Genomic DNA, 230,686 nt, shown 5'->3' with positions numbered 1-230,686 from the left:
GGCGAGCGTCAGCGTGTGGCTATTGCCCGTGCGTTGGTCACCGAGCCTAGCCTCGTACTTATGGATGAGCCTACAGGTAATCTGGATCAGACTACCGCTGCGCGCATCCTTGATATGCTGGATGATATTTCCGAAAAAAGTCGGTGTGCGTTTGTCATTGTCACGCATGATCCTCGAATTGCTTCACATCAGGATCGTACGCTCAAGTTGACAGAAGGGAAGTTGCATCCTGCATGATGTATGAAGTTCCTGTCTGATACACTCGAATTAATCCAGCTGTTGATGCCACGGGGCTGCTTCACTTCAGTGTATTGTATTTAAGTGTATTGTATTTAAGTGTATTGTTTGTCTCGGGCTATTAGAGTGCTGGATTCAACAAATGGCACGGAAAGCAAGGCTGACCTTAGGGTTGGCCTTTTTCATTTTTCGGATTGCCCAGGTTTCGCATTTTTCAGGGAGGGTGACCAGTCTTTTGAGGACCTTTCTCAAGTATATTCCTCACGCATATTTCAGTGGTTTCCCTCCTAAATGGTTTTTATGCAGCCTTGCCATCGGTATGGTCTGTGCAGCCTGCCTTGTTTTACGTATTGAACTTCTATTCCTATCGTTTTATTGATTCAAAGCCTGAATTGCAGCTGAATTGATAGGGGGAACACACTGATTTCCCTCAAGAAATATATCGTGATGCCGAAATTATAGTGGCGTGTATTTTCTGGAAGACCACTATGATGTTGCCCTTCATAATGTGTTTAGGTGTGAAGCTCTCCCGTTATTTCCAACACGATGGGGTTAACGCTGTTCGCGCGCCTTTTCTTTTAAAGGGAAAGAACACAGAAATTCACCCACCACTGCTGAAAGCCGTCTCTTTTGGGCCGGTGTTTTTTTGCATGGCTGTTTTTACCGGTACCCTGACAGCGTGTCTTCCTCTCACACACAATGGGGTGGCGTTGATGAGTGCGCTGGCGGGTGGTGCTACGTTGGGCGCTTTCGTTTTGTTGGGCTGGAAAGGGGGCGTATTGGCTATTATTGCGCTCGCATCGTGGTGCAGCATGACGCATGCGTTGAATTATCAACTTCCTTTCGGATTGAATCGGCAAGACGTCATGATGACGGGGCGGATTGAAAGGATCAGTTTGAAAGATCGCTTCGCTTCAATCCTTTTCCGTGTTGAGCAATGCCGCCCAGTCGAGCAAACACTTCCCGACTGTGATCACTTGGTACGTGTCAAAGTGGGCTGGGCAAACCCGCCTGATCTTCACGAGGGGGAGGTGTGGGCTTTTCAGGCCCGAATACAGGCACCCCACAGCCGGCGTAATCCTTCACCTTTTCCCGCTACCGATATTTTTTTACCTAATGCTATCGGTGCTGTTGGCAAGGTGCGTTTAGCGCCCACACCTGTATTGCAGAGTAGCCCGCGTTTTACATTACATCGTTGGGTGGGTGAGCGTTTATCCGCGCGTTTGGCACCTGCGAGTGCGGAGCGTTGGGTGCGGGGATTGGTACTGGGTGAAACGACAGTGTTTACCCCGGAAGATTGGCGCATGCTGAATGATAGTGGCACAGTGCATTTGGTCGTTGTATCAGGAATGCATATCGGTTTTTTGGTGCTGGGCTGTGTTCGATTGATCTCTTTATGCTGGAGAATGGTCAGACCTTATCGTTGGCGATTGGCATGTTGGCCCTGGTGGCCTGCTTTGGGCATCGGGGCAGGGTATGTCACCCTGTCCGGCAGTGGCCCGGCTGCTGAGCGCGCGTGGATCATGATGTTGGCAGTGGGGTGGGCTTACACGCATCATTATCCCATGGGGGTTTATGCCGCTTTATGGATAGCATTGGGTACTATTGTGATGGTGGACCCTCTAACCCTTTTTCGTCCCGGATTATGGCTTTCATTTATTGCAGTCCTGACGCTGTTGGTCGGCTGGCGTTGGCGCAAAAAACGCAGTGGCCCATGGGCGCTCATCCAGACCCAACTCACACTTGGGTTGATTATGGATGGCGTTGTTTTGCTTTTCTTTGGACAGTGGATGCCGGCATCGTTGATCGCCAATTTACTGGCGATTCCCTGGGTAACGATGGTGATGCTCCCGTTGGCATTGGTGGGCACGCTATTGGAATTTATTTTTCATGGGGTTGGCTCATGGCCCATCTGGTGGGGCTTCAAGTGTGCGGTTGCCTTGTTCGAGTATTGGTTAACGCTCACCGTGTCGTGGCTTCCTGCCATACCTATCCCCGATGAACGGCGTATTGCTTTGGCGGTGGGACTGATCTTATTGGGCAGTATCTGGCTTGTTCCCGGTTTCAGACTACGTTATCGCGCAGTATTAGGCATAGCCTTGCTGCCCATGATGGCCTTTGGTGTTAAACGGGAATCGCTGTCAGACGGGGAGCTTATTCTTCGTGTTCATGATGTCGGCCAGGGTCAACTGGTTGATATCCGCACGGCAACACATCGTTTGCTCTACGATACAGGCCCACGTTTTTACTCTGGTGATACACCCATCAGTCGACTATGGCGGGCTTCGCAAACATTCGACAAGGTCATCGTTAGTCATGCTGATTTGGACCACTCGGGGGGTGTTCCCATTTTGATGGAAAGGCATCAGATCATGGAATGGATGGCTCCTTCAATTCAGAGTTTTACGCGACCATCTGCCTCTGGCAATTATCATTCGATACGTAAAAACCAGGATGCTTTCAGGAGCAGTGAATTTATGCCCACCGTTAGTATGCCAAATCTGGCCTCTTTGCCACTACCTGAACAGTGGAAAACCTGTCGAGCGGGCCAACAGTGGACATGGGATAATATTGAGTTCAGGCTACTGTGGCCGAGTACGTTTATAATGAAGAATGTCAGTGAAAATCAGCGTTCCTGTATTTTGCTGATAAGCGCTGGTCAACATCGGATTTTGATCCCCGGTGATGCTGATGCATGGGTAGAAAAGCAATTACTGCGCTTTTTCGATGAGATGCCGTCCTCTTTGTTGTTGCTGGTGAGTGGACATCATGGGAGCCGCACCTCATCTACCCACTCTTTTCTAACGCGGATACAGCCTCATCATGTGGTGCATAGTGCCGGTTTTCTTAATCAGTACGGGCACCCTGCACAATCGGTTGTTCGGCGAATAAATGATTTTACCGAGTGTCAATGGAGTACTGCGTTGGATGGTGCCATTACGCTGAAGATCAAGGGGCAGCAGGCCTTAATCTCGCCTGAACATGTTTCTGCCGGTATCAGGCAGGCATGTCTTAAGGTATCATCCAGCGGTTAACATCATGATTGATCACGTTTTTCGACGATTTTTCGACCCCGGGAGACACTGTGAAAGAAACGTCTAGTAGGGCCCTTTATCGCCGCTTGCTTACGTACGTACGACCTTATTGGAAGCCATTTATGCTGTCCTTGCTAGGCTATGTGTTGTATGCCACGGCCAGTGCATGGATTGCGCAGGCGCTCCATGAAATGATTGATGGCATTGCTCATCCGACTGTGCAATTCCGTAATATGATGCCGCTTATCTTTATCGTTATTTTCATCATTCGCGGCATTGGTACTTTTCTGGGTACCTACTTCATGGATTACGTTGGCGGCAAGGTTGTTTACCGGTTGAGAATGGATGTTTTCAGCAATTTGCTGAAAATGCCAAATACCTTTTTTGATCACAATTCTTCAGGTCACTTGATTTCACGGGTCACCTATCAGGTGGAACAGGTCACCAATGCGGTCACCAATTCATTGACGACCATTCTTCGTGAGGGCCTAACGGTCATTGGGCTTTCCATCTATTTATTCTGGACCAATTGGCGGCTGTCGCTGATCTTTATCTGTATTACCCCTTTCATAGGTATTATTGTGACCTTTGCCGGGCGGCGCCTGCGCCATTTATCCCGCAGGATCCAGCGGGCCGTCGGGGATGTCACACATGTCGCATCCGAGGTGTTGGGGGCCTCCCGTGTGGTTCGCATTCACGGTGCTGAAGCATATGAAATCAAGCGCTTCAGCAAAGTCAGTGAGAATACGCGTCGGCAAAACCTGAAACAGACAACGACGAGTGCCATTTCCAGTCCGTTGATTCAGACACTGGTCGCTATTGCCATGGCCTTTATGGTCTGGCTCGCGTTGATCCCCGGCGTGGTAGGTAATATCTCCCCCGGGGAATTCACCGGTTTCCTGTTTGCGGCTTCCATGCTGATCAAACCTGTAAAATCACTGACCGAGATCAATGGTCAGATTCAGAAAGGGCTGGCCGCCTCAGAATCGATTTTTGATATTCTCGATGCGCCTAAAGAGCTGGATTCCGGGAGCTATTCGCCTGCACGAATCAAGGGTGAAGTCTCCTATGATCATGTCAGTTTTCGCTACAATGAAGACAGCAGGCAGGATGTGCTTGATGATGTCAATCTAAGTGTCAAACCCGGTGAGATGGTGGCATTGGTAGGCCGTTCCGGCAGTGGCAAGACCACATTGGTCAGCCTGCTGCCGCGATTTTATAATGTGACGGAAGGTGCCGTTAAAATTGATGGTGTCAATGTGAACGATTACACGTTGGAGTCCCTACGCCATCAGATATCATTGGTAAGTCAACAGGTCGTGTTATTCAATGCATCCATTTTGAACAACATTGCCTATGGTGAGGAACACCCTTCACGCGAGCGGGTAATCGCTGCCGCCAAGGCCGCCTACGCGGATGAATTCATTCGTGAATTGCCTCATGGGTATGACTCTCTGGTGGGTGACAATGGTGTCATGTTGTCTGGGGGGCAGCGTCAGCGACTGGCCATTGCTCGAGCCATCTACCGAGATGCCCAGATATTGATTCTGGACGAAGCTACTTCGGCACTGGATACGGAATCCGAGCGTTACATTCAAAGCGCATTGGAAGAAGTACGCAAAAATCGAACTACGCTGGTGATAGCACACCGCTTATCAACGATTGAGAATGCCGATCGCATCGCTGTTTTTGATCATGGACGTTTGGTCGAAATGGGAACACACACCGAATTGCTGGCTAAAGAGGGGGCATACGCAGCGTTGTATCGCATCCAGTTCAGTGACGACAAGATCGAGTCATGAGCCTCGGGGACTATATTCAGCAGGCCTGGTATACCAAGGCACGCTGGTTGGTTGTCTTGAGGCCGTTGGAGAGCCTCTACCGGGCTGTGGTCAACCGTCGGCGAACTGCGTATGAAACGCGCACCGATTCTCAGCGTTCGACCGGCGTACCAGTGATTGTGGTCGGTAATATCACCGTAGGGGGAACAGGAAAGTCTCCCCTGGCTGCCTGGTTGGTTAATCATCTTAGTGAAAAAGGCTGGAAGCCGGGTATTGTATCCCGCGGTTATGGTGGAACATCCAAACACTATCCGTTAAGCGTCACCTCATCGACTCCGCCATCTGAAGCAGGTGATGAACCGGTCATGTTGGCTGCGCAAACAGGGGTACCTGTCGCAGTGGATCCTCACCGCCCGCGTGCTGTTGCGTTATTGGCCGATCAAGGTTGTGATATCGTCGTAAGTGATGATGGTCTGCAACATTATGCCATGGAGAGAGCACTTGAATTGGTGGTGATTGACGGCGCACGAGGATTGGGAAACCAGCGATGCCTACCGGAGGGCCCGTTGCGAGAACCTGTGAGTCGCCTTCAGTCCGTCGACGCAGTGATCGTGAATGGCCCAACACAGCCGCCGGTATTTACTCATCCCAACCTTTTTCATGCAGCGATTACGCCCGTACATTTCAGGTCTTTGATGAGCGATAACACATTCCCTCTGAGTCCGATCCCACTCAAGCCACCCACGCATGCGGTAGCCGGGATCGGTCATCCTCAACGTTTTTTTCAGACACTGAGTGAGCTGGGCGTTGAATTTATGCCAAAAACCTTTCCTGATCATCATGATTTCAGTGAAAGTGATCTTCACTTTGACGATAATGGCGATATTGTCATGACGGCCAAGGATGCCATTAAATGTGTCAGAATGAGTGATCCCTGCTTGTGGGCGTTGGATGTTCGTCTGCAACCGGATGCGCTCTTCATTGACTGGCTGGATGACAGGCTTGATGCAATAAAAACGCATGGGGCATTACCATTTTCCGAATCTCCCTAATCATTCGGAATGGAGGCCCCAGATATATTCATCGCGTCAGTAATCCGCGATAATGCCACAGACCTAATAACAGTGTTGGAAAAGGAGTTTCTCATGGACAAAGAATTATTGGCCATGCTGGTATGCCCACAGAGTCAGGGGCCACTTGAATATGATCGTGAACATGAAGAGCTCGTGTGCCGTTTAAGCGGCCTTGCCTATCCTGTCCGTGACGGGATTCCTGTCATGCTGGTTGAAGAAGCCCGCCAGCTGAGTGCCGATGAAAAGCTCGGTAAATCCGTACCGGCTCATGAGTCCCTTAATGGCTAATCGGGCAGGATATTCGGCAGATGGGGCCAATGAGTCTATGGATGATGACGGCTTTTGGGTCATCATCCCGACACGTTACGACTCATCACGATTACCCGGTAAACCGCTTGCCCAAATTGCCGGGAAGCCCATGGTTCAGCATGTTTGGGAACAAGCGTGTGAATCCGGTGCCCAGCGTGTCGTGGTAGCGACCGAGAGTAACACTATTGCAGATGCATGCCATGACTTTGGGGCCGAGGTGGTAATGACGGCAAGTCATCACGCCAATGGAACGTCCCGATTGGCGGAAGCAGTCAGGATACTGGATGCGCCTTCAACCAAACGTATTGTCAATGTGCAAGGCGATGAGCCATTACTTCCACCTGAACTGATTGATTTGGTCGCTGACAGCCTTGCTGCCAACCCGCGGGCTTCCATTTCTACTCTGGCGGAACCCATTACATCGACTACTGAGTTAATGCGGCCAAGCGTTGTGAAATTGGTCGTCAATCATGCCAATGAAGCGCTCTATTTTTCCCGTGCGCCGATACCCTGGCAGCGTGATGAGTGGGGCGAAACGGGGCCGCAAAAGGGGCAGTCACTGGTGGCGGGTGAGAGCAGCTCAGGGCGAATTGGAGCGCTAAGACACGTTGGTTTATATGCCTATCGTGCTTCTTTTTTGTCAGAGTACGCTAACTGGCCTGCGGTGAGTATCGAGCAGCAGGAGCAACTCGAACAACTGCGTGCCCTGTATTTTGGTCACCGTATTCAGGTCGCTATTTCCCCTCGAGAGTATCCGGCAGGAGTTGATACGCCGGAGGATCTTGAGCGCGTACGTCGAATTTTTGTATCGGGCTAGGGCTGTATATCTCGGGTTCGTATTCTTTCACACCTATGGCATTGGGTTTCCGTACCAGGCCGTGGGTGGTCGATGTGTTTGTCGGGGGTAACTTATCCCGAGTCTTACAACGGGTTGTAATCAAAGAGGTTTGAATGTCTTCTTCCCATACGATTGGTGTGCTGTTCGTTTGCATGGGCAATATTTGCCGTTCGCCCACTGCTGAAGGAGTGTTTCGCCATTTGGTCGAGCGTAAAGGGCTGGAGAATCTTTTTCATATTGATTCCAGTGGTACCATCGGCTATCACGAAGGTGAACCGCCGGATGGACGTGCCCGGCAGGAAGCCCAGCGGCGTGGAATGGATATTTCCGGACAGCGATCACGGCCACTTAGTGCACGAGACTTCCAGCAATTCGATTACATTATTGCCATGGATGAAGATAATCTGGCCGATATCGAAGCCAGAATGCCGAATGATTTCAGTGGCAAGATAGCCATGCTGATGGATTTTGGTGGTGCTCATGCCGGAGAACCTGTTCCTGATCCCTACTATGGGGGGAAACGCGGTTTCGAACATGTATTCGACCTGGTTGAAGAGGGGTGCGAAGGACTTTTGCGCTATATAGCACAGAAAGAGGGTTGGTCAGTCGCGTGAGCATCATTACAGAAAATGCCTCATTGACGGAACGAAATACGTTCAGGCTCCCTTCAATTGCACGTTATCTGGCACTTCCTTCGACCCTGCGTGAGCTTCAAACTGTTTTGGAGTGGGCGAGAATGCGTTCGCTGCAAATCCATGTGCTGGGGCAAGGCAGCAATGTGATTCTGGCTTCCTCTATTGATGGGTTTGTCATTATTCCACAAGGACAACATTGCCAATGGGAAGTCGCCGACGGCATTTTGCATGACTGGAATGATACTGCTGACGATGATTTATCGCCCATATTCAGTTCCTCTTCCGTCAAAACATCATCCTCCAACGCGGCGGTTTCGCCTGTCAGTTCTTCCATACGACTGCATGTGGGGGCGGGTGTTGATTGGCCCTCCCTGGTTGTCACCGTGGCACAACAAGGGCTCTGGGGTATTGAGAATCTGGCTCTGATACCGGGTAACGCAGGCGCGGCTCCTGTACAGAACATCGGTGCTTATGGCGTTGAACTCTCTGATGTACTGGAAGCCGTTCATTGCATAGATGTGGCTTCCGGTGAACATCAGGTGCTCTCAGCCGAGGCCTGTGAGCTGGGATATCGTTCCAGCATCTTCAAGGGGGCTTTCAGTGGTCAAAAGATTATCACGACATTGGTGATCCGCTTGTCTACAGAACCGGCACCCAAGCTTGGCTATGCTGATTTGGAAGAGCGCGTCAAGGATCCGACAGACCCCTATTCCATAGTAGAGGCTGTCAGTGAAATTCGACGATCCAAATTACCGGACCCCAAAAGGCTGGCCAATGCAGGTAGCTTCTTCAAGAATCCTGTGATCAATGAAGAAAGATTTCAGCAGATTGAAAAAGCACATCCTCACATTCCCCATTATCCGGCCCCTGATGGTGTGAAATTGGCAGCTGGCTGGTTAATCGACCAATGTGGGCTGAAAGGGTATCGATCAGGGCACTTCGGGATACATGAACGACAAGCACTCGTGGTTGTCCACTTCGGCGGCGGAACAGTAGAAGAGTTGCTCCAATTTTCCGATTTTATTGTGCAGCGCGTTGAGGCCCGTTTCGGTGTCATACTGGAGAGGGAACCCAGAACGATCGGCTAGGGTCAATGCCCTAGTTTGTTCAAAAGGGCTAATATTATGAAACTTCATTCTTCCAGATGGTTCAAGTTGTAAAGAAATACTTGAATACCGGTATTTTTAACTTTACTAGCGGTTCATAAACAAGGGCGCCCCTATAAATTTCACATCTTTGTTGAATGCTCTACGGGGTTTATCTGCGTGTCATCAAACAGGACATTTCTAAAGCGCTGTTTCGTGTAAATGACGCCAAAGGATTTTGCTGTCGGTTCCCACTTCGAATACGGCAGTTGAAAAACGTAGGCTAGCCTCAAGCCCGGGCTGTTATTGGCGTTCCTGATAAGTAACCGTTGCTCCTGTGGGGCTTTCAGTAATCAGCTGCAAGTTCTCAATCTCTATCTCCAGCCCTTTTCTGGCACCCCATTGGTTTCGGAAAAAAGAAGCCAGTGCGGTGTAATCCAGCTGGTTTCCGGAAGGTGTCACCATGGAAAATTCCGGGCTGAAACGCTCCAATAAGTTGTCGCAGACGTTGACTGATATATCTGAATGACCAAGCCAATGGCGGATCAATGCATGTGCGTCTAATACTTCCTGAAAATAGCGATTCATCATTTTTCCTGATTGAGTTCAAGAATGATTTCACTTTGTGCAGATGATAAAAAAACCCTCGGATATTATGTCCGAGGGTTTCGTTTTTCTGCCCACTTATTGCCCACACTTTTGATGTATGGGCAATGGTGCAGCAATTTACTTCTGCTCGTTATCACCAGAGGATTGACGACGACGAAGTTCCCGCGGGTCGTTATGTGCACGACTACGGCGACGGCGGGGGGTATCCAGTGTTTCAGAAGCAGCCTTGGGCTGAGCTTCCTTCACGTCATCCTTTGTCTGAACAGTATCCGTCGGAGTCTTGGTAATGGCCGCCGTCTCTTTCTTAGCTGAATCTGCCGTGGCAGATGTTGACGCTAAAGGCGCAGACGTGCGCTGATCCAGTTGTGGCTCAGCAGGCTTGTCGCCTTTTTCTGCTGATTTGGAGGCGGACGCCTTAGCCACTTCACCCGCACCCTTGGCTTCTACCTCTTTAGCTTCTCCACTTTTAGCTTCTACACCCTTGACGGATGCGGCTGTTTGCGGGCTCGCCTTGGTTGCCTGAGGTGTTGCTCCCTGCTGTTTGTCGGCAGAGTGCGTGGCGGCCGGTTGCTCGACGGTATCCTTTTTGCCAGGCACAGAGTGCGCCGACTTACTGTTGTTGACTTCATCAGATGTACGCTCTGCACTGGATGCTGCTACGGCAGGTACGTTGGTGCTTTCATCAGATGGTTGAACAGTGGCCGGTGACGTTTTTCTGTCATCGGCAAAAGGGGAGTGCTCCGGCTTCTGCTGAGATTCCCTTTTCTTTGCTGCATGCGTAGAAGGTTGCGTTTTTTCAGGCACTTCAAGTTTCTGCTCTGATTCAACCTGATCACTTTTCGCTTTTGCAGAGGAATCGACAGCGGCATCGGATGTAGGCGTATGGGCGGCTTTAACCTGCTCATTGGAAGCGTTACTTGCCTGTGTATCCTGATGCCTTTCGGCAGCTTTGGCCGATGTTTCGCCAGTGGACGGCACATAAGGTTCACCAGACTTCACTTTAACCGACGGTTTTTCATTCCGTTTGTGCGGTTGCATGTCGGCCGTGGTTTTAGCGGCTTCGTTCCCTGTTTGCTCCGGCGCATTCTGCTTTGCGGCTACTACACGCTGGGATGATTCGGCAGCTTCACGCCCAAAAGCACGATTACCGCGTGCAACCTTGTTGCTGGAAGACCTGGAAGCCGCGTCTTTTGAAGGCGCTGATGGTTGATGAACCAATGACTTATTACTCTCCACTGGGGTATGCGTTGCTTGCCCCTTTGTGGACGGCTGCCCTGCATTGGCCGTTGCTTGCTGGTTGAAAGCAGTCGCATCAGCCGACTCTGATGGGTGATCACTTTTCGGCTTGGCATCAGATGCTTCGGACGCTTCCTGACTTGCCCCTTTGCTGGCGGTGTTATCGGTAGCTGAGGCCTCGGCAGATTGCAAACGTTCCTGTTCAGCAACGGCTTGCTCATTCAGGGCACGGGTACGGCTACGTTTGCGTGGATTATTACGCGTACGTTTTTGCCCTTGCCCATGAGTGCTTTCTGAACGGCTATTGCCTGCAGTAGCTGTTTTGTCATCGCCTACTGCATTTTCCTGATCGGATCTGTTTTGCTGCGAGCGATTTGGTTCCTGTGAACGTTGATCGCGAGCCTTTTTCTCCTGAGGCTTCTCGGCACCACGGGCATCCTGAGAAGGCCTGGTGTCCGCATTTTTTTGCTGCGAATCGACGCGCTGGCGCTCCCCATTGTTTTCTACCGGCTGGCTCTTGTTACCCTGCTCCCGGTTTTGATTGTCAGCTGTCTGCTCTTGGGATTTGTCTCCACGGGATGCATCCTGGCGAGTACGGCGACTATCGTTTCGCTGATTTTGACGCTGGTTGTCACGTTTTTGTGAACGTTGGCGACGATCGTTGTTGTTGCGATCGTTGTTGTTGCGATCACCGCTGTTACGATCACTGCTGCTGCGGTCATTATTCTCCTGACTGTTGTCAGAAGACTCGTGTGCGCGCTGCTGATTATTGCTGCGACGATCCTGCCGTTTCTCTTCATTGGCGGTATTTGAAGAGGTACGGTTATCGTTGTTTTGGCGGCGTGATTTGCGCGCATCATTGTCACTGCCATTACTCTGACGTGACGAACGGCCGTCTGAACGCTTCTGAGACGTATTCTGCGACGATGTCGAGGCGTGATCCTGACTATTGTCACTACCTGATTCACCGCTATCTCCGCCGATGATGCGACCCAGACTACGCATGAAGCGAGAGATAAAACCACTTTCCTGACCCTGGAGGCGCTCCTGGGATGCCTGAGAAAGATCACTGTTCGTCAATGATGTGGGGGCAGGCGTGGTGTGATTAACAGACTTGACGGCTGCTTCACTGCGCGGCACCAGTTTTGCCACTTTGTTTTCAGGTGCAGGGGCTTCGTACTGGGTATCGTATTCGAAGCTTGACTTGCTGGTGTCATCTTCTTCCAGCTGGTCGTCACGAAGGCGTTGGACATCGTAGTGAGGCGTGTCCATTTCCGGTTCGGGAAGAAGAACAACGCGCACACCCTGACGACGTTCGATATCTGCCAATGCGCTTCGTTTTTCATTCAGTAGATAAGTCGCGACAGGAACGGGGAGAATCGCGCGGATCTGGGCGCTACGGTCTTTCATCGCCTCTTCTTCAATCAAACGAAGAATGGAGAGGGAGAGGGAGCGCACATCACGGATGGTCCCCTGACCATTACAACGGGGACACACATGACCGCTGGTTTCACCCAATGAAGGACGCAGGCGCTGGCGCGACATTTCCATCAGCCCAAAGCGCGAGATGCGACCCACCTGTACGCGAGCTCGATCCAGTTTCAGCGCATCGCGCATGCGGTTTTCGACTTCGCGCTGGTTTTTTGATGGCGACATGTCAATAAAGTCGATGACGACAAGGCCACCGGAGTCACGCAAGCGTAATTGGCGTGCAATTTCATCAGCTGCTTCGAGGTTGGTCTGAAGAGCGGTTTCTTCGATATCACCGCCGCGGGTTGCACGCGCTGAGTTGATATCAATGGAGACCAGTGCTTCCGTGATGTCGATAACGATCGCGCCACCTGACGGAAGTTTGACTTCACGCTGGTATGCCGTTTCGATTTGCGATTCAATCTGGAAGCGGGAGAAGAGGGGAACTTCATCCTGATAGAGCTTGATCTTCTGCTGATAGCTTGGCATGACCTGCTTGACGAAGGCCTGTGCTTCGGAGTAGACCTCTTCACCATCGATCAGTACTTCGCCAATATCCTGACGTAAGTAATCACGCATCGCGCGGATAATCACGTTGGATTCACGATAGATCAGGAAAGGCGCTGGCTTGCGGCTGGCCTCATCGGTAATGGCTTCCCATACCTGTACAAGATAGTCGAGGTCCCATTGCAGCTCTTCGGAAGAGCGCCCAATGCCTGCGGTACGTACAATGACGCCCATTTTTTCAGGGAGCTGAAGATCGCTCATGGCTTCTTTCAGCTGTGCGCGGTCATCCCCTTCGATCCGACGTGAAATACCACCGGCGCGGGGATTGTTGGGCATCAGTACCAGAAAACGTCCGGCAAGGCTGATAAAGGTCGTCAGTGCAGCGCCCTTGTTGCCTCGTTCTTCCTTGTCGACCTGAACGATGACTTCCTGGCCTTCTTTAAGGACTTCCTTGATGTTCGGGCGCCCAGAGGAGGAGGGCTCCCTGATAAAGTACTCGCGGGCAATTTCCTTTAACGGAAGAAAACCGTGGCGATCAGCGCCGAAATCGACAAACGCTGCTTCCAGACTGGGTTCGAGTCGAGTGATCTTGGCTCGATAGATGTTGGCTTTTTTCTGTTCACGTGCGCCAGATTCAATATCAAGATCGTAAAGGCGCTGTCCATCTACCAGTGCGACACGCAGCTCTTCGGGCTGTGTCGCGTTGATGAGCATTCTTTTCATGTTGTCTCGCTGACCAGTCGCATCGGCGACAGCGTCGGCAAACCGCTAGCTTTGTGTTGTGCTCAGCGCATGTTGGCTGGTAGCCCTAAAGTGTGTGGGAAGCGCCTGGCCACATTGGGCGTTCGCGCGTTCCTGCACGGTACAGGGTGTACTAAGTTAGTCATGTTGAGTACAGGGCGAAAAGTGAAACATGTTGCGACAGCATGTGCGTGTCGGTTTCACGTGCATCGCCAGACACCTGGCATTCGTGATTCGTGACGCCGCCTCCGATACGAGTAGTAAAATGAGTTTCGTCGTATCGAAACCGGTTATCAATATTGCACTGTGTCTACGTTATACCTGCTGCGTACCATGTGTTCATAAGGTTGCCTCTGCTGACATTTGGTCGTGCACATGCTGGTAAACGGTATCCAGCCGTGTGAGCCAAACGGCGCGATCAACGCGGTAAAACTCGATAGGGCAAAACTGCCTGATGAACATGGTCTTTTACGTAGCAGTACCGGGCGTAGCCCAAGTGCGCTTTGTATCTGTTGCCGGGCCCGCATGTGATTGATTTGGCAGGCGCTTTGGAAATATCCGGCATTGCTCGGTATTTCCACCAAGGCCTATCAAATATAGCAAATAAAAGGGCGTTTGAGCAATTGGTTAACCGAGGCTAAATTCCGTTACAATAGTGGCTTCACCGTATTAGCCCTCAACTACGGGGGCTAAAGGTAGAAATCTGACCGGAGTATGCTGTGCTCATGGAAATACTGAACTCTATGAGGGCATTTTTTCAGAGGTATGTTTGTCCTTCAAATGGTCTGAGTGGTGAGTTTTTGCTGCCATCTGCTGCGGTAATTTTACAGGAAATAATGAATGTCCAATAAGACTGAAGAGACGTCTACATCGAATAGTAACCCGCCCCCTCAAGGGCAGGGGGTACAGTGGTTGGAAGTGACCTCTGGGCAGGAAGGCCAGCGATTGGATAATTTCCTGATGAGCCGGTTGAAAGGTGCTCCAAAATCATTGGTATATCGTATTATTCGCCGGGGTGAGGTACGCGTAAACAAGTCGCGTGCCAAGGCTGATACGCGTTTGACGGAAGGTGATGTCGTTCGTGTACCACCGTTGCGGCTGGCGCCCAAAGAGGCTGTGCAAGAGGTCTCCGAGAATCTTGCGAACCTCTTGATGAGCAGTGTGATTGCCGAATCCGAGCATTGGATGGCTTTGAATAAACCGGCGGGGTTGGCCGTGCATGGGGGGACGGGTGTCAAAATCGGGTTGATTGAGGCATTACGACAGGTGCGTACGGATCTTGATTTTCTGGAGCTGGTGCATCGGCTTGATCGTGACACGTCCGGCGTTATTTTGATTGCCAAAAGCCGAGAGGGGTTGCTGAAACTGAGCGACGCCATCAAACACAAGAAAATGGACAAGCGTTATTGGGCGCTTGTTGAAGGATTCTGGCCCGAGCAGCGGGAGTGGGTGTCAGCCCCTTTGCAACGGTACGAGGGAGGCAATGGTGAGCGGCGCGTCCGTGTGGATCAGCAGGGTAAACGGTCACGGACCACCTTTCGTGTTATTGAGGCCTTCGAGCAGTGTACTTTGATCGAGGCTTCACCTATTACCGGGAGAACACACCAAATTCGTGTACATGCTGCTCATGTGGGGCATCCTCTATTGCATGATGTTAAATATGGTACGCACAAGGGGATGGTGCTTTCCAACAAGCTATCACTCGAACGGCTTTTCCTGCATGCACATTCACTGGCGTTCGATGATCCGCAGAGTGGCCGACGAATTAATCTGAAGGCGCGTCTGGACCCGGCCTTGGAGGCTGTTCTTGCCGAGGCGCGCAAAGCACGTTGAAGGGGCGGTGTATTCTCATTGTTGAAATACCGATTGTCCAAGTTTGAATTGCTGACACACTTATGCCTTGAAATCTAGCCTTGATATCGAGGCTGCAGGGTTGTCGTCCAAACACATTGTTGCGTTGAGCGTAGGGAGCTTAAATGAAGCCGTTGGTGATATTTGATTGGGATGGCACATTAATGAATTCCGTGCCCCGTATCGTGACGGCCATGCGACGTGCTGCGGTTGAATTGGGTATGCCTGTGTTTTCTCCCGAAGCTGTACGTAACATTGTAGGCCTGGGCTTGCCTGAAGCCATTCAGCAATTGGCACCTCAGTTGGATGAATCACAAGCCAATGCATTACGTGATGCTTATATTCATCATTTTGTGTCGGCTGAAGAGCAACAGCCAGCTCCGCCCTTGTTTGAAGGCGTAAAGTCTGGGCTCGATCGGCTAAGTAAGGCTGGGGTAACACTGGCCGTGGCTACCGGTAAAAGTGAAAAAGGGTTACGGCGTGCTTTTTCGCAAGTGCCTGAAGTGGCGGCATTGTTTTCAGCATATCGGACAGCCGATAAAACGGAATCAAAGCCATCACCGTTAATGCTTCAGCAACTCATGCAGGAATTGTCATTTACACCTGAACAAACGTTTATGGTAGGGGATAGTGAATATGATATTGCCATGGGGGTTGCAGCCGGAGCTGCGTCTTTAGGCGTCGATTGGGGTGTTCATCCTCCCGAGCGTTTAAAATCACAGGGTGCACAGCAGGTGGTGTCACATTTTGATGAGCTTGTTACCATGCTTTTGAATAACGCCCTCGCGCTTCGGCACTGATGTGAAAAACGGTATTGGTTCATGTTTTCCAGGGGATGAATACTGAATCCGTTCGCCCAATACGTATATGAGCCTGCTTAAGCCAAAGACATCCATTATAATGACGTCAAATCAGGATGGATGAAAAGGTCAGCGGGTTATCGGTTTTATAGGTGTGCCTGATTAAACGTGCTAGATGTTGCCTCAAACACCTTTCCTGTTTGATAGTCCCACGCTTGTTGGGTGGTTCATCGCTTGTTGGGTAGTTCATCGCTTGTTGGGTAGTTATAGTAGGCGCTTTTAAATAATAGACACTACATGCCATGGTATTGGTTTCATTGTTCTATTAATGATGTTGTTATCTAAAGATATAATTAAGGCAAGCATTTATTTGATCGGGCACGCTATCGGTATTAATCATGATATTTACTGAATACATACACGAGGACGCGTTGATAATCGATATGTGTAAGGAAGAAATACAAACACGCAAGCACAGTGGTAACAAACAAGGCCCAAGTGTGGGTTAGCCTTTTAGAGCCATTTGCAATCAATGAGTTAAGCCGTCTGGATGTGGTACATTGAATTGTTTTTATCGTCTCCTGCCTGCGGCTATAAAAATGAATTGATTGATGTGGAAAGAAGAGCTTCATGATGGAATTAAAGGCTATATTCATATCAAGGCTACATGGGGTACCGGCATAATCAAGGCCGATTGTTTGATTTATTGACCTGTATGTAGAAACATTATTTTTTGACAGTTGGCTTGAGTATCTCTATCATTGCGCGCCTATGTCCACTACACGAATTCCAAACAGCATTGAGCCCTATCGGCTTGCTGCATCTGCCGAGCATCTGGAAGGTGATATTCCTTTTGGAAGCATGCCCCGTGTTACAGAGATGCTGGGCGAGCTGGCGGGTAGTTGTCGTGTAAGTCTGAGATTCGGTACCGATCCACAGCGTCTTCGTTTTATGGAAGGCGATTTGCAGGCGAGTGTACACATGCCGTGTCAACGTTGCCTTCAACCTGTGCCGATCGAGATCAACAGTGAATTTCTGCTGGGGCTGGTATCCAGTGATGAGCAGGCAGCCCAGCTGCCACGGCAATACGAACCGGTGCTAGTGGAAAATGATCATTTGGCACTGATACCCGTCATTGAAGATGAATTGCTATTAAGCCTGCCTCAAGTGGTTTATCACGAAGAAGGTGAATGCCCTGTTTCGCGTGACCAATTGCAGAGTGGCGCTGAAGCTGAGACGGAAAGACATAACCCTTTCAGTGTGCTTGGTGCGCTGAAGACGAAAAAAAGCTGATGTTTCGGAAGTGAATTCCGAATTTTATTCGTAGGAGATTCAACATGGCTGTTCAACAGAACCGTAAAACCCGTTCCAAACGCAATATGCGTCGCGCTCATGATGCGCTGACTAACCCGACTCTGTCTCAGGACAAGGAAACCGGGACCACTCATCGTCGTCACCATGTGTCTCCCGATGGTTTTTACCGTGGTCGTCAGGTCGTTGAAGTCGACGCCTGATTGTCACCAGATGGCCTGCAATTGTCATGTTCTGTCTACTCAGATGTGATTTACGTGGGGCACTGAAAGCCTCCCGTGTTGCAGGTATCATCAGCAAGCCCTGCCTGAATGCAAGTCCGTGGATGCATCCTTTTGGAGCCTCCATCGGTCGGCTTGGCAGGGTTATGCAACAGATTTCTTGCCCCTTGTTATTTCCCATGCCGCGATTGTCTCGTATATTGCTTTGCGAATACATTTATTCGGGGCTGGTGAATATGGTTCAGTTGTTGGCTGATCTATCCTTGCGTATGCTTCCCCCTTTGTTTGCTTATGCTGATCCTTCGTTCCAGGGTCAGGGGTCTGTACGCACGTAGCCAATAATCACACTCCTTGATGATTACGTGAATGTTCAAGGTGTGTAGTGGTTATGACACATAATGTCATTTTTGACATGTGTCATGGCTGGGCAAGGTACATGGTTATCCGCAGGATGCATTGCGTTTTCACGTTATGCCTCGATGTCGCGGGTAACGCCCCATGGTCAGCTGCTTCATGCGTCACTGGCCAGGTGGTTGCCGCTGGCGGCGCCACATTGATAGAAAAACAGGTATCTTTAGATGGCTGCTAAGCTTGCATTTGTCTTTCCGGGACAAGGTTCCCAGCATGTCGGTATGTTGCGTGACCTGGCAGAACGTTACAGTGTTGTTCGCAGTACCTTTGATGAAGCCTCGGCAGCAGTGGGTTACGACTTGTGGGCCAAGGTTCAGGAAGGCAGTGCTGAAGAACTCAATGCCACTATTGTTACTCAGCCGGCACTTTTGACGGCCAGTGTTGCAATCTGGCGTGTATGGCAGGAGCTGGAAGGTGTCCGTCCTGAAGTGATGGCGGGTCATAGTCTCGGGGAATACAGTGCCCTTGTATGCGCGGGTGCGCTCAGTTTTGCGGATGGTGTGCGTCTGGTAAAACTTCGTGCTGAAGTGATGCAGAATGCCGTGCCCGAAGGTGAGGGGGCAATGGCAGCTATTCTTGGCCTGAGTGATGAGCAGGTCGAGGCGGCCTGTCATACTGCGGCGCAAGGCGCAGTGGTTTCTGCCGTCAATTATAATTCACCCGGGCAGGTGGTTATTGCCGGTGAACGTGAAGCCGTTGCACGCGCAATTGAGCTGTGTCGTGAAGCGGGCGCCAAGCGTGCATTGCCCTTGCCGGTTTCAGTGCCTTCTCATTGTGAGTTAATGCGGCCTGCCGCGAAGAAACTTGCTGAAGCGTTGGCGGATATTGAAATCAAAACGCCACGCTATCCTGTCGTTCAGAATGTTGATGCCCAGGCGCACAGTGATCCTCAAGTGTTGCGTGAGCGTTTGGTCGAACAGCTGTATCGTCCTGTTCGTTGGTCTGATTGCGTGAAGAATATTGTTGCCACAGGCGCTACTCTCTTTGTAGAGTGCGGGCCGGGCAAAGTACTGACCAACCTGGATAAACGAATTGATCGTCAGATTATTGGTTTGGCGGTAAATGATCCCGATTCCCTTGCTGCTGCACTGGAGCGGGTGAACGAAGAGAACAGCGTAAGCGAGACGACAGATGTCGAATGACAAAAAAGTAGCACTAGTCACCGGTGCTAGCCGCGGAATCGGACGTGCCATCGCGCGTCAGCTGTCTACACAGGGTTATTTTGTGATAGGCACGGCAACAAGCGAAGCCGGCGCTCAGCGTATTACCGACGACTTTGCTGAAAATGGCCTCGAAGGCAAGGGCCTTCCTCTTGAAGTGAATGATGTAGAAGCCATCAATTCGCTTCTGGATACTGTTGCCAAAGAGTATTCAGCACCCTTGGTGTTGGTCAATAATGCGGGTATCACACGTGACAATCTACTGATGCGCATGAGCGAAACTCAGTGGGATGAAGTGATTGATACCAATCTAAAATCCGTTTACCGTTTGTCGAAAGCCTGCTTGAAGGGCATGACGCGAGCACGTTTCGGTCGTATCATTAATATCAGTTCTGTTGTTGCCACACTGGGCAATTTCGGTCAGTCCAACTATGCTGCTGCGAAGGCGGGCATGGAAGGATTCAGCCGCTCGCTCGCACGTGAGGTAGCGTCACGAAATATTACTGTCAACTGTGTTGCTCCAGGGTTTATCGCGAGCGACATGACTGACGTTTTGCCTGAAGCGCAGCGTGAAGCGCTCCTGGCCCAAATTCCTCTGGCCCGTTTGGGACAGCCGGAAGAGATTGCCGCTGCAGTTGGTTTCCTTGCCAGTGATGCGGCAGCCTATATCACTGGCGAAACGCTTCACGTCAATGGCGGCATGAATATGCGCTGATGTAGTTGCGTCACTCGCACTTGAACTATAAACTACCGTCACTTTTTATTTGGCGGAAATCGTTTCACTAGGAGCACAGACAACATGAGTACTATCGAAGAGCGCGTCAAAAAAGTCGTAGCAGAGCGCCTGAACGTTAAAGAAGAAGAAATCCAGAACAGCTCTTCTTTCACTGAAGATCTGGGTGCTGACTCGCTCGATACCGTTGAGCTGGTAATGGCCCTGGAAGAGGAATTTGACACTGAAATTCCTGACGAAGAAGCTGAAAAAATCACTACTGTTCAGGAAGCTATCGATTACATCAGCAACCATCAGTAAGTTGATTGCTGCGTCTCCTAATGGATGAGTCAGGCGTAGGACTTTACCTGCTTTTACCTGAATCAGTATATGAGACGTTGTAACACTTGTATGGTCATGGTGTTTTATTGATCAGCATGTGATTTGAAAGGCGGTATTTAATGTATCTACTTCCCTCAAAGTGAAGAGAGATACTCGCTGCCTCTCAGATTAGGAAAGCCGCTCCTCCGAGAGCGGTTTTTTGTTGTCTGCTGTTTTTTAGTTGAATTATATTAGCGACGTCATATGCGTTATGCGTTCCACTTTTATTCTTTCTTACTCAAGAGTTCCTTGATTTTAAAAAAATTTCCCTTCGCCGATCGCTCAAATTACCGATATAATTCTTCAATCTATATTTCGCTGGGTAGGTGTACATTGTGGTATGATATCTTCCCATTAGTCACATCGTTTTAGCATCTTGATACAGGTGGGGCATTAATAGTGCTTTTCTGGCACTCGTGCCTCCCGCTGCTACACTGTGTTGCGTCGCCAAAAGGCTTTCGACTGATTACCTCGAAAATTGGATCCAAGCCGGTCGATGTCAGTGGACGGCAGTCCAGAACATATTCTGTGGACGCACTTTCCATTGGGCGGTGACAGTAAACGGTGTTAAGGAAATAAAGCAGGAAAGGCATCAGGCCTATTCATCGGTTTTAAGTTCACACTGGCTGTAATGATATCTGGCATTTTGTAAACCTGCGCAGGGGTTGTCATTGTGCTGTAGTGAATGGCTGTAGTGAATGTGATTGGAAATGCTACTGTTTCATTGGCTTTTTCGTTTTGTGAAGTGAGATGGAAATCCAATGTATTGCCGGACATCCTATTAACGTTTTGCGTCCGGCCTCATTAGCATCAAAAGAAAACAGTTTGGAGGAAGTTCGATGGCTCGAAGGAGAGTCGTGGTCACCGGGATGGGCATGTTGACACCGGTTGGTAACAGTGTGTCAGAGACCTGGTCGAATATCGTCGCAGGTAAAAGTGGCATCGGAATGATCGAGCACTTTGATGCGGCGGAGTTCAGTACTCGATTCTGCGGGGCAGTCAAGGGCTTCGACCCTTCGTCCGTCCTCAATCCCAAGGAAGCGCGCAAGGTTGACCTGTTCATTCAGTATGGTCTTGCTGCCGCCAAGGAAGCGATTGAGGATTCCGGTTTCGATATCAACGAAGAAACAGCACATCGTATTGGTGTTGCCATTGGTTCTGGTATTGGTGGCCTCCCCATGATCTCTGAAAACCATACGGCCCTGTTAAAGGGGGGAGCACGTCGCGTATCCCCCTTCTTCGTACCGGGGTCTATCGTGAATATGGTATCCGGTAGTCTGGCTATCAATTATGGCTTTACCGGTCCGAATATCGCGATTGCCACTGCCTGTACTACAGGTACGCACAACATCGGTTATTCTGCACGTACCATCGCTTACGGTGATGCAGATGTAATGGTGTGTGGTGGCGCGGAAATGTCCTCATGCCCGCTGGGTATTGCGGGCTTCTCTGCTGTCCGTGCGCTTTCAACCCGTAATGATGACCCACAGGCGGCCAGTCGCCCCTGGGATCGTGATCGCGATGGTTTCGTTCTCTCTGATGGTGCCGGAATTCTGGTTCTGGAAGAGTACGAACATGCCAAGGCGCGTGGGGCAACTATCTATGCTGAAGTGAAAGGCTTCGGTATGAGTGATGATGCCCACCACATCACCGCGCCTAATGGTAAGGGTGCCGAAATGGCAATGAAAAATGCCATCAATGATGCGGGCATCGATGTGGCAGACCTGCACTATATCAATGCGCATGGTACCTCCACCAAAGCAGGTGACCGCGCCGAAAGTGAAGCCGTAGAGCGAGTGATGGGCGATTCCGCCAAACAGGTATCCGTGAGCTCGACCAAGTCGATGATTGGTCATCTGCTGGGTGCTGCAGGCGCTGTTGAGGCGATCTTCTCTATCCTGGCGTTGCGTGATCAGATTGCACCGCCCACCATCAATCTCGATAATGTTGATGAAGGCTGTAATCTGGATTATGTGCCCAATGAAGCACGTGAGCGGGAGATTACATACACCTTGTCCAACTCGTTTGGCTTTGGTGGTACCAATGGTTCTCTCGTGTTTGGTCCCGTATAAGCGAGCCATTCGGTGACCTTTTTCGGCACTGACACTTCCGTTCCCATGGATGATCGCGGATTGGCCTATGGCGATGGGCTATTCGAGACTATTCTCGTTCGGGGTGGCGTGCCGACATTATGGCAGTATCATTTGAGCCGTCTTCAGCGAGGTTGCGAAGTATTGGGTTTTCCCTGTCCTTCCCTGACTTCACTTGAGGCGGCTTTTTCGTCTCTGAATAATGCTCCCCATGCATTGAATGTAGTCAAGCTCATCGTAACGCGAGGCTCAGGTGGGCGCGGCTATGCACCTCCTACCGAACCACGACCGAGGCTATTGATACATCATTTTGACTTCGTCCCGCAGGAAGCCCGTTGGGATAAGGTGAACCGGGTTCGTATCAGCCGATTGCGCCTTGGTCATCAGCCACAGCTAGCGGGAATCAAACACCTGAATCGGCTCGAAAACGTATTGGCGCGGCAGGAACTCATGCAGGCCAATGCAGCTCGCTACCCCGGCAGTGAATATGTGGAAGGTGTGTTGGCCGATTTCAATGGGGAATTGATCGAAGCCACGGCCATGAATGTGTGCTGGTATGAAAAGGGAAATTGGTTCACTCCATCACTTGCATCATGCGGCGTGGCAGGAACATTACGCGCAGCGTTGATTGAGGCGAAGGTATTGACTGAATCAAGTTTGATATTGCCGGAAATAGTGCGGGCTGAGGCTTTTTGTTTACTGAATTCAGTACAGGGCGTTTGGCCTGTACATACGATTGATGATGAGCATTGTGAACCGTTGTGGATTGCACCGCCCAACTTCCTGCATCATTCGCTTCAGAGGGACGCACATCGGCTTTTGGGGTATGAAAAGTGATGCATGCTGTTTGACTGAAAACAGCAGTCATACCCGTTAAAATACGCGTATAGTGTTACACGATTTTATGGTAATCCCTTTTTAGAGGGGCGATCACGTACCGATTATATTGTCAGGTACGATATTATCCCTTTTCTCAAGTAGGACGTTGGTAAGGTAGTTTTTGACATGTTGAAATGGTTATTTGGCCTGATTGTTATCATCGTTCTGATTGTGGGCGGTGGAACAGCATACTGGCGTCATGAACTGAACTCACCCATCGCACTGAAATCTCCTCAAATCTATGAGGTGCATGAGGGGGATGGTATCAGGGCAACCTTGCTGCGTTTAAAATCCGAAGGTGTGATCCGCCAGCAGTGGCCGCTTCAATTGCTGGAAATTGTCAATAGACGTGCATTGACAGGTTTAAAGGCAGGTGAATTCCGTCTTGAGCCCAATATGACGTTGCTCCAGATGTTGCGGAAACTCTCCAGCAATGATGTAGTGACATATACCATCACCGTGCCTGAAGGGCGTAATTTCGCCGAGATGCGAGAACTCTTCGACCAGGCTCCCAAGCTCAGGATAGAAACCGCAGGGCTGGATGATCAAGCATTGATGACCAGGATTGGTCATCCCAATGAACAACCGGAAGGACGCTTCTTTCCGGCGACCTATCGTTATACAAAAGGGACGACGGATATCCAGTTATATCGGCAAGCCTACAACCTGATGAGCCGCACTCTGAATGAAGTCTGGAACAATCGTGCCCCTGATCTTCCCTACGACAGTCCGTATCAGGCCTTGATTATGGCGTCACTGGTTGAAGAAGAAGCGGCTCGTGCATCGGAACGGGCTAAAATAGCGGGCGTTTTTGTTCGCCGTCTCGAGAAAGGCATGCGTCTTCAAACCGACCCGTCTGTTGTTTATGGGCTGCATTTGACCAGTGGTAATCAGCTGACCCGTGCTGACTTGCTGCAAAAGACACCTTACAACACATATCGGATCAGTGGGCTAACGCCTACGCCGATCGCCTTGCCGGGATATGCATCCCTGGAAGCGGCAGTTCATCCGGAAGATGGAGACGCTTTGTATTTTGTCGCCAAAGGCAATGGTTACCATCAGTTTTCAGCGACGCTCCAGGAACATGATGCAGCTGTAAAACGTTATATCCTCAATGCCCACGCGTCGGTTGATCAAGGCCTGGGGACTGAAATTGATGATTCTGTCATTGCATTGGGTAGCCATTTGTTGGCAGATGATGGCGCTGTGCAGACAGGTCAGTCGTCTACTGAAGATCAGGGTAATAACGATCAAGGTAGTAAAAATACGTCTGTTAATGCTAAAGAGTCTGATGATTCAGCCGATAATAAAGCGACAGATAAAACTTCGGCTGGGGCAGATGCTGATATGGCGAATAATGACTTGCATTCTGATAAGGGTGAATCTCAACCAATGAGTCACACCACATTGTCGGCTGCACAGATCAAGGGGGTGAATATACTCTTCCAATGTGCCAATGGCAGTGCTGAGTCATCCAACTCAGATAGTCATCCTGCAGATAAACATCAGGCAAGCCCATTCGCTCTGCAAAGCGGTGCCGTATGTCACGCAATGGCGGTGTTTGATGAAAAGCAGAATACAGAGGCCGGTGTAGGCACATCCAACGATGAAAAAACCACTGACGATTCTTCCTCCGATCTACATACAGAACCGTCAGTTTCGTCGTCAGGTGCTGAAAAAAATGCCTCTGTTGATATCAAGGCCGCTCAGCTTGTTGCGGGCGCTGATACGACTGGTAGTGCCAAAGAGGACGCAGATGCTGACTCGCAGTACGTGGACGTGAAAGCGAACAAGGATGACGACAATACTGAAGCAAAAGCGGCTAAAGCCACTGATGATGTGTCACGCGTCGCCATTTTGGCTGCTCATCACGTGCTTCAAAAAGAGGCAGGCAGGGAAACGCATTACCATCGTCACGGCCATAAGGAATAAATCATGAGCGCTGATATTCAACCGCGCGGCCGTTTGATTACACTGGAAGGTGGAGAGGGCGTCGGCAAAAGTACCAATGTCGGTTTTTTGGTGGAAGCCCTGAAGCAACGCGGTTATGAAGTAGTAAGAACTCGTGAGCCGGGCGGAAGCCAGCTGGCTGAAAAAATTCGCGAGTTGTTGCTGGCGCCTACCGAAGAGGAGTCGCTGGATGATACGGCTGAGCTTCTACTGGTTTTTGCGGCACGTGCACAGCATTTGGCAAACACTATTCTGCCCGCACTTGAGCGGGGGGCGTATGTGGTATGTGATCGCTTTATTGATGCTACCTATGCCTACCAGGGTGTAGCACGCGGCATGAGTCTTTCCGCTATCCAACAATTGGAAACGCTTGTGCTTGGTCAGCTGCGTCCAGACTTGACGATACTGCTGGATATGCCGGTTGATGAAGCCCGTCAACGTGTTATGGCAAGGGGGCAGGCACTAGACCGCTTCGAAGACGAGCCCAGTGATTTCTTCCGTGCAGTGCGTGAAGGTTATCTTGAACGTGCACGGGCGGAGCCCAATCGGTTTAAAGTGATTGATGCGTCCCGGCCTTTGCCGGCGGTCCAACAGCAAATGGCAGCGATACTGGATAAATTTCTGGTGTCGGTAGGCCCCTAATGCCAATGGTGTAAAACAGGGATGACAAGAGGGTGTGTAATTCGATCACCACTATGATCACTCTTTCGATCACTACTGAATTGGCGGGCAGACAAATAGGTATTGGCATGACTGGAGCAATTATTTGAGGATGAACACGACTCAGGCTGCCGCCCCTTTACCCTGGCAAGTGGCTGACTGGCATCGCATTGATGAACGAATCAAGACGGATCGTCTGCCGCATGCGCTTTTATTGGCAGGGCCAAGAGGGCTCGGCAAGGCACATTTCGCCGAGCTGATTGCAGCTCGGTTATTGTGTGAATCACCTCAGCTGGCGCCTTCGGGCAGTGTAGCGTGTGGTCAGTGTCACGGGTGTACCATGCGGATGGCAGGTTCCCATCCGGACTGGTTGCGTATCGCGCCTGTGGAGCAAGGCAAGCTGATTCGGATCGATGCTGTTCGCAACATCAATGCCTTTTTGGCAGAAACCGCTCAGCAGGGCGGCTATCGTGTCGTTCAAATTGATGGCGCTGAATCCATGACGATCGGGGCTGCGAATGCTCTGTTGAAGCAGCTGGAAGAGCCGGGGCAGCGTACTCTGTTTGTATTGATGTCAGACATGGCATCACGTGTCATGCCCACGATATTGAGTCGTTGTCAGAAGTTTGTCTTTACGCCGCCGCATTATGACCAGTGCCAACAGTGGCTTTCCCACTATTTTCCTTCCCCGGAGAGCGCTACTTTTTGGTGGCGTGCTTCTGGTGGTATGCCGCTGGAAGCAGTAGCGATGGGGAGTGCGGAGACACAAAAACTGCGCCAACGGGTGACAGAGCTCTTCGATGCCTTGATTCGGGGGGCTGATCCAGTATCCGAGGCGGCCCAGTTGGATCGACAGCAACTTGGTCCCATACTGGAATACGGCATTGCCTGGTTGGAGGATCTCATCCGCATGGGCCTTTCGGGTGACACCAGCAATTTACGCAATACCGATATGTTGCCGCTCTACCAGCAGGCAGTGAAGAATGGGCGTGTGCGTGACTGGTTTCGCCTGCTGGATTACGCACAGGAACAACGTCGACTGTTGCAGCAGGGCGGTAATCCCAATCCTCAGTTGGTGCTCGAATCCTGGTTGATTCGGTGGTCTGCGTTATTACGTTCCTGAATCATGTGCTCGTACTTGAGCACCTGCTTTTCCGAATTATTTTTACCAAGAGTTTTTCATGTCCGAGATGCTATCCGCCACGACCATGACACATTTTGTTGATTCTCACTGCCATCTGGATCATTTGGACATGAGCGGTGTAGAAGGAGGGCTCGCCTCGGTCATCGAATCAGCAAAGGCTCAAGGGGTTGGCAGAATCCTTGCCATGGCCACTCAGTTGGATGACCTTCCCACGCTGGTAGACATGGCGCGTAGGTACGATATTGTCGAAGTGGCTGCAGGTAATCATCCGCTCAAGGCATTGCCGTATGAGCCTGACCTGAATGAAATCCTAGAGGTGATAGAGCGTTATGATCCTGTCGCTATCGGTGAGATCGGCCTGGATTTTCTGGATGAAAAGCCCTCGGTTGCCGTGAATGTTCAGCAGCAGCGTTTTGAAAATTTTCTTAAGGCTTCGTCTGAAACGGGACTCCCTGTCAGTGTGCATACCCGAGGAGCTCGGAAGGCCACGCTCGAAGCGATCAAACGATATAGTCGTCCTGAAGTGGGTGGCGTTCTGCATTGCTTCACCGATGAGCTGGATTTTGCCCGCGAAGCCATTCGGCTTGGTTTCTACATTTCGATGTCAGGTATCGTCACCTTTAAAAATGCTAAAAATGTGCGCGAGCTGGCTCGGCAAATTCCCCTCGATCGTTTGTTGATCGAAACTGATAGCCCGTGGTTGGCTCCCGTTCCCTATCGTGGAAAAGCCAACTTTCCCGGTTATGTCGGTAAGGTGGCAGAGACCATCGCGGATGTCAGAGGCATTAGCGCTGGCGAGGTACAGTTGCAAACCACGGCCAACTTCTATCGGTTGTTTTCAAGTATTCGCTGAGCTGGTATGTCCCTCGAACTGGATGAACAGACGTTTTCCCATTTAACGCCTGAGCAACGTGCCGTTGTTGCTCACGAGGTAGGGCATGCGCGTGTTTCAGCGGTGGCGGGTGCAGGGAAAACCTCCACCATGATCGCTCGTGTTCTGGCATTACTTGCCAAAGGCTCACCGCCTGCACGCTTGCTGGTGCTTATGTTCAACCGTTCTGCACGTGACGAGTTTGCGGAGCGTCTGTCTGCAAAGGCGCGTGAAGTGACTCGCTCAACCGGATCGTCCATACGTTTTGACGAAGCTGGCCTACCACCGGTACGCACCTTTCATTCCCTCGGAATGCGCCTGTGCAATTCGTTAGTGCGGTGGGGGTATATTCCCGAGCGCCAGCTACTGAACGCGGACTGGCAAAGGGAACGCCTTGCACGCCAGGCCATTATCGATATTCGACCTGAATGGCCTGATATTGGGGAAGAAGCCCTGGATAGTGAGGCGCTAGAGGTCTTTACCTCCTTTTGCGACCGTGTCAAGGGGGAACTCACGGCACCGGATATCATGGTCGAAGAAGATGAGTTTGGACCTGATAAACGCTACTTTGTGGCGGCCTATCATCGTCACGAGCAACTTCTGAAGGATCAGGGGGTGATGACCTATTCTGATCTCTTGCATGTACCGTTGAAAACCATTGCGCGTTTTCCTGAACTGAAGCAACGACTAAGCGGTTTTCTGGATCATGTCATTATTGATGAATATCAGGATATCAATGAAGCCCAGATTAGGCTGATCAGTATATTAATCGCGCCTCTTGGGCAAGTGATGGCTGTCGGAGATGCCAATCAGTGCATCTACGAATGGCGCGGTGCGCGCGTGGACGCCATGATGAGCCGCTTCAATGCCTATTTTGGTCAACCGACGGATTATCCGCTTTCCTGTACCTTCCGGCATGGCCATGCACTTGCGCTTATGGCTAACCATGCCATTGAGGCCAACCAGCAACGGCCCGATCAGATTACGTTGGCAGCCCCTCAGGCAGCGACAACCGGCATTGGTATTGCCCAGGGTGCAGGGCAGTTGGAAACGCTTCTATTGGAATGGCAGGCCAGTGGTCGACTGTTGTCCGATACTGCGGTGTTGATCCGAAGTTGGGCATTAAGTGTGCCCGTACAACTGACATTGATGCGTGCAGGGATTCCTTTTCAGTTATCTCGGGATGACCGTTTCGTCTTTCGTTTACCGCTAGTACGCTCGCTCGCCGGTTTTCTGGAAATTGTTGAAGATCCTGGTCTGTTACATCAACCTGAACATTTGCTGATGCTGTTTACACAGCCGACGGCATTTGTGGCACGTGAACGTTTGGTGCGGTTATGCGAGTCACTTGCAGAAAACCGCCAGTGGCCTGCGCAGGATTCTTCACTTTTGGCTGGGCTTAAGCCTTATCAACGATCAACATTGAAGAAACGCTGGGCGCTGATTGAAGAATTACCGTCTCTTCGCGGTCGACCTACTGTTGTATTGCTGGAAAAAATAATTGAGCGGCTGGATGCGCAGAAGCTGCTGCGCCGTGCAGCTTCCCGCCGTGAAAAGGGGGAAGAGGATGTGCGCTTACTGGACGTTCTGCTCGAACAGGCACGGTTGGCAGCACGTGATACTCGCTCGTTTATTGCACTATTATCCAATCCGGTTGAATCGTCTGAGGACGGTGTGGTGATTTCCACTGTGCACGGTGCCAAGGGGTTGGAATGGCCATTGGTTGCAGTATGGGGCTTGAACGAAGAGGATTTTCCTCTCTACAGTCGTGAAATGCCGCTAACACCCGTTAGCCTTGAAGCGGAGCGTCGCCTCTATTACGTCGCAATAACCCGTGCCAAAGAACAATTGGTCCTCTTTAGTGATGAAGGTGAACGAAAGTCCAGTCGGTTCCTTGCCGAGAGTGAGTGGGCCTTGTGTGCACACATTGGTGCCTTGTTGGATGGTGCTGAATGCGCTGAATCTGATAACCCGATCAACATTGAGCCTCTATACGTTGCCAAACCTGAGCTGGTTGAGCGTTATTGCCGCCATTTTGGTGTCACGTTGCCGGTGTCACGTAAACAGGTGGCGCCCGATGAATGGGTCGAAGGGGATCGTATCGAGCATGCCAATTTTGGTACGGGTGAAATTGAACGAATTGAAGGTGAGGGGGAAAGGCGCATTCTTGAAGTGCGTTTTGATCGTGCAGGTAAACGTCGGTTGATGGCAAACCGCGCGCCGATCCAATTGGCTGCAGGTTAGTCGCCTGTTATCGAGTGGATAAAAGCATCCTTTGAAGGCCCAATCAGGCTTTATCCGGCCTTTTGGTACGCTTTCTATTGAACCAATGGTGTCACGTGCTGTCGAGATATTAAGCCACATGGGCTTTTACGCTTAACGTTGTGCTTTTATCGTCATGCTTCCAACCTCACGGCTTTTGTGACCTGGTATATAGGGTTTAGTATATTGGTTAGAACTTTAGTAGCCTCGCCCATGGGTTGGCATCAGCAATATGGAGAGGCGGCAGAAACAAAGCTGACCATGCTATTCTAAGGCAGGTTGGGTAGGTACTTGCGTTTGATGCACATTGCCTGGTGGCTCGCCGGCGTTATGCACTTTATGCCCGATTCGGGTCTTGTGCATGGCGGGATATGAAACCACGCTAGGGTATAAATCTCACGGAGAAGTGAGCTTACACGCCGTCAATCCAACGCGTAATGCAGTTGCAAAAGGCTTTATATACAAAAGGTTGTTACCAGAGGAAGCATTACCTGTTAGGGTATAGCAGTAATGAAAAAGGGCTTTCACTAGCGATAGCTATCGCCTTGCGAATGCTGTGGTGATGGTAAAATGCCGGGCTGGAGAGTGGTCAGGCATATCAGGAAGGCTGGCCCGCGGTGATTGCATGCGATGCGCACCCAAACAGAATATGCTCGAAGTATTGAAGAGTGGTCATGGTGATTGTTCACCTTCATACTGGGGCTTAGGTTAGTGTACGAAGGACTGATGGAGAGTCGCGTTTCAACCCGGCGATAATCCTCCAGATCTATTGGTGCATCACTCGAAATCAATGTTACGCATAGAGATTGACCATGAATGAATCGGTTCCCGTAGCGCACAATATGTCGATTATTTCGCTGGTTTCCAATGCCAGTGGAGTTGTTCAGGCTGTATTGGTACTCCTCCTGTTATTTTCGATCGTCTCGTGGGTGTTGATATTCCGCCGTGGTTTTGCTTTACGCCGGGCGAATCAGGAATTGCAGGGCTTTGAAAAACGCTTTTGGTCTGGTGTGGATCTCAACGATCTTTATCGTGAAACACCCGAGCAACCCGAAGGGGCCGCACATATCTTTCGTGCCGGTTTTCGTGAATTCAATCGTCTTTTGCCGAAGTCAAAGGATGATGGTGCCGTGCTGGGTGGCGTTGAACGTTCCATGAGTATTGCTCTTTCACGTGAAGAGGCGCGTCTGGGCCAGCAGCTGCCTATTCTGGCTTCGATCTCTTCTTCAAGCCCGTATATCGGCCTGTTCGGTACGGTATGGGGTATTATGGGTTCCTTCCAGTCGCTCTCTTTGTCACAGCAGGCAACACTGGCGACTGTGGCGCCGTGGATTGCAGAAGCACTGGTTGCCACGGCAATGGGGCTTTTTGCAGCCATTCCTGCGGTCATCGCCTATAACCGTTTGTCTTCGCTTTCCGAGCAATTAATGGGACGTTACGAGAACTTTGCTGAAGAGTTCTACTCTATTCTCTACCGTAACCTCTACACGGGTCGGGTTCGTAAAGAGAACGCCCAGGGTTAATTTGCAAGGAGCACTCCATGCGCGGATCTTTTTCTCGCCGTAGTAGACGCAAACTGAATAGTGACATCAATGTGGTGCCCTTCATCGATGTTATGCTGGTGCTTCTGGTCATTTTCATGATCACGGCACCAATGATGAATCAGGGTGTACATGTCAATTTGCCTCAGGCCAGCGCTCATCCGCTGGATGACAACCATTCACCTCTGGTAGTCTCGATTGATCGTGAGGGGCATTACTTCCTGAGCCGTGACGGGCACGATACGCCGACGCAGTTGAACAGTTTGGGTGATGATGTTCAGCAGGTTCTTTCACAGCATCCTGGGACGCCAGTGATGGTTCGTGGAGACCGCGCTGTGCCCTACGGGCAGATCATCTCGCTGATGGCCACATTACAACGTTCAGGCGTGCCGAATGTTGGGTTGGTATCTCAACCCGGTAATGCCAACTAGAGTGATGTGTTGGCGTGGGAGCCAAAAGGATCTCCTGCGCCGGGATGAGATGTGTTTTGTAGCCCTTGTCTTTTCACGGTTTCCCGTGAACAAGGCGAGGGTTTTTAATAAAGACATTAGATCGGTACTACAGATTATGTGTGACGCTGATATCTATTCCTGATGTCCTCATGCGTCGCCAGTACCCCTATCCTTCATTTCCCCGTATTTATCACAGCTGTTGTTCTCAACTATTCCTTCCACGTGCGTTCCAATAGATTCAACCAGTTTTCGCTACAAATGGCTCGTAGGGTGCTGTCATCATAACCATGCGTTTTCAAATAATGGGTAAGATTCGGTAATCCGGAAGCATCATGAATTGCCTCGGGGATATAGGCGCCATCGAAGTCAGAGCCAAGCGCGACACAGTCTGGTCCCATGCGCTCAATCAGATAATCCAGATGTCTGCGAATAACATCGAGACTCGTATTGGTACGGTACAATCCATCCGCACGTAGCATATTGACGGCGAAATTGACGCCCACCAGCCCGTTACGCTCGGCAATTGCATCGAGTTGCTTGTCCGTCAGATTTCGTGCGGCGGGGGAGAGCGAGTGTACATTGGAGTGGCTCGCAACCAAGGGCGCATCGCTATAACGTGCTACATCCCAGAAGCCTGCTTCATTAAGATGGGCGACATCCACCATGATACCCAGTCGGTTGCACTCGTGAATCAATCGTAAACCGTGAGTAGTAATACCGGGGCCGGTATCGGGTGTCTGGTTGAAGGCAAACGGCACGCCATGTGCATAGCGATTATGACGGCTCCAGACAGGCCCCAGGCTGCGCAACCCTTGTTGATGAAAGGTATGTAGCTCTGCCAGATCAATATTGATGGGCTCGGCGCCTTCCATATGCAACACGGCGGCAAATCGCCCGGCTTTCATGGCATTGCGGATGTCTGCAACAGACGTACAGATCGTCCACCCCTGAGCTTCTTCAATGCGACGGGCGATGGCAAGGAACTCTTCCGCGGCGGAAAATGCATGGCCGTGCTCAAGTGGCGCGGCCATCGGATAGGGATCAAACTGCGCCTGTCTCTTTTCGGCGGTAGAGGGAATGAATGTGGCACATAATCCACCGGTAAGACCGCCTTTGCGCGCCCGAGGAAGATCCAGTTGGCCCAGCGCTGTATTGTTGGATGAGCGCTTGCCATTCATGAAGGCATCAACCGGATCTATCCCTTTTCTTGATAACATCCAAAGACGCAAGAGCACATCGTTGTGACCATCAAACACCGGCTGCATGGGTAACACTCCTTATTTGTGCCATGATTTTACTTTGGCCCATACAGGTGAATATGACCACTGTAAATGCTGTTTTTGGCCTTATTCTTTAGGAGGTGCCTCTCGCTCAAACAAGGCCGGTGGCTCAGAGGTGAAATCCATGCCACCAGACTATCATCAAGCGAGCGTCGTCCACACCGGTGCATGGTCAGACGGTTTTTCCATTGCGCGCGCATCATAATCGATGCCTGATGCCGATACATGTTGTTTCAATGCGTTAGAAACCAGAATCAGGTCGATACGAAGCCCGCGTTTGGGCTCGCGGTTGAAGCCTTTGGAACGATAATCAAACCAACTGAACCAGTCACTGTTTTCAGGTTGGCAGAGGCGGTAACTATCGTACATGCCCCAATCGTAGACACGTTGTAGCCATTCACGCTCTACCGGCTGGAAACTGGTTTTTCCTTCACGTAACCACCGCTTGCGATTATCTTCGCCAATACCGATATCCTGGTCTTCGGGGGAAATATTGAAATCACCCATCACCGCAACCGCCTGATCAGGCGTATGTTGAGTTTCCAACGTGTGACTCAGCTGTTGGTAGAAATGTTCCTTGTTGGGGAACTTGGTCGGGTGTGAGACATTTTCACCCTGTGGAAAATAGCCGTTATAGACAGTCATCTCGCCAAAGGGAGTCGCCAGTTTTACTCCTATCATGCGGCGCTGGGCATCGTCAGCATCGCCTTCCATGCCATAGATGACCTCAAGGGGTTTCTCTTTGGTCAGTATGGCAACGCCGTAATGACCTTTCTGTCCATAGTAATGGACGTGATAGCCCAGCTCGCTCACGCTTTCCAATGGGAATTCGCTATCCTGTACCTTGGTTTCCTGCAGTCCGATAACGTCTGGTTGATGCGTTTCAATGATCGCCGCCAGCTGATGAGGACGAGCGCGGATGCCATTAATGTTGAAGGAGATCAGTTTCATGTCAGGATGGTTCCTTATCATTAGGCTTGGCGGAATCATTGCTTTCATTGGGCTCGGTTGAACTGCCTCCGCTGGCATGAAGTTCCAGTACCGGCGCATTGGCCTGACGTTCCTGCTTACGTGCCGCCTGCTGTTTGCGCTGTTTGGTTTTCTTGCGCGTATACTTTTCGGAAGAGTGGACCTGATCCGGGTTTTCATGGCGCCATTTCTTGAAATCCTTGCGTCGTCCTGTGCGGATTGTGACACGGCTCGCCATGGAGCGCGTTTTCTTTTTACGAGTCATGTTGAAATTCCTGAATCAAAAACTGAATGGGATCGAATTAAACGTTGGCTTGAACGCCGAATCAAAAGAGTGTCCGGGCATGCTACTCTGGAATTACGTCCATTCTATCAAGAGGTTGGCCCTGCTGTCGCATTCTGACGCACCTATTCTTCGCGATGTTCGTCCAATGGGCGTTGACTCTGATATAATAAGTTCATGAGTTAACACGCTGTACATGATCAGCCGGGCTAAAGTTTCTATCCCTTTTGCCGATATATGTAATGTCTCGGGTAATCGGTGCTTCAGGTCATCGGTAATGGCTAACGATAGAGCACAATTCCGCTGCTAAAGTGTATTCAGAATTGCGCGTGTCCTGACGATTCTGAATAAAGGACGGCGAACGAAAGATCGTAAAAACAGCGAACGAAAGACAGCGAACGAAAAAGCACGATATTGAATGCACACAATGTTGCCAATAGTGGTGAAACAGGGCATTCATGATGCGTCCCATTCCACAGAACAGTCGAGATATCATGAGCGAGACGGAAAACAGTCAGACCCCCTCGAAGAGTGAACATAGCGATAACACCGACAATGCCGAGAACGGTGATAAACGCCGGCCTCGGCGGCGGCGTAAACCGCGTAACCAAAACAACTCTGGGCGTCGCCGTCAGCAGTCTTCGAATCGCCAGCGTTCGAATAACCGCAGAGGGCAGGAAGAGAAAACCGCCTCTGGCGCATCGGCTGCCGAGATTGTGGCAGTACCGCCTAAGCCGGGTGTCTGGCGTTTTCAGGATTTTGATCTGCCATTGCCGTTGTTAAAGGCCATTGCGGATCAGGGGTATCAGTACTGCACGCCTATTCAGTCGGAAGCGCTGAAGCAGACACTGTTGGGTGGAGATATTGTCGGCAAGGCACAAACGGGGACTGGCAAAACAGCGGCTTTTCTGATCTCCATTTTCAGTTATTTTCTTGAAGAAGGGCGGCCTGAGGGGCAGAAGCCGGGGGCTCCACGCGCTTTGATTCTGGCACCTACACGCGAGCTGGCCTTGCAGATTGAGAAAGACGCCAAGCAGCTCGCTGAGCATCTGGAGGGTATCAATATTGCCAGTGCGGTAGGCGGTATGGATTATCAGCGCCAGCTGCGTGAGCTCAAGAAACCTCTCGATATCCTGATTGCCACTCCGGGACGCCTGCTCGATTTTCATCAGAAACGTGAAGCGGATCTATCCGAAGTCGAAGTACTGGTACTCGATGAGGCGGATCGCATGTTGTCCATGGGCTTCATTCCGGATATCAAACGCATTATACGGGCGACCCCGAAGAAGGAAGAGCGTCAGACCTTCCTGTTCTCGGCCACGTTCACACAGGATATTCTCAATCTTGCGAGTCAATGGACTTATCAGCCCGAGTACGTTGATATTGCACCGGACGTTACAACATCGGATAACGTTGATCAGCATGTTTATCTGGTGGGTGATACCGATAAACCCAGGCTATTACTGAACCTGCTCAAACAGCAAGAGGTAGAGCGCGTTATCGTCTTTGCCAACCAGCGTCATGTTGTGCGTCGTCTTGATGATGCATTGCGCAAGGAAGGGATCAACGTCGCCATGCTCTCAGGGGATGTGCCGCAAAAACAGCGTATCCGTACGTTGGAAGAATTCCGCAGTGGTGAGGTTTCTGTGCTGGTTGCTACGGATGTGGCTGGGCGTGGTATCCATATTTCGGATATTTCCCATGTAATCAACTACACCTTGCCGGAAGATCCCGAGGATTACGTGCATCGCATTGGCCGTACGGGGCGTGCGGGCGCCAAGGGAACATCGATTAGCTTCGTAGGGGAAGAAGATGCCTATTCACTTCCGGAAATAGAACGCTTTATCGATGATAAATTGCCCTGTGAGCATCCGCCTGAAGGGTTGCTCTAACCAGAAGTCGGGCACTTATTGAGCATTCCCGCTTCCCGGAGAGCCCTGCTGAAGCACTCAGGGTTTCCGGGAAGTGTCTTTTTGACTGGTGGATTTTTGGTATGTGAATGTCTGGTAAGGGGATTTCCGGTAAGAACTTATCTGGCAGAAGCATTCAGTGTATGGGCTTCCATGTGCACAATTCAGTGAACACATTTGTCGGTGCCCTGTTGGCCGGTGTCATGTAGTGGCTGAATTTTTGTCCCCAAAAGCCACGCAATGCGAAATGTTGCGATGGCAAAAATAACGACGCTATTGTGATGAATGGGCAGGATGAGTAAGGGTAACGCGATGCTGAAGCCTGAGCTAAAGGAAGAGATTCAGGGTGCCTATCGGCATCTGCTGGATTCGCTCGACCTCAAACCGCGCTATGGTCAGAAGCTTATGATCGCTGAAATAGCACGGACGCTGGGCACCGTGGAAAGTGATGATCAGGGCCTGCGAATCGGCAATGAGCACATTTGCGTGCTTGAAGCGGGTACGGGTACGGGCAAAACACTGGCTTATTTGCTGGCTGCTCTCCCGATTGCACAGGCGATGGGAAAGCGTCTGATTATTTCGACTGCAACGGTGGCATTACAGGAGCAGGTGCTTAATCAGGATCTACCTGCGCTTAAAAAGCACTCGGGTCTGTCCTTCTCTTATGCGCTGGCCAAGGGGCGTGGTCGTTATCTTTGCCTCTCCCGGTTGGAGCAAGTGCTGGATGGTACAGAAGCCAATCCAACGCTTTCACTGTTTGAACGTGAACATGCTTCCTCTAATGAGCATTTGGGTGAACTTGCCCATGAAATGGCGACGGAATACGCTTCCGGACGCTGGAAAGGTGATCGTGACAGTTGGCCCGAAGCTGTTGAGGATAAAGATTGGCGAAGCCTGACGATTGACCACCGCCAATGTACCAATCGCCGCTGCGGCCATTTTTCGGCGTGCGCTTTTTTCAAGGCGCGTAAGCAGGTTGAAGAAGCGGATATCATTGTCGTCAATCACGATCTGGTATTGGCGGACCTTTCCCTCGGAGGGGGGATGGTATTGCCAGCACCCAAAGAATGTTTTTACGTTTTTGATGAAGCCCACCACTTGCCTGACAAGGCGCTTGATCACTTCTATCATCGCCTGGCGCTGCATGGGGCGTCTCGTTGGCTGAATCTGCTCAAGCGCTCACTCACGGATTTGCACACTGCATTGGGTAAGCAATCAGTGATTGCCCGTCATCTTGCTACGATTCCCGAAGCAATGAATGATATTGACACGCGTTTGGCGGAACTGTTGACCTACTTGCAGGAATTCCAGCGTCAGTCAGCAGAGCCTTCCGACCATGATGCCTATGTGCGGCGGCATCGCTTTGAAATGGGGCGAGTACCTGAAGCCTTGCGTGAACAATCAACTCAGTTGCTTAAAGGTTTTACAGCCCTTCATAAAGCGCTGGATGGCATGCTGGAGATTTTGCGTGAAAGTCTCGACCCGGATAAAAGTAATGGATTATCACGGGAAGTGGCCGAGCAATGGTTACCGTTGATCGCTATGCTTCATGGGCGAACACAGGATGCCTATGCCCTGTGGCAAGCATTTGCATCTATCGATGAAAGCGCAGATAACCCCCCACAGGCACGCTGGATCGAATTTGTTTCCAGCGGGGAACAGCAGGGCGAAGAGGTCGTATTGTCGGCCTCACCTGTCAGTGCCGCTTCTACACTCGCACAACACTTGTGGGCACGCTGTTTTGGAGCGGTTTTAACCTCCGCAACATTGACCGCATTGGGTGGCTTTGAGCGTTATCAGGAGCAGGCCGGGTTAGCCAATCGCTATCGTTACCAACGATTGCCCAGCCCTTTTGATTATTCGCGGGCGACGCTTTCCATCCCGAAAGAAGCGGTTGATCCAGCGCAGCGTGAGCAACATGAAACGTCCATTATCGACTTTGTTTCCTCACTGGAAGATCAGGGGGCCGTATTGGTGCTTTTCTCGTCCCGTCGTCAGATGCGGGCGGTTGAGCAATCCCTGTATGACAACGAAAAGACCCGGTCCTTGGCTCAGTCGATTCTGATTCAGGACCAACTTCCGCGTCATGAGTTGCTCAAGCGCCACCGTGAGCGTGTTGATAAAGGGGAGCGCAGCATCATCTTCGGTATGGCGAGCTTTGCCGAGGGTATCGATTTGCCGGGAGATTACCTGACCCATGTTGTGATTACGCGCCTGCCATTTGCGGTTCCCGACGACCCGGTAGGGGCCACACTTTCCGAATGGATTGAAAGTCGCGGAGGTAATGCCTTCATGCGAATTACTGTTCCCGATGCTTCCGTGCGACTGGTGCAAGCATGTGGACGCTTGATTCGTAAAGAGGTGGATCAGGGGCGCATAACGATTCTGGATCGGCGCCTTTTAACCAAACGTTATGGTAAATCACTACTGGATTCATTACCTCCCTTTCGTCGTGAAATCGATGGGCAGCTTGTGCAGTAGAGGTACTGAAAAAATCAAGCACTTGATACAAAGTGAACAAGACAAGGTCTTCAATACAACTTATTCAATACCAAGTCTTTAAAACAAGGTTAAAGTGGTCAGAAAGTAACAAATAAAAAGATTCAGGCTTAGCCGTTGGGCAATGCGAAAAGAAAGGTCAGGAGTTGGACATGTCACAGGTATTCACGCTTTCACAGGGTGTACCCGCTATTTCACCGCAGCATGCTTCGCCCGCGATCATTGTGCCGGTGATGGAAGCACAAGCTGAGAGTGCGTTGGCTCAGGTTGAGGCCATTGCACGCGATGAACAGGTGGATGTGATCGAACTCCGTATCGACCGCCTGGATGATGCTCTCAAAATGGATAAAGTGGTTGGCGTCGTGCAGCGGGCTCTCTCCAAAGCGGGTTCTCTTCCCGTTATAGTGACTTTCCGCACCCTGAAGGAAGGGGGATGTACCGATATCTCTCCTGCCGATTACAGTGCGCTCAACAAAGCAATTATTGAACGTGCCGCACCTGCTTATATAGATGTGGAATTCAATCTGGGTGCTCAAGTGGTAGAAGAGGTCATTCAGCAGGCAAGGAAGTTCAACGTTGCCGTGATTGTCTCCAGTCATGACTTCAATCAAACATCCCCTGAGCCGAAGCTTGTTGAGCGTCTGGAAGCGATGCGTCTGACACAGGCCGATGTCATCAAAATGGCGGTGATGCCGAAAACGCCCAATGATGTCCTGGCCTTGATGGCGGCGACAGCAACCCTGCGCCACCGATATCCCGGGTTGCCGATGATTACCATGTCGATGGGCAGGAAAGGTGTGCTTTCCAGAGTATGTGGAGAATTCTTTGGATCGAATGCGACATTTGGCACACTGGGTAAAGCATCAGCGCCGGGGCAGGTCGCCGTGGAAAATCTTCAGAATATACTGGGAAAACTTCACCTGCTCCATCAACCCGAAGTGTAAGGTTACCCCATGATGATGGGGTAACGGCCAGGATGATGGAGCGAACGGCAATGGCGTCATAAAGGACGTTGTGGCCGATAGCTTTTACCTGCACCTGTTATCTGTGCTTGTTATTTATAGTTGTTACCTATAGCTGTTACTCAGCCGCTTTAATGCGCGAGTGCAATGTGGTGTTCAGGCGTTCAGCCGCTGAAGAAAGAATTTCTTCCGTTGTTTCCCAGCTAATACAGGCATCGGTAACAGAGACACCATATTCCAGTTGGCTCAGATCGGTGGGTATCTTTTGCGCACCGAATTTCAGATTTGATTCAAGCATCACACCGATGATGGATGTATTGCCTTCCAGAATCTGTTGGACAATATTCTCCAACACCAGGGGTTGAAGTTCTGCCTGCTTGTTGGAGTTGGCATGAGAACAATCGACCATCAAGTTCGTTTTCAATCCTGCTTCACGCAGATCCCGTTCGGCAAGGGATACGCTGACGCTGTCATAATTGGGTTTGCCATTACCGCCTCTTAGAACTGTATGTCCAAAGGCATTGCCACGTGTGGTGATGATAGATACCTCACCTCCCTGATTGATACCCAGGAAACTATGCCCGTGTGCTACAGATTTGAGGGCATTTACGGCAACATCCAGACTGCCGTCTGTCCCGTTCTTGAAGCCGACTGGGCCGGATAGTCCCGAAGCCATCTCGCGGTGAGTTTGGGATTCCGTCGTGCGTGCGCCAATAGCCGACCAGCTGATGCAATCCTGAAGATACTGGGGTGAAATTGGATCCAACGCCTCCGTGGCAAGAGGAAGTCCCATTTCGGATAGTTCTACCAGCAAGGAGCGAGCTATTCTCAACCCATCTTCGATCGCGAAGCTGTCATCCATGTACGGGTCATTGATCAAGCCTTTCCAGCCAACCGTGGTGCGTGGTTTCTCAAAGTACACACGCATCACGATAAATAGTGTGTCACCGACTTTTTCAGAGAGTGCCTTTAACCGCTTGGCATATTCACGTGCAGCATTCACATCATGAACAGAGCAGGGGCCAACCACTACCAGAAGGCGGGGGTCCTCACCCGACAAAATATTCTGAATGACCTCTCTGCTTTTGATGACAGTCTTTGATGCCGTATCACTGAGCGGCAGTTTTTCTTTTAGGGCTTCAGGTGTAATCAGTGTTTGCTGACCTACCACATTGATGTTATTGACCTGTTCTTCTGACATGACAAACCTTGTTGATAAGGGGGAAAGGGCAACGGGATATAAAGACTGCAGGGTAGCTCCTGACGTTATGAACACGAATGTTCTGATGGGAGCCGGACAGGTCACGTTAAGCCGTTGGCCAAACAATCCATTAGCGGAAAAATAATAGAGTGTATTGCGGTTATAGTAACAGATATCAGTTCATGGTAGGAAAATCGAACACCATGAGGTGGGTTGTCCGCCTTTGTTTTTGTTACCAATGTATCCGACTTCACTTGAATTAATGGTCGCCAAGTACCATTAAATAATACAGGTAGAAATGAGTGTATTCGATGAATGAACTTTTTGCTGCAGAACTTGTCTATTAATTGTCGGAGTTTTCACCCGGTTACAAACAGCTGATTGGCTGCGGTTATTTGTTACCTGTTATTCAAAAGCATGGTATTCAAAAATATGGCATTCAAAAGCATGGTATCCAAAATCAGGTCAGTTCAGCGGTGAACAGCTCACTACATAAACATCCAGTGAATATCCCATCAGGGTTGCTGTAGTCATTAATGGCAATACGTCGTATCAAAGTGGGCATGTTCACTACAATATTCAGCAGTTATAACAAAAAGCAGGTATATCGCGGGTGTTCCCGGCTTACCTGCCATCAACAGGAATGGATTAATGGGCCGGCTCCAAACGATTCGTCACGGGTAGTGTATCCACCCAGTCGTTTACGCTCTGCATACCATGTTCCCAGCCATGGTAAGGACTTTTAAACCATGGAAAGGACTTTTAAACCATGGTAAGGATGAGCGGATGCCGGTATTGATGAGTGATCAAGGGGATAGAGCATGTCAACAGAGTTGACTGACCAGCAGTTGGTTGAAAGAGCTCAGGCGGGCAATACCCGGGCCTTCGATCTATTGGTGAAGAAGTATCAGCACAAAATAATCGGCTTGATCAGTCGTTACGTTCATGATCATGCCGAAGTACAGGATGTTGCCCAGGAAGCATTTATCAAAGCGTACAAGGCACTCGATAAATTCAGAAATGAAAGTGCTTTTTACACCTGGATGTACCGTATCGCTATCAATACGGCAAAAAATCATCTGGTGGCCCGAGGGCGGCGTCCGCCGGGCAGTGACCTGGATGTTAGTGATGCAGAAGTACTGGACGTAGGCGGGCGCTTGTCTGATATCGAAACGCCGGAAGCTTCCATTGCACGTGACCAGTTGGAAAAGGTAGTGTTCGACGTCATTGATAACCTGCCTGAAGATCTGCGTACAGCCATCACCTTACGTGAAATGGACGGTTTGGCTTATGAGGATATAGCCAACGTTATGCAGTGTCCGGTGGGAACCGTTCGTTCACGTATTTTCAGGGCACGTGAGGCAATTGATGCGAAAGTTAACGAGTTGCTTAATCCCTCGTTGGAAGGGCATACCACATCAACTGTGCAATGAATTTGTCCTTTTTTTTCGGAATTAAGTAAACTTTTTGAACAAGGCACTGTCCTATTGGTTAGAACGACTACTTAAGTGCCTAGCATGAGGGTGTGGCAATGAATCAGAAAGTCAGGGAATCACTATCAGCGGTTGTGGATGGAGAGGGTGACGAGCTCGCGTTGCGGCGTGTTCTCAAGGCTCTCGATAATTCTCCCGAAGAGGCAGATACCTGGCGCCGTTATCAGGTCATTGGCAGCATTATGCGCCGCGAGCGTGATATTGATGTGACCACGGACATTTCAGCGCAGGTCATGCGGCGTATTGAAGCACAGCAACCTGCCAATGAATCCATTCCGCAGGGCGCGCGACATTCTGCGCGTGGTGAGGCCGTTACAAAGCGTGGTTTCGCTCGTTTCTCTTTCATGGGAAATGCGGCTGTAGCAGCAGCGGTAAGCCTTATGGTGATTACTGGGGTTCAGGTGTATCGTGGTGGGCATTCAACGACCCCCGGTGGTGCCTCAGTGGCTAGCCAATCATCAGGCATGGCCAGCATCGCGGATCGAGCCAACATGCCAAATTACAGTAATGTTGGAAGTAGTGGGTTGAGCACCGTAGGTCTGGCGTCCGAACCCGTTACCCAGACTTACGGTAATAATGACTCCTCGTTGATGTCCTCTTACTCATCCAACATGTCCAATACTGAAGCCAAACGTCAGGCGCGTCTGTTACAAGGCTTCCTTGATCTGCATGCTCAGGATGCAGACTTTCAGCCGCAAAGCCAGTACAGCACCATTAATGCCGGTTTCATGGGGTCTGCCTCCAAACAGGCAAGTGTTCATTAATACTGGACGGCGATGAAAAGACATTATGGCGAGTAAAAACAATAGCAGGTTGCAGGCATGGATTATGCTTGTCCTGCTATTTTTTTGTCTTGATATCAGGCCGTCGGTGGCTCAATCCTCATCGGGTCAAACTGCCACCCCCATCGCTTCGCAGTCCAATGCTGCGCGTATTTATGTGAATTGTGGTCAGCCACAGGTATTGCCCCCACATCTTCCCAATGCAACTGGCCTGATTATTCGCTCGATCAATGCGACGCGTTGCTACAATTACGATTTGCTGATTGCCAACTCCAATGTGTCAGGTTTATCCACGTATCATGTGAATCATTGGGTGGCTAAACAGGTCGAGCGCTCATATGTCCAATCCCTGGATAATACGTCCTCCCTTCGCCCCAAAATGCTTGAAAACGAGCTTCCCAGCCTTTTTCGTTTAATGACAGGTGATTCCTCGATTGAATCCCTGACTGCGCACTACCGCTTTCATTACGTCGGCCAGCAACTGATTGCCAATCATCTTGCCAATGTCATTGATATTCTGCCGAATGATTCTTTTCGCTTTGCCCAACGGTTGTGGGTAGATGAGCAAACACAGTTGCCACTCAAGCGGGTGACGATTGATCCATTTGGCCGCGTGGTCAATACGTCCCAGGTGGTTGCTATTCATTCACTTACGCCCTACAGCGGCTTGTTGACGTTGTTTCCACTACGTGAGGGTGCCAGCCCACATCATTGGGTCACCTGGTTGCCCCATGGATTTCACATGGAAGGTAATACAGTGGTGGATATTCAGGGACACGAGATGGAATCCCGTTTTTATTCCGATGGATTGTCGAGTCTCAATATTTTCATTGGTCCCTGGCTTTCCTCTGCTGCACTTCCTGAAGGAACCAATATTTTGGGTGGGGCATCTGTGGTCATTCGTCATTTCGGTCAACCCGGGGCCGGTTATCAGGCTGCAGTGACGGGGGAGGTTCCGTTACCCGTTCTGATCCGAGTCGCTGATGGACTTAATGTAGTTGAAAAGTGAATTGATTGTGTAAGCTCATGTATCTTCGCTCGATTGTGTCGCCTAAAGTTGTAGTGATATATTGATATTTATTTAATTTTTATTTAAGTTTTTTATTGTAAAAAATACGCATTCGTATAATTTTCACATCACTTTCATGGGTTATTGCAAGGGACAAAAGGGATTGGGTTTTGAACATGGGCGGTAAATCGCACGTGGTGATTGCAAGCCAATATTACAAAAATCTACCCAGCCTCATTTTTTACAAAGCATCCGTTGTTCAGTTCTTCCTTGATAAGGAAAAAATAGGAGTTGCCTAGATGTACGTTGCTAAACGACGATTGACTCTTGTGGCCCTTGCCATTGCTTCTGGAATCGCCATTCAGAATCCTGTTATGGCTCAAAATGCTCCCATAGAAACCTCTCAGGCCAATAGTGCGGCGCCCACTATGGTGCAATTGCCCAACTTTACGCAGTTGGTCAAGAAAGTATCGCCGGCCGTGGTGAATATCTCGACGGTGAGGGAAGAAAAGGGCCCTTCATTCCAGATGGGTGGCGATCCGAGTCAATTGCCAGACATTATCCGCCAGTTCTTTGGTAATCAGCTTCCCCCGGGCTTCGGTGGTTTCCCCGGGATGGGCGGTGCGGGTCCACAAACTGAAGAGCTACACTCGCTTGGTTCAGGATTCGTTATTAGCCCAGACGGCTATATATTGACCAACGCCCACGTTGTCGCTGGTGCGCAAACCATTCGCGTGCGTTTCAATGATCGGCGGAACGTAGCGGCTAAATTGATTGGCATGGATCGGAAAACGGATGTGGCGCTGATCAAGGTCAATTTGAAGAATTTGCCTACCGTGCAGATCGGTAATTCCGACAAGCTTCAGACCGGTGAATGGATGGTGGCCATAGGTTCACCTTTTGGATTCAATTCGTCCGTGACTCAGGGCATTGTGAGTGCGATCAATCGTACCTTGCCTGATGACAGTTATGTCCCCTTTATACAAACCGATGTACCGATCAATCCCGGTAACTCGGGAGGGCCATTGCTGAATCTTCAAGGTCAGGTTGTAGGGATAAACTCACAGATTTATACCCAGAGTGGAGGCTACATGGGGCTCTCTTTTGCTGTTCCCATTAATGTAGCCATGGATGTTGCGAATCAAATCAAAAAGGATGGTCACGTTACTCGTGGGTATCTGGGGGTTGCCATTCAGGGTGTTTCGCCTGACCTCGCCAGTTCGTTTGGCCTGAAAAATACCCAGGGCGCGCTGATTGCGCAACTTTCTCCTCATTCCCCCGGTGGGGAGGCAGGTCTAAAACCGGGTGATATTGTTACCGCCGTCAATGGGCATACGGTTGATACACCGGATGATCTTCCACGTCTGATTGGTGCGATGCAGCCGGGGCAAACAGCGAAGCTGGATGTCATCCGCAATGGTCAGACCACATCAATTTCCGTCAAACTGGGGGATTGGCCGAAGAGCAGCCAGGCAGAAACGACATCTTCCCACCCAAATAGTCACAAATCCCGTCTTGGCGTAACGGTATCCCCGCTCAATGATTCGCAGTTGAAGAGTGCTGGTGTTCCCAATGGTGTTGTGGTGCGTCAGGTGACGCCCAATAGCATTGGAGACAAGGCTGGCCTACAGCCCGGTGACATCATTATCGAAGTGAATCGGCAAGAGATTAGCTCTGTCGATCAACTAAGATCGGTTGTGGCGGATTTGCCCAAACATCATCCGATTGCCATGCGAGTGGCGCGTGGTAATCAGCAGATGTTTATTGCCATTCGTATGGATGGAAAAATGGATGATAGCGATTATGACGGTGAGTAACCGTTATCACTGAACGTCGTCGAGTAGGTGAACTTTCTGCGAGGCCCTTGATTGCAAGGGCCTTTTTATTAACAAAGGGAGTATGAAGTCTTTTGCCGCGCACGGAAATAAAGCCTTGGCCTCAAGTGTGTATCGCGTATTCTTCATGTACAATATCGGCATTCAAGCTGTTTGGAAGTGTCGGAAGAGGTGTCTCTTCCGTACGCAGGCCCATTTTTCGGTGAAACTGGATGACTCAAGACGTAAGCCGCTCCAATCTGGACAACATCAGGAATTTTTCGATTATTGCCCACATTGACCATGGGAAGTCGACCCTCGCAGATCGATTGATACAGATTTGTGGTGGTTTGACAGAACGTGAGCTCAAGGAACAAGTGCTCGATTCCATGGACATTGAGCGCGAGCGTGGTATTACGATCAAGGCTCAATCGGTCACATTGGATTACCATGCTCAGGATGGGCAGATTTACCAGCTCAACTTCATTGATACTCCCGGTCATGTAGACTTTTCATATGAAGTGTCACGCTCTCTTTACGCCTGTGAAGGGGCCTTGTTGGTGGTGGATGCCGCACAAGGGGTGGAAGCTCAGTCCGTAGCCAACTGCTATACCGCGATCGAGCAAGGGCTGGAAGTTCTGCCGGTCCTGAACAAGATGGATTTGCCGCAGGCTGATCCTGACGAAGTATCCCACCAGATCGAGGAAATTATCGGGCTGGATGCGACCGATGCATGCCGTGTATCCGCCAAAAGCGGTTTGGGGATGGAAGAGCTCCTTGAGCGTTTGGTGCGTGATATCCCACCGCCCAAAGGGAATCGCGATGCGCCACTTCAGGCTTTGATTATCGATTCATGGTTTGATAATTATCTTGGAGTCGTCTCCCTTATCCGTGTTTTTGATGGCGAGCTGAACAAAGGCGATAAAATCCTGATGAAATCGACCGGGCGCACCTGGGAAGCCAGCGCCGTCGGTATCTTTACACCCAAACGTAATGAAACCGGCCGCCTGCGTGCCGGTGAAGTCGGTTTTGTTGTTGCGGGTATCAAGGATATCCATGGTGCGCCCGTGGGCGATACCATCACTCATGCGAAAACGTCTGAAGTGGCACGCCTACCCGGCTTCCAGAAGATCAAGCCTCAGGTCTATGCGGGTATGTTCCCGATTAGTGCTGATGATTATGAAGATTTTCGTGATGCACTTGAAAAGCTGGCCTTGAACGATGCATCTCTGGATTATGTACCCGAAAACTCGGATGCACTTGGCTTCGGTTTCCGTGTCGGCTTTCTTGGCACGCTGCACATGGAGATCATTCAGGAACGACTGGAGCGTGAATACAATCTTGATTTGCTCACCACGGCGCCCACGGTTGTATATGAACTCGAGATGGATTCGGGGGAGATAGAATATATTTCGAATCCGTCCAAATTGCCTGACCTCTCGAGTGTACGTGAATTCCGTGAGCCCATCGCGCAGGCGACCATTCTGGTGCCGCAGGAATTTGTTGGTAATGTCATCACTGAATGCGTCAACCGTCGAGGTATTCAGAAAGACATGCAGGTACTTGGTAACCAGATGCAACTGGTGTATCAACTGCCGATGAGTGAAGTTGTGATGGACTTCTTTGATCGGCTGAAATCCATTACCAAGGGGTATGCTTCCCTTGATTACAGTTTTGACCGCTTTGAGGCATCCAAACTTGTTCGTTTGGATGTATTGATCAACGGTGATCGGGTTGATGCATTGGCCGTGATTATTCACCGTGATCACGCTCATGCACGTGGGCGTATTCTGGTCGAAAAAATGAAGGAACTGATTCCCCGCCAGATGTTCGATGTTGCCATTCAGGCAGCGATCGGAGGGCACGTGGTTGCTCGTTCCACTGTAAAAGCCCTGCGCAAGAACGTAACAGCCAAGTGCTACGGCGGTGATGTATCGCGTAAAAAGAAACTGCTGCAAAAGCAGAAAGAAGGTAAAAAACGCATGAAGCAGGTGGGTAGTGTGGAAATTCCACAGGATGCCTTCCTCGCTGTGCTCAAGACCAGCGAGTAGTCGTCTGCCCGCCCCAAGGAAATGGATTAGATCATGTTTTTATCCGTGTTTTTTGTTGCTGCCATCGTTGTGATGGGTCTTATCTGGCTGCTTGATGCCGTGTATCTAAAAGGTAGACGCGAAGCTGCCGGTACCGATACCAAGGCGCCCTGGTATGTAGACTACTCACGTTCGCTTTTTCCGGTGCTATTGTTCGTTCTGGTAGTGAGATCCTTTATTGTTGAACCGTTTCAGATCCCTTCCGGTTCAATGGAACCCACCTTGAAGGTAGGTGATTACATTGCTGTCAATAAATTCAGTTATGGTTTACGTTTGCCGATCACCCATACTCGGATTCTTTCTACCGGGGAACCTCATCGTGGGGATGTTATCGTATTTCGCTTCCCGTTAAATCCAAGCGTTGATTTCATCAAGCGTGTCGTCGGTGTTCCGGGCGACCATGTGGTTTATCAGGACAAACATCTCTATATCAATGGCAAGCTGATCAGTAAAACACTGGTTTCTGATGATGTTGCCTCTTCTCCGGGAATGCAGCTTTTCCAGGAAGATCTGGACGGTGTCAAGCATGCGGTTTACAACAATCCTGACGTAGATAGTAAAGGTTTTGATGGCACTGTTCCTGCGGGCCATTATTTTGTGATGGGTGACAATCGCGACAATTCTGCGGATAGCCGCTATTGGGGGTTTGTTCCGGAACAGAATCTTGTAGGTAAGGCTTTCTTCGTCTGGATGCATTGGCATGGCGGCCTTCCCAGCTTTACGCATGACCGTATCATTCACGGCTAGGAACCTGTGGTAAACTTCCTGCCATTAGCTAGTGTTGCAAGCAAATATTGCCATACCGGGTTTTGTGGTATTTGTGGTAATAGGCACCTGATATCAACGTCAGATATCAGCGCCTGAATGCCTGAATGCCTGAATATCGATGGCAGCGTCATTTGATATGAGAACGCTCGATTTGACGATGATAGACAAAATCGTCGATGAATAAGCCGGAATCGGGGAGCAAGCCATACTTTGACTTGAATTTTCGCGTTCCTGACAGACATTGGATGACCCCGTCATTTTTGGCGTTTACTGTCTATACTCTATGGAAACCGACCCCTTGGGAGACCGCCCGAGGGGTCGGGTACGAATAAAAAAGCGTCTATAAGCGCGGCTATATATCAATTGATGCATCTGTGTATAACGATGTTTGGGAATCATTGTATTTATTGATATATGTGCCTGCCTGACATAGTGCCCCAGTGGCTCTTGTCAGCACACATTTCGCACTGAAAAGTTGAGAATACACGTGAGCAGCTCTCTTTCGACCCTGACAAAACGCCTTGATCACTCCTTCAATGACCCGTCATTGCTGGAGCTTGCCATGACCCATCGGAGTGTGGGCGGCAAGAATAATGAGCGTTTGGAATTCCTGGGGGATTCCATCGTGAATTTTGTGATCGGGGAGGCCCTGTTTACCCGATTTCCCAAAGCACGTGAAGGGCAGCTTTCGCGCTTACGTGCTCGTTTGGTGAAGGGTGAGACTCTGGCAAAGGTCGCGCTGGAATTTGAGCTCGGTCAATTTCTGCGTCTTGGTTCGGGTGAGATGAAAAGTGGTGGTCATCGCCGTGAATCCATTCTGGCAGATGCTGTTGAGGCGATTATCGGGGCGATTTATCTGGATGCCGGTATGGCTGAGGTCCAGCGGTGTATTCTCAAATGGTTTGCACACCGTCTGGAGAACACGACGCTGGAAGACACCATGAAGGACCCTAAAACCCGCCTTCAGGAGTTCATGCAGTCTCGTCAGAATCCCTTGCCGCGTTATGAAGTGACTTCCATTGAAGGTGAAGCCCATGATCAGCACTTTACTGTATTGTGCCATGTGGATGTGCTGGAGACTCCGGAAGAAGGGCACGGCCCTAGCCGACGCAGTGCTGAACAGCAGGCTGCCGAGCGTGTCCTTACCCATTTGAACCCTAATCCCCGGAGATCATCATGAGCGATATCACCCCTGACCATACACCGACTGACGATGTCTCGCGCTGTGGATTTGTCGCGATTGTTGGGCGTCCCAATGTCGGTAAATCCACGTTGATGAACCGCATCCTTGGGCAAAAAATATCCATTACGTCCCGTCGTCCACAGACAACCCGTCATCAGGTCATGGGTGTTAATACGATCGGTAACACACAGGCCATTTATGTGGATACCCCGGGTATGCACATCATGAGCAAGGATCGTAATCGAGCCATCAACCAGTTCATGAACCAGACAGCATCACAGGCGTTACGCGATGTTGACTGTGTGGTTTTCATTATCGACCGTACCCGTTGGACTGATGAAGATGATATCGTGCTCAAAAAACTGGCGTCCGTAAAAGCACCCGTGATTTTGGCGATCAACAAGATGGACTGGCTGAAGGATAAGTCAGTCATGCTTCCATGGCTTGAAAAAGTTGCTAAAAAGCGTGCTTTTGCTGCGATCATGCCTGTCTCGGCCAAACATGGTACGGGTGTGAAAGCATTGGAAGAAGAGGTCGCCAAACATTTGCCCGAAGGCCCTCATTACTTTCCCGAAGAGCAGATTACCGATAAAAGCGAGCGTTTTCTTGCATCAGAGCTGGTACGTGAAAAAGTCATGCGTCAGCTGGGGGATGAGTTGCCTTACCAGATGACGGTTGAAATCGAACAATTTCGCGATGAAGGCCATATTCTGCGTATCAATGCCTTGATGTTGGTCGAGCGTGACGGTCAGAAAAAGATTCTCATTGGTGAAGGCGGTGAACGCATCAAGCAGATCGGAAAGGATGCGCGTATCGAGATGGAGAAGCTTTTCGACAAGAAAGTCATGCTCAAACTTTGGGTCAAGGTCAAACGGGGCTGGTCGGATGATGCCCGCGCACTTAAAAGCCTGGGTTACGACGACGAATAGTCGTGGTCTTGGCGCTGCAGGCTATGTTACGGGCGTCTTCATCCTGTCGTCTTAGCCAGGGGGGGGGCGTCACTCACGTTTCTTGCGCGTGTGTGGATCATGCAAATTACTGCCGCGAGCGTTGCCGATAGACGCTGCTGTGACATGACTGATTCCAGGGTGGCTGGCGCAAGTTGCTTCTGGGCGCTGGAAATATCACTCTGAAGTTTGGTTAATGCTGCCTTGTAGGTCTCATTCCATATTCTGAATCGACCCGGAATGCTCCATCTCCGTACTTTTTGTTACGGATATTTGTAAAAGGATGCATGGATGTCATTGCAACCTGCCTATCTCCTTCATCGCCGTCCCTATCGTGAAACCAGTGCGCTGGTCGATCTTGTTACGCTGGAGCATGGTCTCATTCGGGGCGTTGCCCGTGGTGTTGCGCGCCCCGGTAGTAAAAGCCGCAGTAATTTGCAGCCTTTTACGCCCCTGCATGTCTCCTGGCGTGGAGAGCGCGATCTCAAAACGCTGACGCTGATCGAATCGACCAAAGCGGGTGTGATGTTGGCCGGTGAGGGGCTACTATGTGGGTTTTATGCCAATGAGCTCCTTGCACGCTGCCTTCCTCGCGAGTTTCCGGTCGAATCTGTCTTTGCTCACTATGGCGCATTGTTGGAAGCACTTAAAGTGCCCGCTGAGAGGGCATCGGGGCTTCGCCGGTTGGAAATTACCCTATTGGAAGCACTGGATGCAGAGCCTGTTTTCGAAACGGAAGCAGGGCAGTCGCTTTCTTCACAGCAGACTTATCTGTATCAGGTGGCTTCACGGCGCTTTACAGAGGCCTCCGGTCATACGCAGGGTTTGGATGGACGTCAGCTTCGACGGCTTGCAATGGGCGAGTGGGAGGCCCCGACCGTGGCGCGTGAGGCACGTTGGTTATTACGGCAGGCGCTCCTACCCTATATGGGTGATCGACCGTTGAAATCACGGGCATTATTGATGTCCCTGATTGAAAAGCGCCGCCGCCAATCTCTATCATGAGTTATCATGAATCAGTTCAGGCCAACTTGTTTTAGGTCGACAAGGATCGTATCGACCTGAATTTGTCAGATGCCGGCACTTCATCATTATCACCGGAGCCCCACATGTATGATTTGAGACTTCAGTTAGGCTTCAACTTTGATACGCTCATGACGGCTATCGAAGCTGAACAGGACTCGACTACTCAGTCACCTGACCCGGAAGCTTTATCCAATTGCCTAGCGATGGCGTTGAATGCACTGGAAGGGGCGGATTATATTGCCGTATCTCTCACTCCATCGGAGTTCGTTCAGCAGGTCATCAGCCTGATTGCCACTATTGCACGCCATCGTCTTCTTGTACGTGTTCCTGCCGCAGATCGCGAATTGATTGCCAAGGCGTATGCGTTGGCGCCCGCGCAAGTATGCCTTGTGGCGTCGGGAAGCGAGCCCATGGATAGCCATTTGATATCCGGTTTATCTGACTCTTTTTCAACAGAAAACCCCGCAGAAATACTGGCCATGTTCCCCTCTTCAAAGGCTACGGATCTGATGGCGCTGCCAGAAAGAATCGAAGGGGTGTGTCTGGATACACGCTCATGGGCGAGCTGTCGTGGAGCTGAACGCGAGCAAAAATTGGCCGTCCTGGGGTCGATAATAGAGCATGCAAACGACGCCGACCGATTCGTTTATCTTACTGAATTACCGTCCCTCAAGGATGCTGAGGAAGCCGCTGCATTACCCGGTGTCTCTGCAATTGAAATAGGTGCGGCCATTTTACCTTTAGCGTTACAAAAAGGGTTGGGGGCTGTATTGCAAACACTCATGGTTACCCTTGTGAAGGCTCAGGAGGCAGGGCTGCAATTGGCACTTGAGGATCATGAACATCATCACCACGATCATGATGCAGATTGTGGCTGTCATCATTAAGGTCGAAAAATGACGATTCCCTACGTTGAAAATATAGTTGGAAATACGCCCCTGGTACGCCTGCAGCATTTGAATGCAGGCGATAACAACATCATTGTTGCCAAGTTGGAGGGCAATAATCCGGCAGGTTCAGTCAAGGATCGGGCAGCCCTTTCCCTTATCTCGGAAGCAGAAGCCCGTGGCGATATTACCCCCGGTGATCGTCTCGTCGAAGCCACCTCCGGTAATACCGGTATTGCACTGGCCATGGTAGCAACGCTGAAAGGGTATCACCTGACGGTCATTCTTCCGGCGGATGCCAGCGAAGAACGCAAGCAAGTCATGGCTGCTTACGGTGCAGATCTGATTCTGGCGGAGGGTATGGAAGCCGCACGTGATCTGGCTGACAAAATGGTGGCAGAGGGTGAAGCCAAGTCACTCAACCAGTTCGCCAATAGCGATAACCCTCTGGCGCACTACCGCTCGACGGGCCCGGAACTGTGGGAACAGACAGACGGCAAGATTACCCACTTCGTGAGCGCCATGGGAACGACGGGCACGATCATGGGGGTTTCCCGCTATTTGAAGGAGCAAAATCCGGCGATTGAAATTGTAGGGCTTCAGCCGTCCGAAGGGTCTCGCATTGCGGGTATCCGCCGTTGGCCCGAGGCTTACCGGCCCGCTATTTTTCAGCCAGAGCGCGTAGATCGCATTCTGGATATAAGTCAGTCTGAAGCGGAAGAAGGGATGCGTTTATTGGCGCGTGAAGAAGGTATTTTGGCCGGTGTTTCTTCCGGTGGTGCCTTACAGGGAGCGCTTAAGGTGGCTGAACAGGTGAGTAATTCGGTGATCGCCTTTATCGTCTGTGACCGCGGTGACCGTTACCTTTCCACTGGCCTCTTCACTGCAGATAAGAAGGTTGATTAATGGCATTGGGTAAACGGCGTCCACCACGACGCCCTGCGCAGGATCGTCAGGCGCGAGAAACAAAAGATCGACAAATCCCCTCGGATCATGCGGCCGTCGAATCCAATATAAGTTCGAATAACGATATTCTGGAGGTGCTACGCCTTTCACATGATGGGCGAGGTGTGGCTCGTCAGTCCGATGGCAAAACCGTTTTTATCGACCAAGCGCTACCCGGTGAAAAGGTAAGGATTAAAATTCATCGCCAACGTAGCCGCTATAACGAAGCCCATGTGGCTGAATGGTTGAGCACCAGCCCTGATCGTGTCGAACCGCAGTGTCAGCACTTCCACCAATGTGGTGGATGCCGTTTGCAGCATATGGATATACGAGCCCAGCGTACCTTCAAGCAACATGTGCTGGGAGAACATCTGGAACGTGAAGGGCTTTCTGCTGAACGTATCGGAATCCTGTCGGATGCGCCTTATGGATATCGGCGACGCGCACGGCTTGGCGTCAAAGTGGATAGCCAGGGCGATGTCCATTTTGGATTTCGACGCGAGGGCAGTGATCGCCTTTTTGACATTGTGGAATGCCCGATACTGGTCCCCGCTTTACACGCGTTGTTGGCCCCTATACGGACGCTTTTGCAGTCGTTGGAAATACCGAAAAATGTGGGGCATATCGAATTGATTGCGGCGGATTCGTATGCTCCCGAAAACGTTGATAATGCCCCTGATGCTGATGGTGTCACTGTTCATGATGCGTCGGTTCATGGTGAAAAAGCTGGCTGTGCTGTATTGGTGATCAGGCAAATTCGCCCCCATGCTCAGGATGAGGCCCAGTGGCAAGCTTTTGCCGATGCATGGCATATCATGTTGGTATTTGACCGTGGCAATTCTTCTACTCACGTGAAGGAGGTGTTTTATCGCGTCTCCCTTGGAGAATCAAAAACGCTTCCCATCGGTTTTAGGCCCGGCGATTTCATTCAAGTGAATGGAGAGGTCAACCAGCATCTGATTAACACGGTTCTTGACTGGTCGGGGAGTCAGGCTGATCTGAATGTATTGGATCTGTTTGCCGGCGTGGGCAACTTCACATTGCCACTGGCTGAGCGTGGATGGCATGTACATGCGATTGAAGGCAGTGAAGGGATGGTAAGACAACTTCAGGTCAATGCGCAGCGCCTGAAGCTCGATATCAGAGCGGATGCACAGGATCTTGCCAAAGCACCGTCCTTTGAGAAGGTCGAGCTGGTATTGCTTGATCCACCCAGGGGGGGCGCTCATGCTGTAGTTAAGTCATTTGGTACGGCTTCACCTTCAAGGCTGATTTATGTCTCATGCGATCCGACCACGCTGGCAAGGGATGCGGCAGTGTTAACGGATAAAGGGTATCGGCTGAAGCATATCAATATGGTGGATATGTTCCCGCAAACTGCGCATATGGAGTCCATTTCATTATTTGAACGGAATTGATGCCGACGAAGGAGGCATGCAAATGCGTTTTTACCTGAAATTGATGACAATCAACATTGGTTGAACAGTCAAGACCCTTAATGTTTTGTTATCCTATGAGGATATTGATCGATGTCATGATCGTTCGATGCCTGTGTGAACCAACGTTTTTGTGGATCGGTATTCGACGAATTGATCCATGCAGCGATTGTCCGATGACTTAATGACTTAATGACTTAATGATGTGGTGCTCTGCTGATTGATGTAGCACTGCGATGATGTAGCACTGGGATTATGTAGCACTGCGATGATTGACCGCTGCTCAGATCGAACGGAGCATTAACACCTCAGTCAAGGCATGACACTTCCAATACCGGCATCTGGCATCGGGAAGTCTGTAAAAGCAAAAGTGGATGAAAGCGACTATAACTTTATAGTTACTGATTTATAGTCATTGATTTATGGAAACCAGAGGTAGCTCTCATGGTGAAGGTACGCGAAGATCAACCCCTCGATACGGAAGGCCGTGTCGATATCCCCGCCTGGGTGCATCATTTGGGGCGAGAGGTCAAGCTGGAGAATCCGGCTGAGCTTGAGCGTGCCTGTTACTACTCCCGTGCTGCGGTCATTCGGGCGATGGAGAACTACCCTTCCTGGCACCATCTGGGCTCCAATTTCAGAGCGGGCCTGGAGATGGCCGATATCCTCTCGGAACTTCATCTTGATCAGGATACGTTGACCGCCGCGGTACTATACCGTTGCGTTCGTAAAGAGCTGATCCCATTGGAAGATGTTCGCCGTGATTTTGGCGACGATGTGGCCAATCTGATTGCCGGTGTGTTACGCATGGCCGCGATCAGCCAGTTGCAAACCCCGCAAGGGGGGCTGAGCCAGCATAATCAGCAGGAGAACCTGCGCAAGATGCTGGTGACCATGATTGATGACGTACGTGTCGCCCTGATCAAGATCGCTGAACGTACTACCATGTTGCGTCAGGTACGTGATGACTCGCGCGATAAATGGCAGCGTGTTGCACGCGAGGTTTTCGATATCTACGCGCCATTGGCCCACCGTCTGGGGATCGGACAGATCAAGTGGGAGCTGGAGGATTTGTCTTTCCGTTATCTGCATGAAGCGGAGTACAAATCGATTGCTAAGCAGCTTGCTGAAAAGCGACTGGACCGTGACCACTACATTGATGATGCCAAGAACACCATCATTGACCTGCTGAAAGCCCAAGGAATATCCCGCTATCAGGTGGATGGTCGTGCCAAGCACATCTATTCCATCTGGCGCAAAATGCAGCGCAAGCATATCGATTTTTCACAGGTATATGACGTACGTGCTGTACGTGTGCTTCTGCCTGAATTGAGCGATTGTTATACCGTGCTGGGACTCATTCACTCACGTTGGCATCCCGTGCCGAATGAGTTTGATGATTATATCGCCAATCCCAAACCGAATGGTTATCAGTCTCTTCACACAGCGGTTTTCGGGCCCAATAACAAGATTCTTGAAATTCAGATTCGTACCTTCGCCATGCATGAAGATGCGGAGTATGGCGTATGTGCTCATTGGCGCTACAAGGGGCATGATGTCAATTCGCGCAGTGTCGGGTATGAAGAGAAAATTGCCTGGTTGCGTCAGGTCATCGACTGGCAGGAAGAAGTGGGTGAGATTCAGGATATCAGTAGTGAGTTACGTACTGACATCGCTTCCGATCGCATTTATGTCTTTACGCCGGAAGGGCACGTTATCGACCTGCCCAGCGTGGCGACGCCGATCGATTTTGCCTATCGTGTGCATACCGAAATTGGCCACCGCTGCCGTGGTGCCAAGGTGGACGGTCGTATTGTGCCCTTGACCTACACGTTGAAAACCGGGCAACAGGTTGAAATCCTGACCTCTCGTCAGGGGGGGCCAAGTCGCGATTGGTTGAATCCAGGGCTGGGGTATGTGCGAACCTCCCGTGCACGGGCCAAGATTCAGGCGTGGTTCAAGCAGCAGGCACGTGGGCAGAATCTGGAAGAAGGCAAGGCATTGCTGGAACGGGAATTTCAGCGGTTGGTACTGGAAGGTCTGGACCGTGAGCGTTTGGCTCACGCGGTTAACTACAGCAACGTGGATGATATGTACGCCGCTATCGGTGCGGGTGATCTGCGCGTAGGACAGGTACTTTCACAGGCACAACATCTGTTTGGGGATGATGAGGACGACAGTGGTGAGCTCCATCGATTACTCACTCGTTCCAAACGTCCACGTAAAGAGTCACAGGATGCCATCACCGTTCAAGGGGTAGGTAACCTGAAGACACAGATGGCAAACTGTTGCCATCCAGTACCCGGCGATGCCATTGCAGGATTTATCACCCATGGCCGTGGCGTTACCGTACACCGCCAGGATTGCCCGAATCTCCTGCAATTGCGTTTGGACGAGCCCAGCCGTATTGTCGAAGTGGAGTGGGGAGAGGGGCAGTCCCAGAGTTATCTTGTTGATATGGAAGTGTTGGCATGGGACAGAACAGGCCTGTTACGCGACGTGGTGAGCGTGCTCTCCAATGAGAAAGCCAACTTGATGTCGGTTAATACTCTCACTAATCCCGAAGATCATATGGCTCGATTGAAAATGTCTCTGGAAGTATCCGGGTTGGAAGCATTGGAGAAAATTTTCAATCAGATTCAGCAACTTTCCAATGTCGTCGATGTGCGTCGATTACGCCAGGGTGGGCAAGTCGAGCCCAGTTAACCGGCAGCTGCATATACATAACGTGTTGAATGGTGTGTCGTGGGCTGCTTCTCGTGTCATTTGATGTCAGAAAGGCGGCGTTCGACGCAAATGAACGCCGTCGCCTATCCGTATAGTTCTCTACTCTTTTTCTCTTCAACAAGGCAACTGTTGTGACTGATCGCGCTCCAAATAATAACGTCTCTGTGAATACCAATTACGTCAACAGGGCGGAAGTTGCACCATCCTCCTCACAGCAGGAAAACTATGAGCTCACGGATTTGCTTGAGCTTATGCGAACGCTGCGCAGTGAAGACGAAGGGTGCCCATGGGATGTAGAACAGTCGTGGGATTCTATCGTGCCGCATACGCTCGAGGAAGCCTACGAGGTAGCCGATGCGATTCATCGCCGAGCCTTCGACGAAGTGCGTTCTGAATTGGGTGATTTGCTCTTTCAGGTGGTTTATTACGCACAATTTGCTGATGAAGAAGGGCGCTTTGATTTTTCTGATGTCATTGATGGACTGGTCGCTAAAATGGTGGCACGTCATCCTCATGTCTTCCCTGAAGGAACATTGGCATCACGGCGGCATCACCAACCCGCGTGGTCATTAACTCAATCAGACGTTAATAACGCGTGGGAAGCGAAAAAGTCGCAGGAGCGTAATGAGCGTTCTGCATCCAACACCTCTTCGCTTATGGATGATATTCCTCTTGCCTTGCCTGCTCTAACCCGAGCGGCCAAATTGAAAAAACGTGCTGCACGGCTCGGTTTTGACTGGCCAGACCCTGAAAATGCAAAGGCGAAAGTCGAAGAAGAGCTTGCTGAGGTGGATGAGGCGGTCCGTTTGAAAACCTCACAAGACGTTGAAGAAGAGTTGGGTGATCTGCTTTTCGCAACCGCCTGCTATTGTCGAAAGCTAGGGGTTGACCCCGAGCATGCGCTCAATCAGGCCAATCGGAAATTCGAGCGTCGTTTTCGTGGTGTCGAGGCGCTTTATCAGGAAGGGGATGACCTGAATATGCTCGGATACTATTGGCAGCAGGTTAAACGTCAGGAAAAAGGGTAATATTTTCTGTCCCACATTTATTTGCACGGCATACGAATGAAGGGCGTATGAGGCTAAGTTAAGTGTTTGGAAAGCGCATTTGATCGTTCACATTGAACAATTTATTTCACCTCCTCGTTTTAGTACGGATTGCTCATGCACCCGGTGTGTTGCGCCATGTTTTCGGTCCGCCATCATGCATCATTATTCTAGCGTGGAAGAAGCTAACAGTTGAATTTCTTCTCAAGTAGCTCCATCGCCGATAGATCTTTTCCCTCAATATCACCGTTAAGTTCAGCGACCAGTTTTCCTACATATTCAATCATGTAATGCGCTTGTTGCCTGGCCAATTTTTTACCCGATGCCGTTTTCATCGTATCGGGGAGTGTCAGCAATTTGGTTTGGAAATGGTCCAATACATAGTGCATGTCCTTTAAAGGGCGCTGTTGAGCTAGCGGATCTTCGGCATTGAAAAGATCATGATTCAGTTTTCCTCCTATGTAGAAAACACGTGCCAGCCCAATGGCCCCGAGAGATTCCAGCCTGTCAGCATCCTGAACAATGCATGCTTCCAGCGTTTTAGTCTCTATATTGGCACTAAAACTATGAGCCTCAATGGCGTGTTTGATCTGCCCGTACAAGGCGGAGGGGAATGAAGGGCAAAAGGCCTTGAGTAGTTCAATCGCACGATTAGCCGCTAATACAGAAGATCGTGAGCGATCCGGATGGTGCTTGGGAAGGCTGACAATATCATGGAAGTAACAGGCTGCCGTTAATACATCCGGATTGATACTTTTTGGCTGCGCATCATTTCGCTTATGCTCTGCTGCGGGCGTTGTATCGGTGTTTGTAGAGGCATTGACCCTTGCCGTTTCGTATGCTTTGCCTTCTGTATGTTCACTAAATGCCGATGTGCTTGTTTGATTCATTTCCAGTGTGGCTATTTTTCTGGCATTGGCTAAAACACGTCTGAAGTGAGCCATATCATGGGAGGCATCCTCCACTGTAATCTGTTCCCGAATGATGTTTTCGAAAGTTTCGTCCCAGGTTGAGGTTGCTGAGAAAGGCATATTATTTTTCTCTTTTACTAAAGTTTTATCGACCAAAGTGAATCTTGGCGCTATTAGTTACTGTTGCTTTACATATACCTTGCCGGTCTTCATTTGATCTCGACAATGTATTGCTGACATACGTCACGTGATTTTTTGAAACGTCATTGTTAGCAACAAAGTGCCAATAAGCGAACCCTTTATCCTACTTAGAGTCAGCACCTTCCTGAGGTTCTGAAGCATCGGGACACGTTGTAATGTCGAAAAACACCCTGCCTGTGTACGCTGAAAGTAACCAGTTGAATGAATCCTTGCGTGAAAATGTACGTATCCTTGGGGAGATGCTGGGCAATACCATGCGTCAGGAGCGTGGCGATGCGTTTCTCAGTCATGTAGAAACACTCCGGGCTTTGGCTAAAAAAGCGCATTTAGGGCGTGAAAGCAAAAGTTTCGATGCACTGATTGAGTATTTACGAGGGTTGCCTGAAGAAGAATTGCTGCCGGTGACTCGCGCCTTCAACCAGTTTCTGAACGTCACCAATATGGCCGAGCAGCATTATCGTGCCAGTCATGCACAGGTAGAGGACTATCGTCCAGAGCGCCAGCCGGATGAACTGCCGGCGCTGATCCAGCGTTTGTTGGGGCAGGGTGTCTCTCTCGACCGGTTGCATGACGTACTGTCGAATATGAATATCGACCTGGTGCTCACCGCCCATCCGACAGAAGTCGTCCGGCGTACGTTGATTCAAAAATATGATCAGATGGATCAGTGTTTGGGCGCATTGGAAAAAGTCGCCACGGATTCAGCCGATCACAATCGTTTACTGGAGCGGCTGGCGGAGCTAATGGCGCAGGTATGGCACACCGACGAGATTCGCCATGATCGTCCCTCGCCGGTAGATGAAGCCCGTTGGGGTTTTGCGGTTATCGAACACTCCCTGTGGCAAGCCTTGCCTGATTTTTATCGTGATCTGGATCGTCAATTGGTTGCGATTGGCAGCTCTCCTTTGCCATTGGACTCAGTCCCTCTGCGCTTTGCTTCATGGATGGGGGGCGATCGCGATGGCAATCCCAATGTCACTGCTCGTATTACGCGGGAGGTGTTGTATCAGGCTCGTGCTGCTGCTGCCACACTCTATCTGCGCGATCTTGAAAATCTGCGTGTTGAACTCTCCATGTGGCGTGCCAACGAAGAGTTGATGGCAGTGACCAACAATTCACCAGAACCCTATCGTCATATCATTCGTTCCTTGATTGACAGGTTGACCGTCACACGTGATGTCATGTGGGCGCGTTTGGATGGTCGTGATGAGCAAACCAGTATTTCTTTGATCGAAACGCCGAGTGATCTCTTCGCACCCTTGCAGCTCTGTTATCAATCATTGATTGACAGTGGCATGAGCAGTATCGCCAACGGCAGTTTGAAGGATATGCTGCGCCGGATTAGTTGTTTCGGCATTACGTTGACTCGCCTTGATATCCGTCAGGAGTCTGAGCGTCATACCGAAGCCATTGCTGAGCTGGTCCAACATTTGACCGGCGAAGACTATCTACAATGGGATGAACAACAGCGTCAGGATTTCCTCATCAGAGAGCTGGCGTCCAAACGTCCCTTGATTCCCCTGGATTGGCACCCTTCAGCTGACGTACAGGAAGTGCTCGATACCTTCAAGGTGATCGCAGAGGCGCCGCCTTATTCGCTGGGCAGCTATGTGATTTCCATGGCGACGGAAGTCTCGGACGTCCTTACTGTTGCCTTGCTGATGAAAGCGACCGGCACACGCCGTTTGCCCATTTCTCCCTTGTTCGAGACACTGGATGATCTGGATGGCGCCGGTCCTGTGATTGAAAAACTCCTGACGATCCCTGTTTATCGAGACCTGATCGGAGATCACCAGCAGGTCATGATCGGGTATTCGGATTCAGCCAAGGATGCTGGTCAGCTGGCCGCGGCCTGGGCGCAGTATCGGGCGCAGGAAGCCCTGGTGAATGTGTGTCGTCAGGCAGGGGTATCGCTAACGTTGTTCCATGGCCGTGGAGGCACGGTCGGTCGCGGTGGCGGTCCGGTGCATGCGGCGATTTTGTCCCAGCCCCCCGGCTCGGTGAGCGGTAGCTTGCGCGTCACAGAACAGGGCGAGATGATTCGCTTCAAATTTGGTCAGCCCCACATCGCCAAACGCAATATCGAGATTTATTTGGGAGCGGTATTGGAGGCAACGCTACTACCGCCTCCCGTACCTCGTGAGGAGTGGCGTGAGGAGATGAATCGACTGGCGGGGATAGCGCATCAAACCTACGTCAATGTCGTGCGTGAAGATCCACGTTTCGTGCCTTATTTTCGTACTATCACGCCGGAGACTGCGTTGGGGCGTTTGGCATTGGGTTCTCGGCCAGCTAAACGGCGTGCAGAAGGGGGAGTGGAATCCTTGCGGGCGATTCCGTGGATTTTCGCCTGGACACAAACCCGCCTGATGTTACCGGCCTGGCTGGGTACAGATACGGCTTTTGCCGAACGTTGGAATGATGAAGAGGGCAGGGATATCATCATCAAGATGAAGACTCAGTGGCCCTTCTTCACTACGTATCTTGATTTGCTCGAAATGCTATTGGCGAAGTCTGATCCTACTATTACCGCTTATTATGAAGAGCGATTGATCAAGGATCCGGAATTGAAAGCACTCGGTAAATCACTGCGTGAACGTTTACACGCACTGACCTCCGTATTGCTGGATATTACGGGGCAGTCGATGTTATTGGAAAATTCGCAATTGATTCGCCAGGCGATTGCTTTGCGCAATCCATATCTTGACCCCTTGCATGGCTTGCAGGCCGAACTATTGGCTCGATGGGAAAGAGGGGATGGTGAAATCGCGCCTTCACTGGAACACGCATTGATGGTCACCATGGCCGGTATCGCCGCGGGGCTTCGTAACACAGGCTAAGCGTACACAGCCAACGAATATCTGCGTGATCATGAGTGATTCGTGGGAGGGTATTTCGCTTATTATTGAAAGCCCGATGCTTGTAAAAGTATTGGGCTTTTGTTTTTGGGCATTTACGTAGAGCATGGTTGTTACGAATACGCCCCAATTTGTCATTCATGCTAGGGAAGTATGTCTCACTGATAATACATTTTATTTCATGCCATTAAAAAATGTGAGCGAGCAATTTGCATGGCTGTTAAACCATTCACCTTAATCACTGATCGGTTGCTCATTCGCCCAACTATTGAAGCGGATTTTATTAGAGCATTTGAGATTCAAAATCAAAGGGATGTTAGTTGGATGCTGCGAATGGCAAGTTATCCCCCAGACCTGAAGGCTCTACAAACGTGGTTTTGTGAACATCCAAATGAGTGGTCAGATGGCACTGCTTATCGATTTGCGATTGAACTTGATGGTTATGTGATTGGTATCGTTGATATTGATGAAATATCAAATCATTGTGGGGAATTAGGCTATTGGCTGGATCAGTCATACTGGGGAAAAGGGTATGCTACTGAAGTAGCAGATGTAGTAGTGCAATTTGCTTTCAAAAAGTTAGGGATTTCTCTTTTGATCTCGGGACATGCAATGGATAATCCCGCTTCCGGCAGAATTCTCCAAAAGATTGGTTTCAAGCCTACCAGGCGAGAATGGCAGCACTATCTATCCCGTGGCGGCAAAAGGGTCCAACATCAGTCTTACGTGCTTATGGAAACCGATTATTACCAATTGAATAGCGAAAAGAATATTGATGAAGGAAATGATGCTACGTAATGCGATCAATGTTGAATTGATTGCCATTTTATCTGCACTGGATATTCCTCATGTGATGTTAACAGCCGGTTGTTTATTCCAGACAATTTGGAATATTCAGGGAGGTAATTCAATAAACTGGGGAATTCGTGATTACGATGTGTTTTATTATGATGATGACACTTCTTGGGAATCTGAAGATCACATTATCAGGCAAGTCGACACCGCGTGTGAGCATCTTGGCGTTCATGTTGAGGTCCGTAATCAGGCTAGAGTACATTTGTGGTATTACGAAAAATTTGGTACTCACTGTAAGCCCATTTGCAGCGTCACTGAAGGAATTGATAGATTCCTAATGCCCATATGCTCTGTTGGTATCGATGTTCAATCAGGTGAATTGTATAGCACTCATGGTCTGGGCGATTTGGAAAGTGGCATTTTACGGATGAATCCACTTATCAATCAGCCTGATCTATTTTTGGCGAAAGCAGTAAATTACCGGGCACGCTGGCCTTGGTTAACGATAATTCCCGCTATTGATGAATAACGGCATTTCCAACGGTATTTAATACCCCCACGCTATCTTCTCGCCCTCTCTCGGCCTTGTGATCATTTTCCGGTGCCCGACTGCCGGCCTCGCGTAGTGCTCTTTGCTTTATTTCCCGCCATTTTTCTGCGAGAGGAATTCTGACGATACTTACCCCGACTGCTTCGTTTTCCTGCTGAAGAAGAGGTTTTTCCTTCGGGCACATCAAGCTGACGACTCACATCGAAAGCCTGCCTCATACGAGTCACGTCAGCCTTTCCGAGCAACCCGGCCAACTCACTAATCAGTTTGTCTATAAAGGGGGAACTCTGTTGGCGGCCTTCACTTATCAGGGAAAGCGCCTGCTCCCATTGTGCAGTACGTTCAGGACGTGTGACATCGTCAGGGAGTGCACTGATCAAGGCACGGCCTGCCCGGGTAGCGCGTAATGTGCCCTGTTGACGTACAATAAGCTGCCGGTTCAGCAGGGTTTCAATAATCCCTGCGCGTGTGGCTTCAGTGCCGAGACCATCCGTCTCTCTTAACGTTTTCCTGACCGAGGCATCTGTCACATAACGGGCCACGTGTGTCATGGCATTCAACAGGCTGGCATCATTGAAGGGAGCGGGGGCTTTGGTCATGCTCTCTTCGATGCCCTGATTGATAACTCGGGCAGCTTCTCCTTCGACCAATAAAGGCAGCTCTGTACCGTCATTTTTTGTCGTGAACAGCGGACGCCATCCAGCGTGATGAATAACGCGGCCCGTCGCAATAAACTGCTCCGGTGTATCGGTGTTGGATGGGGCATGAAAAACCGCCCGAATATCATCATATTCGAAAGGCGGATAAAACTGTGCCACCACGTTACGTACGATCAGGTGGTATACGTGCTTTTCATTGGCATTCAAACGTGTCCACTGTGGGGTATGTCCAGTGGGCGCCAAGCCATGGTGAGCCCCGATTTTACCATCGTCGAATGCGCTGCTACGCAAGCGTGTATCGGCATTGTTCAGCCAGCCCATTAACGTGTTATCTCCAGCGCACGAGTGTTGTAAAGTCGACGCTATACCTGAGAGATAAGTGGTAGGTAAATACCGGCAGTCGGAACGCGGGTAGGTAATAAGTTTATGCCGTTCATAGAGTGATTGGGCGGCATCCAGTACATGTTGGGCTGAAAGCTTGTAACGGCGGGCGGCATCAATCTGCAGTGTTGAAAGCGAATAGGGCAACGGCGGTGGTTGACGCTTGCGTTTACGTGTCAGGCTCTTCAACAGCGCCGGTGCGCTCGATACTTTTTGCGTGATTGACTCAGCGATGGCGGGATCGAGTAGACGACCATCTTCATCCATTTTTTGCTGTGCCATCAGCGCCTCTTTATCCATGGGCCGCCACCACGCGCGGGTGACTCCTTGCGCGGTTTCGAAGTCTGCCCAGGGAGAGAAGAACGGCACTGGAACGAAGTTTTCGCGTTCTTCATCACGCCGTGCAATCAAGCCCAGTACCGGCGTTTGAACGCGCCCAACCGAGAGCACGCCCTGATGACCTGCCTGTTGGCCGGTGAGCGTCCATGCTCGCGACAGGTTAATGCCATAAAGCCAGTCTGCACGTGAGCGACATTCAGCTGCCTGAAAGAGGGGAGCAAAATCACGGTTATCACGTAATGCTCGAAGGGCCTTGCTGACAGCTGTCTGGTTAAGGTCATTGATGAGCAGGCGTAGTACGGGACCACGCCAGTCCAGATAATCGAGCGTTTCCTGTACCAGAAGCTGTCCTTCGCGATCCGGGTCACCCGCGTGTACCACTTCACTTGCCTGTTTCAACAATTTTTTCAGGATGCCGAGCTGACGTTTACCTTGCGTTGTAGGTACAAGCTTCCATTGATGTGGAATGATGGGGAGATGCTCAAGAGACCAACGTTTATACAGAGGATCATACGCATCCGGTGGCGCTTGTTCGAGCAAGTGACCATAACACCAGCTAACGGTGGTTTTACGCCCGACCAGGCACCCTTCCCGAGACGAGAAGTCGTCATCACAGGCCTGGGCTATGGCACGGCCAAGGCTTGGTTTTTCTGCGATGATCAGGCGCATGCAAAACTTTCCTGTGTATAGGTAATAAACAACATCATGGCACTGCTTATTTCGACATCATGTGCATTATTTAGTATCAGCTTGGTAGCTATTCGGTTAATAGCTTTTTTGTTGATAGCTTTTTTGTTGATAGCTTTTTTTATATAGCTATCGGATTATCAGTGATCGATTTGATGGTTACGGCATGGCTTGTCGTCTTGACAGAATGGCTTGTCGCCTTGACAGAATGACTTGTTGTCTTCAGAAAGACGGGTCTGACAAGGACCCTCTACAAGACACTGTTCATTTTTCATGTGTGGTTAAATATACAGTATTCATTCATGAATCACGAGCACTAATCTGCTGATTTAAGGCTGACAACAGGTTCATTGGAGTGACTTTGCATACACTCATGGACAACAACGCAAGTGTTCGATACCCCCTTCATTTGAGACACTGCTTATGCAATCAGCTGGTCTCTCTGGTATCCACTTCATGGGGGCATATGGGCTTATAGTCATATCTGGATACATCGTCATATCTGGATACGTCGTCATATCTGGATACGTCGTCATATCTGGATACGTCGTCATATCTGAATACATCGTCATATCTGGATACGTCGTCATATCTGGATACGTCGTCATATCTGAATACATCGTCATATTCTGGATACGTCGTAAAGATCCGGCTGCGTTGGCAGTACATTCGTGAGTTGTAATCAGGCGCTGTCATCAAAGTGATGCGTAGCCATTATCGAGAGATATTTTGATCATTATGATGAGTAGGCTGCTTTTTTGATGAAGTGTGGTGCTTGTGTCCGTCCCCGTGTTTATGGTGACGGTTTTTATGCTCCAATACCTGTTTTGCCTGCACCAGAGCACGATACCAGGGGCGTGGAGTGCTTCCGATAGGCGGTAGGGTGTGAGAGGGCGCATTGAGTGAGCGAGCCACCGCCCTGGAAGTGTTACTGCCCAGAATTTCCAATGCCTGCCGATCAGCACCATATTGGTCACACAGGAAATCGATTGCTTCGGGCTCCAGTGTAATCTGATAATGCTTGACCAGCGCTACTGCCAATGAATGGGCTGAGCGTGACATGTCATCGACCATCTCTTTGGACATGGCGGCACCCAACGCCGCTTTTGTTGCTGCCGAAAACCCGGGCTCAACCGCACTGAAATCGGCGGCATTGCTTGAGTTGATGGCCCGCTGTACTTCAGGCCGTGAAAGATGCACATATGGGTCAAGCACAACCGCGACTTCAATGGCGAGGTTTTTGGCGCTTTCAACATCCAGAATCAGCCGCTTGTGAGGCACTTCATCCCGCATCAACGACTCTGCCGACGGGTAGGCATAAAGTTTACGGATGACGGGAGCCAGCTGCGCGCAGACATTCACCTTGGCCTGATTATCCAGTGAAATCGTGTTTTCGCTGATGCGCAATCCTCTTCGTCCGGGGCCCCAACGGAGTTGTGGTGTCTTTTCAGAGGTTTCTTTGGAGATGCGCTCCCAACGTTCCTGCGCACGAACCAGCGATGCATGCTGGCGTTCAACCAGATCGAAGGAGTCACGCATTGAACGGAACAATCGGATAGCATTGGTCAGTTTGTCATGATCCGCACGCAGCGCAGCACGGTCAGGATGACGCTCCCGACAGCGAGTTTCGATACGTTGCGCCAGGTCATTCATCGCTTCACGGGAACGAGCCAGCATATCTTCGGTTTTCAATCCTGGCGGGACACTTTCGACAAGGGTATCCGATGCTTCAGCCAGATAGACAGTCAATGCCTTGAGTCGTGATATACCGGTGGCCTGTCGGAAACGGTAACGGGCGCGGGACGCTTCCAAATGGTCGAAGGCCTGTGCCAGTCGCCAGCGTCCAATATACTGGAAGACGAGCAAAGGTATTTCTCGTCCGTTGATCAACTCGAACAGCAGGGTCAGCATTTGCTGCACGTCGTCCAGCGTCATCAGAAGATGATCTTCCTGTTCGATAGCTGCCATGATACGTTCGATAAAATCTTCGTTGCGCGGTACGCCTGCATCGAGATTGCGCACATGGCCATGAAAGCGTTCTCGCAACAATTGGGAGGCTTCCGGGGCAACTTCCTTTAGTGCATCAATTTGTGGGTCGATATGAGGGGAATACTCATCGACCAGATCATGTATACGGGTACGCAGGCCTATCCGACGATAGTTTTCTATATCGCCCAATACCTCGGCGCTTTCGTCATCGCCCATCAGCTCCTTGACGGTTAGTTTGACAGAGTCAGGGCTTAAGTCATTCTTGCGTAAAAGGGCGGTCGCTGCTTCTCGCCGTTTGGCATCACCTTCCAGTTGCGCAATACTCAGGTTACGCGTTTGCATGATCAGCTCAGGAATATCATCGATGACCTGTGAAAGGTTGCGCTCGTTGCTACGTGATTGCCCGGCATGACGATAATTGTTGAAGATATTCGCCAGAACACTCGCTAAACTGGTAATGACACCAAAGAAAAAGAAGTAAATCAGCGTGCCAATGGTGGGAAGATGCCCGTAACCGAGGTAGTAGCCGACCGTTGCTCCAATGAAGGTGACCGGACCACTAATCCAAAGCATATCGAGCAATGTAGAGCGCCATGCTACACCGGCGACCGCATTACTGATGCGTCTGATACGTTCACGGCCTTCGCGTTCAAGATGGATTTCCGAACTGGAGCGTGTCAGTTTTGAATTCAGATTATGTTTAAGAAACTTACTTTTAAGAAACAATGAGCGAGACCAATAAAAGGCTTTTAAAAGCATTGAAACAGGGACAACGTCATGGAAAAACGTCTTCTGTATCATACTTTAAAGAGAGAAGTTTATCCGTAAGTTGCAACGTTACCATCCAAGGTGTCATGCTGCCAGTACTGTCCGTTTTGTGAGGAGGCTTTGCATAAGGATTCACCCATCATGGGGCACTCTCAGAGCATACAGTATTTATCGGTCAGCAGATTTTTCAGCGTGAGCAGGAGCTCTGAATGGTAGTAACGTGGGTCGATCAATTGCTGGCATATGCGGGAGCTGCACTGACGCAGCTGCGTTTGTCGGAACAATATCCCTCTTTTATGACATGGGCACGTGATGAAGGTGCCAGTATTTTGGGGGAAGATATTGCTCTGGCTCAGGCGTTGGCTCCTTTGCTATGGAATCAAACGCCGCTAAAACGTCTTCAGTTTAAAAGTGAACCTTTGGCGCAGCCCAATCCAAATGATTTTTGCTGGTGTGATAGTGGGCGGTTATACAAACACTGTTGCCAACAGGTGATGCTCCCGGGGCCCATTCCACCTCATCTAGTCTGGATGTTGTCACTTTGTACCTGGCGAGGTGATGATTTTGTTCTGGCGTTGAAGAGTGATCAGGCGCCAGATAACGCACTGATCGAAGCCGCCATGGTGGATCTTGAAGCCGATCAAGTGGGGCGTGCACAACAGTTGTTGGAGCGCTTGTGCGCACGCTATATTGATTTGGGGAAAGCATCATTTCATGTCTCGCAGGCCCATGAGTACGATGAGGAAACTGTCTCCTTTGCGGCGGACGCGATCGAACAATTACTGGATTTGTATCGGTTACGTGGTTTTAGTCACCGTTATGCCAAGGTCGTCAAGAATCTGCTGGCGTCAAAGATCAAAACTTTTCGCTTGACTGCACTGGAACAGTTGATGTTGAGCGATCTGGAAAATGATGACCTTTATTCCGCGCGTCATCATTTCGAACTCGCCATGCGCTCCTTGCCTGATGCACCCATGCTGGCTTATCTGGAAACCATGTTGCTGATGCAGGAAGGTGAGCAGGACAAGGCGAAACAACGTGCTCGTTTCTGGCATCGCCGACTTAGTCGCCTTAAGCATACTGATCCGGATGAGCTCGACTTTATTCGGCTATTGGCAGCTGATCCCGTTAATACCCTGGCATCCGAGCTGATTGATTCCGATAATACACTGGGTGAACCTCTCTCGCATCTTGCCGGGATGCTGCAGAAAATGCCGCTGTCCATGTTGCCGCCCTTGCAGCCAGCGGAGGGTGGCAGGGCCTATGTGCCGTCACCGCGGGATAGCGATCTCTATACACCGTGGTCGACCTACACCCAATTGGCTGAAATGAATCACCATGGCTATGTGGATTTATGGTTGACCGCGAATGACTGGATGCCTGCGCTACTTCATCACCCTGAGTGGGTCCAGTCGCCGTTGGTGATGTTCGAACTGGGTATCGCATTGGTAAGCCGTTTCGGGCATCTTCCCTGGATGTCGAGTGTTTATACGCTGCCTTTGGTAAAACATCTTGAAAACTGGCTCACTCAAATTGAACGTTATAAGCAGCCATTGCGTTGGGGTGAAGGGGAGAATCGCGTTATTTATCTGCTGGGTATTGCGCTGATATCAGCACTCGAAAAAAGTGATAGGCTGCGTTCTCAGCGGCTGCTTGAGCGGCTTTATTGGCTGGATGATGATGACCCGCTCAATATCAGAATGCTGGTCATCGAGTTTTATGTCCAGCAAGGAAAGGATGCGGCTGCCTTGGCGTTATGCGAGAGGGCAACGCGTAGTGCGGAGGATGACACACCACTGCTTATCCTTTTATTTGAAGCGTTGATTTATTATCGTCGTGGAGAGGAGTCTCTGGCGATTGAACGTATCGGGCAGATCAAACGGCATAATCGTTTCATGATTAGTAGCCTCAGAAACCAGGCTTCGCATACCTCGCAGCTGATAGCATCAAGTGAAAGGTTGATGGAGCAGTTGATTCCTGATGAGCACCCAAGCTTGCGTGGCCCCGTGTCGTTACCGTTTTCCCATGAACATACCCCCGGCTCTCGTGCAGAAGCAAGCAATATCGCCCTATTGACACGGTCCAGTTGGGAGAATACCCGTGGTGCTTTGGAGTGGCTGGGGCAGTGGTAGTTCTCGTCGTATAAAAAGGCTTTCAAGCCAGCGATCAAGAAATGCCCTACTCATATCAACGGGGAAAGCAGCGTCTATCGCTTTCGTCCTATTCATTTCTTTACTGTTTGTTTTTCGCTGAGACTAGCGCTGGTACTTTCATTCTGTGACCCAGCGTATATGTACCTGATATCACTATCCAATTCACTTGAATTGAAATATAAAAAGCGATTAACCGTATAGGCGGTAAAACGTGATGGATGTAGAGCCTATCAAGGTATGCCCCATGATTCACCGTGAGTCTTGTCATGGTGTGGAACTGCTGGCGTTTGAACATCCGCTCGCAGGGAAGCAGTGGGTGAAAGGGACGATTGAGCCTGGAGAGCGTCCGTTGTCAGCGGCTTTACGGGAATTGGAAGAGGAGAGCGGTATCTCTGGGGTCGATGAAATAGTGGATTTGGGTATCCATCCTATTCGATCAGGTGCCGAAAAGGGCAGTATTCCATGGCAACTTTATCTAGCGAAAAGCTCAAGTGCACTTCCTGATTTCTGGGGCTATGCAACCGAAGATGATCATGGCCATGTATTTTCCTTCTTTTGACATCCTGCGGAAGAGGTACTCACGGCGGAGTGGCATCCCATGTTCCATGAGGTATATACGCATGTGTGGAATTGGTTAGTGCAGAAACATGGAATGAATGGATAGGGGAGATTCTCTCTTTTTTAACCACTTGTATCGTTGTTCGCATTTGTATCGTTGTTCGTAAGCAGGTCGGTGTCCAAAATTGATCGTTGTCAACCAACCAGGGAGTAACAGGGCAAAGGCGGTCTTCAACTATACGAATAAGCTATCCAAACACGCTATCCATTTCAAACACGCTATCCATTCCAAACACCCTACTCATTGCCAACAACCTGATCACCGCCGCCATTACCTGTTACCGGTTTTTTGAATGTCTTCAATATTGTGATGGAAACCACGGTCTTTCATGATCCACAGCCCAAGTAAAATAGCGGGCAGGCTTAAAAAGGCAACAACGATAAAGAATTTCGGGTAGCCAATAGTCGTCACGATACTTCCTGAAAAACCTCCGATCAGCTTTCCGGGTAACGTCATGATAGAGGAGAAGAGCGCGTACTGTGTTGCTGTGTAGGCACGTGACGTCAAACTTGACAGGAAGGCGATGAAGAGCGCGCTAGCGATTCCCCCCGCCAGATTGTCAGCCGTGATGGTGAGCGTCAGCATGGCCAGGTTGGGTGTGGCTAATGTTGCCAACAAGGCATAGAGCAGGTTTGCCAATGCGATCATGACAGCGGCTACCCAGAGGAGCGGACGCACGCCAAAACGCCCGGCCAGTGACCCGCCGATAACACCGCCCAATAGGGTCATGAAAATGCCAAAGACACCACTGACAGCACCGATTTGATCCATCGTGAAATGGAGGTCGATATAAAGGGGGTTAGCCATGGCCGCCATGGAAAGGTCACTGATACGATAAACCCCAATAAAGATCAGCAGGACCAATGCGCGCCAGCCGTAGCGTTGGAAGAAATCAGTAAACGGGCACACGACCGTTCCCAATGCCCAGACCGTTGTCTTCTTTAATGCGCTAGGCCAGTGATCGGCATGGCGCAGAAAAGCGCGAACCCGTGGTTCCTTCAGAATTTCGGCGCTACGCGGATTACGTGGAGGCTCAGGGCGAACCAACACCGTTACAATTCCCACCAGTACCAATGCCGCCATGACCAGATAGGTGACTTGCCACGAAAAGGCACCGGCAAGGGCAAGTGCCCCGGCACCTGCGACCAACAAGGCCGCGCGATAACCGATAACATAAATCGATGCCATCGCCGCCTGAAGATCCACTTCGGCAGATTCAATCCTGAACGCATCAATACAGATATCCTGTGTGGCAGCGGCAAAAGCCACGCATACAGCCACCATTGCCAGCGCGCTCAGCTGACCTTGCGGGTGCAGGTTTGCCATGGCGATAAAGCCGCACAAAATACCTGCCTGTGCCAGCAATAGCCAACTTCTACGATGTCCAAGCCAACGGGAAAGGAAGGGGAGCCTCAGACTATCCACCAAGGGTGCCCAAAACACCTTGATGGAGTACAGAAGGCCAATCCACGAGAAATACCCGATCGTCGCGACATCAACCCCTGACATCCTCAAACGCGCGAACAGTGTAGAGAACAACAGCAAAAAAGGTAGACCTGACGAAAAGCCCAAAAAAAGCATGGTGACCAGCTCAGGGCGTTTATAGAGCGTGAGCATTGTGCGCCAACTGCGTTTTCGGGTTTGAACTTCAGGCATGAGTCTCACAACCTCGTGAAAGGGTATTCATGAAGCAGAATGAAGATTCCGCTTCGTGTTCTAAATATTGTCGGTCAAACACGGATGCGGCTGAGCATGCGTGAATGCCTGGCGCGAGCATACAGGCTTTGTAACATGCTCATACGATTGCCACAAAGCCCACATGGCGTATCAGACCATTATCCTGTCGGTCATTATTTTATCGTAAGGCGTGCCTTCAGGAACTCAATGATGTCAGCCTGAGGCACCATGGTCGCTTCACTATCAGTACGCCCCTTGTATTCGAGCTCCTGTTTGTCGAGGCTGCGATCGCCGATGACGATGCGATGAGGAATACCCATCAGTTCCAGATCAGCAAATTTCGCACCCGGACGTTGATCGCGATCATCCAGCAACACTTCAATGCCTTGTGCTTCGAGGGCTTTATAAAGTGTTTCGGAGGTTTCCCTGACCCGTTCGGACTTGTGCGCATTCATGGGCACGATGGCGACCTGGAAAGGGGCCAACGCTTCTGGCCAGATAATGCCGGCGTCATCGTGATTCTGTTCAATGGCTGCCGCCACAACGCGCGTTACTCCAATCCCATAGCAGCCCATGGAGAGTATCTTCGCCTTGCCGTTTTCATCCAGCACCGTGGCATTCATTGCCTGCGAGTATTTATCACCCAGTTGGAATATATGACCGACCTCTACACCGCGGGCAATCCTGAGTTCACCTTTCCCATCAGGCGCACGATCACCTTCCACGATATTACGTAGATCCTCTACGCGGGGTAACGGCAGATCGCGCTCCCAGTTGATGCCAAAGTAATGCTTGCCGTCTTCATTGGCACCGGCGGCGAAGTCACTCATGATAGAGACATCACGGTCTACTATGATTGGAATAGTGAGTCCAATGGGGCCCAACGAACCAAACCCTGCACCAATTGCATCACGCACTTCATCATCACTGGCGAATGCGAGCGGCGCAGCGACTTCTTCCAGGTGCTCTGCCTTGATCTCGTTCAATTCATGGTCACCGCGCACGATAAGTGCCACTAGTCCACCTTCGCTACCATGAACGATCAGGGTCTTGACGGTTTTTTCGATTGGAAGACCAAAGTTCTCGACCAACGCGGCAATTGTTTTGGCATCCGGTGTGTCTACCTTTTCCAGCTCACGAGAAGGAGCAGCCAATTCAACCGGCTCAAACCATGCTTCGGCCTTTTCGATATTCGCTGCGTAGTCCGAGGCAGTGGAGTACACCACGGCATCTTCACCCGATTGCGCCAATACCTGGAATTCGTGGGAGTTTGATCCCCCAATGGAGCCCGTGTCGGCCATGACCGCGCGATAATTCAGCCCCAGTCGTGTAAATATTCGGCAGTAAGCGTCATACATCGCCTGATAAGTCGCATCCAGAGAGGCCTGATCGATATGGAATGAATAGGCATCCTTCATAATGAATTCGCGTGACCGCATTACCCCGAAGCGTGGGCGGATTTCATCGCGAAATTTGGTCTGGATCTGGAAAACATTGATCGGGAGCTGCTTGTAGGAGTTCAGCTCACGACGCATCAGATCCGTGATAACTTCCTCATGGGTTGGGCCGAGGCAGAAATCACGTTCATGACGATCCTTGATACGTAGCAGTTCTGGACCATATTGCTGCCACCGCCCTGATTCCTCCCAAAGCTCAGCAGGTTGTACAACAGGCATCAGCAATTCCTGCGAGCCTGCATTCTGCATCTCCTCACGAACAACCTGCTCCACTTTGCGCAAGGTGCGCAAGCCAATAGGGAGCCAGGTATAAAGTCCGGATGAAAGGCGACGAATCATACCCGCTCTGAGCATCAAACGATGACTCACAAGCTCTGCTTCTGCGGGGACTTCCTTGAGTGTTGATATGAAAAGCTGACTGGCGCGCATCTGCCTGCATGTTCCCTTACTGAGACTTGTCGGCATTCGACAAGCATTTGAGTGGTTAATCTTTCCGTATTGTAAGGTGAAATTTTGTGTGACAGCAAAACTCTTTTTCATCCAGAGCCACGGAGGGCACTTTTGCCAGCCTCAAGCAGGGCCGCAAAGGGGGATATAAACGACTGAACACTTTGAGGATTCATCATTGAATGTTTGAAGCGCTGTTTTAACCGCTTTCCACGACGCTTGGTACATGTCATGGGCCTTCAACAATGGAGATTCTTTCAAACACTATTGATGGACCCCTTGATGAGTGATATTTCCGACCGGAATCCACCAGATAATAATCACTATAAAAAGCCTAGTCTGCTTGAAGCGTCAGCGTCTGTAGAAAGGCATTCAAAAGCACGTGGCAGTTGCCACAGTGGAACAACGCCGCCCGATACGATGAAGTATGCGCGCGGAGCATCTCGCCCCCCTGTTTGGCAAAACGATGGCTGGCAACAGAAAAGGCACCGATATTTGCCAGAGGCAGGTGGGCACGAACGTCGGCATATGACTCAACAGAGCGAAGACGAGTGGATAGGTGGCTACTCGTCAGGCGATTATTTTGCCTATTATCATGAAACAGATCCGGAGTACTTTCGCAACAATTGTGTTGACCCGATAGAATCGCTCTCACGTGTGCTACCAGAAGCCCCGCATGAGAAGGCGTATGGTAATAGGGGGCGACGAGGGATGGCGCAGAACCGGATGCCATCTTCTTGCACGGTGAACGAGCAGCGGAGTAATGATCACGCTGATTCCCTGGACGTACCCTGCATCCATTATGTGGCATCCAGGGGGAAGAGAGCTGGGGAGAACTGCGGGAAGGCGCAGTCGAAAGATACCTGCCATGAGATCGATTCTGCCGCCGTCTCTTCTGCCCCGATCCAGTACCATGAGCCGTTGGATGTGTTGGTAGAGAAAATGACCCCGATGATCCGGCTCACTGCGCGACGGCTCAAGGCTCAGTCACGTATTCCCATGCACGTTGATATGGAGGATCTGATACAGGCAGGTACAGTAGGATTGATTGAAGCCAGCCAGCGTTTCAATCCAAAGCAGGGCGCCGCTTTTGAAACCTACGCGATCAAGCGTATTCAGGGGGCCATGGTGGATGAGTTGCGCTCCAGCGATTGGTTACCCAGAAGCGTGCGACGGCACGCCCGCGAGGCAGAGCAGATCCACAACCGCCTGGAGCAATATTATGGCGGACCGATTCGCGAGCGTGATGTTGCGGCAGTGATGGAAGTTTCGCTGAATGCCTACAATCGACATCGTCATGATGTTCATAATTGCCAGTTGCTGGATTATACGGATTACGATCTTGAAACCTTTTTACCTGAAGAAGAGGTCGAACCGCTCAATCGCTTGTTGTCGGATGAATTGCATGGCCTGCTACAACTGGCCATTGCCTCCCTGGATGACGATCGGGAACGCGAGGCATTAACGCTTTATCGCCTGAGTGGCAATTCTCTCAGAATGATCGGAGAGCGCATGGGGGTAAGTGATTCACGTGTGTGTCAGTTACATAAACGGGCCATGGCAAAAATTCGTGCCTGGTTTCAGCAGTATTTTCCAGAGCTTGAGTATACCGGCATTCAGGGTCATGGTGATCTGACGGCCGACTCATCCGATAAGCCCATTACGTATCGTACCTATTCATTTAGGGGGGGCCCTTTGCCACCACGCGATGACTGATCCTTACTTCCTGAGCAGATGTTCCAGAAATTAACCGTCGTATTCGATAGATTTCGAGGTTGAGAAGAGGTTTTCAACGTCGATAGGAAAGGGAGGCGAATAGGCAGGGGCCCAGACAATGTATCATTCAGTCAGGAAATTAATACCTGAAGTCAATGTTTCTGATTTATACATTTGGCTCCTGCATGCTTTTGCTCTTACATGCTTTGGCTCTTGCATATATGGGCAAGGGTAAAATTGGGTAATGATAGACATGCTATTACTCAATGGGACTTAGCCCCCTGTGCACGAAATTGCGCAAAGAGTTGGTCTATCATGGTAATACCGCGTTCACTGATGTTGAATCGATCTGGCCGGCCCAACCACTCCTTGATCAAGCCCATAATGGAAAAATGGAGAATATCTCCCATTACCACAGGATCAACATTGGGAGCCAGCTGCCCTTTGTCCCTGGCAATAATAAGCTGCTGGTCGATCATGGCCTTGATGTCATCGACATAGGCACGCTCCTGGCAGCGTCGCGACAACTGATCAAAGAATTCGCAGCGGTATACAAGAATGGTATAGACCCGCATGATGTGAGGTTCGTCACACCGCTTGAGTACACGATGGATAATCGCTTTGAGGCCTTCGATCGGGTCATGATCCTGATAAGCATTTAATTGCTCGTACATTTGTTCCAGCGGCAATCTGACACGGACGACCAATGCTTCGAGCAGGGAAATCTTGTTATCAAAGTGCCAATACACGGCACCACGGGTCATCCCTGCCGCACGGGCGATCTGTTCAAGTGACGTGCCTGATACACCTCGCTCGAAAAAGATCTTTTCTGCCGTATCCAACAGCAGATTTCGTGTTGATTCGGCTTCAGCCTTGGTTTTGCGCGCCATATGAATCTCGCATGCAGAAAATAAGTAAAATATTTTAAGTTTATTTTAATGAGTAGAGAAAAGCACTTCGCATAGTGTAAATTGTATTTCTTCAGGTTTACATACATTCATGTCTGCATGTAAACTTTATTTTCATCGATGACTGATATGTTTGTCTAACTGGTGCTACTTTATGTGTAGTCTTACCGGTAGTCACTGACTCCTGTTACCAGGACCATGGTGTCAAAATCTGGTGTCATCACCGTGCGATTGCCATTTCGATGCTGTTCAGATATTGGGTCTGGCGCTCTGGAAGTGTAACGCACGCTCTCGTTTTGTTTTACTGTGTGCGTCATGGAATGACGTTACCATCCGACAGATTGGAAAACGAAAAATCATGTTACAGATTAATAAATCCAAGCGTGTTTTGTGGGGTCTGGCGGGTGTCGTTGCACTTGCAACAGCGGGCTGCAGTCATGGCAATGATAGCCAACCTCAGGCACAGCAGCAGGCTCAGGCCAAACCTGCACCTGTCTTCCAGATTTCTCCCCAGAATATCGAGCTGAACAAGAGCTATCCCTCCATGGTCCGTAGTGACAATGCTGCGGCGGTGACTGCGCGCGTGCAGGGTTTCCTGGAATCGCAGGTCTATACTCCAGGGCAAATCGTCAAGAAAGGGGCGCCTCTGTTTACGATTGAACGTAGTACGTATGCTGCTGCAGTCAATCAGGCGAAAGCCAATCTGGTTCAGGCTCAGGCGAATCAGGTCACCGCCCGTCGCAACTTCCATCGATACAACGTGCTTTATCATCAGGGTGTGATCAGTGCCTACACACTGGATTCCTACCAAAACGCGCTGGATACCTCGTCTGCAACAGTGCAGGAAGCACAGGCAGCGCTCAATTCTGCCCAGATCAATCTGGACTATACGACTGTCAGAGCCCCGGCTGATGGACAGGTAAGTCTGAATAAAATCAACGTGGGCAATCTTGTTTCCTCCGGAACAGAGCTGGCGACCGTTACGCCAGTCAATCCGTTGGAAGTCCGTTTCCAGCTTCCTCAGGAAGATGCCATGCAGGCACGTCAGCAGGAGCACATGAATGGTGCTCCGCAGATTGGGGTCGAGCTGGATATGGGGACAGGGGATAGCCAGACTACCTTGCAGGGTCGTTTGGACTTTATCGGGGATAACGTCAACACCGATACCAATACAGTGCAGGCACGAGCAGTGTTTGATAACTCGAAAGGCGTTTTCCTGCCCGGACAGTATGCGGATGTCAAGCTGACACATTTACTGCGTTTCAATGCATTTGCAGTACCTGAAATTTCGGTGACGCAGGGGCTGATGGGGCCTCAGGTCTATGTATTGGATGGTCAAAACAGGATTGCCTCCAGAACCGTCCAATTGGGTGATTTGTCGGGAGACTGGCAGATCATCACCAGTGGTCTTAACCGAGGTGATCGGGTGGTCGCAGGTGATACAGGTGGCCTGACGGTAGGTGAAACGATTGATCCTCAACCGTTCAATGGTAATCCCAACGTCATTTCGGCTGATCAGGGCAATAGCGGTCAGGGCAATGGCAATGATCAATCCAGCAATGGTCAGTCCAACAGTGATCAGTCCAGTAATGACTAAATCAGTCTTGATCTCTCTTATGACGCGTCAGGTATCTGCGCATCAGATATCAGTACCCCATGCCAGGAATCGGATGAACGGATGAATATCTCTTCGTTTTTTATCAGTAGGCCGGTATTTGCGACGGCACTCTCCATCATCATTGCTCTGGTAGGGGTAATGTCGATGCGGGCACTGCCCATTGCACAGTATCCGGATGTTGTTCCCCCCGAGGTCATGGTGACTGCCAGTGATCCGGGTGCCAGTGCTGAAACCGTTTCCCAAACGGTGGCATCTGTATTGGCTGAAAACATCAATGGTGTGCAGAACATGTTGTACATGTACTCCACCAGCTCAAATGATGGTTCCATGCAAATGCATGTCAGCTTTGCTATCGGTTCTGATGGCAATATTGATACCGTCAACGTGACCAACCGTGTCCAAACAGCGCTTTCATCGCTACCCTCTGCAGTACAGCAGCAGGGAGTTAACGTACAGTTGCGCTCAAGTTCGATCCTCATGTTTGCAACGTTGAATTCACATGAGTATGACCAGACCTTTCTGCGTAACTTCGCTACATTGCATGTTATTGACGAGCTGAAACAGGTTTCGGGGGTGGGGGATGCCGAGGTTCTGGGGAGTTCAACCTTTGCGATGCGCGTATGGCTGAATCCTGACAAACTGGCGCAGTACAATATCACCCCGGAAGAGGTCAGTAACGCGATTTCAGCGCAGAACACCGAGGTATCAGCGGGTGGACTTGCCACTTCGCCAATGGCGCATCCACGACCCTATTCGTATACGATTCTGACAAAAGGGCGTTTATCAACGACCAATGAGTTCCGCAATATCATTTTGCGCACGAATCCGGATGGTTCATCCCTGCACCTGGGTGATGTGGCTCGTGTTGAGCTGGGTAATTCCAGTTACAATATCGATGCCAAAATGAATGGCGAAAGTATTGCGCCTATTCTTATTTCGCAGCAACCCGGCGCCAATGCACTGAAAACGGCTGATGCGGTGAAAACCAAGTTGGCATCACTTGCCAAACGATTCCCCGCGGGCATTTCCTATAATACGCCCTATGATACAACGCTCTTTATCAATGCCTCTGTACACTCTGTGACCGAGACATTTATTGATGCATTGATATTGGTGGCCATCATTGTTTTCGTCTTCCTGCAAAACTGGCGTACAACAGCGATTGCCATGTCAGTGGTGCCGATTTCAGTTATCGGTACGTTTTCGGGCATGTATGCGCTTGGCTTCTCCATCAACCTGTTGTCCTTGTTCGGGATGATTCTGGCGATTGGGATCGTGGTGGATGATGCCATACTGGTCGTCGAGAACGTCGAACGTCTGCTTGAAGATGACAAGGATATCTCTGTCTTTGATGCTGTAATGGAAGGCATGAAGGAAGTGGGGGGCCCCGTATTGGCAACGGCCTTTATCATGGCCTCCGTCTTTGTCCCCGTAGGGGTATTGGGGGGATTGACGGGTGAGATATTCCGCCAGTTTGCGATCACGATCGCCATCTCGGTAGCCATTTCTGCATTTGTGGCCTTGACTTTCACGCCTGCGTTGACGGCTATCCTCCTCAAGCGTAGGCATGAATCCAACAATCCCATTGTTCGGTTGCTCGAAATACCTTTCAGGATTTTCGATCGAATCTTCGATGCCATCACGCATGTGTATATGATCGTCGTCAGATTCTTTATCAGAATGTGGGTGATTTCACTGGCTATCTTCGTACTGGTGACCGCCGTTGCATTGTGGACCTATCAAAATACGGCCACATCACTAATTCCGCAAACGGACCAAGGGCTATACATCGTTTCGGTGAATACACCGGATGGTTCTTCGGTAACGCGTACCAGTGACTACATCAGTAGTGTCAGCGATCAGTTACGTAAACTCCCCGGTGTTCAGTATGTGACTCAGGTCGCCGGTTACGACATGCTATCGTCCTCTGCCAACACTGCCCGTGGCGTTATCTTTGTCTCTCTGAAGCCATGGAGTGAACGTTCGGTTTCGGTAGACCAGCTCATCGGTCGGACGATGAAGATTGGCGCGCAAACACCGGGTGGCTCTGTCATTGCCTTCAACATGCCACCCATCATTGGTTTGTCAACCACCGGTGGGCTTGAGGGCTATCTGACTTCATTGGATGGTGCAACCTCATCTGAAATGCAGCAGGCAGTATATAAACTGCAGGCAGCGGCGAAGAAAAATCCGGCGTTGTCGAGTGTATTCTCCACCTTTGATGCCAACGTGCCATCGTATATGGCAGATATCGATTACAACAAAGCCATGGCGTATGGCGTTGCGGTCAGCGATATCAATAAAACGTTGAGTGAAACCCTGGGTAGCTCCTTTGTGAACTACTTCTCGTATCAGGGTCGCCAGTTCCAGGTTTATATTCAGAATGATAGTGATTATCGAGCCACGGCAAATTCACTTGAAAACATCTATGTACGCAGCAGTAATGGAGCACGCCTGCCGTTATCGCAGTTTGTAAACTTGAGACGTATATCCTCGCCTAATACCGTGATGCGCTTCAACGTATACAATGCAGCATTGTTCAATGGATCGCCGGCTAAAGGGTACAGCTCGGGGCAAGCGGTGCAGGCATTGCAGGATGAAGTTCAGAAAACACTGGGCAGCCAGTGGGAGATGAACTGGACAGGTACGACCTATCAGGAAACCCACGCAGGTAGCGGCGCTACATCGGCTATCATCTTCGGTATTCTGATGATTATTCTGATCCTTGCCGCGCAGTATGAAAGCTGGAGTATACCCATTGCCGTTATTACGGCTGTACCCTTCGGTTTCTTCGGTGCCATTATGGCTGTCGTGATGCGAGGGCTTTCGGTTAGTGTTTACGTTGAGGTCGGTATGTTGGTGGTAGTAGGGCTCTCAGCCAAAAACGCTATCCTGATTGTCGAGTTCGCACAGCAGCTTCGCCGAGACCATGGCATGAGTATCAGTGAAGCCGCGGCAGAAGCCGGGCACCTGCGCTTCCGCCCGATTATCATGACCTCTCTGGCCTTTATCTGTGGTGTACTACCGTTGGCTTTCGCGACGGGTGCCGCCGATGCCAACAGTCACGAGATCGGTACTACGGTAGCTGGCGGGATGTTGGGTGTTGCTATCCTGGGTAGTGTGCTCATTCCCTCCTATTACGCCATCATTGCGCATATGCAGGCGTGGTGGTTGCGCAAGATGGGAAAAGAGCCAGTAGGCGGGAAGCAGACGAAAAACGAGCATGATGGTCAGGGTAGCCAGCGCGAGGCGGGTTCTCAGCATTCGCCTGAAGCTCCTCGCACACAGGATGATCAGCATCCGGATGCCTGATTCTTTCGCTCAAAAGGAAACCGCAGCTATATGCTGCGGTTTTTTTTGCCTATATGACACATAAGCTTATTTCTAAATGATGAAGATGGCACTATGCTCTTCAGTTGTATTTAATAGAACATGTATTTAACCGCACAAGTATATTGATTCATCGGCAAGTGGAGTTAAGTGTGCAAATTCCTTCCATTGATCCCCCTCATCGTTTGTTGATGGGCCCCGGCCCGATCAACGCAAATCCCCGTGTGTTGCGTGCCATGTCAGCACCGTTGGTTGGACAATATGACCCCGTCATGACGGAATACATGAATCAGGTCATGACCCTTTACCGGGGTGTGTTCAATACCAATAATCAGGCTACCTTCCTCGTTGATGGAACCTCCCGGGCAGGTATAGAGGCAGTGCTGGTTTCTCTGATCAAACCGGGGGACAAGGTGTTAGTCCCCATTTTCGGTCGGTTTGGACATCTCCTGTGTGAAATTGCCGAGCGTTGTCAGGCCAACGTTGCCACATTGGAGGTTCCATGGGGAGAAGTCTTCAAGCCAGAGGTGATCGAAAAGGCCATCCGTGAAGAGCAGCCCTCATTGGTCGCCATCGTTCAAGGGGATACCTCTACCACGATGTGCCAGCCCTTGGAGGAGATAGGTCGAATTTGCCGTGAGCATGATGTTTTGCTCTATACCGATGCCACCGCTTCTTTGGCGGGTAATCCATTCAATATGGACGGTTGGCATATTGATGCCGCGACAGCCGGATTACAAAAATGCCTGGCTGGGCCCGCAGGTAGTGCACCGACAACACTTTCCGAACGTGCTGTCCAACGTATTCGCTGCCGTGAAAGTGTTGAGGCCGGCTTACGCGCGCCTGATGCGAATGCATCGGGTAATCGGATTCTGTCCAATTATTTTGATATCGCGATGATTCTCGACTATTGGGGAGAAAAACGCCTTAATCACCACACTGAGGCGACCAGCATGCTCTATGCAGCACATGAATGTGCGCGGTTGCTGATCGAAGAGGGCATGTCCAATGCCATTGCGCGCCATAAGCAGCATGGTGATGCCATGATGCACGGTATCCGCGCTATGGGGCTGTCACTCTTTGGTGATCTATCGCATCGAATGAATAATGTGCTGGGGGTTTATATTCCGGAGGGGGTGGATGGTGAGCGTATTCGTGCATCGCTGCTGAACGACTTTGCGATTGAAATCGGTACCTCTTTTGGCCCCTTGCATGGCCGTATCTGGCGTATTGGGACAATGGGATATAACGCGCGGCGTGATACGGTACTGACAACGCTCTCTGCGCTAGAGCAAGTGTTGCGTCAGGCGGGCGTCGCCATCACCGCCGGTTCAGGTGTAGGTGCGGCACTGGAGTTTTATGGGGATGCGCACTGATGAAAACCGCACAGGAAGTCATGGCGGCTTGCGACACACTGGCACGTATTAGTGCCTCGGAGAGTGGAATAGAGCGTGTGTATCTCTCCCCGCAGCACCGTGAAGCCAATGAGCTGGTTCAGTCATGGGCAAAAAAAGCGGGACTTGAGGCCTGGCAGGATGGTGCCGGGAATTTGTGCATGCGGCTTGAAGGGCGCCAAGCCGGCTTGCCGGCGCTTTTACTGGGCTCACATCTGGATACCGTACCCAATGCCGGGCGATATGATGGCATTTTGGGCGTCATGATTGCACTGAGTGTAATCGAGCGTTTGAAAGACCGGGCGCAGTCACTCCCTTTTGCACTTGAAGCGGTGGGATTTGCCGATGAAGAGGGCACTCGCTTTGGTGTGACTCTTTTGGGCAGTGCAGCGTTGGCAGGTGAATGGCAATCCTCTTGGTGGGATATCAAGGATGCACAGGGCATCACCATTCGTGAGGCTTTTCTTGCGTTTGGACTCAACCCCGATAACATTGGAGAGGTGGCACGTACCTCTTTTCCGCAAGAAGGGAACGATCCCAAAGACCTTTCCAGTGGCAATGCCCACCAGGTGATTGCTTATCTGGAAGCGCATATCGAACAAGGCCCAGTGCTGGAAGCAAAGGATGAAGCACTCGGCGTGGTAACATCGATTGCCGGTGCGCGCCGCTTCGAGGTCCATGTCAAAGGTGTAGCGGGGCATGCGGGAACAACTCCCTTCGAGCTCCGCCATGATGCACTTTGCGCTGCCAGTCAGATGATCCTTTCCATCGAGCAGATGGCAAAAGAGAGCGATTGTGTGGCTACTGTTGGGCAATTGGAGGTTTTACCGGGTGCAGTGAATGTGATTCCCGGTGATGTTCATTTCTCCATCGATATCCGCAGTGCGGAGGATCAATCCCGCGATACGTTGTGGAATGACATCAAGGCCACTCTCGAGACTCAGGCAAAAGAGCGTCGTGTTGGCCTCACTATTCGACAGACGCATAGTGCAGGTGCTCAGGCTTGTGCTGAGGTGTTGCAATCTCATATTGCTCAGGGTATCAGGCAGACGATTCATCATGCCCCCATTTCCCTTTTCAGTGGTGCCGGTCATGATGCAATGGTGGTTGGTAAACTGACGGATATCGGTATGCTGTTTATTCGTTGCGAGAAAGGCCTGAGCCATCACCCGGCTGAGTCTGTTGAAGAGGCGGATGTTGCTTTAGCCATTGATGCCATGGAAAAGGCCGTGCTATCACTCGCAGCCTCTTACGATTAATGACATCCACTATCGATATCTACTCTTGTGGATATCGACTCTGCCTGCTTTGCATGATGCTACAAGGCAGGCATTTGTTTTTTCAGTCACCACGACAGATATTTTCATGGGTAGGCAGGCCGAAGTTTAGCGTGTCCCCTGAGTGACATTGTTCTGTATCGCATACCTCTGTATGACATGGCTCTTTGCGACGTGGTTTCAGAAAACATGGCTTTCAAACGAAGTTCCGTCAGTTCGTTGCTACTCGTTGATTCAATCGAATGCCTGCAATGCGATGCACCTGTTCCAATGCTGTAGGAAATTCTTCTGATGTTGGCTTCGATAATCGTTCTTTCAAGGCAGCCAGTATATGTTGGGCATTCAAACCGGCAACAGCAATAATGAACGGGAAGCCATGACGTTCACGGTAAGCTTTGTTGAGTGCTTTGAATTCTGCCTTGGTGTTTTCATCTACATGGGTTAGTCCCGCATTGGTTTGCTCATTTAGTGAAGATGGGGTTAGGGAATCCAGTTTTTTTTCACCCAGTTCAGGATGAGCTTTCAGAAGAATCAGCTGTTGCTCTTTTGGCGCGTGATCAACCGTGCATCGGAATGCGTTTAACATTGATGCCACTGTGTTGTACGGAAGCTGCTGGAAGGCGCCTTTGGCCGCCCAGGGTGAATGTTCATAAAGGTCTCCGAATATAGTAATGAATTCAGGCTCTGAGAGTGTGTTGATTTGCGTTAGGGTAAGGGATGTCGTTGACGTTGGCATAACGGGTATCTATTGAGTATTGTGTATTTGAAAGTGTTGTCTTGTTATTTGTTGCTAGTGTTCGCATAGCCTGTCAAGTCAAACAGTCATCCAATCATATAGCCCATCAAAATGATGGATCATGCAGGTATTGATCCCATATGGATGAAAATATTGCAAGACACCGATGACATGATGCGGGCAAGTGTTAATGTGACATGTGACAGGCCCGATGTTACAAGCTCTGAGGTTACAAGCTCCGATATTGAAAGCCCAAAGGTCAAATGCCAGCTGGCGTCTAGCCCTGATACATCCTGCAATTCTACAATATCCCGAACGTTTACATTCACACCGATAAAACAGAGGAACTTCATGGCGAAATTAACAACCCATGTACTCGATCAGTATCATGGCCTGCCCGCTGCGGGTGTTTCTGTTACGCTTTATGCTGTGGGAAGCGATAAGCCATTGGCGGAAGCCAGAACGAATCAGGATGGTCGTGTGGATGTTCCACTTCTGACCGATGCTCCCTCCGGCGATTACCAGCTCTCCTTTGGTGTGGCGGATTACTTCAATGGAAAGGGGGTTGAATCTCCTTTCCTGATTGACGTTCCTGTAGCCTTTCGTTTGAATGAGGATCAAAACTACCATGTGCCGCTTTTGGTCACGCCATGGTCGTACAGTGTCTACCGTGGAAGCTAGGTCATTTGTCACGCTTGTACTGTCGGGAAAATAACAAGCGGAAAGGATTATCCGCTCAGCTATTGGCAACGGTGGTGTTAATGCTGCCGTATAAACAGGCTGCTGTGACTGGCAGCCTTTTATTCTTACTGGAAAGCTATCACCCGTCTTACAAAGCGCTTGTATTGCTGTGTGTTTCGTTAGGCTTTTCACTTTTCACTTTACCCAGGCACTCTTCAATCTGAGGAAGAAGCCGCCGCATATTGGCGCTCGCCCATAACGTAAGTGGCGATAACGCTGCGATCGTCTCCCAACATCATCAAGTCAAATATTTGCTCATCCAGTGTCGCTGAACGAAGCTGGCGTTTGGTGGCAGCCAACGGTGTTGCTTGGGGGTCGAAGACGACGATATCGGCTTCTTTCCCCTTTTCGAAATTTCCTACCTGATGAGAAATCCCGAGGGACTGTGCAGACCCGAGTGTCAGTTGATAAAACGCCTGCCAGGGCGAGAGGCTAACATCCTGTAACTGGCAAACCTTGTAGGTATCCTGAAGTGTTTGTAGCTGTGAGAGGCTGGTGCCGGCGCCAATGTCACTACCTAATGCGATCTTGACCTGTTGTTCGCGTGCCGCTTTCCAATCAAACAAGCCACTGCCCAAAAACAGATTTGACGTTGGGCATACCGTGATACCAGCGCCGGCCGTCTTGATTCGTTGGCGTACACTGTCATCTATGTGAATCGCGTGGCCGAAAAAGCAGCGCTCCTGTAATAAGCCGGCACGTGCATAAACATCCAGATAATCATCGGCTTCGGGGTAAAGCGCTTTCACCCACTCGATTTCATTAAGATTTTCACTCAAGTGTGTCTGCATGGCGATGCCGGGATACTCTTTAAGGAATTGCCCTGCAGCACTCAATTGTTCAGGAGTCGAGGTGGGGGCAAAGCGGGGCGAAAGCACGTACTCAAGCCTTCCCTTGTGATGCCATCGCTCGAGTAGTTTACGAGATTCCTGAATACCGGTGATGGCGTCATCCAGCAAGGCGGGCGGCGCATTTCTATCCATCAGCATCTTGCCGGTCATCAGGCGCATATTGCGTTCAAGTGCTGCGGAGAACAGAGCATCTACCGAGTGAGCATGGCTGGAGGAAAACACCATGGCGGTCGTTGTGCCATGACGTAACAGCTGCTGAATGAAAAGATCAGCCACCTGTTCGGCATAGGCTTTGTCGGAAAAGCGTACTTCTTCGGGGAAGGTGTAGTTATTCAGCCAGTCGAGTAATTGCCTGCCATAGGAGGCAATGATGCCGAGCTGAACAAAATGCACATGCGCATCGATCAGGCCCGGCATAATCAGCTTTTCGGGGTAATGATCGACCGTAATATCGGCAGGCAAGGTTGCCTGCAATGCTTCCGCGGGGGCAATCGTATCAATATGGCCGTCCCGTATCAGGATAATCCCGTCTTCCAGATACGCTACGCTGCCTTCAAGCGGCCGGGCATCATCCCCCGGATCACGTGTGAAGTGAAGAACAGGGCCTCGTATTGCTTTCAATGACATGGGACGTTTCCTTAGGGATTATCTATACGTTCTTGGCTATGCCTATTATCGGCCAAATGGTTTGGCTCTTTAGGGATGATACCCTTTTTTTGATGATCGTTATATTTTCAAGGGGTCATTGTCCGAACCGTTGGCGAGTCGGATGATGCTTCTTTTTTTAGTTTACGTCGGCCATTGGATTTATATTGACCATTGGAGTTGATATCGGTCATTGGCATCAGTTTTGCTTTAGTTATGTAGCACTTGTATTCAGCAGTTAACTATATACACGTCGTCATCCTGATATCAGGGTGAAGGCAATTGATGATCATGAGGTTTTAACATGCGTGTTAATGATGCCGTGTGGGTCACAGATAGTCCGGCTCTTGTTTCTCCGGGTGAGAAGATGTTGGGTGAGGGAGAGCTCAGTGGCTTGCGGCTGGCAGTAAAGGATCTGTTTGATATAAAAGGTGCAGTGACCGGCTTCGGTAATCCGGATTGGGCCGCAACGCATGAGCCTGCTGAATGCACCGCTACCGCTGTACAAAAATTACTGGCGGCGGGGGCAACGTATGTGGGAAAAACACAAACGGATGAATTGGCCTATAGCCTGAATGGTGCCAATGTCCATTACGGTACGCCGGTCAATCCGGTTGCCCCTGATCGTTTGCCCGGAGGCTCCAGTTCGGGGTCAGCTGTTGCGGTGGCGTCAGGGGAAGCCGACATCGGTTTGGGCACGGATACCGGGGGCTCCATACGTGTTCCTGCCAGCTATTGTGGGCTTTATGGATTGCGACCCAGTTGGGGCGTTATAGATATCAGTGCTGTACAGGAGCTGGCCTTCCATTTCGATACGGTGGGGCTACTTACACGTGATGCAGAGATATTGGCACGAGCCGCTGATGTTTTGCTGCCAAAGCAACCTGTAACTGAGTTCTCTGAGGTCTGTGTTCTGGAACCGGAAGGTGTCGATTTCAGGGCCAATATGATTGAATCTCACTTGTCTTCGTTGGGTCTAAAGGCCACCTCACAGATACTTTCCGCTGATATAATGGGGCGCGCCAGTGAAGCTTTTCGGGTATTACAGGGCCGCGATATCTGGCGACGTCACGGCGATTGGATTACGCGCGTTCGTCCCAATATTGCCAGCGATATTCAGTCACGTCTGGACTGGTGTGCTACCTTGACGCAGGAAGACGAAAACAAAGCGATACAAGCGCGTAAACGTATCGTCGAATGGTTGAATGAATTAAGTCATCACAGCAAGCGGCTGATTTGCCTGCCCAGTACGCCAGGGGCCTCGCCTATGCTGACGCTGACAGGGGAGCCATTGGCGGCTTACCGCACGAGATTAATGGGGATGACGGCGTTGGCAGGCTTGTGGAGCGCGCCGGTGGTTGCCTTGCCCTGGTTTGAGCAGGAGGGGGCGCCCTGGGGGATCTCCCTGATCGCATCCCCTCATAATGATCGTAGCCTGATGGCATTGATATGTAACGGCTGAGTGATCAAGCCCTCATCATCGTCCCGTCAGGATAATGTGAGGGCTTCCAGTAAGCGCCAGATCAGCGTGTCTTACCCTTTATGACCTTTTGAATTTTCAGGCACAAGCGGTCAGTCAAGTAGTCATCGGCACTGTCTTCTTGATCCAGTTTACGCTCACACCACCCAATGCATATTCTTTCAACCGAACAAGTGTTTCATGTTGTTGGGAGCAAGGTGGCTCAGAGTAATACTGTACTTATCAATATCGATGAAAAGCAGATTACCCCTGATAGGGGTGATGTTGTATCCAGTGTTGGGCGATATCACTCCGTTTGCAGACCCAGACCCGATCATGTTGTTCAATATGGTCAAGAAAGCGTTGAAGCGCTTTGAATCGGCCCGGGCGCCCAATCAGGCGTGGGTGTAAGCCGATGGAGAGCATTTTCGGTGTTTCGCTTCCTTCTTCATAGAGCACATCAAAGGCATCTCGCAGGTAGCAGAAAAACTGTTCACCGCTGTTAAACCCCCCAGGGCTGGCAAACTTCATGTCATTGACATCCAGTGTGTAGGGAACCACTAGATGCGGCTTGCTTTCCCCTGAAGAAGTGGTCACGGTGGTCCACAAGGGAAGGTCATCACCGTAATAATCACTGTCGTAAAGAAAACCGCCTTGTTCTACCAGTAAACGGCGCGTATTGGGGCTGTCCCGACCGGTGTACCAGCCCAAGGGCGGTTTTCCTGTCAACGAGGTAATGATCTCGGTGGCTTTCTCCATGTGCTCGCGTTCAACGGCTTCAGACACATTCTGATAATGAAGCCAGCGGTATCCATGACTCACGATCTCATCACCACGGTTGATCAGTGTTTGTGTTATCTCTGGATTAAGCTCCAGTGCCATGGCGACAGCAAAGGCAGAAATAGGGAGGTGGCGACGATCGAATTCACGAATAATACGCCAGAATCCTGCGCGTGAGCCGTATTCATACAGGGATTCCATACTCATGTGGCGTGCCGGGTAGGATTCGGCTCCAATGATATCCGAAAGAAATGTCTCGCTCCCCTTGTCACCATGGATAACGTTATTCTCACTTCCTTCTTCCACATTAACGACAAATTGCACTGCAATACGTGCATTTCCCGGCCATTTCACTTCAGGAGGTTGACCTGCATAGCCCCGCAGGTCACGTTGGGCGATTAAGGAATGAGGGGGTGTGGCGTTGGCTGTCATGGAGGATCCTGTGTTTATCTATTATTCAAATCATGTGACGAGGGAAGTTGTGTGGCCTGTGTGAGGCCTGAACGGCAATCCCCCATATTATTTGCTGGCGTACTGTTATTTACGTGCCAGATCCTGATAAGGCCCATAGAGTTCTTTTTTCGGTGGCGTTGCACGGTCACCTGTTTTGGCAGGCTTCAGCCCCAAATGCGCCAATCCTTCCAGCTGCTGAATGCCAGCGGCCACGCCATCAATTACTGGAATACCCAGAGTCTTACTAAGTTTTGATGTCAAATCGGCCATACCCGCACAGCCCAGCACAAGTGCATCTATCTCATCTTCCTTGATCGCCTGTTTACATGCATTTAACAGCTGCTGATAGGCCTCTGGCGCAATATCTTCCAATGCAGCAACATCCAATTCACTCGCGCGAAGGCGGGCACAGCACTGATTTAGCCCAGTGTCGCGCAGAATAGCTTCTGCCATGGGAAGCGTGCGAGCCAGTGAGGTCATGACCGAAAAGCGTCGCCCGATGGTGGTGGCTGTCCGCATGGCCGCTTCAGCGATACCCATGACAGGCACAGTGGCTATTTCGCGCGCCGCATGTATGCCAGGATCTCCGAAGCAAGCGATCAGAATGCCATCGGCGCGGGCTTCACGTGTAATCTCGTCCACGATGCGCAGTATACCCGGTACGGCGATCGCTTCCTCAAAGTGACTTTCGAGGGATGGCGCGCCATCCCTGTTGGTGTGCATGACGATTTCGGCTGACTGTGCCGCTTTACAAGCTGCTTCGGCGATCTTTTCGCTCATCGCCTGACTGGTGTTCGGATTGATGACATGAATTCGCATGCTGTTTTGTATCCTGAAGGTCATAATCTTGTTTTGCCAAGGGTCATTCCATGGGGCTTGCGGCTGGGTGGTCGCTGAATAGCGCGCCAAAATCAGGTGTTGCCTGATGCGCTGACGAAAAACGCAAACCTTCAAAAATGTGGCTCAAGTGCGCGTGAATCCACTCGCAGGCCTGTTGTTTCTTTCCATGCTCAAGCAGTGAAGGCAGGTGTTCGTGATCATGTTTACACCCCGGTTGTAGCGGTGTGCCATAGAGCGCGATCAATAGTGAACTTCTGGCCACCAGCTGCGAAATGATGTCGGTCAGTGTGTCATTGCAGCTCATGCTGGCCAGTGCCACATGCCATTTTCCCGAGAGCTGAATGGCTGCCTGCCAACGTCCTTCCTTGAGTGCGCACTGTTCTTCTTGCGTTATATACCTGAGAGAGTTTAGTGACGTTGGTGAGAGCGGTAATTCGAGCGTTTGCAAGGATGCGACTTCGATAATTCGGCGTGCTTCAAAAATCTCTTCGGCTTCTTTAGGTGAGGGCATTGCTACGTGGGCGCCGCGATTCGGAATCAATGTGACCAAACGTTCATGTGCCAATTGCTGAAGTGCCTGTCTGATCACCGTGCGGCTAACATTGAAAGCACGTGACAACGCATCCTCCGGCAGGCGTGTATTAGGCAACAGGCGATGGGTAACAATGGCGTCGGTCAATGCGTGATGAATGAGCTGATCGCGTCGCGGGTGGTCCATCATGTCGGATGCTTCCGATGCTGAACGCGGTGTTTGTTTCAGACCTTTTTCATTCATGACTTTTTCTCGTCTGTTCATCGGAATTACCCTTGAAAGGCAGGTTGAATGGGTATCCACATTGCTATATCTCTTCAATGGCAAATGTTGTGCCAACCGAGCTCAAACTATTGCCCTCACTAAACGCGTTCTTTGGTGGCGCTGATTATTCTTTATGTACTCGCCCTGGCGTTCAATCTGAAGTAATAAGCTTCCATCTTTAGTGTACACGTTATTGTATACAGTGCTGCGTACAAAAGTGCCATCATGGTGCATGCTGCCAAATTTCTGCACCTGGCCGATGCGTCCTGGTATTTGGCATTGCATTATTTGATGCCTGAATAACGACGATGGCGTAAGCGAAGGCTAATCGAAATATCCCTATATTGGGCCGCAGGAGAGAACGATCGAGTAAACGTGCGGGAAGACAGGGGAAAGAGAATGGGAGAGGGAGGGCAAAAAAGCATGGCGGTAACGGTAAGGGCCCACGTTATCCCTCTTTACGAAAGACGTTCATATTGGCATGGGGATTGTATACAAAAATAAAGACGCCCCATGCTCGGTGTTTACCCGTGACATGTCCTGACATGCGCTGCCTCTGACCCTGCCCTGAACCAAGGAGTCACCCATGCCTCAACCTGCTTCATCCATTGTTCATTCACCCGTTGTAGAAACAGATGCGCCACTCACTGCTGTGAACGATGCTCATGCCACCATCCCACCGGGTTACAGCCGCCGCCTCTACAATGATGATTTAGGGCCGGTAAAACAGAAGTGGGGCGCTTATAACATCTGCGCATTCTGGATGTCGGATATCCATAGTGTAGGTGGCTATGTTGTTGCAGCAAGCCTGTTCTCCCTTGGATTGGCAGGGTGGCAGGTTATGCTCTCATTATTGGTGGGCATTCTTATAGTGCAATGTTTTGCCAACCTGCTGGCGAAGCCATCCCAACAGGCGGCAGTGCCTTATCCCGTCATCTGTCGTATATCATTCGGCGTCTTTGGGGCCAATATTCCTGCGCTGGTGCGTGGCTGTATTGCGTTGGTGTGGTTTGGTATTCAGACATTTCTGGCCTCGAATGCGCTGATTATCGTACTGCTACGCGTTTTCCCTTCGCTTGCCTTTCTTGAACACATGCACTTTCTTGGGTTATCTGCCATCGGATGGCTTGGCTTTATGGCGCTGTGGTGTTTTCAGGTACTGGTCTTCATCAAGGGGATGGAAAGTGTACGCAGCTTCATTGATTGGGCCGGACCATTGGTGTACCTCGCCATGTTCATGCTGGCGGGCTGGCTGGTAATAGAAGCGGGGCCGCAGAATCTGCATTTTTCCCTCAGCGACAAGGTGCTTTCACCTGCCATGCAGGGGTGGGAAATGATTGTAGCCACTGCTCTGGTGGTCGGCTACTTTGCGGGGCCGACCTTGAGTTTCGGCGATTTCAGTCGCTATTGCCGTAGCATGAAGGTTATTCGCCGTGGCAACTGGTGGGGGTTGCCGATCAACTTTCTGCTCTTTTCGGCCACCACCGTGGTCATGGTGTCAGCCACATTGCCAGTCTTTGGCAGAATGATCACCGATCCCATTCAGACCGTGGCACAATTGAACGACACAACGGTGGCGTTGATGGGAGCATTGACCTTCATGTTGACCACGATGGGTATCAACATTGTGGCGAATTTTGTTTCACCGGCATTTGATTTTTCGAATGTGGCGCCGCGTTGGGTATCCTTCCGTACCGGCGGCTTTATCACTGCTTTAGGGGCTATTCTGGTGATGCCATGGAAGCTGTTCAATAGCCCTGAACTCATCCAATATACCGTGGGCATACTGGGGGCTGTCATCGGGCCGATCTACGGCATTATCCTGACCGATTATTATCGGGTGAAACATCAGCAGATACATATCGATTCCCTGTACAGTCGCGACCATGGGGGACAGTACTGGTATCGTAATGGTATCAATCCCAAGGCTATTCAGGCACTCGTCCCGGCCATTATTGTTGCGTTGGTCATGACGCTTATACCGGTCGATTCCCTGCATGATTTTGCGATTTTTGGTGGTGGTATCACTGCTGCACTTGTTTATTTTCTGCTGAATCGAGACAGCAACTAATGCGACTTTTGTCGAGGGTTAAGGGGCGAATACCCCTTAATGCATTTAAAACGTGCTAAAATGGGATTTAGCGACTATTCTGTGACAAGTAGCTGTACAGCAGCTGTTGTCGCGATGTGAATCGCCAAGGCCGGGCAATGAGACTTTATGTGGTTCAGAGGTTGTTCGTAAGGTTGAACTACAAAAACATTTCAATTATTTACATTAATAATGATTGAAAACGCTGTTCGAGTATTGCATCATGCAATCGCTTTGGACATCTTTTTAGTCCGTCAGAAGAAATTTGAGGTGTTCCCTGAATGCCTTACGGGCCGAGATGCGAGAATTGGCTTTACTTGCAGTTTGACGTAAGTGAGTTCAAGCGGATTGGTTCGCCTAATAAATTGGAATCGTCACGCGTAGCATTTGTGCTACCACGACGTTGTATCAAGAAGGAGTCTTGCATGAACAAATCTGCGACTGGCTTAGCGCTGGGTTCCGCACTGGTTCTGGGTCTTGCTGGTTGTGCCAGCTCTGACACGGCGCCTACCGATGGCACGGGTTCTCACTGGTATCAGAGCAAAATTGTCTGCGGAATCGCTGGCGGCTTGATCGGTGGTGGTGCTGGCTACTCTGTAACTGGTCACCACGACGAAGGTACCGGTGCAGCTATCGGTGCTGTAGCAGGTGCTACCGCAGCAGCTCTGCTTTGCCATCACAACACACCTGCTGTTGCCGACTCTGACGGCGACGGTGTTCCTGACAACATCGACCAGTGCCCAGGTACTCCTGCTGGCGTTGCTGTAGACGCTAAAGGTTGTCCTTTGGATTCTGACGGTGACGGCGTTCCGGATTACCTCGACAAGTGCCCAGGCACGCCTGCAGGTACCGAAGTTGACGCACAGGGTTGCCCGGTAGAAAAAGCACCTGAGAAACCGACTCTGGTTCTGAACGACATTCACTTTGCTTTCGATTCTTCACGTTTGAGTGCAGATTCCCAGCAGACTCTGAACGTTGTTGCTCAGCGCCTGGTTGCTAACCCTGACGTAGCAGTACGCGTTGAAGGTTACACCGACTCTATCGGTACTCGTGCTTACAACCAGCGTCTGTCTCAGCGTCGTGCTGATGCAGTATCCAGCTACCTGAGCACTCAGGGTGTTGCTGCTAGCCGTCTGACCACTATCGGTTACGGCGAGTCTCATCCGGTTGCTACCAACGCTACTCGCGCTGGCCGTGCACAGAACCGTCGTGTAGAAATCGCTCCAGTTGACACTGGTGCAGATAGCAGCTCCAACTAAGATCAATCCTCTGTATTGATTTTTAATTGGAACTGAAGAGAGGGCGCCTACGGGTGCCCTCTTTTTTTATGCCACCGTTTTTTATGATTCGGTTTTATAACAGGGGAAGAGATTTTTGTTCGAATCAGGAAGTCTTTTGATAACACACATCACCCCGGATCAGGATTGAATTCCACCCATCTAACCTGATAAAGTCTCTCTCCTCAGGACGTTAGCGTACATACGTACAAGCAACGCTTTCTCCTGCTCATTTTCTCTGCATTACCCTCATTCAAGTGCCCCTTGGTATGGTGCACCACTGATGCCCAAAGGAACGAACATGCCCAGTATTACTCTGCCCGACGGCAGTCAACGCAGTTACGATAATCCCGTTTCCATCATGGAAATTGCCGAATCCATTGGCCCCGGCCTGGCAAAGGCCGCAGTGGCTGGTCGTATTGACGGTACATTGGTAGATACCGCCGATATCGTTGATCACGATGCCACCATTAGCATCGTAACGACACGGGATGAAGAAGGGCTGGAGATTGTTCGTCACTCCTGTGCGCATCTATTGGGTCATGCAGTCAAGCAGCTGTACCCTGATGCCAAAATGGCGATTGGTCCTGTCATTGATGATGGCTTTTATTACGATATCGATTTCAATGGCCCTATTTCCTCCGATGATCTGGCAGCCATTGAAAAGCGTATGCAGCAATTGATTGATCAGGACTACGATGTAGAGCGTGTCTACGTGGATCGTGACACAGCCTTGCAGACATTTGTTGATCGTAACGAACCTTACAAGCAGCAGATTGTTGAAGGTATTCCTGAAGGCGATACCATTCGCTTGTATCACCATCAGGAATATATCGACATGTGTCGGGGGCCGCACGTACCGAACACGCGTTTGATCAAGGCTTTCAAACTGATGAAATTGGCGGGGGCCTATTGGCGCGGGGATTCCGACAACCCCATGCTGACACGCATTTACGGTACTGCGTGGCCTGACAAAAAAGCGTTGAAAGCCTATTTGAAACGTTTGGAAGAAGCTGAAAAACGTGATCACCGCAAAATTGCACGCAAACTGGATCTTTTCCACCAACAGGAAGAGTCTCCCGGAATGGTGTTCTGGCATCCCCGCGGTTGGGCATTATGGCAGGCTGTTGAACAATACATGCGTCGCGTTTATTTGCAGGGTGGGTATCAGGAAATCCGTACCCCTCAGGTGATGGATGTGTCCTTGTGGAAAAAATCCGGCCACTGGGATAACTATGCTGACAATATGTTCTTCACCGAATCAGAGAAACGTGAATATGCATTGAAACCCATGAACTGCCCGGGGCATGTTCAGGTGTTCAACTCCGGATTACGTAGCTATCGTGAGTTGCCGATTCGCTACGGTGAGTTTGGCTCGTGCCATCGCAATGAGCCTTCCGGTTCATTGCTGGGTATCATGCGTGTGCGTGCATTTACCCAGGACGACGGGCATATCTTCTGTACCGAAGATCAGATCGAGTCTGAAGTGACGGCTTTTCATACGCAGGCATTGAAGGTCTATAAAGATTTCGGCTTTGATAATATTGCGGTCAAGCTCGCGTTGCGCCCGGAAAAACGTATCGGTACCGAAGAACAGTGGGATCACGCTGAAAATGCGTTACGCTCAGCACTGCGTTCCTGTGGTGTGGAATGGCAAGAGCTTCCCGGTGAAGGTGCCTTTTACGGCCCGAAGGTGGAGTACCACATGCAGGATTCACTCGGCCGTGAATGGCAAATGGGTACGATTCAGTATGATCCCATGATGCCTGTACGTTTGAATGCCCAATATGTGGCGGAAGACGGTCAACGTAAAACACCCATCATGCTGCACCGCGCAATCGTAGGTTCCTTTGAGCGTTTTATCGGTATTTTGATCGAACACTATGCGGGCGCATTGCCGGTATGGTTGTCTCCGGTGCAAGCCGTGGTAATGAATATTACCGACGCACAGGCCGAATATGTCACCGAAGTCGAAAATTTACTGCAATCTCATGGCATTCGCGTCAAGTCGGACTTGAGAAATGAGAAGATCGGCTTTAAAATTCGGGAACATACATTACAGAAAGTGCCTTTCCTACTTGTCGTTGGCGGTAAAGAAGTGGAAAATCGCACTGTAACGGTTAGGACACGCAGTGGAGAAGACCTGGGCACCTATTCCCTTGATTCTCTTCTGGAGCTTTTTGAAAAGGAAGCTTCCAACCCTGAAAGCGTGCATTAACTACAACCTGAAACGGAGACGTCAAGATCAAGCGTACTAATCAACGCGGTCGCCCGCAAGAAAAGCTTCCACCTATCAATGATCGCATTCGTGCTGATGAAGTTCGTCTTATCAGTGCAGAAGGTGAACAGTTGGGTGTTGTCAGCCTGCATGATGCATTGGCCCAGTCTGAAGAGGCAGGGCTTGATCTGGTGCAGATTTCAAACGGCGATCCGATCGTTTGCAAAATCATGGACTATGGCAAGTATTCCTTTGAGCAGAAAAAGCAAAAGGCTGCTCAGAAGAAGAAACAAAAGCAAGTCCAGATCAAGGAAGTCAAGTTCCGCCCCGGAACTGATGAAGGTGACTATCAGGTCAAACTCCGTAACCTGACGCGTTTCCTTGAAGACGGGGACAAAGGCAAGGTTACTCTGCGCTTCCGTGGGCGCGAGATGGCACACCAGGAACTCGGTCGTGATTTAATGGAACGCATTGAAAACGATTTGGGTGATCTGGTGACTGTTGAATCTCGTCCTCGTATGGAAGGGCGTCAGATGACCATGATGCTTGCCCCCAAGAAAAAGTGATCCGACGGCACTCAAACGGGTAGCCAACGGTTGCTGAGCAAGGGTAGGGGAATTTCCTCTGCCTTTGCCTGTTTCATTTCCCTTTAACTCACTGTTTTATCACGGTTGTTGGAGTCGGGATGTAAACATCGGCAGCCACTGGATATCGGCCCCGGGTTTTCTAAATAAGAGCGGTGAATACCGCACTGGAGATTTTTAAATGCCTAAAATCAAGAGCAATCGTGGCGCAGCCAAGCGCTTCAAAAAGACTGCAAAAGGCTTCAAGCATAAACAGTCTTTTCGTAGCCACATCCTGACTCATAAGTCGACCAAGCGTAAACGTCATCTGCGCGGCATGAAGCAGCTTCACGCTTCTGATCGTCAGCTGATCGCTCGTATGCTTCCCAACCTGTAATACCGGTTAACGTCACTTATAAAATTGTCAGGAGATTCCCATGGCTCGTGTTAAGCGTGGTGTGACTGCACACCGTCGTCACAAGAAAGTTCTCAAACAGGCCAAAGGTTATTATGGTGCGCGTTCTCGTGTATTCCGTGTAGCCAAACAGGCTGTTATCAAGGCTGGTCAGTATTCCTATCGTGACCGTCGTCAGCGCAAACGTCAGTTCCGTGCGCTGTGGATCACACGTATCAATGCTGCAGCTCGCCTGCATGGCTTGTCCTACAGCCGTTTTGTTGCTGGTCTGAAAAAGGCTGGTATCGAAATCGACCGTAAGGTTCTGGCTGATCTGGCTGTCCATGAAAAAGAAGCCTTCGGTGCTATCGTCGATAAAGCCAAGGCCGCGCAGTAATCCTGTTGATACCGAAACCTTCCGGAATCGGTGAATAGGTCTGCAACCCAGGAGGGGAAGGAGCGGCTGCTCTTTCCCCTTTTTTATACGTGTTTGATTAGCTCAAAGTAAAAAGAAAAGATTGCTCAGTAGCGTTTTTGCAAGTTCCGATAGTGGTTTCGACACTCATGTCAGTATCGCGAAACTCATGAAAGCGTTGCTTTCGGGAGCTGTTCCATATTGAAAGGCTATAGGCTCTGAAATGGCTCGTAGTTTTGCCCTGGGCGCTCGTGACGATTGTTTACTCGCTGTTGATTTTACTTGTTATTCATGTCTGACAGCATAAGTTATGCTTTGTCATGTCCTGTTTGTTGCTCGTGTTATTTCATCCGGCAAAGACAGAGTCGTGACTTATGCGAAGATATCATTTATTTGTCCGGAGATATCGATGGATCATCTTTCTGCACTGGTCGAAGAGGCCGGGAAGGCTGTAGAGTCAGCCGACTCATCACAGTCCCTCGATGAAGTGCGTGTACGTTTTCTAGGAAAGAAAGGGGCGCTGACCCTCGAACTCAAAGGGTTGGGTAAGCTGGCTCCGGAAGAACGTCCCGCCGCAGGTGAGGCCATTAATCAGGCCAAGCAACAGGTGCAGGGGCTGATCGAGAAAAAGCGTACAGCGCTTGAAACTGCCGCGCTCAATGAACAACTCGCCAGTGAAACTGTTGATGTGACCTTGCCGGGGCGCGGTCAAGTCCGTGGTGGATTGCACCCGGTGACCCGTACCATGGAGCGTATCGCCTCTCTTTTTCGTGATATCGGCTTTGATCGTGTAGAAGGACCGGAAATCGAAGACGACTATCATAACTTCGAGGCACTGAATATCCCGGCGCATCACCCCGCACGTGCGATGCACGATACTTTCTACTTTGACGCCGGCCATCTGTTGCGGACGCAAACCTCCAACGTCCAGATTCGGACGATGGAAAAAACCGAGCCGCCATTGCGTATTATCTCGCCTGGGCGAGTGTATCGTAATGACTCCGACATGACTCACAGTCCGATGTTCCATCAGGTGGAAGGATTATTCGTTGATGAAAACGTCACCTTCGCTGACTTGAAAGGCACTATCGATGCCTTCTTGCGTGCCTTTTTCGAAGGAGACGATATCGAAGTCCGTTTTCGCCCTTCGTATTTCCCCTTTACTGAACCCTCTGCGGAAGTGGATATTCGAATCAAACGGCAGGGTCAGGATGCCTATGGCGGTTGGCTGGAAGTCATGGGCTGCGGCATGGTGAATCCCCGAGTATTCGAATCCGCAGGCGTAGACGCCGAGCGTTTCACCGGTTTTGCCTTCGGCATGGGGGTTGAGCGTCTGGCAATGCTACGTTATGGCGTTAACGATTTGCGTATGTTCTTCGATAACGATTTACGATTCCTGCGTCAGTTCTGATACTGAAAGAATACGCCTGAACATAAGCTCCCTTTTTCAAGCCTGATGTGTTTGTCATCATTGATTCAAACGCGTCGAGCAACGTATTTAGCCGCTGTCTTAGTATAAGCGAGGCAATATGAAGTTTTCCGTAGAATGGCTGCGCCAGTGGGTGTCGCCTGAACTCACTGCCGATGAGATTGCTCATCGAATTACCATGGCCGGTCTGGAAGTTGATGACGTAGAACCTGTCGCACCTGCCTTCAGTAATGTGGTTATAGCCCATATCGAAAGCATCGAGCAGCACCCCGATGCCGATAAACTGCGTGTTTGTCAGGTGAACGACGGTGCGACTCGTTGGCAGGTTGTCTGTGGCGCTCCCAATGCTGCCGCTGATAAAAAAGTCGTTCTTGCGCGTGTCGGTGCCAAACTACCGGGCGATTTCAAGATCAAGAAAGCCAAACTGCGCGGTGTCGAATCCAACGGTATGCTGTGTAGTGAATCCGAGCTGGGGCTGGCGGACCAACCCTCGCCGGGTATTCTGCTGTTACCGGATGACGCGCCCATCGGTGTGGATCTGCGTGACTGGCTGAAATTGGATGACACTATTATTGATGTCGATTTGACGCCCAATCGTGGTGATTGTTTCAGCATTCGGGGTATTGCGAGAGAAGTCGGCGCACTTGAACGCCTGCCTGTGCAGACCCCAGATACCACACCGGTTGAAGCTGTATCCGATCGGACATTCCGTGTCAGCGTGAATGAGCCAAAGGCCTGCCCTAAACTGCTCTCACGAGTAGTTGAAAATGTGGATCTGACCCGTGATACACCGTTATGGATGGTGGAACGCTTGAGGCGCGGTGGCATTCGTTCCATTGATCTGGTCGTCGATATCACCAACTATGTGATGCTCGAATTGGGTCAGCCGATGCACGGTTATGATCTGGACACCTTGAGCGGTTCATTGATCGTTCGTCGGGCCCATGCGGGTGAAACATTACTGCTGCTGGATGGCAACGAACAGACTCTGCGTGAAGAGACGCTGGTCATCGCTGATGAAAAACAGGCGCTTGCCATTGCAGGTGTCATGGGAGGCGAAGCGTCTTCCGTTTCACGCAATACTCGCAATGTACTGCTTGAAATTGCCCATTTCGATCAGGTTGCCATGGCAGGTGTCGCGCGTTCCTATGGCTTGCACACGGATGCATCCCAACGCTTCGAGCGTGGTGTCGATACTCAGCTTCCTGAACTGGCCATGGCACGGGCAACACGTCTGCTGATGGAATTGGCGGGTGGTACTCCGGGACCTGTGACGCGTACGATCGATGAATCCTCTTTACCGCAAGCCCGGAAAGTGGCATTGAGTGTGGAGCAGGTCAATCGATTGTTGGGTGCTGAACTTACTGCGGCGGAAATTGCCGATATTCTTGAGCGATTGGGCTTTGGTCTGGATAACGTTGATCCGGGTAAACAGGGTGAAGGGCAGTGGCAGGTAAGCGTGCCGAGTTGGCGTTTCGATGTCACACAGCCTGTTGATCTGATTGAAGAAGTGGCCCGTGTTTATGGCTATATTCGTTTACCCGTGGGTAGCCCCAGTGCTCATCTTTTGCCTGTGGCGACAAAGGAAGCTGTGTTGCCCAAGGCACTTCTGCGTGATGAGCTGATCGACAACGGTTATCAGGAAACGATCAACTTCAGCTTTGTTTCTCCCGAACTACAGGCGGCCGTATTGCCTGAACAGCAGGGCCCGGAGATTGCCAACCCACTGTCGGTTGATCTTTCTGTCATGCGTGCCGGTCTTTGGCCAGGCTTGGTCAAGACGCTGCAATACAACCTGAACCGTCAACAAAATCGTGTCCGTATCTTCGAAATTGGCCTGACATTCGAAGGTACCACGGCCGAGAATGTTGTACAGACGCAGCGTATTGCAGGTTTGATCAGTGGGCCGCGCTTGCCTGTCAGTTGGTGTGACAGTCGTGACAAAGTCGATTTCTTCGATCTAAAAGGCGATGTGGAGCGTCTGCTTTCCATTGGATTTGATGCCGACGAGTGGTCATTCGAAGCTGCATCGCATCCTGCATTGCATCCGGGGCAAAGTGCTCGTATTTTGCGTATACGTGAAGGTGAAACAGTGCAAGCAGGCTGGTTAGGGGCATTACACCCTCAGCTTCGTACGCACTTGGGTATCAAGCAGGAAGCCTATGTTTTCGAGCTGGATCTTGCCTTGTTACAGGAGGGAAATCTCCCGCACTTCGAGCACCTTTCCCGCTACCCCGAAGTACGTCGTGACCTCGCACTGGTGGTAGAGGATTCGCTTCCCGTGGCTGACCTTATCAAGGGAATACAACACTCGGCGGGTGAATGGTTGACCGATGTGCGTCTATTTGACGTTTATCAAGGCAAGGGCGTGGAAGACGGGCACAAGAGTCTTGCACTGGGCTTGACCTGGCAACATCCTTCGCGCACTCTGAATGATAACGAAATCGAAGCGTCAGTGAAGAATGTACTGACATCACTGGAGGCGGATTTTAACGCACAGTTGCGCGGCTAGATGCTTGTACAGGCATATGCTCGAGTGTGTCGTGAGTATTGTTTTCATGCATTGCCCAAGAAAACAAGGTGTTACCGACGTCTGACAAGTCTTATAGGTTGAGTAAAGCGCTCTTTCAATACTGAACATTTTTGTATAGATTACGCTATACAGAGATAGAAGATTGCTCAGGTGTTTTGCTCAACCCTCTCATATTTTCTTGTCATGTAGAGGTGGTCATGCATATGGATGTCATGCGTCCATGTAGATATGCCTCATCATCCTGAGTAACACTGCACAATATTCCGATAATATCTGCCGAGCGGCATGGCATCGAGTATACCGCGATGGATGAACCTTTCATGTAGCGCTGGATTGGGAACGTCCCCATGAGAAAGAACGTTTCACCCAAAAGCATCATGAAGAATAGGTACGCCAGAAATCAATGAAGCTTTGGCGAGCACCTGACATATTGAGAGAGCTCGTTCAGAGAGCACTTTGAAAGAGAACTCTGAAAGTGCACGTGCACGTTGAGAGAAAGTGTTCTCAGGCGTGCTGGTGGGTGATGCTATTCACAACTGATCTATTTTTGGCATGCAACGGAGTTATACTCACGTTGGAAGCAGCAGATTTTGACGAGTTCGAAGGGTAGCGAGTGCCCCTGTCATTCGCCGAGTATTGCGAGGTAAACGTAAATGAGCGCTTTAACCAAGGCAGAACTGGCCGAACATATCAACGAATATCTTGAGCTTTCAAAGCGTGATTCCAAGCAGTTGGTGGAGACATTCTTTGACGAGATTCGTGGGTGTCTGCGTGAAAATGAGCAGGTGAAACTCTCGGGCTTCGGTAATTTCGACTTACGGGACAAAAGTGAACGCCCGGGCCGAAATCCCAAGACAGGTGAGGAAATTCCAATCACGGCTCGTCGTGTGGTGACTTTTCGCCCCGGTCAAAAGCTTAAAATGCAAGTGGAAGAGTATATAGCGTCGCAGCAAAAAAATGCTGTGCACGAATAAGGCCGATCTTTCAGTAATAGATTCATGCTTCCGCCTGTTTAATTCAAGGGGGAGAGCTTGTTGTTGAAAGGGACGCTGAGGATTCCTGCATAATCCGTCAAAGGTATCCAGTGATGCAGGTTTTGCCGTTATGTGTATCTCTCGCAGTGATGCGGGCGAGCATGAGTGAACGATTGCCAAATATTGTGCACATGCCCCATGCCTGTATTAAAGGGATCAGCGTTCCGCATTACGTGAATATCGGCATACAAGCATCTGTAAGAGAATATCATGTCAGAAATACACATATTTGTGGGCAGCGTGTTCGGGGGTGCCCTGGATGTTGCCGATGAATTGAAAGCCGCACTCGAATCCGAGTCGGTGAACGTTATTGTCCATGAACAGCCGGAATTGGCTGATCTGGTCCAGTCCCTGCCGCATGTTGCCATTTTTTGTACCAGCACAACCGGTAGTGGTGATTTCCCCGGCAATATCAGTGCCTTTGCTTCTTCCTTGAATGAGCAAGGTGCAGATTTGACCTCGCTCAGGTATGGCATGATCGCCATGGGAGATAGCAGTTATCCTACCTTCTGCGGAGCAGGGCGGCGTCTTGACGAGCTTCTGACTGAATATGGCGCTCAGCGTATTGGTGATCGCCTCGAAATAGATGCGACAGAAACACTTCATGCGGATGAAGATGCTTTGGAATGGCTCGAATCCTGGCTGCCCCTGGTAAAGGGATGAGTGTAACTGAGTCTGCTGATGACTCGGTATGGGTTGGGTTAGATAGGATTGGATAACCTTACCTTTCATATATAAATTGATGTAGTCAGGGTATCACGATAATAAATACGCATGACATTCTTCGGCTCGATTGAAAACGCCGGCCTGCTTGCCCGACGCTTTCAGAAACTTCATCGTATGAAAACGTGTGTTTTTAGCCGAGCGTATAACAGGGTACATAGCGGCTACCGGGTAGCTTCATACGCTGTTGCTCAACGAATGAGGTAAGCAGGGCATCCAACCGTTTCATGACATGTTCAGGCGCATTCAACTTGAACGGGCCGTATTTCTCGATGGCCTCGATCCCCTGCGCTTTGACATTACCTGCCACGATGCCGGAGAACGCACGCCTTAGATTGGCCGCGAGGGTTCCCTTGTCCTGATCGGTGTTCAGATCCAGCGATGCCATCGCCTCGTGGGTAGGCACAAAGGGCGTTTGGAAATCATCAGGGATCACCAGTCGCCAGTTAAAATAGAAAGCATCCTGATGTTCTCGACGGAACTGGCGAACCTCGTCAATACCCTGCTTCATACTTATCGCCACGGCTTCTGGATCATCAATGATAATCTGATAACGCTGCTGAGCCTCTTTACCAAGTGTTTCACCAATAAATTCATCGATCTTGTTGAAATACTCGGCACTCGATTCGGGCCCTGTAAAAATGACTGGGAAAGGGATATCCCTGTTTTCGGGCTGTAACAGGATGCCTAACAGGTACAGAATTTCCTCAGCGGTGCCTACACCACCGGGAAACACAATAATAGAGTGTCCCACCCGAACAAAGGCTTCAAGACGTTTTTCAATATCCGGCATGATAACCAGTTGATTAACGATTGGGTTAGGCGATTCCGCCGCAATAATACCCGGTTCGGAAATACCCAGATAACGTGCGTGGCGATAACGCTGCTTGGCATGTGCCACGTTCGCTCCTTTCATCGGGCCTTTCATGGCACCTGGGCCACAACCGGTACAGATATCCATCTCCCGAAGTCCCAGTCGATAACCCACTGACTTGCTGTAATCATACTCTTTACGTGAAATCGAATGGCCGCCCCAGCACACCACCATATTGGGCTCGCGCGAAGGTACGAGCAGATTGGCATTGCGTAACTGACCAAAAACCTGATTGGTAATCCGTGCACTGGGCGTATTGATAGCCTGCTCGGCTGATGTTTGATGCTCCGCTGATTCACTTGAAGAAATGTCGCGCAAGACTTTTATGTAAACGATATCGCGCAAGACAGAGGAGAGCTGCTCTCGAATACCACGAATCATCTTGCCGTCCACGAAGGCGTGGGCGGGGGCATTACTGATCTTGAGGCGGATGCCTCTATCTTCCTGTAATACTTCGATATCGAAATCCGGATAACGCTCCAGCGTACTGCGGGCATCGTCTGTCTCTACTCCAGCGTTAAGAATGGCCAATGCTGACTGTCTCAATAGCTGATGAACACCATGACTGGACTTGTCACGCAGAAAACGGACTTCCAATTGTGACAAGACTTCGAGGGCACCTTCCGGTGAAACCAGTGTTGAAACAGTGTCATATTGCGTTTTATTTGGCTGACGGCTTGTATCCTTGGCACTCATCTCTCTTCTACATCCCTGTCTGATTCGTAAACACTGATTTGAATAAAACACTGCTTTTAATAAATAACCATGTGTTCAATAAAGACTGGTTGGGGTGAATTACATGGTTTTCCAGTGCTGAGCATACATGCTGTTCATTAACGTTGTAGCCTGCCGGATGGGTATTGTATATCAGGCTTCGCCTTTCTCTGCCTGGGCGATGGCTTCGTCCAATAACCGGATGACCTGCTCACGATCATCCACGCTCATACTGTCCTGAGCGAATGAATGTTGCAGCCACTCACGGTATGTCTCGTCAAAATCTTCAGCATGCACGTTATGCGGATCATACTCTGCATGATCAAGGACAATCTCGATTTGTGGGATCATGTACCCCAGTGCAAACAGATCGTCCTCATGGCCTTGGCTTTCCTGTTGTAACAGGGAGGCCTTGATATGTTCACCGCGCGTATTGAAAGGGTCTGACATGGTTATAATTCCTGCTGTTTTCACTCTCTACAATGATGTATTCGTCGTGTCATCATGACCCGAGCCTTAATCAGAGTAACATGCTGGTGTAATCCGCGCGCCCAGCGGAGAAAAATCTGCTAAAATTCAGGTTTACATTTCTCAACATTTTTCATCATCATGTTCAATGCGCTCTATTTTCGCACTTTTATCACCCTGGTAGAGACGGGCAGTTTTACCCGTACGGCACGTAGTCTTGAAATGACGCAGCCCGGGGTAAGTCAGCACATACGCAAATTGGAAGAGTATCTGAATAAACCGTTGCTACGGCGTCAGGGGCGTCGGTTCACACTGACTGAAGCAGGGCGCCGGGCCTATGACTACGCATTGCGCCTCTTTGCAGAGCATGAAAAGTTTTATCATAGCCTTGATGATGAAGCGGTCCACAGTGGTGAGTGCTGGATCGCCAGCACGGCGAGCGTCGGGGTGATGTTCTATCCTTTCACGTTGAGTTACCAGCAGCTTTACCCGGCCCTTACCATTAACTACACGTTTGATAAAAGCGCATCCATCATCCATGACATGCGGGATGGCCTGTATGATCTTGGTTTGGTAAACGAATTACCGCAGCGTGGTGACCCTGATCTGGTGTTTGATCTTTGGCATCATGAACCCATGTGCCTTGTTGTACCTGCGGACATTCACGGTGACAGCTTCGCCGAACTTCTTGCCCTGGGCTTTATAAGCGATACCAATGGGGCCGAATATGCAACACGCCTGCTACGCAGTAATTATCCCAATGATTTCCAATTGATGAGCCATATTCCGACAAAAGGGACGGTGAGTGAAGATTCTCATGTGCTGGATGCTGTCTCCCGTGGGTTAGGGTTCGGTATTGTTTCACGCCCGGTATTGGAAACGTCCCCATGGCAACGGCAGGTGAGGGAGATACCGCTGGAAAATCCAGTGTATGAAGAGATTTATATTGTGCGTCGTGCGGAAGAAGATTTACCCCGTCGCTACCAGTTACTGCTGGATGATTATCATGATCGTAGGCATAACGAATTGTATGAGCTCCAGGCGCCTAATACAGATACATGATTTATACCGTTATCTTTTAAAAGCGCCATACAATATCCACCCAATCATCCTTTTCCTCTGAATATCATCCTCAGGGCTTCTATTCAGGGAGAAACAACCAGCCCAGTCATTTGGAAACAGCCGCACCTTGAAGGATGTTGAACCGACATAATTCTTTATGAACACCATGGTCTCGACGGGCAGCCGCGCCCTTAAGAGACCACGTGTTGGGTCAGTCAGCCTTTTGCATATACGATTTCAGGTTTTGTACCTGGTCGAGGAAAGTAACAAAATGCGTATCTTCCGGCTGATCATGGCGATCCACTCGACAGCTCATCAGAGTACCGCGTCCCACTGATATCTGGTCAAACAATTCCAATGTAATGGATACAGGTGTTTGCTCCTTGGGGTCGATACGTCCTGTTTCGAGATCGAATGTTTCCAACATACCGGCACGTACACGAGTGGTACCTCGTTCTGCAATCACTTTGCGTACGAAAAGCCAGCATTCGCAGGCGAGGGTAGAGCCATCCTGTTGCTGACGTGTAAACAGGGTACGATAACATGCACCTTCCGCTGCACCCCGTTCGGCCATACTTCTATAAGCTTCCGCAAGGCGGGTAGCCATGGCACCGGACTGTTCCAGCTGCCGTTGTGCCGATTCATGCTCGCGGTTTAGCCGTTCCTGATCGCGAAAAGATTGCCATTGGCGAAAATCGGCGAGTAAAGCAGCATCGATCATGCAGACTCCTAACTATCCATCAAAAAAATCCCGGGAGAACGGCTATGCGCCATTCATTAGCGGAGATTGTCGCACTCACATGAGCCGCTGCCTAGTACCTGCTGAAAAGAACCTGGCTATATCTTGCTGATTTTTGTTCGTTATTCATCGATCAGCATATTTTGTCCCTGAAATTCACGGCCCTCAATAGAGCCTGATCGAACTTATTTATACTCAGGACAGGTATGAAAAAGAAAGAGCGTGTTACGATGACAGGGTGTGGCATAATCGGCTATATATAAAATAGTCCAAAACGTATTTTGCATTGACTGGGATAAAAAGCATGAAAAGGATTTGGTTAAGCGGTGGCGCCATCGCTCTGTTCGCGCTCACAGGGTGTGCATCACACAATGTCATGTCACGCAATGTAGAAACAGCCTTGGGTGTCAATGTCACTAATACAGACAAGGGAGCGGTGATTGATTCCATCAGCCAGCGTCGCCCATTAACAAAACTTTCGTCTTCAACGATCAACGCTTGTCTGAACAAAAGTGTTTCATCCTCGGATGTTATCACTAAAGGTCGCCAGCAAAGTCCAGCGGCTGAATCAACCAGTGCCAAATACAATACGGTAGGCCATTCGGACAATAATGCTTCTACCGAGTGGGTAACGGGATGGACAAAAGCCGGTACGCACACGTTGGCTTACCGTCTTGAGCTCGAAACACTGGGTGATAGCAACTACTATTATTACGATCAACTTGGGCTTTCTGGCTCACGTAGTGATAATGCAAATAATTACGAACCAGTACCTGCCTGGGATGGAAAAACTGCATCCGATGTCTATGGTGCACTGAGCAACGTTACTCAAGGGGTACAACATTGCCTACAGGCGCATCTACCGGCTTCCGCCAAAAAATCCACTCAGTGGTAAATGGGTTGAAGGGAGGAAATTGCAGGCGTTCAGTACGCCTGCATACAAGCACTTTCCTCTAAGTATCTTCCCTTGGCTAAACGCCGCCTTATAGGGTTTTTTAGCCACGCGTTGGCCTTGCATCGGCTCTGCCAGGTGCCTTCCTGTAACTGTACAAGTAATCAATATATGACGTACATTATATGACGTACATCCGCGCGTATAATGCTAACTGGTTGTAAGGTGTGCGAATGAATTTCCAGGGTCATGATTTTATCCATGGTTTACACCTCGTTTGATTCATCCCCCTCTATATAATTTTACCCAAACATATTTCCAAATATCTTCGTTACCAGTATTCTGAAATAATCCTGGTAAGATGAGGCAGCACTGGTTGTACCGTACAAAAATGATGAAAACGGTTTTACAACCCGGTATTTACTCAGCCTCATGTTGAACGGTTATTTGCTGCTATTAGAGAGCGTATCAAAGTACGCTAAAAGGCGATAAACAGGCTTCATACTTCAAAATAGTGCAATGACTCGGTCCGTATAACATATTAGAAATGGCACCGTATCATTCATGAAAGACACATCCCGCATCCTTCGAGCAGGAGGTTATAGTGAGTCGTTACCATATGGATATCGGGGGGCGACGTTATAATTTCGACTCTCTGGGCACGTTGATGGCGAAAGCCACGCCACTACGCTCAGGGGACGAACTCGCCCAAATTGCCGCCGACAATGCCGCTGAGCGTGCAGCCGCGCAAATCGCTCTTTCTGAACTTCCGCTCAAGACCTTCCTGAATGATGTCTTGATTCCTTATGAAGAAGACGAGGTCACTCGTCTGATTATCGATCGTCATGATCCACTGGCCTTTGCGCCTGTGCAACACATGACGGTAGGCGAATTCCGTAATTGGCTCTTGTCACCTGCCGCTACTCCGGCGTCGATATCGGCGTTGAAGTGGGGCCTCACCCCGGAGATGGTAGCTGCTGTTTCCAAAATCATGCGTATTCAGGATTTGATTCTGGTGGGCAAAAAGTGTCGGGTGGTGACGGCCATGCGTAATACCCTTGGATTGGAAGGGCGGCTTTCGACACGTTTGCAACCCAATCATCCGACAGACCACCCCACGGGTGTCGCGGCCAGTATTCTCGATGGATTGTTGTATGGCAGTGGTGATGCGGTCATCGGCATTAATCCTGCGACCGATAATACGGGAACGGTAGTTACACTGCTTAAAATGCTGGATGAAGTAATCCAGCGTTATGATATACCTACGCAAAGTTGTGTGTTAACCCACGTCACCACGGCAATAGAAGCCATTGAACGCGGTGCGCCCACAGACCTTGTCTTTCAATCCATTGCAGGAACAGAGGCTGCCAATGCTGGCTTTGGGATCAATCTTGCCTTGTTAAAAGAAGGACACGAAGCAGCATTATCTCAGCAACGCGGTACCGTAGGTCAGAATGTGACCTATTTCGAAACAGGGCAGGGAAGCGCTTTGTCCGCCAATGCTCACCATGGCCTGGATCAGCAAACACTGGAAGCACGCGCGTATGCCGTTGCCCGTGAGTACTCTCCGCTGCTGGTCAATACGGTGGTAGGCTTCATTGGTCCTGAGTACTTGTATGACGGTAAGCAGATCATCCGTGCAGGTTTGGAAGATCACTTCTGCGGCAAGTTGCTGGGTGTACCGATGGGCTGTGATATCTGTTACACGAATCACGCCGAGGCTGATCAGAATGACATGGATATGTTGCTCACTTTACTGGGTGCTGCGGGTTGTAACTACATCATGGGTATTCCCGGTTCGGACGATATCATGCTGAATTATCAGACGACCTCTTTTCACGATGCGCTTTATCTTCGCAACCTGCTTGATCTTCGGCCTGCCCCCGAGTTCGAACAGTGGTTGGCAGAAAGCGGAATTTATGTCCATGGGGAAGGTATTGTCATGGGAGAGTCGTTGCCACCCCGTTTCCGTCAAGTGCTGGGTGATTCGGGTATGGCTTCACTGAAATAGACCATTGATAGCCTTTAAAACCATAGCCTTTAACCCCTTGGCCTTTTAGACCCTTAGCCTTTTAGACCCATGGCTTTGAAACAGATAATTTTAAAACAATAAGTGGGGTGTTCCCGGTTTGACATGGTTTGTCCCGGGTTCGAACAAAGGTCGATCAGGCACAGTATGTTCATGCGAAGAAGATGGATAAATGAAAGAAACGCCGGGTCATCCATTTTTTATTCTGTTGATAAAAGGCACCGGCGTTGTTTCTCAGAGGTAGATGTCACATGAAAAATGAGTCTGCAAGCGTGGATCAATCCAATGCAAGTGATAGCGATCTCACCTCATTGATTGATGAAGGTAAAAAAGGGTCTCACCCCATTTATGATGCCAGTGTTACCCCCAATGGCTGGCGACAACTGCGTCAATATACAGATGCACGCATTGGGCTGGGAAGAGCCGGAACCAGCTTACCTACCCGTGAAATGCTGTCCTTCCAACTGGATCACGCCCAAGCGCGCGATGCTGTGCATTTACCCTTGGATACTGAACAGTTAATGGCTGCCTTGGCCAAACGCTTTCCTCTGGCTCTCCGCCTGCACAGTGCAGTGCATGATCGGGGAGAATATCTGCGCCGCCCCGATCTTGGCCGCCAATTGGATAGTGATTCGCTGGCCACTTTGCATACGCTGAATACTCAACCATGGGACATCTCCATCAGTATTGTTGATGGGCTCTCTTCCCGTGCGATTCATGAACAGGCATTACCTTTTCTGGATGTACTATTACCGCGGCTTGAAGCGTTGAACCTGAGCATCGGTCCGGTGGCATTGGTCGAGCAGGGGCGAGTTGCCATTGGTGATCCCGTAAGTGAAGCATTGCGTGCACGTATGAGTATCGTGCTGATCGGAGAACGACCCGGCTTAAGCTCTCCTGACAGTATGGGCATCTATTACACCTGGGCGGCCCACACGGGCTCGATGGACAGTGAACGTAACTGTATTTCCAATGTGCGCCCCAAAGGGCAGTCCTATGAGGCGGCGGCCAAATTGTTGGAATACCTGATTCGTGAAGCACTTGTCCTAAAGGCATCGGGTGTCGTCCTCAAGGATGACAGTGAGACACTCTCGGAATTGGGTGATGGTCATGCAGGTAATTTCCTTCTACCTCCGGAAGAATAAGTCGTCACACAGATGACTGTGTTTTGAATGACTCATTGCCAGAAGGTATTGGAACATGACACCAATTCATACGTCCGGCGCAGAGATACGCTTGATTGAAAGAACCGATGTTGCCGCATTGCAGCGCTTTTATGAGCGAAATTCAGCGCATTTATCTCGCTGGGGGAGTAAAGGGCGTACGTTTGATAAGGATCACCTGACAGTGCTACTTGAAAGGTGGGAACATCAGATCATTCAAGGTACGGCACTACGCTTTATTGCCTTGGAAAGGAAAGCGCTGGAAAAGGGAACGATGGAAATCGTCGCTACGATCAATTTTTTCGAAATACGTCGCGCTCCCTTTCACGCCTGCAAAATAGGGTATGCCGTGGATCAGGCATTCGAAGGGCAGGGGTTAATGTATAAGATTCTGTCGGCATTACTTCCTAATCTGTTTGCGACAGAGAACCTTCACCGAATCGAAGCCATTTATAACGTTCGCAATATTCGCAGTGAACGATTGCTTAAGCGGCTTGGTTTTCAACAAGAGGGGATACTCAGGCAGTTTATGCAACTGGACGGGGAGTGGCAGGATCACATACTGGCAACGTTGATTGATACATAAAACACGGGCATAGCAAGCAGTACGAACAGATAGAACCATGCATTTGAAACATGACTCTTGATGCCCACGTCATGCTATTGGTTTTCAATAGGCCAATAGGGGTAATCGATTTTTTATTCGCTAGGATCCCTTACCATCATCAAAAATATCAGCAAGCACAGGAACATTTTTACAGGCCGGTCGTAGTGAAGCCTGTACACTCGCAGCCAAGCGGTCAATTTCATGCTCTGTGGCTTGGCGGTAATCAAAGGCGGCAGGGGATTTCATACCCGCCCAGCAGAGCAGCGCCTGAAGCGCATCAGGATGATCAAAGAGCCCATGCAGATAACTTCCCATAATACGGCCATCGGCGCTTATCCAACCATCATAACGCCCATCTTCCAATAGAAACGCAGGGCAAAGGGAGTGGGCATGAGATTTCGGTGCTTGCGCAACGCTACCGATAGTTGACGGATGGCTATGCTGCTGCTGAACATGCCTGTCATCAGGGGATAAAGTGTAATTTACAGTGTTCGTGCCATTCCTGTTATATTTTTCTTCTGCCATCCTATTGAGTGAAGAAGCATTCAGCCGGCTCTCGCCCATATGGATTTCATAACCTTCAACGCCGGAGCGCTTCTGTGGCTGTTTTCCAGAGGATTCGCACTGATTATCTTCACTGAACAGACACTCACCCTTCACGCGACGAAGCTGCTTTTTCGCCGCCATTGTCGTCGTTATCGGTAAAAATCCCAGCCCTTTACTACGGCCTGCGGTACCCTCGACACCGTGCGGATCCAGAATATCGCTTCCCAACATTTGGTAGCCACCACAGATACCCAACAATTTACCGCCATAGCGCACATGCCGGTGTATCTCATTTTCCCATTGTTGTGCTTTTAACCACGCAAGATCTTCACGGGTGTGTTTGCTGCCCGGGATAATAATGAGGTCAGCGGCATTAACTTCGACAGGGTGTTTGGCAAACGTGAGTGAAATGTCGGGGTGAAGGCGGAGCGGGTCAAAGTCAGTGTGGTTGCTCATGCGTGGCAAGGCAATCACGACGACATTAAAGGTACCCTGAGAGGTATTTTTTCCGCGGGAAAGCCCATCTTCGGCCTCAAGGTGAAAATTTTCAAGATAGGGAACGACCGCAAGAACAGGTTTACCTGTACGCGCTTCCAGCCATTCAATACCGGGCTCAAGTAACGATACGTCACCCCTGAAACGATTAATAATGAAACCTGTCACTCTGGCCTGTTCACTTTCTGAAAGTAGCTCGAGTGTCCCGACGAGATGGGCAAAAACGCCGCCGCGATCAATGTCACTAATTAAAATAACAGGACAATCCACTGCCTCGGCGAAGCCCATATTGGCAATATCATTTTGACGCAGGTTGATTTCTGCAGGGCTGCCAGCACCTTCAATAATCACGTTATCAAAGGAGGAGAGCAGAGCTGAGTGTTGTTCAACAACTTGCTGCAACAGGCGAGGTTTGAGCGCCTGATACGCTTTGGCGCTGTAATGTCCGATCGAAAAACCGTTTACAATAACCTGAGAGCCAATATCGGAATCAGGCTTCAATAGAATGGGGTTGAAAGCCACGATCGGTTCAACACGGGCACCCTGCGCCTGTACAGCCTGCGCTCTTCCTATTTCACCACCATCCTGTGTTACTGCACTGTTAAGCGCCATATTCTGTGGCTTGAAGGGCGCAACATGCCTCCCTATATTGGACAGTAACCGACACAATGCAGTCGCAAAGGCACTTTTGCCTGCATCCGAGGTTGTTCCTTGAATCATCAGACTGCGATCAGCGCTGAAATGTATTTTTGTCACGCCTTCAGGGCAATGATGATTAACGCTGTGATGCATCAGATGCGGGTTTCCCTGTTATCTCGCGATCATGCCAACCCGAGGTGTTCCTTGCCGACAACGAGTACATTACAATCGGCCAGCCGAGTAAGTTGGCTAGTCCCTTTTCTGTCCAGCAATTGCTGTAGTGAAGTGCGCGATTCTGCGCCAATAACCAATAATTCCGCTTGCAACTCTTCAATATCAGCATTGATGGTATCGGCAATATGACCTTCGCGGATATGAAGACGTTCCTTCTCAAGGGGAATCGGCAAGGCATTGTTCAGCTGTGCCAGATATTCTTCGGTGAGGGCTGCTATTTCATCTGGTGTCTTGGACTCGCCCTTCGCACTGTTTTTAAAGCTGAAAAAGCCGCCTGTACCCTTTGGTTCGATAACATAAAGAACGTTCAGCGTATCTCCCATGGTATTGGCGAAATTCTGAGCATAGGTGACCAGCGCTGTAGCAAAGTGTGCTTCAAGATCAACAGCCACGACGATTTGACGAGACATACAACTAGCTCCACTAATTCAAAGAGAATACCAGTAACAAAAGGGTAGAATAAATCAGTCAGCCGTTAGGCGATAGTGGGTGAGTAGGTGTTGCTTGCAAGCTCTCATTCCCCACTGGATTCTCTCTGGGCCTCCAATGCTAATAGCCTCTCTTCCAATCGTTGACGTTGAGCATGATCTGCACCCCATAGATCACGCTGTATCGCTTCCAGCAAACGTTCGGTAATCTCCCGCTGGGCGCCGGGGTTATGGTCGGCAAAGAAGTCGCTATTCAGCGGATCTTCAAGGAAAGAAGCATAGACTTGGGTATATTGATAATCGTCAACAATGCCACTGGTAGCATCGAATGCAAACAGGTTATCTACGCTGGCGGCCATTTCAGATGCGCCTTTATAGCCATGTTCACGCATGGCAGATTGCCATTTCGGGTTCAGTAATCGTGAGCGCAGTACGCGGTTGAACTCTTCTTTCAGTGATCGGATACGGGGATGCATCGGATTCGCGTGATCACCGAAATAAAGCGACGGTATTGTTCCGGACAGGGCTTCTGTGGCAGCAGTCATTCCACCGTGAAATGCGCTGTAGTCGGATGAGTCCAGAATATCATGTTCACGGTTGTCCTGATTCTGCAATACCACTTGAAGGGCAGAAAGGCGTTGCTCAAATGCGACAAAGTCGGCCCGTTCAATGGCATCTCCGTCCAGCTGCTGCCCATAGACATAGCCGCCCCATTGGACATAGGCTCCGCCCAATTCCGCTTTGGATGACCATTGACCACTATCAAGTACCCCCTGAACACCGGCACCGTAAGCGCCGGGTTTGGCACCGAATATACGATAGCAAGCCCTGCGCCATGCGTTTTCTGGGGTATCACCCTGTGTCCTGAAACGTTCTGCGTCTATCATCACTGTTTGCCGAATAGTATTACCATCCCCGGGTTCGTCATACTCGGCCAGTTTGAGCACGGCAGCATCCAGCAATGCTATTACATTTGGGAATGCATCACGAAAGAGTCCCGAAACACGTAGTGTTACATCTACCCGGGGGCGCCCAAGTTGAAAGGCTGGAATAATTTTAAAATCCACGAGGCGTTGGCTCCCGGCAGCCCAGACAGGTTCGATGCCCATGAGCGCCATGGCCTGTGCGATATCATCTCCCCCCGTGCGCATCGTAGCCGTTCCCCATACGGAGAGCCCCAGATGCCGTGGATAGTCACCCTGTTCCTGCAAATATCGTTCAATCAGGGCATCCGCTGACTGCTGTCCAAGTGCCCAGGCGGTTTTGGACGGAATCGCACGGCTGTCTACCGAATAAAAATTGCGTCCGGTGGGTAACACATCCAGACGTCCACGTGTAGGTGCACCGCTGGCCCCGGGAGGTACAAACAATCCCGCCAGTGCATTTAACAGCATGCTTTGCTCATTCTTCGCACTGTAGTTGAGTGCCGGAAAGAGGGCATCTCGTGCAAAGGTCAATACCTGATATGTTCTTGGGAAATTGAGTTGAAATGCTCCATCTTCAGAGTTGAATGTCGGTACCGGGTCGATCCCTGATTTATTGCTCCCAGCCTTGTCCGGTGAAGTGTTTGAAAGAGATGCGTCCTCGCGGATGTATTCGTAGCGAAGATCACTTGGTCTCACGTGGATACCGATGGATGCCGCCGATTTTTCCCGTGTTTCAGATAACAACGATTGTGGCAATAAAGGCGCAAATAATGAATTCAAAGTGCGCTTATTTTCTGTCTGTCCATGATCAGGAAATGAGGAGCGGATCAATTGTAGGGCGAGGGCCTCAAGTCGTTCGCGTGTATCGCCCGTTGTCACCCACGGAGTGGTCATCACCTGTTGTAGTAAAACGGGGCGACATTCCTGCCATAACCCGTTAGGAATTGCGAGAGGGTCGTATTCTGACGGTAATTTCAGATCGGCCGCCAGCGCATGAAGCAGCCCCTGTTCCGTCGCGCCTTCCCCCCGCGGTAACCGCAAAAGGGAGAGCAGTGTCTCATGCAGTTTTTCTTCTTTTGGAAGAGAACCCAATGTATGCAAGCCATTGCGAATGGAGGCTTCCTTGATATCACACAAGTAAGTATCCAGTTCATCAATCAGCTGTTGTTCAGTAGCCTGATTATTCACGGCAAGTTCATTGATCAGGCCGGATTCGCGCAGTTTCTGTGCTATCAGAACGCGTAATCGTTTTTCACGAACAGGATCTACACCAAGCGCCTGATACAGTTCGTCAGCGAGCTCTTCCAGTTCAGCCAGTTCACCATAGAGCTCAGCACGGGCCATGGGTGGCATAAGATGATCGATAATCACAGCCTGTGCTCGACGTTTTGCCTGTGCGCCTTCCCCGGGATCATTCACAATAAACGGATAAATATTAGGGGTAGGACCTAAAGCTATTTCAGGCCAGCAATGATTTGAGAGGGCCAGTCCTTTACCTGGAAGCCACTCCTGATTGCCATGTTTGCCCACATGAATGACCGCATCCATGCAAAAGCTTTTACGCAACCATAAATAAAAAGCCAAATACCCGTGGGGTGGAATGAGATCGGGATCATGATAAAGCGCTTGCTGATCAATATCGTATCCACGCGCGGGCTGTACCCCCACCACAACACTACCCAGAGTCATCAGGCTGAGAGCGAAGGCACTCTTCTCGATATTGTATGAAGGGTCTTCCTCGGGCGGCCCCCAACGGGTGGTTAATGCTGACTGAATATCCGTTGGCAAGGTATAAAAGAAGGCGTCATAAGTTACTCGATCCAACCACATAGATGGAGCCTTGCTGGAGGCATTTCCGTCCCTGTCGTTTTCATTCGTCGCAAGCTCAGAATGGTCATCACTTTCCACAAACGCTCGCCCGCCCTGAAGAGCATGAGCATGCACGTTGCGTAACTGTTCCATCAAGGCCGTGGGGCTAGCGGGTAGCTCCCCCTGTATATCTTCACACTGATAGCCTGCCTCCTTTAGCCAATGCAGGATATTGAACACCGATGCAGGTGTATCCAACCCTACGCCATTGCCGATACGGGCCTCACTGGATGGATAGTTGGCAAGCACCAGTGCAATATGTTTTTGATCATTGGACAGGCGGGCAAGGCGAATCCACGCATGCGCCAATTGGATGACATACGTAGCTCTTTCGCTATCCAGTTCGAAACAAATGCTATCGAATTGACTGCGTGAATGCTGCTGTGCCTGAGTCTTGAACGCAATGGCACGGGTTGTGATGCGACCGTCCACCTCAGGCAAGCTGACCTGCATGGCTATATCACGCGCACGCAGCCCTTGTGTATCCTGAACCCATTGTTCATGGGTTGTACTGGCAAGAATCAGTTGAAGGACGGGAACCGGTCGAGCCAATAGGGGAGGCTGCTCTGTCGGCGAGGTAGCATCACTGGCGTTCAAGTGAGTGGCTATCGCAAAGCCCGTCGTATTCAACACCAACGCAGCATCACTGTGTATCAGTAACCGATTGAGTGCCTTCAGGCAGGGTGCTTCTTTTAGCGAAGCAACGGTCAAGGGTAACACGTTCAGCCCTGACGCCTGTATCTGAAGAATCAGTGCATCAAACATCCCTGTATTAGCAGATTGAACATGACTGCGGTAAAGCGTCAGCACTACGGTAGGCCTGGCTGTCGAATCAATAAAGCGTTGCCAATCGGAAAGCGGAAGAAGCCCTTCATCCGGGTGATAAAGTGCACTTCGTGGTAGAGGCTCGGGAGCAGGTAATGGCGTAGAGCCATTGCATTTCGATGCTTCTTTTTCAAGAAAATGATGATTTAGATAATCAAAGAAAGCATCTGCATTTTGTGCTCCTCCCTCTCGCAAATAGCGCCACACTCGTGTGGCTACTTCTATATTGACAGTGCCAGAGGCAAGCAGCTCAGGGTCCGCATAATCTTCTCCGGGAACAACAATCAGCGTGCGTTTCGCATCTTCGTTGGCCCATGCTTTCAGCTGATCCAGCCCATATCGCCAATAACTGGCACCGCCCAGGAGTGAAAGGACAACAACTTCGACACCGTTGGGCGCATTATCAGAAGAGCGCTCAAGCACTTTATCTGCGTATAGGTCAAAGGCCGCCGGCTTTTTCAAATTCAGCCAGTTTGCCAGGCACAACGAGGGATAATGGCTCGCTAACCGATCTGCGCGGGCAGCCAGCAAAGACAATACACTATCTGCTGCTGACAGAACGACCAGTCGAGCCGGTTTCTGGTCAAGGTCAATAATGCCTTCTGCATCATTGAAACCTCCGGGTTGAGCAGCAAACAAGTGCATATCAGTATCCGAATCGGTAGGGTGCCAAGTGAAACGTTGCCTAGATATTCACGAATCTTAGATATTCACGAATCGTGTTTATGAGCCGTGTTTACGAGTCGATGACCGCATGAGCAAGGCTTGATTCGATCTCCGCTTGATCAAGGTCACGGCCAATCAGGACAAGACGTGTCAAACGCGCTTCATCGGTTTTCCAGGGGCGGTCAAAGTAATGGTCCAATCGTTTGCCCACGCAATGGACCACCATGCGCATCGGCTTTCCTGTATCAACAAACCCTTTGATACGATAGATATTGTGAGTCTCCAGCAGGTGAGTCAGCTGTTTGTTGAGCTGTTCGGGATTCACTTGCCCCAACCGAACAACAACACCATCAAAGTCATCATGAGCATGATGGTGTTCGCGCCCCTCTGCGTGATGATCATCATGGTGGGTATGCACATTTTCGATACGCGCCTCGGCTTCCAGCCCAAGGCCGGTAAGCGTAGCAGGATCACAGTCACCGTTTTCAAGGAAGAGAAGTTTTACGCGGGGAGAAAGGTGCCCTTGTACACGTTGACGTACATGTTCTTTCTGCTCTTCGGAGAGGAGATCACTCTTGCTGACAACGACCAAATCGGCAGAATCCAACTGATCCTCCAACAATTCTGCCAAGGTTGGATCATGATCAAGACTATCATCCGCTCGCCGCTGAGCTTCAATATTACTTTCATTGTGGGCGACCTTGCCTTCGCTCAATGCTGCGCCGTCCACTACGGTAATAACGGCATCCACTGTGCACCAGCGTTTTATTTCAGGCCAATTGAAGGCTTGTACCAAGGGCTTGGGCAACGCCAACCCGGAGGTTTCGATCAGAATATGATCGATTTCATCCCGACGTTTTACCAGTTCCAACATCACGGGCAAAAACTCTTCCTCAACGGTGCAACAAATACAGCCATTAGCCAATTCGTAAATACCATTCTGCCCACCATGGTCAAGGTCACAGTGCCCACAGTTGCGCAAAAGTTCTGCATCCACGTCCAATTCACCGAACTCATTCACAATAACGGCGATACGCTTGCCATTGGCATTCTGCAAAAGGTTAGACATCAATGTGGTTTTGCCGCTGCCTAGAAAGCCTGTAATGACTGTGGCAGGAATTTTGGAAAGTGTCGTTGTTGGCATGTTCTAAGACCTGTAGGTGAAATGATGAATGGGAGTACTTGTAAATACATGACTGAGTGCAATAAACGCACCCTGTCTGAACGAATACCTGATCGTTATGCGCATGAATTGACGGATCTTTCATTCGGTCATAACACGTGCCTTTGCGATCGCTAATGTGGCATGGGGCGAACGCTGCAAAGGCAGCGTTAACTCTTCATCAGCAAAGGAGGGCTGATCACGCCCGTTACGCGCACTGTATTCTGCGGATACTGCCAGCAGGGCGGCGCTCTCAGCGATACTGGCTGCCCCCACATACGCCAATGCCGTGGATGAGTAATGACTCAGATAGGCAACTTTTCTTTCACTGAATTCAGCCAATACCTTTTGGCTGAAGAAACGGGGCATCCACCCAAAATGACGAGTAACGTCGCTTATCAGTGGGGAATCTGCCTTGTGGCTACTGGTTGCTACACAGGCAATGTCAGCAGGTTGCAAATGTAGTTCTGCTAATGCTTCCTCGATGAGCCGACACATTTCATCCATTGGACAAGCACGTCTAAAGCCAACTCCCACGGCATACACACACGCTGTTGGGCTCTCTCGCTCGAAACCTTTGGTGGCGATAATACTCATGCTTCAATTCCGCCCATCATCACAGTCCTCACGGGAACTATTGGTGATAATCGTTGCCGTTTTTAGCGCTGTGGACGGTTTTGTTAACGGCTCATCGACGTAACTGAAAAGCCGAGCGACTGCATAGGGATTCGATGGAAAGAACAGGTGGATATAGCTGGCGGTCACTTTTCCTTCCCGATAGATTTCCTCACCGGGGGCTGGGTGTGAGGGGCGCTGACCATAGGCGATAGGTGCTGGCATCGCAAAACTGCGTGAACGATGGTGTGCATGTCCACGAATGACACCTTCGGGTAACGGTGCACTTTGCATCCCCTGACACCCGGAGCGAGTATGCATCTCCCCATACCCTTGTATCAGGTTCAACATTGGGTATTTTTTTCCATCCAGACTGGTCAATGATTCAAGTAGATACAGCATTCCTCCACATTCCGCCAATATCGGCTTACCAGACTGGTGAAAGCGATGTATCTCGGCTGCCAATGCCTTATTTGCCGCCAAAACATCAAGGTATAACTCGGGATATCCCCCGGGAAACCACAATGCGTCAGCTTCCGGTAACTGAGTATCTTTCAGAGGTGAAAAATAGCGCAGTGTTGCCCTCATCTTTTCCAATAAGCGGATATTGGCAGGATAGATAAAGCTAAAGGCTGCATCACGCGCAATCGCTATACGTGTCCCTTCAAGCAGAGGAGGAATCGGCTCAGCCATGTCACTGGCATAAAAGGGAACAACGCCCGGAAGTTCAGCCAATGGCGAATTTGCCAGTAATGCAGATGCTGCCTCTATCTGAGCATCCAACGAATGTGCTTCATCCGGAGGTATCAGCCCCAGGTGCCGTGCAGGTAGTGCCAAAGAGTCTTCTCTGGGAAGGGTGGCCAGCAGAGGAGCCTCCCCGGAAAGGGCCGCTTCGATCAAGGCAGCATGGCGGGGACTCCCTGTCTGATTGGCTACCACACCGGCAATATCAATATCGTCACAGAAATGAGTAAGCCCATAGGCGAGGGCGGCCACGCTTTGTGCCATTCCTTTCACATTGATAACAGCAACGACCGGTATGCCGAACCGTATCGCCACATCGGCACTGCTGGGCGTTCCATCGAACAGGCCCATGGCGCCTTCAATCAATATCAGATCAGCCTGTTGCGCAGCATTATAGAGAGCCTCGCGACAACCGGATTCTCCCATCATCCATAAGTCCAGTGGCTCGACTTCCGATCCAGAGGCATGTTGGAGAATCAACGGGTCCAGATAATCGGGCCCGATCTTGAAAACACGAACAGTACGCCCTTGATCAGTATGGTAACGGGCCAATGCCGCGGTCACGGTCGTCTTTCCCTGACCCGATGCAGGCGCAGAGATAAATAGCGCGGGACAATAACAAGGCTGATTCATCAGAATTCAATGCCTGCCTGTGCTTTCACCCCTTGGCGAAAGGCATGCCTTTCATCATGAACGTGACTGATGGTATCGGCGATGTCGGTCAATGCAGTATCCATTGTTCGGCCGGTAATAATGACATTTTGATGTGAAGGGCGAGCCTGTAGAGCAGTGACCACCTCTGAGGGCGTCAAGTGCCCGTACTTCAACATGTAGGAGAGCTCATCGAATACCAATAAATGATAAGCGGGGTCCGACAACAGTTTTTCTGCGATGGCCCACGCCTCACGAGCTGCGGTACGGTCCTTGACTTTGTCCTGTGTTTCCCAGCTAAAGCCATGGCCCATCACATGGAAATCCACGCGAGGGTGTTCGGCGAAAAAAAGATGTTCACCTGTCTCTCGGCGCCCTTTGATAAATTGAATAATGCCAGCGCGCTGACCATGACCCAGCGTTCTTGCCAATGTGCCGAAAGCAGAGCTGCTTTTGCCCTTGCCATTACCTTTCAACAGAATCAGTACCCCACGTTCTTGCTGGGCATGGGCAATACGCTCATCGACGACACGCTTTTTAGCCTGCATACGCCGCTGGTAGCGTTCATCTTCTGCTGCCGATCCGGTTTTAATGGCAGCCTCCATAGGCGAATCAATCGTCGTCATGGTCATATTCCTATTAGAAAAAGGAGGGAATGCCCGAGGCATCCGTGCCAGCTAGCAAGGGAGGTGTCTCCCTGAGTAGCGCAGGCGTCACACTCCTATGTATCCAGTACGGCAGTGGATGTCAGCCGTGCCGTGTTGCCTAGTACGTGTTGCATCGTACGTGTTGCATCGTACCGTGGCTTGATGTCATGAATTGCTCCAGTGGGCAACAACGTGCCCCCAATTGCGTAGCCCACCTATTGGCTCTTCCCAGTCGAACCCTGCCTCGCTCAGTGTCAATAATGTCCAGTGTGGCAGGCCATGGGGGGGCATCGGGAGCACTGGCTGCACGCCCATCGGTAATCAGCCAGCTGTGGCTCTCTAACCCTTTACATTGTTGTTGCCGTTGATGAAGAAACCGGCGTCCCAATTGCAAGGCCTCTGCCAATGGGGTACCCCCGCCCACTCTTTGTTGTTTCAGGTAGGCACGCAATTCTGCAGGCACACGCCGTGCACGGCATATCCAACGACATCCCCCTCTACCAAACACCAAAAGGGCAAATTGATGGCCCAAACGCCTTGATTCATCAGCGATACGCAATACTGCCTGTGCTGCAAGATCAATGGCTGAACGGCTCAGGGTTGAAGCAGAAATATCCAACATCACTAGCGTCATAAAGGGCATTCTCAAAGGTTGGTTTCGATACGAAAAACGGTCGATAGATATATCGGACGCTGACGCATTTTCTTTAGCCCTATTTGCCTGAAAAGTGTGATTTCGGCGATCACTCAACGTGGCAAACCAGTCAATCTGCATTGCCTGTACTGCTTTAATGGTTGATTCGATACGGCGTTTTGCCTTGCCTGCCCCCTGAGGACGCAATGAAAGGGAAGAAAACCTCATGGCAGACAAGGATTGTCCATTACGCTGATTTATAAGCCCGTCTTTATTTGGCTGGAAATTACGCAGGTGAATGACACCGGCCGGAGTAGGTGAATTATCAGTATTCACGCCTGTTGGTGAATGTTGTGAGCGGGTGTCGGCAGTCAAATGAGCGCCTTCACCCTGTTGTCCATATTCAGAACCAGTAGAGGATGAAGAAGGCAATGAGGCGTCCCCATCATGTGTAGGCTGCTGTAGGGTACTATCAGCATGCGCTGGTGGCCGTGATGGTTGAGAATTTACCGTTTGGTCGGTATCAATAGTGTGTTGTGAAGTATCAGCGTATGTTGTGCGCTGATTTCTTCCATCTACTGCCGTTCTGGGTGATATAGCTCTGGATGTTGTCGCTTCAGATAGAGATGAATGTGTCTGCGAGCGCTTTTCTCGTAAATCCCTGCCTTGTTGAGTCCTTCTGTATGAAGAAGAGAGCAACGAACTTTGCGTTTTGGAGGGCGTATTTTCATGCCCTTGGCGCGTGTCAGTCTCTGTAGAAGTCGTTGCAGACATCCTGTGCGCATCATTTTGATCAGCGCTGCTCGCATGAGACTCTGTCGATAAGGCATCGTGTTTTGAACCCGTGGCCGATTCTTCACGACCAGATGAATGTCGCTCTCTATGTTGACCATCACTGGAAGGAGAGGAGGGCGGAAGACGACCAGCACGATGCCCAAGCACCAGAGGCTCTACGGCATCGACATCCGCGAGGGTGACTTCATTTTGTTCGTCAAAAGCGGCATGCGCCAATGCCGCTCGGCGCCAGGCAATATCCGCACGAATGCCTTCCACGCCAGCATTCATGGCACGACGTGCAATCTCCCGTTGCAATGTTTTGTTGATTGTCAGCGTGGGCACGCGATCAAGTGCCCTGGAGATGCGTTCTTTCAATTGACGTGTGCTTGGCTGATGGCGGGCGATAAAGCCTTCGGGATCCTGATCGAAATCCATACGCTGCTGAACGATATCCAGCCGTTCATCAATGGATATGTGGCTCTCAAGCGTGACGGAAAGGCCAAAGCGGTCACTCAACTGTGGTCGCAGCTCACCCTCGTCCGGATTCATTGTACCGATCAGAACAAAGCGGGCAGCGTGTTCATGACTTATCCCCTCACGCTCAACACGGTTCACGCCATGCGCCGCTACATCGAGCAATAAATCGACCAGGGTATCGTCTAGAAGGTTCACTTCGTCGATATAAAGTACGCCTTCATGGGCTTTGTGAAAAAGGCCGGGGGTGAAGGCGACTTTCTGATGTTTTAGAACCTGTTGAAGATCAATGGAGCCTGTCAGGCGGTCAACCGTTGTACCAAGGGGGAGTTCAACAAATGCGGGGCTATCCCCGGAGACGGATGCATCAGGAAGAAGATCAGCCAAACCACGAGAAAGCGTCGTTTTGGCGATCCCTCGGGGGCCCTGTATCAACACGCCCCCCAGGCGTGGATCAATCGTTGCCAGGATCAGGGCCTGTTTCAAAAGTCGCTGCCCAACAACGGCCACAAAGGGATAACGCATAGCCGAAGCAGATACGGAACGGACGCCATCTGGCGAGGACGTAGGAAGCTGGCTCATGGGGTTGATCACCACCACCTTGATAAATTAGTCAAGGCAGAGCCAGATACAACGCAGACAGGTCAACCTCGGGTAGCATCGCGGATGTTTGCAGGCGCACCCCAACGCACGTCGATGTATGCCATGCTTTACGCTAAATGCGTCCGGCAGGGCAGGAATCGACGAATATTCCAAGGCAACATGTGTGCATCACGCATCGGCCCGTGCGTTGACACATAAATTCGGATCAGGGCCGGTCTCCGGACTTACGAGGCGGGTCAAGCCCAGCTCAACACCCCTTCCCATGTGCATTAGCGAAGTCGATCCTGGTGTATCCACCAGAAAGGGTAAAACCAGATCGCACAATGCGTCACAGTGGTTTAGTGTTGCGCACTCGATTACCGTTGCGGGGACAGTAGTGAATTTTCATCACTTTCCCGATTATCCCTCAGCCGTACATGCCAATGAACACGAGGTGAGGGCACCCTGAAGCTAAAGGAGTATCGTAGGGGGAATGAAAGAGTGGCGTCAATCCTGCTTATGCAAAAAGTCCGATTGCTATTATTCGTCAACATGAGGATCATAGCGTTCCTGAAGGTTCCTGTTGTCAAACATTGTATTCATGTTCCCGACATTTCAGACGTTATCCTTCTAGGCATCGGCCATTTTCCCCAAGTTCTGGTTGCATCTTCCACACTACTCGGTGAGTTTTCAGCATGTCGTCCAATACCTCTATACATGAACATCTTAAAAAAACGCCCGATGAGGTACACGGATGTTCTGCTGAAAGAACAGGCAAGGGAGTAAAAGGCCGGATTGAACACCGCGTGCTTCCCCTGGCAACCCTTGTCCCGGAGAAAGAGCGCGCCCAAATTTGGCATATTATTGATCACAAGACCAAGCCCCCCGGTGCATTGGGCGTTCTTGAGCCTTTGGCCGCTCTGTTGGTCTCATGCGCTTTTGCCAGAGCACACGCGGTCAATGCAAAATCAACGGAAGAAGCCACAATCCAGACCCGTCCAGCCGGTAATTTTCTCAATGCGCCACAAGTACTTATATTTGGTGGAGATCATGGTATCGCGGCAGAGGGTGTTTCGATTGCATCCAGTGAAGTGACAGCTCAGATGGTTGAAACCATTGTTTCTGGCGGTGCGTCTGTCAGTGTTTGCGCAGCACAGGCAGATATCCCTCTAGAGGTTGTCGACTGCGGAATCCTTCATATCGGAACAATAAGTGAATCGACTGGTAAACAGCTGATCGACTGTCGACTTGGGAATATCACCGGAGCGATTCATCGTGACGATGCGATGTCATTAGAGCAGGCGTGTCAAGGATTGGAAAACGGACGTTCACTGGCTCATAGACGCTGTCTGGCAGGAATGGACCTACTCTGTGTCGGTGAAATCGGCATCGGCAACACATCTGCCGCGGCAGCGCTTATGGCAGAGTTGACAGGGCTGGATATCGGGCAGTGTGTCGGCCGCGGCACGGGAGTCTCTGAGGCTGCTTTACAATACAAGAAGCAATTGTTGGAAGCCGCTCTGGCGCGTATAGGGTCAAGCCGAGAGCAACATCCGTTGAAAATTGCCGCACATATCGGGGGCTTTGAACTGGTGACAATGGCAGGCGCCATGATCGGCGCCGCTGAGCATCAGGTGCCTATTGTCATCGATGGCTTCGTCTCATCCGTATGTGCCTTGTTGGCATGTACGCTTGTGCCCGAGGTCCGCGATTATCTGATTTTCAGTCATCAAAGTGATGAGCAGGGGCATGCTCTGTTACTTGAATGGCTTAAGGCACGCCCCTTGATGACCCTTGGACTACGTATAGGTGAAGGGACGGGCGCTGTACTGGCGGTCCCTCTGTTGCGCTCTTCTCTGGCCTGTTACAACGATATGGCCAGTTTTACACAGGCAGGCATTTCACTATGAATTCTCACCACTGGACAAGTGAACTGAAAGACCAATGGCGGCTGTTTTTATTGGCGGTATCATTTCTAACACGCCTGAAAGTACCCGCGCAGTCGCCATCCCACGATGAATTGCAATCATGCCGCCGCTACTTTCCTTTGGCAGGCGCCTTGATCGGTGTATTACTGGCCCTGTTTTTTAGCGTTTGTAGCTGGATTTTTCCCCTCTTCCTAAGCATTTCGTTGACGCTTGCCCTGGGGATCATTCTGACCGGTGGTTTCCACGAAGATGGGCTTGCTGACACCATGGATGGCATTGGTGGTGGCTTTACCATCGAAAAGCGTCTGGAAATCATGAAAGATTCACGGCTGGGCAGCTATGGCGGCCTTGCCATTAGCGCCAGCCTACTCATCCGTTTTTGTGCACTGCTTGCACTGACGGACTTCGTAGATGGCGTTCAAATCGGTTTGATTGCGGCCGGTGCAATGAGTCGCTTTGCTGCGCCTCTGATGCAGGCATTGCTTCCCTATGCACGAATAGATGACAGTAAAATGCAGGCGTTCAAGGATAAACCGGCTGCCAGGGATATTCTGATTTTTACCCTGACTGCTGTTGTCATTGCCATTGCTGCCTCCGGCCCGGGGGCAGGTATTTTGTGTCTGATAGGAACGCTGGTCACCGTGATTTATCTGCGCCGTTGGTTTTTACAACGGTTGGGAGGGTATACCGGTGATACGTTAGGAGCGACTCAACAACTCACTGAAATAATCTGTTATTTGATGATTTATGTCTGGTTTCAGTTATACGCCACCTGAATGGGTTAGACTTGTCCACCAAACAGGTCAGATCCATCTTACGGCTAAATAATACAGCCCGATAAAATAATGCGATGAATATCAGCCCAGCCGAGCCATCGGCTGGCGAGAGGGAATGTACGTCTTTATGTTTGAGCTGGTTTTGGGCGGTGCACGCTCGGGAAAAAGCCGTCATGCGGAGTCACTTGCTCATGAAAGTGGATTGGAGCTGCACTACATTGCCACAGCTGAGGCCTGGGACGATGAAATGAAAGCCCGTATTGAACGTCACCAACAGCAACGTAGCGCAGAATGGCATATTCATGAGTGCCCCTTGCTGTTGGCTGAAGCCATCGAAGCTCTGGATCATCCTGGCAAGCTGATTCTGGTGGACTGTCTAACGTTATGGTTAACCAATCAATTAATGGCCGACCCGGAAACAGTGGAAGACAAACGTGCGGCACTCCTCGACGTACTTAACAATGTAACCGGGCGCGTGGTACTGGTCAGTAATGAAGTCGGGCAGGGCGTCGTTCCCGACAATGCACTAAGCCGCCGATTTATTGATGAAGCAGGCTGGCTACATCAGGCCATTGCTCGGGACGCACAACGTGTTTGGTGGGTCGTTGCCGGGTTACCCCAATGCCTCAAGGGAGAGCCCACTTATGGTAGATAATGTCCAGCCTCAGATTGATAACACTAATAGCACAGCGGTGAATATTGATAGAAAATCTTCAGATTCCCCCCATGTGCAACAGATTCTATGCTTGCGTCATGGGGCATGTGAAAGAGGGGATATATTGAGGGGGCGTACGAATGTCCCCTTGAGTGATACAGGTCGCCGTCAAATAGCATTGCGCGCAGAAACCCTTACACCGCCTGAGCTCATTTTTACTTCACCTTTGCAACGTTGTCAGAGCAGTGCTCAAGCCTTATCCGAACAATGGAACGTTCCCATGATCGTTTTGGATGATTTGGCAGAAATGGATTTTGGTGAATGGGACGGTAAACCCATCGCGTCCATACATGAAACAGCGCCGAATGCCTTGGCAGCCTTTTGGGCAGATCCTGAAAATGCAATCCCCCCGCAGGGCGAGTCCCTGCATGATTTTCGTGAGCGTATTAACAGGGCTTGGACATCTATCACATCCCATCATGCTGAACGTATCCTCGTGATCACGCATGCGGGCGTCATCAAACTATGGATAGCAGAACAATTGGGCGTATTCCCACTACCCACAAGTTTCTTGCCCGCGTTGGCTTTGGATTACGCTCAAACCGCTTCTTTCAAAGTCTCTCATGATGCACGTTATAGCCCTGCGCAATGGACATCCCTGGAAGGTTTCGGTGCTCCCTTGGGGCACGCTCATGCATCTGCGAAACATGTACCATGCTAACACCGTTTTTCCCTGTGCTTGCCCTCTTGTTGGGCTGTGCGCTGGATGGCTTACTTGGTGAACCACGCCGATGCCACCCCATCGTCTTTTTCGGCCATATAGCCAATAAGGTTGAAAAGCATACCCATGGCCCTGATCGGCCCATCCTCCGAGGTATGTTTGCGTGGCTAATCTGCGTACTTCCATGGTTGGTATTGGCGGCGTTTGCACAACAGGCGTTACAGGATCATTGGTGGTTTGTCCCGGTTGGAGGTGTGACTGTTTATGCCTGTATAGGGTGGAAGAGCCTGGCTCAACATGGGTTACGGGTTGCAGAGCCATTGGAGCGGGGTGAGCGGCAGGCGGCAAAAGACGCTTTGCGCATGATTGTGAGTCGAGATGTCTCGGCGCTCGATGAAACCGGCATTGCCAATGCCGCTTCAGAATCCATGTTGGAAAACGGTGCTGATGCCATTTTTGCTGCGTTATTCTGGTTTGCCATACTGGGGTTGCCCGGGGTAGTACTGTACCGCGCATCGAATACTCTGGACGCCATGTGGGGCTATAAAAACGAGCGTTATCTTGGATTTGGCAAGTGGGCAGCCCGTGTTGATGATCTACTCAATTGGATTCCGGCACGCATAACAGTGCTGAGTTATGCCATGGCAAGTGGCAGTCTGATTCGCGCTCAAATGGCGCTAAGGTGCGCCTGGCAACAAGGGCGTCGCTGGAAAAGCCCCAATGCGGGCCCCGTGATGGCAGCAGGTGCCGCGGCCCTGGGGCTAACGCTGGGAGGGGTGGGTATTTATCATGGCATTCCACAAGACAGAGGCACATTAGGGGCAGGGCGGTCCGCCAGGGCAAGTGATATCAAGCGTGCCATTACACTTGTAAATCGGGCAGGGATTCTGTGGCTGATCCTGCTGGTGATTTTCATGGTGGCAATGCCAATTTTCAAATGAACGCAATGTCCATGCAATCTCGTTAATCCATGCATGAGAAAAATCAATCAGCGTCTGGCTCAATTCGGAATTACTATTCCCCTGATGACGAGCATGCATTCAAACAACTGTTGTGCCGCAAATATTTACCGAACACACACGCAATATACGCATGCAAGTGGTCAGCTTCGAATAATGTCGAAGGGCATGAATCAAGCAATATACAAAGTGAAAGCTAGAAATCAGGCTAAAGGCAGTGAATGTGGATCAGGCAGATAAACAGCAAAATTTTACTGACGAAGAACGCCGCGGTGTCTATAGAGCCATACATGAGCGGCGGGATACTCGTCATTTCGTGCCGGGCAAGGTAAATCCTGATGTACTGGTTCGAATTATCAATGCTGCTCATCATGCTCCCAGTGTCGGTTATATGCAGCCATGGCGTTTCATCCATATGACAGACCCGTCATACCGCGACTCGTTAATTGAATTGGTGAATGAAGAACGACTGAAAACAGCCGAAGCATTGGGAGAACGCGGCGAAACGTTCATGAAAATGAAAGTCGAGGGCATACGCGAGTGTTCAGATATCATTATTGTGGCATTACCGCATAAAAGGGAAGAATATGTTTTCGGCCGTCGTAGTATGCCTCACATGGATCTGGCCTCTGTCAGCTGCGCCATCCAGAACATGTGGCTTGCGGCGCGGGCGGAAGGGATCGGAATGGGGTGGGTCTCTATTTTTGATCCAGAAGCCCTGCGTAGATTGTTAGCTGCACCAGAAGGGGTAGAACCTATCGCTATACTCTGTATAGGGCATGTGGAGTGTTTTGATGATCGTCCATTACTGGAAATTCAGGGGTGGGATAAACGTCGCCGATTATCTGGTATCATGATGGAAAACAAGTGGCATAACGACTAACGAATCAATGCGTTGTAGTTGGCCGCAGGTTTATTCGAAATCTGCTGTGTACCTGGTGTAGACTACATTTACTGTAAACTTAAGTTATGTCACTCTTTATATTTATGTAAACAATGTGCGTTTGCAGCCAAATTCCAACTTATTGGCTATAGTGGAAAGGAAGCCGAGCGTCCATGGCGCAATGGTGCACTCACGAATGACCGTGAACTTCACGGATCACACAGGAGAATGTGATGAACGTCAGTAAAATTGTCTTGGCAGCAGCCTTGGCTGGTTCAGTAACAGTAATGGCCGGGTGTAGCAGCCCACAGGTCATTAACGATCCCAACGGAGCCGGCCTATCTCAAACTCAAAAAGTGACTGCCTATCAGAACTCTACCGAAGGCTATACACTGAAATACCCAACCGTTTGGCAATCCAATGTGGCTCCGGAAGATACATTGGACTGGGACGATCAGCAGCTGAATGCTGAAAACGTTGTGGTATTCAATTACACCCCCACCGACGGTAAACCTGAAGCACTGTTGGCGTTGGCGGTTTACCCACAGGATCAGTTGTCCCAACTTCAGCAGAAACCGGGTACTACACTCTATTCAGCGCCTCAGGTAATCGCTACCAATGGTGATAAAGTGCTGGTAGCTTACCTACGTGGCACAAACCCGTATTCCCTGACTTCTTCGGATGGTCAAGCATTCTCTGCCCGTGCGCTTAACACACAGCAGATCAAGGATGCCATCAACTGGCAGTAAGGCAGTCAGGCTGTAACAAAGTCCTGTTTGACAGAAGCTGAGGTGTCGAATATCCACTACGAAAGGATTTCGTTTAGCCTGCAGGGGGTGGGTATATCCCGCCCTCATCTTGTATTTACCGCGGCTTTACGAACATGCCTGCACTCTATCTCCCAATGTCCTACACACGCGATGTTTAAACCGCACTCCCTGTAAACTCTGCCAACATAACGTCTTGCTTATCCCGTATCAATATGCCCCCTTATGGCATACGCAACGAATTGTTGCGACCTCCGCACATCCATTAACCACTTGACTACCCTCCAACATACCTAGAATGCCCAATACGCAGACTCTCTACGCGCCGATGCTTGCATACAAGTGTGCTCGTCACGAGCTTGTCATCGAGTATGTGCTCCTTGTCACTTACTCATATTGTCTCAAGTCCAGGCAACACCAGAGTACTTCACAGTCTTCATTTGTCTCGACATATATAAATAGAGGAGCGCCTATGCCTCGTTAACATGCTACTTCGCTTTATTCAGCCTGAATTGTTATCAAACCGTTATCAACACATTGATTCAATACGTTGAATCAGTCAGATGTCGAAATGTTCTTCAAAATCAGTCTGTTTTCACGCATGATAAGTAGCAACGATCAGACTCGGAAAAAATTATGACGCAATCAGATCATTTGCCGCCCCGTATGAACTATCTTCTGCTGACATCTGTCAATAAAGATGAGCTGAATCGAAAGGTGAGTCAGGCCCTGGACGAAGGTTATCGTTTGTCCGGTTCGCCTGTCGTCAATACATCCAGTAACAAGAACGTTTACTTCGCCCAAGCGGTTGTACTTCCACAGTTTTTGTCTTGAAGCCGGGCCGTCATCAGTGGGTAGGAGTTGCGATAAACGCACCCGCCCAAAGCACAGCTTAATGGTGAATTGCTTAAGCTGATTTTATTTTGACTAAAAGCATGAACGTTACTGTAAAAGCTGTTACAACCATAGTTTGACCACATGAATTTTTAAAACGGAGACTCACCATGTCACCTTCATCCAAAAATGAAAACGAGCAGGATTTCGACTCAGAAGCCCCGGATACCCGCATTACCGCTGGGGTAGGTGATATCGATCCCTATTCTCTTGAAGATTCGGATGGGAACAGTAGTTCTGCAGAAGACTCTGATCTCGCGGATGAAAATGACGAATTTGCCTATCTGGCTGAGGAGGGTGATGAAGATATTGATAGCGAAGCCTTGGCCGAGAAAGAACATTACCTCGAAGATGTCGCCGAAGATGGCGATGTTGATGAAGAAGGGCTGGAGGGCAACGTCAAGGAACTGCATTTTGATGAAGACCAACCCGAACCCTATGGCTACGGGGACGATCCCAATGGGTATGAGGATGACGAAGACTGATTAGCCCATCAGCATACCGGCCACAATAACGATAACACCACATAAAATCAGGCCAGCGGCCTTCCAGCCTAAATAAACAACGTCACTGTCATTGCGCTGGAAGGCGGGTTTGTTCATGATTGAAATCATCTTGAATGCGGTCATTCCTGCATAGATAAAAAGGGCTAATGAGAGCACGGAGCAGGCAAGTAAAAACACGGGGTGTATCCTTTTGTTTTATCTATCCAAGGGATGTCATTCACTACTTTTCCGACTATATTTTTCCGACTACCATTTCTATAGCGAGCATTTTCCTGACCATCCTTTTATAACCTGTTCTCGGCGTAGTTGTCGCTGAAAAAATTCTAGTAGCAAGCCGATTGTTACGACGTCAGTTTTGCCTCATCTTCATGCCATTGGGTGCATAAAAAAACGCTTGAAAGAAACGTATATTTCCGTCATCAAGAGCCGGCTTTAACCAAAAGTACGCCATTTTAAGTAAATACCGGACTTTATGCGGATAAACAGCATACGGATAAATGGTATACGTATAAATAGTACGTTTCCACGCAGTAGCTACTGGCCTAATTCATCCACTATGCCTATTAGACGAATGGTTGATGAGCTTTTTTCCTAACTGAAGACATAACCCAATATACTTTCATACTAACATCTTCAAGCAAGCTATCAGCCTTACAGCCATATTCATCCAAGCCAGAGAGTTGACATGTCTTCCCATCAAAACGTTCCTGAAGCTTCCCCCATCATAAAATCACTTTCCGGTTCAATGATTCGTGAGGTCGCTGATGCTGCCATGGGACAGGATAACGTGCTTCCATTCTGGTTTGGTGAGACTGATCGAGCGACTCCTGATTTCATTCGACAAGCGGCCGTGGCAGGATTGCATGAAGGTGAGACCTTTTATTCCCAGAATCTTGGACGTCCCTATCTACGCGAAGCTATATCTCGCTATTTGGAACGACAACATAAGGTCGATATTCCAGCACATCGTATTGCAGCGGTGAGCTCGGGACTTATGGGACTCAAACTGGCGTCTGAATTGTTACTGGCACCAGGTGATAAAGTTGTTGCCATTACGCCCTTGTGGCCAAACCTGACTGAAATCCCAAAAATCAGGCAAGCACAGGTTGAGCGCGTCTCTCTGGTCATTCAGGACAATACCTGGACATTGGACCTGGATCAGTTGCTGAATACACTCACACCCGATACACGTGCATTGATCATCAATTCGCCCAATAATCCGACAGGTTGGACAATCGATGAAAAAAGCCTGATCAAGGTGCTCGAACACTGTCGTCAAAGGGGTATCTGGATCATTAGTGATGATGTTTACTCACGACTCGTCTACGATACCCATCAAAAAGCAGCCCCCTCATTCCTTGAGCATGCGCAGCCGAATGACCTCATCATCTCCGTGAATAGCTTTTCCAAAGCCTGGTGTATGACAGGGTGGCGTGTAGGCTGGATGGTCGTGCCTGAAAACCTGATCAAGGATCTGGAAAAACTGATTGAATACAACTTTTCCTGTATCTTCGAGCCGATACAAAAAGCGGCCGTTGCAGCATTGGAACACGGCGAAGAAAGTGTCAATGCACTGCGTCAGCGTCTTGTTGACTCGCGCAGGCTATTGGAAACACAAATGAAATCACTCCCCAGTGTTGAAATCCCCAATGCGCAAGGGGCCATGTATCTATTCTTCAAAATACAAGGCTTTGAAGATTCCATGCAGCTGGCTAAAAATCTGGTGAAGGAAGTCGGTTTAGGATTGGCTCCCGGTGTAGCATTCGGGGAAGAAGGAGAAGGGTGGTTACGCTGGTGTCATGCCGTCAGCGATGATGACACTCTTCTGGAAGGTATTGCCCGTCTTAAACAGTTCATAGCCCACCAGTAATGTCACAAGTTCAATGATACCGACTCTAAAAAGGATTATAAAAGGGGAGCCGATGGCTCCCCTTTTAGTCATCATAAGTACAATGTGCGATAGAGAATTTATAGCCAACCACGTTTCTTGAAGAAGTAAATGGGCAATACCGCCAATAACACCATTAATCCCAAAGCGTAGGGGTAGCCATAATGCCAGTGTAATTCAGGCATATCGTCGAAGTTCATCCCGTACACAGATGCCACCAGTGTTGGCGGGAGGAAAACCACCGCCGCGACGGAGAAGATTTTGATAATCTGGTTCTGTTCCAGATTAATTTGCCCCAGTGTGGAATCCAACAGGAACGTGATTTTTCCTGACTGGAAACTGGCGTGCTCACTCAGGGAAATGGCATCACGTTGAATAACCTTCAAGCGCTGCTTGGCCTCCTTATGAACGAAAGCACTCGAAGGCAGGTTGGCTGTTTGATATGTCACCAAGCGTGAAACCGTCACAAGACTCTCACGAATGGCAGAAAGATCAGCAGCCTTCGCACCGATACGTTCAATCAACGACTGTAAAAAGCTTGCATTTTTGGTTGCATTCGATGACTTCTTGCCAAAGACCTCGCGATTGGCCGTGTCGATTTCATCACTCAAATTTTCAAGCGTATCTGCCGTGCTGTCGATCACCGACTCGATAATCCCCAACATGACATGTTCACCGGTCGAGAAGCTCACGCGGTTGGCGCGCTGGGCCCGCGCAGTGAAGGCATTGATGGATAGGGGGTTCGCATACCGTACCGTAACCAATACTTCACCCTTGAGGATGAATGTCATCTGGGATTTCACCAGCTCATCACCATCATTGGAGAGAAGAGTGATTGTCATGTACGTAACACCATCGGCCTGATACAGCCGAGACGACGCCTCGATCTCTTTCATTTTGTCCTTGGTAGGCACAGTGGTATTCAAGGCCTTTTCCACTGTTCTTACCTCATCTGCATCCGGACTCCACAAATCGTACCAAACCACCTTGGGGGGCTTACTCTTTCGTGCCTCCGACTCATTTCCAAGCGTCGACGTATCATTCGAGGGTACAGGTACAACAGTGGTCGCGGTGGCGTCGAGGGTATCCAGATCAACCTGCTTGATATGGTCTGTTTTTGAGATGAAGCAACGCAGCATAATGAATGATCCAGTCTGTCGAGCATAAAAGAGCATGACCCCGAATATATTCAAGGCCGATGCACATTCATGCAGTTTGATCGATGCTTTTAAGACGACAAGGTGTCATGTCAGCGTGAGACAGGGAGGACTTTCTACAGAGCTTTGCTGTAGCTCCCCTTATTTTTTCGTAATCGTTGTTAGTATACCCTTTGTGGCGAGGCAAATGTAAATTTTGCACATTACACTGAGAATTTGCGCCTTTCAGATAAGATTCGTCATAAAATGGGCACAGAAACACGTGCTCTCAACCTGCCATGTCCATAAACACTCCGGAGGCTTGCTTGAAACATAAATCAGCCAGTCATGCAATTACATGCCACCAAGCGTTTCCTTCTATCGTAAAAACAGTGTCAACGCACTTCCTACGTACTTTGACATTGCTTCTGCGCTGTTGGCTCCCGGGCGTTATGGTGGTAAGTGGTTTGTGGTGTTCCACTGCCTATGCAAAACAGGATTGGTTGATGAGCTATCAGAACAAATCTACCAATGCATTGATATGGGACAAACAGCGCCGTTTTCAGGCGCTGATCAAGGCATCCATGCCAACCAGGGCGTTTTCGCAAAACCTGCTCGAGAGCTTCGGCGGACCACCTGATCCTGTATTGATACGTGAAAATCGCTACGTCAGTGCATCCGCCTGTGAAGCGCACGAATGCACCGAAAAATCCTTTTACTGGTATGACACGAAAACCGGTATTGCTGTAGGCGCCACGCTTGGGGACTGGCAATATCATGTCCATCAGAATAGCTTCGATCATCCGACACTTGTCGTAGCCAGCAATACAGCCACCTCATTGCAACTTCCTGAAAAAAGCATTTTTCAGATACGTACATGGCTCCAGCAATACAGGGCAATTCCTGCCAAAGTCTCTTTCATCAATCGTAAAGGGCAGATGGAAAAGCTACCGATAGCCCTTTTCCTGAATAACGGGATTTATCAGCCCTCAAGCAAAGGGCCATCATTTGACTGTACACAGGCCTACGGCCGCATTGATGAAGCCATTTGCCATAGTCCTGCATTGAGTCAGCAGGATTACGACATATACCAATTGGCACAGCAGATCCGCAATGGTACAGATGAAGAAAAAGCACGCGAGCAACTCGCCCAACTTCTGCGCAATGAGTTGGCTCAGCGTGAACATGACTGTTATAACGCTTCACAGCTGGATGAATGTTTATTACATGCGTATAAAATCCAGAAAGACACGCTGATGAATTGGACTCCCCACTAATATATTGACATCTTTCATGTGCCTGATTGCTCAAGGGGGAAACCTTCATCAATCCATCCTGTAATCCCTCCTGCCATTATCTTTACAGGGCGCTCAAGCGTTGCCAAACGTAAAGCGCCTCTAGCTGCACCGTTGCAGTGTGGTCCAGCACAATAGGTAATAAAAAGAGTTCCCTCTGGCCATTTGGCTAAAGCTGACCGAATAATTTTTCGATGGGGCAAATTGATAGCGCCGCGAATATGCCCCTTGGCAAAAAGTTCCGGGGACCTTACATCCAATAGTACGAAATCGTCGTTTTGTGTTGATAGGGCTTCGTGAACATCCCAACAATCGGTCTCATACGTAAAGGATGTTGCAAAATGTTGCTCCGCCAATGCACTGGGTGCAGCAGGTACTGCAGTCACCGCCGACTTCTTCATAAAGCCTTCCTCAGTATGAATAAAAGAAAGCATGATTATTTGATCATTGAAAAAAGGTTCACAAGAGCCACTCGTTACATTTTCGATAGGGCCAGTATTTTTCATGAACTTTCCAGAGACCGTGTAATAGCCATGCTTTTTAGGCTGTACAAAAATTCAACAGATAAAGTACAATAACAAACCGACTAGTTGGTTTGTTATGGAGATATTCATGCTGTTCACCTGGATAAGTCTTATTGTGTCCATACTCGCTGAAGTGGCTGGATCGTCAATGTTGATCAAAACCGAACAGTTCACCCGTCTGGGGCCTTCGGTGTTAACACTCATTCTCTACGCGATTGCCCTCATTGGGCTTTCAATGTCGGTCAAGCACATGCCATTGGGGATCGTATACAGCATTTGGTCTGGCGTTGGGCTTGTCCTTACTGCGCTGGTAGGGCGATTTGTGTTTAAACAAACGCTGGATATGCCTGCGATAGTGGGTATGATCTTCATTGTCCTTGGCGTGCTAATCATCAACTTTATGTCTCGGAGTGTTTCTCATTGAGTCAAACCGGCGTACATCGTGAAAAAAATCCTGCTGCTGTCAAAGAAGCCATTATCTCCGAGGCATGTCAATTCATCTCGGAGCATGGTATGCCAGCGCTGACACTTCAGGCCGTGGCCGACAGAGCAGGGGTGACGAAAAGCGGTTTACTTCATCATTTCAAAAACAAGGACGCTTTACTGACCGAATTACGTACTCATGCCTTTGGAAAGTTTTCGGAAACACTAGATAGCCATATGCAGCAGGACACAGGCGGAGAGGGCATCTTCACTCGCGCATACATTCGTACTTGTCTTGAATCGGTACGCAAGCACTCTGATTTACTATTCATTACCGCTTTATGGTCTGATCCGGAGATGAAGAGTCTTTGGTATGCGTGGTTAGCCGAACGTGAAGCCAGATATACCGACAGTGATGGTGGTAGTACCTATAAAATCCTGCGCCTGGCGACTGATGGGGCATGGCTGGCGGCACTGGATGGCAGAGAGACACGAGAAGTGGAGAGGGAGCTTTTGGCAATGGCGGGCAGAGTTTGATATCGAGACAAAGCAGTTGTGAGTGAAGTACATTCATATTATTGAACTACGCCCATCACATTTGCGGATTATCCTGAATAGGTAATTATGTCATTACCCCCAGGACATAAATATCAGTCGTGTGAACTGATAGGGCAGAGAGCTGTTACTCAATTTACACTCACACAAAAAAAGCCAGTTAGGCGTTAACCTAACTGGCTTTTTTCATCAAACTTTTGGTCGGAGCGAAAGGATTCGAACCTTCGACCTCTGCAACCCCATTGCAGCGCGCTACCAAGCTGCGCCACGCTCCGAACTGCCTAAGGGCTGTGCCCTGAAGACGATGCGTATATTACACATGTCTGAAACGAAAGAAAAGCTTTTTTATTCAACGAGTAAAGATTACCCACAAAGCATGAATGATACCCGGAATATACCCTAAAAGCGTGAGCAAAATATTAATCCAGAACTGCAAGCCGATGCCCACTTTCAGAAAAACACCTACAGGTGGGAGTATGATCGCAAAAATAACACTTAACACATTCATGTAGTTGCTCCGCCGAAAAGTCCACGGCATTAAAAAAACCGATATCCCAAATCCTGTGACATGATGCCACACAACCCTTGCACAAAAAGAGGAGTAGCCTCAGAATTATCCTTCTACCATTCTTAAGAAAGCTGTTCAAGACTACAATAGTTGTAATGCTCTATAGCGATAAATTCCCCTGATAGGGAATGCTGATTGTTCGTTCTGCTGTAGACCATCGCACTGGCATAAACGTTTTATAACGGCCCATGTCATTGAATACTGGAGATTGTACGTGCCATCACAGCGATCAGTACGGCTATCTGCTGGAAAATATAACTACATTGAGGGGGATACTGAAAATGCCACTTTTGGTGGGAATGAGTATTTTATTGGGTTGTCAGTTGTTAGGTGAAATCATCACTCAAATATTTCATCTTCCGGTACCGGGGCCGGTCATTGGCATGGTGATTCTACTGATTAGCCTAATGATTTACGGACGCGTACCCGAAGGGCTGCGCATCACCACCAACGGGCTCACTCAGCACCTGGCATTCTTTTTCGTCCCCGCAGGCGTGGGTGTCATGGCCAACTGGCCACTAATCAGTCAAAACCTTCTCGACATCATCATAGTCCTTTTTGTCTCCACCCTCGCGCTGCAAGCCTTCATGGTGGTATTCATGAAAAAAAGCCTCCAGGGTAAATTGCAGAACCATGATGAAGACCCTGTATTCAAGGAAAAACAGTCATGAACGTAGCCTCGATCAATTCTGTTTGGGTCTATGTTTCTGCGACACCACTGCTTGCACTTTTTTTGACTACAGCAGCGTATCTCGGCAGCTATTACCTTATTCGCAAGGTAGCCGTTCTCCGTAAATTCAATTTGCAGCCTGCAGTACTGGCTATTGTCGCGCTGATTGTCGTGTTGGAATGTACTGGAACGAGCTATCATACCTACTTTCAGGGTGCCCAGTTCATACAGTTCCTTCTAGGGCCTGCAACTGTCATGCTGGCAGTCCCCATTTTCGATAATCTGGGGCGCATTCGGGCCATGTTGGCACCGATGTTGGGGGGGATTCTGGCTGCTGTATTGGCATCGACATTTTTAACTGTTGGCCTGGCAACATTGCTCCACATGCCGACCCAGGTCATTGAATCGCTGGAGCCAAAATCTGTCACCACGCCCATTGCCATGGGCGTCTCTCAATCCATTGGCGGCATACCTGCCCTAACAGCAGCACTGAGTTTGATTACCGGGATGATCGGCTGTTTTACCGGCCCCATGGTATTCCGATTCATGGGGGTTCATGACCATATCGTAAAAGGGTTTAGCATGGGGGCTTCCTGTCATGGATTTGGTACCGCACAGAGTTTTGCCACCATCAGTGTTCTTGCCGGTGCTTTTTCCGGACTCGCCATGGGGTGTGTGGGGCTGGCGACCGCCATTCTTCTTCCCATTATCAACATGATCTTTTAGTAAATGGGTATATACCTCTTGCTCAGTGGATATGTGGCAAGGGGTGTATAGCCTATCTTCCAATATTCCCACTTGCTGATTTCCAGCATCCGATTCCACCCCCCAACAGAAAAGCCCATTGCCACGAGGCCATCTGTTAAATCTATTTCTGCTAGCATTTGACTGTAGGCTTCAGTACGTTACATAGGGTTTCTGATAAACGCCGTATTTTCAAATATCGGAAATTCAGGCTCAATCAATGTCATCTACAGTGCCAGATGGTGTACGATACCTTCATACTTCACTCAAACTTCTACATTTCTGGACAATCGATCATGAGCGAACTCAGCATCACGTTGGTACAGGCGGATTTAGCGTGGGAAGATCCCAAAACCAACCGCGATATGCTGGAAGAGCAGATCATTGATACCACCGGCACTGACCTTGTGGTTTTACCGGAGATGTTCACCACCGGCTTCACAATGGCGCCTGAGCGTGTTGCCGAAACTTCCGATTCAAGCGAAACACTGGCTTGGATGAAGGAAATGGCACATCGTCATAATGCTGTCATTACTGGCAGCATTGCTATCCAATCAGAGGGCGCTTACTACAATCGGCTTTATTGGGTAACACCTCAAGGTGAGGTAATCGGGTATGACAAACGCCACTTGTTCCGTATGGGGGAAGAGGGCAACCATTACCAGGCGGGGGATCAACAAGTCACTGTTTCCTTGAACGGCTTTAATATTCGGCTTGGTGTGTGTTACGACTTACGTTTTCCGGTGTGGAATCGAAATGTCGACAAAAGCTATGATTTACTGCTGTATGTTGCCAGTTGGCCCTCGGCACGTCGTCGTGCATGGCAGACACTACTTAAAGCGCGCGCCATTGAAAACCAGTGCTATGTCGTAGGGGTCAATCGCTGTGGTACTGATGGAAATGGGCTCTATTATACAGGGGATTCAATGTTGCTGGACTTCCTGGGTGAAGAGCTGGTCAGTGAGCCCATTACTGCCTCTTTCGTACGCACAGGCGTAATCGGCAAGGAAGTTCTCGATGATTATCGTGAGAAATTCCCTGCATGGAAAGATGCAGATTCTTTTGTTCTGAAATAATGTTGGCAATAAGGCTGTCCAGGTCTGCTTTGGTGACAAAAACAAAGCGAATGGAAGACAGGTTAGGCATAACGGCATGCCCAAAAAGCCTGATAGAGCGGTGAGCTACTCGTCGCTGAATGACTATACGAAATATCTTACAGAAGAGGAGTCGTACAGCAGGTGATTTATCTATACTGGGCAGTCTCTGTTATTTTCCTGATTAGCACCATCATCAATTTCCTGTTTTACAGCCACTCCCGTAGGTTGCTGTTCGCGCGTTTTAGTCAAATTTCTCTCTGTATAACAGTGGTATTCGCTGTTCTGTCGGTAATTACATTAGTGCATATGACAGGGCAATAACCTTGAGGCTTTTTGGGGTGCGAGGCCTTTTGGAGTGCAATGCGCAGGGCACTCCGTCCTGACCTGCCCATAAAATATTCTTCCCATAAAAAAACCGCCGCCGTAAAACAGGCCAGCGGCTTCAATCATCATTGGATATTGCTCAGTTAACACGTGATAATGGAATACACGCCGTGCTTAACCGTCCAATTGAGGCTGTGCTCTCAATACCTTCGCATAAGCCTCCAATAGGCGCCCATGGGCTTGAGTCGGCACTTCGAGATCCATTTTGTTCAAACCGGGGAAACGTGTTTCGCCGCTGGCGAGTGCTTTTGCCTGCTGTAATACCTCTTCACCGTAGTATCCCAGTAGAGCGGGTTCGAAATCATTCACATCAAAATCATTTACATACAGATCCAATACATCCGACAACGCTCTTAATGACAGGCGTTCTTCACTGGAAAGATGCCCCGAAGCAAGCACCATGTTCAGTTGTTCCCTGGCCTCATCAAATAGCTCCAACGCAAGCATCAACCATAATTTGAGTTCACCAACCCGCAAGCGTGCCCATGGAGTACCTGCGTCTCCTACAATGCCAGCCCATTCCAATACACGCATTTGCTCGTTCACAGCGAAGGACTCCAGATCTTCGAGCAGCGCCTCCCACGCCTCGGGCTCTGCGCCGTTCAGATCGAATAGCGTCGCACGGTGCTCCAATGTCTGGTTGTTATTATTCCAGCGCAATTCATCCGGCAAATAGATTTCAGAGAAACCGGGGACCAGAATGCGGCACGCATATGCCCCTAATTCAGTATGCTCACTGATATAGACGTCATGGCCATCTTCACGCAGCAATTCAATCAAATGAGCGCGGGCTTGTGCGTTATCACTGGTATCGTCCCAATCAGCAAAATCAATATCAGGCGTTTCCGACAGCAGGGACCAATAGACATACCCACTTGAATCAATGAAGTGCAATTCCAGGTTGTGGGGATCTCTGACTAAATCAATATCACTGGTAGGAGCAGGGAAGCCTTCGAGCTCATCCAACGCACGGCCTTGCAGCAATTCAGTCAGGGCACGTTCCAGTGCGACTCCAAAGCGCGGATGAGCACCAAAGGAGGCATACACACCGCCATCCTGCGGATTCTGAAGCAATACACACATGACAGGATAACGCCCACCCAGTGAAGCATCCAATGCACGAACGGGGAAACCCGCCTCATTCAATGCCTCCAGACCAGCTTGAATATGCGGATAACGTGCTATGACATCCTCGGGAACGCGGGGCAACGCAATACCTTCACTCAGAATCCTGTTTTTGATACCCCGTTCAAAAATTTCAGAAAGCCCCTGTACCACAGCTTCATCACGGTTATTACCAGCTGACATACCGTTGGATACAAAGAGGTTGGCAATCACATTGACAGGAAACAGAACAGTTTCACCATCGCTCTGACGCACATAGGGGAGGGTACAGATGCCCTTCAGGCTATCACCACCGTTAATGTCAGGAATTTCTGACAATAAAAGCTCTCCCTCTTCTGTATCGGCAAGGTTATAGCGCTCACGAGTTGGCTTATCCAATACACTCTCGGGTAATGTAGCCTCTTCAGCAGCAAACCACTTTTCATTCGCCTGATGAATAAAGCCAAATTTTTTCAATACAGGGGTCAGATAAAAATCCGCCCACAAATAGCGTGTGGAAAGCCGTTCCAGCATCTCGCCGAGCGCACTTGCCATGGCGGCCTCACGACTGGCACCTTTACCGTTGGAAAATACCTGAGGGCAGTCACGATCACGAATATGGACTGACCAGATATAGGGCGCTGGATTCAGCCAGCGTGCTTCCACAATAGAGAAGCCTAATGATTCGATTGCACTACGAAGTGTTTCGATGGAACGCTCAAGCGCTTCATCCTTACCGGGGATATAGGTCGCCATGGATAAACTCGGTCATAAAATGTGAATTGCTAACGTGAAAGGTCGTTGCGATAGCTTCGAACGCTGTTGCTGCGAAGTTTACCGGATAATCCTGCGAGCCAGAAAAATTTTATTGTCGTTTCGCATGAGACAAAGCACAGACTCGGCACATTCAACATCAATCACGGATGGCTTAGGTCAGCATCGCACTGCTGCCACATGAGTGTTTTTAACTTGTCATCACGTTGTGAAGAAGGCTTCGATGGTAGCGGCTTCCACCCCTGCGCATAAGCTGCCTGTGCGTTCTGATGGATTAAATTGATGAAATATACCTTTTTGTCATCCGACAGGTTATCCAGTACTTTTGACTCGAAAAAACGCCGAATAATATCAATATTGAATTGATCAAAACTCATATGAGGCTTCGTTCGGTCCTGCTGCATTGCTTCAATGACGAGCAAGGTTTGTAATCCACAGAGATCGCGGTTGCCATACGCGAAAGGCGCAGGTTGACTGGCGAAAGTGCCATTCATGGGGGGAGGTGCCTGCATATGAGCACTGGGTGCCAGTGTATTACTGCCCGAGGCGCCCATTTCCGGCGAGGTCCCTGTGGCAGCAGAAGGCAAACTGGCTTCCACTGCCGCAGGGTAGATTTGGACTGCAGTCGAGCTGACGGGTTGCAGCGTTTGCGACGGGAGGGCTGTCGCAGTGCCCGCAGTTGCAAAGTGGTTGTCCAAAAGCGCATGCGTCTGCGGCATCGGCGGAGTGGCCGCGAATGCACTTCCTACCGTGAACCCCAGAAGAACAGTGATCCGTTTTACAACGCTCTCGATTCCCTGATGAATGACTGCCTGATGCCTCATTGGGCTACGTGCACCTTGATATAGGCTGCTGTCTTGCTCATTCGCTTTCTCATTTCGTATACGTGATCGAGGGAAAGACAGCATGCAGTGGACTCACTCTTGGTTCGGTCGGAGAGGAGAGAGTAGTGGAGGCACATCGCAAATATCAAGTGATTTTCAGGCATTCATTCAGAAAGAATCATGCACTATCCAATATCAGTGTTTGCCCAACACGCAGAGGACTGTTTTGCGCCAGCTGGTTCGAATGGCGGATGGCACTGATGGAAACCCCAGTCGTCTGACTGATGGCGCTCAAAGTGTCTCCTTCGGCCACAACATAGTGGAGTGGCGAGTCATCATTGAGAAACTTGTCCAACTGAGTTTTGAAATGCGCTTGTGACTGCGCCGGTATCAGCAGGGAGCCGCTGACCCATTGCCCGACATAGCCCGGATTCAGAACACGCAGTTGCGCCACATCTACCCCTGCCAGCCTGGCCGCTGTAGAGAGGTTCAGCGAACGGGAGAGATCAATACTGGTGAAGCGTGTGTTGTCATTCAATGCAGGCAGTTTGATTCCATACCGATGAGGATTAGCGATGATCGCAGCAAGAGCCAGCAACTTGGGCACATAATCCATGGTTTCCTGCGAAAGCGACAAAGACCAGTAGCTATTCGACTTACCCGCTATTTGTGCCTGAAGAATTCGCCCCGGCCCCGCATTGTAGGCAGCCAGCGTCAATTCCCAATTGTGAGGGAAATAGCGTTCATGCAATGACTCGAGATAATCAAGCGCCGCAGGTGTTGCAGCAACTACATCCTGGCGAGCCGCGTACCCAAGCGAGTTTTTCAACCCCAGATCGCTGGCGGTATTGGCAGATAGTTGCCAGATACCCCGAGGGCCTGTTGGGCTGCGCGCAAGCGGATTATAGCCACTTTCGATGAAGGGCAATAATGCCAGCTCACCGGGCATTCCCCGCTGCTCAACCTGTTGAATGACATACGGCAACCAAAGTGCCGAATTTTGCGCATAGTCATCAAACATGACCGGATGGGCCTGATACCAGCGAATCCAGTGCTGTACGCGTGGATTGCTCAGATGATGCTCCAGCGTAAAGTCAGCGGCCGCATGCTGCCAGGCGGAACTATAAGGCGAAGTTTCCTCTGCTGTATCGGCTATATCCTCTGTTGTAGAGGAGGCTTTCGTGGCTTCATTGATGATGAATGAGCTTCCTACTGAAAGCGTCATCAGACCACCCAACAGCAAACCGGCTCGCGCCCGGAATTTACTACTACCTAAAAGATTCAACATAAAAAACGCGAAGTTCCTGTATTACGTCAGCATGCTCCTCCTCCTGAGGAACAATGAAACAGGAGATAACGCACCTCATAATGGCTAAGCGATATCTTTCCAGCCTCGCAATTTAGCAAAGGCATCGGTTTCATCTGCTGGCTCATGTCCAGTTCGAGCTTCCAGTGCTTGAATCACAGACGGCGCATTGAAGCGCATGAATGGATTAACTGCCAATTCGTCTTTGATAGTACTTGGCAGTGTAGGTTGATTTTTGCTGCGCTGTTCGGAAGCCTGATTCAATGCAGACTCGATATCCGCATTTTCAGGCTCGACCTGCTGAGCAAATTTCAGATTCGAGACCGTATATTCATGAGCCCCGAATACCAGAGTATCCTCAGGCAACTGTTGAAAACGTTTGAAGTTTTCAAGCATTTGCGCAGGCGTACCCTCAAACAGGCGACCACTTCCGGCACGGAAGAGAGTATCGCCACAAAACAACATGGCCGGTTCGGTGTGTACCAGATAGACGATATGATCCAAGGTATGCCCCGGCGTACTCCATATCTCTGTTGGATAACCGAAAAGTTCGACCGAATCGCCTTCACTCAACCCTCGTTGGGCTTCTATTGAGCGGCACTCCTTGGGCCCCCATACGGGTACATGGTAACGGCGAGCGAGCTCAGCGACACCCCCGGTATGATCACCATGATGATGAGTAACCAAAATCAGTGTCAGGGTATAATCTTTCCCACCACCGTGCTCCAGCCACTCCACGACGGGGGATGACTCACCCGGATCAACAATGATAGCGTCCTTTTTCTCTGGCGACGTGATCACCCAAATATAATTGTCTGAAAGAGCAGGCAATGCTGTCACTTCGAGGCTGGACGCCTTTACGGATACTGGATTACTCATGGTGATCTCTCTCATTACTGTTATTCGAAGCTATCATTGCTGTTGAAGCCACAATGCCTTTCAGGAGAAGCATATGCGATGAAATAGGGACAATTTGCCCAGCTTCGTGGCTTAATCATGGTCATTCTGCCTCTTATATCCCAGTTTTTTCACGATGCCTTGATACTCACCCGAGTCGAAAATTCATGGACGAACATTCGACATTGAACCATCAACATGGTCAATTCAAATAGCGCCATGCGCTAACGCACGGTTACAAACAAGCATACAACTAGAGAACACGATGTAGGGGAGCAAGACACCGTCAGGCAGGCTAGATCACTTGATCTATTTTTGAACAAAAAGTTCAATGAGAACGCACTAACACTTCAAACAGGGCTTTGGTGACTTGGAAGGGGGATGGAACAGAAAATAAAAATGATAAAAAAGATATTCCAAGCCTAAAAGCTGATGTGAAATAGCCGATATATAGTATGAAAATAGTATGAGATAAAGTATGAAAGAGGCGGTTGATTGCTTCCGATTTCCAAAAGATAGCGCATAGTATAACACAAAAAATGGGGTACGCATCCATGACATTGTCGGCAGAACAGGAATACGACAAATTGACGTTTTGTGTTAAGCACGCTGAAACGTTCTGGAAGTCAGCCAATGGGCATTCATTATGGCAAAAGGAACGTTCACTGATAACTTCTATTGTTGGCATGAGTACTTGGCAACAAGGGCTGGAATTTACACCTGCCCCCGAAGTTATACTGGATGATGCCTTCGTCCGCCATCCAATCCAATGGGTTTGTTCGAAAGAAGAAGCCCAAAGGGCAGCCTCATTGGTGTGCCATCCATCATTACTCCCTTTGGAAAACGAATCGATTGATGTCACCGTCCTGCATCATATATTGGAGGTGGTACCTCAACCTCATCATTTATTGGGCGAAGCTGCACGTGTCACAGCGGATGACGGATTACTGATTATTGTCGGCTGGAACCCCGTCGGCAGTAGCATTATCGATAGAAGCCGACTTTGCAGGCAACGCGCTCGGCTAACGCCTCATCAGCGTACTCAGTTAAAACATCAACACTGGCGCAGTGTCTCTCGTCTTAAAGACTGGTTGGCATTTGTCGATTTCGAAGTGAAACAGGTACACTATATCGGTTATACAACACCACGATCCGATGCATCCCAAAGGGTGAGTATTGGATGGTTGAATGCGCTTCCGATAGGGCGAAGTTTTGTAGTGATCGCAAAAAGGAAACAGTGGCGTGTTATTCCATTAAAACCTGGCTTTTCCTCCAAACTGTCTTTGGGTTTACGATCCATGGGGTTAAGTGCATGTACCCGGCAGGATTAAGTTTCGATAGTAAACATTACTAAAGACACCATGTTGCAAAGAGAAACGCATGGAGACCAGCCCCCGGTAGCAAGAGACTCACTCTACAAGAGGATCGGTCTTACAAGGCCTAGTGGTATCAATAGGATACCTGAGTAGCAATAGAATACAGGGGTAGCAATAGAGCACAGGGGTAACGCATAGCGTTACCTTGACCTTGGTCACAGTATTCGCTGTCACAATCCAGCTCGCCACTGAGCCTTTAGTGGTCACTGCCGCATTCAAGGGCAGCACAACACCAGAATCATTAAGCACACAGGTTTTCGAATCTTGTCTCAAACAACACATGCAGCAGAACACTCGCCACAGCAGAGTACTCATGATGAGTCACTCCCTCTGGTTACGCTTTATACAGATGGTGGATGCCGAGGTAATCCGGGACCCGGTGGCTGGGGCGCCGTGCTTAGCAGTGGCCCCCATGAAAAGGATCTTCGCGGAGGCGAGCCAGAGACCACCAACAATCGTATGGAGTTGACCGCCGCCATTGAAGGACTAAAGGCTTTGAATCGCCGCTGTCAGGTTGATTTATGGACAGACTCCGAATATGTGCGTAATGGCATTACCAAATGGATACATAACTGGGTCAAACGCCAGTGGAAAACAGCGGCGAAGGCACCTGTTAAAAATGCCGAGCTTTGGAAAGCGTTGCTGGAACAAACTCAACGCCATGATGTCCGATGGCATTGGGTAAAAGGGCATGCAGGCAATCCCGGTAATGAGCGCGCAGATGAACTGGCCAATCTGGCGATGGATGAACTGATGGAAAAAGAGAGGTAATCCTTGCTCTCTATAGAAGTAAACAAGCGCTCCTCCCAACAAATTTTCTTGACGATGGATTAAGTGGTCAACATGAGTGACACACATGCAGAACGCCAGATCATTCTGGATACGGAAACCACAGGTCTTGAAACCAGTGAAGGGCACCGACTGATCGAAATTGGCGGGGTAGAGGTTATTAACCGCCGCTTGACGGGGCGCCATTACCATCAATACATCAACCCGGAACGCCCCATTGATCCAGAAGCGATCGAAATTCACGGCATCACGGATGAACGGGTAGCCAATGAGCCGGTATTCGCTCAGGTTGCTGACCAATTTTGGGATTTTATCAAAGGGGCAGAGCTTGTCATCCATAATGCGTCATTCGACGTCGGCTTTCTGGATTATGAATTTGATAAACTGAATGCCCTTCGCAAGGAACCCCATTTAGGGCCGATTGCAAGCGTTTGTAGTGTACTGGATACACTCGCGTTGGCACGTGAAATGCACCCCGGTCAGCGTAATAATCTGGACGCCTTGTGCAAACGTTACGGTATCGATAATACAGCTCGTACGTTGCACGGCGCCTTGCTGGATGCGGAAATTCTCGCCGAAGTCTATTTGGCGATGACGGGTGGGCAAACCTCTCTTTCATTGGAATCCGCTGAAACACAATATTCCTCTGAAGAAGAGGGCACTGGAGCTTCGCTGGGTAAAATTTCTGCCGAGACCCATCAACTTGTGGTTGTTCAACCTACTGATGAAGAGCTTACTGCACATCAGAACAAACTGAATCTGCTGCGTGAAAAGGCAGGTGGACACTGCCTATGGGATCAGCTACATGAACACTAAGGAACCTGCTGATCCAGGGCCAGCCACTTCCACAAGTGGCGGCATTCCCTGTGGGATTGCGCAATGGCCTGTACTTGAGCGCGACCTGATGGGCCATCAGCATTTACGTAAAGCCCGACGCATACGCATCGATAATGCCGGGCATATTTCACCCGGTGTATTGGATGCCATTATTAGTGAGATGCTCCCAGTACCGGAGCATGCAATTACTCTTGGCCATTGGCGAGGGGAGCCCCTTGTACTGGAAGTTCTGGACCACCAGGAACCTGAATGGCCAGAAGGGCGGGCCTGGATGCAACAGCCCGATTATATCTTTCCCTTGATTTCCACGGCACTTCAACTTTCCACTTGGCAACGGGATCATCGTTTCTGTGGACGCTGTGGTTCGGAAACACGCCCTCATTCCCACGAAATGGCGATGCAGTGTGTAAAATGCAAGTTTCGGGCATATCCGCGTATCTCACCATGTGTTATCACCCTGGTTACTTATGGTCGTGAACTTTTGTTGGCCCGTAGCCCACGATTCAAAGCGGGAAGGTTCAGTACACTGGCCGGCTTTATTGAAGCAGGAGAGTCTGCTGAAGAAGCATTGAGGCGAGAAGTCAGGGAAGAGGTGGGCGTTGAAATAGGGCGGGTACATTATTTCAAAAGCCAGTCATGGCCGTTCCCTCACTCCTTCATGTTGGCTTTTTACGCAGAAGCATTAACGCGAGACATCACCATCGATGGGATCGAGATCGAAGCAGCTGACTGGTTTCAACCCGAATCACTCCCCGCGCTGCCAGGGTCAGAATCAATTGCATGGGAACTGATAGACAATTTTGTTCGCAGTGTCGCTGTCAAATAGCGCCATAAGAATTTTCTCGATATGTATATGCAGGCATGTCGAGATGAAATGTACTCATTTATGAAAAGAGGGAAGGCGTAATGCTCGATTGGCTGTACCACTTTAGCCTGTTTGTTGTAGAAGCGATCGTCATCGTGGTAGCGATTGTGATTGTCATTAGCATGATTGCCCGTCAAAAGGCTCAGGGAAAATCGAATAACGCCAAATTGATCGTTGAAGATCGCGGCAAACATTATAAAGAACGTCAGGAAGCGCTGGAATTTCACCGTCTTGAGCCTGCTCAGGCAGAAAAAGCCGAAAAAGCGCGAGCCAAAGAGCAAAAGAAAGAAGCCAAAAAAGAGAAGAAAAACAAAAATACCGTTAACGATAAAAAAGTCGTGTGGGTTATTGATTTCTCAGGGGATATCAAAGCCAATGATACCCCAGCGCTGACCGAAAAAGTCTCCAGCCTATTGCTTGCCGCCAAAGAGGGTGATGAGGTCGTGCTTCGTCTGGAATCCGGTGGCGGCATGGTACATGCTTATGGTTTGGCATCAGCACAGTTGGATCGCTTCCGGGAAGCCAACATCAAATTAACCATCTGCGTTGATAAAGTCGCGGCAAGTGGTGGGTACATGATGGCCTGTTGTGCGGATCATCTTGTGGCAGCACCTTTTGCGGTACTTGGTTCAATTGGCGTGGTTGCGCAGGTACCCAATATTCATAAACTCTTGAAAAAGAATGATGTGGATGTCGAAATTCTGACAGCGGGTAAATACAAACGAACTCTTACCATGTTAGGTGAAAATACCGAAGAAGGGCGCGCCAAGTTTCTTGAGGATTTGGCCGATACTCATGACCTGTTCAAGAATTTTGTGTCCAGGCGCCGCCCTCAGTTGGATATTGACAGCATTGCAACCGGGGATATCTGGTATGGCAGTGAAGCGGTTTCCAATGGTTTGATTGATGAAGTATCGACGAGTGAAGCCTATTTGCAGAAACAGGCAAAAGACGCACGCGTATTGGAAATCAGCCTGAAAAAGCAGTTGAGCATGGCACAAAAGCTAGGTGTTCACACCAGTACCGGTATCGAAAAAGGGATTGATCGGGCTATTGATCGTATTACCCGTTTGAAGTGGGAAAAACAGTAAGCATAAAAAAGCATGAAGGGGAAATTATTTCTATATATATCCCCTTTATGCCTCGCATTGATCAATCACTATTGAACAAAAAATGTGCCCAAATATACTCTTTACCCAAAAAACCGACCAATAATAAGTTGAATGAAATCAACTTCATTAATTGAAAGAGGCCTGTATTAATAACAGCGTATAATCAAGCTATACAATGTTTATAGTGTCGTAAAATGCCACCCTTTTAATTTAATTTCATTTATTTTTTCATATTCTTTTTTTTACTACACAGCTTTCTTGATTATTTTCATTTTTACCCTCCTTACACTCTATTAATTCCTTGCTAATTCTGTCCATACCTCTTCAAGACCCAAACTCCCACCGTTTCAGGCCTTTTATTAATCCATTTAGAATAAATGGGTTAGCAGCGGTAGCAGCACTGCAATACCGGGTACAACCACAACGATAATTCCCGACAGGATCAGATTACGCCTGAAGGCAGCATTCTGTTGTGCTTCGTCGGTATACGCCATCACCAGTGTGCCAGCTGCATGTATAGGATTAACAACGCTTAGAGTGGGAGGTCCCATGATTGCTGCCACAATCAACGCAATGTGATCCATTGGACCAATAATTCCAAACAACATGGGGGCCATCAATGCCATAACACCGAGCGTTGAAGACTCGATATTGCTCAATAATGTCACCAGATATGCAATAATTACCATTAAAACCAGCGGATTACTGGTCATGCTGATGAGACCATACTGGATGGCATCCATTGTGCCCAGATCCTGAACGATTTTGACGTAGGTGAGGAGTCCACACAGCACGATAATCGCATTCCAGGGTACTTTTTGAAGGTGAAGCTTGTTGTCGCGCGGAAAGAAGATCATCAAAAGCACAGCCAACGACGTAGCTGTCAGACCAATATCGGAATGAAAGAAGACAACCAGCACCACAAAAAGAAGAACTGCAAGCCCTGAAACACTGGCATAGAACGGTTGTAGGGCAGGGGCATTTTCCTCTTCATTCATAATGGGGCGAATCAGCAGGAATCGCCCGTGTGCAGAAGGAGGGCGCTTGTTACCATAAGCAGGGTCAGCCTCATACATATGTCGAGTCTTGAATACATTCTGCAAAATGGCGACGAAAATTGCTCCCATCACTATGGAAAACGCCCAAACAATCCAGGGGTTATAGCTAACATGCGCGTTTTTGGCCGCTTCGATAACAATATTACCGGTCGGGTTTAATGGGGAGAGCCCAGCAACATTTGCCCCTACAATGACGCCCATCTCGCTTATAAAAAAGAGCTTGGGATACTTCATGCTCACAGCGGCAATGATGGGTACAAGCAACGCGATAGGCGCAGGGGAAAATGCCCCTGCCGTTGAGATAATGGCCCCGAGGGCAAAACCTGCCCAGGGAATCAGAAAGGTACGAGACCCAATGGCAGAATAGATGCCCTTGATAATCCATGGCAGTCCGCCACTGCGCTCGAAGTGGGAAAAAAGCAGCGAAATCCCCAACAACAACGTAAAAATGCCTGCAGGAAACTCCCGATAGACCTGTTTAACACTGATATCCGACAAGAAAACGATCAATGTCACAGCAGCAATGCCCAATAGACCAATATTAATGCGACGAGAAATCGAAAGGATTAACAGCGCTGCCAATAAGACGAGTGAAATTACCTGAACATGATTCACGGTTGTATCCTAGCTGTTTATATTATTTACGCATTCGCTATGCGTTATATATTGATAATAAGGCGTAACTTTCCAATGCTATACTCAACATTAATTTTATAGACCAAAGTCTAGCCTTATTATGTATGTGCATATTTTCTACCTGATGTTATACACCACTAAATAATGTGAAGGAAACAAGTGCAAAAATAAAATGGGAAATTCATTTTAAATTAACCTCATAACTTTCACTCAGGCAAAAAGCCTTTTAAACCTCCTCATTCATTACCAGAATCCAATTGATTGAAATGCCTGAAGCGTGGATATGGGGCATTAAGACAAGATAGAATAGGGCACTTACGATCTTGAGGATCTACAGATCAGCCATTGGTGAATATAATGTTATCGGATACTTCCCCGGGCAACGGCCACCCCTATACAATCGCATTAACGCTTCTAGTGTGCTTTCACATACTGGTAATCGCCGCCAGTAATTTCCTTGTCCAGCTCCCCATTCACTTTTGGGGCGTTAATACCACTTGGGGCGCATTTAGCTTTCCTTTTATCTTCATCACGACCGACTTGACCGTCAGGTTGCTGGGTAAGCACAACGCACGCATCTTGATTGCCTGGGTTATGTTGCCGGCACTTATTCTTTCCTATGGGGTATCAGTAGTGTGGCAACAGGCAAGCTTTCGCGGATTCGATGCCTTGCTCCATTGGAATGTATTTGTTGGACGAATTGCTTTGGCCAGTTTCAGCGCCTATGTATTCGGGCAATTACTGGATATTACGGTCTTCGATAAGTTGCGTCAGATGAAGCAGTGGTGGATAGCACCTACGGCATCCACTATTTTCGGCATGCTAATCGATACGCTCTCATTCTTCGCTATTGCGTTCTACCATAGCCCCGATGCGTTCATGTCGGCACATTGGTTCGAAATTGGTATGGTAGATTACTCGATCAAATTGATTATTGGCCTGATCTTTTTCATTCCTCTTTACGGCGTCCTGTTAAATGCCATTTTGAAAGTCATGAGAAAAACCACGTGATCCTCGAATAATCGTTACCGCAGCTATTCAATATACGTAATCAGAGGGATGACGGCCCCATCTCGACTTACATCGATACCACCATTCAATCATTAGCACAGGGAACGGATTTTGATTCTTAATGCCATCGTTGCCGGGGAAGAGCACACCGGATTCCCACTGGTTATTCTTCATGGATTAATGGGGAGTGCAGACAATTGGCGCTCTGCGGTTAAAGCCTGGGGGCGGGAGCGTCATGTTATCGCACTTGATCTACGAAATCATGGCCGTTCTCCGCATACATCCGCGATGAACTATGCCGATATGGCCGCAGATGTGGTAGAGACATTGGCCACACTCGATGTCAGGCAATTCGATTTACTGGGACACTCCATGGGAGGAAAAACCGCCATTGCGCTCGCTTGTGCTTATCCTGCATTGATTCATCGACTGGTTATCGAAGATATTGCGCCGGTGAATTACAGGCACGAGCACAGGGATATCTTTGAGGCAATGCAGGCTGTCGCTGGCGCCAGAATCAAAGAGCGGCGTGAGGCTGATATGATCATGCAGCCATTCTTGACTGACCTGGGTACTCGGCAGTTTATCGCGACCAATCTGGTACGTGACGAAGAAGGACTACTGCGTTGGCGTGTTGCTCTGGAGAATATTATTCAGGAATATCCGAAAATTTCGGATACACCTTTGAATGGAAGTCATGGGGAGCAAATAGCAGGGCGCTTTGAACAACCTACGCTATTGGTCATGGGTGAACATTCGAGCTATGTGACGCCTGAGGGTATTAAAGCGGCACGACAAATATTCCCTGAGCTCACTATAGAAAGACTGCCGACCGGACATTGGGTGCATGCAGAGAAATTTACTGCATTCAAATCCATTGTCGATAATTTCTTGAACCGTTGAGGAACTGATTCCAGTTTTATCCAAAATTTACTTTTTCGGCTCTTTTTTTGCTTTCAGCGCATGTTCTTTTAGAAAACGTCGCATTGCCTCCACAGTGCTATCGCTACAATGGTGTTCAATACCTTCAGAATCAGCACGCGCAATTTCTTCTTCAACACCGAGCGTACGCAATACATTCAGGATAACCTGATGGCGCTCGGCAACCATTTCAGCCAATGATTCACCTTGTTCTGTCAGGAAAATACCCCGATAAGGCCTGGCAGTGACATAGCCATCACGTTTGAGGCGTGTGATAACCTTGGACACAGCCGCCGGGCTCACACCGAATCTTTCGGCGAGGTCACTGGCGCGCGCTTCACCCATGGCATGATGAAGGTGCGCAATCTCTTCAACGTAATCTTCAATAAGTTCACGTTGGTGATCCTGACGAACGCGATCAAAATGCTCGTGATGCGGAATGGAAGTCATGGAGGGGGAGTCTCTTCAAACGCTTGATAAGCAATAAGGTATCACATGACGCAATATGTCGATAGCAGGCCACCACAAATATTGCCTGAAGTCCTTAGAGAGATTTCACTAACACATATGCAATTTAACATAATATATATTATGCGAAGTAATGGTATAAATGCTATTTTAACGCTATGTTGTTATACCTATACCATATCGTTTCAGCTCCTTCACGAGTCATATATTCATGCATGCACCCCAAATTCCTTCAATCGTTTATTCTCTGGCCGCGGGTGATCCACTCGAATGGATTTGGCGCAACGGTTTGGAAGGTATGACATTTCGTGCAGATCATGTCGGTGTTGATGGTCGCACTGTATCCCGTTTTATCAAATGGCAATCTCTCGATAACGTCACACCGTCAGCGTTAGCGGATGTCGATCTAATCACTGAAGCAGAAAAGCTGCGTTGGGCCAGCCGTTATTTCAATGTTCCCAAGGTATTGGCTGCTGGTCGGAATCGACACGAAAGCTGGCTCGTTACGCAAGCGATTCCATCTGTGTCTGCTGTCGCACCACAGTGGAAGTCAAATACAGGTATTTTCAAGCCTGAAAGTGTTGTCAAAGCCATGGCCATTGGATTGAGAAAACTGCATGAGTCCTGTCCAGCCAGTGAGTGCCCGTTTCAGGATAGTTGGTATGATACTTCCCAAGTGCCTATGCCAGCTCCAGAAGACAGAGTGGTTTGTCATGGCGACCCTTGTGTACCCAATACGCTGATGAACACACAGGGAGAATTCGTGGGGCTGGTGGATCTGGCGCGTTTGGGCGTGGCTGATCGTTGGTCTGACCTCGCGATTGCGACTTATAGTCTCAGTTGGACAATCAATTTCGGGAAACATTATGACGCATTGTTTTTCGACACTTATGGTATTGAGCCGAATCCAGTCAAGATCAGTCGCTACCGTGCTTTATGGGACAGCCCGGAGCAATGACCGGCTCCTGCCCATTACCACATCAACATAATGACTTCATTTAATATCAGAACGAAAATCAGCCCAAAAACGGAAATCACGGATTCCATCAAACTCCATGAACGGAGAGTTTCTTTCACGCTGAGATTGAAAAACTCTTTAAACATCCAGAAGCCCGGGTCATTGGGCGGCCCACCAAATACACTTCCCGCTCCAATGGCCAATACCATCAATTCAGCCGAGACATTTTGATGCGTAGTAGCGCCAATCATCATCCCTGCGGTGGTTAATCCAGCAACGGTGGCTGAACCTACGGATATACGCATAATGACGGCGATCAGCCACCCCAGTAATAATGGGGAAAACGAAGCGCCCTGCATCAGTTGCTGGATATAGTGCGCCACCCCGCTATCAACCAATACCTGTTTGAATGCGCCACCACCACCAATAATCAAAACGATCATTGCAATCGCCAGCACTGAGCTTTTTATAGACTCCATGACTTGTGCAGACGACCGCCCTACTTTGAAACCAAACGTATAAAATCCAATCAGGACGGCAATGAGCAATGCGATGACAGGGTTTCCCAAAAACTCAAGAAAATCCGTCAACAGGCCCCCTTTTATGCCGCCCCATTCAGCCGCAGAAGCCGCTGCCATCAAAATGACGGGGATCAGCGTGGTCATGATGCTCATCCAAAACCCCGGCGTTCGCTGAAGCTCACCAACGTCGATATCGCCAAGGGTTTCAGGAATAGCGGGATTCATATCTTTCATGGTGTGGTATAGCAATGGGCCAGCGATGATCACAGTAGGAATAGCCACAATAAGCCCATAAATCAATGTGAGCCCGATATCAGCATGGAACACGAGAGCAATCGCGGTTGCACCGGGGTGTGGCGGCAAAAAACAGTGTGTTGCCGAGAGTGCCGCGGCCATGGGAATGCCTACTTCAAAGAGCGGAATTTTTGCTGAACGGGCGATCACGAAGACCAGCGGTATCAACAAAATGAATCCTACTTCATAAAAAAGGGCCAAACCAACCACGAAACCGGTCACACACATGGCCCATCGGATATGGGTGCGACCAAATTTTGCAATCAACGTATCAGCAATGACTTGCGCCCCGCCGCTATCTACCATCATTTTGCCAAGCATCGCGCCAAAGCTGATGACCAGCGCCAGGTGCCCCAGGGTGTCCCCCATGCCGCTTTCGACCGCTTTTATGACATCGCTGAGAGAAAGACCTTCGGCAATGCCTATACCCAGACTCACTATAATCAGGGCAAGAAAACTATTCAGTTTCCACCCAACCATAAGACCAAATAAAGCAATAATACCGATCGCAAGAATCACTAGCGGCATACCGATACCCCGTGGAAACTGAGTGAAGACACTATGCTGAGCACACCAGAGCGGAGACTATTTCAATTGCTTAAGAGACACTATTCACACTAGGTCTTATAACCAAAAGTACATGCAGCACTGCAAGACCTAATATGCTTCTCCCGTAACGCCTTAAAAACCGCTTTTTTATATCCTATATGAATATAGGAATTCATTTTTATTCCTTTTATATAAAACAATTCTCGCGTTCAATATAACCAAGTGTGGAATAAGACAATTGCCTCCTTGTCTGTAAGCACTACACCGCAGCACTGAATATCAAGCACTAAATATCAAGCACTTACAGAACAGGGTGATGGCTCTTATAAATAGGGAGAATTTGGTAATGAAATTGCAGCAGTTGCGTTATATCTGGGAGGTGGCCAGCAACAATCTGAATGTATCACTGACGGCCAGTAACCTTTACACGTCCCAGCCGGGTGTTTCCAAACAAATTCGCCAATTGGAGGATGAGCTGGGTATCGAGATTTTTGCTCGCCGAGGGAAACACTTCAGCCATGTAACAGAAAGTGGGCAGCAGATTATTGAAATTGCAGGCGATATCCTCCATCGCGCCGACAAAATCAAACGAATTGCTCAGGAACACAGTGATGAAAGAAAAGGCAGCTTGTCGATCGCAACCACTCATACACAGGCCCGGTATGCGTTGCCCCCGATCATTCAGGCATTCAGAAAACGTTATCCCAATGTAACTCTTCACATTCATCAGGGAACGCCGCGACAAATCGGCCAAATGGTATCGGATGGGCAAGCCGATTTTGCCGTTTGCACGGAATCGCTGGATATGTACGCTGATCTGGTATCACTTCCCTGCTATCGCTGGAACCGTTGGCTATTGGTCCCCAGGGATCATCCGCTGGCGGAGAATAAAAAGCCGACACTTGAGCAACTGGTCGAATACCCCATTGTCACTTATACCTATGGGTTTACTGGTCGTTCTCAACTGGATGATGCTTTCATTGCGGCTGGGCTAACGCCTGATGTTGTGCTGACTGCTGTGGATGCTGATGTTATTAAAACCTATGTGCGTCTTGGACTGGGGGTTGGGATCGTCGCGCACATGGCTATCGAAAATGAACGCGATCAGGATCTGGTGGCTATCGATGCGGGGCATTTGTTCTCGTCATCGACGACACGATTGTCGTTAAGACGAGGTACTTTCATGCGTCGCTACATGTATGATTTTATCAATCGTTTTGCCGCTCATCTGGATGCGGCGACGATCGAGGAAGCGTTGACTACACCCAGTAGTGAAATACCCGCTCTCTTTAGTGACGTGGATCTTCCGACGCGCTGATTTTTGCACTAATTGGCAATCAGTTACTGGGATTGCCGTTTTGGCCCTGTTCGTCTCAGTGCGGAAAGGGCCTGTCTTTACCGTGCTTCATCAACTGAAACTCCTGTTTTTTTCAACATCTGCTTGGCACATTCTCCTAAACCAAGGCCATTTTGTGGGGAAAAGTGCTATAATATCACATCGATGATATCTATAAGTTGGAGTTGATATGCACTGTAATCACAATGCTTCGACCGCTGAGCTGACCAAAATGGCAGAGCAGCGTTGTCGGGATCAGGGTGTACGTTTTACTCCCATCCGCCGCCGTGTATTCGAATTGGTCAGTGAGGCCCCCAGAGGACTGAAAGCCTACGAATTGCTTGATAAACTTTCCAGTGAGCATGCATCAGCCCGCCCACCCACTGTTTATCGCGCACTGGATTTTTTGATGGAACAGGGATTTGTTCATCGTATCGAGTCGCAAAATGCATTTATCGCATGCCCATGCCCCGAACCGAAACCTACACACACGCAAGGGTTCCAGTTAATCATTTGCCGGAATTGTGGGCGTGTAGAAGAGATGCACGAACCTGAAGTCGTTGATGTCCTCACAGACTTACTGGCGAAACGCAATTTCACGTTGGAAAAACAGACTATCGAGCTCACAGGCCTTTGTGCGGAGTGCCAACATAAGTAATTAACCGCATAAGTAATTAACCGACTGATATCCTTGTATATTGAATCATTTATATCGGATTGGCGTTAGCCATTAATATAACTTCCTGGTGTAACGGAAATTTAAAGTGCCTTCAGATCTTTTCAAGCAAATCGAAAAATCACCTACGGGCAGCACCTATGCCCTAGAGGATGTATTGAATGCTATCCCGTGGAATGTGGATGGCCTTATCCCTGCCATTGCGCAACAACATGACAGTGGAGAGGTACTGATGATGGCCTGGATGAATCGCGCCGCACTTGAAGAGACATTGGATACGGGGCGAGTCTGTTATTGGTCCCGTTCGCGCTCGCGTTTTTGGCGCAAGGGCGAGCAATCCGGTCAGATTCAACTATTACGGGAAGCTTTTCTGGATTGTGATGGAGATACCCTATTGCTCAAGGTTGATCAAACGGGGCCAGCCTGCCACACGGGACGAAAAAGTTGTTTCTATACGGCACTTAATACTTCTGAAGCAAAAGTTATCAACGCTCCCATGATAGATGCTGATGAATTATACGGGGCACATTAATGGCGCTGGGCAAAAAGGACAAAACGGCTCACAAGGTACTTGCGTGGCCGTTGATTGGATTGATCAAACTTTATCAGTACGCGATTAGCCCGTTATTGGGGCCCAAATGTCGCTTTTACCCAAGCTGTTCGAATTATGCATTACAGGCTCTTAAGCTACATGGGCCTTTTTACGGCGGTTGGCTGGCCCTTAAACGCATCGCAAAATGCCACCCACTCCACCCCGGCGGCATTGATGAAGTCCCGGGAAGTTGCCATTGTGACACTAAAAATGCCAGGGAAACACAGACGAGTAAAAAGCACTAACCCTTTTATTTCATTAGCGACATTTCATTAGCGACTTTATTAGCTCTTCCATGATCAGTGTTCAGATTAATCATTATCTTTGATAAACGTTATCAATGACCTCTGATTGCCTCAGTCCCCATAGTGTTGATGCCTGTATGCACTTTCCTGCCCCTCTTCCCCAGCATTCCGGCTGATTAGCCATGCCCCTTTTGGTTAGGCATGTTGGCTTGCTAGCGTATAGATATGCCCCAACATGGCGTGTAGACCATTATTACGTGTGGGAGAAAGATGCTGCTCTAACCCTAGTTCCTTAAGTATATCTGTTGGGGTATCAAGAATTTCCTGCGGATGCCGATCATTGAAAACACGCAGTACAATGGCCACCAGGCCGGTCACAATTGCAGCGTCCGAGCTGGCATCAAAATGCAAAACACCCTCCTTGAATTCATGATGAAACCACACGTTGGACTGGCATCCATCAATCCGGTACTCGGCGGTTTTCCATTCATCGGGAAACGCTGGCAATGCTTTACCCAAATCCATGATGTACTGATAACGATCCATCCAGTTATCGAAAAATCCAAACTCTTCCTTGAGTTCATCTACCGCCTGTTGCGTATGGCTCATGCGGGCTCCTGTTACGTACGACTGCCAAAATTATTGGGAGATAGCATGCCTGTAGGGCATGACATTTAATTATTCCAATTATCCAGCTTCCCTACCCTTCACTGCAACTTTCAACGTAAATTTGCCAAATGCGAACATGCAGAAAACGAGGGATGGGTAAGATTGTGACAGTCAAATGAAATCATAATGTAATTATGGCATTACGTATTATCAAATAATGCTAGGTATCAGACACAAACTCAGATAAAATAAGCGCATGTGAAAGGGATTATGTGTCACTTCGGATAAACGTTGTTATGTTTCCCCTATTCACGCTGAAGATGCCTGGAACCTCCTCTTGTGTGCATTACACATGAGTAACGGTTTCATTCATGACTATTTGCAACGCAACAAGAGTGATATCGCTATGGCTCGCATTGGCATTCAATATGAAGACGTACAGCGCGCGATCGAAGCCTTGATCGAACGCGATGCCGTCCCGACAGTACAGCGCATTCGTGAAGAGCTAGGGACAGGTAGCTTTACGACCATCAGCGATCATTTACGCGAATGGCGAAATCGTCGTGAGCAGAATCGGGACGTTCCCCTTCCTCAGAATATCCCGGAACGTCTGAAGGATGCCCTGCTGGGCCTATGGCAACAGGCGCAGGAGGAAGCTTATGAAGGCCTCAAGTTCTATCGCCGCCAGGCGGATAACAGTATTGCCGAAGCGCGCTCACAGGCAGATCAGTCAAAACGGCATGCCGAGGATGCAGATCAGCGCTTTGCTGCGTTGAATGAACGGCTGGATGCAACACTGGTACGCCTTGAAGAAAAAACATCCAATCTGGCACGAGTTGAAAGTGAGCTTTCACAAGCCACTGCGCAGGTTGAAGAGCGGGAACATCGTCTTGAAGTCAGAGACAAGCAAATTGCGCAGTTATCACAGGAACGCGACCGGCAGGATCGTGAACATCAGAATGCATTGAGTACACAGGAAACCGCACATCGTAAACGGCTTGCGCAAGAAGAAGCGCGTAACGAAACGGCCGAGAACCGGTTAATGCAACTGCTGGATAGCGCCCGAAAGGAAAAAGCGGAACTCGAAAAACAGGCACGTCGCCAAACAGAACAGTTGGAAGAACGCCTGAACAAATTGAATTCCCAGATCGAGCAGAAACGTCATGCCCTTCAGGATGAAGAACGACGGCATCGCGATTTGATTGCTCATACCCAGCAGGTAGAGCAAACATTGACAGAAACACGTGCTCGTAATGAGCGACTCGAACGTGATCTTGAGGAACGCAACAAAGAGCTTAACCGCGTTCGCACAGAGCTTCGGGTATTACAGGAGCGTGTTTCACGTACCCCTGCACCGCCCTTTATTTACTGACACCCCTTCAATGACTATTTCTTCAATACCGGTTTCTTTAATAACAATCCCTTCAATGACTCTCTTTTTCTGTTGAACGGAATTTGCCATTGAAGGGAAAGTTTTATTGTTCCATGAGAAGCCGGCGATATCTCATGAAAGCTGAACGGTATTGTGGTTACGAAAAGAATGCCAGGATACTCAGGCGAAGTGCAGTAATCATCAACGCGACAGTTCCTCCCACGACTGCGCCATTGACCCGAATCCATTGAAGGTCCGGACCGACGCGCTCTTCTATCTGACTCACCAGTTTCTCTGTCGGCATACTTGCTTCGGATAACGACTCTCGTACAACGTCACCCACGGCATGCGGATACTCATTAAGCAATTGCCCCGCCCATTGTCGGATTCGCTGATCCAGTTTCTTGCGAACACCGGGGTTTCCCAATTGCTGCTGAATCAACTGATTGACGCCCCTACCCACTAACTGGCTTAAGGTGGAGCTACTGTCACTCAATTGCTCCGTCAACCAACGCTGCGCAAAGTGTATCCACGAGCGGCTGCCCTGCTGCTCCTGATAAGCATTGAATAACTGCCATTTACTGCGTTCCAGCAAGGAAGCCAAGCGGCTATCCTTATTGTGCTCCAAGTGTCGCGCAGTAATAACCAATAACGCCCGCATACGAAGGCGTAATGGATGAGCTTGATCATGTTCGATCTCTTCCAGCTGTTCCTGAGCACTATTGAGCAAGCGTGTAAGCAGGCGTTCAACCTTGTCGCGATCATCCTCTCCATCCAGAAACTGCTTGCCTACCCATACTTTTACCGATTTCCAACGCCCTTCATTCGACAAACTTTCCATTTGATCGAGCAAAATATCGCTGAGAATCGTCAGTAGCTGAGGGTCACGCAGGACACGCTCCAATACAGCCATAGCGCCGTGCCATAGCCTGTCTTGCAGTTCTTTATCCTTTGAGAGGCGGCGCAAAAAGGGTGCGAGTTGCTGAGCCACATCGAAGCGTTCGACCAATTTGTTCGACAATATATCAACCGCATGCAAACAGCGCGGATCATCCAGCCACTCTACTGCTTTCAACAATTGTCTGCGTGAAAGTCGGCTTAGCGTTGCCTGCCCTTCTGCAGTATCCACACGACGAAGGATCATCTCGGCAAACGAAAAGCGTTCCAGATGCTTGCGCAAGGCGGTGGGCGACAGCCATTCGTTTTCCACCATATCCACAATGCCACGACTCAGTGAGTCACGCTTCTGTGCAATCAAATCCGTATGTCGGCTTAGGACAGGTAGAGGTATTTTCTTGAATAGCGCAGTAACAGCAAACCAGTCTGCGAGGCTCCCTACCAATGCGCCTTCAAAGGCAGCTACACACAATTGGGAGGCTACAGAAGGCAGAACCCCAAGGGCTGATTGTACTTCTGCAGCCACGAATCCCGCTAAGGAAATGGTCAACGCAATACCACCGCGATGGCGTGCGATCCACGAATGACGTCTCTGCCCATGGAGTGAACTGGTGGAAGAAAATTCATTGGGTGAAGGCAAGTGTGGCTCCAAATCATGCACTTGATTGAAAAACAGCTTATTGTCTATGTATCTAGAATAATGCAATGAAACCGTGGGTACATCCTATGGCATCACTTATTAATAACGCTAATGAGCGTTTTGCCTCATTGGACCTCAAGTATCGTGCGATAAAACCAAAGGTTATCAAATCATTAATACTAAGACTCAGATTGAATATGGCCGGCATCGCACTGCGCAAGGTCATTGGCATATAATCGAGGCAGTAAAACTAAAATGATAAATACACACTGCACGCACAAACATATTTTTGCATAACATTGTTTCCCTGGACGTCAGTCACCCCCTGTCGAGTGGGTGCGGATTCCTACATTCTGTTTACACGTATCAGGTCTTATATGGCAACAACATTGGTATTAGGTGCAGGCATGGTAGGCGTATCCACTGCCCTTGCGCTCCAAGAATCTGGTGAAGAAGTGGTACTGGTTGATCGTATGGGTATTGGGCGTGAAACCAGCTATGGCAATGCGGGCTGTATACAAACAGAGGCGGTAGAACCCCACGCCATTCCCCATGATGCCAAAGCCATGCTAAAGATACTTCTCAAGCAGGATAACGCTGTCAACTGGCATCTCGGGTCAATAGCCGAACACATTCGCCCGCTATGGGCTTATTGGAAGGCCTCTACCCCCGACACTTATGCACGTATCTGTGATCATTATGCCGCCATCATGAAACAGGCAGAGGTGTATCACGCCCCACTGGTAAATGCGGCGAAGGCCAATGACCTGATCGAGCATCATGGCTATTACGTGCTTTATCGTGATAAAGCAGATTTCGAACAGGACAAGCGCAATGCTCAGCGCGTGTTCGACCGCTTTCAGGTTCCCTATGAGGTATTAAGTGGGGAGGAAATGAAGTCGGTCTATCCCTACATGAAAGGCAAGCCCGAAGGCGGCATTCATTATACTCATGTATGGACATGCCGAAGCCCCGGTGCACTCACAAACGCCTATGGCAAACTGTTCCTGCAACGAGGTGGTCAGTTCGAATATGGTGATGCCCAAAGTCTGAAGGCATCGGAACAGGGCTACAGTGTGTTGACAGAAAATGGAGTGGTCACCGCAGACAAAGTAATCATTGCGCTAGGCGCGTGGAGTAATACTGTCGCCGAACGATTTGGTTACCATTTTCCCCTCTTCCGAAAACGTGGCTATCATCGTCATTTTCATATGCAACATCTGCCTGCTTACCCCATTTTTGACAAACAAACAGCGACGTTTCTTTCGCCCATGAATCAAGGGCTGCGCGTCTGCACCGGAGCTGAGTTCACCCAATTCGATGCGCCCGTCTGCACACGTCAGATAGATCGTTCCGAAAAAGCCGCACGTGAATTGTTTGAATTAGGGAAAGCCGTGGAAGAAACACCGTGGTTCGGCCATCGGCCCATGCTCCCGGATATGCTCCCCGTTATTGGTGAAGCGCCACACCACAAGGGAATGTGGTTCCACTTTGGCCACGGTCATCAGGGCTTTACCGGTGGGCCGGCTTCGGCGCAGATACTGCTCAACTATATGCAGGGTAAGCAGGATGAGTTGATGTCTGCCGTCTCCCCTGCACGTTTTGTGGCGGACCAAAGTCACTAATTACCCAGAAAAAAACGGATGCCTCATTGGGCATCCGTTCTTACGTCTGACCTGGACTGATCACTACACTCGTATGAGGGGATCAGCCGATAGATATACTCATTTGGCGTGAGGCGAACCCTTTAGCAAAGCATCACCAGGCCGCCGACTGGCCTGCACTCAATAAATATCCGTAAGTGCTTCACCAAATACTCAGATACCAGATGACGCGTTGGCATCACTCAATAATACGCGTTAGTGGTATCCGTATGGTCGGTGACATCACGAATCGCTTTCAGCTCAGGTATACGTTCCAACAGCGTACGCTCAACCCCTTCTTTCAGCGTCAGGTCAACGGCCGCACAGCCTTGGCAACCGCCGCCAAACTGTAAAACAGCCACATTATCGTCAGTCAGTTCGATCAAACGAATCTCACCACCATGGGACGCCAAGCCGGGGTTGATTTCACTGTAGAGCACATAAACGACCTGATCTTCCAACGGGCTGGATGCATTGACCTTTGGCATTTTCGCATTGGGCGCCTTGATGGTTAATTGCCCACCCATGCGGTCTGCGTTGAAATCAACCACAGCCTCTTCGAGAAAAGGTTCGCTATGACTATCAACAAAAAGAGGGAATTTCTCAAGATCACGACGCACATCTGTCGGCTCTTCTTCACCCGGGCGTGCATACGCCAGGCAGGTTTCTGCATAAGGGGTTCCCGGCTGAGTGATAAACACTCGCACACCAATACCCTCTACTTCCTGTTTTGCCAGAAGTTCAGCAAGGTAATCCTGAGCACTTTGGGTAATTTCCAGCGGCGCACCCTGTTCAGGGGCATCGGTTTCTGTAGCACGGAATTCTGTAGTCTCTTCGCTCATAATTTTATCTCTGCACGATCGAGTCGGATACTGTTAGTGACATGTTACGCCATCCCCTGCCAATGGTAAAATCCGAGTAAAAGAATCAACTATTTCATTTTGATTCGAGCTGATCACGCTGATACGCCGACACAATGTGAATAATCATCATTCAAGACATGAGAATTCATCATTCACATGACACGTTTTCATTCCATTAATAAGGTATAATGGTGGGTCAAATCCAACAGTGGGCACGTCATGCAAGGCAAAATATCACGTGGATTGAATCGACTTGAGTAATCATCACGTCTTGCCAGGCATGCCATTGGCCCAAGGGCACACGCATCGCAGATGATATGTGCCATTTTGCCTTGAATGCCCCCAAACCCGTTCAGAGATGCTTATCCATGAGTCATGCTGCTGTCCCCCGCTCCCCGCTTTTTGATCAACTTGCCTCAGCCCTGCGTGAGCGTGTACTGATTCTTGATGGTGCCATGGGAACCATGATTCAGCAGGAGCGTTTTTCCGAAGAGGATTTTCGTGGAGAACGTTTCAAGGAGTGGCCTTCTGAAATCAAGGGCAATAACGACCTTCTGGTGCTCACCCAACGTGACATCATCAAACGCCTGCACCGCGAATATCTGGAAGCAGGCGCGGATATCATCGAAACCAATACGTTCAATAGTACCCAACTGTCCCAATCCGATTACGGGATGGAATCGCTGGTCTCCGAAATCAATCTGGAAGCGGCCAGACTGGCGCGTGAAGTCTGCGATGAAGTCACCCGGGAAACTGGTATTCCCCGCTATGTAGCAGGCGTATTGGGCCCCACCAGCCGTACAGCCTCTCTTTCACCGGATGTGAATGACCCGTCCAAACGCAATGTGACATTTGATGAGCTGCGCGACAATTATCATCAGGCGGCCGTCGCTCTGATAGAAGGTGGCAGTGATCTTATTCTGGTCGAAACCATCTTTGACACCTTGAATGCCAAGGCTGCGCTTTTTGCACTGGATGAAGTGTTTGAAGAAACCGGCCAGCGGTTGCCTGTCATGATTTCCGGTACCATTACCGATGCGTCTGGCCGTACGCTCTCTGGTCAAACGACAGAAGCCTTCTGGAATTCTGTTCGCCATGCAAAACCAATCAGCATCGGCCTCAACTGTGCCCTGGGGGCAGCTGATCTTCGTCCTTATATAGAAGAGCTCTCCAAAAAGGCGGATACCTTTGTGTCCGCACACCCCAATGCAGGGTTACCCAATGAATTCGGCGAATATGATCAGGAACCGGAGGAAATGGCTGCTATTGTGGAGGAATTTGCGGCTAGCGGCCTATTGAACATCGTCGGCGGGTGCTGTGGTTCAACACCGGAACATATTGCTGCCATCGCCGCTGCAATGAAGGGTAAAGCACCGCGTACCCTTCCCACCATAGCGCCCGCATGCCGCCTTTCTGGCCTGGAACCCTTCAATATTGAAGCGGATTCCCTTTTTGTTAACGTTGGGGAACGTACCAACGTCACCGGTTCCGCACGCTTCAAGCGCCTGATCAAGGAAGAGGATTTCACCACGGCGTTGGAAGTAGCACTCGAGCAGGTTGAAAACGGTGCTCAGATCATCGATATCAACATGGATGAGGGGATGCTGGATTCGGGTGCGGCCATGGTCCATTTCCTTAACCTTGTAGCAGGCGAGCCTGATATCTCCCGTGTGCCCATCATGATCGACTCCTCCAAGTGGGAGATCATCGAGGCCGGATTGAAATGCGCTCAGGGCAAGGCAGTCGTCAACTCTATCTCTCTGAAAGAAGGGGAAGAGATTTTCCGCCATCATGCAACGCTATGCCGTCGTTATGGGGCAGCTATCGTCGTTATGGCCTTTGACGAAGAGGGTCAGGCAGATACATTCGAACGCAAGGCAGACATTTGTGCACGGGCTTATCACTTGTTGGTGGACGAGCTCGATTTTCCGGCTGAAGATATCATTTTCGACCCTAACATCTTTGCGATTGCGACGGGTATCGAGGAACATAACAATTACGCGGTTGATTTCATTAACGCGACCCGCTGGATCAAGGAAAACCTGCCCCACGCCATGATCTCAGGGGGCGTCTCGAATGTCTCGTTCTCTTTCCGCGGGAATAATCCTGTACGAGAAGCCATCCACTCGGTCTTTCTCTACCATGCTATTCGCGCCGGTATGACAATGGGGATCGTCAATGCAGGCCAGTTGGCGGTTTACGACGACCTTCCCGCCGAGCTTCGTGAAACAGTCGAAGATGTCGTTCTGAACCGTGATCCGGAAGCAACGGAAAGGCTGCTGGAGATAGCGGAAAAATACCGGGGAGACGGTTCTTCAGCCAACAAGAAAGAAGATCTCGAATGGCGTTCCCTGCCCGTTAACGAACGTATTTCACATGCGTTGGTAAAAGGTGTTACCGCGTATATTGAAGAAGATACTGAAGAGGCACGCCTGGCTGCCGATCGCCCCATCGAGGTCATCGAAGGGCCATTGATGGATGGCATGAATGTGGTCGGTGATCTCTTCGGTGCCGGTAAAATGTTTTTGCCACAGGTGGTCAAGTCCGCTCGCGTGATGAAGCAGGCTGTTGCCTACCTGATTCCCTATATTGAAGCCGAGAAAAGTGCTGATACGCAAAGCAAGGGCAAGGTCGTCATGGCCACGGTGAAAGGCGATGTCCATGACATCGGGAAGAATATCGTCGGCGTCGTGTTGCAATGTAATAACTACGAAGTGATCGATCTTGGCGTGATGGTGCCTGCGGAACGGATTCTTGCCACGGCTAAAGAGCAGAATGCGGATATCATCGGCCTTTCGGGGCTGATTACCCCCTCTCTGGATGAAATGGTCCACGTCGCCAAGGAGATGAAACGTCAGGGCTTTGAGCTTCCCTTGCTGATCGGCGGAGCGACTACCTCAAAGGCTCATACGGCAGTAAAAATCGAGCCCAATTATGATTCCCCCGTCGTCTATGTCACAGATGCCTCGCGTGCGGTTGGTGTGGCAAGCCGCCTCCTTTCACCCACACAAAAAGCAGCGTATGTAGCGGAAATCCGGGAAGAGTATGAGCGTGTACGCGAACGTAATGCCAAGCGGCGCCCTAAAGCGGCAGACCTGACTTATGCGCAAGCGAGAGAAAAACGCTTCGCTCCGGACTGGACAGTGTATGAACCTCCACGCCCTGCCTTCACCGGGCTGAAGGTGTTTGAAGATTATAATGTTCAGGAGCTGATTGAACGGATCGACTGGACACCCTTCTTCATGAGCTGGCAACTGGTCGGTAAGTATCCGCGTATTTTTGAGGATGATGTCGTGGGTGAGGCCGCTAAAAATCTGTTTAGCGATGCCCAGACCATGCTAAAAAAACTGATTGACGATGATGTCATTCATCCACGTGGGGTGATCGGCTTCTGGCCGGCTGCCACGGTCGAGGATGATGAGATTGAAGTCTACAGTAATGAGTCTCGCGATACGGTGATCCAGCGCCTCAATCATATTCGTCAACAAAGTGCCAAAGGCAAGGACGGCGCCTGTTATAGTCTGGCGGATTTTGTGGCGCCCAAAGAGACCGGTAAGCACGACTGGATGGGTGGTTTTGCTGTCACCACCGGCCATAACGTGGATGAACTTGCCAAACAGTATGAAGCTGCGGGCGATGATTATAATTCAATCATGGTAAAAGCTTTGGCAGACCGCTTGGCCGAAGCTTTCGCAGAACGCTTGCATGAGCGTGTACGTAAAGAGTTCTGGGGCTATGCTGAGGATGAAGCACTCGATAACGAAGCGCTTATCAGCGAAAAATATCGGGGTATCCGCCCTGCTCCCGGTTATCCTGCCTGTCCGGATCACACTGAAAAAGAGAATCTCTTCGAGTTACTCAATGCAACTGAAAATGCGGGTATCGAATTGACCGAAAGCTTTGCCATGTGGCCTGCGGCAGCAGTATCAGGCTGGTATTTCGCACACCCTGAATCACGCTACTTCTCAACAGGTAAAATAGGTAAGGATCAGGTACAGTCGCTGGCTGAGCGCAAGTCCATGTCTCTGGAAACCATGGAGCGCTGGCTCTCACCCGTACTTTCCTATAATCCGGATGAATAATGGCGACCTTTGTGTATGTGCCCGTGTCTCACGCAGCGGGCGTATACAGCTTTCCATTGGCAGGGAAAGTCAGGTTGCGAAACGGGGAAACCTTGGTGGGAAAACAAGTACCACGTTCTCCTCCCGCGAAATATTCATATACCGGCAAGACGCTATGGAATAAATAATGTATAAATTAGCCTTTTTTGTTCCAGACACACATGCGGAAGCAGTCAAGGAAGCCGTATTTGCCACAGGGGCGGGTGCCATTGGCGATTACGATCGCTGTTGTTTTACCGTTCAGGGAATCGGGCAATTCCGCCCAAATGCACAGGCGAATCCTTTCCTGGGGCGTAGTGGTGAAACCGAATACGTCAGCGAACAACGGATAGAAATGGTCTGTGCAGATGCCCATATTCACACGGCTATTGCAGCGCTGAAGCAAGCGCACCCTTATGAAGAGGTCGCTTATGACGTCTTCCCCCTCGCAGATTTATAACACGAATACTGATATGTCCCCGACTCACACCTTGCACTTTCCATTGACCTACCGCTGCCCGCTGTGCCATGCGCCTCTTCATCAGGAAGGAAACAGCCTGAAATGTGAAGAACGCCATACCTTCGATTATGCAAAGGAAGGCTACGTTCACCTCCTCCCTGTTCAACAGAAACACTCACGCGCACCCGGCGATGACAAGCACATGGTGCAGGCACGGCGTCATTTCCTTGAGGCCGGTTATTACGACTGTCTTAAAGAGCATCTACAACAGCTGATAAGTGGGATTCAGCCTCGACGATTACTGGATATCGGTTGCGGCGAAGGCTTTTTTACCCAGTCGATGGCACAGGCAAGTACTGACGAAATGGAAATTGACGGTGTCTCTATTAACAGTTGGCTCATGGACACCTATGGCCTGGATATTAGCAAGAATGCAATTCGGGCAGCCGCAAGAAAGCACAAGGATGTAGCGTTTTGCATTGCTTCCTATAAGCAGCTCCCCTTTCAGGACCACAGCCTGGATGTGATCACTCGCATCTACGCCCCTAGCGATGATGACGAGCTCCATCGGGTATTAAACGATTCAGGCAGGCTCATTATCGTTACGCCCGGCCCCGATCACCTGTTGTCATTACGTCGACGCATTTATGACGAAGTGAGACCCCATCAGGAACAGCAAAAAATCCCGACAGGTTTTCAATTGAAAGACACACAGCGCATCAGGCAGACGCTAGAGCTGAATGCATCGAATATGCTGAATTTACTGGAAATGACACCGTTTGGGTGGCATGCCAGTGAGGCGGTGAAAACATCCTTTGTGGAGGAGAATATGCATTCTGTAGAGGTAGATTTTATTGTGAGTGTCTACCAGAGAGTCAGACATTGATTTTTCCTAACTGATCTAACGACTCTATCCTCAGCATCTACCTTCTTCTGTAATCTATGACATGACGCCTTTTTTCCTATCTCACTTGCGATATACTCATCGGGCTTAATTCATGAATAAGTTCAATACGTGGAGATGATCAGACATCCCTTCCATTTCCTTCGGGGATGTTTATCACGTTATTTTGCCTCCCAAGAGCCGGTAAAATTTAAGCGTCATGTTATAAGAACAGGTGTCACACAAGCCCGATTTGTAACAAGGAAAGCGTGTCATGGTAGATAAACCCGCCCACATTGAAAGCCGTGGGATCGAAATCATTCCTGAAAAAGACCGCCATTCATCACCAAAGGAAATTGGCAAGGTCTTCTTCGGTGCTCAAATGAGCTACGGTGCATTGGCAATGGGTGGTTTACCCATCGTATTCGGACTGGGCTGGTGGTCTGCGTTGATTGCCGTGGTCGCCGGTAATCTCATCGGCTCCGTCGCAGTAGGTCTCATGGCTTTAATGGGTCGTAAAAGCGGTACCAACAATACGATGACCTCTGTTGCCTATTTTGGCCTGCGCGGGCGATATATCGGTTCATTTATCACTCAAGTCATCGATCTGGGGTATTTCGCTCTTATGGTATGGGTCGCGAGTCCGCCGCTTATCCATACGGCCCATATTGTATTTGGCTTACCAGAGAATCAAATCACACTCACGCTGGGTGTATTGATTGTGGCATTAATCATGCTAACAATTGCAATTCTCGGCCATGCCACTGTGACAGCGTGGTGCAAGTTCACCTCCTATGCCAGTCTGATTTGCTTCCTGATCCTGATCGCCTTTGGTATCCGCCACTTGCACGGTACTCCTGACCCTCATATCGCCCCGCTGGCATTGAAGAGCTTCTGGCCTACCTGGATGTTGGCATTAACCGTATGTATCTCGAACGGCATCTCGTACGCCCCCTTTGCAAGTGATTATTCTCGATATACCGCAAGTGACAGCTCCGGAAGCAAGATGTTTTGGTGGGTATTTTTGGGGGTCGGCGCCGGTTCGGTCATTTCCTGCCTGTGTGGTGAAATTCTGGCGCTTTCCGTTCACGATCCGAATCAGGCCAGCACATTGATGCTTGCACATCTTCCTGTTGCGATTCTGATCCCCGTTGTGCTGATCGGTTTTGTTGGAAATGCGTCGAATGCGGGTATGCTGGCATACAACGGTATGTTGGATTTGCAGGCATTACTGTTCAAGTTGAGTCGTTTTCAGGTTGGCCTCGTCTTCAGTGTCATTGGCTTGCTGATTGGCTATTTTGGTCTGGTCAAATTCAACCTGACTGATTCAATAGTAGCGTTATGTTCAATTGTGACTGTACTGGTCACCCCGTGGATTGTGATAAACCTGCTGGGGTATCTAAGGCAAGGTGAACGCATAGACCCCCAACAGCTCTTTGCATTCGGCCAACATCACTCCCGTTATTGGTACAAAAGTGGTTTCAATTTGGCTGCGGCCATTACCTGGGTGATCGCTGTTATCGTCGGAATGCTGTTTTCCAATACCTCCATTTATGTCGGCCCCCTATCCAATGCAGCCTACGGGGTGGACTTGTCCTTTATCTCTGCCGCTATAGTGGGTGGTGTTATTTACAAGCTATTGGATCGACGCATTCGTTATCGTGCGGTAAAAGCGGCGCGTAAAACGAAGTCAGCTTCCTAAGCGGCAAGGATGAGAGAGTGGGGGCTAATACCGCTTATTGGTACCTCACTCTTATGCTAACAAGCTCGTAAAATTCCCTCTATGGAAAACGTCAACATCTACACAACAAGCCTTTGATACTACAATTTCAATATTAAGCTCTGATTTTCCCGTGTGAATTCACTTGCCATGGCCCATCCGAACTTTATGGACGTTGCAAGCTAGCCACCGAATACTGGAAGCTCGTACATTCCTTATCAATCAATATCAGGACACTGAATGCATAAAAAACGCATGCTGACATATACAATAAAAACGTTTGCTTCCCATCTGCCCATCACATCTAAAACACTCCAATCCAATATTGACGCCTATCTGGAAAAACACCTCGATTATTGTACGGATCTTGATTTCGCATGCTATTTTCCCTGGAAGGAACTGAATCTTCCCCTCCCCTTTTTTCTTCAACACATTATTCAGTCTCAGGGAGAATACTATCTGGCAGGCCCGCGTTTCTTTGGCGGAAATATTCATAAGCCTTTTATTGAAGTAATCGCTTCGACAGGGCCCTTAACGCAAACTGCGGCGCATGACATCATCGCCCAGTGGGGTGCGCTCGACACAGAAACGTTGCAAGTATTAAGGCGTATTAATGAGCCGATATTGGGTCACATCGATCAATATATTTATGTTGCGAGTGCGGAAGACATGGCTCGAAATGCGCAACACTGTGAGCCCACGAGTACAAAGAATACTCAAGAAATAAACGTTTATCCGGCCACAGTTGCAAATCACGATACCTGCATGAAGATCATCACAAAGAGTTTCTCTGAAACCCATGCACGCTATCCAGTACTGAAAGAACGTGTCACGCCCTGTACACGGGAGGAGATCAGGGAAGGCATAGCGGCAGGGAACGTTTACTTGATTGAAAGCACCGGGATCGATAGTGCTCAAAATGCAAAAGCGCATCCTGTAGGACTTATCTATCTTGAATACAACACAGTGGCTTTTCTAACAGGCTATGTGATGACGGAAGAGAGCATCATGCCTGAAGTACGAGGTCATGGCTTGGCGGCAAAGGCACAAATTGAAATCGCTAAGGCCCTTGCACACAAACAATCGGATGCATTGATCGTGGGAACTATTGATGCCTTGAATATCGCCTCGCAGAAAACGGCCATGCATGCGGGCCGTTCTCCACTATTACGTTATGAGTTCGTTACACCTGAACAATTGGCAGATGTCTGATACTCAGCTGAATTGGCTCATGAGCCCCTGGGAAGGTAACATCCGGCAGCTGAGATGCCTTTCAGGAAAACAGGCGCTCCAGAAAGTTGAAGACCGCATTGTTGTTGAGTTTTGCCATGGCGAGATCGAACTGCCCCTCTTCATCCTTCAGATGCTCTGAAATATCATGAAAATGCGATTTCAGTGTAGAAAGATGTTCATCCGATACACTGCCCTCGCCATGCTGCTGGTTCAGCCATGTCTGCGTGGTTGGCGTAAACGTCTGGTGTGCATAATCGACCAGCGCTTTTTTACTGTGATCATCGCCTTTCGCTTCATATTCATCAATACGCTGTTTCAGTTCTTCTACAGAGGCTTTCAGTTTTTCTGTATGCTCGGATGACATAACGGCTCCAATAAAAATGTAACACCAAATGTGAGTATGAGCTTACAAGCGAACATCATCAAAAGATAGTTCCGTCACTCATTAACCATCAGCTATTATAGGAATGACATTAACCCCCGCGCCTATTGAGGTGCCTCTCACGGTTTTTCTGACGCGCCTTTTCCGATTTTTTCAATACAATACAGGTAGCGCCCAATCCCCCGAATCGGGCTTGCGCCGAGCAGTATGCCTGCACTTCATCAAACTGATTAAGCCACTTGACGATATAACTGCGTAAAATATTGGCCTTTGAGTCATCCTTGCGGCCTCTACCATGAATAATCATCAGGGACCGCAATTGATGATGCTGAGCCTCCCGAATGAAATTGAAAACTTCCTGCCGACATTGATGAATAGAGGCACCCAAAAGATTCAATTGCGATTCAACTACATAATGGCCATGCTCCAACTTTTGCAATAATCCTGTTTGAATACCTTCTTTCTTGAAACTGATAGGCTCATCGTGACGCAGTAGATCGACAAATTCATCACTCAGAAAATTATGCTCACCCTGGGATGCCGTGGCTGATATTCGCCGTGCCAATTGGGATTCAGTTGGGGGGGTGAGCACTGGAGAGCCAGGTCGCGCTTGTGATTGTGAAGTGGAATGGACAGTAGCTGAATTTTTAGGCAATGGCGTCACATCAGCCATTTCCTGTTCAAAGAGTCGACGCTCGCGTTCATCAAACATGCGAAAAGACCTCCCTGAAAAAGTGGGACTCAATATACCTGTAGCGCTAAACCAGTGCTTACTTTATATGCAGGAATACCCATTTTATATGCAGAAATACCTTTTTGACTCTGGCGCGTGAGTAAGCCACTTTCCGCACGTTTTATCCAGGTTTGAAATCCTGACGTAAAAGGTACCCTCGATCCATGCAACACGGATTAATGGCAAACCACAAGCGTTAATAAAAACAACTTATGTCCGGGTTAACATGCAATCACACAAAATATATACAACACGAAGTCATTTGCTGACATCAGTGCCTGCTGCCAACTTTTGCGCAGGTGTCCGAAAAAGATCAGATACTGCAATGGATAGCTCTTTACGATGCTCTTCAATAGACGAACGAATACGTTCGTCCAACAAACTGGCATCCACGTTTTCAGGCAAATCATGCGGTAGAGTATCGGGCAACTTCCACGGAAGATCGTCCAATAACTGCCATAGGGGAAGCGTTTCCAGGGAGCGCGCCAATACCCATTCGCTTTCATCTGTTTCCACCACCCACCCCAGTTTCTGCATAGGCTGCATAAGGTCATGAAAGCTACCACCCACGTGTTCGGCCAACTCATCCGAACTAACGCGCTTACCGTCCAACTGTGCCTGATACAGCCAGCTCAATACAACAATAGACAGTATCATGGGCTCACTTTGCTGCCATTCACCTGATTGGGTTGCTCCCAACCAGGCAATAATTTCAGCCCCAAGCAGAATAATCAACCAGCTCACATAGACCCATAAAAGAAACAGGGGGACAGCGGCGAAAGCTCCATAAATTAGTTGATAGGATGGGAAGTTGGTGACATATAGGGAAAACCCTTCCTTGGCGATCTCGATCAGAATAGAGGTGATCAGCGCACCCACCCAGGCATGCCGCAGTTTGACTTCGGCATTGGGGATGACCATGTAGATGAAAAGAAATGCTACAAAGCTCATGATCGGGGAAACGATCGACAGTACATGCTCGTACCCTACCCCGTTCACGGCATCATTGATCAGGCGAACAGAAGTGATATAGGAAGAAGCTACAAAAGCAGCACCCAAAAGCAAGGGCCCAAGGGTTAATACCGCCCAATACATTAAAAAGCTGGAGACGCCACTGCGCCGCGTCATGGTTTGCCAGATTGAATTGAACGCCTGTTCTATTGTCACCATCATCATGACCGCGGTAACGAACAGGAAAGCAACGCCCACAAAGGTCAGGTTACGAGCCTGTGTTGAAAAGTTATTGAGCTGTTGACGCACCTCTTCCCCCGTTGCAGGGACAAATTGGTCGAAAATATAGGCCTGCATGTGCTCCCCCACGCCCTGAAACTCGGGAACAGCGGAAAGAATGCTATAGATGACAGCTGTGAGAGGAACCACCGCAAAGAGGGTTGTGTAAGTAAGGGAGGCCGCTGATTTAAAGGCATCATGACCCATAAACCGTTGATACAGCGTACGCAATGCCGGCCATAAATGGCGGCGCTCATTATCATCGCCCAGCGGCAAAGCGGCCAAACGTCGTAACCATCGTATGAGCATTCCACCACTCCTTAGCTACACTCAAACACTCGTATATTCACACACCATTATAGAGTATAAAAATGAGTCAATGGGCAGACAATATGCCTGACCTGGTGATGAAAAGCCTTCAGACTCAATTCTACGAAGTCATATTGAAACCATGCAATCATTCAATGATCGAACAAGGTCACTGCGCGCCACGAACTTCATCATCTGAATGTTGGATGGTCACCAGATATCTGCACAGCTCTAAACGACATGACTTTTTGTTCTGCAAGTGCCAATGGTTTGTTTTATCATGCCTTTTCACCTACATCATCTGCAGGAATCTACCATGGAACCCTACGTACTGGTACTTTTTTACTCGCGCCACGGTGGCACACAGCAACTCGCCGAGGCAATTGCTGAAGGTATCGAAAAAAATCGAGGCATTTCCGCCAGACTGCGAACTGTGCCACCTGTTTCAGCCGAATGTGAAAAAGTAGCGGACGATATTCCTGATGAAGGCGCCCCTTACGCCACACTGGATGATGTTCGCAATGCCAGTGGGCTAGCCATCGGCAGCCCCACTCGCTTCGGCAATATGGCTGCTCCTCTCAAATATTTCATTGATCAAACGCTAGAGCTGTGGATATCTGGCGCATTGATCAATAAACCCGCCACCGCATTCACGTCAACCGCAAGTTTGCATGGCGGGCAGGAATCTACCTTGCTCAGCATGATGTTGCCATTGCTGCATCACGGGATGGTATACGCAGGGATACCCTATAGTGTCACCGAGCTGGGCCAAACGCAGGCAGGGGGAACACCCTATGGGGCAAGCCACCATGCAGGCACGGATGGGAGCAAAAGCATGACCTCTCAGGAGCTTGTAATTGCCCGGCAACAGGGGGAACGCCTTGGGCAACTCGCGTTGGCCCTTACGCCCCTACAGGCTTGAATTCATAGACACTTTGTTTATCAGAAGGAAGCGCTGCAATGAATCGAGACATTTCGAGTGTAAGACACGACTATTCGGGTGACATACTGGATGTAGAAGACACACCCGCAACGCCATTACCATTATTCGATGAATGGATTCAGGCAGCGTTGGCCAACGACCCCGAAGATGCCAATACGATGACATTGGCAACGGTTGATGCTCAAGGTTCACCGCATGCACGTATCGTGTTGTTAAAAGGGTTCGATGAAAACGGTTTACGTTTCTTCACCAATTATCATAGCCACAAGGGGGAGGAACTGGCTGCTTCCAGCCGGGCGGCACTGGTTTTCTGGTGGCCCGGACTTGCTCGTCAGGTACGAGTTGAGGGAAAGGTTCATAAAGTCTCTGCGGACATCTCAGAACAGTACTTCCACTCGCGTCCTCGGGAAAGCCAACTCGGTGCTGTCGCCTCGCCTCAAAGCCAAACAATAGAAAGCCGCCAATGGCTATTGGACCATTATCAGCAAGTTACCCGCCAATATGAAGATAAAGGCATCGAGCGCCCAGCGAACTGGGGGGGATATCAGGTAGTGCCCACCCTTTTTGAATTCTGGCAAGGGCAGCCGGGCCGAATGCATGATCGTTTGCGTTATATCAAAAAAGATATTTCAGGTAACGATCCTGTTCAATGGCAAAAGGTCCGACTGGCTCCCTGATATAACTGGCCCTGTATTATAACAGTTCTGCCTAGATCACCTTGTTTGCCCGGTTTATGAGTGGGCCTTATCCAAAAATGCCAAGGTACGTTGCCAGGCTGCTGCAGCCGAGTCGGGTTCGTAGCTTGCGCGCAGATCGCAGTTGAATCCGTGCCCGGCTCCGGGGTAAACATGGATATCAACTTCCGGATGGGCCGCTTTTACTTTATCGATGCCTTCAAGCGGAATATGATCATCAAGCTCACCAAAATGAAGTAGAACCGGTACTTTGGGCTCTTCGTTGACATCATCAGGAATCTTGCCACCGTAATACCCGACACTAGCAACCAGATGATTCAGACGGGATGCAGCCAACCACGCGAGACTCCCCCCGAAACAGAACCCTACCACCGAGATATTGGAAATGCCCTGGTCCTGCAAAAAATCGACCGCGGCCTGGGTATCCTCCAGGGATTCATCAATATCCAATTGTCCCATTAACGCCAGAGCACTGGAAAGATCTTCACCGTCATAGCCCAGCTCAATGCCAGTTCTAATACGATCGAACAACGCGGGGGCTATTGCCAGATACCCTGCCTCAGCAAAACGATCAGCAACGGATCGAATATGGCTGTTTACGCCAAATATTTCCTGCAGGACGACTACGCCCCCCTTGGGAGCCGTCGCGGGCTGAGCCACATAAGCACTGATTTTTGTAGCATCCTTGGAGACAAGCTCGACTGTACGCGTCATGTTGATTCTCTTCCCTGATTAATGGATACGTAAGAACATGATAGGAAAAGTCTTTTACATTTCTTTCCTTGCAAAGGCCTTATGCCCAAAGAAGACCAGCTTCTTGATGCAACCTTCTGGATACAAGAGTTACCTGTTGGTTAAACGCAACCGCTGCCAGTCATCAATGGGCTCATTCAAACTCAGCTTGGCCACAGAGATATTGTTATCGGCGGTCGGTTCAAAACTGAAGTCCAGGTTTTCAAGCAGGTGGCGCATAATGTCATTATCATTAAGGAAATATCCCACCATTTCGAGGATACCGCTCTCTCTCGCATAATCAATTGCCCGCTGCATGAGCACACGGCCTAACCCCTGATGCTGATAATCATCCCTGACGATAAGCGTAAACTCGGTTCTGAGGTTATCACTATCGGTTTTCAGGCGAATGACGGAGGTAATTTCACCTTGCCCATCCTCAACAGTATCCGGGAGAATATCTTCTTCAATGGGTGACGTAATTTGGTGGCGCTCAATCACAAAGGCCATTTCGCGATCATAATCAATAGCAGCCATCTGTGCCCATTCACGCTGGGTCAATTCTTCGGAAAATTTAAAATAACGGAATTTCCGGCTAGTGGGGCTCAATTTCAGATAAAACTGTTCAAGAAGATGGGCATCTTCAGCACGAACCGGGCGGATCACATCAAAGCTACCCTCCCCGAGTACCTCAACCGAGCGAAGCCCTTCAGGGTAAGGGCGAATGGCCTGCCTAACGGGTTCACCCAGAGAAATGGCATAATCCAATGCTACCAGCCCATCGCGTTTGATCATCAAGGGATTGATTTCCAATCCCTTCAGATTCGGCAATTCAGCGCAGATATGCGACAACGTAATCAATACATTGGAAAGCCGCTCCACTGAGGCATCTATAACAGCTTGATCATTACCGAAGCGATCCTTCATCAGGTCGATGACTTCACTTTGCGCGATAGTCTCCTGCGCCAATGTATTGGTGAGCGGCGGTAGGACAACCTGTCTGTCGCGCATCACATCCAGCCCATAGCCTGCGCGGCCAAACAGAATTACTGGGCCAAACACTTCATCCTGCGTAATACCCACACAGACGGACAACCCACGAATATTATGCTGCATGGGCTGAATGGCATAATTGATGATCGAACTATCCGGAAAGGTATTCCCAACGCGTTCCCGCAACCGTTCAATGGCATCATACATCGAACGAGGTGTTGCCACATTATTCAGCAAACTCGAATGCCGTGGTGGGATCTCGGATGCATGGAAACGATCACGACTCATGAAAGGAATGCATTGTTCCGTATGAACCACCTTCACGGCCAATGCGCCAAAGGCACGCTGAGCGACATCGTGACCTTCCTGTGAATTACGCGCATATTCGGTTTGAAATACAGGAATACCGTAGGCCGTCAGAATCTGACCACTTTTGCGATGGGACAACACCCCGTATCCCTTGTTCAACGCATCGGTGATGATGGCACGTGCACGTTGTCGAAGATCGCTGGAGGTCAAGTGGCCCGACAACTGAGGCACCTGCCAAAGCAACTCCTGTGCCTCACGATAGTGTTGCAGGCGAAGGAATGCCCTAACCGCCCGCTCAGCGGTACTGAATGACGCAATATCGGCATGGGAGAACTGTTTCTGGATCGCAGTTGAATCCTCATCCCCCGTCCACGCCGTAATCAACGGGCAATTGAGCTCCCATGCAGCATTGATAACGACTTCTGCCGTTTTATCCGGTGGCGCCATCCGGGTAGGGGCGTGGATGACCAAAATGGCATCGATATTTTCGTCTTCCGCAAGAATATGAAGCGCCGTCGTAAAATCTTCCGGAGTTGCGGTGCCCCCGAGATCCAGCGGTGCTGCCGGCCGGTTACTACCTAGAACACCTTCTCGAATCAGCGCTTTTCTGCTTTCTTCGCTAGGCTGCGCAAGGTGGCCTCTCCCTTGCAGAATATCGGCAGCCAACATGGCAGGCGCCGATCCATTACCAATCAGCATCAACCGTGGGCCTCGATAGGCATCATCTACCCGGGTGATCAGTTCAAGGGAGTCATAAAGCTCATCCAGTGTATTGATTCGTAGCGTGCCCCCTCGGCGTAATGCAGCATCAAGAATAACGCCCCGCTTTTCGATCCCAGGGGTTTTGAGCGAAGCATCAGCAAGATTGCCCGTGTACTCCTCCCCCCCGATCGCCAGCACTACGCGACCTCGGGCCGCTTCGCGCAAGGCCGACATGAAATGGCGTGCATCATCAATGAGTCCTACATGCAGAATGATCGCCTGTGTCGAGACGCCTTCACTGATGAAATCCATCATGTCGGAAAGCCGGACATCGACGCTGTCCCCCAGGGAGACAAGATAGGATAGCCCAATCCCGTGCTGATAGGCCCACGAGCTAACACTCGCCCCCAACATGCCGGATTGACCTAAATACGCCAAATGGCCGCTCATGGCAGGACGTGCAGCAAAGGTAGCATTGAGATTAACTGTCGGCACAGCAACGCCCAGGCAATCGGGCCCAATAATGCGCATGCCATAATGCAGCGCAATTTGGCTAAGCCGGTTTCTGACGTTGCTCCATGAAATATGGTCGACTGCGGTATCGTCATCATCACGCAGTAAAATGGCGGCTTTGGTACCAATAATGGCAAGTTGTTCAAGCAGATCAGGTGTACGTGGCGTCGAAAGGCAAGTGATAACGAGATCCAGCTTGCCTTTTAGAGCCTGAATACGTGTAATCGCCTCCACGTGATCATAACCGTGAGTGTCAGGCACTTCATAGGTATAAAGCTTACCGGGAAAGCCCCCTTCGACCAGATTATCCAATACTGCAATCGCCAATTGGGGAGCATGAGGATCAGCTACCAGTAGTAAGGTTTCAGGCGTAAAAAACTGGCGTAGAAAACGCTTGCCACGCAAAATGCGTGTAGATGGGTTCACTACTGGAGCGTTACCGGACAAAATTGACCTCATCTTCTTTATATTTTCAGACCGTCCCAACCGCACATAACCTCGTATTGCTATTAACGGGCAACGCAAACAGTCAGGAATTGAACGTCTGAAAAAGATTATTTGACGTAATTACCGCTTATTTAATGATAAACGTCAATTAGCCAAACATCGCATGAAATGCGCTAACACATTGATAGATATATTCTATATCTCCAAAAAAGAGCTAAATATCATACCTGCGCTTGATCAATGTGCTTTAACAGGTGATTGCCAAATGCATGAAAGATTATAAGTCATGAAAGATGTGTCTAACGTGCTCATATCAACGCTGGCAGGAGATGACCTCAGCAGCAAAAATAGCCTTCTCGGATCGGTATCCTTCCGTGCTCTTGCCGTGCCAATACTGTTTTAGCGAATTATAACGGTCAACAAGGGAGGGGTCAGCGCGCAATTTATCTCTGAACAGAACGAAAATATCGAGCTCACTCCCCCTGACCACCAGCTGTATTCCAAGGGGCGGCCGGGCAGAATCATCATGAAATGATATGAATTCGGGGGTTGTGACTGACCCGCTGTTCCATTGGAAATGGGCTGAAAGCTGCTGCCTGGCTGTATCGAAGTCCTCTATAACGGTACGTATACAAATATCGATATCCCCTTTGGTCAGGCACCCCGGTATGGCTGTCGCGCCAATATGCTGCATGTCGCAGGACTTCGGCAGTATTGGTTTCCAACGCTGACAAAATCGCTCAAAGGATGCTTCTGCCGCAGCGGTAATAGTGTGGTCTTCAGACAACTGGAAAATAGTGTCGTTCATGATAGGTGTTTTTCTTTTAACCTTTTTTGGAGACTCTATTCATTAACTACCCGTTATTGACGGTTCGATGGCCAGCCACTCACTCGTTACTGATTGAGAGAAGTCTTGAGAAAAAGAAATGAATTTGCCGTGAAACAGGCCTTCAAATACGCTTCCAACGTTTCAGTTTACGTATAAAACAGCTTGAGTGTGATAGCATGAAACCCACTTTTTTCATGCTTTCAATGTATTTTGAGGATGCCCCTTATGCAGGATATTACCTCTTCACAACAGACAGAACTTGAAGCAGCCGCCTTCCGACACTTACTCACACATTTGGACAACAATAAAGACGTCCAGAATATTGACCTGATGATTTTGGCTGACTTCTGCCGCAATTGCCTTTCCAAGTGGATGGTTGAGGCTGCCAGGGAACGAGACATCCCCCTGGATTATGAAGCAGCACGGCAGCATGTATATGGCATGCCTTATAGTGAGTGGAAGAAAAAATACCAGCAACCTGCAACTGAAGAACAGTTGGCAGCGCTGTCGAAACGCGAAGAGGAAAAGAAAACGACTTCTCAATCCAAAACGACGTCTCAATCCTCATAAGTGCAAGGAAACATGAACCTGGAGGCACGGCCTGAAGGCAGCCTTTTTTGCTTATAAAGCTGACTTTGCCTGACGTATCACGCAATTCATCAAGGAGCGGCACACGATGTCATCCAATACTTCACTCGACATTGCTGTACTGACAATCTCGGATACACGTACGTGGGAAACCGACAAATCCGGCGATCTCTTGTCACAACGTTTGGAAAAGGCAGGCCATCATCTTGCAGCACGCGACATTATAAAAGACGATAAGTATCTGATCCGCGCCCGTGTCGCCCAATGGATTGCAGACCCAAGGGTTCAAGTCGTAATTACAACCGGTGGCACGGGTTTTACCGGCAGGGATTCTACACCTGAAGCTGTCAGCGTATTATTTGACACGTTGATAGAGGGTTTCGGAGAACTCTTTCGCCAACTCTCTTATGAAGAAGTGGGTAGCTCTACTATTCAGAGCCGTGCTCTCGCCGGGTATGCCAATAATACCCTCGTCTTTTCCCTTCCCGGTTCGACTAACGCCTGCAAAACGGCCTGGGATCGTATCCTCGACGAACAACTGAATAGTCTCCATCGCCCTTGTAACTTTGCAAGCCTGATCACTCAAGGACATCATCCCCATGGCTAATGGCAACACTCATGCATCCCTATCAGCCGTGGCAGATAACGCTTCACCGCGCTGGAGTACTCGGGAACAGGCACTTGAGATCCTTTTACAACCAATTCGCCCTACCGGGACTAAACGAGTCGCTTTAGAGGATGCCGACGGCTGCACCCTTGCCGAGGATGTCGTTGCGCAATGGGATACACCACCATTCGACGCCAGTGCCATGGATGGTTATGCCCTGAATTCAGACGATGCAGGTAAACAACTACCAGTAACATTGCGCATTGCTGCGGGAGATTCTCCAACCGTGCTCCCACGCGGAAGCTGCGCGCGTATATTTACCGGCGCCCCATTACCCGAAGGGAGTGACTGCATTGTTATTCAGGAAGAGGTAAAGGAGCGTGATGGCTATATCATTGCACCAACTTCATTAACATCCGGGGAGTACATACGTAAAAAAGGTCGAGCCAGCCGTAAAGATAAGGTGCTCATTCCGACAGGAACCCAATTGAATGCAGCGGCCATTGGTGTGGCTGCCTCACAGGGATACGCTGCGTTAGAGGTGCGAAAAAAGCCAAAAATTGCCTTGTTTTCGACGGGGAGTGAGTTGGTCACACCAGGCAAGGAATTGTCACCGGGACAGATATTCGATTCCAATCGCTATATGTTGGCTGCGCTGTTAAAGCGTTTCGGCTTCGATGTAGTTTGGAATCGTTCGATCAAGGATGATCTTACGCTTACCGAAGAGGCTCTTGAGGAGGCCGCGCAAATTGCAGACGTCGTCGTTACTATGGGCGGTGTTTCGGTAGGAGAAGAAGATCACGTTCGGCACGCTTTGACCAAAAAAGGGGAATTACAGCTATGGAAACTCAATATACAACCTGGTAAACCCTTGGCACTCGGCAAGATACACATGCCCCAAGGTGAAGACGTTCCCTTTATTGGATTGGCAGGCAACCCTGTTTCAAGCTATGTAGGCGCATGGCTATTCCTGCGGCCGTTGGCTGGTGCGCTATTGGCTTCTCCCACCTTGAAAGAGCTTCCAACCGCTGTGGGAACGGCAGATTTTAATGCAACGACAGGCGCTCGCTGGAATTATATGCGGGCACGTTATCATTTTGCTGAAACGGATCAGGATGCCAGGGTAGAAGTATTTCAGGATCAGGATTCATCCCTACTCGGGTCATGCCTGTATGCCAATGCACTGGCGATCATTCCCCCTCATCATGAAGTTAATCCGGGGGATAAAGTGCATTGTCTGCTTTTGCAGACGCCATAACCTTCCTGCACAGCCATGATGAATGTCAGTCGTAAAGGTATTGAGTGAATGATGAATATTTGTACGCCTGATTCTTGTGATCCTCTGGCAGAGGCTGGCGCACTACCTCAGGGATGATAGGTCAGCGTCTGCTGAATATCCGGCCAAAGCCGCTGATAGCTGACTTGGAGTTCATCATAGTGCGTTTCCAACCAGGGGATCAGCGCACGCAAAAGATTCTCACCACGAAGCCGGTGTCCTACACCACTAATGGCTGACAGCGTGAACCCGTAGTCTGCATAGCGTTCCAACCAACGTCCTTCGACCAGATGAGTCAGCATCCCATTCAGCTTTTCAGGCAAAGGACGCGCTGAAAGTAGCCTATAACAACGGTCAGCCAGTGCCTCTGTGAGCTCATACCGCGAAAGAAAATGATCCCACACAATATCCAGGGCAATACCGGCAACTCGGCGATGCGGCATCTGCTTCATCAAGGCAAGCACTCGAGGATGCTGATCAATCACCGCATCAACACGACGATGCCATCGAACACCAGCTTCAAGTTCAGCCCCTAAATACCCCAGTTCACTGCCTTTGATACCATCTGCAATCAAGTTACCGAAAAGAAAACTGTCATTTCCCTCGCAAGCTAGCAGTGCATGTCCAATAAAATTCATGGTAGCAATTTATCAGTGGCAATTGGTCGGTTTGGGGAGTCCAGCAAGGCGTGCCGCAATACGTGCAGGGCTTTCACTTTGCTCCCGTTCGGGAAAGAGCATCATCAAATACATGGAAGATCCTTTTTGATCGCCCAATTGTTGTTTAACGGCTTTAGTGAGGGGGCGCATGGCCGGGGACAATTCATATTGATGATAAAAATCCCGCAACAGTGACAATATTTCCCAATGACGCTCATCCAACTGACGGTCTTCACGGGCGGCTAATGCAGCACCTACCTCCGGACTCCAATCACCAAGAGACGCAAGATACCCTTCAGGATCCAGCGAAATCTCTTTCATACCTACCTTCAGTGAAGCTGAAGAACAATCACTCGACATAACAACTCCTGCCACTTCTGATCTTGCCTGACATAATAAAGACGCAAAATAGCTCCAAACTACCGAGATGGTCCATGGATCCCCTTTTTGCTGAGGTATCACTCCAAGTACAAAGTTACACTCAATACCAACTGATACTTCTGGGGTGCTCAACCGATAGTGCAACCAGCCGAGACATATTGATACCTTGAACCACCTCAGGGAATTCGCCCAGCCCCCCCCTGGCAGCCATGTCTTCTTCCATAAAATAAAGGGATACATGAAGAGACGGTAAATCTTCTTTCCTTAACCCCGCAAGCCCCAGCACACCCTCGCCGATGAATACAAGCGCATCATTCTCACCGAGGGCATTGATAACGCGCCCAAACAGTGCTGGATCACTAAAGCGGGAACGACCTAAGAGGTGCAACATGGAAAATTCCTGTGTTAGCTGAAAACGGGCATCAGGTAGCTCTAAGGAAGCGGTTTTATAACTTGACGCTTCATCTGCTGAACATGCTTATGTGTGTCTACATACTCGCAGTCAATCAAGGGCCGATAAAATCAAAAGGTGAATATACAAGGATTATCGTCAAGCAAGTGTTCAATCCGACCGGTTTTCACCGGTATACCCAGCGTCTCGATTGTGAGCCCACGCTGTATTAACGAGGCTTCATCCACATACACCTGATCGATATCGTACAGCGCCAATGCCTTCAATGTCGGTAAGACAGATTTTTCCCCCAAAGGCCCCTTGCTTTGGTTACCCAGCAAGCTAAATACCCCTTCATCGCAAAAAAAGAGCGTCACCCTCCCCCCGAAACTGGCACTCAACAGTGCAAGATCCAGCCCTTCTGCCGTTAGACTGCTGCTCAGGGGGGCATGACGGAATATGATCAGCTGTGGTGGTAATGCAGTCGGCATGCTTTCCTCATTTGCACTGGTAAATAATGTAGTAGCACTTCTTCATGACACCGGCCGAAACACAAACCTCAGGCAAAAGTCATGACACGATCACAAATAGCAGTCGCCTGTACAAGCTGCCCCAATCCAACCAGTTCGAATCCGGGCGCTAATGTTTCCACTGGCTCACCATACCGTTTTGCTTCTGCTTCAGTGGTGATACCGCGTTTGATACTCGCCGCAATACATACTTGAAGTGATGCGCCGCTTTCCTCCCCCAGTGTCTGCCACTGTTTTACAATCGAGGGTTCATCCTGAGGGGGGTACTGCATACGCGCCGCATTATACACACCGTCATGATAGAAAAAGACTGTCTCCAATACGTGCCCTTGAACAAGCAATGCCTGTGCAAAGCGGATGGCTGAATGGGAAGCTTCCTGACTATAGGGAGGCGCCAGCACTAATAATGCATAACGAAGTGGTTGGGCAGGTTCATGTGTAGTTTGCTCAACGGTGCTCATGACGGCGTTCCCTCCTTGTACCGATTTCAATGGCAGAATACAAATAAACCCCGCCAATGAAAATGACAGGGTTTCGTCGTACTCAACCTGAAAACAGGTTCTGTAGTTTATTCGATCAGATATACGCGCGGGGCTTAAACTGGATCGTGGCAAGAATACCACTGGCTCTGAAGCGCCCAACGCGTGGGCGCGAAGCCACGTTGGGTAATATCACGATGACCTTTCAACTGTACACGAAGCAGGTCAACACGCATCAGGTGGTTGCTGCCGATAGCGCCAACGCGTCCCACCATAATGAATTCACCCCAGAATTTGTTCTCCAGAGTACGGCACACCTGTTGCCCTACTTTTTTGGGATAACGCTGAGCCGCTTCCAACGCATTCTGGGAGGTAGAAATTTCAATGGATTTCTTTGTATAGGGTTCTACTTTTTTAGGCTGCGAATCGGAACCTGTAAGATGAGAAATAAACGAACATCCGGACAACATTGAAACAGTCAAAGCAATACCGGTAAGACCCGCCACTTTGGCAAATGACCTGGAACGCGAGGAAAATTTAAAAGCCGACAAAAGAAAAACCTCTAACATGTGGGTGGTGAGCAGATAATAAAACCCAGTACAAACACCTGGATGTTCCATATGGGTGACATATGCCGTTGAAGCATAGAACAAAACAGGCACAAACATCATTGAGCAGGTGAAAATATACCGGAACTCAGATAGCTAATATAATCAATAATGTGAATTTTATAAACATATTGGGACTGTTTATATCGTTTTATCCTCTCTTTTACCCATCAGGTTACCAATATCCCTTCTTTTGACACTACAACATGCCAGTTGGTTACACTATGAGGCTGTTTCAGTACATTCCGAGGAGTGTCGTAACAATCCTATCCACGTCATGACAGCGATACCCAAGGCAACTGAAATCGATAGCAAGGGATTTTGCGATGCATCCAGCCAGTATCCCCACCAGCTACCCATCAATGTGAATAAAGCTGTAAAGCTATAGGCTAATCCCACCATTTCAATATAGTGTTTTCCGGCAAATCTCTGTTGGCGCGACGTCAAGGCAGCAATATTACAGTAGGCAGCTACTAGAAAGAGGCCGAACACAAGAGGAAGAAACATCAGCAGTCCGTGCCAGGACTTGGGTGCGCCGCAAAGAATAATCAATAGCAGCGTAATCCCTTCCAGAAGAGCTGTACCCATAACGCAGGCCATTACCTGGTTCCGTAGACTGAAACGCCCCCCCAGCCATCCGAACATGAGGGGTCCAAAGGTTGAACCTGCACCGCCACAAGCCTCTACCAATGCAATAATACTTCCCTTGTGTGAAAACGGGTTGGCCAGCCATAACGGTAAATAATACAAAAAAAGCCCAATGGAAAGGTACAGCAGTGAAATAATCAGGGGAGACGTATCCTTGAGACTAAAGACATGCCCCTTGAAGTACCGCAACGTCTCCAACACATTCAAACGCTGAAAAAACGCAATCCGATCCCTCCTGCTTGTGACAACCATGGATGTAGGGACATTTTTTAACGCCTGCCAACGACATCCCAACGAAACTAGCGTTAACAGCAAGTTGATCAAGAAAATCAAATAAAGTGAATGGCCAACAAAAAAACTGCCCACAGGACGCGCTACGACCAGGGTGGCAATTGTCATTAGAAAGAGAGAGATCACATTGAAGCGATTGGCCGCCACGCGTGACCTCAATGAGAGGCTTCCCACATAGGTATTATTGGCAATGTTGGTCAATACCGGTAAACACGCCGAACCCAGCAGATATACCACCACTATTTTCGTGAGACTGATATATCCGCTGGCTGTTGCGATTATTGCCAGTGTCGTCAGACTCAAATCATAGAGGTCACACAGCAACAGTACCTGATACGGTGAACGATCCATCAATAGTCTTGAAAGGAATACGCCCGCCGCATTGATGATACCAGACAATGTGGTATAGAACGGTATCCAGATTGTTGCCAGAAGGCCGGTTGCGATCAAAGTGGGAACTGTCCCCTCAATGACAGCAGAACCTGAAAAAGAGAGCATTAGGCCCATAAACATCTGTATGTTTGAGTACCGTACAGAGGCCATGGCAGTTTTGGGTTTCATTATACTTCTGCCTTGATTGACGGTTTCACTCAAGAGACAACATATCCTGCCCATTGTCAGATTTATACTGGGAATGCTCGGATGCCATCTCTTTTGGCCCCGGGGCCCAGGGAATATAATCGCCTCTTAGGCCCCGAGACGCCCTTTACCTAGAAAGTGTAACCGACCGTGGCCAGCATCGATCTATCCTGTCCGAAATAACAGTAATCGGTACTGTCATAGCAGGATGAAACGTAGTGGCGATTGAAAAGGTTATTAACGTTCAACTGGAATGTAAGCCCTTTTGCCCCCAAACGACTGAAGTCGTACCGCAGCATGGCATCAACCAAGGTGACGCTCGGTAACTTTCTGGAGTTGGCAGCATCCACCCAGATACCGGATTGATAGCGCACACCTCCACCAAGGATAAGGCCTGACAATGTACCTCCATTAAATCGATACGTGCTCCAGACATTGGCCTGGTGTTTGGGCGCACCGTATGGGGTATTACCGGCATAATCATTCGTGCCTTCGTTATACTTTTTATATTTCAGCGCGTCGTATGCATAACTTGCATTCAACAGCCAATCAGGTGTCAGATGAGTATGTGTTTCAAGCTCCACCCCTGCAGATCGAACTTTTCCGACAGGTGTGTAATAGGTTTGATTGGGTGTAGATGTTGCAATGTTGCTCTCATCGATATGATAGAGAGCCAATGTATAGGCATCATTTGTCCCCTTTGGCTGAAACTTTACACCCCCTTCCCACTGCTTGCCTTTCGTCGGTTTTAAAAGATTCCCATTGATATTGGTGTTACTCCCGGGAATGAAGGATTCCGAATAATCAATAAACGGAGAGACACCATTGTCAAAGGCATATAGTAAACCTGCCTTGCCACTGAAGTGATGATTGGTTTTACCGGATGTCGTCGTACCTGAAGTGGTATCATGAACATGAATTCGCACCCAGTCTTCACGGCCGCCCAGGGAGAGACGCCAGTGTTTCCAACTCAGCATATCGGACAGGTAAGTACCGGTTTGTGTGAGATCCCGACGATAACGAGTATCACCATATATATTCAGGTTCAGTGGCAACGAATAATCAGGTGCGAAAGCATTTAATGGGCTGGCTAGCCCTTGCTGCAAGGCTTCGTGCGTGCGCCGCCATTGATAATCCAGCCCCATTAACAGAGTATGCTTGATTGGCCCTGTGTGGAAATCGGCTTCTGCAATATTATCGACCGCATAGGAATTCAGCATCTCCTGCGCACCGGTATAATAGCGGTTGAGCTCTTCCGACTGGCTGTTGAGGTAGCCATAGCCATAGGTTTGACGCAGGTTCACACGGCTATGGATATAGCGCATATTCTGGCGAACTGACCATATCTTGTTGAACTGATGTCCAAACTCGTAACCTATCATCGCCTCATTGCGATGGAAGAGGTCAGAAGGATCACCATCAAAGAAACGGCTTGAAATTCGCTTACCGTGATATTGATCGAGCGCCCCTGCCATGGGAACTCCACTATGGTAACTATTCCCACCATCATGTTGAATATAGGCCTGAAGGTTCAGTGACGTCTTGTCATCAGGTGTCCATGTAACCTGTGGCATGAAGGCATAGTGGGTCGTAGGTTTGTGCAGGTGGTATTGGGTGTTGGTTTGGTTGGCTCTACCCAATAAGCGATAGGATAAGGTACCGTCTGCTGTCATTGGTCCAGTCAGATCGAAAGCAGATCCGCGAGTCGAACGGTTTCCTCCCTGCAGCTGGACATACTGGTGAGGCACAACATCAGGCCGTTTGCTTTCCAGCATGACAATACCCCCCGGTGAACTATTACCATACAGAACCGAAGAGGGTCCTTTGAGGATATCGACTCGTTCGAGGAAGAAGGGATCAATCTGTGAAGTACTGTATGAACCGGAATCACCCAGCACTTTTAGTCCATCAAGGTAGATATTATCAATATTACCATCACTGAACCCACGTAGAGAGATATAATCGTAACGATTCTCTGCCCCCACCAGACTTCCGAATGCACCAGGTGTATAACGAACAGCATCAGCCACACTGGTTGAGCCCTGATCTGTGATCTGCTGATGTCCGATGACTGAGATGGACTCGGGCGTTTCAACAATGGGTGACGGTGTTTTTGTCGCTGCCTGACTCAAATCGGTAGAATATCCGGCTATGCGCTCCCAACTGTCGTCCACCTGTCCGTAAACTGTCACGGTCTTCAACTGCGTGTTATCAGAAGAATTCACCCTGGTAGTTGCTTGCTCGTGCTTATTAGCACTATCTGAAAGTGACGTCATGGGAGACTGCCTAGTCACCGTTTGCGCATGTGCAGTCGTAAATCCAAAGGGGAGTAAAAAAACTGCCGTCATGCCAGCAGATACCAGGTAACCCCTTTTTTTGCAGTGCCTTTGTGACGGTTGGTTATGTCCGCAATGATATATGCCGTAATTCAATATGTTATACATGTTTTTTTCCCTTGCTATATATATCCGCCATTCCTCCAGCAGAGCATCATTCGTATCTCTTTGGGAAAGGAATGTCTCTCTTGTTTATCACGGACTTCACCAGGGTATGATCAACAAGTGGTCAGGTTAAATGAGTGATAGTGATTGGCCGTTATCCTATTCGGTTATTCCATCAAAGATACAAATGAAAATTATTATCATTTGTATCTTTATGTCAATAACACTGAAGTTGCAATAAGGCCAGAAATGATAATGACGACTGCCAAATGTTTTTATTTGGTAAATACCGTACAAAACAGCAGGAGATTCGGCTCAGAAGGGAAACTGTAAAGGAGTAGATTGCGGTTGGGCGAAGAGGTGTCTTGGAGAATGGCGCATATAGCCTATATATCACACTGTTTTACCGCTTGAGTATTTTGCTGCATACCGAAACATTCATTACAGGCAAGTGAGCTAATACACCGAACGCACGGGGCCTTCATTGATCCGCCGGAGGAAGTCCTTTCAACATACGAATAGCATCGGTCTTGTTCAGTTCAACACCATAAAACTGCTGATAGAAGTGAATTATTTTGTTGATCATCAAAGGTTGATCGATTTTACCTTTTGACAAAAGCTCATGAGCCCATTCCAATTGCAAAAGCAGTTCCGGCCCATAACGATCCCATGGAAATATTCCCCCGGGATTACGCACGACACGACCTTGCTTGACTGCATCGATCTGCTGCCACAGCGGGTTCTGATCCAAAGTATCCAGAGAACCAGCGGTATCACCAACAATAATGACCTGAGGCTGCCAGGCAAGAACCTGCTCGATAGAGACCGGCCGCTTGTTTCCAACCAAGTCATGGGCCACGTTGATACCCCCTGCACTTCTTATCCATTGATCAATAATTGTGCGTCCACCATCAACCTGTAAGGGCGATATTGATTCGATATGAAGCACGCGTACAGGCTGTCGGCTTGCCTGATCCTCCCTAACAGCTCCCTCCTTTCGTGTAGAAGCATCCCCCCAGGCGTCAGCCGGCGAATTACCTGTATGGCCCGTATGAAAAGATATTGGCGCAGATGATATGGGTGGAGATATTGAGCTATGAGAAGGCAATTGTTGAAGCAAGGCAGTCTCAAATGCTGTTGCTCGCTGTTTGGCCAACGGTGTACCCAGCAATTCTGCTGTCCGATTCACGCTGGCCAGCATTCCCTGAAAACTGTCAAAGCCTTCTTCATCAACAGATAATCCAAGCCTTCGCAATTCGTCTACGGAAGTGTTCCCCTTGGGAATAAATACAAGATCAGGGTGGAGTGTCAGCAGTTGCTCCCCGTTTAAACGGGGTGAGGGTAACACTTGTGCTTGATGTAATTCAGGAAACAACTCGAACATCCATGGTAAGGTATTTGGCCGCGCCACCGTTGCCACAATCTGATGGCCGGCCCCCAGCATAAGAAGTGTCGCATTATGCGCATACCACCCTTCTACGATACGCTGAGGATTTGCTAAAGCTGCCCCACTGCTGCATAGGCCAATCAATCCCATCAATACAAAACCAACAAGGTGCCCGCAGCGTTTACTTCGCGTACATATCGTTGTTTTCAAGCCCTTCCCTCCTTCACAATGCCCCCTGAATATACACTCCCGGTTCTGCACGCATGTCACGGAAGAATAGGCTTCATGTTCACCTCTTGAAACATGCAAAACCTTGAGTGATGGGACAACGACGTACTATTCGTCTAGCTGAAAGCCTCTACCGCCGTGATGATCCCACTCATGTAGTGGAACATTATACAGGCGAGACAACCGTGCTGCGGTAAGAGTACTCTCAGGGAAACCGTCATCGGTTATTTGGCCTTCATCGAGGATCAAAACCCGATTGACCTGGTTGAATAGCTCCTCGGGGCGATGCGATGTCATGATAACCAGCCGCCCTTCCGTGCAACAGTGCTTCAACAGAGCCATTAACCTGAGCTGAAAACCGTAATCCAATCCCGTCATCGGCTCATCCAATAACAGGATAGGCGTATGCTGAGCAAAAGCACGGGCAATCATGACACGTTGGCGTTCCCCGCCCGAGAGCATGGTGACCTTGCGATTTGACAAGGCTTTTAGCCCCATACATGCCATGCCATCTTCAATGGCTTGACTCATGGCATATGATGCTGTTCCAGAGTGATGGTGGGGAAGAGTCCCCATTTCAACAATACGCCGCACTGTATAGGGAAAAGAAAACTGTGTTTGCTGAGGTACATAGGCAATGTAGCGTGCTATCTGCCTGGGTGAAAGTGATGTGAGCGCACGGTCGAAGAGCGACACGCCGCCGCTCGATGGCCTGATAAAACCAGCCAGTGTCTTCAAAAGCGTGCTCTTCCCTGCCCCATTCGCTCCCAATAGCCCAACGAATTCACCTCCCTGAAAAGAAAGCGACAGATCGCTGAATATAGAACGCCCATGGCGTGAAAAACCAAGGTGATCAATGATTAACGCAGAAGGAACCGCACGGTCGCTATTAGAGGAAGACTTCATCGCCAGCTACCCTGTACACGTTGCAATACAATGATAAACGCCAGAGCCCCTACCAGTTCAGTGATAATACCCAAAGGGACTTCGCCACTGCTGATGGAACGAGCCACCGTATCTGCCAGAATCATGCCGATTGCCCCCAGTAAGGCGCATAGAGGCATAGTGTGCCGATGTTCGGCACCGATAAGTAAACGCGCAATGTGGGGAACCAACAAGCCCACCCAACCGATGATACCAGCCATCGAAATGGTGAGGGACGACAACAGTGTTGCCAGTAGAATAAAAAACCAGCGCGTACGTTTTACAGGAATACCCAAACTTTGGGCTTCATCATCCGACAAAGTCAGCACGTCCAATAAAGGGGATTTCCAGATAAGTAGAGCTAGCAACACCACCACTGGCGGCGCAAGAAGCGCCAATTGACTCCAATGACTAGAGGCCAGTGAGCCCAATAACCAATCGATGACGGCGGGTAGCTGGTCCAGCGGGTCAGCCAAATATTTCACCAGAGAAAGTAGTGCAGTGAAAACCGCATTCGCAATCAATCCACCCAATAACAGTGTTAACAAACCACCTTCCGGTAATAAAGAAGCGACCATCAGGCCTACGCCAACAGCCACCAAACCGCCCATAAATGCCCCTGATTGCACAAGCGCCAAGGGCATACCCAATACAATAAGTAACGCAGCCCCAAAGGCTGAACCGCTCAATACCCCCATCAAATCAGGGGAAACCAATGGATTACGAAAGACAGCCTGATACGTATTTCCCGCACAACCCAATGCGGCGCCCACCAATATAGCTGCGGCTATACGGGGCAACCGTGCATCCCATACCACAATATCGGCAATGTTCCCTGGATGACCGAGCCAGGGGGGGGCAGACAATGCGTAGAATACTTGACGAACCGTCAGGTCATAACGTCCGCAGCACAAGGCCACAACCAGCGTTAAAATCCCGATAATGACCATAAATGACAGCTGGAGCACTATTCTTTTTGAAGAAGTAGACCTGAAAATAAGGCACCTCATGGCATAGGGATATCGAGTATGAGTTTACTGATTGGACTAGGGAAACTCTAGGTACAGAGAAACTATTATCAGGGAATTATCGAGAAAAAATCATCCAGTTTGGCTATATCTGCCTGAATGTCATCGATTTCCACTAATGTGAAGCGAACTTTACGATGAGAAGCCATCTGCGCCAGCAAGCTCATGTCCAGTGGATGCACCCACCCGATAACAGGATATCCTCCCATGGTTTGGCAATCAGCCGCCAGAATTATCGGCTCTCCGCTGGGCGGTAATTGAATTGCCCCCGCTGTGATACCCAGCGATAATTGCCGTTTGGGTGCTCCTTCAATCGGTGTTTGATGGGTAAGGCGTATTCCCATACGATCCGATTGAGAAGAGATTTCCCACCATTGGCTCAGAAATTTTTCGCGCTGATCATGGTCGAGTAGACGCCAGTCGGCTCCCGCTTGAATACGAATAGTAACGTCGTGACTATAATCAGGAATATACTCCCAATGTGCGCGTGCTGAATGTTTATAGCGCCCCTGATATTGGTAATGCATTTTGGTTACTTTGCCATCAACGTTGTTATTCCGACTCTCCTGAGCGTTACTTTGTGTCTCTTTCCTCCTGATAAGGTGGGAAGAAGGATTCCCAGAGTTTAGCAAGCGCCCACAAGATAACGGTATAAAATCATTCTGTTGGAGCGGCTGGCCATTCCCTTTCAAACCGCCCAGCCTGTTACGTTGATGCGTAGAGACTGAATTCAATACTTGAGGTGCCATCAATCCACCCGCAACGGCCACATAGGCACGTTGGCCTGATGAGGCAAAACCCAACGAAATAGTCTGCCCTACTTCTACCCAAAATCGCGACCACTTTGGCTGAAGGTGTCCATCCACCCGAACATCCAACGTTGCTCCGGTGACAGACACCCACGTCGCAATACGGGAACGAAATTGAAGACCACCCAAGGTGACCTCGATCAAAGGCATGGTGGCCGGATTACCCACTAGACGGTTCGCCCACGCTGAGGCATATCTGTCCATAACGCCCGCATGAGAGACACCATAACGCAGGAACCCAACACGCCCTGCATCCTGTAATTGAGAAAGCATACCGGGCTTGAGGATTTCCAGCCCTATGTCCGTAGCGTCGAAAATATGCGTATCTGATAGCGTGTGGTCGCAATACATCCTGTTTTCATCCTGCTGAGACATCTGTACTTCCCTCTTGCTCGGTTTCCTCCCCCTCCCACGACCAAAGGCCCTCAAGCTGATGAAAACGTGCCTCATCAATCGCCACAAACTGAACCTTGTCGCCCACTTGAAAACGCCCCGGTGGCTGACGTCGATGGTCATAGAGTCGTAATGGACAGCGGCCAATCAGGTTCCATCCTCCCGGAAGCTCTTCGGGATAGATACTGGTTTGCGCCTCAGCAATAGCCACACTACCCTTGGGCACAGCAACGCGAGGAGTATCGCGACGGGGGGCACTCAAACGTCCATCAAGGCCTCCCATATAGGCAAAACCGGGCACAAACCCAACGGCGCCTACGTAATAATCACCGGCCTGATGTGCAGTGATGATCTCGTCTATGGTCAGTCCCGTCTTTAGTGAAATGGCAGGCAAATCTTCACCATCATAGAGAACAGGCATGAGGTGAGTGCGCCGCAACGAAGGCGCACTTTTTTCACCGGCTGTAGTGCCAGGTACCACGGCTATTTCATCCAGGCAGCTCGAAGTATCCTGCCATTCCGCCAGTACTGACTTGAGCCTCCCTGCCAGATCACGATAGTTCATACGTTGCCTATCGTAGTGAATAAGCAGTGAATTCCACCCCGGGATACTATCCAACAAAAGTGTTCCCAACTGCGCTTCAATGCGTTTCAGACAACCAATAATAGCAAGTGAGGTCGCTTCTGAAGGGCATTCCTCGAACAGGATTAATGCTGCATCTGCGCCAGCGGGTTCGATAGAGGGTTGTTGAGTCACACATCCTCCAAAGCAGCTCTTAGCGATTTCAGCACCGCCAGGGACGTAGGGTTATCACCATGAACACACAATGTATCCGCTTGAAGAGTGAGCGACTTCCCTTCCAAAGTGGTGATTGGCTGCCCCGTTGCAATAGCTACTCCTTGTTGAACAATACGCGCCTGATCATGATGTACGGCATCAGGGTGTGAACGTGGAGATAAGGTCGCATCCGCCAGATAAGCGCGATCCGCAAAAGCCTCAAACAAAACGGGAACCCCCTGCTTTTCAGCTTTGGCCTTTACTTCAGAAGGGTCGGCTACCGCAAGCGTCATCAACGGTAATCCCTCACGAAATTGCTTACAGGCCACCAGTGCTGCTTCAAGCATTTCGCTGTCTTTATAGATAGCATGATAAAGCGCACCATGGGGCTTGACATACTCGATCTGTTTGCCATGCATTTGACAGAACGCATTCAGTGCCCCCATCTGATACAGCATGAGATTCGTCACTTCCCGTGGCGAGAATGCCATCGCTCTTCGTCCAAAACCCTGTAAATCCGGATAGCCCGGGTGCGCACCAATGCTGATATTGTGTGTAACAGCATCCGCTACTGAACGCGCCATCACGGAAAAATCACCTGCATGAAAGCCACAGGCAAGATTGGCCTGGTCAACATACTTGAGCGCTGCTGTTTGATCCCCCAATGTATAAAGACCGAAATTTTCACCAAGATCACAATTGAGCTGAATAGTCGCCATAAGAACCTCCTAAAGATGATATTCGTGATTGGGAACATCGGTAATGAACATGTGCCCTGGGGCATGCGTGATAGCGAAAGGAACGCCCGATGCCATGATCGCCGCCTGTGGCGTTACACCGCATGCCCAAAAAACGGGGATTTCTCCTTCCTTGATGCGTACAGCCTCACCAAAATCGGGTTGGGTAAGATCACTGATACCCAACCCTTCCGGATAGCCAATATGAACAGGGGCACCATGCACATTGGGATAGCGGGCGGTCACTCGCACGGCATCGGCCACTCGATCAGCAGGAATGGGGCGCATGGAAACGACGAGTTGACCATGCAAACGCTCGGCGCTTCGACAGGCTCGGTTGGTTAGATACATGGGCACGTTGCTGCCATCACAAATATGTCTGACTTCTATGCCATCCTCGATCAGGCCGGATTCAAAGGTAAAGCTACATCCAATCAGAAAACTGACCAGATCCTCTTGTTCATTCCAAAAAGGGGTAGCGTCGGTGACTTCATCAACACACTGACCATTACGCCATATGCGATAGGCAGGAAAATCCGTGCGTAGATCAGCGCCTTTTCCCAACGGTGTTGTCACAACGCCCGCATCAGTCACGTCCAATAGTGGGCATGACTTTGGGTTTCGTTGTGCATATAGAAGAAAGTCATACGCCCATGATTTCGGCAAGGCAATCATGTTGGCTTGCGCGAAACCGTGAGCAACACCGGCACTGGGCGCCTTGAAACCTTGTCGATAACGCAGTCGCGCATCCCGAGGTACCGTACTAGCCGCTAAACGATGTGTAGAGTCAGGGTACGACATAAGCTGTGGCGTCCTTATTCCTGTATCAATTATTACCGGCTGCCAAAAAGGGATGAAAACCCTGATAGACAAGAGGCAGCCAAAAGCCTCACTTACAGACCAATAAATGAAAAAACAGTCCCGATGGAATCAACCGCCATCGACCACGTTATTAGACACACGACAGCGCCCGATACAAGGAGCCAGCGTGGATAATGATATCCGCCCATCAAATCCGAGCGCCGCCAGCCGACATAAAGGAACAACGTCAAACCCAGAGGAAGAATCAACCCATTAAAGCCGCCCGCAAATACCAGCAGTGCTGAAGGGGCCTTGCCAATACAGGCATACGTAATCAACGTGATAAGAATAAAGAGAACAGTCGCCCAATGCCTACCACGTTCGGTCAAAGCAGGCGCAAAGGTTGTGAGAAAACTGATCGATGTATACGCTGCACCGATGACACTCGAAATACCTGCCGCCCACATGATGAATCCGAATATGGCAAGCCCGGTTTTACCCGCTGCCACTTCGAATGCTTGCGCTGCTGGATTGGCCGTTGCACCAGAGACATCCAGAGTGACTCCACTAGCCACGACACCAAGGATCGCAATAAACAGGACGTAACGCATAATGCCTGTCACTAAAATCCCGCTAAAGGCAGCACGAGAAACTTCACCTATATGTTCTTTCCCTACTGTGCCCTTGTCGAGCAAACGATGTGCGCCGGCATAAGTGATATACCCCCCTACAGAGCCACCAATAATCGTTGTGATAGAGGCAAAATCAACGGTATCGGGTACAATGGTCTGGCGTAAGGCTTCCCCAAGCGGTGGATGCGAGGCATAAGCCACAAACAGAGTTAACACCACCATCAACAGACCAAGAACAATCATGATACGGTCAACAATCAGACCAGCGCGTTTATACAGAAAAATACCCAATGCAATAACACCGCTCACAATCCCTCCCCATTGAGGAGAAATACCCAATAAAGCATTAAGGCCCAAACCCGCTCCAGCAATGTTGCCAACATTGAACACCAGTCCACCTACCAGCACCAAAATCGCCAGCACGTATCCCGAGCCAGGAAGTGCCTCATTGGCAATGTCAGAAGCACGCTTGCCCGTTAGTGTCACAATACGCCAGACATTCAGCTGCACAATGAAATCAATGACAATACAGGCGAGGATACCAAAGGCAAACGCGCCGCCCATTTTCGCAGTAAAGGTAGCCGTCTGAGTAATAAAACCGGGGCCTATCGCCGACGTTGCCATCAGAAAAATGGCCGCAACAAGAGAAGACCGTCTGTTTTTTACGCTGGATAACGAAACGTGTGATTCAGCTACCCCAGATGGTTGAGCATTATCATTCATAAAGAACCCCCGGATGTTGCCCTTGATGATCATGCGCTGAGTTGCGAATGAAATATTTCTTCGTTCAAGGCAAGTACTGTGCCAGTCTGACGTTCTTGTAAGGGAATGAGCGATTTATTTTGGAACAATCCATACAATGTTGTTGAACAATATGCTCATGGTTTCGGGTATTTTCCGTTTGTGCACATAAAACATTCTTGTTGCTCCAGAATGGTGCACACGAAAAAACTCAATTGAACACTCTCTGTGTATATTCGTTTAGGCATATCCTTTTAAGTGCCTGATTATTCCCCTTGCACTTACATATGCAAAAGAGCCCCTCATAACTTGATCGCACTTGTATAAAATGGATAACGTGGAATTTCTGATTATTTATTACGTGATATCTACAGATTCATGCCAGAATATTTAAATAGAGGAAGTTTGGAAGAAGGAGAAAGGAGCGACATGCATGAAAGAAGCGCCAACCCTTAATTTGCGAGATCAAGTGGTTAACGAAATCAGAACACGTCTGACAAAAGGCCAATTATTGCCCGATCAGCGGCTTTCTGAAGTTCATTTGGCGGAAGAGCTGGGCGTCTCACGCAATACGCTAAGAGAAAGTTTTCGCGCATTGACCAATGCCGGCCTATTAACTCATATTCCTCATAGAGGCGTATTTGTCACTCGTCCCGGTGCTGCGGCCATCTACGATATTTTTCAGGTCCGCCGTATGATCGAGTGTGAAGCTGTGAAGAAGTCAACGCCCCACCATCCTGCGTTGAACGCCATAAAACAAGCGTTGGAACGTGCTCGTGAAGCAGAGAAGAACAGTGATTGGATCGCCGTGGGCACCGCTAACATTGATTTTCATCACGCGATTATACAATTGGCTGACAGCCCACGATTGGAGCGCTTTTTCGAAGCGTTGACAGCGGAGTTACGCCTCGTTTTTGGATTGATTCCCGACTTGCGTTATTTACATGCCACCTTCCTGGAAAAAAACGAAGCTCTTTACCAATTGGTGATTGCTCAACGGCTTGATGAAGCCGCGTGTCTACTGGAAGGCTATCTTAATCAATCCGAGCGGATGTTGATGGCTGTTTATAATGAATAGCCAGGTCAGTGACAGACAAAACGGATATTTTGCCAACGTGATCAGAAACGCTTCATGGGTTCATGATTATCCCCATATCCTCCGAAAGAACAGGAGTATCGCGTCTGTATCGATTGGCTATAAAGGTTTTATAGGTGAAGGAAGGTTGCGTGTCTGAATACGAACGAGACCAGACTTGAGTGAACAGGTCATCAGGAATTTGGGGCGCCATCACATCCCCTTCAACATTCACATGTACAACCGACTGATAAACGACATCACATACCGGTATCATCGCCTCATATAAATACGAGCCACCCGCTACCACCACTTCATCACAATGCCTCTGGGCTGCCAGTGAAATAGCCTCATCGACGGAAGATACACAGGTAACATCGCCCTGCTCTAATACCCGTGAAGTCAACACCATCACATGCCGGTTTTGCAGCATTGTGGGCAAGGAATCGAAGGTCTTACGCCCCATGAGCAACGTTTTACCCCACGTTGCTTTTCTGAATCGAAGCTGCTCTTCCCGGGCGTGCCATGGAATTGTATTGTTGGCTCCCAAAACACCATTGTCTGATTGCGCAAAAACAAGGGATAAACGCATACCTTGCACTCCTCTTTCAAAGAGACTTGTTGTTAGATCGTCTCAGAAGATAGCAAGGCCTAGGGAACCCTTCACTCCGCAAAACATTTACAAAGAAAATGCCTCAACGGAAGTATCAATCTGCAAAGACAAACGCTTCGATATATGCGTATAAAAAAGCCCGCTCCTCTCGAAGCAGGCCAGGGACCCATCAAACGCCGTATCTTCCACGACTTCTCAATTTATCAGTGATGTTTGTCCAACACCTGATTGATAAATACCGCTGCATCTGCAAGCGCTTCACGAGCTGAAGGCAAATAGGGAGCCCAGCCCTGCCATACATGAAACACATTAGGCCAGGTCTCAACGTCAACCTGTACCCCCTGTCGCATGGCTCTGCGTGCCATTCTCAAAGAATCATCCAGATAGGCTTCGTTGCCTCCCACCTGAGTCAGAATAGGCGGAAAGCCAGTGAAGTCAGCAAAGAGAGGCGATATATAGGGGTCACGTGGATTACGGTTCCCTATATAAAGCTGGCGATTGACAGCATTATCTGACTTTTGGTTGAACGGATCATATTCAAGCGGATGTGACATGCTTTCACCACTGAGGGTCATGTCTGTCCAGGGCGAGAGCAGGTAAATACCCGCGGGCACACCGATGTGAAGCGCTTTAAGACGAAGCACTGTTGAAAGGGCCAGCCCCCCTCCTGCTGAATCACCTGCAATAATAATGTTTTCAGGTTTATAACCCTGCCCAAGTAGCCATTTATAGCCTGCAACTGCATCATTTAACTGTGCAGGGAATGGGTGTTCTGGTGCCAGGCGGTAAGACAGTGAAAATGTTTTCAGATTGGCAGTATTACCAATGACTGCACTCACTGCGCGCCATGCTTTCACCGAGCCCATACTGAAGCCACCGCCATGCAAGTAGTACAGGACAGCGCCTTTACGCACATTTTTACCTTGTGACCACTCCCCTTTTACCCCGCCTTCATTGACTTCGGTAAAGTGGATATCAGCAGGAATCCTGACGTGGCTGGAAAACATCCGATCAAGAATGGCACGTTTTTCTGGCAGCGTTTTGGCAGCCCCAAGAGCGTTGAAATGTTGCCCGAGAATTTCACGAACACGATGCATTTCCGGGCTAACCTGGCTGGCATTGACCCAACTGGCAAGATTGTCATTCGCCTGACGAACGCCATCAGCATACACCGTCCCTACATTGGATACCGCTGCTGCGGCCGTTCCAGCCGCTATCCATTTCAATAATGTACGACGCCCTTCCATGGGCTCTCCAGTTTTACTCATTGGCACGTTATTCCTTTAGCATCTTCTACTTTAATATTAAATTAAGTATTAATGAGTCTAACAGCCCTGTTTGAGAGACTAAAGTATGTATATAGAACAAAAAGAGGATTAATGACCCAACTTCAGCGTTCTTTCAATGATCGAAATATGACATGTCTGGGAGAATCATGCGTTCAACGAGAGTTATCAATTTGCGTACTTTATAACCCAGGTAAACTTTATGAATCATGGATGTGGAAAAGAGGACTAAATCGGTATTCAATAGACACACTTACGAGCAGAATGATTTCTGATCGGGAATCGACAGACGCCTGAACCCTTTAATTAATAACGTTCAGGACTCACTTGGCAGTGTGCTTGAGCGGAGCTCACCATGACTCAACAACTGATTGACGTTAAAAACATTTACCAAACAAGCCGAAAGATCCGACATTGTAGTCTGGATCCTTCCATTCGTTGCCTGGCCGAACTGAGAACATGTCAGCTGAACGGTTGCGAAGGTTGTTCGCATAATACACTGGCAGAAGCTACGGCTTTAGGGTTGGAAGAAAAAATTCAGCATCTTGCTGAATGGTCAACCAATAAAACCTTTAGCGCTCGTGAACGTGCTGCATTGGCCTGGTGTGAGAATTTCATCAAACACCAAAATGGCGATGACAAAATACGTAGAGAGGCCATCGAAAATTTTACTGGCCAAGAGCTGGCTGATCTTATACTGACTGTACAATTGACCTCCACGCTCAATCGTGTTTCGCGCAAATACGCCAATTGAGTTTTCGTGCGGTCAGAAGAGGTCTCAACTGGCTGATTTTTAACAGAAGTGTTGACCTCGCAAAAAAAACTGGTAATATGCGCAACCAGTCGGAGGGATGGCAGAGCGGTTGAATGCACCGGTCTTGAAAACCGGCAAGGGTTAATAGCCCTTCCAGGGTTCGAATCCCTGTCCCTCCGCCATTATTCAGTAAAATAAAGCACCTACATTTGGTTCTAGCGGGCCAGTAGGTGCTTTATTTTGTCTATCGGTTTTTTTGCGTGCGTAGTTTTTAGTGTGTATAGAATGTGCGTGTAACAACAGCACAGCGCCCCTGGCCTGCCCCAGTGAAAGATGAGCGTACTTTTCTTTCCTCTATACCGTTGTGTGTCTCGACACATTTTTTACATTCATCAATGTATTGCTTGCTACAGTGCCTCTCACTATTGCCATCAATAACTGCTCTATTGCCCTCAATAACTGCTCTTATTTTTCTGATACCTGACCATCACGCAGAATGCGTCGCGGTTATGGATTCATGAATTCATTGACCTCACAAAAATTTCCGCTTCGATAAAGGCTATTACAAGAAAGGCAATACATATCCCCGCAATCCACCATCTTTTTTTGAAAATGCCAATAATGGCAATAATTATTGCAGCTGGGATAGTGTAAATCCCATAGAGCATAACGCCATATACCAGAATGATTCCAAGAGCATCACTTAACCATCCCATCATTGTTTGCAATCGCTTACCCTTCTTTTTTCAGTAAAGCGGTATGGTACTCAAATAACCCGCTTTCAATAACCGCAATGAATGCTATATGAGATTAAATTGCTACTGAATGTGGACTGCCGCAACGTCACAAGGATATCGTCAGCCAGCAGCTTTCTAATTACCGTTTGTTGTTCGGATGAATATCTTTCCTCCTCTTGTTCATTGTACGCACCAATCCAGTGCGCACAATTATCTTCCTGACTCATTTTCCTGCAAAAAAATGCATATTGAGTAATAAATGTGTAATATAGCCTTATAGTTAGCAAGCTATGTAACTAAAGGGGCAGTGATAGGCATAGAACAAATGCGATCATTGACGACACAGTAAAAAGCATATGAAACCTGTACCTTTCCCTGCACGATGCTTCTGATTCCCGCAAGGATCAAAGATGGCAAATGGCCATGCCGTAGTGACGGTCATATTGATGTTGAGCGAATAAACGCAGATTTCATCTTATTGTTTAAAGTGGGGAAAATGATGAATCTTAGCCATCGTCCCATCATCGCAATCATTGGGTGTGACGGCTCAGGCAAATCCACCGTTGGTCAGCATGTGACCGAATGGATGGCACAGTATGGTCCAACGGTTCAGGTTCACCTGGGAAAACAGTCAGGCAACATGCTTCGTTCCATCAAGCATTGGCCTATCATAGGGCAAGTTCTCGGCAAAAATATCGAAAAAAAGGGTATAAAAGCCAAGCACCGCATCGAAAAAAACAAGCTGCCCGGATTACTCCCGGCCCTAGTCAATACTTTTTTCGTCAAACGCAGGTTAAAACGCTTCAGGCAAATGCTGAAAACTTATGATGACGGAAACATTATTGTCACTGACCGCTACCCACAGCTCACCATTAGCGGCGCTTACGATGGCCCTAAAATGCCACGTATTCGTGAAGGAAATCGATTGGTTTGCTGGCTGGCAGACTACGAACTGAATGCCTTCAAATGGATGACCAGCTATCGTCCGGATCTGGTTATTCGGTTGAATGTTGACTTCGAAACAGCCTGTAAGCGCAAGCCTGATCACAAACCGGCCTCCTTGAAACGCAAGATTGATGCGACTCCGAAACTCGAATATCGCGGAGCGCCTATCGTTGATATCGATACCACACAATCTCTTGATAAGGTGTTAAAACAGGTAGAGTCGGCAATTTCAGCATATACGCTGACACTCCCCACCGACGAAAAAGAAGTAACAGAAACGCTGCCAATGAATGAAACTGCTGAAAGCTTGCAGTAGAATACCCGCCATATTGAGTCGGTGTGGGCCTTTTAATTCGCTAACGGCCCAATGCCGAAGTTCAAGGGGAATCTATCCCCTGTCGACACATTATCCTTTTTTAGTATCAGGAATCTCATGCTGGGTATTCGATTCAAGCGCTTTCAAAAAGGGAGCGCTTTTTATTCCGTGGTTCGCAATGCCTCTTTTCTTCTTTCGAGCAATATCCTTGGCGGGATTCTCTCCCTCGTTGCACTCACGTGTGCAGGACACGGGCTGGCCAGTGCTGAATTCGGCACACTCGTCGTCATTCAGGCCTACACCAAAATGGTCAGTGATATCGCCAAATTTCAAACCTGGCAATTGATTGTTCGTTTTGGCACCCCTGCCTTGACTCAGGGTGACACTGAACGTTTCAAGGATGTCACGAATCTATCCTTTGGGCTGGATTTATCCAGCGGCCTGTTGGCCATGATTGCGGGGATGCTCTGCCTTCCTTTACTGGGTCATGCCGTCGGTATCTCCCGTGAGAATTTTTGGCTTGCTCTGGTCTTTTGCACGCTTATACCCTTCATTACCTCTGCAACAAGCACAGGTATTCTCCGCTCTCTCGACCGATTTGATCTCATTGCCATACAACAAAGTATCAAACCCGGTCTTCAGGCATTGGGCAGTGTGATTGCCTATTTTGGTGGGCTGGGATTCCCTGGCTTTATTATTACCTGGTACCTCACAGGGCTGGTGGGCAATCTGTTTTTATGGTGGGCAGCCATCCATGAATTGAGGCGGCAAAATATAACGGGTGCCCTCACCCCAAGTGTTTTCAAGGCAGCACGTCGTATCAAAGCTTCCTGGGATTTCGTTTGGACTACCAATCTTGCGCATTCGATCTACTCGATACGAAATGCAGGGAGCAATGTCATTGTGGGGGTCGTGTTGGGCCCAAGCGCTGCTGGTCTTTTCAAAATAGCGACCTCTTTCTTCGAAGCGACAGGAACACCTTCCGATCTTTTGGAAAAGAGTCTTTATCCCGAAATAATGCGCATGAACCCCAATGAAAACAAACCATGGAAACTGGCTTTACGCTCGGCATTCATGGGGCTTGGGCTGGGTATTCTAATGATCATTCTGGTGAGTCTGATCGGCGAGCCATTGATATCACTAGTGTTCGGCGCCAAGTACCTTGAAGCTTATAGCCTACTCAAGGTCATGCTTTGGGCAGTAGTCGTTTCCATGACCTCCTTCCCCCTGGAGGCGTTGCTTTACATGGCACACCGTCAACGTGCGGCATTGATCGCTGAAGGGTCGGCGACACTGGTCTACGTATTATTGCTATTACTTTTTATGCAATTATATGGGGTAATGGGAGCCGCATGGGGATTCTTCGCAGGTCAATGTATCAATGCCATTTTCATGCTGATCCCGACCCTTTCTGCCTATAAAAAGCGCCATACTCTGGTTCATGAATAACTAAGGTTCATGAATAACAAGGATCATGGATCGCCTCATTGTCGAGTATCGTTATATCCAGTCATCCAGCCAGTGATCGATCCTATTCATATGTGACCACTCGGTGTGGCCAAAAGTACCTGTCAGATAAAGGTAGGCGCGCGCTGCCAATCGGTATGGTTGCAGGTCGGGACGCTGTGCGTCCGCCATCCCTGCCATGAAGTCAGCTCTAAAGTCCCGAGGAATCAACACCTCATATAGCGCCCAGGCAAATGCCAGTGGCGCCCACACCATCGCTTCCCAATCTACCCAAAATACACCATCTTCGGCTATGAGGAACTGATCCTGCCGAAGATCCAACATCAGAGGAATTGCACTTTCAACTGTTGGAGCATCCCTGAGGGATGCCAGCACATCGAGTTGTACTTCTTCAGGTAATAGATGCAATCGGGGAAAGAGGAACCTGTAAAGGTGTGAAGCCCACCTACCCAATGAATTGGCGGGAAGCAGATAATGCCCAAATCGTGTAGAGCGATGCTGCTGAAGAAGGTGACACAAACATCCAATACGATAGGCATTATCCCCGCTCCAATGCATTGGACGGCCTGTTATGCGGGTTTGTCGCCATATTGGAGCACCATTGAGCTGCCCGAACCAGTCCATGGGTACTACTTGCATGGGCAGGCGTTTGGGCAACCGACCCGCGATGGCAGGAAGCCGCTGAGCCAACCGGTAACGATTCAGGCCAAAGACAGTGTATGCCCCCTGCCAGAAAATGTTCTGGGTCGGTTGAAAACGAGCCATTTTGAATACGTCGTGATGAGTGGACCATAGCCAATTGGCACTATCCGAGTAGTTCAGTGGTATCGGTATGGCTCGTTGCCGGGCCATTAGGGAAGTGCGCAGGGTAAGTAAAGCAGGCGGAAGCAAAGAGGACATTTTGGAATGCAAATGTGGCAAATAATAAACTCTTTGTAAACGTTCGACACATTCTTAATCAAAATACAAAGGAAAATACAGGTAATTTTGTTTATTATATATGCAAAGAGTACATATCATTGAATGGACTATGCAAATATAATTTTTTTGCTATCCAGAGACAGACTTTTGTGCGTATATTTCTATCAGCAAGTGGGTCATGATTTATTTCCGAAGTATTGGATTCGAATTTTTGTGATGTCATGTATAACGCATGGCTCGCGAAGGGATGGACGTGTCAGACTCCCCACGTACAGATTCTGTTTGATTTGTCCTACCCTCTTAACCTTCAAACCTTTAAGGGCTTGAATACGTATGTCATGCCCATTCAAAGCTCAACAACAGGCCTATTAAGTCTGGCTCGCCATTTATAAAATGATGGGCTGATAAGGATCGTCTTGTATAAAACCAGCATGCTTCTACGAGCCCTGTCCTTGACAGCACAGAACGCAAGTTAGTATCAAACGCAGTTTTCACAAGGAGAACATCATGAAAAAAGGGATAATTGCAGCAGGCATTATTGCCGTTGGCACAATTGTTTCAGCGCAAGCGAATGCCAGCTGCAACACACTGATCCATAGTTTGTCACAGCGCATTCAGCATAATGGCGTACCGGCCAATGAATTTAATCTGCGGGCAGTACCCAGGGGTCAGGTCAATGACGCCGATGGCCAGATCATAGGGAACTGTGAAAACGCCAGTTACCAGGTCGTTTATAGCCGTTCTGGCAGAAGTTACGCACGCCAGGCTCCTGCCACCCAGCAGCACCACTATCGCAACAGAGCGCATCCTCGCCCTGACAATGCCTCTGAGCAGCATATCAATCGCACAGGGCCTGCCACAGATGCTCCCAGCATAAACAAAGGCGCGCCTTCCGTGACGCCTTCTGGGGCAGCCGGTAATAATTGATCTGCGTCGAAGTGTGTAGCGGGTTAACATGACCGCTAGCTATCAAGAGATGATTCCCCGGAATTCCGGGGAATTTTTTTAGCGTCGGGTAGGCTCCCGCATCGTTACGATCTCTTCAGCACTGGTCGGGTGGATACCAATCGTCGAATCGAAGTCGGCTTTGGTAAGCCCCGCCTTCACTGCAATAGCCAATCCCTGAACCAGTTCCCCCGCATCAGAACCTACCACATGGGCACCCACAACCCGATCTGATGAATCATCCACGACAAGTTTCATAAAGCATTTTTGATCATCACGGGCCAAAGTATGCATGAGCGGACGAAAGCTGGATGTATAGACACGAATACTATCGAACGCCTGACGCGCTTCTTCTTCCGTTTTACCTACTACAGCCACATTGGGATGACAAAATACAGCGGTAGCCACCATGGCGTAGTCGATTTGTGGCGGTAATGCTTTTCCCTCACGGTTTCCATCAAAATGGATAGTGACCAGCCGCATCGCTTCAGCAATGGCAACAGGCGTCAGTGCAGGAGAGTCTATGATATCCCCAATTGCCAGTAACGAAGGTGTTGAGGTTTCGTAGGCATCATTGATTTTGACTAGCCCGCTGTCATCAAGCTCTACATTGACCGATTCCAGTCCAAGACCATCAAAATTCGGTACACGCCCTACAGCACCAAGTACTTGATCGACAACAATGGATTCTCCATTGTCGAGAAGTACTGTTTTATGGTCTGCCGCCTGTTCAATACGCTCAATAGAATGCCCAAAGTGAAGATGCAACCCTTGCGCCTCCAGAGAATCGCGCACAAATTCCCGAACTTCCTTATCGAAACCTGAAAGCAAGAGATCTCCGCGATAAATCAAATGCGTTTCTACCCCAAGTGCATGCATGATGCTGGCAAATTCAACCGCAATATAACCACCGCCATAGACAGCCAGACGCTTGGGTAACGTTTCCAGGGTAAACATCTGATCAGAAACCAACATGCACTCTGCACCGGGAAAATCGAGCTGGCGAGGTTTGCCCCCGGTTGCCAGTAGAATGCGACCCGCAGTCACCGTTTTACCATCAACCTCTACTTGATTAGCTCCCGTTACTTTTGCATGGGCATTGAATAACGTTACGTTCGCTTTCTCTAACAGGCCTTGATAAATACCATTAAGCCGTTTGATCTCGTTGGCAGTATTATCACGTAACGTTGCCCAGTCGAATGTATGGGTTGAAGAAAAGCCATATCCTTTGCTTTGTTCGAACCCGGATGCAAACTCCGCCGCATAGGAAAAAAATTTCTTCGGTACGCAGCCTACATTGACGCACGTTCCCCCCAAATGGCTTTGCTCAGCCAATGCAACCTTTGCTCCTTTCAGAGAAGCGACTCTGGCGGCACGTACACCACCGGAACCACCACCAATGACAAAAAGGTCATAATCATGGTTGCTCACATGGATCTCCAAAATTCAGGTTTAGTGTGTTCTGTAAAAGAATCAATCATGGGTGAGAATGATAGATGAGTGCAAAGCCGAGTACCAATACCAAAATATGCCCATGGGTATTGAAAATGATTATTTATAGCCAGTTGTCATTTAAACTTCCTTTTTCTCCATTCTATTTCGTTAAATTTCTGCAAAAAACATCGAAAAAACATATTTAGACATAATCAATATTATTTGACCTTTAGGAGTACACCAGATAAAAGACTAACTCGTCATTAGTGATGGATGGATACCCCCATGTGCAAAGAGCACAAAAGCAAATCTCTCAGGATTGAAGACCTTCTTGCCAATAACCGTTCATGGTCTGAACGCATGCAGGAAGCTGATACAGAATTTTTTTCGCGTTTAAAGGATCAGCAGCATCCCGATTTTTTATGGATTGGATGCTCGGACAGCCGTGTACCAGCCAATCAGATTATCGATCTACCGCCCGGTGAAGTTTTTGTACACCGTAATGTGGCCAATGTAATTTACCAGACAGACATGAATGCCATGTCCGTCATCCAATATGCGGTTGAAGTGCTGAAAGTCCGTGACATCCTCGTCGTGGGGCATTATGGCTGTGGTGGTGTGCAGGCTTCCATGCTCTCCCCCGGAAATAGCGGAATCGTCGATGACTGGCTTCACCCCATTCGCGAAGCCTATATCGATCACCGTAAGGAACTTTCTCATCTTCCCATGGCAGAACAAACCAATCGGATGTGTGAAATCAATGTTCGGATGCAGGTGCAAAGCCTGATTCGCACGCGATTTGTGCAAAATGCGTGGCTTCGGGGTCAGCCTCTGACAGTACATGGATGGTGCTACAGCCTTGAAAACGGGCTGGTCACCGATCTGGATTGTACAGTTTCAGGATTTGATGGAGTAACCCAGCTTTATAGCTGATAGCCCCGGATAATCAATATCCTCGAAGTGAATATTGGGAGGCCGCGTATGAGTGTGGCCTCCCTGCTTCTCTGGAAATCAGCAATGGTCAATGTGCTTTGCAGTGAACTTTGCATCTACCGCTGCCACATTGATGAATCAAATGAATGGCCCAAATTGTCAATAATCGCGAATGTTCCTGATTTAATCGTTATCTACTCTTGACCAGACACCACCTCTTTAGGGATTATCCAGAATAGGTGATTACACGATAATTTCATCGAACTACTCACCTTTCCAATTGTCAAAATATAAGTTGATGACACGCTGAACCATGACTTTCCATGGTCAAGCAGCAACTCTCACCCTATTTGAAAGGCAATGGTCCCTGAATGGCTAGAACCCTATTCACTGCTGATTTCAGAGCCCCCCAATGGCTGCAGAATCCACGTATTCAGACATGTATCCCCCATGTGATGATGCGTCCATCAGTGTGCCATGAAACCGAATTGTTGGAGCTACCTGATGGTGGTTTCATTGAATTGGCGTGGAGCCGCCCGGCTCCTATCAGCCCAAAAGCACCATTGCTGATTATCCTGATTGAAGAAGAATCCTCTCTGAAGCAATCCCCTTCTGCCCGAATGCTCATGGCAGCAGCAATTCGCAATCAATGGCGTGCAGTAGTGGTACATTATCGAGGCTGCGGTAACCTCGAAAATCATCATTCCCGAGATTATCATGCGGGTGATACCGCTGATCTTTATTGGGTAGTGAGTAAATTGGCTCGCCGATACCCTGATGCCCCAAAAACAGGAATTGGTTTTGGATTGGGTGGGAATGTACTGGTGAAACTGGTGGCAGAACAGGGTGGAGATGGCTTGCCCCTTTCAGGCGTAATCTCTGCCAGTGCGCCCCTGGACCTGGCTAATCGGTCAGACTGCGTCAATACCGGTTCTGCCCGCCGATACCAACGGCGATTGCTGAAACGGAAATATCGCAAAATTCTGGCAAAACAGGAAATCGACCGTTTCCCAATGGATATCACACGCCATCAACTCGAACGATTGGACACTCTGTGGGCTTTTGATAATGAAGTTACAGCCCCTTTATATGGTTTCTCGTCGGCCAGTGATTATTATCGCCGGTCCTCAGCGGGTCAGATGCTTGACCGAATCGAGCTTCCCACTCTGATATTGCATGCTCAGGATGATCCTTATCTGTCTGGCGACTGTTTCATGAGAATGCCCCTCCCCTCGCCCAACGTAAGAATCGAGATGTCACCACAAGGGGGACACCTCGGCTTTATCGAGCAAGAGAAAGGATTACTGCATTCATGGATGATTAAAAGGATGACGAATCAAATCCAGAACTGGAGTCAGGCTCCCGGGCTAAAAACACTTTATGAATTCAACCAGGAAGCCCTCTTCCAGGGTAGATCAAACGATTGATTAACCAATCGCGCAGGTCACGCCTGTCCCTTTTAATCCACAATAACCGGCGGGGTTCTTGTGCAGATACTGTTGATGGTACTCTTCGGCGAAATAATAGGTCTGAAGTGGCACGATCTCGGTAGTAATTTCAGCCATACCGGATGCTTTCAAAGCCTGATTGAATTTCGTTTTTGATGCAATGGCTGCTTCATACTGATCGTTGTTGGTCGTCAGTATAATCGAGCGATATTGTGAGCCAATATCATTTCCCTGGCGCATTCCCTGTGTAGGATCATGCTCCTCCCAAAAGGATTTAAGCAATTGATCCAATGAAATTTTGGCGGGATCATAAACAACGTCAACCACTTCCGCATGGCCTGTCAGGCCAGTACACACCTCTTCATAACTTGGATTGGGGGTGGAACCTGCCGCATACCCTACAGAGGTAACAACAACCCCCGGCAGATTCCAGAAAAGGCGTTCAGCCCCCCAGAAACACCCCATCCCCAAGACGATGTGCTCCAAACCTGCATCATGAGGCGGCAACATGGAGTGCCCATTAACAGCATGGACGCCGGTGATCTGAACAGGTGTTTCACGCCCCGGCAATGCCTGCTCGGGGGATGGAATCGTTTGCTTGGACATGCTCGCCTCCTATAAAACAAGTAATGCCGAACACGAAATACTCGGGCACAAAATACGTACTCAGTGTTGGGGAATATCGGCTGTTCGTCCGAGACTGAAGGAATAAAGCAGGTTCAGCGCCTGATTACTTCCCGATACCACCTGCACATAGAGATTATGGAGAAGGCGGTATCTGAGTGTCAGCTCGGCAATGGATGAGAATACGCCAACACCGTATCCAATCTTAAGATTGGGGCCAATGTAACCACTTACAACCACCTGACTCGAATCGCCCGTCCCTGTCGTATCCAGAGATAGATCCTGAATACCGAAGGCCTGCCCAATGGCGCCCATGGCGCGTCCGCTCTGCGAAATGGAAAGTCCTATCAAAGCGGAGGTCAGTGCATTGTTGTTGCCGTCAGACTCGGGCGCATGACCACTCAACAGATAGGAAAGCGCGGTTGTCTCATCCATGGCGGGATCTGAGAACACTTTCAGCCTGGGTGCTGTAGCGGAACCGGTCACCCGAATACCTGCCGTTACATTGTTTTCTATCGTATCAGGATTTCTGATTGCTTCGAAGTTCAGATTAGGCACCGTAGGCGGTCCATTAAAGGTAATCTGGCCCCGATTGATGATCAGATTCTGCCCAAAGGATGAATAATGTCCATCTTTCAGGTTTATATTGCCGAAAAGCTCCAGCGTATTGGCGGTCTGATCATTCTCCAACACATTGAGTGCCCCATTCAAATGGGTATCAAGCCCATAGGCTCTCAACCTGACTTTTGATCCGAGAATAAGGTGCACATTCAGATCCAGTGCCATCCCTGCTTTCTGAAGGGCTGCCATTTCGGCACTTTGCTGCGCAGTCGGAATATCTCCTGCTACATGTTGGTGGCTGCGGATACGATCGAGTTCGGCAGCTTGTTCTTTCGTCAGGATAACCTGGTCTGGAGAAGGCGATACCGCTGTGACGGGCAACTGATTGACCTGAATATCCGCAGATGGGATGTGAACATCCCCCTGTATGGACAGCTTTTGGGGCGAAGCATCCACGTGTATCTGTGGCGCAATCTCGATATGGCCATAATCAAGCGCCTGCGCTTGCAAGGGTGAGTTGGCCCCGTCCAGTGACAAGGCTGCATGCCAGTCCGACAAGGTAGGCCAATGTGCACTCCCACTCAGCCCCCAATGCGCTTCACCTGAATTCAAATATCCTGTCAGCTGGCCATTGTTACCATGTAATGCAAGATTGACCTGTGCATCATCAACGCCCACGGGTAGTTGTGGGCCGGCAGCCTGAATATTCGTTAGTCCCAAATGACCATTCAGTAGCGGCTGCTGAAGTGATCCAGCCAATGAAATGTTGCCATTAAGCTCACCCTTTAGCTTGTTCAACTGTGCAACCAAGGGCTGATAGGGCGAAAGAATCAGGTGATTGAGCTGTAATTGCCCGCTCAGGCGACGATCTCTCATTGGATTGGCAACGCGCGCATCCAGAACCACCTGCCCTGCGTTATCCAACACCGACGTGAGTTGCAGACGTGCCTGAGCATTGGAGGCATTAAAACCGATATGTAATGTCGCCGGCGGTAGTTTATAAGGCTGCCCATTGGCGGCTTTACCCGTCACATTCGCTGCGGCTTGCAGGGTTCCATTGGCATGGAAGATCTTACCGGCCTGGGACCAATCCGCATTGATGACACCGTGGCCGGAACCTTGCACCGACCAGGGCGACGGTAAGAAGGCATTAACGACATTGATCGGCACATTATTGAGTGCCAACGCAGCCTGCCCTTGCTGTGCGGAAGCATCAATACGCCGGGTTACGCATACGTTCCCTCCTTCGGCGCGATTCAGGCAGAAAGAAGCCACATTAAAGCGTGAGTGGGCTATATCGGCAGCCAACGAGACAGGATGATCAAGTGCGACATGCCCTACTCCCTGAGACATTGCCAATGTTAGCGCGGATAACTGACCCTGATATTTTTGATGCGCTTTATCGTAGCCCCCCCTAAGGGAGAGTTTGCCCCGTTGTAATATCCCTTTTTGCCCATCAACTGCCACATTCAGCACATGCGCACTTAAACGCCCATCCAGCCCCACTTCCACAGCACGAAGCTGCTGCGATGCAGCGACTACATTGGAGGCCGTAAGGGTCAACTTCATGGCCGGATCAGTCACGCCATTTACAAGCCCCTTCAGGTGAAGACCCCCAAGCTGATATTGGCCATATCGAAGTGCCCCTCCTTCGAGATCAACATTTCCTTGAGGATTTTTCGTCGTACCCCCCACATGGATATTGCCGGATAAATGGCCTCGTAGTGTAGGTAATAAGCCAGGAAGCAATGTTTGGAGTGCCGGCGCATGAATTTGAAGCGCCATGTCAATCGCCTGATCAATATGACCGCGCCCACTGACGGTATTGCTGCCTTGCCGAATATCCAGTTGATCTACATCAATTTTCATCGCGTCATTGGCATTCAATTTTGCTACAAGCGAAAGTGGCTGACGCATCAACGACCCTTGGATATTCAGAGCAGGAATCTGTAATAACCAGTGGCCTAGGGAATCACGCTTGAACATCGCCTGCGCTTGACCGTTCAAGTCTCCTTCTACACGTGGAGCAAACGCCTGCGGATGCACGTGTTCCAGGGCAAGCTGGCTGGTCACTGCAATGCCAGACCCAAAGGAAATCTTGCCACTGGCATTTACCGTACCCCCCTGAGGGCTGTTTACCCTCGCCCGGGTAAGCGTAAATTGCTTGTCATCACCACTGCCATTGAGTTGAATATCCAGCGGTTTGATTTGGCTTCCCGAAGCATGGCCTTTCAACGCCACTTGATACCCCGTTAATGAACCGCTGCCATTCAAACTGAAATCATCCAGCCGATAGTGAGACACAGCTGATCCATCAGCAAGTTTTTCAGGCATACCCGGCAGTGGCCATTCTACATGTGGCACTTGTATCTCGAGTGTAAACGGCACTTGCTGCGATAGAAGATTGGCATTGGCTTTAAGATGGGCCACCTCAGGGCCATTGGCATTCAACTCGACACCAAGATTAGCCAGATCCCCCTGAATCCCAAGATGGAGCTGTTCACCATTGACTGCCTTGTCAGGAACAGATGATGTCATCGTTGGCATCAATGCATTGATCAAGGACGATTGTGCCTGTGTATACATTGCCAACTTGATCGGATAATGGTCTTCCAATTGAAGATCAGCGGTTAGCCTTGCATTAAGCTGAGGGCCATCCACACTGAGATCAGCCAAGGCCACGTGTGACCCACTGGCCTCCATCGCCATATGGATATGATCGAAGGTGAGCGGATAGGCGCCCGTAAGGCGCGTGTGGGTCAATTCAATACTGGGAATGGACACATTGACCGGCAATTGGATATCAGGCAACGTAATCGGCTGCTTCTCGGAGGTTAACTTCGTCGTCGAATAAGCGGCCAATGGATTGCGCAACGTAATTCCAGTTGAGGGCGACAATGCAGGGGCCGACGATATAGTTGTACCCTTGTCAGTGGGGAAGCCCTTGCCTGTGTTCGCGTTGGGAATGCTTGTATCGGCGCTGGCACCGTTTTGACGTAGACCAGCGTCCATCAGGGCCGTTTCTGACGTTTTATCCGAAGTAGGCTTTTCTGAATCAGTCTGGGCCGGGGTCAATGTTCGAGAAGCTGTTTTCAGTACTTCAGTGCCCTGCCCAACACCAGAGGACACGGGCGACTGACCCGTTGTCTGATTGTTTTCAGTGCTCACGTTGGCTGCCGTACTGGCAGCGGGGATATTGACCGTCAAGCCGTCCATCCGTGTGGGAAAGAGGCGTACCTGATCACCTGTAAAGCTCAGTCCACTGGAGAATTGATTCCACTTGATCGACATACCGGTGGCCATTTGTACCGTAATATCATTCGCCTGAAGATGCCGTATCTCCATCGGAATGGGCGTCTGGATATGCGACAAGGACGAACTGCTATTGGAAGATGACTGACTCGCGGGCAACAAAACATGAATTCCCTGTCCACTCACATCATCCAGACACAAACGTGCATGCCAAAAACACCCAGTATCCCAATGGAGTGACAATTGCTGAGCAGACACTTGAGTACCCCCAGCATTCAACCGCACGTCATCCAGGGATAATTGATCAAGCGGAGAGCCTGAAACGTGGTTGTATTCAATGAACCCGTGGGAACGTGCCTGATTCAGGAGCCAGTGAGTCCCCCAAGGTGAAAGTGCCAGTCCTAGATAGAACAGTACAACGCCAATCAGGGTAAGAATAAAATACCCGACCAAACGTATGGCAAAAAAGGCACGTGGCAAAAACATGTTAATGATAGACACCCCTGATCAGCTGTAGCTTCAGCATATTCATTACACAACTTCGATAGTTGGCTGCCATTCGCCCGTATGTACGATCAAACAATACTGTTCCGACGATAACAGCCAATAACACATATCTTACTCAACGGCCTGGCAGGTAATGCAAATGTCATTGGACGGCCCAGTGGTTAATCTTAAAACTCGGGACCAATGGCAAAACTGACATGTAACCCTTTATGTCCGTCATAAGCATGCGCAAGGTCAAAACGGATGGGGCCAATCAATGTCACCCAGCGAATGCCTATCCCTGCAGCACGGTACACCTTGTGTACAGGCCAGCTATCAAACGCATTACCAGCATCGTAGAACACAGCACCCCAAAAATTCCCGAATAACCTGCGCTGATATTCAGCCGTTCCCGTAATCATGTCCTTGCCACCAAGCAGTTCGTTATCACTGGTACGGGGTGAAATTTTCTGATAGCCATACCCACGAACACTATCATCACCACCAGCAAAGAAGCGCAACTGAGGGGGCATTTTCGAAAACTGATTTGTCGCCGTGGCTGCAATATTACCGCGAAGGTAAAAACGGTTGTTATTACCAATACTCTCAATCCAACGGGTGGTAAATTCGGAACGAATAAACGAAATATCCGACCCAAGGCTGGAACTGGCGCCTTCAATCATGAAATCCTGGCGATTTCCATGCATCGGGAACTGCGGATTATCCACGGATGTTCTATCCCATGAGATACCCGGGGTAATCAGGAAGACATTGCCGCTTTGATGCGCCTGATTGAAGTCATCCTTGCTGAACCTGACATAAAGATGTTGATTCCATCCATTATTGAAATGCCAAACACGATCCGGAGTGAAATAAATTCCCCGTGTGATCGTGTTGTTGTTATTGATGTATTGGAATCCATAATTGAAATCGAATTCGTCATGTAGCGGATTCGCCAAGGGTATTCGATATTGCCCACCCAATTTTGAACGTGGACGAGAAAGGAACAGCTGGTTTTTCCAACTGTCGCCACGAGAGTTCATCCACGGGCGCGTCCAGGTAAACTGGAGGTTAGGGCCAATATCACTTGAAATCCCCACACCGGTATCAAACTGATCACGATCGGCCGGGATAACAGTCACATTGACGGGCGCCGTTGTGTCCTTGAACTTATTGACGCGCTCATTCTGAGCCGATTGTACTGATGGATTTTGAGGTGGAGAGGCCGCTTTTAACTGGGGAACAACCGTTACACTGCGAAACCAGCCGGAATCGCCCAACCGGCTATTGTATTCGGCAATCTGATCGCTCGAATATGGGTCTCCTTCCTTAAAAGGTAGCATGGCGCGCAAACGATTTTGACGAATCTGACTGCCCTTGAAATGAATGGCACCAAACCGATAACGCGGACCAGAGTCCCAAATCAGAAAAATATCCGCCCGTTGTTCCCAGGGTCGGATTTCAATTCGATTGGTCAGATAATGGGCATCAAAATACCCACGTTGTAATGCCAGAGTGTCCAACTGGCTCTTCAGCGTGGTGTACTCTTGCTGAACAAGAGGCTTGCCCTGATCCTGCGCCAATGGGCTTTGCTTCACCGTTTGAAGCACTGTATCGTCCTGCCTGGCCTGCCCCTGCACTTGTAGATCCAGATTTTTGATATAGGTGCGCTTTCCTTTATCAATAGAAATACGCACATGGTTGCGCTGGCTATAGCTGATATCAATATCAGGCGAAAAATAGCCATAGGCTCTTAGGGCATCCACGACACCATCGTGAATCTGTAGTTCATATTGACGCGGATCAGCGCCATCGGGAATTTCAATACTACTGAGGTAGGCATTCACATTTGTGGCAAGTGCCCCACCTACACCGTTGATACGTGCAGTCATCGCCATCACCTGAAAACAGGGCATCAGCCCGGCAGTGAGGGTGAGCCCACACAGGGTCAACCGTCGTAAATTGAATGAACTTGGAAAAACTGTCGGCATACGGTTATTTAATTCAACTGATCAGGTGTAAGTGTGGTCTTGCATCAAGACTCATCTGTAAATTGGCCAACTTCCGATAAGGAAGAGCAATATCCATTCATCATGACATTCATCATGACATTCATCATCGATGAGTATCTTTCCAGTCACCCTTCAAAACACGAGTTTAGCGTATGTCTGTGTACTGATATGCATGTACGTTCGTTGCATAGCTCATATCAACAAACATACCTGATGTTTCTACGGTTTCTCTCAAAAGCAAATTCTTTCAAAAGCGACGTTTCAAGGATATCGTTTAAGCCCATGGCTTCTTTGTTTTGGTAACAAAAACAGGAGAGCGGGTGTTTACGATGTACTTTGATTTTTACGTCAAGCGTTATGTGCTCGCCTCTCAGGCTGTTTATTGCCCCGGCTACTCTGTGCCTGATGTATCGTTGGCTGATTGATTGTTTTCATGCTGAAGAATACCAAGCGTAGCAGACAAAGCATCCAAACGTGTTTCAATAGCACCCATACGCTGACCCAGAGCTGACTGAGTCTGATCAATCGCCAGAAGGGATTGCTGTGTGGAGTGTTGATCCTGAGGCTGCACACCCGAAACATTTGCCTGTTGGCTCAAACGTTGAACGGCTACGTTAAGTGCTTGAACCTGTATGTCAAGACCACTCAACTGCTGAGGATCAATCACGGGAATACTGGACACTATTTGCTGCGTATGTTGCATGTCATTACTCAGCGCCTGAAGCTGTTGTTGCAATTGCTGTATACGCTGGTGATCCAGTTGTTGTTCATGCGATTGTTGAGCCGACTGTTCAGCACCTGCCATGAGCGTTTGACGATCCTGCCAATAAAAGAAGGCCAGCGTTGCTACCGCTATCAATGCAATCAGCGACAACAATAGAGAGGGCCATGAAATGGCTTTGACGACTGGCCTGACACCTGGGCGTGGATAGGCCAACAATTCATCATCAGCGGGAACAATTCTATATTCCGTATCTTTTTTCATACTGGGTTCAGGCACACGATTCTCCTTGCCACCTGCTCGCTATGGGATAACAATCCCATGCGATGTCAAAATGTGCTCATGCTTCCCAATGACGGGTAAGCATACGAGCACGTTCAATAATAACGGCAATTCGACAATAATCTGAAGCTCACACCGAAAAAATCAAATTAAAATCAAGATAAAGCCAATGTTTGAAAAAAACGGTAATATAGGAACATTGGCAAACCATGACAAAGATCACATGGTAATGCCCCAAACAAACGCCGCCTCGCCTTACAGGGAGCAGGACATGACGCAGCAATCTTCTTTTTCCGCTTCGGAAGCGGATCGTCAGGGTACGAATTTTGACCAGGCTGAACTCGACAAGTTCGGTGCACTAGCACAACGTTGGTGGGATCGTGAAGGTGAATTCAAACCCTTGCACGACATCAATCCTCTGCGTCTGACTTTTATAGAAGAACAGAGCGGTGCTCTTGCAGGTCGAAAAGTATTGGATGTCGGATGCGGTGGCGGGATTCTCAGTGAAGCCATGGCTCGGCGTGGTGCAGATGTGACCGGCATCGATTTGAGTGAGGCGCCGCTCTCGGTAGCAAAAATGCACCTCGAAGAAAGCGGCCTTGACGTTGATTACCAGCATATCAGCGTCGAGGCATTGGCAGCCATGGCCCCTGCCAGCTTTGATGTGGTGACCTGCATGGAAATGCTTGAGCACGTGCCCGACCCGGCATCGGTTGTCCAAGCCTGTGCGCGATTGGTCAAACCTGGAGGTCATGTCTTCTTCAGTACCATCAATCGCAATCCAAAATCGTATTTATTCGCTATTGTGGGGGCTGAACGCATTCTCAACCTGCTCCCCAAGGGAACGCACGACTTCAAGCGCTTTATTCGTCCATCGGAATTGGCTCATTGGACTCGCGCAGCCGAACTTACGACGGAGCGTTTGAAGGGTTTGCATTACAACCCCCTCACCCAGCATTACTGGTTGAGCCGCAATGTTGACGTCAACTATATGGTCGATTGCATTGCAGCTGATGCTGACTCATGAAAGCAGTGAAGCACTACAGTGCCATACTGTTTGATCTGGATGGCACTTTGGTTGACACGGCACCTGATCTCGTCGCTGCCACCAATACCCTTAGACAGGAACGTGGGCACACGCCTCTAGACTATACTGTGGTTAGAGCCGTCGTCTCTCAGGGAGGCGCTGCGTTGACCCGTTTGGCGTTGGGTGAAGCTGCTACCTCACAGGATCATGCTCGCCTGTTATCGCTCTATGAAAAGCTCCTGGGTGAAAATAGCCAACCTTACGAAGGGCTGGCAGAGTGTGTGAAAAGGCTGATGTCGAATGGCATCCGTTGGGGCATTGTGACAAACAAGGAGAGAAGGTTTGCCGAACCACTATTATCACGCCTTGAGCTCTTTCCTGAGGTATTGATCTGCGGGGATGATCTTCCCTGCGCGAAACCCGATCCACGTCCTTTGATCATGGCCATGGAGCAATTGAACTTACCGGTAGAATCCGGTCTTTATATAGGGGATCACCTGCGTGATATCGAAGCGGCCAAGCGCGCAGAGATGGATTCGATTGCAGCGGGTTATGGGTATTTAATGCAGGATGAAAATCCCTGTGATTGGGATGCTACAAAAACAGTCTGCTCCCCTGCAGAGCTTGCTGGCTTTTTGTTGTCACTGTATGAGAGCAGGCAAGGCGCTTGACCCACACATGTGATATAAGTTCGACAGGTATCCCACATGTTGACGAAACTTCCGTGACCATAGGTCGGCAAGGTGACTTTAGGTCACATCCCTCCAACGATGCTGCCACTGATAGCATTCGCCCCCTATACAACTCCAACCATAAATTTCACCACGTACCAAACCATCACTAACAGTTTGTAGCCGCGAGACAGGCAAAAAATAGCGCAGAGTATTCTCTGCGCTAATAAATCTCGTATATGGATGAATTAACGCTTTGTTAGCCGTTGATCTTGGCCAAAAAGGTTTTTGCTTTCTGGGCCGCCTGTGATTTTGGATGTTCCTTTATCACTGAATTAAGCAGTTTTTCAGTCGTGTCTACATCGCCCTGACGCGCTTTGATCAACGCCAGCCGATAGGTGGCATCCGGCACCTTGTTGTTGTGAGGATATTTGGCAATCAATGCCTGATATGCCGATGCAGCATCCGGCATCTGTGATTGCTGATAATGAACCTCACCCAACCAATAGTATGCATTCCCTACCAGAGGTGACTGCGGATATTGTTTACGGAATTGATCGAATGCCGTGACTGCCTGGCTATATTGATGCTGCTTGACGTAGTTGAAAGCCTGCTGGTAACTCTGCTGGGCACTATTACCTGCAGTGGTGGTATCGCTATTGGAAGTACTGTTCGATGATGCTCCGGCGGCGGCGTCGCCACTTCCGGTGGCCTGATTGGCATCGCTCTGATTGCCACTGTTTTGATCATCTGTTCCCTGATCGTCGCTGGCATTAGAAGACGAACTGGCATCGCCTCCCTGCTGAGAGCCGCCATTTTCAAGCGCAGACACGCGATTACTGAGACTAAGATACTGCTTCTGACCATCGCTCTGTACTTGTGAGATCTGATGTTGCAGATCTTCTATCTGACCACGCAGGTTATTGATATCCTGTTGCTGGTCCTGCAGCTGATTGAACAGGGCCAGACTGCCTGACGCAGTCGTTTGTTGCGTGGCCGTCTGATCGTACAGTGAACTGTTATCCTGAGCCCATACGGAAAGCGGGAGCAACAAGGCTCCCGCACCGCACAGTTTTTTCAAACTGCGATTCATATGCTACCTCTGATATCAGTAGTCGAAGACTACACGACGATCCTGAGAATATGCTTCAGCAGAGTTACCTGCTGCTGCGGGACGTTCTTCACCGTAGCTTACCACGTCGATTTGTGAAGGACTAACGCCCTGTACCGCCAGATACTGACGAACGGAGTTTGCACGACGCTCGCCCAGACCGAGGTTGTATTCACGAGTACCCACCGGGTCAGTGTTACCTTCCAGTGTTACGTGAACGTTCGGATGAGAACGCAGGTATTCAGCGTGCTGATTCAGTACAGACTCGAACTCGGGACGGATAGAATCACGGTTGAAGTCGAAGTAAATGGTACGGACGGCAGGAATGGAATTTTGTGCATCTGCACCAGCACCAGTGTCCTGACCGTTGGCATAGCCATTCGAACCGGCAGCGCCAGTTGAAGAAGCTGTGCCCTGACCTGAACTCAAACCACCCTGGCTCCCATCCTGGGTGCCGCCACTGCTGGAACAGCCAGCGATAACAACCACTGACAGTGCCGCTGCCATAGTTTTGGCAAAAGTTGAAAACTGCATGGCTATCTCCTTGCTCTTAAGAGTGAGAATAACATTATTGTATCATACGTTTTAATTAGCAAACGGCGACCATGCAGGTTCCTGTACATTCCCCTGTGGTGAAGGAATGACAAAGGACGCACGACCATCCGCTGACACAGCACCAAGAACCCCACGGCCCCCCTGCTGTGTTGCATATACCACCATTGTGCCATTCGGCGCAACTGTTGGTGCTTCGTCATAATGGCTATTGGAGATCACAGTCAAGCGGCCTGTTTGGAGATCCTGCTTGGCAACCTGATATCCGGCACCAGTACGAGTGACAAGGAATATTGTAGAACCATCTGGAGAAAAATGCCCTCCCGCATTGTAATTATTCGTATAAGTTACACGTTCCGTGCTGCCGGACGCGAAATTATAACGATAAATCTGAGGGCCACCGGCGCGATCAGAGGTAAAGATCAGGCTCTGACCATCAGGTGCATAGTTCGGCTCGGTATTAATCGAAGAATCATGCGTTAGCTGCGTCAGCTGACGGTTAGCGAGATTCATGACATAAATTTCAGGGGACCCTGATTTGGACAATGACATCGCAAGATGACTACCATCCGGTGACCACGCCGGTGCACCATTGATACCGTTGAAACTGGTCAGCTTGATCCGGTCACCGGTAGAGAGCTGCTGTACGTAAATGGCAGGATGCCCACCTTCAAAGGAGACGTAAGCCAGTTTCTTGCCATCGGGAGACCAACGAGGTGAAAGGATCGGCTGCGTAGAATTGAACACCACGCGTGGGTTGTATCCATCCTGATCGGCAACATACAACGAGAACGTCATGTGATCCCCCAAACCATTGGAGATCACGTAGGCAATACGGGTTTCAAAGGCACCCCGAATGCCAGTAATTTTCTGGAAAATCTGGTCTGCGATGTAGTGAGCTGCCGATCTGAGCTGATTCGGATTGGTGGTATTGACCACCTGACTGATCTCTTCCTTCTTGCCAAAGACATCTCGCAGCTCATAGACAATCCGGTAACCGCTCCCTTCCTGCGTAACGCGACCATCAACCAGATAACTGGCACGCGTATTTTGCCAGGCACCATAGTCGACCTGACTACCTGGCGCCGGGTTGCTGATCAGTTGATTACCCGACAAGGGAGAAAATTGCCCACTGTT

The 230,686-nt window shown here is 49.5% G+C and carries 194 protein-coding genes, 2 tRNA genes and 1 riboswitch (2 of these 197 cut by a window edge); of the genes, 119 read left to right on the top strand and 77 right to left on the bottom strand.

The window, feature by feature from the left end; translation table 11 throughout:
• The 8 genes from LMG33818_RS01580 to murB all read left to right on the top strand — a co-directional run.
• Window positions 1-237: the 3' end of an ABC transporter ATP-binding protein gene (locus LMG33818_RS01580; protein ID WP_442321601.1), read on the top strand. 444 nt of this gene lie to the left of the window's left edge; the window shows 237 of its 681 coding nt (coding positions 445-681); its start codon lies beyond the left edge, outside the window; its stop codon occupies window positions 235-237.
• A 650-nt stretch (window positions 238-887) separates the two neighbouring features.
• On the top strand, window positions 888-3,272 hold the full coding sequence (locus LMG33818_RS01575) for a DNA internalization-related competence protein ComEC/Rec2 (protein ID WP_442321600.1): 2,385 nt from the start codon (window positions 888-890) through the stop codon (window positions 3,270-3,272).
• Between the two features lie 50 nt (window positions 3,273-3,322).
• Window positions 3,323-5,074 carry a lipid A export permease/ATP-binding protein MsbA gene (msbA, locus tag LMG33818_RS01570; protein ID WP_442321599.1) on the top strand — a complete coding sequence of 584 codons (1,752 nt, stop codon included), beginning with the start codon at window positions 3,323-3,325 and terminating at the stop codon, window positions 5,072-5,074.
• Window positions 5,071-6,105: a tetraacyldisaccharide 4'-kinase gene (lpxK, locus tag LMG33818_RS01565; protein ID WP_442321598.1), complete on the top strand. Its 1,035-nt coding sequence runs from the start codon at window positions 5,071-5,073 to the stop codon at window positions 6,103-6,105. Before msbA ends, lpxK begins: the two co-directional genes overlap by 4 nt.
• 93 nt (window positions 6,106-6,198) lie before the next feature.
• Window positions 6,199-6,414 (top strand): Trm112 family protein, encoded by a 216-nt coding sequence (locus tag LMG33818_RS01560; protein WP_442321597.1) that lies wholly within the window; start codon window positions 6,199-6,201, stop codon window positions 6,412-6,414.
• Window positions 6,407-7,252 carry a 3-deoxy-manno-octulosonate cytidylyltransferase gene (kdsB, locus tag LMG33818_RS01555; RefSeq protein ID WP_442321596.1) on the top strand — a complete coding sequence of 282 codons (846 nt, stop codon included), beginning with the start codon at window positions 6,407-6,409 and terminating at the stop codon, window positions 7,250-7,252. Before LMG33818_RS01560 ends, kdsB begins: the two co-directional genes overlap by 8 nt.
• Window positions 7,253-7,386: 134 nt before the next feature.
• Complete coding sequence (locus tag LMG33818_RS01550) at window positions 7,387-7,887, top strand: low molecular weight protein-tyrosine-phosphatase (RefSeq protein ID WP_442321595.1); 501 nt, start codon at window positions 7,387-7,389, stop codon at window positions 7,885-7,887.
• Entirely contained in the window at window positions 7,884-8,996 is a 1,113-nt protein-coding gene (gene murB / locus LMG33818_RS01545; protein ID WP_442321594.1) for a UDP-N-acetylmuramate dehydrogenase, read from the top strand. Before LMG33818_RS01550 ends, murB begins: the two co-directional genes overlap by 4 nt.
• Window positions 8,997-9,296: 300 nt before the next feature.
• Here murB and LMG33818_RS01540 read toward each other — a convergent pair whose 3' ends face one another.
• Both LMG33818_RS01540 and rne read right to left on the bottom strand, forming a co-directional pair.
• Window positions 9,297-9,581 carry a hypothetical protein gene (locus LMG33818_RS01540; RefSeq protein ID WP_442321593.1) on the bottom strand — a complete coding sequence of 95 codons (285 nt, stop codon included), beginning with the start codon at window positions 9,579-9,581 and terminating at the stop codon, window positions 9,297-9,299.
• Between the two features lie 138 nt (window positions 9,582-9,719).
• A complete protein-coding gene (rne, locus tag LMG33818_RS01535) occupies window positions 9,720-13,538 on the bottom strand; it encodes a ribonuclease E (RefSeq protein ID WP_442321592.1) in 3,819 nt (1,272 codons plus the stop codon).
• A gap of 858 nt (window positions 13,539-14,396) precedes the next feature.
• On the opposite strand from rne, the gene LMG33818_RS01530 reads away from it, so the two are divergent.
• The 17 genes from LMG33818_RS01530 to tolR all read left to right on the top strand — a co-directional run bounded on the left by LMG33818_RS01530 (window position 14,397) and on the right by tolR (window position 32,231).
• Entirely contained in the window at window positions 14,397-15,389 is a 993-nt protein-coding gene (locus LMG33818_RS01530; RefSeq protein ID WP_442321591.1) for an RluA family pseudouridine synthase, read from the top strand.
• A 143-nt stretch (window positions 15,390-15,532) separates the two neighbouring features.
• Window positions 15,533-16,207 (top strand): HAD-IA family hydrolase, encoded by a 675-nt coding sequence (locus LMG33818_RS01525; protein WP_442321590.1) that lies wholly within the window; start codon window positions 15,533-15,535, stop codon window positions 16,205-16,207.
• 771 nt (window positions 16,208-16,978) lie between these two features.
• Window positions 16,979-17,500 (top strand): YceD family protein, encoded by a 522-nt coding sequence (locus tag LMG33818_RS01520; protein ID WP_442321589.1) that lies wholly within the window; start codon window positions 16,979-16,981, stop codon window positions 17,498-17,500.
• Between the two features lie 44 nt (window positions 17,501-17,544).
• Window positions 17,545-17,721: a 50S ribosomal protein L32 gene (rpmF, locus tag LMG33818_RS01515; protein ID WP_442321588.1), complete on the top strand. Its 177-nt coding sequence runs from the start codon at window positions 17,545-17,547 to the stop codon at window positions 17,719-17,721.
• Between the two features lie 416 nt (window positions 17,722-18,137).
• Window positions 18,138-18,296 carry a hypothetical protein gene (locus LMG33818_RS01510; RefSeq protein WP_442321587.1) on the top strand — a complete coding sequence of 53 codons (159 nt, stop codon included), beginning with the start codon at window positions 18,138-18,140 and terminating at the stop codon, window positions 18,294-18,296.
• 21 nt (window positions 18,297-18,317) lie between these two features.
• Window positions 18,318-19,292, top strand: a complete 975-nt coding sequence (fabD, locus tag LMG33818_RS01505; protein WP_442321586.1) for an ACP S-malonyltransferase — start codon at window positions 18,318-18,320, stop codon at window positions 19,290-19,292.
• On the top strand, window positions 19,282-20,025 hold the full coding sequence (gene fabG, locus LMG33818_RS01500) for a 3-oxoacyl-ACP reductase FabG (RefSeq protein ID WP_442321585.1): 744 nt from the start codon (window positions 19,282-19,284) through the stop codon (window positions 20,023-20,025). Before fabD ends, fabG begins: the two co-directional genes overlap by 11 nt.
• A gap of 84 nt (window positions 20,026-20,109) precedes the next feature.
• Window positions 20,110-20,343, top strand: a complete 234-nt coding sequence (gene acpP, locus LMG33818_RS01495) for an acyl carrier protein (RefSeq protein WP_442321584.1) — start codon at window positions 20,110-20,112, stop codon at window positions 20,341-20,343.
• Window positions 20,344-21,242: 899 nt separating this feature from the next.
• Window positions 21,243-22,475 (top strand): beta-ketoacyl-ACP synthase II, encoded by a 1,233-nt coding sequence (gene fabF / locus LMG33818_RS01490; protein ID WP_442321583.1) that lies wholly within the window; start codon window positions 21,243-21,245, stop codon window positions 22,473-22,475.
• A 12-nt stretch (window positions 22,476-22,487) separates the two neighbouring features.
• On the top strand, window positions 22,488-23,330 hold the full coding sequence (pabC, locus tag LMG33818_RS01485) for an aminodeoxychorismate lyase (RefSeq protein ID WP_442321582.1): 843 nt from the start codon (window positions 22,488-22,490) through the stop codon (window positions 23,328-23,330).
• A gap of 168 nt (window positions 23,331-23,498) precedes the next feature.
• Window positions 23,499-25,304: an endolytic transglycosylase MltG gene (gene mltG, locus LMG33818_RS01480; RefSeq protein WP_442321581.1), complete on the top strand. Its 1,806-nt coding sequence runs from the start codon at window positions 23,499-23,501 to the stop codon at window positions 25,302-25,304.
• A gap of 3 nt (window positions 25,305-25,307) precedes the next feature.
• Window positions 25,308-25,964: a dTMP kinase gene (tmk, locus tag LMG33818_RS01475; RefSeq protein ID WP_442321580.1), complete on the top strand. Its 657-nt coding sequence runs from the start codon at window positions 25,308-25,310 to the stop codon at window positions 25,962-25,964.
• A 130-nt stretch (window positions 25,965-26,094) separates the two neighbouring features.
• The gene (locus LMG33818_RS01470; protein WP_442321579.1) at window positions 26,095-27,105 is read left to right on the top strand and encodes a DNA polymerase III subunit delta'; all 1,011 of its coding nucleotides are present in this window, start codon (window positions 26,095-26,097) and stop codon (window positions 27,103-27,105) included.
• A gap of 58 nt (window positions 27,106-27,163) precedes the next feature.
• Window positions 27,164-27,979: a TatD family hydrolase gene (locus LMG33818_RS01465; protein ID WP_442321578.1), complete on the top strand. Its 816-nt coding sequence runs from the start codon at window positions 27,164-27,166 to the stop codon at window positions 27,977-27,979.
• Window positions 27,980-27,985: 6 nt separating this feature from the next.
• Window positions 27,986-30,241 (top strand): ATP-dependent helicase, encoded by a 2,256-nt coding sequence (locus LMG33818_RS01460; protein ID WP_442321577.1) that lies wholly within the window; start codon window positions 27,986-27,988, stop codon window positions 30,239-30,241.
• A gap of 830 nt (window positions 30,242-31,071) precedes the next feature.
• Window positions 31,072-31,782: a protein TolQ gene (gene tolQ, locus LMG33818_RS01455; RefSeq protein ID WP_442321576.1), complete on the top strand. Its 711-nt coding sequence runs from the start codon at window positions 31,072-31,074 to the stop codon at window positions 31,780-31,782.
• Window positions 31,783-31,799: 17 nt separating this feature from the next.
• Window positions 31,800-32,231: a protein TolR gene (gene tolR, locus LMG33818_RS01450; RefSeq protein WP_442321575.1), complete on the top strand. Its 432-nt coding sequence runs from the start codon at window positions 31,800-31,802 to the stop codon at window positions 32,229-32,231.
• Between the two features lie 230 nt (window positions 32,232-32,461).
• On the opposite strand, the gene LMG33818_RS01445 is transcribed toward tolR, so the two are convergent.
• The 3 genes from LMG33818_RS01445 to LMG33818_RS01435 form a co-directional block, all read right to left on the bottom strand.
• A complete protein-coding gene (locus LMG33818_RS01445) occupies window positions 32,462-33,517 on the bottom strand; it encodes a dipeptidase (RefSeq protein WP_442321574.1) in 1,056 nt (351 codons plus the stop codon).
• A gap of 156 nt (window positions 33,518-33,673) precedes the next feature.
• Window positions 33,674-34,483, bottom strand: a complete 810-nt coding sequence (xthA, locus tag LMG33818_RS01440; RefSeq protein WP_442321573.1) for an exodeoxyribonuclease III — start codon at window positions 34,481-34,483, stop codon at window positions 33,674-33,676.
• A 1-nt stretch (window position 34,484) separates the two neighbouring features.
• Window positions 34,485-34,766, bottom strand: coding sequence for a hypothetical protein (locus LMG33818_RS01435; RefSeq protein WP_442321572.1), 282 nt, complete (start codon window positions 34,764-34,766; stop codon window positions 34,485-34,487).
• A 512-nt stretch (window positions 34,767-35,278) separates the two neighbouring features.
• Here LMG33818_RS01435 and LMG33818_RS01430 point away from each other — a divergent pair.
• The 3 genes from LMG33818_RS01430 (at window position 35,279) to aroD (ending at window position 40,137) form a co-directional block, all read left to right on the top strand.
• On the top strand, window positions 35,279-36,676 hold the full coding sequence (locus LMG33818_RS01430) for a DEAD/DEAH box helicase (protein WP_442321571.1): 1,398 nt from the start codon (window positions 35,279-35,281) through the stop codon (window positions 36,674-36,676).
• A 330-nt stretch (window positions 36,677-37,006) separates the two neighbouring features.
• A complete protein-coding gene (gene dinG, locus LMG33818_RS01425) occupies window positions 37,007-39,175 on the top strand; it encodes an ATP-dependent DNA helicase DinG (RefSeq protein ID WP_442322163.1) in 2,169 nt (722 codons plus the stop codon).
• Window positions 39,176-39,345: 170 nt separating this feature from the next.
• A complete protein-coding gene (gene aroD / locus LMG33818_RS01420; protein ID WP_442321570.1) occupies window positions 39,346-40,137 on the top strand; it encodes a type I 3-dehydroquinate dehydratase in 792 nt (263 codons plus the stop codon).
• Window positions 40,138-40,273: 136 nt separating this feature from the next.
• On the opposite strand, the gene LMG33818_RS01415 is transcribed toward aroD, so the two are convergent.
• Window positions 40,274-41,356 carry a 3-deoxy-7-phosphoheptulonate synthase gene (locus LMG33818_RS01415; RefSeq protein ID WP_442321569.1) on the bottom strand — a complete coding sequence of 361 codons (1,083 nt, stop codon included), beginning with the start codon at window positions 41,354-41,356 and terminating at the stop codon, window positions 40,274-40,276.
• A gap of 821 nt (window positions 41,357-42,177) precedes the next feature.
• On the opposite strand from LMG33818_RS01415, the gene rpoE reads away from it, so the two are divergent.
• The 14 genes from rpoE to mazG all read left to right on the top strand — a co-directional run bounded on the left by rpoE (window position 42,178) and on the right by mazG (window position 59,491).
• A complete protein-coding gene (gene rpoE / locus LMG33818_RS01410; RefSeq protein WP_442321568.1) occupies window positions 42,178-42,789 on the top strand; it encodes an RNA polymerase sigma factor RpoE in 612 nt (203 codons plus the stop codon).
• Between the two features lie 98 nt (window positions 42,790-42,887).
• Window positions 42,888-43,613 (top strand): sigma-E factor negative regulatory protein, encoded by a 726-nt coding sequence (locus LMG33818_RS01405; RefSeq protein WP_442321567.1) that lies wholly within the window; start codon window positions 42,888-42,890, stop codon window positions 43,611-43,613.
• A 25-nt stretch (window positions 43,614-43,638) separates the two neighbouring features.
• Window positions 43,639-44,640 carry a MucB/RseB C-terminal domain-containing protein gene (locus LMG33818_RS01400; protein ID WP_442321566.1) on the top strand — a complete coding sequence of 334 codons (1,002 nt, stop codon included), beginning with the start codon at window positions 43,639-43,641 and terminating at the stop codon, window positions 44,638-44,640.
• A gap of 299 nt (window positions 44,641-44,939) precedes the next feature.
• On the top strand, window positions 44,940-46,457 hold the full coding sequence (locus LMG33818_RS01395) for a DegQ family serine endoprotease (RefSeq protein WP_442321565.1): 1,518 nt from the start codon (window positions 44,940-44,942) through the stop codon (window positions 46,455-46,457).
• Window positions 46,458-46,687: 230 nt separating this feature from the next.
• On the top strand, window positions 46,688-48,505 hold the full coding sequence (gene lepA / locus LMG33818_RS01390; RefSeq protein WP_442321564.1) for a translation elongation factor 4: 1,818 nt from the start codon (window positions 46,688-46,690) through the stop codon (window positions 48,503-48,505).
• Window positions 48,506-48,538: 33 nt separating this feature from the next.
• Complete coding sequence (gene lepB / locus LMG33818_RS01385) at window positions 48,539-49,291, top strand: signal peptidase I (protein WP_442321563.1); 753 nt, start codon at window positions 48,539-48,541, stop codon at window positions 49,289-49,291.
• Between the two features lie 508 nt (window positions 49,292-49,799).
• Complete coding sequence (gene rnc / locus LMG33818_RS01380) at window positions 49,800-50,492, top strand: ribonuclease III (protein ID WP_442321562.1); 693 nt, start codon at window positions 49,800-49,802, stop codon at window positions 50,490-50,492.
• Entirely contained in the window at window positions 50,489-51,424 is a 936-nt protein-coding gene (gene era / locus LMG33818_RS01375) for a GTPase Era (protein WP_442321561.1), read from the top strand. The genes rnc and era overlap by 4 nt, the downstream gene beginning before the upstream one ends.
• Before the next feature lie 309 nt (window positions 51,425-51,733).
• Entirely contained in the window at window positions 51,734-52,447 is a 714-nt protein-coding gene (gene recO, locus LMG33818_RS01370) for a DNA repair protein RecO (RefSeq protein ID WP_442321560.1), read from the top strand.
• Window positions 52,448-52,551: 104 nt separating this feature from the next.
• A complete protein-coding gene (locus LMG33818_RS01365; protein WP_442321559.1) occupies window positions 52,552-53,355 on the top strand; it encodes a hypothetical protein in 804 nt (267 codons plus the stop codon).
• A gap of 9 nt (window positions 53,356-53,364) precedes the next feature.
• On the top strand, window positions 53,365-54,261 hold the full coding sequence (gene cysM / locus LMG33818_RS01360) for a cysteine synthase CysM (protein WP_442321558.1): 897 nt from the start codon (window positions 53,365-53,367) through the stop codon (window positions 54,259-54,261).
• On the top strand, window positions 54,261-55,718 hold the full coding sequence (rlmD, locus tag LMG33818_RS01355) for a 23S rRNA (uracil(1939)-C(5))-methyltransferase RlmD (RefSeq protein WP_442321557.1): 1,458 nt from the start codon (window positions 54,261-54,263) through the stop codon (window positions 55,716-55,718). Before cysM ends, rlmD begins: the two co-directional genes overlap by 1 nt.
• A gap of 462 nt (window positions 55,719-56,180) precedes the next feature.
• Window positions 56,181-58,442, top strand: coding sequence for a GTP diphosphokinase (gene relA, locus LMG33818_RS01350; RefSeq protein ID WP_442321556.1), 2,262 nt, complete (start codon window positions 56,181-56,183; stop codon window positions 58,440-58,442).
• A gap of 152 nt (window positions 58,443-58,594) precedes the next feature.
• On the top strand, window positions 58,595-59,491 hold the full coding sequence (gene mazG, locus LMG33818_RS01345) for a nucleoside triphosphate pyrophosphohydrolase (protein ID WP_442321555.1): 897 nt from the start codon (window positions 58,595-58,597) through the stop codon (window positions 59,489-59,491).
• 203 nt (window positions 59,492-59,694) lie between these two features.
• Here the strand turns inward: mazG and LMG33818_RS01340 are convergent, their stop codons facing one another.
• A complete protein-coding gene (locus LMG33818_RS01340; protein ID WP_442321554.1) occupies window positions 59,695-60,540 on the bottom strand; it encodes an HD domain-containing protein in 846 nt (281 codons plus the stop codon).
• Window positions 60,541-60,776: 236 nt separating this feature from the next.
• On the opposite strand from LMG33818_RS01340, the gene ppc reads away from it, so the two are divergent.
• The 3 genes from ppc (at window position 60,777) to LMG33818_RS01325 (ending at window position 64,803) form a co-directional block, all read left to right on the top strand.
• Window positions 60,777-63,461, top strand: a complete 2,685-nt coding sequence (gene ppc / locus LMG33818_RS01335; protein WP_442321553.1) for a phosphoenolpyruvate carboxylase — start codon at window positions 60,777-60,779, stop codon at window positions 63,459-63,461.
• A 231-nt stretch (window positions 63,462-63,692) separates the two neighbouring features.
• Window positions 63,693-64,277: a GNAT family N-acetyltransferase gene (locus LMG33818_RS01330; protein WP_442321552.1), complete on the top strand. Its 585-nt coding sequence runs from the start codon at window positions 63,693-63,695 to the stop codon at window positions 64,275-64,277.
• Window positions 64,255-64,803, top strand: coding sequence for a nucleotidyltransferase family protein (locus tag LMG33818_RS01325; RefSeq protein WP_442321551.1), 549 nt, complete (start codon window positions 64,255-64,257; stop codon window positions 64,801-64,803). The genes LMG33818_RS01330 and LMG33818_RS01325 overlap by 23 nt, the downstream gene beginning before the upstream one ends.
• 62 nt (window positions 64,804-64,865) lie before the next feature.
• On the opposite strand, the gene LMG33818_RS01320 is transcribed toward LMG33818_RS01325, so the two are convergent.
• Window positions 64,866-66,872 carry a DNA topoisomerase III gene (locus LMG33818_RS01320; protein ID WP_442321550.1) on the bottom strand — a complete coding sequence of 669 codons (2,007 nt, stop codon included), beginning with the start codon at window positions 66,870-66,872 and terminating at the stop codon, window positions 64,866-64,868.
• A gap of 732 nt (window positions 66,873-67,604) precedes the next feature.
• The gene (locus tag LMG33818_RS01315; protein ID WP_442321549.1) at window positions 67,605-69,605 is read right to left on the bottom strand and encodes a hypothetical protein; all 2,001 of its coding nucleotides are present in this window, start codon (window positions 69,603-69,605) and stop codon (window positions 67,605-67,607) included.
• A 251-nt stretch (window positions 69,606-69,856) separates the two neighbouring features.
• Here LMG33818_RS01315 and LMG33818_RS01310 point away from each other — a divergent pair, with 251 nt between their 5' ends.
• Together LMG33818_RS01310 and LMG33818_RS01305 are read left to right on the top strand one after the other, a co-directional pair.
• The gene (locus LMG33818_RS01310) at window positions 69,857-71,779 is read left to right on the top strand and encodes an SEC-C metal-binding domain-containing protein (protein WP_442321548.1); all 1,923 of its coding nucleotides are present in this window, start codon (window positions 69,857-69,859) and stop codon (window positions 71,777-71,779) included.
• 265 nt (window positions 71,780-72,044) lie between these two features.
• Window positions 72,045-72,359 carry an NUDIX domain-containing protein gene (locus LMG33818_RS01305; protein WP_442321547.1) on the top strand — a complete coding sequence of 105 codons (315 nt, stop codon included), beginning with the start codon at window positions 72,045-72,047 and terminating at the stop codon, window positions 72,357-72,359.
• Window positions 72,360-72,689: 330 nt separating this feature from the next.
• Here LMG33818_RS01305 and LMG33818_RS01300 read toward each other — a convergent pair whose 3' ends face one another.
• Together LMG33818_RS01300 and LMG33818_RS01295 are read right to left on the bottom strand one after the other, a co-directional pair.
• A complete protein-coding gene (locus LMG33818_RS01300; protein WP_442321546.1) occupies window positions 72,690-74,075 on the bottom strand; it encodes an AmpG family muropeptide MFS transporter in 1,386 nt (461 codons plus the stop codon).
• Between the two features lie 194 nt (window positions 74,076-74,269).
• The gene (locus LMG33818_RS01295; RefSeq protein WP_442321545.1) at window positions 74,270-75,982 is read right to left on the bottom strand and encodes a proline--tRNA ligase; all 1,713 of its coding nucleotides are present in this window, start codon (window positions 75,980-75,982) and stop codon (window positions 74,270-74,272) included.
• A 300-nt stretch (window positions 75,983-76,282) separates the two neighbouring features.
• On the opposite strand from LMG33818_RS01295, the gene LMG33818_RS01290 reads away from it, so the two are divergent.
• Entirely contained in the window at window positions 76,283-77,716 is a 1,434-nt protein-coding gene (locus LMG33818_RS01290) for a sigma-70 family RNA polymerase sigma factor (RefSeq protein WP_442321544.1), read from the top strand.
• A gap of 263 nt (window positions 77,717-77,979) precedes the next feature.
• On the opposite strand, the gene LMG33818_RS01285 is transcribed toward LMG33818_RS01290, so the two are convergent.
• The gene (locus tag LMG33818_RS01285; RefSeq protein ID WP_442321543.1) at window positions 77,980-78,606 is read right to left on the bottom strand and encodes a TetR family transcriptional regulator; all 627 of its coding nucleotides are present in this window, start codon (window positions 78,604-78,606) and stop codon (window positions 77,980-77,982) included.
• 376 nt (window positions 78,607-78,982) lie between these two features.
• On the opposite strand from LMG33818_RS01285, the gene LMG33818_RS01280 reads away from it, so the two are divergent.
• The 4 genes from LMG33818_RS01280 to LMG33818_RS01265 all read left to right on the top strand — a co-directional run bounded on the left by LMG33818_RS01280 (window position 78,983) and on the right by LMG33818_RS01265 (window position 86,225).
• On the top strand, window positions 78,983-80,221 hold the full coding sequence (locus LMG33818_RS01280) for an efflux RND transporter periplasmic adaptor subunit (protein WP_442321542.1): 1,239 nt from the start codon (window positions 78,983-78,985) through the stop codon (window positions 80,219-80,221).
• 81 nt (window positions 80,222-80,302) lie between these two features.
• Window positions 80,303-83,554 (top strand): efflux RND transporter permease subunit, encoded by a 3,252-nt coding sequence (locus tag LMG33818_RS01275; RefSeq protein ID WP_442321541.1) that lies wholly within the window; start codon window positions 80,303-80,305, stop codon window positions 83,552-83,554.
• A 170-nt stretch (window positions 83,555-83,724) separates the two neighbouring features.
• Window positions 83,725-84,948, top strand: a complete 1,224-nt coding sequence (locus LMG33818_RS01270; protein ID WP_442321540.1) for a pyridoxal-phosphate-dependent aminotransferase family protein — start codon at window positions 83,725-83,727, stop codon at window positions 84,946-84,948.
• Window positions 84,948-86,225, top strand: a complete 1,278-nt coding sequence (locus LMG33818_RS01265) for an allantoate amidohydrolase (RefSeq protein ID WP_442321539.1) — start codon at window positions 84,948-84,950, stop codon at window positions 86,223-86,225. The genes LMG33818_RS01270 and LMG33818_RS01265 overlap by 1 nt, the downstream gene beginning before the upstream one ends.
• A 229-nt stretch (window positions 86,226-86,454) precedes the next feature.
• Here the strand turns inward: LMG33818_RS01265 and uraD are convergent, their stop codons facing one another.
• Window positions 86,455-86,979 carry a 2-oxo-4-hydroxy-4-carboxy-5-ureidoimidazoline decarboxylase gene (gene uraD, locus LMG33818_RS01260; protein ID WP_442321538.1) on the bottom strand — a complete coding sequence of 175 codons (525 nt, stop codon included), beginning with the start codon at window positions 86,977-86,979 and terminating at the stop codon, window positions 86,455-86,457.
• 351 nt (window positions 86,980-87,330) lie between these two features.
• On the opposite strand from uraD, the gene uraH reads away from it, so the two are divergent.
• The gene (uraH, locus tag LMG33818_RS01255) at window positions 87,331-87,660 is read left to right on the top strand and encodes a hydroxyisourate hydrolase (RefSeq protein ID WP_442321537.1); all 330 of its coding nucleotides are present in this window, start codon (window positions 87,331-87,333) and stop codon (window positions 87,658-87,660) included.
• 215 nt (window positions 87,661-87,875) lie between these two features.
• On the opposite strand, the gene guaD is transcribed toward uraH, so the two are convergent.
• Window positions 87,876-89,198 carry a guanine deaminase gene (gene guaD, locus LMG33818_RS01250; protein ID WP_442321536.1) on the bottom strand — a complete coding sequence of 441 codons (1,323 nt, stop codon included), beginning with the start codon at window positions 89,196-89,198 and terminating at the stop codon, window positions 87,876-87,878.
• 322 nt (window positions 89,199-89,520) lie between these two features.
• On the opposite strand from guaD, the gene LMG33818_RS01245 reads away from it, so the two are divergent.
• Entirely contained in the window at window positions 89,521-90,678 is a 1,158-nt protein-coding gene (locus LMG33818_RS01245) for an amidase (protein ID WP_442321535.1), read from the top strand.
• Between the two features lie 261 nt (window positions 90,679-90,939).
• On the opposite strand, the gene puuE is transcribed toward LMG33818_RS01245, so the two are convergent.
• From puuE to LMG33818_RS01230, 3 genes are all read right to left on the bottom strand, one after another.
• Window positions 90,940-91,887, bottom strand: a complete 948-nt coding sequence (puuE, locus tag LMG33818_RS01240) for an allantoinase PuuE (RefSeq protein WP_442321534.1) — start codon at window positions 91,885-91,887, stop codon at window positions 90,940-90,942.
• Window positions 91,888-91,992: 105 nt separating this feature from the next.
• Window positions 91,993-92,727 (bottom strand): aspartate/glutamate racemase family protein, encoded by a 735-nt coding sequence (locus LMG33818_RS01235; RefSeq protein ID WP_442321533.1) that lies wholly within the window; start codon window positions 92,725-92,727, stop codon window positions 91,993-91,995.
• Between the two features lie 43 nt (window positions 92,728-92,770).
• Entirely contained in the window at window positions 92,771-93,544 is a 774-nt protein-coding gene (locus LMG33818_RS01230) for a GntR family transcriptional regulator (protein ID WP_442321532.1), read from the bottom strand.
• 586 nt (window positions 93,545-94,130) lie between these two features.
• Here LMG33818_RS01230 and LMG33818_RS01225 point away from each other — a divergent pair.
• From LMG33818_RS01225 to LMG33818_RS01180, 10 genes are all read left to right on the top strand, one after another.
• On the top strand, window positions 94,131-95,615 hold the full coding sequence (locus LMG33818_RS01225) for an NCS1 family nucleobase:cation symporter-1 (RefSeq protein ID WP_442321531.1): 1,485 nt from the start codon (window positions 94,131-94,133) through the stop codon (window positions 95,613-95,615).
• A 443-nt stretch (window positions 95,616-96,058) separates the two neighbouring features.
• A complete protein-coding gene (locus LMG33818_RS01220; protein ID WP_442321530.1) occupies window positions 96,059-96,892 on the top strand; it encodes an OmpA family protein in 834 nt (277 codons plus the stop codon).
• Window positions 96,893-97,211: 319 nt separating this feature from the next.
• Complete coding sequence (gene thrS / locus LMG33818_RS01215) at window positions 97,212-99,128, top strand: threonine--tRNA ligase (protein WP_442321529.1); 1,917 nt, start codon at window positions 97,212-97,214, stop codon at window positions 99,126-99,128.
• Between the two features lie 26 nt (window positions 99,129-99,154).
• Complete coding sequence (gene infC, locus LMG33818_RS01210) at window positions 99,155-99,694, top strand: translation initiation factor IF-3 (RefSeq protein WP_442322162.1); 540 nt, start codon at window positions 99,155-99,157, stop codon at window positions 99,692-99,694.
• A gap of 199 nt (window positions 99,695-99,893) precedes the next feature.
• Window positions 99,894-100,088 (top strand): 50S ribosomal protein L35, encoded by a 195-nt coding sequence (rpmI, locus tag LMG33818_RS01205; protein WP_442321528.1) that lies wholly within the window; start codon window positions 99,894-99,896, stop codon window positions 100,086-100,088.
• Between the two features lie 40 nt (window positions 100,089-100,128).
• Window positions 100,129-100,482 carry a 50S ribosomal protein L20 gene (rplT, locus tag LMG33818_RS01200; RefSeq protein WP_442321527.1) on the top strand — a complete coding sequence of 118 codons (354 nt, stop codon included), beginning with the start codon at window positions 100,129-100,131 and terminating at the stop codon, window positions 100,480-100,482.
• 427 nt (window positions 100,483-100,909) lie between these two features.
• Window positions 100,910-101,911 carry a phenylalanine--tRNA ligase subunit alpha gene (gene pheS / locus LMG33818_RS01195; RefSeq protein WP_442321526.1) on the top strand — a complete coding sequence of 334 codons (1,002 nt, stop codon included), beginning with the start codon at window positions 100,910-100,912 and terminating at the stop codon, window positions 101,909-101,911.
• Between the two features lie 118 nt (window positions 101,912-102,029).
• On the top strand, window positions 102,030-104,441 hold the full coding sequence (gene pheT / locus LMG33818_RS01190) for a phenylalanine--tRNA ligase subunit beta (RefSeq protein WP_442321525.1): 2,412 nt from the start codon (window positions 102,030-102,032) through the stop codon (window positions 104,439-104,441).
• Between the two features lie 674 nt (window positions 104,442-105,115).
• Window positions 105,116-105,436 carry an integration host factor subunit alpha gene (locus LMG33818_RS01185; RefSeq protein ID WP_442321524.1) on the top strand — a complete coding sequence of 107 codons (321 nt, stop codon included), beginning with the start codon at window positions 105,116-105,118 and terminating at the stop codon, window positions 105,434-105,436.
• 270 nt (window positions 105,437-105,706) lie between these two features.
• Window positions 105,707-106,159 (top strand): flavodoxin, encoded by a 453-nt coding sequence (locus LMG33818_RS01180; RefSeq protein WP_442321523.1) that lies wholly within the window; start codon window positions 105,707-105,709, stop codon window positions 106,157-106,159.
• A gap of 193 nt (window positions 106,160-106,352) precedes the next feature.
• On the opposite strand, the gene ppnN is transcribed toward LMG33818_RS01180, so the two are convergent.
• Both ppnN and LMG33818_RS01170 read right to left on the bottom strand, forming a co-directional pair.
• Entirely contained in the window at window positions 106,353-107,789 is a 1,437-nt protein-coding gene (gene ppnN / locus LMG33818_RS01175; protein ID WP_442321522.1) for a nucleotide 5'-monophosphate nucleosidase PpnN, read from the bottom strand.
• 171 nt (window positions 107,790-107,960) lie between these two features.
• A complete protein-coding gene (locus LMG33818_RS01170) occupies window positions 107,961-108,257 on the bottom strand; it encodes a hypothetical protein (RefSeq protein WP_442321521.1) in 297 nt (98 codons plus the stop codon).
• Between the two features lie 159 nt (window positions 108,258-108,416).
• On the opposite strand from LMG33818_RS01170, the gene LMG33818_RS01165 reads away from it, so the two are divergent.
• The gene (locus LMG33818_RS01165) at window positions 108,417-109,337 is read left to right on the top strand and encodes a LysR family transcriptional regulator (protein ID WP_442321520.1); all 921 of its coding nucleotides are present in this window, start codon (window positions 108,417-108,419) and stop codon (window positions 109,335-109,337) included.
• A gap of 211 nt (window positions 109,338-109,548) precedes the next feature.
• On the opposite strand, the gene LMG33818_RS01160 is transcribed toward LMG33818_RS01165, so the two are convergent.
• Window positions 109,549-110,058, bottom strand: a complete 510-nt coding sequence (locus LMG33818_RS01160) for a hypothetical protein (protein WP_442321519.1) — start codon at window positions 110,056-110,058, stop codon at window positions 109,549-109,551.
• A gap of 322 nt (window positions 110,059-110,380) precedes the next feature.
• On the opposite strand from LMG33818_RS01160, the gene LMG33818_RS01155 reads away from it, so the two are divergent.
• The 4 genes from LMG33818_RS01155 (at window position 110,381) to LMG33818_RS01140 (ending at window position 114,746) form a co-directional block, all read left to right on the top strand.
• Window positions 110,381-110,971 carry a hypothetical protein gene (locus tag LMG33818_RS01155; protein ID WP_442321518.1) on the top strand — a complete coding sequence of 197 codons (591 nt, stop codon included), beginning with the start codon at window positions 110,381-110,383 and terminating at the stop codon, window positions 110,969-110,971.
• A 598-nt stretch (window positions 110,972-111,569) separates the two neighbouring features.
• Window positions 111,570-112,979: an ethanolamine ammonia-lyase subunit EutB gene (locus LMG33818_RS01150; protein WP_442322161.1), complete on the top strand. Its 1,410-nt coding sequence runs from the start codon at window positions 111,570-111,572 to the stop codon at window positions 112,977-112,979.
• Window positions 112,980-113,248: 269 nt separating this feature from the next.
• Window positions 113,249-114,142, top strand: a complete 894-nt coding sequence (gene eutC / locus LMG33818_RS01145; RefSeq protein ID WP_442321517.1) for an ethanolamine ammonia-lyase subunit EutC — start codon at window positions 113,249-113,251, stop codon at window positions 114,140-114,142.
• Window positions 114,143-114,197: 55 nt separating this feature from the next.
• Complete coding sequence (locus tag LMG33818_RS01140) at window positions 114,198-114,746, top strand: GNAT family N-acetyltransferase (RefSeq protein WP_442321516.1); 549 nt, start codon at window positions 114,198-114,200, stop codon at window positions 114,744-114,746.
• Window positions 114,747-114,866: 120 nt separating this feature from the next.
• Here LMG33818_RS01140 and LMG33818_RS01135 read toward each other — a convergent pair whose 3' ends face one another.
• The 8 genes from LMG33818_RS01135 to LMG33818_RS01100 form a co-directional block, all read right to left on the bottom strand.
• On the bottom strand, window positions 114,867-116,528 hold the full coding sequence (locus LMG33818_RS01135; RefSeq protein WP_442322160.1) for a cobyric acid synthase: 1,662 nt from the start codon (window positions 116,526-116,528) through the stop codon (window positions 114,867-114,869).
• A gap of 101 nt (window positions 116,529-116,629) precedes the next feature.
• On the bottom strand, window positions 116,630-117,091 hold the full coding sequence (locus tag LMG33818_RS01130) for a universal stress protein (protein WP_442321515.1): 462 nt from the start codon (window positions 117,089-117,091) through the stop codon (window positions 116,630-116,632).
• Window positions 117,092-117,195: 104 nt separating this feature from the next.
• Window positions 117,196-121,374: a cobaltochelatase subunit CobN gene (gene cobN, locus LMG33818_RS01125; RefSeq protein WP_442321514.1), complete on the bottom strand. Its 4,179-nt coding sequence runs from the start codon at window positions 121,372-121,374 to the stop codon at window positions 117,196-117,198.
• Between the two features lie 91 nt (window positions 121,375-121,465).
• Window positions 121,466-122,539, bottom strand: a complete 1,074-nt coding sequence (cobW, locus tag LMG33818_RS01120) for a cobalamin biosynthesis protein CobW (protein WP_442321513.1) — start codon at window positions 122,537-122,539, stop codon at window positions 121,466-121,468.
• 120 nt (window positions 122,540-122,659) lie between these two features.
• Window positions 122,660-123,154, bottom strand: coding sequence for a cobalamin biosynthesis protein (locus tag LMG33818_RS01115; RefSeq protein WP_442321512.1), 495 nt, complete (start codon window positions 123,152-123,154; stop codon window positions 122,660-122,662).
• A gap of 3 nt (window positions 123,155-123,157) precedes the next feature.
• Complete coding sequence (locus LMG33818_RS01110) at window positions 123,158-124,549, bottom strand: cobyrinic acid a,c-diamide synthase CobB (protein WP_442321511.1); 1,392 nt, start codon at window positions 124,547-124,549, stop codon at window positions 123,158-123,160.
• Window positions 124,549-125,172: a cob(I)yrinic acid a,c-diamide adenosyltransferase gene (gene cobO / locus LMG33818_RS01105; protein ID WP_442322159.1), complete on the bottom strand. Its 624-nt coding sequence runs from the start codon at window positions 125,170-125,172 to the stop codon at window positions 124,549-124,551. The genes LMG33818_RS01110 and cobO overlap by 1 nt, the downstream gene beginning before the upstream one ends.
• 160 nt (window positions 125,173-125,332) lie before the next feature.
• Window positions 125,333-127,681 (bottom strand): AAA family ATPase, encoded by a 2,349-nt coding sequence (locus LMG33818_RS01100; RefSeq protein WP_442321510.1) that lies wholly within the window; start codon window positions 127,679-127,681, stop codon window positions 125,333-125,335.
• Window positions 127,682-127,894: 213 nt separating this feature from the next.
• Window positions 127,895-128,164, bottom strand: a riboswitch (cobalamin riboswitch).
• Window positions 128,165-128,376: 212 nt separating this feature from the next.
• Between LMG33818_RS01100 and cobT the strand changes: the two genes are divergently transcribed.
• The 9 genes from cobT (at window position 128,377) to LMG33818_RS01055 (ending at window position 135,749) form a co-directional block, all read left to right on the top strand.
• Window positions 128,377-129,591 carry a nicotinate-nucleotide--dimethylbenzimidazole phosphoribosyltransferase gene (gene cobT, locus LMG33818_RS01095; RefSeq protein ID WP_442321509.1) on the top strand — a complete coding sequence of 405 codons (1,215 nt, stop codon included), beginning with the start codon at window positions 128,377-128,379 and terminating at the stop codon, window positions 129,589-129,591.
• Window positions 129,588-130,385: an adenosylcobinamide-GDP ribazoletransferase gene (cobS, locus tag LMG33818_RS01090; protein WP_442321508.1), complete on the top strand. Its 798-nt coding sequence runs from the start codon at window positions 129,588-129,590 to the stop codon at window positions 130,383-130,385. Before cobT ends, cobS begins: the two co-directional genes overlap by 4 nt.
• Window positions 130,386-130,512: 127 nt before the next feature.
• Window positions 130,513-131,040, top strand: coding sequence for a bifunctional adenosylcobinamide kinase/adenosylcobinamide-phosphate guanylyltransferase (gene cobU / locus LMG33818_RS01085; protein WP_442321507.1), 528 nt, complete (start codon window positions 130,513-130,515; stop codon window positions 131,038-131,040).
• Window positions 131,030-131,761 (top strand): histidine phosphatase family protein, encoded by a 732-nt coding sequence (locus tag LMG33818_RS01080; protein ID WP_442321506.1) that lies wholly within the window; start codon window positions 131,030-131,032, stop codon window positions 131,759-131,761. The genes cobU and LMG33818_RS01080 overlap by 11 nt, the downstream gene beginning before the upstream one ends.
• Window positions 131,755-132,702 carry an adenosylcobinamide-phosphate synthase CbiB gene (gene cbiB / locus LMG33818_RS01075; protein ID WP_442321505.1) on the top strand — a complete coding sequence of 316 codons (948 nt, stop codon included), beginning with the start codon at window positions 131,755-131,757 and terminating at the stop codon, window positions 132,700-132,702. Before LMG33818_RS01080 ends, cbiB begins: the two co-directional genes overlap by 7 nt.
• Window positions 132,703-132,943: 241 nt before the next feature.
• Complete coding sequence (gene bluB, locus LMG33818_RS01070) at window positions 132,944-133,603, top strand: 5,6-dimethylbenzimidazole synthase (protein WP_442321504.1); 660 nt, start codon at window positions 132,944-132,946, stop codon at window positions 133,601-133,603.
• Between the two features lie 233 nt (window positions 133,604-133,836).
• Complete coding sequence (locus LMG33818_RS01065; protein ID WP_442321503.1) at window positions 133,837-134,352, top strand: hypothetical protein; 516 nt, start codon at window positions 133,837-133,839, stop codon at window positions 134,350-134,352.
• Window positions 134,353-135,006: 654 nt separating this feature from the next.
• Complete coding sequence (locus LMG33818_RS01060; protein WP_442321502.1) at window positions 135,007-135,204, top strand: DUF1737 domain-containing protein; 198 nt, start codon at window positions 135,007-135,009, stop codon at window positions 135,202-135,204.
• A 170-nt stretch (window positions 135,205-135,374) separates the two neighbouring features.
• On the top strand, window positions 135,375-135,749 hold the full coding sequence (locus LMG33818_RS01055) for a hypothetical protein (RefSeq protein ID WP_442321501.1): 375 nt from the start codon (window positions 135,375-135,377) through the stop codon (window positions 135,747-135,749).
• On the opposite strand, the gene LMG33818_RS01050 is transcribed toward LMG33818_RS01055, so the two are convergent.
• Complete coding sequence (locus tag LMG33818_RS01050; RefSeq protein WP_442321500.1) at window positions 135,750-135,947, bottom strand: hypothetical protein; 198 nt, start codon at window positions 135,945-135,947, stop codon at window positions 135,750-135,752.
• 508 nt (window positions 135,948-136,455) lie between these two features.
• Between LMG33818_RS01050 and LMG33818_RS01045 the strand changes: the two genes are divergently transcribed.
• On the top strand, window positions 136,456-137,640 hold the full coding sequence (locus LMG33818_RS01045; protein ID WP_442321499.1) for a pyridoxal phosphate-dependent aminotransferase: 1,185 nt from the start codon (window positions 136,456-136,458) through the stop codon (window positions 137,638-137,640).
• Between the two features lie 98 nt (window positions 137,641-137,738).
• On the opposite strand, the gene corA is transcribed toward LMG33818_RS01045, so the two are convergent.
• Complete coding sequence (gene corA, locus LMG33818_RS01040; protein WP_442321498.1) at window positions 137,739-138,797, bottom strand: magnesium/cobalt transporter CorA; 1,059 nt, start codon at window positions 138,795-138,797, stop codon at window positions 137,739-137,741.
• A 503-nt stretch (window positions 138,798-139,300) separates the two neighbouring features.
• Between corA and LMG33818_RS01035 the strand changes: the two genes are divergently transcribed.
• Window positions 139,301-140,071, top strand: a complete 771-nt coding sequence (locus LMG33818_RS01035; protein WP_442321497.1) for a lysozyme inhibitor LprI family protein — start codon at window positions 139,301-139,303, stop codon at window positions 140,069-140,071.
• A 14-nt stretch (window positions 140,072-140,085) separates the two neighbouring features.
• Here LMG33818_RS01035 and LMG33818_RS01030 read toward each other — a convergent pair whose 3' ends face one another.
• Window positions 140,086-140,490 carry a rhodanese-like domain-containing protein gene (locus tag LMG33818_RS01030; protein ID WP_442321496.1) on the bottom strand — a complete coding sequence of 135 codons (405 nt, stop codon included), beginning with the start codon at window positions 140,488-140,490 and terminating at the stop codon, window positions 140,086-140,088.
• Window positions 140,491-140,701: 211 nt separating this feature from the next.
• On the opposite strand from LMG33818_RS01030, the gene LMG33818_RS01025 reads away from it, so the two are divergent.
• Window positions 140,702-141,037 carry a DMT family transporter gene (locus tag LMG33818_RS01025; protein ID WP_442321495.1) on the top strand — a complete coding sequence of 112 codons (336 nt, stop codon included), beginning with the start codon at window positions 140,702-140,704 and terminating at the stop codon, window positions 141,035-141,037.
• Window positions 141,034-141,573 carry a TetR/AcrR family transcriptional regulator gene (locus tag LMG33818_RS01020; protein ID WP_442321494.1) on the top strand — a complete coding sequence of 180 codons (540 nt, stop codon included), beginning with the start codon at window positions 141,034-141,036 and terminating at the stop codon, window positions 141,571-141,573. The genes LMG33818_RS01025 and LMG33818_RS01020 overlap by 4 nt, the downstream gene beginning before the upstream one ends.
• A gap of 216 nt (window positions 141,574-141,789) precedes the next feature.
• Here the strand turns inward: LMG33818_RS01020 and LMG33818_RS01015 are convergent.
• Both LMG33818_RS01015 and LMG33818_RS01010 read right to left on the bottom strand, forming a co-directional pair.
• Window positions 141,790-141,866, bottom strand: a tRNA-Pro gene (locus LMG33818_RS01015).
• Window positions 141,867-141,940: 74 nt separating this feature from the next.
• A complete protein-coding gene (locus tag LMG33818_RS01010; RefSeq protein WP_442321493.1) occupies window positions 141,941-142,099 on the bottom strand; it encodes a YqaE/Pmp3 family membrane protein in 159 nt (52 codons plus the stop codon).
• Between the two features lie 341 nt (window positions 142,100-142,440).
• Between LMG33818_RS01010 and LMG33818_RS01005 the strand changes: the two genes are divergently transcribed.
• The 3 genes from LMG33818_RS01005 to LMG33818_RS00995 all read left to right on the top strand — a co-directional run bounded on the left by LMG33818_RS01005 (window position 142,441) and on the right by LMG33818_RS00995 (window position 144,649).
• Window positions 142,441-142,830, top strand: coding sequence for a CidA/LrgA family protein (locus tag LMG33818_RS01005; RefSeq protein ID WP_442321492.1), 390 nt, complete (start codon window positions 142,441-142,443; stop codon window positions 142,828-142,830).
• Complete coding sequence (locus LMG33818_RS01000; RefSeq protein WP_442321491.1) at window positions 142,827-143,555, top strand: LrgB family protein; 729 nt, start codon at window positions 142,827-142,829, stop codon at window positions 143,553-143,555. The genes LMG33818_RS01005 and LMG33818_RS01000 overlap by 4 nt, the downstream gene beginning before the upstream one ends.
• A 314-nt stretch (window positions 143,556-143,869) precedes the next feature.
• Window positions 143,870-144,649, top strand: coding sequence for an amidohydrolase (locus tag LMG33818_RS00995; protein ID WP_442321490.1), 780 nt, complete (start codon window positions 143,870-143,872; stop codon window positions 144,647-144,649).
• A gap of 519 nt (window positions 144,650-145,168) precedes the next feature.
• Here the strand turns inward: LMG33818_RS00995 and ycaO are convergent.
• The 4 genes from ycaO to gloB all read right to left on the bottom strand — a co-directional run bounded on the left by ycaO (window position 145,169) and on the right by gloB (window position 149,941).
• Entirely contained in the window at window positions 145,169-146,914 is a 1,746-nt protein-coding gene (gene ycaO, locus LMG33818_RS00990; protein WP_442321489.1) for a 30S ribosomal protein S12 methylthiotransferase accessory factor YcaO, read from the bottom strand.
• Between the two features lie 161 nt (window positions 146,915-147,075).
• Window positions 147,076-147,756 (bottom strand): hypothetical protein, encoded by a 681-nt coding sequence (locus LMG33818_RS00985; RefSeq protein WP_442321488.1) that lies wholly within the window; start codon window positions 147,754-147,756, stop codon window positions 147,076-147,078.
• A 178-nt stretch (window positions 147,757-147,934) separates the two neighbouring features.
• Window positions 147,935-149,044 (bottom strand): transglycosylase SLT domain-containing protein, encoded by a 1,110-nt coding sequence (locus tag LMG33818_RS00980; RefSeq protein ID WP_442321487.1) that lies wholly within the window; start codon window positions 149,042-149,044, stop codon window positions 147,935-147,937.
• Between the two features lie 84 nt (window positions 149,045-149,128).
• A complete protein-coding gene (gene gloB / locus LMG33818_RS00975) occupies window positions 149,129-149,941 on the bottom strand; it encodes a hydroxyacylglutathione hydrolase (RefSeq protein ID WP_442321486.1) in 813 nt (270 codons plus the stop codon).
• A 572-nt stretch (window positions 149,942-150,513) separates the two neighbouring features.
• Between gloB and LMG33818_RS00970 the strand changes: the two genes are divergently transcribed.
• The 5 genes from LMG33818_RS00970 to sohB all read left to right on the top strand — a co-directional run bounded on the left by LMG33818_RS00970 (window position 150,514) and on the right by sohB (window position 154,917).
• Window positions 150,514-151,290, top strand: a complete 777-nt coding sequence (locus tag LMG33818_RS00970) for a class I SAM-dependent methyltransferase (protein ID WP_442321485.1) — start codon at window positions 150,514-150,516, stop codon at window positions 151,288-151,290.
• A gap of 309 nt (window positions 151,291-151,599) precedes the next feature.
• On the top strand, window positions 151,600-152,106 hold the full coding sequence (gene rnhA, locus LMG33818_RS00965) for a ribonuclease HI (protein WP_442321484.1): 507 nt from the start codon (window positions 151,600-151,602) through the stop codon (window positions 152,104-152,106).
• 72 nt (window positions 152,107-152,178) lie between these two features.
• The gene (gene dnaQ / locus LMG33818_RS00960; protein ID WP_442321483.1) at window positions 152,179-152,940 is read left to right on the top strand and encodes a DNA polymerase III subunit epsilon; all 762 of its coding nucleotides are present in this window, start codon (window positions 152,179-152,181) and stop codon (window positions 152,938-152,940) included.
• The gene (gene nudC, locus LMG33818_RS00955) at window positions 152,930-153,787 is read left to right on the top strand and encodes an NAD(+) diphosphatase (protein ID WP_442321482.1); all 858 of its coding nucleotides are present in this window, start codon (window positions 152,930-152,932) and stop codon (window positions 153,785-153,787) included. Before dnaQ ends, nudC begins: the two co-directional genes overlap by 11 nt.
• 80 nt (window positions 153,788-153,867) lie before the next feature.
• Entirely contained in the window at window positions 153,868-154,917 is a 1,050-nt protein-coding gene (gene sohB / locus LMG33818_RS00950) for a protease SohB (protein WP_442321481.1), read from the top strand.
• 389 nt (window positions 154,918-155,306) lie between these two features.
• On the opposite strand, the gene LMG33818_RS00945 is transcribed toward sohB, so the two are convergent.
• Window positions 155,307-156,611 carry an SLC13 family permease gene (locus tag LMG33818_RS00945; protein ID WP_442321480.1) on the bottom strand — a complete coding sequence of 435 codons (1,305 nt, stop codon included), beginning with the start codon at window positions 156,609-156,611 and terminating at the stop codon, window positions 155,307-155,309.
• Between the two features lie 378 nt (window positions 156,612-156,989).
• Between LMG33818_RS00945 and LMG33818_RS00940 the strand changes: the two genes are divergently transcribed.
• Both LMG33818_RS00940 and LMG33818_RS00935 read left to right on the top strand, forming a co-directional pair.
• Window positions 156,990-157,643 (top strand): 7-cyano-7-deazaguanine/7-aminomethyl-7-deazaguanine transporter, encoded by a 654-nt coding sequence (locus tag LMG33818_RS00940; protein WP_442321479.1) that lies wholly within the window; start codon window positions 156,990-156,992, stop codon window positions 157,641-157,643.
• 111 nt (window positions 157,644-157,754) lie between these two features.
• Complete coding sequence (locus LMG33818_RS00935) at window positions 157,755-158,546, top strand: alpha/beta fold hydrolase (protein WP_442321478.1); 792 nt, start codon at window positions 157,755-157,757, stop codon at window positions 158,544-158,546.
• 27 nt (window positions 158,547-158,573) lie between these two features.
• Here LMG33818_RS00935 and mntR read toward each other — a convergent pair whose 3' ends face one another.
• Complete coding sequence (gene mntR, locus LMG33818_RS00930) at window positions 158,574-159,014, bottom strand: manganese-binding transcriptional regulator MntR (protein WP_442321477.1); 441 nt, start codon at window positions 159,012-159,014, stop codon at window positions 158,574-158,576.
• Window positions 159,015-159,243: 229 nt separating this feature from the next.
• Between mntR and LMG33818_RS00925 the strand changes: the two genes are divergently transcribed.
• Complete coding sequence (locus tag LMG33818_RS00925; RefSeq protein WP_442321476.1) at window positions 159,244-159,990, top strand: phosphotransferase; 747 nt, start codon at window positions 159,244-159,246, stop codon at window positions 159,988-159,990.
• Between the two features lie 14 nt (window positions 159,991-160,004).
• Here LMG33818_RS00925 and LMG33818_RS00920 read toward each other — a convergent pair whose 3' ends face one another.
• Window positions 160,005-161,333 (bottom strand): gluconate:H+ symporter, encoded by a 1,329-nt coding sequence (locus LMG33818_RS00920; protein WP_442321475.1) that lies wholly within the window; start codon window positions 161,331-161,333, stop codon window positions 160,005-160,007.
• Between the two features lie 367 nt (window positions 161,334-161,700).
• Between LMG33818_RS00920 and cysB the strand changes: the two genes are divergently transcribed.
• The 4 genes from cysB (at window position 161,701) to yidD (ending at window position 164,203) form a co-directional block, all read left to right on the top strand.
• A complete protein-coding gene (cysB, locus tag LMG33818_RS00915) occupies window positions 161,701-162,672 on the top strand; it encodes an HTH-type transcriptional regulator CysB (RefSeq protein WP_442321474.1) in 972 nt (323 codons plus the stop codon).
• Window positions 162,673-162,880: 208 nt separating this feature from the next.
• A complete protein-coding gene (locus LMG33818_RS00910; RefSeq protein WP_442321473.1) occupies window positions 162,881-163,348 on the top strand; it encodes a transcriptional repressor in 468 nt (155 codons plus the stop codon).
• 106 nt (window positions 163,349-163,454) lie between these two features.
• Entirely contained in the window at window positions 163,455-163,898 is a 444-nt protein-coding gene (hisI, locus tag LMG33818_RS00905; protein WP_442321472.1) for a phosphoribosyl-AMP cyclohydrolase, read from the top strand.
• Window positions 163,898-164,203, top strand: a complete 306-nt coding sequence (gene yidD, locus LMG33818_RS00900; protein WP_442321471.1) for a membrane protein insertion efficiency factor YidD — start codon at window positions 163,898-163,900, stop codon at window positions 164,201-164,203. Before hisI ends, yidD begins: the two co-directional genes overlap by 1 nt.
• A 195-nt stretch (window positions 164,204-164,398) precedes the next feature.
• On the opposite strand, the gene LMG33818_RS00895 is transcribed toward yidD, so the two are convergent.
• Window positions 164,399-164,812 (bottom strand): SufE family protein, encoded by a 414-nt coding sequence (locus LMG33818_RS00895; RefSeq protein ID WP_442321470.1) that lies wholly within the window; start codon window positions 164,810-164,812, stop codon window positions 164,399-164,401.
• A gap of 352 nt (window positions 164,813-165,164) precedes the next feature.
• Between LMG33818_RS00895 and LMG33818_RS00890 the strand changes: the two genes are divergently transcribed.
• Window positions 165,165-166,184 (top strand): DNA-binding protein, encoded by a 1,020-nt coding sequence (locus LMG33818_RS00890; protein WP_442321469.1) that lies wholly within the window; start codon window positions 165,165-165,167, stop codon window positions 166,182-166,184.
• 157 nt (window positions 166,185-166,341) lie between these two features.
• Here the strand turns inward: LMG33818_RS00890 and LMG33818_RS00885 are convergent, their stop codons facing one another.
• The gene (locus tag LMG33818_RS00885) at window positions 166,342-167,721 is read right to left on the bottom strand and encodes a DUF445 domain-containing protein (RefSeq protein ID WP_442321468.1); all 1,380 of its coding nucleotides are present in this window, start codon (window positions 167,719-167,721) and stop codon (window positions 166,342-166,344) included.
• Window positions 167,722-168,098: 377 nt separating this feature from the next.
• On the opposite strand from LMG33818_RS00885, the gene LMG33818_RS00880 reads away from it, so the two are divergent.
• On the top strand, window positions 168,099-169,346 hold the full coding sequence (locus LMG33818_RS00880; RefSeq protein ID WP_442321467.1) for an NAD(P)/FAD-dependent oxidoreductase: 1,248 nt from the start codon (window positions 168,099-168,101) through the stop codon (window positions 169,344-169,346).
• Window positions 169,347-169,567: 221 nt separating this feature from the next.
• Here LMG33818_RS00880 and nfuA read toward each other — a convergent pair whose 3' ends face one another.
• A complete protein-coding gene (gene nfuA / locus LMG33818_RS00875; RefSeq protein WP_442321466.1) occupies window positions 169,568-170,206 on the bottom strand; it encodes a Fe-S biogenesis protein NfuA in 639 nt (212 codons plus the stop codon).
• A gap of 389 nt (window positions 170,207-170,595) precedes the next feature.
• On the opposite strand from nfuA, the gene metH reads away from it, so the two are divergent.
• From metH to LMG33818_RS00850, 5 genes are all read left to right on the top strand, one after another.
• Window positions 170,596-174,309 (top strand): methionine synthase, encoded by a 3,714-nt coding sequence (metH, locus tag LMG33818_RS00870; RefSeq protein ID WP_442321465.1) that lies wholly within the window; start codon window positions 170,596-170,598, stop codon window positions 174,307-174,309.
• Between the two features lie 166 nt (window positions 174,310-174,475).
• Window positions 174,476-174,787: a YqfO family protein gene (locus tag LMG33818_RS00865; protein WP_442321464.1), complete on the top strand. Its 312-nt coding sequence runs from the start codon at window positions 174,476-174,478 to the stop codon at window positions 174,785-174,787.
• A gap of 13 nt (window positions 174,788-174,800) precedes the next feature.
• Complete coding sequence (gene rlmA / locus LMG33818_RS00860) at window positions 174,801-175,673, top strand: 23S rRNA (guanine(745)-N(1))-methyltransferase (RefSeq protein WP_442321463.1); 873 nt, start codon at window positions 174,801-174,803, stop codon at window positions 175,671-175,673.
• 271 nt (window positions 175,674-175,944) lie between these two features.
• Window positions 175,945-177,372, top strand: coding sequence for a purine-cytosine permease family protein (locus LMG33818_RS00855; protein WP_442321462.1), 1,428 nt, complete (start codon window positions 175,945-175,947; stop codon window positions 177,370-177,372).
• Window positions 177,373-177,630: 258 nt separating this feature from the next.
• The gene (locus LMG33818_RS00850) at window positions 177,631-178,602 is read left to right on the top strand and encodes a hypothetical protein (RefSeq protein WP_442321461.1); all 972 of its coding nucleotides are present in this window, start codon (window positions 177,631-177,633) and stop codon (window positions 178,600-178,602) included.
• Between the two features lie 61 nt (window positions 178,603-178,663).
• Here the strand turns inward: LMG33818_RS00850 and LMG33818_RS00845 are convergent, their stop codons facing one another.
• From LMG33818_RS00845 to LMG33818_RS00835, 3 genes are all read right to left on the bottom strand, one after another.
• Window positions 178,664-178,987 (bottom strand): hypothetical protein, encoded by a 324-nt coding sequence (locus LMG33818_RS00845; protein WP_442321460.1) that lies wholly within the window; start codon window positions 178,985-178,987, stop codon window positions 178,664-178,666.
• A gap of 109 nt (window positions 178,988-179,096) precedes the next feature.
• Window positions 179,097-179,717: a DNA endonuclease SmrA gene (gene smrA / locus LMG33818_RS00840; RefSeq protein WP_442321459.1), complete on the bottom strand. Its 621-nt coding sequence runs from the start codon at window positions 179,715-179,717 to the stop codon at window positions 179,097-179,099.
• Window positions 179,718-179,996: 279 nt separating this feature from the next.
• On the bottom strand, window positions 179,997-181,277 hold the full coding sequence (locus tag LMG33818_RS00835; RefSeq protein ID WP_442321458.1) for a YihY family inner membrane protein: 1,281 nt from the start codon (window positions 181,275-181,277) through the stop codon (window positions 179,997-179,999).
• Between the two features lie 316 nt (window positions 181,278-181,593).
• Here LMG33818_RS00835 and wrbA point away from each other — a divergent pair, with 316 nt between their 5' ends.
• Both wrbA and pdxH read left to right on the top strand, forming a co-directional pair.
• Window positions 181,594-182,199: an NAD(P)H:quinone oxidoreductase gene (gene wrbA, locus LMG33818_RS00830; RefSeq protein ID WP_442321457.1), complete on the top strand. Its 606-nt coding sequence runs from the start codon at window positions 181,594-181,596 to the stop codon at window positions 182,197-182,199.
• Between the two features lie 38 nt (window positions 182,200-182,237).
• Entirely contained in the window at window positions 182,238-182,897 is a 660-nt protein-coding gene (pdxH, locus tag LMG33818_RS00825; protein WP_442321456.1) for a pyridoxamine 5'-phosphate oxidase, read from the top strand.
• 54 nt (window positions 182,898-182,951) lie between these two features.
• On the opposite strand, the gene LMG33818_RS00820 is transcribed toward pdxH, so the two are convergent.
• The 3 genes from LMG33818_RS00820 to LMG33818_RS00810 all read right to left on the bottom strand — a co-directional run bounded on the left by LMG33818_RS00820 (window position 182,952) and on the right by LMG33818_RS00810 (window position 187,419).
• Entirely contained in the window at window positions 182,952-183,629 is a 678-nt protein-coding gene (locus tag LMG33818_RS00820) for a dienelactone hydrolase family protein (RefSeq protein ID WP_442321455.1), read from the bottom strand.
• A gap of 129 nt (window positions 183,630-183,758) precedes the next feature.
• On the bottom strand, window positions 183,759-186,611 hold the full coding sequence (locus tag LMG33818_RS00815) for a bifunctional acetate--CoA ligase family protein/GNAT family N-acetyltransferase (protein ID WP_442321453.1): 2,853 nt from the start codon (window positions 186,609-186,611) through the stop codon (window positions 183,759-183,761).
• 313 nt (window positions 186,612-186,924) lie between these two features.
• The gene (locus LMG33818_RS00810; RefSeq protein ID WP_442321452.1) at window positions 186,925-187,419 is read right to left on the bottom strand and encodes a GrpB family protein; all 495 of its coding nucleotides are present in this window, start codon (window positions 187,417-187,419) and stop codon (window positions 186,925-186,927) included.
• 246 nt (window positions 187,420-187,665) lie between these two features.
• On the opposite strand from LMG33818_RS00810, the gene LMG33818_RS00805 reads away from it, so the two are divergent.
• From LMG33818_RS00805 to LMG33818_RS00795, 3 genes are all read left to right on the top strand, one after another.
• Window positions 187,666-188,010: a DUF1244 domain-containing protein gene (locus tag LMG33818_RS00805; RefSeq protein WP_442321451.1), complete on the top strand. Its 345-nt coding sequence runs from the start codon at window positions 187,666-187,668 to the stop codon at window positions 188,008-188,010.
• A 106-nt stretch (window positions 188,011-188,116) separates the two neighbouring features.
• Window positions 188,117-188,635, top strand: coding sequence for a molybdenum cofactor biosynthesis protein B (gene moaB, locus LMG33818_RS00800; RefSeq protein ID WP_442321450.1), 519 nt, complete (start codon window positions 188,117-188,119; stop codon window positions 188,633-188,635).
• A complete protein-coding gene (locus tag LMG33818_RS00795) occupies window positions 188,628-189,893 on the top strand; it encodes a molybdopterin molybdotransferase MoeA (RefSeq protein ID WP_442321449.1) in 1,266 nt (421 codons plus the stop codon). Before moaB ends, LMG33818_RS00795 begins: the two co-directional genes overlap by 8 nt.
• A 107-nt stretch (window positions 189,894-190,000) precedes the next feature.
• Here LMG33818_RS00795 and LMG33818_RS00790 read toward each other — a convergent pair whose 3' ends face one another.
• The 16 genes from LMG33818_RS00790 to LMG33818_RS00715 all read right to left on the bottom strand — a co-directional run bounded on the left by LMG33818_RS00790 (window position 190,001) and on the right by LMG33818_RS00715 (window position 205,358).
• Window positions 190,001-190,549, bottom strand: a complete 549-nt coding sequence (locus tag LMG33818_RS00790) for an acyl carrier protein phosphodiesterase (protein ID WP_442321448.1) — start codon at window positions 190,547-190,549, stop codon at window positions 190,001-190,003.
• Between the two features lie 12 nt (window positions 190,550-190,561).
• On the bottom strand, window positions 190,562-190,930 hold the full coding sequence (locus LMG33818_RS00785) for a TusE/DsrC/DsvC family sulfur relay protein (protein WP_442321447.1): 369 nt from the start codon (window positions 190,928-190,930) through the stop codon (window positions 190,562-190,564).
• Between the two features lie 121 nt (window positions 190,931-191,051).
• Complete coding sequence (tusB, locus tag LMG33818_RS00780) at window positions 191,052-191,342, bottom strand: sulfurtransferase complex subunit TusB (RefSeq protein ID WP_442321446.1); 291 nt, start codon at window positions 191,340-191,342, stop codon at window positions 191,052-191,054.
• Window positions 191,343-191,473: 131 nt separating this feature from the next.
• Window positions 191,474-191,833, bottom strand: a complete 360-nt coding sequence (locus LMG33818_RS00775) for a DsrE family protein (protein WP_442321445.1) — start codon at window positions 191,831-191,833, stop codon at window positions 191,474-191,476.
• A gap of 68 nt (window positions 191,834-191,901) precedes the next feature.
• Window positions 191,902-192,333, bottom strand: coding sequence for a sulfurtransferase complex subunit TusD (gene tusD, locus LMG33818_RS00770; protein WP_442321444.1), 432 nt, complete (start codon window positions 192,331-192,333; stop codon window positions 191,902-191,904).
• Between the two features lie 134 nt (window positions 192,334-192,467).
• The gene (locus LMG33818_RS00765; protein ID WP_442321443.1) at window positions 192,468-192,902 is read right to left on the bottom strand and encodes a hypothetical protein; all 435 of its coding nucleotides are present in this window, start codon (window positions 192,900-192,902) and stop codon (window positions 192,468-192,470) included.
• Window positions 192,903-193,181: 279 nt separating this feature from the next.
• Window positions 193,182-194,459 carry an MFS transporter gene (locus LMG33818_RS00760; RefSeq protein ID WP_442321442.1) on the bottom strand — a complete coding sequence of 426 codons (1,278 nt, stop codon included), beginning with the start codon at window positions 194,457-194,459 and terminating at the stop codon, window positions 193,182-193,184.
• A gap of 149 nt (window positions 194,460-194,608) precedes the next feature.
• The gene (locus LMG33818_RS00755; protein ID WP_442321441.1) at window positions 194,609-196,669 is read right to left on the bottom strand and encodes a TonB-dependent siderophore receptor; all 2,061 of its coding nucleotides are present in this window, start codon (window positions 196,667-196,669) and stop codon (window positions 194,609-194,611) included.
• A 730-nt stretch (window positions 196,670-197,399) separates the two neighbouring features.
• Window positions 197,400-198,515 (bottom strand): ABC transporter substrate-binding protein, encoded by a 1,116-nt coding sequence (locus LMG33818_RS00750; protein ID WP_442321440.1) that lies wholly within the window; start codon window positions 198,513-198,515, stop codon window positions 197,400-197,402.
• Window positions 198,516-198,641: 126 nt separating this feature from the next.
• Entirely contained in the window at window positions 198,642-199,439 is a 798-nt protein-coding gene (locus LMG33818_RS00745) for an ABC transporter ATP-binding protein (protein WP_442321439.1), read from the bottom strand.
• Entirely contained in the window at window positions 199,436-200,425 is a 990-nt protein-coding gene (locus LMG33818_RS00740) for a FecCD family ABC transporter permease (RefSeq protein ID WP_442321438.1), read from the bottom strand. Before LMG33818_RS00740 ends, LMG33818_RS00745 begins: the two co-directional genes overlap by 4 nt.
• A 110-nt stretch (window positions 200,426-200,535) precedes the next feature.
• Window positions 200,536-201,669: a 5-oxoprolinase subunit C family protein gene (locus LMG33818_RS00735; RefSeq protein WP_442321437.1), complete on the bottom strand. Its 1,134-nt coding sequence runs from the start codon at window positions 201,667-201,669 to the stop codon at window positions 200,536-200,538.
• Complete coding sequence (locus tag LMG33818_RS00730; RefSeq protein WP_442321436.1) at window positions 201,653-202,444, bottom strand: 5-oxoprolinase subunit B family protein; 792 nt, start codon at window positions 202,442-202,444, stop codon at window positions 201,653-201,655. Before LMG33818_RS00730 ends, LMG33818_RS00735 begins: the two co-directional genes overlap by 17 nt.
• Complete coding sequence (locus tag LMG33818_RS00725) at window positions 202,441-203,184, bottom strand: 5-oxoprolinase subunit PxpA (protein ID WP_442321435.1); 744 nt, start codon at window positions 203,182-203,184, stop codon at window positions 202,441-202,443. The genes LMG33818_RS00730 and LMG33818_RS00725 overlap by 4 nt, the downstream gene beginning before the upstream one ends.
• 9 nt (window positions 203,185-203,193) lie before the next feature.
• Window positions 203,194-204,003, bottom strand: a complete 810-nt coding sequence (locus LMG33818_RS00720; RefSeq protein ID WP_442321434.1) for a putative hydro-lyase — start codon at window positions 204,001-204,003, stop codon at window positions 203,194-203,196.
• 92 nt (window positions 204,004-204,095) lie between these two features.
• On the bottom strand, window positions 204,096-205,358 hold the full coding sequence (locus LMG33818_RS00715) for an NRAMP family divalent metal transporter (RefSeq protein WP_442321433.1): 1,263 nt from the start codon (window positions 205,356-205,358) through the stop codon (window positions 204,096-204,098).
• A gap of 451 nt (window positions 205,359-205,809) precedes the next feature.
• Between LMG33818_RS00715 and LMG33818_RS00710 the strand changes: the two genes are divergently transcribed.
• Complete coding sequence (locus tag LMG33818_RS00710) at window positions 205,810-206,454, top strand: GntR family transcriptional regulator (RefSeq protein ID WP_442321432.1); 645 nt, start codon at window positions 205,810-205,812, stop codon at window positions 206,452-206,454.
• Between the two features lie 52 nt (window positions 206,455-206,506).
• On the opposite strand, the gene LMG33818_RS00705 is transcribed toward LMG33818_RS00710, so the two are convergent.
• The gene (locus LMG33818_RS00705; protein ID WP_442321431.1) at window positions 206,507-207,043 is read right to left on the bottom strand and encodes a dihydrofolate reductase; all 537 of its coding nucleotides are present in this window, start codon (window positions 207,041-207,043) and stop codon (window positions 206,507-206,509) included.
• 224 nt (window positions 207,044-207,267) lie between these two features.
• The gene (locus tag LMG33818_RS00700) at window positions 207,268-208,332 is read right to left on the bottom strand and encodes an alpha/beta hydrolase (protein WP_442321430.1); all 1,065 of its coding nucleotides are present in this window, start codon (window positions 208,330-208,332) and stop codon (window positions 207,268-207,270) included.
• 373 nt (window positions 208,333-208,705) lie between these two features.
• Between LMG33818_RS00700 and LMG33818_RS00695 the strand changes: the two genes are divergently transcribed.
• Both LMG33818_RS00695 and LMG33818_RS00690 read left to right on the top strand, forming a co-directional pair.
• A complete protein-coding gene (locus tag LMG33818_RS00695) occupies window positions 208,706-209,104 on the top strand; it encodes a carboxymuconolactone decarboxylase family protein (protein ID WP_442321429.1) in 399 nt (132 codons plus the stop codon).
• A 91-nt stretch (window positions 209,105-209,195) separates the two neighbouring features.
• A tRNA-Ser gene (locus LMG33818_RS00690) sits at window positions 209,196-209,286 on the top strand.
• 333 nt (window positions 209,287-209,619) lie between these two features.
• Here LMG33818_RS00690 and LMG33818_RS00685 read toward each other — a convergent pair.
• Window positions 209,620-209,832 carry a hypothetical protein gene (locus tag LMG33818_RS00685; RefSeq protein ID WP_442321428.1) on the bottom strand — a complete coding sequence of 71 codons (213 nt, stop codon included), beginning with the start codon at window positions 209,830-209,832 and terminating at the stop codon, window positions 209,620-209,622.
• Between the two features lie 505 nt (window positions 209,833-210,337).
• Here LMG33818_RS00685 and LMG33818_RS00680 point away from each other — a divergent pair.
• Both LMG33818_RS00680 and LMG33818_RS00675 read left to right on the top strand, forming a co-directional pair.
• On the top strand, window positions 210,338-211,102 hold the full coding sequence (locus LMG33818_RS00680; RefSeq protein ID WP_442321427.1) for a dTMP kinase: 765 nt from the start codon (window positions 210,338-210,340) through the stop codon (window positions 211,100-211,102).
• 117 nt (window positions 211,103-211,219) lie between these two features.
• On the top strand, window positions 211,220-212,551 hold the full coding sequence (locus tag LMG33818_RS00675) for a lipopolysaccharide biosynthesis protein (protein WP_442321426.1): 1,332 nt from the start codon (window positions 211,220-211,222) through the stop codon (window positions 212,549-212,551).
• A 51-nt stretch (window positions 212,552-212,602) separates the two neighbouring features.
• On the opposite strand, the gene LMG33818_RS00670 is transcribed toward LMG33818_RS00675, so the two are convergent.
• On the bottom strand, window positions 212,603-213,469 hold the full coding sequence (locus tag LMG33818_RS00670; protein ID WP_442321425.1) for a hypothetical protein: 867 nt from the start codon (window positions 213,467-213,469) through the stop codon (window positions 212,603-212,605).
• 528 nt (window positions 213,470-213,997) lie between these two features.
• Here LMG33818_RS00670 and LMG33818_RS00665 point away from each other — a divergent pair.
• Window positions 213,998-214,417 (top strand): DUF1161 domain-containing protein, encoded by a 420-nt coding sequence (locus LMG33818_RS00665; protein ID WP_442321424.1) that lies wholly within the window; start codon window positions 213,998-214,000, stop codon window positions 214,415-214,417.
• A 78-nt stretch (window positions 214,418-214,495) separates the two neighbouring features.
• On the opposite strand, the gene gorA is transcribed toward LMG33818_RS00665, so the two are convergent.
• Entirely contained in the window at window positions 214,496-215,866 is a 1,371-nt protein-coding gene (gene gorA / locus LMG33818_RS00660) for a glutathione-disulfide reductase (protein ID WP_442321423.1), read from the bottom strand.
• Window positions 215,867-216,154: 288 nt separating this feature from the next.
• On the opposite strand from gorA, the gene LMG33818_RS00655 reads away from it, so the two are divergent.
• Both LMG33818_RS00655 and LMG33818_RS00650 read left to right on the top strand, forming a co-directional pair.
• Window positions 216,155-216,802 carry a carbonic anhydrase gene (locus LMG33818_RS00655; protein ID WP_442321422.1) on the top strand — a complete coding sequence of 216 codons (648 nt, stop codon included), beginning with the start codon at window positions 216,155-216,157 and terminating at the stop codon, window positions 216,800-216,802.
• 371 nt (window positions 216,803-217,173) lie between these two features.
• Window positions 217,174-218,229 carry a YheT family hydrolase gene (locus tag LMG33818_RS00650; RefSeq protein ID WP_442321421.1) on the top strand — a complete coding sequence of 352 codons (1,056 nt, stop codon included), beginning with the start codon at window positions 217,174-217,176 and terminating at the stop codon, window positions 218,227-218,229.
• Here LMG33818_RS00650 and msrA read toward each other — a convergent pair whose 3' ends face one another.
• The 4 genes from msrA to LMG33818_RS00630 form a co-directional block, all read right to left on the bottom strand.
• Window positions 218,230-218,856: a peptide-methionine (S)-S-oxide reductase MsrA gene (gene msrA, locus LMG33818_RS00645; RefSeq protein WP_442321420.1), complete on the bottom strand. Its 627-nt coding sequence runs from the start codon at window positions 218,854-218,856 to the stop codon at window positions 218,230-218,232.
• A 60-nt stretch (window positions 218,857-218,916) separates the two neighbouring features.
• On the bottom strand, window positions 218,917-223,173 hold the full coding sequence (gene tamB, locus LMG33818_RS00640; protein ID WP_442321419.1) for an autotransporter assembly complex protein TamB: 4,257 nt from the start codon (window positions 223,171-223,173) through the stop codon (window positions 218,917-218,919).
• 188 nt (window positions 223,174-223,361) lie between these two features.
• The gene (gene tamA, locus LMG33818_RS00635; protein ID WP_442322158.1) at window positions 223,362-225,071 is read right to left on the bottom strand and encodes an autotransporter assembly complex protein TamA; all 1,710 of its coding nucleotides are present in this window, start codon (window positions 225,069-225,071) and stop codon (window positions 223,362-223,364) included.
• A gap of 505 nt (window positions 225,072-225,576) precedes the next feature.
• The gene (locus tag LMG33818_RS00630) at window positions 225,577-226,185 is read right to left on the bottom strand and encodes a hypothetical protein (protein WP_442321418.1); all 609 of its coding nucleotides are present in this window, start codon (window positions 226,183-226,185) and stop codon (window positions 225,577-225,579) included.
• A 274-nt stretch (window positions 226,186-226,459) separates the two neighbouring features.
• Here LMG33818_RS00630 and ubiG point away from each other — a divergent pair, with 274 nt between their 5' ends.
• Both ubiG and LMG33818_RS00620 read left to right on the top strand, forming a co-directional pair.
• The gene (ubiG, locus tag LMG33818_RS00625; RefSeq protein ID WP_442321417.1) at window positions 226,460-227,215 is read left to right on the top strand and encodes a bifunctional 2-polyprenyl-6-hydroxyphenol methylase/3-demethylubiquinol 3-O-methyltransferase UbiG; all 756 of its coding nucleotides are present in this window, start codon (window positions 226,460-226,462) and stop codon (window positions 227,213-227,215) included.
• A complete protein-coding gene (locus LMG33818_RS00620; RefSeq protein ID WP_442321416.1) occupies window positions 227,212-227,886 on the top strand; it encodes an HAD family hydrolase in 675 nt (224 codons plus the stop codon). Before ubiG ends, LMG33818_RS00620 begins: the two co-directional genes overlap by 4 nt.
• 259 nt (window positions 227,887-228,145) lie before the next feature.
• Here the strand turns inward: LMG33818_RS00620 and ybgF are convergent, their stop codons facing one another.
• The 3 genes in view from ybgF to tolB are tightly spaced (at most 51 nt apart) and all read right to left on the bottom strand, a layout consistent with a single transcriptional unit that may run on beyond the window.
• The gene (gene ybgF, locus LMG33818_RS00615; protein ID WP_442321415.1) at window positions 228,146-228,979 is read right to left on the bottom strand and encodes a tol-pal system protein YbgF; all 834 of its coding nucleotides are present in this window, start codon (window positions 228,977-228,979) and stop codon (window positions 228,146-228,148) included.
• A 15-nt stretch (window positions 228,980-228,994) separates the two neighbouring features.
• On the bottom strand, window positions 228,995-229,531 hold the full coding sequence (gene pal, locus LMG33818_RS00610) for a peptidoglycan-associated lipoprotein Pal (RefSeq protein ID WP_442321414.1): 537 nt from the start codon (window positions 229,529-229,531) through the stop codon (window positions 228,995-228,997).
• 51 nt (window positions 229,532-229,582) lie between these two features.
• Window positions 229,583-230,686, bottom strand: partial view of a Tol-Pal system beta propeller repeat protein TolB gene (gene tolB, locus LMG33818_RS00605; protein ID WP_442321413.1) — the 3' portion only. It continues 186 nt past the right edge of the window; 1,104 of the gene's 1,290 nt are visible here — the last part of the coding sequence; the start codon falls outside the window, past its right edge — the gene reads right to left on this strand; it ends in the stop codon at window positions 229,583-229,585.

It is taken from the genome of Cernens ardua (genome assembly GCF_051251085.1).
GTDB lineage: Bacteria > Pseudomonadota > Gammaproteobacteria > Pseudomonadales > Halomonadaceae > Cernens > Cernens ardua.
Note: the sequence above shows the minus strand (reverse complement) of the source record. Positions and strands in the feature narration are given on the sequence as shown.

Bases quoted from the DNA above. Each gene is read 5' to 3' on its own strand.
- LMG33818_RS01575 (WP_442321600.1), top strand. From the start codon at position 888: ATGGCTGTTTTTACCGGTACCCTGACAGCGTGTCTTCCTCTCACACAC.
- lpxK (WP_442321598.1), top strand. From the start codon at position 5,071: ATGAGCCTCGGGGACTATATTCAGCAGGCCTGGTATACCAAGGCACGC.
- LMG33818_RS01560 (WP_442321597.1), top strand. From the start codon at position 6,199: ATGGACAAAGAATTATTGGCCATGCTGGTATGCCCACAGAGTCAGGGG.
- kdsB (WP_442321596.1), top strand. From the start codon at position 6,407: ATGGCTAATCGGGCAGGATATTCGGCAGATGGGGCCAATGAGTCTATG.
- LMG33818_RS01550 (WP_442321595.1), top strand. From the start codon at position 7,387: ATGTCTTCTTCCCATACGATTGGTGTGCTGTTCGTTTGCATGGGCAAT.
- LMG33818_RS01540 (WP_442321593.1), bottom strand. From the start codon at position 9,581: ATGAATCGCTATTTTCAGGAAGTATTAGACGCACATGCATTGATCCGC.
- rne (WP_442321592.1), bottom strand. From the start codon at position 13,538: ATGAAAAGAATGCTCATCAACGCGACACAGCCCGAAGAGCTGCGTGTC.
- LMG33818_RS01530 (WP_442321591.1), top strand. From the start codon at position 14,397: ATGTCCAATAAGACTGAAGAGACGTCTACATCGAATAGTAACCCGCCC.
- LMG33818_RS01525 (WP_442321590.1), top strand. From the start codon at position 15,533: ATGAAGCCGTTGGTGATATTTGATTGGGATGGCACATTAATGAATTCC.
- LMG33818_RS01520 (WP_442321589.1), top strand. From the start codon at position 16,979: ATGTCCACTACACGAATTCCAAACAGCATTGAGCCCTATCGGCTTGCT.
- rpmF (WP_442321588.1), top strand. From the start codon at position 17,545: ATGGCTGTTCAACAGAACCGTAAAACCCGTTCCAAACGCAATATGCGT.
- LMG33818_RS01510 (WP_442321587.1), top strand. From the start codon at position 18,138: ATGTCATTTTTGACATGTGTCATGGCTGGGCAAGGTACATGGTTATCC.
- fabD (WP_442321586.1), top strand. From the start codon at position 18,318: ATGGCTGCTAAGCTTGCATTTGTCTTTCCGGGACAAGGTTCCCAGCAT.
- fabG (WP_442321585.1), top strand. From the start codon at position 19,282: ATGTCGAATGACAAAAAAGTAGCACTAGTCACCGGTGCTAGCCGCGGA.
- acpP (WP_442321584.1), top strand. From the start codon at position 20,110: ATGAGTACTATCGAAGAGCGCGTCAAAAAAGTCGTAGCAGAGCGCCTG.
- fabF (WP_442321583.1), top strand. From the start codon at position 21,243: ATGGCTCGAAGGAGAGTCGTGGTCACCGGGATGGGCATGTTGACACCG.
- mltG (WP_442321581.1), top strand. From the start codon at position 23,499: ATGTTGAAATGGTTATTTGGCCTGATTGTTATCATCGTTCTGATTGTG.
- tmk (WP_442321580.1), top strand. From the start codon at position 25,308: ATGAGCGCTGATATTCAACCGCGCGGCCGTTTGATTACACTGGAAGGT.
- LMG33818_RS01470 (WP_442321579.1), top strand. From the start codon at position 26,095: ATGAACACGACTCAGGCTGCCGCCCCTTTACCCTGGCAAGTGGCTGAC.
- LMG33818_RS01465 (WP_442321578.1), top strand. From the start codon at position 27,164: ATGTCCGAGATGCTATCCGCCACGACCATGACACATTTTGTTGATTCT.
- LMG33818_RS01460 (WP_442321577.1), top strand. From the start codon at position 27,986: ATGTCCCTCGAACTGGATGAACAGACGTTTTCCCATTTAACGCCTGAG.
- tolQ (WP_442321576.1), top strand. From the start codon at position 31,072: ATGAATGAATCGGTTCCCGTAGCGCACAATATGTCGATTATTTCGCTG.
- tolR (WP_442321575.1), top strand. From the start codon at position 31,800: ATGCGCGGATCTTTTTCTCGCCGTAGTAGACGCAAACTGAATAGTGAC.
- LMG33818_RS01445 (WP_442321574.1), bottom strand. From the start codon at position 33,517: ATGCAGCCGGTGTTTGATGGTCACAACGATGTGCTCTTGCGTCTTTGG.
- xthA (WP_442321573.1), bottom strand. From the start codon at position 34,483: ATGAAACTGATCTCCTTCAACATTAATGGCATCCGCGCTCGTCCTCAT.
- LMG33818_RS01435 (WP_442321572.1), bottom strand. From the start codon at position 34,766: ATGACTCGTAAAAAGAAAACGCGCTCCATGGCGAGCCGTGTCACAATC.
- LMG33818_RS01430 (WP_442321571.1), top strand. From the start codon at position 35,279: ATGAGCGAGACGGAAAACAGTCAGACCCCCTCGAAGAGTGAACATAGC.
- dinG (WP_442322163.1), top strand. From the start codon at position 37,007: ATGCTGAAGCCTGAGCTAAAGGAAGAGATTCAGGGTGCCTATCGGCAT.
- aroD (WP_442321570.1), top strand. From the start codon at position 39,346: ATGTCACAGGTATTCACGCTTTCACAGGGTGTACCCGCTATTTCACCG.
- LMG33818_RS01415 (WP_442321569.1), bottom strand. From the start codon at position 41,356: ATGTCAGAAGAACAGGTCAATAACATCAATGTGGTAGGTCAGCAAACA.
- rpoE (WP_442321568.1), top strand. From the start codon at position 42,178: ATGTCAACAGAGTTGACTGACCAGCAGTTGGTTGAAAGAGCTCAGGCG.
- LMG33818_RS01405 (WP_442321567.1), top strand. From the start codon at position 42,888: ATGAATCAGAAAGTCAGGGAATCACTATCAGCGGTTGTGGATGGAGAG.
- LMG33818_RS01400 (WP_442321566.1), top strand. From the start codon at position 43,639: ATGGCGAGTAAAAACAATAGCAGGTTGCAGGCATGGATTATGCTTGTC.
- LMG33818_RS01395 (WP_442321565.1), top strand. From the start codon at position 44,940: ATGTACGTTGCTAAACGACGATTGACTCTTGTGGCCCTTGCCATTGCT.
- lepA (WP_442321564.1), top strand. From the start codon at position 46,688: ATGACTCAAGACGTAAGCCGCTCCAATCTGGACAACATCAGGAATTTT.
- lepB (WP_442321563.1), top strand. From the start codon at position 48,539: ATGTTTTTATCCGTGTTTTTTGTTGCTGCCATCGTTGTGATGGGTCTT.
- era (WP_442321561.1), top strand. From the start codon at position 50,489: ATGAGCGATATCACCCCTGACCATACACCGACTGACGATGTCTCGCGC.
- recO (WP_442321560.1), top strand. From the start codon at position 51,734: ATGTCATTGCAACCTGCCTATCTCCTTCATCGCCGTCCCTATCGTGAA.
- LMG33818_RS01365 (WP_442321559.1), top strand. From the start codon at position 52,552: ATGTATGATTTGAGACTTCAGTTAGGCTTCAACTTTGATACGCTCATG.
- cysM (WP_442321558.1), top strand. From the start codon at position 53,365: ATGACGATTCCCTACGTTGAAAATATAGTTGGAAATACGCCCCTGGTA.
- rlmD (WP_442321557.1), top strand. From the start codon at position 54,261: ATGGCATTGGGTAAACGGCGTCCACCACGACGCCCTGCGCAGGATCGT.
- relA (WP_442321556.1), top strand. From the start codon at position 56,181: ATGGTGAAGGTACGCGAAGATCAACCCCTCGATACGGAAGGCCGTGTC.
- LMG33818_RS01340 (WP_442321554.1), bottom strand. From the start codon at position 60,540: ATGCCTTTCTCAGCAACCTCAACCTGGGACGAAACTTTCGAAAACATC.
- ppc (WP_442321553.1), top strand. From the start codon at position 60,777: ATGTCGAAAAACACCCTGCCTGTGTACGCTGAAAGTAACCAGTTGAAT.
- LMG33818_RS01330 (WP_442321552.1), top strand. From the start codon at position 63,693: ATGGCTGTTAAACCATTCACCTTAATCACTGATCGGTTGCTCATTCGC.
- LMG33818_RS01325 (WP_442321551.1), top strand. From the start codon at position 64,255: ATGAAGGAAATGATGCTACGTAATGCGATCAATGTTGAATTGATTGCC.
- LMG33818_RS01320 (WP_442321550.1), bottom strand. From the start codon at position 66,872: ATGCGCCTGATCATCGCAGAAAAACCAAGCCTTGGCCGTGCCATAGCC.
- LMG33818_RS01310 (WP_442321548.1), top strand. From the start codon at position 69,857: ATGGTAGTAACGTGGGTCGATCAATTGCTGGCATATGCGGGAGCTGCA.
- LMG33818_RS01305 (WP_442321547.1), top strand. From the start codon at position 72,045: ATGATTCACCGTGAGTCTTGTCATGGTGTGGAACTGCTGGCGTTTGAA.
- LMG33818_RS01300 (WP_442321546.1), bottom strand. From the start codon at position 74,075: ATGCCTGAAGTTCAAACCCGAAAACGCAGTTGGCGCACAATGCTCACG.
- LMG33818_RS01295 (WP_442321545.1), bottom strand. From the start codon at position 75,982: ATGCGCGCCAGTCAGCTTTTCATATCAACACTCAAGGAAGTCCCCGCA.
- LMG33818_RS01290 (WP_442321544.1), top strand. From the start codon at position 76,283: ATGAGTGATATTTCCGACCGGAATCCACCAGATAATAATCACTATAAA.
- LMG33818_RS01285 (WP_442321543.1), bottom strand. From the start codon at position 78,606: ATGGCGCGCAAAACCAAGGCTGAAGCCGAATCAACACGAAATCTGCTG.
- LMG33818_RS01280 (WP_442321542.1), top strand. From the start codon at position 78,983: ATGTTACAGATTAATAAATCCAAGCGTGTTTTGTGGGGTCTGGCGGGT.
- LMG33818_RS01275 (WP_442321541.1), top strand. From the start codon at position 80,303: ATGAATATCTCTTCGTTTTTTATCAGTAGGCCGGTATTTGCGACGGCA.
- LMG33818_RS01265 (WP_442321539.1), top strand. From the start codon at position 84,948: ATGAAAACCGCACAGGAAGTCATGGCGGCTTGCGACACACTGGCACGT.
- uraD (WP_442321538.1), bottom strand. From the start codon at position 86,979: ATGCCAACGTCAACGACATCCCTTACCCTAACGCAAATCAACACACTC.
- uraH (WP_442321537.1), top strand. From the start codon at position 87,331: ATGGCGAAATTAACAACCCATGTACTCGATCAGTATCATGGCCTGCCC.
- guaD (WP_442321536.1), bottom strand. From the start codon at position 89,198: ATGTCATTGAAAGCAATACGAGGCCCTGTTCTTCACTTCACACGTGAT.
- LMG33818_RS01245 (WP_442321535.1), top strand. From the start codon at position 89,521: ATGCGTGTTAATGATGCCGTGTGGGTCACAGATAGTCCGGCTCTTGTT.
- puuE (WP_442321534.1), bottom strand. From the start codon at position 91,887: ATGACAGCCAACGCCACACCCCCTCATTCCTTAATCGCCCAACGTGAC.
- LMG33818_RS01235 (WP_442321533.1), bottom strand. From the start codon at position 92,727: ATGCGAATTCATGTCATCAATCCGAACACCAGTCAGGCGATGAGCGAA.
- LMG33818_RS01230 (WP_442321532.1), bottom strand. From the start codon at position 93,544: ATGAACAGACGAGAAAAAGTCATGAATGAAAAAGGTCTGAAACAAACA.
- LMG33818_RS01225 (WP_442321531.1), top strand. From the start codon at position 94,131: ATGCCTCAACCTGCTTCATCCATTGTTCATTCACCCGTTGTAGAAACA.
- LMG33818_RS01220 (WP_442321530.1), top strand. From the start codon at position 96,059: ATGAACAAATCTGCGACTGGCTTAGCGCTGGGTTCCGCACTGGTTCTG.
- thrS (WP_442321529.1), top strand. From the start codon at position 97,212: ATGCCCAGTATTACTCTGCCCGACGGCAGTCAACGCAGTTACGATAAT.
- rpmI (WP_442321528.1), top strand. From the start codon at position 99,894: ATGCCTAAAATCAAGAGCAATCGTGGCGCAGCCAAGCGCTTCAAAAAG.
- rplT (WP_442321527.1), top strand. From the start codon at position 100,129: ATGGCTCGTGTTAAGCGTGGTGTGACTGCACACCGTCGTCACAAGAAA.
- pheS (WP_442321526.1), top strand. From the start codon at position 100,910: ATGGATCATCTTTCTGCACTGGTCGAAGAGGCCGGGAAGGCTGTAGAG.
- pheT (WP_442321525.1), top strand. From the start codon at position 102,030: ATGAAGTTTTCCGTAGAATGGCTGCGCCAGTGGGTGTCGCCTGAACTC.
- LMG33818_RS01185 (WP_442321524.1), top strand. From the start codon at position 105,116: ATGAGCGCTTTAACCAAGGCAGAACTGGCCGAACATATCAACGAATAT.
- LMG33818_RS01180 (WP_442321523.1), top strand. From the start codon at position 105,707: ATGTCAGAAATACACATATTTGTGGGCAGCGTGTTCGGGGGTGCCCTG.
- ppnN (WP_442321522.1), bottom strand. From the start codon at position 107,789: ATGAGTGCCAAGGATACAAGCCGTCAGCCAAATAAAACGCAATATGAC.
- LMG33818_RS01170 (WP_442321521.1), bottom strand. From the start codon at position 108,257: ATGTCAGACCCTTTCAATACGCGCGGTGAACATATCAAGGCCTCCCTG.
- LMG33818_RS01165 (WP_442321520.1), top strand. From the start codon at position 108,417: ATGTTCAATGCGCTCTATTTTCGCACTTTTATCACCCTGGTAGAGACG.
- LMG33818_RS01160 (WP_442321519.1), bottom strand. From the start codon at position 110,058: ATGATCGATGCTGCTTTACTCGCCGATTTTCGCCAATGGCAATCTTTT.
- LMG33818_RS01155 (WP_442321518.1), top strand. From the start codon at position 110,381: ATGAAAAGGATTTGGTTAAGCGGTGGCGCCATCGCTCTGTTCGCGCTC.
- eutC (WP_442321517.1), top strand. From the start codon at position 113,249: ATGAAAAATGAGTCTGCAAGCGTGGATCAATCCAATGCAAGTGATAGC.
- LMG33818_RS01140 (WP_442321516.1), top strand. From the start codon at position 114,198: ATGACACCAATTCATACGTCCGGCGCAGAGATACGCTTGATTGAAAGA.
- LMG33818_RS01135 (WP_442322160.1), bottom strand. From the start codon at position 116,528: ATGATTCAAGGAACAACCTCGGATGCAGGCAAAAGTGCCTTTGCGACT.
- LMG33818_RS01130 (WP_442321515.1), bottom strand. From the start codon at position 117,091: ATGTCTCGTCAAATCGTCGTGGCTGTTGATCTTGAAGCACACTTTGCT.
- cobN (WP_442321514.1), bottom strand. From the start codon at position 121,374: ATGCACTTGTTTGCTGCTCAACCCGGAGGTTTCAATGATGCAGAAGGC.
- cobW (WP_442321513.1), bottom strand. From the start codon at position 122,539: ATGCCAACAACGACACTTTCCAAAATTCCTGCCACAGTCATTACAGGC.
- LMG33818_RS01115 (WP_442321512.1), bottom strand. From the start codon at position 123,154: ATGAGTATTATCGCCACCAAAGGTTTCGAGCGAGAGAGCCCAACAGCG.
- LMG33818_RS01110 (WP_442321511.1), bottom strand. From the start codon at position 124,549: ATGAATCAGCCTTGTTATTGTCCCGCGCTATTTATCTCTGCGCCTGCA.
- cobO (WP_442322159.1), bottom strand. From the start codon at position 125,172: ATGGAGGCTGCCATTAAAACCGGATCGGCAGCAGAAGATGAACGCTAC.
- LMG33818_RS01100 (WP_442321510.1), bottom strand. From the start codon at position 127,681: ATGAGCCAGCTTCCTACGTCCTCGCCAGATGGCGTCCGTTCCGTATCT.
- cobT (WP_442321509.1), top strand. From the start codon at position 128,377: ATGTCGTCCAATACCTCTATACATGAACATCTTAAAAAAACGCCCGAT.
- cobS (WP_442321508.1), top strand. From the start codon at position 129,588: ATGAATTCTCACCACTGGACAAGTGAACTGAAAGACCAATGGCGGCTG.
- cobU (WP_442321507.1), top strand. From the start codon at position 130,513: ATGTTTGAGCTGGTTTTGGGCGGTGCACGCTCGGGAAAAAGCCGTCAT.
- LMG33818_RS01080 (WP_442321506.1), top strand. From the start codon at position 131,030: ATGGTAGATAATGTCCAGCCTCAGATTGATAACACTAATAGCACAGCG.
- cbiB (WP_442321505.1), top strand. From the start codon at position 131,755: ATGCTAACACCGTTTTTCCCTGTGCTTGCCCTCTTGTTGGGCTGTGCG.
- LMG33818_RS01065 (WP_442321503.1), top strand. From the start codon at position 133,837: ATGAACGTCAGTAAAATTGTCTTGGCAGCAGCCTTGGCTGGTTCAGTA.
- LMG33818_RS01060 (WP_442321502.1), top strand. From the start codon at position 135,007: ATGACGCAATCAGATCATTTGCCGCCCCGTATGAACTATCTTCTGCTG.
- LMG33818_RS01055 (WP_442321501.1), top strand. From the start codon at position 135,375: ATGTCACCTTCATCCAAAAATGAAAACGAGCAGGATTTCGACTCAGAA.
- LMG33818_RS01045 (WP_442321499.1), top strand. From the start codon at position 136,456: ATGTCTTCCCATCAAAACGTTCCTGAAGCTTCCCCCATCATAAAATCA.
- corA (WP_442321498.1), bottom strand. From the start codon at position 138,797: ATGCTGCGTTGCTTCATCTCAAAAACAGACCATATCAAGCAGGTTGAT.
- LMG33818_RS01035 (WP_442321497.1), top strand. From the start codon at position 139,301: ATGAGCTATCAGAACAAATCTACCAATGCATTGATATGGGACAAACAG.
- LMG33818_RS01030 (WP_442321496.1), bottom strand. From the start codon at position 140,490: ATGAAGAAGTCGGCGGTGACTGCAGTACCTGCTGCACCCAGTGCATTG.
- LMG33818_RS01025 (WP_442321495.1), top strand. From the start codon at position 140,702: ATGCTGTTCACCTGGATAAGTCTTATTGTGTCCATACTCGCTGAAGTG.
- LMG33818_RS01010 (WP_442321493.1), bottom strand. From the start codon at position 142,099: ATGAATGTGTTAAGTGTTATTTTTGCGATCATACTCCCACCTGTAGGT.
- LMG33818_RS01005 (WP_442321492.1), top strand. From the start codon at position 142,441: ATGCCACTTTTGGTGGGAATGAGTATTTTATTGGGTTGTCAGTTGTTA.
- LMG33818_RS01000 (WP_442321491.1), top strand. From the start codon at position 142,827: ATGAACGTAGCCTCGATCAATTCTGTTTGGGTCTATGTTTCTGCGACA.
- LMG33818_RS00995 (WP_442321490.1), top strand. From the start codon at position 143,870: ATGAGCGAACTCAGCATCACGTTGGTACAGGCGGATTTAGCGTGGGAA.
- ycaO (WP_442321489.1), bottom strand. From the start codon at position 146,914: ATGGCGACCTATATCCCCGGTAAGGATGAAGCGCTTGAGCGTTCCATC.
- LMG33818_RS00985 (WP_442321488.1), bottom strand. From the start codon at position 147,756: ATGAGGCATCAGGCAGTCATTCATCAGGGAATCGAGAGCGTTGTAAAA.
- LMG33818_RS00980 (WP_442321487.1), bottom strand. From the start codon at position 149,044: ATGTTGAATCTTTTAGGTAGTAGTAAATTCCGGGCGCGAGCCGGTTTG.
- gloB (WP_442321486.1), bottom strand. From the start codon at position 149,941: ATGAGTAATCCAGTATCCGTAAAGGCGTCCAGCCTCGAAGTGACAGCA.
- LMG33818_RS00970 (WP_442321485.1), top strand. From the start codon at position 150,514: ATGACATTGTCGGCAGAACAGGAATACGACAAATTGACGTTTTGTGTT.
- dnaQ (WP_442321483.1), top strand. From the start codon at position 152,179: ATGAGTGACACACATGCAGAACGCCAGATCATTCTGGATACGGAAACC.
- nudC (WP_442321482.1), top strand. From the start codon at position 152,930: ATGAACACTAAGGAACCTGCTGATCCAGGGCCAGCCACTTCCACAAGT.
- sohB (WP_442321481.1), top strand. From the start codon at position 153,868: ATGCTCGATTGGCTGTACCACTTTAGCCTGTTTGTTGTAGAAGCGATC.
- LMG33818_RS00940 (WP_442321479.1), top strand. From the start codon at position 156,990: ATGTTATCGGATACTTCCCCGGGCAACGGCCACCCCTATACAATCGCA.
- mntR (WP_442321477.1), bottom strand. From the start codon at position 159,014: ATGACTTCCATTCCGCATCACGAGCATTTTGATCGCGTTCGTCAGGAT.
- LMG33818_RS00925 (WP_442321476.1), top strand. From the start codon at position 159,244: ATGCATGCACCCCAAATTCCTTCAATCGTTTATTCTCTGGCCGCGGGT.
- LMG33818_RS00920 (WP_442321475.1), bottom strand. From the start codon at position 161,333: ATGCCGCTAGTGATTCTTGCGATCGGTATTATTGCTTTATTTGGTCTT.
- cysB (WP_442321474.1), top strand. From the start codon at position 161,701: ATGAAATTGCAGCAGTTGCGTTATATCTGGGAGGTGGCCAGCAACAAT.
- LMG33818_RS00910 (WP_442321473.1), top strand. From the start codon at position 162,881: ATGCACTGTAATCACAATGCTTCGACCGCTGAGCTGACCAAAATGGCA.
- yidD (WP_442321471.1), top strand. From the start codon at position 163,898: ATGGCGCTGGGCAAAAAGGACAAAACGGCTCACAAGGTACTTGCGTGG.
- LMG33818_RS00895 (WP_442321470.1), bottom strand. From the start codon at position 164,812: ATGAGCCATACGCAACAGGCGGTAGATGAACTCAAGGAAGAGTTTGGA.
- LMG33818_RS00890 (WP_442321469.1), top strand. From the start codon at position 165,165: ATGAGTAACGGTTTCATTCATGACTATTTGCAACGCAACAAGAGTGAT.
- LMG33818_RS00880 (WP_442321467.1), top strand. From the start codon at position 168,099: ATGGCAACAACATTGGTATTAGGTGCAGGCATGGTAGGCGTATCCACT.
- nfuA (WP_442321466.1), bottom strand. From the start codon at position 170,206: ATGAGCGAAGAGACTACAGAATTCCGTGCTACAGAAACCGATGCCCCT.
- metH (WP_442321465.1), top strand. From the start codon at position 170,596: ATGAGTCATGCTGCTGTCCCCCGCTCCCCGCTTTTTGATCAACTTGCC.
- LMG33818_RS00865 (WP_442321464.1), top strand. From the start codon at position 174,476: ATGTATAAATTAGCCTTTTTTGTTCCAGACACACATGCGGAAGCAGTC.
- rlmA (WP_442321463.1), top strand. From the start codon at position 174,801: ATGTCCCCGACTCACACCTTGCACTTTCCATTGACCTACCGCTGCCCG.
- LMG33818_RS00855 (WP_442321462.1), top strand. From the start codon at position 175,945: ATGGTAGATAAACCCGCCCACATTGAAAGCCGTGGGATCGAAATCATT.
- LMG33818_RS00850 (WP_442321461.1), top strand. From the start codon at position 177,631: ATGCATAAAAAACGCATGCTGACATATACAATAAAAACGTTTGCTTCC.
- LMG33818_RS00845 (WP_442321460.1), bottom strand. From the start codon at position 178,987: ATGTCATCCGAGCATACAGAAAAACTGAAAGCCTCTGTAGAAGAACTG.
- smrA (WP_442321459.1), bottom strand. From the start codon at position 179,717: ATGTTTGATGAACGCGAGCGTCGACTCTTTGAACAGGAAATGGCTGAT.
- LMG33818_RS00835 (WP_442321458.1), bottom strand. From the start codon at position 181,277: ATGCTCATACGATGGTTACGACGTTTGGCCGCTTTGCCGCTGGGCGAT.
- wrbA (WP_442321457.1), top strand. From the start codon at position 181,594: ATGGAACCCTACGTACTGGTACTTTTTTACTCGCGCCACGGTGGCACA.
- pdxH (WP_442321456.1), top strand. From the start codon at position 182,238: ATGAATCGAGACATTTCGAGTGTAAGACACGACTATTCGGGTGACATA.
- LMG33818_RS00820 (WP_442321455.1), bottom strand. From the start codon at position 183,629: ATGACGCGTACAGTCGAGCTTGTCTCCAAGGATGCTACAAAAATCAGT.
- LMG33818_RS00810 (WP_442321452.1), bottom strand. From the start codon at position 187,419: ATGAACGACACTATTTTCCAGTTGTCTGAAGACCACACTATTACCGCT.
- LMG33818_RS00805 (WP_442321451.1), top strand. From the start codon at position 187,666: ATGCAGGATATTACCTCTTCACAACAGACAGAACTTGAAGCAGCCGCC.
- moaB (WP_442321450.1), top strand. From the start codon at position 188,117: ATGTCATCCAATACTTCACTCGACATTGCTGTACTGACAATCTCGGAT.
- LMG33818_RS00795 (WP_442321449.1), top strand. From the start codon at position 188,628: ATGGCTAATGGCAACACTCATGCATCCCTATCAGCCGTGGCAGATAAC.
- LMG33818_RS00790 (WP_442321448.1), bottom strand. From the start codon at position 190,549: ATGAATTTTATTGGACATGCACTGCTAGCTTGCGAGGGAAATGACAGT.
- LMG33818_RS00785 (WP_442321447.1), bottom strand. From the start codon at position 190,930: ATGTCGAGTGATTGTTCTTCAGCTTCACTGAAGGTAGGTATGAAAGAG.
- tusB (WP_442321446.1), bottom strand. From the start codon at position 191,342: ATGTTGCACCTCTTAGGTCGTTCCCGCTTTAGTGATCCAGCACTGTTT.
- LMG33818_RS00775 (WP_442321445.1), bottom strand. From the start codon at position 191,833: ATGCCGACTGCATTACCACCACAGCTGATCATATTCCGTCATGCCCCC.
- tusD (WP_442321444.1), bottom strand. From the start codon at position 192,333: ATGAGCACCGTTGAGCAAACTACACATGAACCTGCCCAACCACTTCGT.
- LMG33818_RS00760 (WP_442321442.1), bottom strand. From the start codon at position 194,459: ATGAAACCCAAAACTGCCATGGCCTCTGTACGGTACTCAAACATACAG.
- LMG33818_RS00745 (WP_442321439.1), bottom strand. From the start codon at position 199,439: ATGAAGTCTTCCTCTAATAGCGACCGTGCGGTTCCTTCTGCGTTAATC.
- LMG33818_RS00735 (WP_442321437.1), bottom strand. From the start codon at position 201,669: ATGTCTCAGCAGGATGAAAACAGGATGTATTGCGACCACACGCTATCA.
- LMG33818_RS00725 (WP_442321435.1), bottom strand. From the start codon at position 203,184: ATGGCGACTATTCAGCTCAATTGTGATCTTGGTGAAAATTTCGGTCTT.
- LMG33818_RS00720 (WP_442321434.1), bottom strand. From the start codon at position 204,003: ATGTCGTACCCTGACTCTACACATCGTTTAGCGGCTAGTACGGTACCT.
- LMG33818_RS00715 (WP_442321433.1), bottom strand. From the start codon at position 205,358: ATGAATGATAATGCTCAACCATCTGGGGTAGCTGAATCACACGTTTCG.
- LMG33818_RS00710 (WP_442321432.1), top strand. From the start codon at position 205,810: ATGAAAGAAGCGCCAACCCTTAATTTGCGAGATCAAGTGGTTAACGAA.
- LMG33818_RS00705 (WP_442321431.1), bottom strand. From the start codon at position 207,043: ATGCGTTTATCCCTTGTTTTTGCGCAATCAGACAATGGTGTTTTGGGA.
- LMG33818_RS00700 (WP_442321430.1), bottom strand. From the start codon at position 208,332: ATGAGTAAAACTGGAGAGCCCATGGAAGGGCGTCGTACATTATTGAAA.
- LMG33818_RS00695 (WP_442321429.1), top strand. From the start codon at position 208,706: ATGACTCAACAACTGATTGACGTTAAAAACATTTACCAAACAAGCCGA.
- LMG33818_RS00680 (WP_442321427.1), top strand. From the start codon at position 210,338: ATGATGAATCTTAGCCATCGTCCCATCATCGCAATCATTGGGTGTGAC.
- LMG33818_RS00675 (WP_442321426.1), top strand. From the start codon at position 211,220: ATGCTGGGTATTCGATTCAAGCGCTTTCAAAAAGGGAGCGCTTTTTAT.
- LMG33818_RS00670 (WP_442321425.1), bottom strand. From the start codon at position 213,469: ATGTCCTCTTTGCTTCCGCCTGCTTTACTTACCCTGCGCACTTCCCTA.
- LMG33818_RS00665 (WP_442321424.1), top strand. From the start codon at position 213,998: ATGAAAAAAGGGATAATTGCAGCAGGCATTATTGCCGTTGGCACAATT.
- LMG33818_RS00655 (WP_442321422.1), top strand. From the start codon at position 216,155: ATGTGCAAAGAGCACAAAAGCAAATCTCTCAGGATTGAAGACCTTCTT.
- LMG33818_RS00650 (WP_442321421.1), top strand. From the start codon at position 217,174: ATGGCTAGAACCCTATTCACTGCTGATTTCAGAGCCCCCCAATGGCTG.
- msrA (WP_442321420.1), bottom strand. From the start codon at position 218,856: ATGTCCAAGCAAACGATTCCATCCCCCGAGCAGGCATTGCCGGGGCGT.
- tamB (WP_442321419.1), bottom strand. From the start codon at position 223,173: ATGTTTTTGCCACGTGCCTTTTTTGCCATACGTTTGGTCGGGTATTTT.
- tamA (WP_442322158.1), bottom strand. From the start codon at position 225,071: ATGGCGATGACTGCACGTATCAACGGTGTAGGTGGGGCACTTGCCACA.
- ubiG (WP_442321417.1), top strand. From the start codon at position 226,460: ATGACGCAGCAATCTTCTTTTTCCGCTTCGGAAGCGGATCGTCAGGGT.
- LMG33818_RS00620 (WP_442321416.1), top strand. From the start codon at position 227,212: ATGAAAGCAGTGAAGCACTACAGTGCCATACTGTTTGATCTGGATGGC.
- ybgF (WP_442321415.1), bottom strand. From the start codon at position 228,979: ATGAATCGCAGTTTGAAAAAACTGTGCGGTGCGGGAGCCTTGTTGCTC.
- pal (WP_442321414.1), bottom strand. From the start codon at position 229,531: ATGCAGTTTTCAACTTTTGCCAAAACTATGGCAGCGGCACTGTCAGTG.